This is a genomic window from Streptomyces sp. Tu6071, from assembly GCF_000213055.1.
Classification (GTDB): domain Bacteria; phylum Actinomycetota; class Actinomycetes; order Streptomycetales; family Streptomycetaceae; genus Streptomyces; species Streptomyces evansiae.
Genome location: NZ_CM001165.1, coordinates 5,612,592 through 5,834,446, shown reverse-complemented (window position 1 = coordinate 5,834,446; position 221,855 = coordinate 5,612,592). Strand labels below are relative to the sequence as shown.

The following is a 221,855-nucleotide window of genomic DNA, read 5'->3' as shown; positions in this document are numbered from 1 at the left end:
CGCGTCCCTCCGGGACCCGCGCCCCTCTAACACGCCGCTCTCGGTAGGCTGTTCGTATGACGACCGGGGTGCGCCGCAGGATGGGTGTCGAGGAGCGTCGGGAACAGTTGATCTCCGTGGCACTGGAGTTGTTCAGCCGCCGCCCTCCCGCCGACGTGTCCATAGACGAGATCGCGGCTGCCGCCGGGATCTCGCGGCCCCTCGTGTACCACTACTTCCCCGGGAAGCTCAGCCTCTACGAGGCCGCGCTGCGCCGGGCCGCCGACGACCTCGCGCACCGCTTCGTGGAGCCGCACGAAGGGCCGCTCGGCGCGCGGCTGTTGCGGGTCATGGAGCGGTACTTCGACTTCGTGGACGCGCACGGTCCCGGGTTCTCGGCGCTCATGCGCGGCGGTCCCGCCGTGCCCTCGGGGCAGGCGGCGAACGCGCTCATCGACGCGGTGCGGCAGGCGGCGCGGGACCAGATCCTCGCCCACCTCGGCGTCGCCGAGCCCTCGGCGCGCCTCGATCTCGTCGTGCGGTCGTGGGTCTCGCTCGCCGAGTCGACGGCCCTCCTGTGGCTCGACGGGCGCCGCGTGGCGCGCGCCGAGCTGGAACGCCAGCTCGTGCACGACTTCGTCGCGCTGCTCGCGGTGAGCGCGCAGCGCGATCCCGGACTCGCCGCGCTGCTGCGGGGCATCCTGGACAGCGAGCCGGTCGACGGGCCCTTCGCCGAGCTGGTGGCGGGGCTCCTCGCGCTCGCGCCCGCGGGCTTGCCGCGGGCGCGGGCGGAGGCCGGGGCTCACGAGGTCATTTCTTCGCCGCGTACGTGACGTGCACGGTGTCGAAGCCGAGCGAGTGCAGCAGTCCCTCCATCATCGCCGTCGTGTTCTTCTCGGCGCGCCCGGTGAGTTCGCTGTCCTTGGCGGCGTCGCCGATGTGCTGGGCGGCGAGCTTCTGGACGGCGCGTTCGTCGTTGGGGTTGTCGGAGAAGAAGTCGCCGAGCCGGTCGAGGAGTCCGCGCTGCTTGGAGACCGCGTAGGAGCGGTCGGGGTCGAGCGCGGGCTTGCCGAGCACAGCGTGCGGCAGGCGCAGGGTCGCCTCGGTGCGGTCGTCGTTGACGCGGACGTCGTCGTCCTTGAGGCCGCCGAGTTCCACGTAGGCGGAGACGGTGCCGGCGCCGACGTACAGCGTGCGCTTGCCCTTGAGGGCGTCGGGGAGGTACTTGGTGTCCTTCTCCAGGTCCACGACGACCTGGAAGTTGCCGGTGGCGGCCTCGTAACGGCTCATGTCCTTGATGGACTTGAGCAGTGCGGGGCCCGTGCGGTCGTGGGTCTCCTCGCCGAACAGCTCACCGAGGCCGGGGATCACGGCGAACCGGACGAGCAGGACGAACAGCACGACGAGTGCCACGAGGGCGGCGAGGATCTTCCCCCACCAGGGCGGGCCGGTCCGGCGTCGCGGCGTCGTCCCCGCCCTCTCCTCGGACACGGCGGTCTTCTGGGGCATGACGGCGCTCCCCTCTCTCCCGTAGGGGCCGCGCGCTCGCGTCGGCCCGTCCTTCACAGCTCTCTGATGCCCAAGACGGGCGCGATCAGGCGTCGTTGGCGGCGCGGTGACAGGTCCGTGACAGACAGGCGGTGCGCGAAGGACCGGTGGTGCGGTCGGGCCAGGGCCGGAGCGGGTCGCGAAGGAGCACGGGGCCGGAACGAAAGCGCCAATTGATGACGATCCGCGTCACTCCGTATCGGTACGTCCGCCGATCGGGTATGACCGTGACAGGTGCCCGGCGGCCTCGCTCCCTCCCCCAGCCGCCGCCGGGCCCCGTCCCGCATCCGCCGTGAGGAGAAAGGCCCTTCATGCCGCAGGACCCCGCCGACGGCGCCGTCCGCGCCTCCGCCCCCTTCCCCCGCTCCCCCGCGCGCCCCGGGCCCGCCTGGTGGCGGGACGCCGTCATCTACCAGGTGTACGTACGGTCCTTCGCGGACAGCGACGGGGACGGCGTCGGCGATCTGCGCGGCGTGACGAGCCGGTTGCCGTACCTCGCGGGGCTCGGCGTGGACGCGGTGTGGCTCACGCCGTTCTACGCCTCGCCGCAGGCGGACGGCGGCTACGACGTCGCGGACTACCGCGCCGTCGACCCGCTCTTCGGCGACCTCCCGGACGCCGCCGCGCTCATCGAGGCCGCCCACGGGCACGGGCTGCGCGTCATCGTGGACGTCGTCCCGAACCACACCTCCGAGCGGCACCCGTGGTTCCGCGCCGTGCGCGCCTCGCCCGCCGCGCCCGAGCGCGCGTACTACGTACTGCGTCCCGGGCGCGGGGAGCACGGCGAACTGCCGCCCAACGACTGGGAGTCGGTCTTCGGCGGCCCGGCGTGGACACGCCTGCCCGACGGCGTCTGGTACCTGCACCTGTTCGCCCCCGAGCAGCCCGACCTGAACTGGGAGCACCCGGCGGTGCGCGCCGAGTTCGAGGACGTGCTGCGCTTCTGGCTCGACCTCGGCGTGGACGGCTTCCGCGTCGACGTGGCGCACGGGATGGTCAAGGCACCCGGCCTGCCCGACGTGGGCCGGGCCGGGCAGGCCCGCATGCTCAACACCGAGGTGCTGCCCTTCTTCGACCAGGACGGCGTGCACGAGATCCACCGCTCCTGGCGCGCGCTCCTCGACTCCTACCCGGGCGAGCGCATCGAGGTCGCCGAGGCGTGGGCGCCGACCTCGGAGCGCCTGGCGCTGTACGTACGGGCCGACGAGGCGCACCAGGCGTTCAACTTCCAGTACGTGCTGGCCCCCTGGGAGGCGCGGGCGCTGCGCGAGGTGATCGATGCCTCGCTCGGCGCGACGGGCGCGGTCGGGGCGACGACGACGTGGGTGCTCTCCAACCACGACGTCGTGCGGCACACGACGCGGTACGCGGCGGGCGACCCGGCGCGCGGGCTGCGGCGCGGGCGCGCGGCGGCGCTGCTCACGCTCGCGCTGCCGGGCTCGGTGTACGTGTACCAGGGCGAGGAGCTGGGGCTGCCGGAGGTGCTCGACCTGCCGGAGGAGGTGCGGCAGGACCCCGCGTACTTCCGGGGCCGGGCCGTCGCGCGGGACGGGGCGGACGCGGCGGGGCTGCCGGGGGCGCCGGACGCGGCGGGGCTCCCGGAGACGGAGGCGAGCGGGCAGGAGGGGATGCGGGACGGCTGCCGGGTGCCGCTGCCGTGGTCGGGCGAGGCGCCCCCGTACGGCTTCGGGCCGGGCGGTTCCTGGCTGCCGCAGCCGCCGGCGTGGCGGGGCCTCAGCGTCGCGGCGCAGAGCGGGGACCCGGGATCGACGCTGGAGCTGTACCGGGCGGCGCTCGCGCTGCGGCGGGAGCTTCCCGGTCTCGGCGACGGGGGGATGGAGTGGCGGGAGGCGCCCGAGGGTGTCCTGCTCTTCGCCCGGCCGGGAGTGCTGTGCGCGCTGAACACGCGGTCCACGGAGGTCGTGCTCGACCTGCCGGGCCGCCCGCTGCTCGCCTCGGCTCCGGTGGAGGCGCGGGGCGGGCGCGTGGTGCTGCCCGGGGACACGTGCGGGTGGTGGGCGGGCGAGGAGTGAGAGGGGCGCCGAGTGGGGAGGGAGAGGGGCAGGGACTTCCGGCTCGGGGTTTACCCGGAGTCCCCGCACTCCGGCTCTCCTCCTCCAGGCGGAGAAGCCGGGGGGCGAGGCCGCCCGGAGGGATGATCAGCATTCGTGCCGGATTCTGGCAGACTCTCTGCTCATGGGTGAGATGACTGTGACACCGATGGAAGGCCGTGGACCGGCCGCCTCCTCACCCGCGACGGAGAAGCCCGATCGCCCCGCCGCCGTGCGCCACGCGGTGCGGCGCCTGCGCACCCCGAAGCGGCCCCGGCTCTGGTTCGAGATCGTCCTCATCGGGCTCAGTTACTGGGTGTACTCGCTGATCCGCAACGCGGTCCCGGAGCAGCGCGCCGAGGCGCTGCGGCACGCGGACTGGATCTGGCGCGTGGAGCACGATCTCGGCATGGCCTTCGAGCAGTCCGTCAACCACGCGATCAACAAGGTGACGTGGCTGATCGTCGGGATGAACTACTACTACGCGACGCTGCACTTCGTCGTGACGCTGGGCGTGCTCGTGTGGCTCTTCAAGTGGCACCCGGGGCGGTACGCGGCGGCGCGCCTCGCGCTCTTCGCGACGACGGGCGCGGCCCTGCTCGGCTACTACCTGTACCCGCTGGCGCCGCCCCGTCTCATGGCGAACACCCACTTCATCGACACCGTCCTCGTGCACGAGACGTGGGGCTCGATGGCCTCGGGCAACCTCAAGCACGTCTCGAACCAGTACGCGGCGATGCCGTCGATGCACATCGGCTGGTCGACGTGGGCGGGCCTGACGATCATCGCGCTCGCGAAGACGCCGTGGGCGAAGATCCTCGGGGCGCTCTACCCGATGGCGACGCTGACGGTCATCGTGGCGACGGCGAACCACTTCTGGCTCGACGCGGTCGGCGGGCTCATTTGCCTCGCCTTCGGGTACGGAGTCGCCTCGCTCTGGTACGGGAAGCCGCCCTACGCGCTGCCCCGGCTCATCACCTCGCCGGGCAAGGGCTCGCGCCTGCGCGCGGTGGGGGCGACACAGGCGGCACGGGCCTCCCGCTGAGGCGGGCGGCGTTCACAGCGCCGCCCCGTAGAACAGCTCCTCCACGACGCCGCGGGCCCGCCGTGTCGTGCGCCGGTAGTCTTCCAGCATGTCCCCCGCGTGCCCGGCCTCGTAGCCCAGGTAGCGGCTCACGGCGCCGAGTTCGCGGGTGTCGCTCGGGAAGGTGTCGCCCGCCCTGCCGCGCACGAGCATGACGGCGTTGCGCACGCGGGCGGCGAGGACCCACGCCTCGTCGAGGATGCGGGCCTGTTCCTGGTCGAGGAGGTCCGCCTCGAAGGCGGCGGCGAGGGCTTCGCGGGTGCGGGTCGTGCGCAGTCCGGGCTCGTGGTGGCCGTGGCGGAGCTGGAGGAGCTGGACGGTCCACTCGACGTCGGAGAGGCCGCCGCGCCCGAGCTTGGTGTGGAGGTTGGGGTCCTGGCCGCGCGGGACGCGTTCGGCCTCCATGCGGGCCTTGAGGCGGCGGATCTCGCGCACCGCCTCCTCGCCGATGCCCTCTGCGGGGTAGCGGAGCGGGTCGATCAGTTCGGTGAAGGCGCGGCCGAGTCCGGTGTCGCCCGCGACGGGTTCGGCGCGCAGGAGGGCCTGCGCCTCCCAGGTCTGGGACCAGCGGCGGTAGTAGGCGGCGTACGAGCTGACGGTGCGCACGAGGGGGCCGTTGCGGCCCTCGGGGCGCAGGTCGGTGTCGATGAGGAGGGGCGGGTCGGCGCTGGGGAGCTGGAGGAGGCGGCGCATCTCGGCGACGACGGCGTTCGCCGCGCGGGACGCCTCGGCCTCGTCGACGCCTTCGCGCGGGGCGTGGACGAAGAGGACGTCGGCGTCGGAGCCGTAGGCGAGTTCGTGGCCGCCGAAGCGGCCCATGCCGATGACGGCGAAGCGCGTGGGCAGCTCCTCGCCCCAGCCCGCCCGGACGACGGCGCGCAGGGTGCCGGCGAGGGTCGCGGCGGTGAGGTCGGAGACGGCGGAGCCGACGCGGTCGACGAGCGCGCCGTGGTCCTCCTCGGCGGGCGTGTCCTCGGTGCCGTAGGAGCCGATGAGGTCGGCGGCGGCGGTGCGGAACAGCTCGCGGCGGCGCACACCGCGCGCGGCGACGACTCCGGCCTCGGGGGTCTCGGCGCGCCCCACGGCGGCGAGGATCTCCTGTTCGAGCTGGGCGCGGGGGCGCGGGTCGAGTCCGGCGGGGTCGCCGAGGAGTGCGACGGCCTCGGGGGCGCGCAGGAGGAGGTCGGGGGCGAGGCGGCCCGCGGACAGGACGCGGGCGAGGTTCTCGGCGGCGGCGCCCTCGTCGCGCAGCAGGCGCAGGTACCAGGGGGTCTTGCCGAGGGCGTCGGAGACCTTGCGGAAGTTGAGGAGTCCGGCGTCGGGGTCGGCGGAGTCGGCGAACCAGGCGAGGAGGACGGGGAGCAGGGTGCGCTGGATCGCGGCGCGGCGCGAGACGCCGTTGGTGAGGGCTTCGAGGTGGCGCAGGGCCGCGGCCGGGTCGGCGTAGCCGAGGGCGACGAGGCGGTCGCGCGCGGCGGCGGGGCTCAGGCCCGCCTCGCCGGGGGCGAGGTGGGCGACGGCGTCGAGGAGGGGCCGGTAGAAGAGCTTCTCGTGGATGCGGCGGGCGGCGCCGGAGTGGCGCTTCCACTCCTTGAGGAGCGAGGCGATGGGTTCGGTGCGCAGGCCGAGGGAGCGGCCGAGGCGGCGCAGGTCGGCCTCGTCCTCGGGGACGAGGTGGGTGCGGCGCAGTTTGAAGAGCTGGATGCGGTGTTCGAGGGAGCGCAGGAAGCGGTACGCCTCGTCGAGCTGGAAGGCGTCGGTGCGGCCGATGTAGCCGCCGTCGGCGAGTTCGGCGAGCGCGGCGAGCGTGGTGGGGCTGCGCAGGTTCGTGTCGGTGCGGCCGTGGACGAGCTGGAGGAGCTGGACGGCGAACTCGACGTCGCGCAGGCCGCCGGGGCCGAGCTTGAGTTCGCGTTCGGCCTCGGCCGCGGGGATGGCGTCGATGACGCGGCGGCGCATGCGCTGGGTGTCGGTGACGAAGTTCTCGCGCTCCGACGCCTGCCACACGAGGGGGGCGAGTGCCTCGACGTACTCCTGGCCGAGGGCGAGGTCGCCCGCGACGGGCCGGGCCTTCAACAGGGCCTGGAACTCCCAGGTCTTGGCCCAGCGGTGGTAGTAGGCGAGGTGGCTGGAGAGGGTGCGCACGAGGGGGCCGTTGCGGCCCTCGGGGCGGAGGTTGGCGTCGACGGGCCAGATGGTGCCCTCGACGGTGGTCTCGGAGCAGATCCGCATGAGGTGCGCGGCGAGGCGGGTCGCGGCGCGAATCGCCTCGCCCTCGTCGACGCCGTCGTGCGCGGGTTCGCCGACGTAGATGACGTCGACGTCGGAGACGTAGTTCAGCTCGTGGCCGCCGCACTTGCCCATCGCGATGACGGCGAGGCGGCACGCGGCGGCGTCCTCGGGCGCGGCCTCCTGGGCGAGGCGCAGCGCGGTGCGCAGCGTCGCGGTGGCGAGGTCGGCGAGTTCGGCGGCGGTCTCGCTGACGTCGGTGGTGCCCGTGACGTCGCGCGCGGCGAGCGACAGGAGGCAGCGGCGGTAGGCGACGCGGAGCGAGACGGGGTCGGTGACGTCGGCGAGGCCGCGCTCGAACTCGGCGACGTCGGGGTGCAGGTCGCTCGACTCGTACGTGACCAGGGTCTTCCAGTCGCCGGGGTGGCGCGCGAGGTGGTCGGCGAGGGCCTCGGAGGCGCCGAGCACCCCGAGGAGCCGGTCGCGCAGCGGCTTCGCGGAGACGAGCGTGGTGAGCAGGGTGCGCCGCGCCTCGGCGTCGGGCTGCGCCTCGGCGAGCCGGACGAGTCCGAGCAGCGCGAGATCCGGGTCGGCCGCGGCCCCGAGCGCGTCGAGCAGCACGGGGTCGGAGCGCACGGCCGCGAGGGCGTCCTCGCCGAGCAGCTTCTCCGCGTGCGAGGGATCGACGAACCCGTACCGCAGCAGCCGCGTGAAGGTGCTGCTCCTGCGCCCGCTCGGGACGGTCATCGCCACGCCCTCCTGCCATCACCCTGCCGGTCAGGGCCCACGGGGGTGAGCGTAGTCGGGGTGGTGGGGAAGGGGCGGGGGCCACCCGGCGCGCGTGCCGGGCGGCCCCTTCGGCGCTGTCCGTCCGTCGGCTACGAGACCGGGGCCTTCGCGCGTCCCTCGTCGGGGCCCTGGGACGTCGGGGGTGCCGGTTCGGTGGGAGGGGCGCTGGGGACCGTACCGCCGTCCGGGGTGGTGCCGGGAGCGACGGCCGCCGGTGCGGGCTCGGCCAGGTCCACGCTGTCGCGCAGGGTCGTCGGGGTGAGGAAGGCGGCGGCGAGGATGCCGACGAGGGCGATGAAGGCGGCGATCAGGAAGATGTGGCCCGTCGCGTCGCCGTAGGCACCGCGCACGACCGCCTGGACCGGGGCCGGCATGCCCTTGACGTCCAGCGTGCCGCTGCCGCCGCCCGCGGCGCCCGCCGCGCCGTCGACGCCGAGCTTCCGCAGGCCGTCCGCGATCCTGCCGCTCACGCTGTTCGCGAGCACGGCGCCGAGCACCGAGACGCCGATCGTGCCGCCGAGGGAGCGGAAGAAGGTGATCGCGCCGCTCGCCGCGCCGAGTTCGTGGAGCGGCACGGTGTTCTGGAGGACGAGGACGAGGTTCTGCATCGACATGCCGACGCCGGTGCCGACGAGGAACATCCATGCGCCGACGACGACGAGCGAGGTGTGCGCGTCGATCGTGGCGAGGCCGAAGAAGCCGCCCGCGAGGATCACGGTCCCGGCGAGGATGAAGGGCTTGACCTTGCCGGTCCTGGAGACGAGCCGCCCCGCGACCGTCGAGGCGAGGAGCACCCCGGCCATGAGCGGGATGGTCAGCAGGCCCGCCTGCGTGGGGGATTTGCCGCGCCCGATCTGGAAGTACTGGCCGAGGAAGACCGCGCCGCCGAACATCGCCATCCCGACCGCGAGGCTCGCGACGATGGCGAGCGCGGGGTCGCGGCGCTTGATGACGTGCAGCGGGATGACCGGCTGGGAGACCTTCGCCTCGACCGCGACGGCCGCGCCGAGGAGGACCACCGTGCCCGCGAGCATCGCGCCCGTCTGCCAGGAGATCCAGGCGAAGTCGTTGTCGACGAAGGTGACCCACAGGAGCAGGAGGCTGACGCCCGCCGCGATGAGCGAGGCACCCCAGTAGTCGACCTTCGTGTCGGGGCGGCGGACGTCCTCCAGGTGGAGGGTGCGGGCGAGGATCACCGAGGCGACGACGGTGAAGGGCAGCGCGATGAAGAAGCACCAGCGCCAGCCGAGCCAGTCCACATCGGTGATCGCGCCGCCGAGCAGCGGCCCGCCGACCGTGGCGACCGCCATGACGGCGCCGAGGTAACCGTTGTACCTGCCGCGCTCCTTGGGGCTGATCATCGCGGCGAGGATCACCTGCACGAGCACCTGGAGCGCGCCCATGCCGAGGCCCTGCACGGCGCGGAAGCCGATGAGCGTCGGGGTGTTCTGCGCGAAGCCGGCGCCGAGCGAGGCGACGACGAAGATGCCGATCGCGATCTGGAGCAGCAGCTTCTTGTTGAAGAGGTCGGCGAGCTTGCCCCAGATCGGCGTCGAGGCCGTCGAGGCGAGCAGGGTCGCGGTGACGACCCAGGTGTACTGCGACTGGGTGCCGCCGAGCGAGCCGATGATCTGGGGCAGCGCCACCGAGACGACGGTGGAGCTGATCATCGCGACGAACAGCACGATGAGCAGCCCGCTGAGGGCCCGCAACACGTGCTTGTGATCCATGGGGGCGGAGTCGCTGGACTCCGTCGCCGCCACCGCTTGGGCGCTCACGCGCTACCTCCGGAATGGGGGGAGTGGGACGTACGGACATACGGGCGTACGGACATACGGGCGTACGGACATACAGGCGTACAGGCGTACAGGCGTACAGGCGTACCGATGCGGACGCGTACGGACGTACGGGACGGGTGGTGCGCGGGCGCGGAAGTACGGGGGCGGGCCGGGCCGTTCGCCGGGGCGGCCCCGCGGTGCTTCCCCGTGTCCCCGCTCGCCTCCGCGCTGACACATTCACCATACATGCGCACTGGGCAATTTTGCACACTGGGCACGTAAAGTGGGTCGCCTACGATGGACGGACCATGGAGAGCACAGTGGGTTTGCGCGAGCGCAAGAAGGCCGCCACCAGGGAAGCCGTGCACAAGGCGGCGCTGAACCTGGCGGTCGAGCACGGTTTCGAGCACCTCACCGTGGAGGCGATCGCCGACGCGGCAGGCATCTCGCGCCGGACCTTCTCCAACTACTTCACGGCGAAGGAGGACGCGGTCCTCTGGGGCGAGGAGCAGCACATCAAGGCCCTCGTCCTCGCCTTCCGCGCCCGCCCCCCGCACGAGGGCCCCTGGCAGGCCCTCGCCGGAGCGGTCCTCGACCGCTTCCCCACCGAGGAGCCCCCGGACCGCGAGACCGCGATCCGCAGCCGCCTCGCCCTGCGCCACCCCACCCTGCTCGCCCGCCAGCTCGCCAACCACGCGGTCCTCGAAACGGACCTGCGCGAGGCCATCACCGACCGCGGCGGCCTCACCCCCCTCGAAGCCGGCTGCCTCGGCGCCGCCTTCCTCGCCTCCATCCGCCTCGCCATGCAGCGCTGGGTCGCGGGCGACGAGGCGGACGACCCGCGCGAGCTGATCATGGAGACGATGGGGGCGATGGCGGGGGTCTTCGGCTGAGGGCCACCGCGCACCGCCCCGTATCGCCGCCCCATCGCCGCCGTTGACGACGGCCGCACGCAGAAGAACCCTTGCGACTCGAAGAGCGTCAAAGCTCCCGGCCGGAATATGCGCGGGGTCGTGCCGTGGCCCTCTGCCCAGGTCTCCTCGACGCCGGCGAGAACATCAAGGCACTGAGCACCTACCTGGGGCACTCGGACCCCGGCTTCACGCTGCGGACGTACACGCACCTGATGCCGAGTGGGGAAGCCCGCGCACGAGCGGCCATGGATGGGCTCTACGGCGTGGCGGCCCCTCGCCCTGACGGCCCCACCACGGCCCAGGGTTGATCAAGCACGTCCGGCGGGAGGCCGCGCGTCTGCGCCGCGTCCCGCCGGAATCTTCGTTTTCCCGCCCTGACCTGCGCTTACAGCACCGGCAGGTTCTTCTTCAGCTCGAAGGCCGTGACCTCGCTCCTGTACTCCTCCCACTCCTGCTTCTTGTTGCGCAGGAAGAAGTCGTAGACGTGCTCGCCCAGGGTCTCCGCGACGAGTTCGCTGCGTTCCATCAGGGCGATGGCCTCGCCCAGGTTCTGGGGGAGGGGCTCGATGCCCATCGCGCGGCGTTCGGCGTCGGAGAGGGCCCAGACGTCGTCGTCGGCGCCCGGGGGGAGTTCGTAGCCCTCCTCGATGCCCTTGAGGCCGGCGGCGAGAAGGACCGCGTAGGAGAGGTACGGGTTGGCGCCGGAGTCCAGGGAGCGGACCTCGACCCGCGCCGAACCCGTCTTGCCGGGCTTGTACATCGGGACGCGGATGAGCGCGGAGCGGTTGTTGTGGCCCCAGCAGATGTACGAGGGGGCCTCGCCGCCCGCGCCCGCCGTGCGCTCGGTGCCGCCCCAGATGCGCTTGTAGGAGTTGACCCACTGGTTGGTGACGGCGGAGATCTCGTCGGCGTGGCGCAGGAGCCCGGCGATGAAGGAGCGGCCGACCTTGGAGAGCTGGTACTCGGCGCCCGACTCGTAGAAGGCGTTGCGGTCGCCCTCGAAGAGGGAGAGGTGGCTGTGCATGCCCGAGCCCGGGAATTCCGAGAAGGGCTTCGGCATGAAGGTGGCCTGCACGCCCTGTTCCAGCGCGACCTGCTTCATGACGAGGCGGAACGTCATGATGTTGTCGGCCGTCGAGAGGGCGTCGGCGTAGCGGAGGTCGATCTCCTGCTGCCCGGGGGCGCCCTCGTGGTGGCTGAACTCGACGGAGATGCCCATCGACTCCAGCATGGTGATCGCCTGGCGGCGGAAGTCCATGCCGACGTTCTGCGGGGTGTGGTCGAAGTAGCCGGAGTTGTCGGCGGGTGTGGGGCGCGAGCCGTCGACCGGCTTCTCCTTGAGCAGGAAGAACTCGATCTCGGGGTGGGTGTAGAAGGTGAACCCGAGGTCGGACGCCTTCGCGAGCGCGCGCTTGAGGACGTAGCGCGGGTCGGCGAAGGACGGCGAGCCGTCCGGCATGAGGATGTCGCAGAACATGCGCGCGGTGCCGGGGGCCTCGGCGCGCCAGGGCAGGACCTGGAAGGTGGCGGGGTCGGGCTTGGCGATCATGTCGGACTCGTAGACCCGCGCGAAGCCCTCGATCGCCGAGCCGTCGAAGCCGATGCCCTCGTCGAACGCCTGCTCCAGCTCGGCCGGGGCGACGGCGACGGATTTCAGGAAGCCAAGGACGTCGGTGAACCACAGGCGCACGAAACGGATGTCCCGCTCCTCAAGCGTGCGGAGCACGAACTCCTGCTGCTTATTCATATCCACCAATCCTTGCTGGTCGAGCCGCCTTGCACCGTTGCCGTGCCCTGGGCGTACGAGCATCCCACCACACGGTTTCCCGCAGGTTGCGAACACAAGGACGATCTCCCGCGGCGCAACCGCTCCCGCCATAGTGCATTGCCCGCACGCCGTGGCCGACAGGCCCCGGGGGCCACGGGAGGCCGCGCCCATTGTGGGGGACGCCTCCCTCCCGGGTCGACCCACTCCCCCACCGGCCTCGGCGGGCCGCTCAAGCCCCGTACGTCGCAAGGGCTTTGGGGGTACGGGTGCGGGGCGGACGCCGCCGTGCGAAACGGCGCCACCCTCGCGTACCGCCCCAAGGCGGGGTAAAAGACACGCCACGGATTGCGCCGAGAATGCCTCGAAATCAGCAAACGGCGCGGCGCGGGTTTGCCATGGGCGCCCCCTCGCCACGCCCCCACCGCCCCAGCGGCCACCCCGCTAGGGCCCCGCCGCGCACCCCGCGCGCACGCGGTCGCACACCTCGCGCGCACCCCACCGCACCCCCCGCCCAGCCCCCCACACACCCCGTACGGCCCCGCCCCACCCCCACATCGCGTCAGAGAGACGATTACACTGGCGACCGTGCCTCAACTACGTCTCGCCCTGAATCAGATCGATGCCGTCGTCGGTGATCTCGACGCCAACGCGGAGTCGGTCGTGCAATGGACCCGGCACGCCGCGGAGCGGGGCGCCCATCTGGTCGCCTTTCCCGAGATGGTGCTGACCGGCTACCCCGTGGAGGATCTCGCGCTGCGCTCCACCTTCGTGGAGGCCAGCCGCGCCGCTCTGCACGCGCTCGCCGCCCGCCTCGTCGACGAGGGTCTCGGCGGGCTGCCCGTCGTCCTCGGCTACCTCGACCGCAGCGAAACCGACCAGCACCGCTACGGGATGCCCGCCGGCTCCCCGCGCAACGCCGCCGCCGTGCTGCACCAGGGCCGCGTCGTGCTCCGTTTCGCCAAGCACCACCTGCCGAACTACGGCGTCTTCGACGAGTTCCGCTACTTCGTGCCCGGCGACACGCTGCCCGTCGTGCGCGTGCACGGCGTCGACGTGGCCCTCGCCATCTGCGAGGACCTGTGGCAGGACGGCGGCCGAGTGCCCGCGACCCGCGCGGCGGGCGCCGGGCTGCTGCTGAGCATCAACGCGTCCCCGTACGAGCGCGAGAAGGACGACACGCGCCTCGACCTGGTCCGCAAGCGCGCCCAGGAGGCGGGCTGCACGACCGCGTACGTCGCGATGTCCGGCGGGCAGGACGAGCTGGTCTTCGACGGCGACTCGATCGTCGTCGACAAGGACGGCTCCGTCATCACGCGTGCGCCGCAGTTCACCGAGGGCTGCTTCCTCCTCGACCTGGACCTGCCCCCGGCCCCCGCCGAGGAGCCCGCCGGGACCGTCCACGACGGCCTGCGCATCGAGCACGTCACGATCTCGCCGACGCCGCTGCCCGCCTACGAGCCGGAGTACACCGGGGAGTACGCGGAGCGCCTGGAGGACGCCGAGGAGGTGTACGGGGCGCTCGTCACGGGGCTGCGCGCATACGTGGAGAAGAACGGGTTCCGGTCCGTCCTCATCGGGCTCTCCGGCGGCATCGACTCCGCGCTCACGGCCGCGATCGCGTGCGACGCGATCGGCGCGGAGAACGTGTACGGGGTCTCGATGCCGTCGAAGTACTCCTCGGAGCACTCCAAGGACGACGCGGCCGACCTCGCCGCGCGCACCGGGCTGCACTACCGCTCCGCGCCCATCGCCCCCATGTTCGACGCCTACATGGCGGCGCTCGGCTTCACGGGGCTCGCCGAGGAGAACCTCCAGGCGCGGCTGCGCGGCACGACGCTGATGGGCATCTCCAACCAGGAGGGGCAGATCGTCCTCGCGCCCGGCAACAAGTCGGAGCTGGCGGTCGGCTACTCGACGCTCTACGGGGACGCGGTCGGGGCGTACGGCCCGATCAAGGACGTCTACAAGTCGCAGGTCTTCGCGCTCGCGCGCTGGCGCAACCAGGCGGCCGAGCAGCGCGGCGAGACGCCGCCGATCCCGGAGAACACGATCGCGAAGCCGCCGAGCGCCGAGCTGCGCCCGGGACAGGTCGACACCGACTCGCTCCCCGACTACGACGTGCTCGACCGCATCCTCGCGATGTACGTCGACCGGGACCAGGGCTCGGACGCGATCGTCGCGGCCGGTTTCGATCCGGCGGTCGTCGCGCGCGTGCTGCGCATGGTCGACAACGCCGAGTACAAGCGGCGCCAGTACCCGCCGGGGACGAAGATCTCCGCGAAGGGCTTCGGCAAGGACCGCCGCATGCCGATCACGAACCGGTGGCGGGAGAACGCGGGGGCGTGAGACGGGGGGCGGGAACGGCTCGTAGGTGCCGTTCCCGCCCCCTCGGCGCTCCCGCCCCCTCGGCGTTCCCGCTGGGGCCCTCCCCCGGGCTCCGCCCCGGACTCCCCCCTCGATCGCCGGAGCGGCTTACTCGATGGGCCCCGGCACGGGTGCGGCCCCAGGGCTCAGTTCGTGCTCGCCAGGCGGATCGACGCGGCGACCGGGAGGTGGTCGGAGCCGGTGCGGGGCAGGGTCCAGGAGGAGACCGGTTCGGCGCCGCCGACGAGGATCTGGTCGATGCGGGCCATCGGGAAGCCCGCCGGCCAGCTGAAGCCGAAGCCCTTGCCCGCCGCGCCCTGCGTGGAACGGAGCTGCGAGGTCACCGGGGACAGGGCGCGGTCGTTCATCGTGCCGTTGAGGTCGCCGACGAGGACCTTGTTGGTGAGCGGTTCCTCGCGGATCGCCTTGCCGAGCGCCTCGGCGCTGCGGTCGCGCTGACCCGCGACGAAGCCGGTGTCGAGCTTGACGCGGACCGAGGGCAGGTGGGCGACGAAGACGGCGACGGGGCCCCTCGGGGTCTCCGCGGTCGTGCGCAGGGCGCGCTCCCAGCCCAGTTCCAGGTCGACGGGTTTCGTGCCGCGCAGCGGGTACTTGCTCCAGAGGCCGACGGTGCCCTTGGTGACGTGGTACGGGTACGTGGCCTTGAGGGCGCTCGCGTACTCCGGCACGGCCTGCTCGGTCAGCTCCTCCAGGGCGAGGAGCTGGGCGCCGGAGCCGACGAGGGTGCGGACGGTGCCGGGGAGGTCGCCGTTCTCGGCGTTGACGTTGTGGGTGACGACGGTGAGGTCGCCGCGCGACTGGTCGTGGCCGAGGACGAGCCCGCCGAACAGGTTGAGCCACACCGCGACGGGCAGCACGAGGGCGAGGAGCGCGGTCGCGGAGCGCCGTACGAGCGCGAGGACGAGCAGGACGGGGACGAGGAGCCCGAACCAGGGCAGGAAGGTCTCCAGGAGGCTGCCGAGGTTCCCGACGCGGTTGGGGACGTGCGCGTGGACGAGCATGAGCCCCGCGAGCGCCAGCGCGAGCACGGCGAGCACGAGGCCGCGCCGCCACATCCCCGGGAGCCGCCCGCCGCCCGGGGCCCCGGTGCGCCGGCCCACGAAACGCATCCGGCCGCGCAGCCCCTCGGGGCGCTGTCCCTCACTACCCGTTTCCGCCTTGTACGCCTGCGCCATCGTGCCGCCTCACTGACCACCGTGCACCCGTTCCGCCCCTGACCCTAGGGGATGAAAAGGGCCCTGCCCGCCGCCACGGCGGACCTGTGTGAAGTGGGGACGCGGGAGGCCCCGGCGGGAGTTCCTGGTTGGGTGCGGGCTGTGGCTTTTGTACGTGCCGGGCGGCCCCCCCTCTTTCCGCCCTCGCGTGCGAGGTGTCACCATGGGGAGTGAATCCGGGGACGCCGCCAGGGCGCTTCGAGATGACCAGAAGGAGCCGCGTGATGAGCGAGCTTTCCGCTGCCCGCGCACAGTCAGAAACTCCCACCGGGACCCTGTACGGCAAGGCCGTGCGCCGCCGGGTCACCGTGCACGACATCGCCCGCGCCAAGGAGCGCGGCGAGAAGTGGGCGATGCTCACCGCCTACGACGCCATGACCGCCTCCGTCTTCGACGAGAGCGGTATCCCGGTCCTCCTCGTCGGGGACTCGATGGGCAACTGCCACCTCGGTTACGACTCGACCGTCCCCGTGACGCTCGACGAGATGACCATGCTCTCCGCCGCCGTCGTACGGGGCACCAAGCGGGCCCTGATCGTCGGCGACCTCACCTTCGGCTCGTACCAGGAGGGCCCGAAGCAGGCGCTGCGCTCGGCGATGCGCCTGGTCAAGGACGCCGGGGTCGGCGCCGTGAAGCTGGAGGGCGGCGAGCGCTCGCACGAGCAGATCAGGACGCTCGTCGAGGCCGGTATCCCCGTCATGGGCCACATCGGGCTCACGCCGCAGTCGGTGAACGCGATGGGGTACCGGGTGCAGGGGCGCGGCGAGGAGGCGGCGGCCCAGCTCCTTCGCGACGCGAAGGCCGTGCAGGACGCGGGCGCCTTCGCCGTCGTGCTGGAACTCGTCCCCGCCGAGCTGGCCGCCGAGGTCACGCGCACGCTCGCCATCCCGACAGTCGGCATCGGCGGCGGCGCGGCGACCGACGCGCAGGTCCTGGTGTGGACCGACATGATGGGGCTCACCGGCGGCAAGGTGCCGGGCTTCGTGAAGCAGTACGCGGACCTGCGCGGCCTGCTCGGCGACGCGGCCCGCACGTTCGCGGCCGATGTCGCGGGCGGTGCCTTCCCCGCGGCGGAGCACGAGGTGCACTGACGGCCGGGGCGCGGGGTGCGCCGACGCCCGTGAGGGCGCGGTGACACGACGCGCCACGGCCGGGGCCGGTCCGGCGGTTCCTCCCGCCGGGCCGGCCCTTTCGCGTGCGGTCGCACACCCGGGGCGCATTCGCTCACGCGTGCGCCCCCCTGGGCCGACGGGCCACCGACAGATCACCTCTTTCCGCAGGTCACAGGCGTGTAGGTGAGTTGTGGGTGGCTTGTCGGTGGCGGCTGTCAGGGTTATCGGCATGACGCGAATCGATACGACGAATGCACCTGCGGAGCGGCGGGACGGCGGGGACATCGCCGTCTCGGTCCGCGGTCTGAAGAAGCACTTCGGCAGCACCAAGGCGCTCGACGGGGTGGACCTCGACGTCCGCCGCGGCACCGTGCTCGGGGTCCTCGGCCCCAACGGCGCGGGCAAGACGACCCTCGTGCGCTGCCTGTCCACCCTGCTCGTCCCGGACGCGGGCTCCGCGACCGTCGCGGGCATCGACGTCCTGCGGCAGCCGAAGGAGCTGCGCCGCAGGATCGGCCTCACCGGCCAGTACGCCTCGGTCGACGCGAAGCTCTCCGGGCGCGAGAACCTGTACCTGATCGGGCGGCTGCTCGACCTGAGCCGCGCCGAGTCGCGGCGGCGGGCCGACGAGCTGCTCGAACGGTTCTCGCTCACCGAGGCGGCGAAGCGCGTGGCGGGCACGTACTCCGGCGGGATGCGGCGCCGGCTCGACCTCGCCGCGTCCATGATCGGCCGCCCCGCCGTGCTCTACCTGGACGAGCCCACCACGGGCCTCGACCCGCGCACGCGCCAGGAGGTGTGGAGCGAGGTGCAGAGCATGGTGGGCGACGGCGTGACCGTGCTCCTCACCACCCAGTACATGGAGGAGGCGGAGCAGCTCGCGAGCGAGCTGACCGTCATCGACCGCGGGCGGGTCGTCGCCGAGGGGGCGATCGACGAGCTGAAGTCCCGCGTCGGCGGCCGGGTGCTGCGGGTGCGCCCGGCGGACAGGTCCGTGCTGCCGGAGGTCGCCCGGCTCGTCGAGGAGAGCGGTCTCACGGGCCTCGCCACGCCGACGCTCGACCAGGAGAGCGGCAGCGTCCTCATCCCCCTCCTGAGCGACGAACAGCTCACCGCGGTCATAGGGCTGCTCGCCGCGAAGGACGTGGCGCTCGCCGACCTGCGCACGGAGCTGCCGAGCCTCGACGAGGTCTTCCTCTCGCTCACCGGCCAGAAGGCCACCCACACCGACCAGGAGCAGCCGCAGGACGGCGCCGCCCCCGTACGAGAGAAGGTCTCGGCATGAGCACCGCCACCCTCACCGCCCCCTCCCCCGCCCCCGTCGTGGGCGAGGCCAAGATCGGGCTGCGCGCCCACCTGCGGCACATCGGGGCGCTGACCCGCCGCAACATCCTGTGGATCAAGCAGGACCCGGAGTCGATGTTCGACGCCATCCTGATGCCGCTCGTCTTCACGCTGCTCTTCGTCTACGTCTTCGGCGGCGCCATCGCCGGCAAGGGCAACCAGCAGGAGTACGTGAACTACGTCGTCCCCGGCCTCATGGCGATGATGGGGATGAACATGGCGACGGGCGTGGGGACCGGCTTCAACCAGGACTTCCAGACCGGCGTCATGGACCGCTTCCGCAGCCTGCCGATCGCCCGGTCCTCCGTCCTCATCGCGAAGATCATGGTCGAGATCCTGCGGCTGATCATCGCCGTGGGCGTCCTGCTGGCGGTCGGTTTCGCCCTCGGACTCTCGGTGTCCAACGTGCCGGGGCTCTTCGCCTCGATCGGCCTGTCGATCCTCTTCGGCTCCTCGCTCATGTGGATCTTCCTGACGCTCGGCGTGACGATGAAGAGCGCGCAGGCCATCCAGGCGATGGGCTTCCTCGTGATGATGCCGCTCCAGTTCGGCTCCTCGATCTTCACGCCGACCTCGACGATGCCGGGCTGGCTCCAGGCGTTCACCGACTACAACCCGATCTCGACGCTCGCGGACGCCTCGCGGGCGCTGTGCAACGGCGGCCCGCTCACACACGGGCTGACGTGGACGCTGGTCTGGACGGTGGCGATCACGGTGGTCATGGCGCCGGTCGCGATCTACAAGTTCCGTACGAAGTCCTCCTGAGCGGGACGGGGGCAGGGGTGCGGATGACGCACGGGCCGGAGCCGCGGCTCCGGCCGGGACGCTCAGTCCCGGCCGGGGGGCGCGGCTTCGGCGTCGTGGGAGGCGAGCGGGACGGCCCCGCGGAGGAGGTCCAGGCCCTCGCGGAGGCCGAGGCGGGCGCCCTCGGCGCGCGCGGTGCGCAGGGCCGGGGCGGCGAGCGGGAAGGCGGGGTCCTCGGCGGCGGCCGTGATCAATCGTTCGGTCTCGGCGTGGAGTTCGCGTTCGACGCGGGACTCGTGGCGCGGCGCGGGCAGGGCCGCGGAGACGGCGGCGAGGAGGCGCGCGGCGAGGAGCAGGTCGGGGGCGGAGCGGCGGGCTGTGCCGCGCAGGGCGAAGGCGTAGGCGGCGGTCTGGAGGTGGCCCGCGGGGAGCTGCGGGGCCATGAGGAGGGCGAGGTCCTCGAAGGAGGAGTCCACGCTCTGCCCGAGGCGGCTCAGACTCTGGTCGTATCGGCCTTCCAGGGCGTCGAGCCAGCCTTCCAGGCGTCCGATCATGGTGTCGAAGAGGACGAAGGAGCCGTTGCCGAAGTCGTCGCGCAGCCGGTCGACGACCTGCCGCGCCTCGGCGAGGCGGCCGGTCCCGGCGTAGCGCATGGCGAGGAAGAGGTGGGCGACGGGGCGGGCCTCGGTGCTCGCGGGGCCCTCCTCGTCGAAGATCTCGCGCAGCAGCTTCTCGCCCCGGGCGCTCTCCTCGGGGTCGTCGGACTCGGTGAGGAGCCCGCCCATGCGGGCCCGCAGCACTCCGGTCTGGCTGTGCGCGCCGAGCGTGAGGGCATGCTCCGTCGCCTCTTCGTAGTCGGCGGCGGCCTCGGTGTAGCGCCCGTGCCACTCCAGGACCTCGGCGCGCGCCGCGAGGGCCTCGGCGGCGCCCCAGCTGTCGCCCAGCTCGCGGAAGATGCGCAGCGCCTCGCCCGCGTCGGAGAGGGCGTCGCCGTCGAGGTCGGCGCGGTTGGCGAGCAGGTTGGCGCGGTTCTGGAGGGCGAGGGCGAGTTCCCAGGGCAGGTCGAGTTCGCGCGCGGTGCGCACGGTGCTGTCGGCGACGTCGCGGACGAGGGCGAGGTTGCCGGTGAAGAGGACGGCGAAGAACCAGACGTTGGCCGGGGGACGGCAGGTCTGCGGCAGGCCGGGGCGGTAGACCTCGGCCGCCCGGTGCAGCCTCGCGCGCTGCGTGGGGTCGCTCCAGTGGTCGAAGTCCATGTCCATGTGCGCGAGGTGGATGAGGTGCACGCCGCGCCGGGCCTCGTCGAGGACGGTGCCGTCCCACGGCGGGGGCGTCGCCGTGCAGCTCTCCGCCACGGGCGGGGCCTCGGGAGCGCCCTCGGCGAAGGGGTCGGGGCCGAGCGCCGCCGCCGCGCCCGCCCAGTGCACGGCCTCGCCGCGCGGGCCGCGGATCTGCCAGTACCAGGAGAGCGAGAGGACGAGGCACAGCACCTCCTGCTCCTCGGCCCGTTCCAGCGCCTCGCGCAGGGCGAGGCGCAGGTTCTCGTACTCCGCCTCCAGACGGGCGATCGCCGCGCCCTGCTCCGGGCCGCGCAGGAGCGGGTCGGTGGTGCGGGCGAGTTCGCGGTAGTGGAGGAGGTGGGCGTGGCGGGTCGCCGTCGCGGCGCCCTCCTCGGCGAGGCGTGCGGCGGCGTACTCGGCGACGGTCTCCAGGAGCCGGTAGCGCATGGTGCCGTCGGGGGCGGGCGCGGCGATGACGAGGGACTTGTCGACGAGGGCGCCGAGCACGTCGGCCACGTCCGCCGCGGGTGCCCCGGGGGTGGCGCAGACGGCTTCGACGGCGGCGAGGTCGCAGCCGCCCGCGAAGACGGAGAGGCGGGCGAGCACGGCGCGTTCGCGGGCGTCGAGGAGGTCCCAGGACCAGTCGACGACGGCGCGCAGGGTCTGCTGGCGGGGCAGCACGGTGCGGCTGCCGGTGGTCAGGAGCCTGAAGCGGTCGTCGAGGCGGTCGGCGATCTGGCGCGGGGTGAGCAACCGCAGCCGCGCGGCGGCGAGTTCGATGGCGAGCGGGAGGCCGTCGAGGCGGCGGCAGATCTCGGCGACGGCCTCGGGCTCCGTGGCGGGCGTGAAGCCGGGGCTGACGGCGGCGGCGCGTTCGCGGAAGAGCCGGCGCGCGGCGGGCTCGGGGAGGGGTTCGACGGGGCGGAGGACTTCGCCGGGGACACCGAGCGGTTCGCGGCTGGTCGCGATGATCGTGAGGCGGGGGCAGCGTTCGAGGAGGGTCTGCGCGAGGTGCGCGGCGGCGCCGACGACGTGCTCGCAGTTGTCGAGGAGGAGGAGGATCCGACGCGGGGCGCAGTACTCGGTGAGCCGGGTGAGGACGTCGTCGTGCTGGCGGTCGGTCGCGACGCGGAACTCCTCGGCCCCGGCGCCGCGCAGGACGGTCTCGCGCCCGCCGACCGCGCCGAGCACGGCGGCGGGGACGCCCTCGGGGTCGGTGACGGGGGCGAGTTCGGCGAGCCAGACGCCGTCCGGGACGCGGTCGCGCAGCGTCTCGGCGGTCTCCTGGCTCAGCCGCGTCTTGCCGGAGCCGCCGGGCCCGAGGAGCGTCACGAGCCGTGACCCGGCGAGGTCGGCGCGCAGCGTCTCGATGTCCGTGCCGCGGCCGACGAAGGAGGTGAGGCGCGCGGGGAGGTTGCCGGTCCTCGGCGGGCGCGCGGGTTCCGGGGCGGGTGCCCGGCCGGGCGCGGACCGCTCGCCCGCGCCGAGGAGTTCGGTGTGCAGGGCGCGCAGGGCGGGGCCCGGGTCGGTGCCGAGGCGGTCGGCGAGGGTGCGGGCGAGGCCCGCGTAGGCGGCGAGCGCCTCGGCGGGGCGCCCGGTGTCGCGCAGGGCGCGCAGGCGCAGGAGGTGGAGGGGTTCGTCGAGGGGGTGGGCGCGGCACAGGGCGGTGAGCGGGGGCAGCGCCTCCTCGGCGTGGCCGAGGTCGAGGGCCGCGGCCCAGCGGGCGGTACGGGCCGTGCGCAGCCGTTCCGTCCAGTGGCGGGCCTCCGCCTCCGCCTCGGGCAGGTCGGCGAGCGGCGGCTCGGCCCACAGGGCGAGCGCCTCGTCGAGGAGCCCGGCGGCGCGTGCGGGCTCCCCGGCGTCGAGCGCGGCCCGTCCCTCGTCGGCGAGCCGCCCGAAGCGGTGCAGGTCGACGGCGTCGGGCGGGACGTCGAGCCGGTACCCGGCGGGCTCGGAGACGATCGCGCCGGGCCCGAGCGCCCGGCGCAGCCGTCCGACGAGCGCTTGCAGCGCCGCCTGCGGCTCGGCGGGCGGATCGGCGCCCCACACCTCGTCGGCGAGTACGGTCGCGGACACGCTCCGCCCGGCCCGTACGGCGAGCACGGTGAGCAGCGCGCGCAGCCGCGCCCCGCCGAGGGGAACGGCGCTGCCGTCGGGACGGAGAGCGGCGGTGGTGCCGAGGACGCGGTAGAACACGGCACCCATTGTGTACGGCACGGGCTCCGGCGGGAGGGCCGGGCGGCCACGCGGGGCGCGTCCGGGGGTCAGGGCCCCGGCGGGAGTACGGGTTCGACCTCGGCCAGGGCGCCGGTCTCGTGTGGGCGGGGACGGAACCGGTGGGGAAAGCGGCACGTCGGCGGGGTAGTTCGCCCGTGGGGGGTACCGGCCTCGTAGTCTTGCCGGACCCCGGGCCGAACCGGGGAGTGATCCCCGGCTTTTGGAGCAGACCCCATGGCGACCCCGTACTCGCGGCCGGACCGTTCGGACCGGCGGGTCAGTCCCGTCTTCCTGGGCATCGTCGCGGTGGCCGCCGTCTCCGGGTGGGCGGTGTGGACCGGGTACGCGGACGCGACGGCCTTCGCCGTGTTCCTCTTCGTCACCGCGATGTGGGTCGTGTCGCTGTGCCTGCACGAGTACGCGCACGCGCGGACCGCGCTGCACAGCGGGGACCTGAGCGTGGGGGCGAAGGGCTATCTGACGCTCAACCCGGCGAAGTACACGCACGCGCTGCTGAGCATCGTGCTGCCGGTGGTCTTCGTGATCCTCGGCGGTATCGGCCTGCCGGGCGGCGCGGTGTACATCGAGCGGGGCGCGATCAGGGGCCGCTGGCGGCACAGTCTCATCTCGGCGGCGGGGCCGCTCACGAACGTGCTCTTCGCCGTCGTGTGCACGGCCCCGTTCTGGCTGCACGCGCTCGACGGGGTGCCGCGCTCCTTCCAGTACGCGCTGGGCTTCCTCGCGCTGCTCCAGGTGACGGCGGCGATCCTGAACTTCGTGCCGGTGCCGGGCCTCGACGGGTACGGGGTGATCGAGCCGTGGCTCTCGCGGAGTGTGCGCCGGCAGGTGGAGCCGTTCGCGCCGTTCGGGCTGATCGCGGTCTTCGCGCTGCTGTGGGTGCCGGAGGTGAACGTGGCGTTCTTCGACGCGATGGACGGCCTGCTGCGGGCGCTCGGGGTGCCGGAGTTCGCCACGTACTGCGGGCGGAACCTGTTCCGGTTCTGGGTGGAGCGGGATCCGGTCTGCGCGCTCGTCGGGTGAGGCCGTGGGGCGCGGCGGGGAGGCCGCTGAGGTGCGGCGGGGGCGCCGCGGGGTTCAGCCGGTGACCGGCGTCGCGGCCTGGCGCTCGGCCCTGGCGCGGCGCACGTAGTACCAGCACATGTTCGAGGAGACCCCCGCGAGCAGCACCCACACGATGCCCAGCCAGCTTCCCTGCGTGAAGGAGACCACGGCGGCGGCGACGGCGAGGACGCAGACGACGAGGGCGTAGAGCGCGAGGCGGGGCATGGGGGTGGCTCCTTGTCGTGGACGGGCGGGCCTGCTGCCCGACCAGTGTCCCCCATGCCCCGAGTGCCCCGCTCCGGGGGGCTCGCCCCGCGAGGGGTCCGGGGCCGCTCAGACGTCCGTCACGCGCAGGCCCGCGTGGCCCTTGTAGCGGCGGTTGACGGAGATGAGGTTGGCGACGAGCGACTCGACCTGGTGCGCGTTGCGCAGCCGCCCGGCGAAGACGCCGCGCATACCCGTGATGCGCTGGGCGAGGGCCTGGACGAGGTCGGTGTCGGCACGGGCCTCGCCGAGCACGAGGACGTCGGTGTCGATGCTCTCGACGGCGGGGTCCTGGAGGAGCACGGCGGAGAGGTGGTGGAAGGCCGCCGTGACGCGCGAGTCGGGGAGGAGGGACGCGGCCTGCTCGGCGGCGCTGCCCTCCTCGGGCGTGAGGGCGTAGGCGCCCTTCTTGTCGAAGCCGAGCGGGTTGACGCAGTCGACGACGAGCTTGCCCGCGAGGTCCTCGCGCAGCGAGGCGAGGAGCGCCTTGTGGCCGTCCCAGGGCACCGCGACGATCACGATGTCGCTGCGGCGCGCGCACTCCGCGTTGTCCGCGCCCTCGACACCGTGCCCGATCTCGGCGGCGGCACCGGCTGCCCGCTCGGCGGCCCGCGAGCCGATGATCACCTTCTGGCCCGCGAGCGCGAGGCGGTAGGCGAGGCCGCGCCCCTGGTCGCCCGTGCCGCCGAGCACGCCGACGACGAGCCCGGAGACGTCGGGGAGCTCCCAGGGGTCCTTGCGGGGCGGCTTCTGCGCGTGGTCGTCCGTGGTAGTCATGGCGGCAGCCTACTGGCAAGTAGCGGCTCGTTCCGCGCGAAAAATCGCTGGCACGCACCCTTTCCTCCCCCACAGTCGTCCGCCACCCGGTCGGCGTCGGGGACCTGAGGCCAAGTGGTGAGCGCGGCAGGGGCTTTGCCGCCTCTTGACCTCAAGTGGCCTTGGGGGCACAGACTCTGACCATGACCGCGCGAACGGATCAGGCAGAGATCACCGCACTCGTCGACCGCTTCTTCCTGGCGCTCGACACCCGCGAGTTCACCCCCGGGTGGGCCCGCCCCTACCTCACCGACGACGCGAGCATGATCGCCCCGGTGGGCTCGACGCGGGGCGCCGAGGCGGTACGCACCGCCGAGACCGCACTGCTCCGCTTCGCCGACACGCAGCACTTCGCCTCGGGCGTCGTGACGGACGCGGCCTTCTGCACGGACCACGCCACGGCCTCGTGGAACGCGTACATGGTCCACATCCACCACTCCCCCGCCCCCGATCCCCTCTTCGTCGTGGGAGGCCGCTGGGAAGCCACGCTGCGCCGCACGGCGGAGGGCTGGCGCTTCACCACCATGGCGGTCCATGTCGTGTGGACGAGGGGGGAGCCGCCCACGCCGGAGACGGGGACGGAGACGGAGACGGAGAGGGCGTGAACGAGCCGGACGGGCGGTGACGGCGGCGGCGTACGAGGGCGGTGCCGGCCGTCGCCCCGTCCGGCCTCACCGTCCGGCCGCCGCGCCCGCCTCCCGCCCGCCGCGCTCCCCGGCGCCCCTCACTGCCCCTCCGGCCGCCCCCCGTCCTTCCACCGCTCGTCGTTCTCCCACTCGCGGTTGCGTTCCGCCGCGCGGTCCATCGCGTGTTCGGCCTCCACCCGGGTGGCGTAGGGGCCCATGCGGTTCTTGGAGGGGCACTGGGGGCCCTCCTCGACCTTGGCGTGATCCAGGCAGTAGTACCACTCGCCCGGTTTGCCGCTGCCCTGCTTGTCGCTCCTGCCGAAGAGAGCCATGCGCTCCGTCCTTCCGCGGTCCGGCCGGGTGCTGCCCCGGGCTCCGGTCCCATCGTGCCCGAGATCGGGCCGCTCAGTCGGCTCGCGGCCGGACCGCTCCCCCGGACCGGGTCCGCCCTCTCCCACCGCGTACGCGCCCCCGCCCCCGGCACCCGGCCGCCATAGACTCACCCCATGTCTGGCCAGTCATTTGTCGTAAGCGGAAAGATCTCCCCCCTGCGCGGGGTCCCCAAGGACATCCCGCGTCCCGAGTACGTCGGGAAGCCGGCGCCCACGCCGTACACCGGGCCCGAGGTGCAGGACGCGGAGACGGTCGAGAAGATGCGCGTCGCGGGGCGGATCGCGCGGCGGGCGATGGACGAGGCGGCGAAGCACATCGCGCCCGGTGTCACGACCGACGAACTCGACCGCGTCGCGCACGAGTACATGGTCGACCACGGGGCCTACCCGTCGACCCTCGGCTACCGCGGTTTCCCGAAGTCGCTGTGCACCTCCGTCAACGAGGTCATCTGCCACGGCATCCCCGACTCGACCGTGCTGCGCGACGGCGACATCGTGAACCTCGACGTCACCGCCTTCAAGGACGGCGTGCACGGCGACAACAACGCGACCTACCTCGTCGGCGACGTGGACGAGGAGTCGCGCCTGCTCGTCGAGCGGACCCGTACGGCACTGGACCGGGCGATCAAGGCCGTGCGCCCCGGGCGGCAGATCAACGTCATCGGGCGCGTCATCGAGTCGTACGCGAAGCGCTTCGGCTACGGCGTCGTCCGGGACTTCACCGGGCACGGCATCAACACGTCCTTCCACTCCGGCCTGATCGTGCCGCACTACGACAGCCCGCACGCCACGACCGTCATGCGCGAGGGCATGACCTTCACCATCGAGCCCATGCTCACCCTCGGCACCTACGACTACGAGCAGTGGGACGACGGCTGGACCGTCGTGACGAAGGACCGCAGGCGCACCGCCCAGTTCGAGGAGACGCTGGTCGTGACGGCGACGGGGGCGGAGATCCTGACGACGCCCTGAGCCGGGGGGGGGCGGTGGCGCGCGCGGCGCGGAGCTTTGCCGACAGCCTGTCGGGAACCCATTGACTTAGGCATACCTAAGTTAGATGATCGTACCGGTTCCCCCACGCTTCGGTATTTCTTCCACGCCCTGGAGGTCCTCCTTGGACACCTCGACGGACGTCTCCCCCGGCCTCGCCAGCGACGCCGGGTCCGCTGAGACCCCCTTCTCGACCGTCATACGCACCGCCTCGCACGCCCAGCACACGGAGGCCGAGAACTCGACCTTCATGAGCGACCTGCTCAACGGGCGCCTCGGCGTGGACGCCTTCGCGCGCTACACCGAGCAGCTCTGGTTCGTCTACCGGGCCCTGGAGGAGCACTTCGCGGCGCTCGCGGGCGATCCCGTCGCCGGGCCGTTCGTCGATCCGGGGCTCGCCCGGCTCCCCGAGCTGGAGCGGGATCTCGCGCACCTGCGCGGGCCCGGCTGGCGCGCGGGCCTCGCCCCGCTCCCCGCGACCGAGGAGTACGCGGCGCGCGTCACCGAGTGCGCCGCGGGCTGGCCGGGCGGGTACGTGGCGCACCACTACACGCGCTACCTCGGGGACCTCTCGGGCGGGCAGATCATCCGCGACAAGGCCGAGCGGACGTGGGGGTTCGCGCGCAAGGGCGACGGGGTCCGCTTCTACGTCTTCGCCACGGTGGCGAACCCGGCCGCCTTCAAACGCGGTTACCGCGAGCGGCTCGACGCGCTGCCGCTCGACGCGGTGGAGAAGGAGCGGGTCGTGGACGAGTGCCGGCGCGCCTTCGCGCTCAACACCGGCGTCTTCCGCGCGCTGGGCGAGGAGTTCCCGCTCGCCGCCGCGTAGGCCCGTCAGGCCCCGCGCACAGGTCCGGCGAGGCCCGTACGACGAGTCCGTCGGCGCGCGGACGCGGCCGGTGAAGGACGCGAACCGGTGGAGCGGAGAACGGCGGCCCGGCACCCCTGCCCGGAGGAGGGGGTGCCGGGCCGCCGCGGTTCAGCCCTGTGCGGGTGTCACGCGTCGCAGCGCTTCACGTACGACAGGTTCTTGACGTAGCGGGCCGCGACCCAGCCCTTCGAGCCCGTGCGGTACCAGACGCTGTTGCCGTCGACGGGGCGGCCGTCGATGATCTTGCAGCGCAGCTCGATGATCGCGCCCGGCTTGACGGTGCGCAGGACCTTCGAGTTGGTGGTCGGCTTCTCACGGACGTTCAGGTCGATCTTCGAGACGACCTTGCCCTTGGCGTACGCGGCGGCGGCCTCGTGGGAGATCGTCTGGGTGCCGGTCCGGTCGTTCGCGAGCGCCGGGGTCGCGAGGACGGTACCGGTCAGCAGGACGCCCACGAGAGCGGCGGCCGTGCGGGTTGCGCGCATTGAGTTCCTCCGTGCCGTTGCCCGGGCGGGTCCCGGGCCGCGACCGGGGCGTCGGCACCCCGGTCCTGTCCCTTGATCGCACGCGGTACGGGCCGGGAGCGAGAGCGGCGCGGCCGCTTCACCCGGGCGGCGGCGAGCGCACCGGGAGTGCGGCGGCCGTTCGGGGCGCGCCCCCTGCCTCGGTCCGCCGAAGCTTTGCCCGCGCCCGGTCGCGTCGTCAGCGCCCCTTTACCCGCGCCTTTCCGCGCCTTTCCGCGCCGCCCTGCGCCTCCCTTCGTCGGTGCCTCAGCGCGGCCCCTCCGCGAACCGCACTCTCCCGCCCAGTTCGACGAGCCCGTCGGGTCCCGGCGCCGTGAGGAGTTGCGAGCCCCTGCCCTGGCGGATGTTGAGCGCGCGCCCGAGGTGCGCCGTGAGCGCGATCGCCGCCGAGCCCGTCGCCTCGTCCTCGTCGATGCCGTCCCCGCGCCCGGGGAAGCCCCTGGCCCGTACCCGCCCGGCGGCCTCGTCCTCCCAGGCCCAGGCGTACCGCCAGCCGTCTCCCGGCGCGGGGACGGGCAGCGCGTCGACCTCCTCGGGGCTCCCGCAACGGACGGGGACGCGGTCGGCCGCCCACGCGGCGCGGGCGGTGATCCAGGTGAACTCGCCGTCCGAGCGGGCCTCGACGGGCCCGGCGGGCGGGGCGAGTGCGGGCAGGTCGAGGAGCCAGGCGCAGCCGACGAGCGGGTGCCCCGCGAAGGGGAGCGCGGTGCCGGGAGTGCGGATGTCGAGCACGCCGCGCTCGGGGTCGTCGACGAAGACGGTCTCGCTGTACCCGAGCCGCGCGGCGAGCGCCTGGCGCTCCGCGTCGCCGGGGAAGCGCGCGCCCTCGCGGACGACGCCGAGCGCGTTGCCGTGCCGCCCGGCGGCGTCGCAGAAGACCCGCAGGACGTCGAGGCCGGGGGTGCCTGATGTGCTCATGCCCGCATTGAACCGCATACGCGGGCGGGGGCGGTCGGCGCGGGGCGCGCATGCGAAGGGGCCGCGAAGGGCCGCGCCCCGCGCGGACGCGAGGGCCGCGCCCCGCGCGGACGCGAGGGCCGCGCCCCGCGCGCGCGCGTACGGGGGACGTGCGTACGTGCGGCGGAGGGCGCGGCCCGGGTGGCCGGTGAGTGGCCGCTCACCGGCCGGGGCGAGGGCGCGGGGGCGGGGCGGCGGTCACGTGACGACAGCGACCGCCCCGCCCCCGGGGCCCTCAGGCCGGGTGGGCGCTCACGCCTGCTCGGTGGCGCGGCGGCGGCGGGCGGCGTACAGGGCGCCCGTTCCGGCCGCGACGACGGCGGCGGCACCGCCGAGGAGCGGACCCGTGGGCAGGCCCGCGCCCGTCGAGGCGAGGGAGCCCGTCGCGCCGCTCGTGCCGAAGCCCGAGCCGCTGGCGCCGGAGCCCGTACCGCCCGCTCCGGTGCCGGTGCCGGTGCCGCCGCCGTTGCCCGACCCCGAGCCCGCGGCCGGGAGGTCGGCGTCGTCGCTCAGGGCGAGGCTCACGGTGACGGGGTCGAGGGCGTCCCCGGCCTTGTAGAGCGAGCCGGTCGTGTCGTTGGCGAAGGCCGCCGCGCCCGCCGCCGTGAAGACCGCGGGGACCTGGTCGAGCGTCAGGACGTCGTTCTTGACGGCGTAGGAGGCCGAGGAGAGGTCGAGCTTCGCGAAGTCGACGTCGTCCTTGGTGCCCTGCGGGGTCGTGACGTCGAGCGTCAGGGTGCCCTTGGTGCCGCTCGTGACGACCTTGACGTCGCTGAACTCCATGTCGATGCCGTGCGCCTTGTACGTGAAGCGCACGCCGCCGCCGAAGGCCGCGTCGGTCTTCTCGGCGCCCGCGTCGGCGGTGCCCGACGTGTACGGGAAGGTGAAGACGTCGCCGCTCTTCTTCGCGCCGCCGGAGACCTCGCTGCCGCCGCCGGTCGCGATGTACTTGCGCCACGACTCCTTGAGGCCCCAGGTCAGGGCGCCCTTGGCGACGCCGCCGGAGCCGGCCGGGGTCTCGCTGGGCTTGCCGGTGGGCTCACCGCTCGGCTCACCGCCCGGCTCCTCGGACGGCCTGCCACTCGGCTCCTCCGACGGCTTGCCGCTCGGCTCCTCGGAGGGCTTGCCGCTGGGCTCGTCCGTCGGACCCGTCGTGGGCTCGTCCGTCGGGCCCGTCGTCGGCTCCTCCGAGGGCTTGCCGCTGTCGGCGGTCACCGAGAGGGTCGCGGCGTCGAGCACGGCACCGGCCTGGTAGAAGCCCTGGAACGCCTTCGAGCCGTCGGCGGTGAGCGTGGCGGGGATGTCCTTGAAGACCATCGCGCCGCCCGCGCCCGTACCCGGACGGATGCCGTCGAGGCTCAGGTCGGCGATGACGACATCCTGATCGGTCGTCGACTTGCCGTCCGCGACGGTCGTGACGTCGGCGGAGATGCCGCCGCCGGTCGTGGTCGTCGTGACCTGGAGGTCGCTCAGCTCGATGTCGAGGACGCCCTCGTGGCCCTCGAAGCGCACGCTGCCGTTGAAGGCGGTGTGCGTGCCGTGGCTGCCGGTGTCGTACGTGCCGGTGCCGCCCGTGAAGGTGAAGGGGCCGTTGCCTTCGGCCTGCGTGGCGCCGTCGCCCATGGTGATCTTGCCGTGCGCGATGGGCGAGAGGAGGTACTTGCGGAAGGACTCCTTGACGCCCCAGTCGAGCGTCCCGTCCTTGAGCGTGATGGTCGGTGCCCCGGCGGCCCGCGGGGCGGCGGAGGCGGCGGGCAGGGTGAGCGCGCCGGTGCCGAGCGCCGCCGCGGTGGCGACGGCCGCCGCCAGGACGGTGGTCTTGCGGCGTCTGGTGACTGCCATGGTGGCTTGCTGCTCCTCGGGTGGACCGCCTCCTGCTGCGGGGGCGGTGGTGGGTGGTGGGGTGGGGGACGGGGCTCCGTCGCGCGGGGCGGACGGCGTACGGGGGTACGCCGTCCGGTCACGCGCCCGGGTCCGTCCCCCCGGTGGCGTCCCCGGCGTCCGCGCGCGCCTTGCGCCTGCGGGTGAGCCCGTAGGCCGTGCCCGCGGCGGCGATCAGGACGACGGCTCCCGCGCCGAGCGCGAGCGGCAGGGCCGGGGAGTCGTCGTCGGAGGCGGAGGCGGTCACGGCGGGGCTCGCCGTGGGGGAAGGGGTGGTCCGGGTGGCCTTCTCCGGCGCGGCGGAGGCGTCGCTGCCGATGTCGGGCAGGGCGGGGAGTCGTGCGGAGTCGTCGAGGGCGACGGCGAGCGAGACGGGGTCCATCGCGGTGCCCGTCTTGTAGACACCGCCGAAGACCTCGGCGCCCTCGGCGGTGAGTTCCGCGGGGGCCTCGGTGAGCAGCACGAGGCCGTCGTCCTCCTTCAGCTTCTTCGCGTCGAAGGTGACGAGGGTGCGGGTGCGGGCCTTCGCGCCGCCCCGGGCCACCTTCGCGCTGAGCGTGCCCTTGCCCGCGCGCACCTTCACGTGGGGCGCGGCGAGGCTCAGGTCGAGGTCGTGGGCTCCGGTGAAGCGGAGCGTGCCGGTGAAGTCCGCGTCGAGACGGCCGTCCCTCGCCTCGTACGTGCCGGAGCCGCGCGGGAAGCGGTAGAGCGCGCCGCCGTCCTGCGCGCCGTCCTTGAGGGTCCACTCGCCCTCGGCGACCGGGCCCGTCACGTACTCGCGCCACGTGCGGCGCACGCCCCAGTCGAGCGCCGCGTCCTCGATGCGGGCGGCCTTCGCGGGGCTCGCGGTCTTCTTCTCGGGGCTCTTCGAAGGGCTCGGACTCTTCGACCGCGTGGGGGACTTGGCGGCGGCGAGGACGTCGACGGAGAGGGTGACGGGGTCGAGCGCGGTGCCCGCCGTGTAGTAGCCGGCGAAGGCGCTCGCGCCCTGCGCGGTGAGCGTCGCGGGCACGTGGGCGAGGCCGATCGGGGTACCCCCGCCCTTGGTGCCGATCCCGCCGAGGTTCAGTGTGGCGAGCGGGACCTGACCGCGGGTGCTCCACTGCCCGCTGCCCTTCGCCTTGCTCCGCATGTCGGCGTAGAGCGTGCCCGCGCCGTCGGCGATGCGGACGGTGGGGCGGCTGATGGTGAGGTCGAGTTCGTACGCGGCGCCCTTCTTGTGCCCGACGAAGCGCACCCCGCCCGCGAAGCTCGTGCTCAGCGCGCCGCTGTCCGGGTCGTACGTGCCGGTCGCCGAGGGGAAGCGGAACTGGCTGCCCCCGACGGTGCCGACGCCGCCGCTCAGGCTCCAACTGCCCTGTGCGATGGGCCCGGTGACGTAGCTCTGGAACGAGGACTTGATCCCCCAGTCGAGCCGCCCGCCGCTCACCGTGCGCTCGGCCGCCCGCGCGTTGCCGGGCGGGAGCAGGGCGAGAGCGAGTGCGAGCAGCAGGGCGAGGGCCGCGGAGCGTGCCGGGCGGCTGCGCGATGCGTGCGTCATGGACACCTTCAGGGAAGGGCGCACGGCACCGGAGGGCGTGCGGCGGTACAGGGGGGCCAAAGGGAAAGGACGGGTCAACCCGGCAAAGCCCTGGTCAATGAGGTAAGGCTAACCTAATGTATGACCTGCGGTCCCGGGAACCCCCCGGTTCCCGCACAAACCAGCACGAACCCAGCACGACAGGATGGTTGATCGGGTGCGCACGCAACTGAGGCCGTCGTCCACGGCCGCGAGACGGCTCTCGTTCACGGCCCGCTTCCGGCTCGGCGCCGCCCTGCTCGCCGTACTCGCCGTCGCGGCCTGCGGCACGGACGGCGGCTCCGGCGGTACGGGGAACGGGGGCGCCCCCAGGGCCTCGGCGAGCGCCGCCGCGCACCGCGACCGCGTCGAACCGCTGCCCGGGAAGCCCGCGCCGGAGCTGCCGGTGCGGGTGAAGTCGGCCGACGGGCACACCGTCACCGTGCGGGACGTCTCGCGGATCGTGCCGCTGACCGGGAGCATCAGCGAACTCGTCTTCAGCCTCGGGCTCGGCGACCACGTCGTGGCGAAGGACGTCACGGCGACCTTCGAGCAGGCGAGGAAGCTGCCCCTCGTGACGCGCGCGCACGACGTCTCGGCCGAGAACGTCCTCTCGCTGCACCCGACGCTCGTCCTCGCCGAGTCCACGACCGGCCCCGCCGAGGCGATCGAGCAGATACGCGACGCGGGCGTCCCGCTCGTGATCCTCGATCCGGCGAAGAGCCTCGACGACGTCGACAAGCGCATCCACGCCGTCGCGCGGACCCTCGGCGTCCCCGGCGCGGGCGACGCGCTCGCCAAGCGCGCCGACGAACGCCTCGCCGCCGAGCGCGAGAAGATCCCCGCGCACGCCGACCGCCCCCGCGTCGCCTTCCTCTACCTGCGCGGCACGGCCTCCGTCTACCTCCTCGGCGGCGCGGAGTCCGGGGCGAGTTCGCTCCTGGAGGCGGCCGGCGCGGTGGACGCGGGCAAGGAATCGGGGCTGCGCAAGGACTTCACGGCGATCACGAGCGAGGCCCTCGCGAAGGCGGCGCCCGACGCGATCCTCGTCATGAGCAAGGGACTCGACTCGGTCGGCGGCGTCGACGGGCTCCTCAAGATCCCCGGCGTCGCCGAGACCCCCGCCGGTCTCGACCGCCGCGTCGTCGCGGTGGACGACGGCGTCCTCCTGAACTACGGCCCGCGCACGGACGAGGTCCTGGCGACCCTCGTGGACCAGCTCTACGGCAAGGGCGGCACGTCCGGCAACGGCGGCACCTCCGGCAAGGGCGGCAAGGGATGACGGCCTCCGAGGCGGTACGCGCCGACGAAGCCCCCGCCCCGGAGGGAGCGGAACCCCGGCGCGGACCCGCCCCTTCACCCGACGCCCCCTCACCCGACGCCCTCTCACCCAAGGCCCTCTCGCCCAGGGCCCCCCGCCCCGTCACCCGCGTCCTCACGCCCGTCCTCGTCCTCGCCCTCGTCGGCCTGTGCCTCGTCTCCGCGAGCGTCGGCGCCTACCACATCCCGCTCGGCGACCTCCTCGCCTCGCTCGCGCACAAGGTGGGCGTCGGCGGGCACGCGCTCGACCGGGTCGGCGAGAGCGTGCTGTGGAACGTGCGACTGCCGAGGGTCGTGCTCGCGCTGCTCGTCGGGGCCTCGCTCGGCTGCGCGGGGGCGCTCATGCAGGGCGTGTTCGGCAATCCGCTCGCGGAGCCGGGCGTCATCGGGATCTCCTCGGGCGCGGCGGTCGGCGCGGTCGCCTCGATCGCGCTCGGCATCACCTTCCTCGGCACCTGGACGGTGTCGGTCTTCGCGTTCGTCGCGGGACTCGCGACGGTCCTGCTCGTCTACACGCTCTCGCGCGCGGGCGGGCGGACCGAGGTGGTGACGCTGATCCTCACCGGGATCGCGGTCAACGCTTTTGCGGGCGCGCTCATCGGCCTGTTCGTCTTCTTCGCGGACAACGCGCAGGTCTCGCAGATCACCTTCTGGCAGCTCGGCTCCCTCGCGCAGGCCACGTGGCCGAAGGTCCTCGCCGTCCTGCCGTGCGCGCTCCTCGGGCTCGCGGTGGCGCCGCTGCACGCGCGCAAGCTCGACCTGCTCGCGCTCGGCGAACGCCCGGCGCGGCACCTGGGCGTGGACGTGGAGCGGCTGCGGCTCGTCCTGGTGCTCGTCGTGGCGCTGCTGACGGCCGCCGCTGTCGCGGTCTCCGGGATCATCTCGTTCGTGGGGCTGCTCGTGCCGCACCTGCTGCGCATGGCGGCGGGTCCCGGGCACCGCTTCCTCGTCCCGGCGAGCGCGCTCGGCGGGGGGCTCGTGCTCGTGGGCGCGGACCTCGCGGCCCGTACCGTCGCGGCTCCGGCGGAGTTGCCGCTCGGGGTGCTGACGGCGCTCTTCGGCAGCCCGTTCTTCTTCTGGCTGCTGCGCAGGACCCGTCGCAAGCAGGGAGGCTGGGCATGAGGTGGTACGGGACGGGCGGGCGCGCGCGGCGGCTGCCGGGGCGGCCGGTGCCCGGTGAGACGGTGGCGCGGGCGGCGGGGGTCGGGCTCGGGCTCGGGGGGCGGCCGGTGCTGAGCGGCGTCGAACTGCCCGTACGGGCCGGGGAGGTGCTCGCGCTCGTCGGGCCGAACGGGGCGGGGAAGTCGACGCTCCTCGCGGTGCTCGCCGCCGACACGCGCCCGGACGTGGGCGCGGTTGAGATCCTGGGGCGGCCCGCCGGGGAGTGGAGCGCGGCGGAACTCGCGCTGCGCCGGGCGGTGTTGCCGCAGGCGGCGACGTTGTCGTTCCCGTTCGTCGCGCGAGAGGTGGTCCTTATGGGGCGGGCGCCGTGGGCGGGCACGGAGCGCGAGGAGCAGGACGAGGCGGCGGTGCGCGAGGCGATGGCGGCGACGGAGACGGCGGCCTTCGCGGGGCGCCCCTTCTCGGCGCTCTCCGGCGGTGAGCGCGCCCGCGTCGCGCTCGCGCGCGTCCTCGCCCAGCGCGCCCCGCTCGTGCTGCTCGACGAGCCGACGGCCGCGCTCGACCTGCGCCACCAGGAACTCGTGCTGCGCGTGTGCCGCGAGCGGGCGGCGGCCGGTGACGCGGTCGTCGTCGTGCTCCACGACCTCGGTCTCGCCGCCGCGTACGCGCACCGTGTCGCGGTCCTCCACGACGGCCGCGTCAGGGCGGACGGGCCCCCCGCCGAGGTCCTCTCGGCGGACCTGCTGAGCGAGGTCTACCGCCAGCCGATCGAGGTCATCCCCCACCCGGCGAGCGGCGACCCCCTGGTCCTCCCGGTCCGGGCCGCCCTCAAGTGACTCCGGCAGGGCCGTACTTGACTTCGCCTTGACCCTTTCATGACTGTTCCTCACGGATGAGAGGCAGATCACGAGAAGCCGGTGTTCCGGTGAGGTAAGGCTCAGCTAAATTAGGGTCGCCTCACCGGCACTCCCCTTCCCCGGCGGACCCTCCGCGGCCGTCGCTTCGTGGTCCTGGAGCACTCTCATGCGTCCCCTGCGTCGTCCCGTACTCGCCGTGCTCAGCGGCGCCCTGGCCCTCGGCGGGCTCACCGCCTGCACCGAGAAGAGCGACGCGAAAGCGGGCGAGGACGGGGCCATCGGGGTCACCGCGGCCGACACGACGTGCGACACGACCGCGAAGACCGCGAAGGCGGGCAAGGTCACGCTCGCCATCGCGAACAAGGGCAAGCGGGCGACCGAGGTCGAGATCGTGATGCCGGACGGGCGGATCGTCTCCGAGAAGGAGAACATCGGGCCCGGCGTCTCGTACACGCTCACCGCCGAGGTCAAAGCGGGCAGTTACGAGATCGCGTGCCGTCCCGGGATGGTCGGCCACGGCGTGCGGCAGAAGCTCACCGTCTCCGGGAAGGGCTCCGCAGCCGAGCGCGACCCGCGCCTCGACGCGGCGGTCTCCGCGTACCGCGACTACGCGCAGGACCAGGCGGACCAGACGCTGCCCAAGGTCATGGTGTTCACGGACGCGATCCGCGCGGGCGAGCTGGACGCGGCGAAGAAGGCGTACGCGCCCTCGCGCATCGGCTGGGAGCGCACCGAGCCCGTCGCCGAGTCCTTCGGGGACATCGACCCGAAGACCGACACGCGCGCGGACGGCCTGGAGAAGGGCCAGAAGTGGACGGGCTGGCACCGCCTGGAGAAGGCCCTCTTCGAGGACGGGAAGATCGGCGCCGAGGAGAAGACCCTCGCGACGCGGCTCGACAAGGACCTCAAGGACTGGCAGCGGCGCGTCGGCCGCGCCGTCATCACGCCGACCTCGATGGCCAATGGCGCCAAGGACCTCCTCGACGAGGTCGCGACCGGCAAGGTGACCGGCGAGGAGGAGCGCTACTCGCACACCGACCTCGTGGACTTCAAGGCGAACGTCGAGGGCGCCGAGAAGGCGTACACGCTCCTGCGGGCCGTCGCCAAGACCAACGACCCCGATCTGGTCGCCCGGTTGGACACCCGCTTCGCCGCGCTCGACAAGCAGCTCGACGCCTACCGCCCGAGCCCCGACTCCTACGAGTTCACCTCCTACGACAAGGTCGGGGAAGCGCGGCGCAAGAAGCTCTCGGACGGCGTCAACGCGCTCGCCGAGCCGCTCTCGAAGCTCGCAGCGGCGGTCGTGGGCAAGTGAGCGCGGACGAACAGGGGGCCCACGGCGGGCCCTCCCGGAGGAACCTGCTCGGCTGGGGCGGCGCCGGGCTCGTGCTCGGCGCGGGCGCCGCCACCGGCACCGCGCTCGCGCTCGACGACGGGGACGCGAAGGCAGCGCCCGCCGCCGCCGTCCCCTTCCACGGCGCCCACCAGGCCGGGATCGCCACCCCCGTCCAGGACCGCCTGCACTTCGCCGCCTTCGACGTCACGACGAGCGAACGCGCCGACCTCGTCGCCCTCCTGAAGGAGTGGACGAAGGCCGCCGCGCGCATGACCGCCGGACACGCCGTCGGCGAGGGCGCGTTCGGCGCGGACGAGGCGCCCCCGGACGACACGGGCGAGGCGTACGGCCTCTCGCCCGCGCGCCTCACCCTCACCTTCGGCGTCGGCCCCTCGCTCTTCACGCGCTTCGGGCTCGAAGACCGGCGCCCGGACGCGCTGGAGGAGTTGCCCGCCTTTCCCGGGGACCACCTCGACAAGGCGCGCGGGGGCGGCGACCTGTGCGTGCAGGCGTGCGCCGACGACCCGCAGGTGGCCGTGCACGCGATCCGCAACCTCGCGCGCATCGGCTTCGGCACCGTCGCGATCCGCTGGTCCCAGCTCGGCTTCGGCAAGACCTCGTCGACGACCCCCGGCGCCGAGACGCCGCGCAACCTCTTCGGGTTCAAGGACGGCACCCACAACATCGCGGGCGGGGAGACCGCCGCGCTCGACCAGCACGTGTGGGTCCCGGAGAAGGACGGGCCCGCGTGGCTCGCGGGCGGCTCGTACCTCGTCGCGCGGCGCATCCGCATGAACATCGAGGTGTGGGACCGCACGTCGCTGCGCGAGCAGGAGGACGTCTTCGGGCGGACGAAGCGGACCGGGGCACCGGCCGGGAAGCTCGCCGAGCACGACCCGGTGTCCCCGCGCGCGATGCTGCCCACCGCCCACGTGCGGCTCGCCCGGCCCGCCGCGCACGGCGGGCACCGCATCCTGCGGCGCGGCTACTCCTTCACGGACGGCACGGACGGGCTCGGTCGCCTCGACGCGGGCCTCTTCTTCCTCGCCTACCAGCGCGATCCCCGGACCGGGTTCATCCCCGTGCAGCGCGAACTCGCGCGCCACGACGCGCTCAACGAGTACATCCAGCACGTCGGTTCGGCGCTCTTCGCGATCCCGCCCGGGGTGCGCGACGCCCACGACTGGTGGGGGCGCGCGCTCTTCACCGCACCGGCCAAGGACTGAGAGGCCCCGCATGTTCGCCAACTACCTCATCGGGCTGCGCGAGGGACTCGAAGCGAGCCTCGTCGTCTGCATCCTCGTCGCCTACCTCGTCAAGACCGGCCGCCGCGAGGCGCTGCGCCCGGTGTGGACCGGGGTCGTCGTCGCCGTGCTCCTCGCGCTCGGCTTCGGCTGCGCGCTCACCTACGGCTCCCGCGAGCTGACCTTCGAGGCGCAGGAGGCGCTCGGCGGCTCGCTCTCCGTCGTCGCGGTGGGGCTCGTGACGTGGATGGTGTTCTGGATGCGGCGCACCGCCCGGCACCTCAGCAGCGAACTCCAGGGGAGGCTGGACAAGGCCCTCGTCATGGGCACGGGCGCGCTCGTCGTGACCGCGTTCCTCGCGGTGGGCCGCGAGGGCCTGGAGACCGCGCTGTTCGTGTGGGCCTCCGTGCAGGCATCGAGCGACGGCACCCACGGGCCGCTCATCGGCGTCGTCCTCGGGCTGCTGACCGCCGTCGTCCTCGGCTGGCTCTTCTACAAGGGCGCGGTCCGCATCAACCTCGCGAAGTTCTTCCTGTGGACCGGCGGGATGCTCGTCGTCGTCGCGGCCGGTGTCCTCGCCTACGGCTTCCACGACCTCCAGGAAGCCGGCTGGATCGGCGGCCTCACCGACCTCGCCTTCGACATCAGCTCCACGATCCCGCCGGAGTCCTGGTACGGCACGCTCCTGAAGGGCGTGCTCAACTTCCAGCCCGACCCGACCGTCCTCCAGGTCACGGTGTGGACGCTCTACCTCGTACCCGCCCTCGGGCTCTTCCTCGCCCCGGTAGGGTTCGGGCGCAGCAGGGGCAAGGGCGGCGGGGAGAGGGAGACGGGAGCCGATGAGGGCAGCGCGGAGGATGCGGGGACTTCTGCGGCGCGGTGAGCGGGGGCCATACCCGGTACGGGCGCGGGGCGGGCTCCTCGCGCTCGCCCTCGCCCTGACGGCCACGGGCTGTGTCACCGTGCACGGCGAGACGGCGCTCGTGCCGACCGCGACGCGCGGCGAGGCGGCGACCGCGCTGAAACGGTTCCGGAGCGCGTACAACGAGGCGGCCCGCGACCTCGACCCGGCGAAGGACGCCGCCGTGCTCGCCGGGCCCTTCGGCGCCATCACACAGGACACCCTGCGCTCGCGGAAGGCCGAGACCCCGGCGGGCGGCGCCGGGGCGAGCCCGCTGGAGGTCTCCGACGTGCGCTACCTGATACCCCGCCTGCGGGGCTGGCCGCGCTGGTTCGTCGCGGACACCGACACCAACCGCGACGTGGACGACGACCCGGCGCGCGACACCCGCTGGCTCTTCCTCTTCACGCGCTCGGGCCCGAAGGCGGACTGGCGGGCCACGTACCTCGCGATCCTCGCGCCCGGCCGGATACCGAAGTTCCGTACGGACGGGGACGGCTACGTCGTCCCGGCGACGCCGGGGGCGCTGAGCCGCGCGTACGCGACGTATCTCCAGGACGGCAAGGGCGAGCGCTTCGCGCCCGGTCAGCACACGACGGGCTGGCGCGAGCAGCGCGCGAAGAACGCCGAGCGCCCCGGCTGGACGATCCAGTGGGCCGACGAGCCCGCCGACTCGGGCGCCTTCCGCCCGTACGCGCTGCGCACCGCCGACGGCGGCAGCCTCGCCTTCTTCGCGAGCCGCCACTACGAGCGCCGCACGGGCGCCCAGAACGTCGCCGTCACCCCGCCGCTCGCGGCGAAGCCGCTCCTGAAGGGCCGCGTGGACCGCTCCTACACGCTGGAGTACACGTCCAACGAGACGGTGACGGTACCGAAGTCGGGCGGGCCCGTCGTCTTCCTCAACCGGCTCCAGGGGCTGACGGGAGCGGAGGGGAGCTGAGACGGGCGGTGGGGAACTGAGGCGGGGCGGACGGCCGGTGGGAGATTCCGTACCGGCGCCCCCGCGTCATCACCCGCACCGCCGTCCTCCCGTCACCGGCTCAGCCCGCCGTCACCAGCCCTGCTCCTCCCCCGGCGTGCCCGCCGCCACCGCCTCCGCGTCCGTGAGGGCCGCGAGGAGCGGGAGCGGGTCCACGAGGGGGTGTTCCGGGCCGCGCAGCCACGTCACGCCGAGCCCTTCGCCCGGCAGGCGCGCGGGCGGTACGAGCACGTAGCTGCCGCGACAGTGCCAGCGCAGACCCGGGTGCTCGTCGACGGACTCGGGGTGCGAGTCCAGTTCGCAGGGCCAGTACTCGTCCTCGTCCTCGGGCGTCCCCCGGGTCGCCGTGAAGAAGAGCATCCGGCCGTCGTCGCTCACCGCGACCGGGCCGACCTCGGTGCCGTCCCCGCTCTCCGCGAGCCGCGCGAGGACGCGCTCACCCGTGCCGTAGGGCACGTCGAGCACGTCGTGGACCATGCCGGTCGCCGTGATGAAGTTCGCCTCGGGCTCCGCCGTCGCCCAGCGCTCGATCTGCGCGCGGTCGTGCGTGGACTGGGTCTGCCAGGCGAAGGAGACGGGGTGTCTGCCGGGCGTGGGGCAGCCGACGCGCGCGCAGGAGCAGCGGTGGCCGACCGGGTGCGCGGCGGGGGCGAGCGGCAGCCCGGCCTGGGCGACGGCGAGCAGCAGCGCGGTGCGGTCCTCCGCGGGGGGTTCACTGCCGGGGGGCTGTCCGGTGGCACGCCGCCACCACTGTGTGAGCCTGCCCGGCCGCCGGTCGTGCGCTGCGCCCATCTCACCTCTCACTTCGTCCCGGTGATCCGTCCATGGTGCCACTTGTACGGGGTGATCACGGACGGGGCCCGTTTCCGGGGGCCCGGCGACGTTCACCCGTTCGGCGCGCAGACCGGCGCGGCGCGTCTGCCGCACGATGGCCGTGCCGGGCCGGGGTGGCCCGGCGGCGGGCCGCGCGGCTGCGCGCGGGCCCGCGTGATCTCCGTACTCCCCGTACGAGGAGGTTGCCGTGATCCGTACCGCGAGCGCCCGCGAGGCGAGCCCGCGCCACTACCTGATGTGCCCCCCGGAGCACTTCGAGGTCCGTTACGCGATCAACCCCTGGATGGACCCGGGCACGCCCGTGGACCGGGCGCGGGCGCTCGCGCAGTGGGAGGGGCTCGTGGCCTGCTACCGGGCGCTCGGGCATACCGTGGACGTGCTCGACCCGGAGCCGGGGCTGGCGGACATGGTGTACGCGGCGAACGGGGCGACGGTGGTCGGCGGGCGCGTGCTCGGGGCGCGGTTCGCCTTCGCGGAGCGGGAGCCGGAGGCGGTGGCGCACCGGGCGTGGTTCACGGCGCGGGGCTGGGCGGACGTCGGCGTGCCCGTGCAGGTCAACGAGGGCGAGGGGGACTTCGCCGTGACGGGCAGGTGGCTCCTCGCGGGGCACGGCTTCCGCTCCTCGCCGCTCGCGCCGGCCGAGGCGCAGGAGTACTTCGGGCGTCCGGCGATCGGCCTGGAGCTGGTCGACCCGCGCTTCTACCACCTGGACACGGCCCTCGCCGTGCTCGACGCGGAGCGCGAGGAGGTCGTGTACTTCCCGGGCGCGTTCTCGCCGGGCAGCCGCGCGGCCCTCGCGGCGCTCTTCCCCGACGCGCTCCTCGCGAGCGAGGCGGACGCGCTGGTCCTGGGCCTCAACGCGGTCTCGGACGGGCGGCACGTGGTGCTCCCGCGCGAGGCGCGGGGTCTCTTCGGCCCGCTGCGGGAGCGGGGTTTCGACCCGGTGGGGGCGGAGCTGGGCGAGCTGGTGAAGGGCGGCGGGAGCGTGAAGTGCTGTACGCAGGAGCTGCGCCCGGCGCCGGTTCACTCCTCGGTGCCGCCGCCCGCCTCCTCCGCCTCCTCGGCCGGGGGCCACGCGTCGCCCCAGTCGATGTCGCGGGCGGCCCGGTAGAGGGACCCCTGGCGCTTCGTGACCGTCGCGCGGCGCAGGGTCTCGTCCGGCTCGCACAGGTCGAGGAGGACCTGGCCCTTGCGGATCTGGGGGCGGCGCAGGATGCGCGTGGGGACGCGTTCGGGGGCGGCGCGCGTGGCCGCCACGTAGGCGAACTTCTCGTCCTCGTACGGCAGGGAGCCGCCCTTCACCTGCCGGTGCAGCGAGGAGCGGGCGACGCGGGCCGAGAAGTGGCACCAGTCGCGGCCGGGCTCGATGGGGCAGCGCCCGTCGTGCGGGCAGGGGGCGGCGACGTGGAGCCCGGCGGCGAGGAGGCGGTCGCGCGCGGCGAGGACGCGGGCGTAGCCCTCGGGGGTGCCGGGTTCGGTGACGACGATCGCGGCCCCGGGGTCGTCGCCGGTCGCCGCGAGGGCGGTGTCCACGACGGCCGCGCGGTCGGCCTCGGTCAGTTCGCCGAGGACGTACGAGACCGTGACGAGGGGCGCGGCGGGCGCCGCGCCCGTGCCGATGCGGCCCTGGGTCCAGCGGGCGCCGCGCACGGCGGGCCAGGGCGCAGCGGCGGCGAGTTCGGCGCCGAGGTCGAGCGCGGGGCGCGCCCAGTCGACGACGGTGACGGGCCGCTCCCCGTCCCACGTCGCGCCCACCGCCCACACAGCGGCCCCCGTGCCGCCGCCGATGTCGAGGTGGCCCGCGGGGGTCCAGCCGGGGCGGGCGGCGGCGAGCGCGCCGAGCGCGGCCCGCATCGCCTCGAAGGTCGCGGGCATCCGGTACGCGGCGTAGGCGGCGACGTCGGAGCGGTCGCGCAGGACGGGCGCCCCGGTGGGGGTCCGGCCCCGGTAGTGCCCGATGAGCCGGTCCACGGACTGGGCGGCGGCGCGGGCCGGGAGCCCGTCGAGGAGGGAGGCGAGCGCGGCGCGCAGCACCTCGGAGGGGGCGTGGTGCGGGTGGGTCACCCCGGGATTGTTCACCCGGGGATTCTAGGCTCTGTCGTCACATTCCCGTCGTCGCCCGGAGGGCGGCCACGCGGCGTCAGGTGCGTGCTCTCGGCGCGCCGCCCCAGGCCCTCGTACTGGACGTACTCGGGTCTGGGGGCGGTGCGGCGAGAGTGCGTGCATGGCGCCGCGCGGCAGACGGGAATGTGACGACAGGGCCTAGGGGGCGGCCTCGTACGGGAGTGTGCGGCCCGTGTCCCGTACGGCGCGCTTGAGGCGGGTCGCCGCGCGGGCGCGGGGGGTGCTGTCGGGGGTGCGGCGGCGCGGGTGGACGGTCGTGGCGAGGAGCACGAGGAAGGTGTCGGTGGCGCGGTCCACGACGAGCGAGGTGCCGGTGAAACCGGTGTGCCCCGCGCACAGCGGGCCCGCGAGTTCGCCCATGTACCAGGGCTTGTCGACCTCGAAGCCGAGCCCTTCGTCGAGCATGAGCGTGGTGTACTCGGGGGCGAGGACGCGTGCCGTGCCGTAGGCGCCGCCGCCGAGCAGGACGCGGCACAGGACGGCGAGATCGTGTCCGGTGCCGAAGAGGCCCGCGTGCCCGGCGACGCCGCCGAGCGCCCACGCGTTCTCGTCGTGGACGAGGCCCCGCACCATGCCCCGGTCCGCCTTCGCCCAGGGGCGCCGCTCGTCCTCGGTCGCCGCCGCGCCGGGGCACGGGCCGAAGCCGGTGGACGTCATGCCGAGGGGGCGGGTGATGCCCTCGGCCACGAGCTGGTCGAGGCGCTGCCCGGTGAGGCGTTCGAGGAGGTGCTGGAGCAGGAGCGGGTTGAGGTCGGAGTAGCGGCGGGTGCCGGGCTCGGCGACGGGTTCCTCGGTGGCGAGGGCCCGGTGGCGGGCGGCGTCGTCGGGGAGTTCGTACAGCGGGAGTTCGGGGCGCAGGCCCGTGGTGTGGGTGAGCAGGGCGCGGACCGTGAAGCCGTGCGCGGCGGCGGCGGGGTGGTCGGTGAGGATCTCGGCGACGGGGGTGCCGAGGGCGAGGGCGCCGCGCTCGACCTGCTGGAGCGTGGCGATCGCGGTGAAGAGCTTGGTGAGCGAGGCGAGGTCGAAGGGGGTGTCGACGCGCACGGGGACGCGTTCCTCCGGGGGGAGTTCCACGCCCGCGCCGCGCTCCTCGTCCCAGGCGCGGTAGCGCACGGCCCACCCCGCCGCCGCCTCGGCGGCGAGGTGGGGGCCGCGCCCCGCGAGGACGACGGCCCCCGCGCACCAGGGCTCGGGTCCCTCGGTGAGGTTCCGCACCTCCTCGGTGAGGAGGGCGATCTCGCGGGGGTCGAGTCCGGCGCGCTCGGGGCTCGCGCGGCGCAGGCGGGCGGCGTTCAGCCTTCGTCAGCCCCTTCGCGGCACGCCGCCCCCGCCGCCTCGGTGGCGGGCGCGGGCAGCGCGGTCGTGGTGACGTCGTGCCGCGCCGCCGTCAGCGTCGCCTTCGTACCCGTACCGGGGCGGCACAGGAAGACGTAGGCGGCGCCCGCGACGAGGACGCTCACGAGCTGGACGAGTGCCATCGGCACGGCGGTGTCCTCGCCCGCGATGCCGACGAGCGGTGAGGCGATGGCGCCGATGAGGAAGGACGAGGTGCCGATGAGCGCGGACGCGGACCCGGCGGCGTGCGGGGCGCGCTGGAGGCCGAGGGTCTGCGCGTTCGGCATCACGAGGCTCATCGAGGACATGAGCACGAAGAGCGCGACGGCGAGCGGCACGAGCCCGACGCGGCCGAGCACGCCGCTCGTCATGACCAGGAGGGCGACGGCCGCCGCCGTGATGAGCGAGAGGCCCACGGCGGTGGCGCGTTCGAGGCTCACGCGGCCCACGAGGAGCCGCCCGTTGACCTGGCCCATGATGATGAGCCCGACCGAGTTGACGCCGAACAGCAGGCTGAAGACCTGGGGGCTCGCCCCGTAGATCTCCTGCACGACGAACGGCGAGGCGCTCACGTACGCGAAGAGCGCGGCGAAGGTGAAGCCGCCGACGAGGACGTGCCCGGTGAAGACGCGGTCGCCGAGGAGGCCGCGCATCGTCGCGAGCGCCTCGCGTGTGCCGCCCGTGTGGCGGCGCTCCGGGGGCAGGGTCTCGGGGAGGCGTCGTACGACGAGGAGGGTGAGCAGGGTGCCGACGACGGTGAGGACGAGGAAGATGCCGCGCCAGTCGGTGAAGCGCAGGATCTGCCCGCCGATGAGCGGGGCGACGATCGGCGCGACCCCGGAGATGAGCATGAGCGTCGAGAAGAACCGGGCCATCGCGAGCCCGTCGTACAGGTCGCGGACGACGGCGCGCGCGATGACGATCCCGGCGGCTCCGGCGAGGCCCTGGATCAGGCGGAAGACGATGAGCAGCGCGGTGCCGGGGGCGATCGCGCACGCGGCCGTCGCGAGGACGTAGATCACGAGGCCGACGAGGAGCGGGCGGCGGCGCCCGAAGCGGTCGCTGAGCGGGCCCACGACGAGCTGGCCGAGCGCCATGCCGGTGAGGCAGGCGGTGAGCGTGAGCTGCACGGTCGCGGCGGGACTGCCGAGCGCGTCGGTGACCTTCGGCAGCGCCGGGAGGTACATGTCCATCGACAGCGGCGGCACGGCGGTGAGGCCGCCGAGCACGAGCGTGGTGAGCAGCGAGGTGCGGCGGGCGGATGCGGGTATGGCGGGGTCGGCGGGGTCCGCGGCCTCGGCGGCCTCGGGGGCCCTGGCCGGGGGGACGGTCGCGGCGGCCGGAGCCGGGGTGGGGGTGGGGACGGGCGGGGGGTTGGTGCCGGGGACGGGCGATGCGTCTGCGGGCTGTCGCGTGCCGGGGGCGCGCTCCACCATGTGTGCCTCTCTTGAGCGGGAACCGGTTTCCTATGCTCTCAGCTCGAACGGACCGCTGCGGACCGTTTTCCGCCACGCCGGGCCGTTCCGGGTCCCGGTGGGCGGGGCGAGAGAGATGGGGACGGCATGGGCGAGGGGATCACGGGACGCCCCGTGCGCTGGGGAGTGCTCGCGACCGGGGGTATCGCGGCCTCGTTCGCCGCGGACCTGCTGACGGTGCCGGGCGCCGAGCTGGTCGCGGTCGGTTCGCGGACGGAGGAGTCGGCGCGCGCCTTCGCGGAGCGCTTCACGATCCCGCGCGCGCACGGCTCGTGGGCGGCGCTCGCGGCGGACGAGGACGTCGACGTCGTGTACGTGGCGACGCCGCACACCGCGCACCTGGAGGCGGCGCGGCTGTGTCTGGAGGCGGGCAAGGGGGTGCTGTGCGAGAAGCCGATGACGCTCAACGCGCGGCAGGCGACGGGGCTCGTGGACCTGGCCCGCGCGCGGGACGTCTTCCTCATGGAGGCGATGTGGACGTACGTCAATCCGCTCGTCCGCCGGCTGAAGCTGCTCGTCGACGAGGGCGCGATCGGTGAAGTCGCCTCCGTCGAGGCGGACTTCTCCGTCGACGGGCCCTTCCCGGCCGACCACCGCATGGTGGACCCGGCGCAGGGCGGCGGCGCGCTCCTCGACCTCGGGGTCTACCCGGTCGCCTTCGCGCAGCTCCTGCTCGGCGAGCCGGAGGGGGTGCGGGCGAGCGCGAAGCTCTCCGAGCGGGGCGTGGACCTCCAGACGGGGATGCTCCTGAGCTGGGCGAACGGCGCGCACGCGCTCCTGCGCTGCGGACTCCTCGGGGCGGGCCCGACGCGCGCGACGGTCGTCGGTTCCGAGGGCCGCGTCGACGTCGCGGGGAACTTCTTCGCGCCCGGGGAGTTCGTCCTGCACCGCCGGGGCGCCGAGCCCGTCACGTACACGGCGCGCGAGGAGGGCGGCGGCGAGGGCTACGTGCCGGAGGCTGTCGAGGTGACGCGCTGCCTGCGCGAGGGACTGACCGAGTCGCCGCTCGTGCCGCTGGAGGGGACACTCGCGGTGCTGCGGACGCTGGACAGGGTGCGGGAGGTGACGGGGGTCCGGTACGAGGGCGAGTGAGCCGGGGCGGGGGGCGCCCTCGCGGGGGTGGCTTCGCGGCGGCCTCGCGGGGGGTGGCCTCGCGGGGGCGGGCCCGCCCCTCGCCCGTACGGGAGCCGTCCCCGTACGGGCGAGGGGCACGTGTCCCCCCGGGCCCGTCCCCGCCGCACCGGCGGCCGTACCCGAAGCCGCCGCGCCCGCGGCCGGACCCGCCGCTCGCCCCGCCCGCTCAGGCCGGTGTCAGTCCCGGCTTCCCCGCCTCCGTCACGAACGACCCCGCGACCGTGAGCGGCGCGCCCGGCGTCGTGACCGCCGCAACCGTCTTCCAGTCCGCGCGCGCCGACTTCTTCCCGAGCGTCACGACCGCGTAGCCGCGCCGCCCGTTGTAGAAGCGCAGGTGCGGGTTGGCGGCCATGTAGGTGTCCCAGTTGGAGGGCTTGTCGGAGCCGTCGCCGCCGCTCGTGATCGAGCTGGTGACGATCTCGGTGCCGAGGGTCTTCGACGCGGGGTCGTCGAAGTCCGCCTTGAGGTCGAAGCCGTAGTGCACGTGGACGTCCCCCGTGAGGACCATGAGGTTGTCCTTGCCGCTCGCCCGCCAGCCGTCGAGGAGGCGCCCGCGCGAGGCCGGGTAGCCGTCCCACGAGTCCATCGAGAGCTTGAACCCGTCCGTCGCGCGGTCCTTGCGCTGCGCGAAGGTGACCTGCTGCGGGACGACGTTCCAGGTGGCCCCGGAGGCACGCCACCCGTCGACGAGCCAGCGCTCCTGCTCGTCGCCGGTCAGCGTGCGCGAGGGGTCCTCGGACTCGGGCCCGGGGACCTGCCAGCCGTCGCCGTACGCCTGGTCGCTGCGGTACTGGCGGGTGTCGAGGACGTCGAACTGGGCGAGGCGGCCCCAGTGGCGGCGCCGGTAGAGCCTCATGTCGGAGCCGGTGGGCTTCTGCGGCGTGCGCAACGGCTGGTTCTCCCAGTACGCGCGGTAGGCGGCGGCGCGGCGCAGCAGGAACTCCTCCGGCGGGACGTCGTTCTCGGGGGTGTCGTCGGCGTAGTTGTTCTCCGTCTCGTGGTCGTCCCACGTCACGACGAAGGGGTGCGCGGCGTGCGCGGCGATGAGGTCCGGGTCGGACTTGTAGAGCGCGTACCGCAGCCGGTAGTCCTCCAGGGTGAGGGTCTCGCGGTTGAAGACGGCGGGCAGGCGCCGGTCGGTGTACTTGCGGTTGCCGCCCACGGCCGTCACCGCGTACTCGTAGAGGTAGTCCCCGAGGTGGAAGACGAGGTCCACGTCCTCGTCGGCGAGATGCCGGTACGCCGTGAAGTACCCGTCGTGGTACGCCTGGCAGGAGACGGCGGCGAGCTTCATCTCGGCGGTCCTGGCGCTCGTCGCGGGGGCGGTGCGGGTGCGGCCCACGGGGCTGATCCAGGTCCCGGCGCGGAAGCGGTAGTAGTACTCCCGGTCCGTGTCGAGGCCGGGCACCTCGACGTGCACGGTGTGCGCGAACTCCGGGTGCGCGGTGGTCGATCCGCGCTTCGCGACGCGCGTGAAGCGGGCGTCGTGGGCGAGTTCCCAGCGCACCGTGACGCGGCCTCTCGGCATCCCGCCGTCGCTCTCGTACGGGCTCGGGGCGAGGCGCGTCCACAGCAGGACGGACTGCGGGAGCGGGTCCCCGGAGGCGACGCCGAGCGTGAAGGGGTCGGCCTTGACGGCCTTCGCGTCGAGTTCGGCCGCCGCGGCGCTCCCGGCGGTCGGGAGATTGACGGCGAAGGCGAGCGCGGCGGCGGCGCCCGTCATGGTGAGGAAGCCGCGCCGCCCGAAGTGCCGGGCAGCGGCGCGGAGTTCGGCGTCGGGGTCCTGGAAGCTGTGGCTCATCGGGTGGGGTCCCCTCGTCTCGGTGGGTGGCGCAGGGGACTCTCCGGGACGGGGGCGACGCGTGCCTGTCGCCGGTGCGACGCGGGTGTGGACGGGGGGTGAGTTCTGGGGGTGGCCGGATCGCCGCGCCGGAGTCCTGGTGGCGGGCCGTCAGTCTTCCAGGGCGACAAGCGAGTTGGCGCGCCGCCACGCTTCAGGATCACCCGTCGGCTCGTACCGTACGGGCCGCTGCGTCGCCGCGACGAGCGCGCGCTGCTCGTCCCGGTCGCCCACGAGGCCGTGGGCGCGGGCCTGGACGAGGATGTTGCCGAGCGCGGTCGCCTCGGCGGGCCCGGCGACGACGGGGAGCCCGGTGGCGGCGGCGGTGAGCCGGCACAGGAGCGCGTTGCGGCTGCCGCCGCCGACGAGGTGCACGGTGCGCGGCGCGGCCCGCCCGGCGAGCCGCACGGCCTCGCGCAGGGTCCGCGCGTGCGCCCAGGCGAGCGCTTCGAGGATCGCGCGGACCAGGGCGCCCTGGTCGCGCGGCACGCGCTGCCCGGTGCGCGCGCAGTGGGCGGCGATGCGCGCGGGCATGTCGCCCGGGGCCAGGAACTCGGGCGCGTCCGGGTCGATGACGTGCGCGAAGGGCTCGGCGGCCTCGGCCGCGGCGAGCAGCGGCCCCAGCTCGTACGGGAGTCCCCGCGCGCGCCATGCGCGCTGCGACTCGCTGAGCAGCCACAGGCCCATGATGTTGCGCAGGTAGCGGGTCGTGCCGTCGACGCCGAGTTCGTTGGTGAAGTTCGCCGCGCGCGAGTCCTCGGTGAGGACGGGGTGTTCGAGTTCGAGCCCGGCGAGCGACCACGTGCCGCAGGAGACGTAGGCGACGGTGCCCTCTCCGGGGGCGGGCACCGCGAGGACGGCGGACGCGGTGTCGTGCGAGGCGACGGCGGTGACGGGGGTGGCGGCGGGCAGCCCGGTGGTCTCGGCGACGTGCGGGAGCAGCGTGCCGACGCGGGTGCCGGGGGCGACGAGCGGCGGCAGCAGGCACGCGTCCACGCGGGCGGCGGCGAGCATCGCGGGCGACCACTGCCCCGTCCGCGCGTCGCGCAGCCCCGTCGTGGACGCGTTCGTCGCCTCGGCGGCCTCGGCGCCCGTGAGCCAGTGCGTGAGGAGGTCGGGGACGAGGAGGAGGCGGCGCGCGGCGTCCCAGCGCGGGCCGCGCGGTTCGGCGGCGAGCTGGAAGACGGTGTTGAAGGGGAGGTGCTGGAGGCCGGTCGTGCGGTAGAGGACGTCGGCGCCGACGCGGTCGCGTAGGCGCGGGGCGATCTCCTCGGTGCGCGGGTCGCGGTAGTGGTGCGGGAGGCCGAGGAGGGCGCCGTCGGCGTCGAGGAGGGCGTAGTCGACGGCCCAGCTGTCGATGCCGATCGAGGCGAGGTCCGCCCGGCGGCCTGCCTCGGCGAGCCCGTCGAGCACGCCCTGGTGGAGACCGGGGAGGTTCCAGTGCAGACCGCTCGGCAGCCGCAGCGGCGTGTTCGCGAAGCGCGCGGTCTCGGTCAGTTCCAGCAGCCCGGGTCCGACCCGCCCGAGGACGACCCGGCCGCTCGTGGCCCCGAGGTCGGCGGCGGCGAAGGCGGCGGGGGCGGCGGAGCGCTGGGCGGGCACGGGGACACCTCGGGCGTGACGGAAGGGGGGGCGGGGTGCGGCGGGTGGCGGTACGGGGCGGGACCGGACGGCGGTACGGGGTCGGCGTGCGCGGGCGGTCGGAGAAGGTGGGGCGGCGGTACGCGGGCGGCGTCGGCCCCGTACCCGTACCGCCCCCGCGCCGGGCTCAGCGCAGGAACGCCGCCGCCACGCCCGCGTCGACCGGGATGTGCAGCCCCGTCGTGTGGCTCAGCTCGCCGCCCGTGAGGGCGAGGACCGCGTTGGCGACGTGCTCGGGCAGGACCTCGCGCTTGAGGAGCGTGCGCCGCGCGTAGAACTCGCCCAGCTCGCTCTCCTCGATGCCGTACGTCGCGGCGCGCTGGGCGCCCCAGCCGTTCGCGAAGATGCCCGAACCCCGCACGACGCCGTCGGGGTTGACGCCGTTGACGCGGATGCCGTGCCCGCCCAGCTCGGCCGCGAGCAGCCGCACCTGGTGGGCCTGGTCGGCCTTCGTCGCCGAGTAGGCGATGTTGTTCGGGCCCGCGAACACGGAGTTCTTCGAGGCGATGTAGACGAGGTCGCCGCCGAGGTTCTGCGCGATCATCACGCGGGCCGCCTCGCGCGAGACGAGGAAGGAACCGCGCGCCATGATGTCGTGCTGGAGGTCCCAGTCCTTCGCCGTCGTCTCCAACAGCGGCTTGGAGACGGAGATCCCGGCGTTGTTGACGACGAGGTCGACGCCGCCGAAGGCGAGCGCGGCCCGCTCGAACGCGGCGGTGATCCCGGCCTCGTCCGTGACGTCCACCGTGACGGCGACGGCCTGGTCCGCGCCGCCCAGTTCCTCGGCGACGGCGGCGGCGCTCCCGCCGTCGAGGTCGGCGACGACGACGCAGGCGCCCTCGGCGACGAGGCGGTGCGCGATCGCCTTGCCGATGCCCGAGCCGCCGCCCGTGACGAGCGCGACACGGCTCGCGAGCGCCTTCGGCTCCGGCATCCGCCGGAGCTTGGCCTCTTCGAGGGCCCAGTACTCGATGCGGAACTTCTCGGACTCCTCGATCGGCGCGTACGCCGAGACGGCCTCGGCACCCCGCATGACGTGGACGGCGTTGACGTAGAACTCACCGGCGACGCGCGCGGTCTGCTTGTCCTTGCCGAAGGAGAACATGCCGACACCCGGCACGAGCACGATCGCCGGGTCCGCGCCGCGCATCGCGGGCGAGTCCTCGCTCGCGTGGCGCGCGTAGTAGGCGCGGTACTCGGCCCGGTACTCCTCGTGCAGCTCCTTCAGGCGCGCGACCTGCTCCTCGACGGGCGCGGAGGGCGCGAGGTCGAGGACGAGGGGGCGGACCTTCGTGCGCAGGAAGTGGTCCGGGCACGAGGTGCCGAGCGCGGCGAGGCGCGGGTGCGCGGCGCGTGCGAGGAAGTCGAGCACCGGAGCGGTGTCGGTGTAGTGGCCGACCTGTGGGCGGTCGGTCGACGCCAGGCCCCTGAGGACGGGCGCGAGCGCGGCGGCGCGGGCGTGCCGCTCGGCCTCCGGAAGCGCCTCGTACCCGGCGAGCACGGGCCCGAAGGGCTCGGTCCTGCCCTTCTCCTCCAGGAACTCCTCGGCCGTGCGGATCATCCACAGCGCGTTGCGCTCGCACTCCTCGGACGTCGTGCCCCACGCCGTGATGCCGTGGCCGCCGAGGACGACGCCGACCGCCCCCGGGTTCGCCTCCTTGACGGCGGCGATGTCCAGGCCGAGCTGGAACCCGGGGCGGCGCCACGGCACCCAGGCGACCTTCCCGCCGAAGCACGCGGCGGTCAGCGCCTCGCCGTCGGCCGCGCACGCGAGCGCGATGCCGGAGTCGGGGTGCAGGTGGTCGACGTGCGCGGCGTCCACGAGGCCGTGCATCGCGGTGTCGATGGAGGGCGCGGCCCCGCCCTTGCCGTGCAGGCAGTAGTCGAGGGCCGCGACCATCTCGTCCTCGCGCCCGACGCCCGGGTACACCTCGGCGAGGGCGCGCAGCCGGTCGAGACGGAGGACGGCGAGGCCCTGCTCGGTGAGGGTGCCGAGGTCGCCGCCCGAGCCCTTGACCCAGAGCAGTTCGGCGGACCCGCCCGTGACGGGGTCGGTCCCGACACCCTTCGCCGAGGCGTTGCCCCCGGCGTAGTTGGTGTTGCGCGGATCGGCGCCGAGGCGGTGGGCGCGGTCGAGGAGGGCGGCGACTTCGGGGGGCGTGGCCATGAAAGGGGGTCCTTCGGTTCCTTCGAGGGGAGTACGGGGAGGTGCGGGGCACCGGGCGGGGCGGGGGCGCTCGGCGTGGGGGCGGCTGCGGTGCTACGGCTGCGCGGCTACGGCTCGTACGAAGAACCCGAGCGCGTACGTAGCTCAGGCGCCCCAGCCGGCCTGTTCGCCGCCGACGCGTGCGGCCTCGATGCGCCTCTGCCAGCCGGAGGCGTGGTAGGCGGCGACGGGGTCGGGGGCGAGGCCCATCCCGGTGCGGACCTCGGCGAGCAGCGGGCGGACGTCGGTGTTGTAGGCGTCCATGAGCACGGCGTTGGCGGCGAGGACGTCGCCCGCGAGCTGCGCGGCCCTGAGCGCCTCCGTGTCCACGAGCAGCGCCTTGGCGGTCGCTTCCTGCACGTTCATGACCGAACGGATGACGGCCGGGATCTTCTGCTCGATGTTGTGGCACTGGTCGAGCATGAAGTTGACGTTGCGTTCCGCGTCCATCCCGCCGTTCCTGATCACCTCGTGCATGATCCGGAAGAGCTGGAAGGGATCGGCCGCGCCCACCATGAGGTCGTCGTCCGCGTAGAAGCGGGAGTTGAAGTCGAAGGCGCCGAGCCGCCCCTCGTGGAGCAGGGTCGCGACGATGAACTCGATGTTGGTGCCGGGGGCGTGGTGCCCGGTGTCCACGACGACCTGCGCCTTGGGGCCGAGCTTGAGGCAGTGGCGGAAGGCGGTGCCCCAGTCGGGGACGTCGGTCGTGTAGAAGGCGGGCTCGAAGAACTTGTACTCCAGGAGCAGCCGCTGCCCCTCGCCGAGCCGCGCGTACACCTCCGCGAGCGCGTCGGCGAGGCGCTCCTGACGGGCGACGATGTCGTCCTGGCCCGGGTAGTTGGTGCCGTCGGCGAACCAGAGCTTGAGGTCCCTGGAGCCGGTCGCGTCCATGATGTCGACGCACTCCAGGAGGTGCGCGACCGCCTTGCGGCGCACCCCGGCGTCGGGATGCGTCACGGAGCCGAGCCTGTACGCGTCGTCCTGGAACGTGTTCGAGTTGATCGCCCCGAGCACGAGCCCGCGCTTCGCGGCGTGCGCGCCGAGCGCGGCGTAGTCCTCGGCCTTGTCCCACGGGATGTGCAGCGAGACGCGCGGCGCGACCCCGGTGAACTCCTGCACCTGCGCCGCGTCGTCCAGCTTCTCGAACGGGTCCCTCGGCACCCCGGCCTGGGCGAACACCTTGAACCGCGTACCGGAGTTGCCGTACCCCCACGACGGGGTCTCGATCACCTGGCCCTTGAGCGTTTCCCTGACTGCGGAGACCGTGGACTGCGACGGCATGACTTCACCTCGACGACTTCATGGGTGCCTGAATCGTTTCAGACAGGGCCGAAGCTAATGGCGGTCGGCGAGGGGTGTCAAGCGTTCCGACGCGCGCTGAAAACGATTCAATCCGCCCGAACGGGACGGGGAACGGGCGGCCGTGCGGCCTTTTGCGAGGGGCGTCGCGGCGGGCGGGGCCGGGCGGGGAGGAGCAGAGGAACGGAGCGGCGGGGAGCGGCGGGGAGCGGCGGGGAGCGGCGGGGAACCGTACGGCCGGGCGTCGGGCGTGCGTCGAGCGTCGAGAAGGGCTCGTGGCCGTACTGGCCGACGCGGGGAAGCGGGCGGGACCGAACCGCCCGCGATCGAACCCGGCACCGGACCGCCTGGCACCGAACCGCTCAGCGTCGCACCGCCCCGCGCCTCACCGCCCGCCACCCAAGCACCCCGCGCCGCGCGGCCTCACATCCAGAAGCACCCCGCCGCCCAACCACCCCGCACCACGCGGCCTCGCACCCAAGCGCCCCACGCGGCGCGACCCCGCCACCCAAGCGCCCCGCACCGTACGACCCCGCGTCGAATCCCCCGCCCCCGCCGCCCCGTCGGCGTCAGCGTCCCGCCAGCGTGGACCTCCGGACCACCAGTTCCGGTTCCAGGACGACCTGGCGGTGGGTGTGGTCGACCCCGGAGGTCTCCTCCAGGAGGAGTTCGGCGGCCAGCGCGCCCATTCGGACGGCCGGCTGGCGGACGGAGGTGAGCGGGACGGCCGCCGCGGCGGCGAACTCGATGTCGTCGTAGCCGACGAGCGCCATCTCGTCGGGGACCGAGACCCCGGCCGCGTAGAGGGACTGGAGGACGCCGAGGGCGAGGAGGTCGTTGGCGCAGAAGACGGCGGTCGGGCGGTCGCCGAGGCCCAGGAGGCGGGCGCCCGCGTCGCGGCCGGCCGAGACGTCGAGGCGCTCGGTGGGGAGTTCGCGCAGCGCCCCGGGGGGCAGCCCCGCCTCGGCGAGCGCGTGGAGCGCGCCGGCGCGCCGGTTCCGTACCTGCTGGAGACCGGGCGGCCCCGACACGTACGCGAGGGAACGGTGCCCCGTCTCGATCAGGTGCCGAACCGCGAGCGCGGAGCCGAGGACGTCGTCGGTCGAGACCGAGCACTCCTCCGTCTCCGCGCCGACCCGGTCGACGAGCACGAAGGGGATGCGGTGGCGGCGGAAGGTCTCGATGTTGCGCGAGGAGGCGTCGGAGGGGGTGAGGAGCACGCCGCGCACTCGCTGCTCGGCGAAGAGCGAGAGGTACTCGGCCTCCTCGTCGGGGTCCTGCGCGCTGTTGCAGACCATGACGCCGAGCCCGGCGGCGCGGGCGGCCCGTTCGGCGCCGCGCGCGATGTCCACGAAGAAGGGGTTGCCCATGTCGAGCACGAGCAGGCCCATGATGCGCGACTCCCCGGCCCGTAGTTGGCGCGCGCTCTCGCTGCGGACGTAGCCGAGGCGTTCGATGACGCTCACGACGCGGACGCGGGTCTCCTCGGCGACCGTGCCGGGGCGGTTGAGCACGTTGGAGACCGTGCCGAGGGAGACTCCCGCCTCGCGCGCCACGTCCTTGATGCCGACCTTCTGGGCCTTCTGCGCCACGCGTCCGTCCTGTTCTCGTGCTGCTGTCCCCCGGAGCCCCCGCGACCCCCGCGCACCCTGGGGAAACCGGGGACGTCGGGGCCCCCGATGACCCGCGGTGAATCCCCAGGAAGCGTACGCGGCCCGCCCCTCCCCCGGCGCGGGTCCCGCACGGGCACCGACCCCGGCGGAACCCGCGCAGGACGACGACCGGGCGCCTGGACGAGAACGGCACGGAGGGCGAGGAGGCCACCTCCGGGAACACACCATCTCTTCACGCTTCCCGTACAACCAATCCACGACTCGGCTCGTCTGTCACGTGTCGGCCCGAAGCCGATCAGGGGGACGGGATGCGAACGGGACGGGAGCGGGAGGCCGGGAAGCCCGAGCGGCCGGCGGACACCCGAGGAGAGCAACGGGGCTGCCCAGCAGAGGACTTGCTCGCTCACGGGGCGGTCCTCCCGGGGGCCGGGACGGACTTCGGCGAAACACTCCCGCCACTCCCCGCCGCTTAGTACGATGAACCGTCTTTCACTCGTATGCCGGACATACCGCATACAAGCACTTTTTGCCGTTCTCCGGCACCCGCATGCCCTTTTCCGTGATCTTCGGAATCCTTCGGAACACTTCGGAGCACTACGTGCGCATTCGTTTCGCGGCCCCGGCCGTCCTCGCCGCCGCCGCCCTCGTGGGTCTCGCGGCCTCACCCTCGCAGGCCGCCGCCCACCAGAGCGGAATCCACATCGGGCTCGTCCAGTTCGACAGCCCCGGCAAGGACACCCGCAGCAACACCTCGCTCAACGGGGAGTGGGTGAACATCCACAACAACTCCAAGTCGGCGGTGCAGCTGAAGGGTTACAAGCTCAAGGACAACACCGGCTACACGTACACCTTCGGCAGCTACAAGATCGGCGCGGGCAAGACGGTCAAGGTCCGCACCGGCAAGGGCAAGAACGTGCCCGGGACGGTCTACTGGAACCGTGGTGCGTACGTGTGGAACAACACGGGCGACAAGGCACGGCTGTACACATCGAAGGGCGCGCTGCGCGACTCCTGCTCCTGGAAGACCGCGAAGAGCGGCCAGAAGAACTGCCACTGACGGACGAACCGGCAGGACCGGTACGGGTACGGGGCACCCTCCGCCCGAAGGCAGCGGCGCCCCGTACCCCGCCCCTAGGCCCTGTCGTCACATTCCCGTCGCCACCCGGAGGGCGGCCACGGGGCCCCCGGCCTTCGGCCGGGGGGCGTGCATGGCGTCACACGGCAGACGGAAATGCGACGAAAGGGCCTAGTACTCCGGCACCTCCACCTCCCCCGCCGCCACCTCGCGCATCTCCTCCGAGAGCGGCTTCTCACGCATCGCGAGAGCGGCGACCAGGGCGGCACCCATGAAGGGGAGGGCCCACAGGAAGACCGTGTGGAAGGCGGCGAGCGCCGCGCCGTGGGCGAGGGCGTGGGCGAGGATCGCGCCGAAGAGGGCGGCACCGACCGCCCCGCCGAGGCTCTTGAAGAAGTTGAGGGTGCCCGTCGCAGCGCCGAGGTCGTCGTACGCGGCGGCGTTCTGCCCGGCGAGCAGCGAGACCTGCACGAAGAGACCGAGACCGGCCCCCGCGACGACGAGCGGCGTGATGAGTCCGAACGGCGCGGTGTGCGCGTCCCATTGGGCGAGCCAGTACATCGCGCCGCCGGTCAGGAGCGAGCCGAGTACGGGGTAGATCTTGTAACGCCCGGTCTTCGCGATGAGCGGCCCGGAGACCATCGCGGCAGCGACGAGACCGAGCAGCAGCGGGATGACGTAGAGGCCGGCGCTGAAGGCCGTCGCGTGCTGGACGGTCTCCAGGAACATCGGGACGTAGAGCATGCCGACGAAGAGGACGAGCGTCGCGAGGAAGAACTGGAGTCCGGCCAGGTCGAAGACGGCCGAGCGGAAGAGCCGGGGCGGGGTGAGCGGTTCGGCCGCGCGGCGCTCGGCGCGCACGTACGCGAGCAGCGCGAGGACCGTCGCGGCGAGCAGGCCGAGAACGAGCGGGGAGGTCCAGGAGTAGGTGGTTCCGCCCCACGTCGTGACGAGCAGGGCCGTGGTGGTGAGGGCGGCGACGAGCGCGGCGCCCGCGTAGTCGACACGCCCGCGCGCGGCGGCGGGGCGGGGCAGGTGGAGCTTCGCGGCGACGGTGAACAGCGCGGCGACGCCGATCGGCAGGTTGATCCAGAAGATCCAGCGCCAGGAGAGTCCTTCGGCGAAGGCCCCGCCGAGGAGCGGCCCCGCGACGAGTGCGAGGGTCGCGACCACGCCGGTGAGCGCCTGCCAGGCGGCCCGGCGGCGCGCCGGGACGAGGTCCCCCGTGATCGCCTGCACGAGCGAGTTCAGGCCGCCACCGCCGATGCCCTGGAGGGCGCGGAAGGCGATGAGCGCGCCGATTCCCGGCGCGAGGCCGCACAGCAGCGAGCCGGCGAGGAAGACGGCGATGGAGAACTGGAAGACGCGCTTGCGCCCGTACATGTCGCCGAGCTTGCCGAGGATCAGGGTCGTGATCGCGCTGGTCAGCAGGTAAGCGGTGACGACCCACGAGGCACCCGACGCGGAATCGAGGTCGCGGCCGATGGTGGGCAGCGCGGCGGCCACGATCGTCTGGTCGAGGTTCGCGAGAAACAGCACAAGCATGAGCGGGACCATCAGCACGAGGAGTGTGCGCCGGGCGGGGGCACGGTCGGGCGTCGTCATGGAAAACCTCCGGTTCGGGACTCTCGAAAGGTAAGTCGTTCACCTTTTCGCGTCAAGCGGCAAGGTGAATGACTCACTTTTTCCTGGCACTCTCGAATTCCCCTCCCTGGAGAGCTACAGTGGGCTCATGCCAGCACTCCCCTCCCCCGCTCCCGGCCTCCGCGAGCGCAAGAAGCTCATGACGCGGCAGGCGATCCTGGACGCCGCCGAGGCGCTCTTCGCGCGGGACGGGTACGAGGGCGTCACCGTCGCGCAGATCGCCGATAGGGCGAACATCTCGGTGAAGACGCTCTTCACCTACTTCTCCTCGAAGGAGGACCTCGCCTTCGCGGGCGAGGACGACATGCGCGAGGAGCTCGTCCACGCGGTGACGGAGCGTCCGGCAGGCAGCACCCCGCTGGACGCCGTACGCGACTTCCTCAAGGACCTGGCCCGGCAGGGCGAGGGGGCGCGGGGCGTGGAGGAATTCCACATCGCGTTCGGCTCGGACCCGCACCTGCGGCCCCGGCTCCTCGTCATGTACGAGCGCTTCGAGGACGCCCTCACCACGGCGCTCGCCGCCGAGACCGGCGCCCCCGGGGCCGGGCAGAGCGCGCGCCTCGTCGCCGTCCAGCTCGTCGCCCTGCTCCGCCTCCTCACCGGGCCCGAGACCCGAGCGGCACTCGGCCTCGCCCACGACGCGGACGCTGCCGACAGCCCCGACGAGGTGCGCGAGCGTGTTCTCCTCGGCTGGATCGACGACGCCGCGGCCTTCCTGGCGGCGGGGATCGGGCAGTACGAGCCCAGGACGGCGGAGGCCTGACCGGCCCGGCGCACCACCCGCTTCCCACCACCCCCCGCGCTCCCGTACGCCCCGTCCCTCCGGCGCGGCGGAGGGACGGGGCGGGAATACCCCGCCCTCCCCCTCCCGTTGTCGTCACCATGACGACACCTGGCCCCACGCCTCCGGCCGCCCCCGCCCCGCGCATCAGCCGGTACGCGGCGTTCACCACCGACCCGCGCGCGGGCAACCCCGCCGGGGTCGTGCTCGACGCCTCGGGGCTGAGCGACGACGAGCAGCTCGGCATCGCCGCGCGGCTCGGGTACAGCGAGACGGCGTTCGTGCTCCCCGGCGGGGAGCCGCGCACGCACCGGGTGCGCTACTTCAGCCCGAAGGCCGAGGTGTCCTTCTGCGGACACGCGACGATCGCGACCGCCGTCGCGCTCGCGGAGCGGGAGGGGCCCGGCGAGTACGTGTTCTTCACCCCGGCCGGGCAGGTGCCCGTGGGGGTCGAGCGCGAGGACGGTGAGCTGCGCGCCACGCTGACGAGCGTCATGCCGCGTGTCGAGGACATCGCGCCCGACGACCTCGCCGAGGCCCTCGCCGCGCTCGACTGGCCCGCTGCGGACCTCGACCCCGAGTACCCGCCGCGCATCGCCTCGGCCGGGGCCAGGCACCTCGTGCTCGCGGCCGGTACCCGCGAGCGGCTCGCGGCGCTCGACTACGACTTCGAGCGGCTGCGCGCGCTCATGGAACGCCTCGGCCTGACGACCGTGCACCTCTTCTGGCACGACCCGGACACCGGCGTCTTCCACACGCGCGACCCCTTCCCCGTCGGCGGTGTCGTCGAGGACCCGGTGACGGGCGCGGCGTCGGCGGCGTTCGGCGCGTACCTGCGCTCGCTCGGCTTCGTGCGCGAGGACGCGCGGCTCACCTTCGTGCAGGGCGAGGACCTGGGGCGTCCCGGCACGGTCACGGTCACGCTGCGGGCGGGCGATCCCCGGGTACGGGTCGCGGGCACGGCCGTACGCATCCCGGCGGAGGCCGAGGACTGAGGACACCCGGGCGCCGGGACACCCGGGCGCGGTGGGAGCCGGACGCGTGCCCCCGGAGTGCGGTGCGGCGTGGGAGGCGTAGCCTCGTGATCACCGGGTCCCGGAGGCGTACGGCGGTGTGCGCGAGGCGCGCAGGAGCTGTCCCCGCGACACGGCTCCCCCTCCCTCGATCCCCCAAGGAGACAGCGTGAAGTGCCACAAAAGCCGCACGCACGGGCGTCGGCTCGACCTCGGGCTCCTCGCCCTGCGCCTCGGTACCGGCGGGGTGCTCGCCGCGCACGGTTCGCAGAAGCTCTTCGGCTGGTTCGGCGGCGGCGGGCTCGACGCCACGGGCCAGGCGTTCGAGTCGATGGGCTACGCGCCCGGCAAGCTCAACGCGCTCGCCGCCGGGCTCGGCGAGGCGGGCGGCGGCACGCTGCTCGCGCTGGGCCTCGCGACCCCGGCGGCGGGCGCCGCCGCCGCCGGGACGATGGCGGGCGCCGCCGCCGTCCACGCCCCCGGCGGTTTCTTCGCGCAGGGCGGCGGCTACGAGTACCCGGCCTTCCTGGGCCTCGCCGCGGCGGGCCTCGCGGTCACGGGTCCCGGCAGGTTCTCGCTCGACCACAAGCTCGGTCACGCCCTCAACCGCCACTGGATGGTCCCCGCCGCGCTCATCGGCGGCGCCGCGGCGGCCCTCACGGTCGTCGCGCAGCGCAACAAGCGGGTCCGGCAGGCCGCCCCGGCGGAGGCCGGGGAGAGCTGAGGCACGTACCGGTGCGGGGCTTCCCGTCCCGGCGGGTGGCCCCGCACCCGTACCCCGGGCGGAGCACTCGCGGGGGAGGAAAACCATTCGCCCCCGCCCGCCCCGCTCCGTACCGTCCGCTCCCATGACCTCCGCCGAGACGCAGCGAGACACCCCGGACGCCCCGCCCTCCGGGCTGCCCGCGCTCACCTTCCACAACCCGCTCTCCGAGGAACGCGCCGCGCGCATCGTGGCGCGCCTCGCAGCCGCGCGGCCCACGCGCGTGCTCGACGTCGGCTGCGGCTGGGCGGAGCTGATGCTGCGCGTCCTGGAGGCGGTGCCGCGGGCGCACGGGACCGGGATCGACCTGCGGGGCGAGGACCTGCTGCGGGCCGGGGAGCGGGCGCGCGAGCGCGGGCTCGACGCGCGGGTGCGGCTGTACGAGGAGTCAGCGCGCGGCACGGAGCGGGGACCGGCCGACGTCGTGCTGTGCGGCGGTTCGGGGCAGGCGCTCGCCGACCCTGAGGCGCCCGACTACCTGCCGAGGCTCTTCGCCGAGCTGCGGCGGCTCGTGAACCCGGGCGGCCGGGTGCTGCTCGGGGAGGGCTTCTTCACCCGTACCCCCGGCGCCGAGGAGCTGGCGCGGCTGTGGCCGGGCGCGGAGGCCGAGGACCATCCCTCGCTCGGCGCGCTCGTCGACGCGGCCGTGGCGGGCGGCTTCCGGCCACTGTGGACGGAGACGGCGAGCGCCTCCGAGTGGGAGGAGTTCGAGTCCGGGTACCGCGCGGCGGGCGAGGAATGGCTCGCGCTGCACCCCGGCCACCCCGAGGCGGACGCGGTACGGGAGCGGCTCGACGCGCAGCGCGCCTTCTGGCTCGACGGCCACCTGGGCCTGCTCGGCATCGCGTGGCTCACGCTCGTGCCGGTGGGGCGGGTGGGCTGAGGGCTCGACCGGCGGGCGTTGGACAATGGGCGGGTACGGGCACGCGCGACACCGGAGGCTCACGCCATGAGGCAGCAGAAGATCCCGGCCCTGGGCCGGGCGCTCAGGGCGCTCGGGGAACAGGGCGACGAACTCGGCGGCGACACGACCGAGGCGAAGCTCCACGAGATCGCCAAGGACCTGCGGCGCGCCCTCGACCTCCTGGAGGAGACCGTCGAGGGCCCCGAGCCGACGACGCGCTGCGCGGAGCACCCCTTCGGGCCCCGGGACGACAGCGCCCCCGATCTGTGCCTGCTGTGCGAGACGCGGCGGCGCGGGGGACGCAGGGCGGCCCGGCTGCCGGACGGCGAGCGGGAGTACCTGGTCGCGCCCTCGCGCTACGGCGAGCGCGACGAGCGCCCGCAGGCGCGCGAGCGCTGGATTCCGGAGATGTGGAACGGCCGTACGTGGCAGCTGTGCGGGACCCCGCGCCACGACCGCCGCGAGGCCGAGGCCTTCCTCGCCGCCGAGCGGCGCGGCCCGCACGCGGGCACGGCGTACCGGCTCGTGCAGGAGTTCACGGACTACGAGGTGGTACGGGGCTGGGGCAGCCCGGTGCGCAGGCTCCCCGACACGATGGGCGGGCGTGGCTGACGTCGCGGGCCTCGTGGCCCGGCTCCGCGCGGCGGGCTGCGTCTTCGCCGAGGACGAGGCGGAACTGCTGCTCGCGGCGGTGCCCGAGGACGCGGCGGGCCGGGAGGGGGCGCTGGACGCGCTGGTCGCGCGGCGCGTGGCCGGGGAGCCACTGGAGCACGTCGTGGGGCACGCGGTGTTCCACGGGCTGCGTATCGCGGTCGGGCCCGGGGTCTTCGTGCCGCGCAGGCGCAGCGAGTTCCTGGTGGCGCGGGCGCTCGACGGGGTGCGCGCGGAGGGCGCCGTGACGCTGCTCGATTTGTGCTGCGGCTCGGGTGCCCTCGGCCTCGCGCTGCGCACCGCGCTCGGCCCGCGCGCGACGCTCCACGCGGCGGACGTCGACCCCGGCGCGCTGCGCTGGGCGCGCCGCAACCTGGCCCCGGTGGGCGCGCACGTCCACGAGGGCGACCTCTACGCCCCGCTCCCGGCCGCGCTGCGCGGGCGCGTGGACGTCCTGACGGCGAACGTCCCGTACGTACCGAGCGAGGAGGTCCGCCTCCTCCCCGCCGAGGCCCGCGCCCACGAGCCCCTCGTCGCCCTGGACGGGGGCAGAGACGGCCTCGACCTGGTCCGCCGCGTGGCGGAGGAGGCCGCGACGTGGCTCGCCCCGGGCGGCCGTCTCCTGGTCGAAAGCGGCGAACGCCAGGCACCGGAGGTCGCGGGGATCTTCACGGCGGCGGCCCTCCACGCGGAGATCGCCCACGAGGAGGAGGGATGGGCGACGGTGGTGACGGGGACGCGCCCGCACACCTCACCCTCCGGCCCCTCACCCTCCGGCCCCTCACCCTCCAGCCCCTCACCCTCCGACGCTTCGCCCTCCAGCCCCTCCGGCGTTTGAGGAGCGGGGTATGGGGCAGCGCCCCATGAATCAGCCCCTCCGGCGCTTGAGGAGCGGGGCCCGGGGCGGAGCCCCGAATCCGGGGCCCGGGGCGGAGCCCCGCGACGGCATCCCCGCCCGACCTGCTCCGTACGACTGACGCCCGCCGTGTCCACCCCGTCCCCGGCGCCCCCGGCGCCTACCGTGCCGCCCGTGGAGCTACCCGAAGACCTGATCACCCTTCAGCAGGCGGCCGACGAAGAGGGCCGCAGGATCGAGCACCTGGACGGTGAGGAGCAGAACGCGCAGCGGCGCGTGTGGTTCAACGCCGCCGCCGAGGTGCACATGGCGGTGACCGACTGGGCCCGTGAGCAGGGCCTGAATCGCTACGACGTGGAGAAGGAGCTGCGGCAGCGCGTGCGGCACGTCCCGCACGGCTGACGGGGCGGGGGTGGGCGCGCGGCGCGCGGGTAGGGTTCTGGCCGCGTGCGCCGCAGCGCCCGTCGCGTTCCCGAGAGAGGCCGCCCCATGACCGAACCCGCTGCCGCCGGCCCCGCGCGGAGCCTCGTCCCGCCGCCGGACTCCGTCCGCGCGCGGATTCCCGCCGGGGTCCCCGTGTACGTGCGGGGCGAGCGGTTCGAGGGCGAGTACCCGCCGCTCGCCCCCGAGGCGGCGCGCGGCCGGATGCTGCGGGTGACCGAGGCCGGCGAGGAGGTCCTCGCGCGCCGCTGCGCCGGGGCGACCGTCTTCGGCACCCCCGAACTGGCGCAGCTCGTCGCCGACATGTTCCTGACGATGTACCTCGCCGAGGGCGCGGGGCTCGCCGCCAACCAGGTCGACGTGGACCTGCGGCTCTTCGTCTACGACTGCTTCGACGACGAGGGCGCCCGGCACGTCGGCCACGTCCTCAACCCGGTGATCGACGAGGCCGCGTCGGGCCGCGCCCTCGTCGACGACGTCGAGGGCTGTCTCTCGGTGCCCGGCGCGCAGCACGAACTGCCCCGCGCGGACCGCACGGTGGTGCGCGGCGTGGACCTGGACGGGCGCCCGGTGACGATCGAGGGCACGGGCTACTTCGCCCGCTGCCTCCAGCACGAGACGGACCACCTGAACGGCATCCTCTACGTCGACCGGCTCGCCCGGCGGGCCCGTCGCACGGTCCTCACCGACATGGCCGAGGCCCGCGCCACCGTCCTCGCCGAGCGCCGGGCGCGGGCGGCGGCGATGGGCGTGGAGGATCTGAGCGGGGAGCGGTAGGGCGGGGGCGGGATGCGCCCGGCGGGGGCGCGCGGCCCGGTACGGGGGCGCGCGGCGAAACCCCGTACCCCTCAGTCCTCCCCGCGCTCCCGCACCTCTCCGCACCCCGCGCACACCCATGCCTCGCGCTGGAGCCACATCGTGCGGCGGCAGCGCGGGCAGCCCGTGGTGCGGATGCCGTCGGGACCCATGAGGGGCGGGTCGGGCGTGTCGGTGGCGTAGGCGATGAGCCCGTCCCTGTCGTCCTCGGGAGCGGCCATCCGCAGCAGGCGGGCGGCGCGGCTGCGGGCCTCGTCGGCGAAGTCACTCGTGTCGTGGGCGCTCATGTCCTGGGAGAGAGTACGGGGCGGGCTCCGGTTCCCGTACGCACGAGGCCGCCCGCTCGCGAAGGTGTTCCCCTCGTGACCGGGCGGCCCACGTCCCTCGCCGTGCCGTCAGGCGTGCGCGCCCTCGCCCGCCGCCTCGCGGCCCGCCGGGGCCTGGGCGGCCGACTCGCGCACCACCCTGCCCGCACGGTCCGCGCGCGGGCGCAGGAGCACGAAGGCGAGCACGGCGGCGATGAAGGTGAGCGCCGCCGAGATCGTCAGGCACAGGCGCATGCCGTCGAGGAAGGCGTCGCCGACCGCGCCGTAGACCTGCCCCGCGCGGGCGCCGAGCGGCACCGAGCCGACCGCGCCGAGGCCGCCGCCGTCGACCGCGTGCGTGAGCCGGTCCGCGAGGGGGCCGTCCACGCCCTTGCCCGCGAGCTTGTCCGGCAGCGCGGAGGCCGCGCGGCTGGTGAGGAGCGCGCCGAGCACGGCCGGGCCGAGCGCGCCGCCGACCTGCCGGAAGGCGTTGTTGCCCGCGGCGGCCATCCCGGCGAGCGGGTGCGGCACGGAGGCGACGGCCGTCGCGGTCATCGGCGTCGTGACCATGCCCATGCCGAGGCCGAGCAGGACCAGCCGCCACGACAGGGTGCCGAAGGAGCTGTCCGCCTCGGCGCCGAGCAGCGTGAGCAGCGCCGCCGTCACGAGGAGCAGACCGACCGTGATCAGGAGGCGCGGCGCGATCTTGTGCATGAGGCGGCCCACGACGCCGCTGACGATCAGCGCGGCCCCGGTGACGAGGATCATCCGCCAGGCGGTGTCGAGCGTGTCGAGGTGCTGGACCATGCCGAAGTAGAGGCTCAGCACGAAGAAGAAGCCGATCATGCCGAGGAACATGACCATGGCGACGAGCGTCGTGGCGGTGAAGCCGGGGCTGCGGAAGAGCTTGAGGTCGAGCATGGGGTGCTCGGCGCGGCGCTCGACCACGACGAAGAGGACGCCGCTGACGACGGCGACCGCGAGCGCGACGACGACCCGGGCGTCCGTGAAGGAGCCCGCGCCGCCCTCGATGACGCCGTAGACGAGGCCGGTGATGGCGAGCATCGCGGTGATCTGGCCCGGCCAGTCGAGGCGGCTCGTGCGCGGCGCGCGCGACTCGGGCAACAGCTTCGCCGAGACGGCGAAGGCGAGGAGCGCGACGGGTATCGGGACGAGGAAGATCCAGCGCCAGGACGCGTGCGCGAGGATCGTGCCGGAGACGATGCCGCCGAGCGCGAGCGCGCCCATGAGGCACATCGCCCAGAAGCCGATGAACTTGCCGCGCTCGCGGTGGTCGGGCACGGCGTGGCTGATGAGCGCGAGCGTCGTGGGCAGCAGGGCGGCGGCGCCGAGCCCGGAGAGGGCCTGGCCGGTCCAGAGCTGGCCGACCGAGTGCGCGGTCAGCGAGGTCGCCGCGCCCGCGGCGGAGAGCAGGAGCCCGGTCAGGTAGACCTTCTTGCGGCCGTGGACGTCGCCGAAGACACCGGCGGTGAGGATGAAGGCGGCCATCGGCAGCACGAAGGCGTCCGAGACCCAGGAGAGTTGCGAGGTCGTCGTGGAGAGTGCCGACTGGATCGCGGTCAGGCTCACCGAGACGCTCGTCACCGGCAGATAGGCGACGAAGACCCCGAGGCAGGCCATGAACAGCGTCACCCCGCGATGGGGCTCGACTGCTGCGGGCGGTGACTGGGACAAGGGAACTCCTTCGAAGCGCCGGGAGGTTCCGGCGCGTGGGACGGGCGGAGTCGTGGGCGGTGCGGCAGGTCCGGCCGTACGGGCCGGGCGGGCGGCCGATGGCGGCCGTTCGTCCGGGCGTACGAGCGGGCCGGACGGCGCCTTCGCCGGCCGGCGGGACGGGTTGGGGTCCCCGTCGCGTACGCGGTACGTACGCACTCGGGGCCGGACGGCGCTCCGGGGCCTGGGCCGGGGTGGCGTGAGCCGGGTGGCCGGGGCCGGGGTGGCTCCGGCCGGGTGGCTCGGCCGGTGGCTTTGGGTGGCCCGGGAGCGCGCCGTGAACCGTCCGCGAATCCTCCGGAAGTCTCCGCCGGAACTGCGAATTCCACCAAGCCGGAGCGGATGAAGCGCCGGAAACATCTACAGTCTGCCGGGCGGTGCGATGCTTTCTCCATGGCCGACACCCTGGACAGTCATATCCTCCACGCCCTGCACGTGGCGCCTCGCGCGCCGTTCCGGCTGGTCGGCGAGGTGGTGGGAGCCTCCGAGCAGACGGTGGCGCGCCGCTTCCGGGCGATGCGCCGGGCTGGCACGGTACGGGTCGTGGGGCTCGTGAACCCGGCGGTGCACGGCCTCGCGACGAGCGTCGTACGGATCTCGCTGCGGCCCGACCGGCTCGACGCGCTCGCCGAGGCGGTGACCCGGCTGCCCGAGGTCTCCTTCGCGAACATCACCTTCGGCGGCTCGGAGATCGTCTGCTCCCTGGAGACTCCGCACGACGGACGCGTCTCCGACGTGCTGCGGCGGCTCGCCAGGTTCCCCGGCGTCCTCGGGGTCGACGCGCGCATGATGCTGCACCCCTACTCGCCGCCGGGCGCGGACTGGGGCCATCTCGGGCCCTCGCTCCCCGAGGAGGCGGTGGCCAGGCTCCGGGAACGGCACCCGCGTCCGGTGCCGGTGGGTCCGCCCGTCGAGCCGCGCCCCGAGGACGCGCCGTTGCTCGCGGTGCTCGCCGAGGACGGCAGGGCCAGTCAGGCCACGCTCGCCGAGCGCACCGGCTGGACACCGGGCCGCATCGCCCGCCGTATCGAGACCCTGGAACGGGCCGGGACGCTCTTCTACGACGTGGACCTCGTCCCCGAACGCCTCGGCTACCCGTTCAGCGCGGCCCTGTGGCTGCGGACGACGCCCGCGCTGCTCGACGAGACCGGCACGGCGGTGGCCGCGCTGCCCCGGATCGTCTTCGCCGCCGCGACCAGCGGCGAGCAGAACCTCATGGCCATCGCGATGTGCACCGACGCCGCCGACTTCTACGACTTCCTGAGCCGGAGCCTCGCACGTGTCCCCGGCATCACGGGCTACAGCGTGAGCGTGCGCCTGAGCACGCTGAAGCAGGCGGCGTCACTGGTGCACCGGGGCCGACTGGTGGCACCGGCACCGGCACCGAGGCGGTGAGGAGGGCGGAGCACCCCGGCGCTCGCGTTGAGGCGGTGAGGGGTACGGAGCACCCCGGCGCTCGCGCCGAGGCGGTGCGCGGGCGGGCGTGCCCCTCGCGCCCGCCCCGCTCCCCCGTCCTCCCGGACAGCGGCCCGCGAGGAGGATCACCTCGGCCCCTTCCGGGCGGCGGCCCGGGAGGGCTCTCAGACAGCCGCCGGTACCCGCGTCGCCCGCTCCCGCGCGCCCGCGCGGCTCGCGCCCCGTGCGCGCCGGTCGGCCGCGAGGAGGAGGACGACACCGAGGAGGACCCAGGCCCCGAGCACCGCGAGGGGACCGGCCGCGTGGGCGCCGTCGAAGAAGCCGTTGGCGCGCAGCAGGCTCCCGGAGGCGCCGGGCGGGAGCAACTGCCCGAAGGTGGACCAGCCGTCGGGCAGCCAGCGCGGGCCCGTCTGGAGACCGGAGAGCGGGTTGCCGAGGAACATCATGAGGGCCGCCCCCGCGCCGAGACCCCCGAAGCCGACGAGCGCCTCCAGGCCGATGAAGGTGAGCGAGAGCGCCGCCATGCCGAGGCTCATGCCGAGCGAGGTGAGGGCGTACGAGCCGTCGAGCGAGCCCGTCCCGTACTGGAGCAGCGCGGTGACGGCGAAACCGGCGAGGAGCGAGAAGAGCACGGCCCCGGTGAGGCGGACGCGCAGCCCGGCGTGGCCGGGGAAGAGGCGGGTGAGGATGATCGCGGGGAACATCCCGCCGAAGATCATCGGCAGCGCGGCGGCGGAGAACCCGGAGCCGCGCGGGTCGTCGGCGGTGAAGGGGACGAGTTCGTGGACGGTGGCCTTGGCGTGCTGCTCGGCCGCCAGCCCGTTGCCCAGCGCGGTGAGCGCGTTGGTCGCCATCGGGGCGCCCGCGGTCGCGGTGTATATCCCGGGCCCGTCAGCGGCGAGGACGAGGCCGCCGGAGACGTCGCCGTCCTCGATGTCGGCGGTGAGGGCCGCCTTGTCCGCGTAGACCGTGACCTTCCACTCGTCGGAGGGGAGCTTCCGGGCGAGGGCCTCGGTCGCCGCGTGCGGACCGCTGACGCCGATCGGGACCTCGTGCGGGCCGCCGTGCACGCTGGGCAGCGCGAAGGCGCAGAGCATGAGCGTGACCACGGCGGTCAGGCCGAGCAGGACCACCGTGAGCTTGCGGACCGTGCCGGAGGGCCGCGCGGGCGGGCCTCCCCCGGGCGCGGTCCCTGCGGCGGAGGCGGGCTGATCGGTCATGACGACTCCTCCCGCCCGCCGGGCACGCCGGTCGGGACGGTGTGGGAAGGAAGGGACAGAATGCGCACGAGCTAAGGACGGACGAGACCGGCGGAACGAGACCGGCGGGCAGGGGAGAACAGGGGCGACACGGGACGGCGACGCCGCCGCACCACCCCCTGACACCCGATTACAGAGTACCCTTATCCCTGTGTCAAACCTCAGCGATTCCGTCCCCGCGCGTTCCCCTCTCGAAGAGATCGTGCGGGCCGCTCTGCACACCGCCGCGGATCGCGGCGTCCCCGTGGCCGAAGTGCCCCTGCTCGCCGTGGCCGAGGCGGCCGGCATCTCGCGCAGCACCCTCATGCGCCGCCTCGGCGGCACCCGCCGCACCCTCGACGAGGCGGTGCGCGCCGCGGGCGTCGACCCCGGCGGCCAGGAGCCGGTCCGGGTCCGCGCGGCCACGGCGGCGGCCGAGCTGATCAGCGCCGAGGGCCTCGCCGCGACCACACTGGAGCGGGTCGCCGAACGCGCCGAGTGCTCCGTCCACAGCCTGTACGCGGCCTTCGGCGGGCGGGACGAGCTCCTCTACGAGGTCTACGAGCGCTACAGCCCGATACTCGACGTCGAAGCGCTGCTCGCGGGCCCGCGCCAGGGCCTCCGGGACACGGTCCGCGCGATCTACCGCGCGATGGTCAACGCCTTCGACAACGAGCCGCGCGTCCTGCCCGCGATCATCGCCGACGCCTTCGCCCGCCCCACCGACCCCGCCGTCCAGGCGATGTACGGGCGCATGTTCCCGCGCATCCTCGGCGCGAGCGGTCGCTGGCTCAGCGAGGAGGCCGCCGCGGGACGCATCCGGGATCTCCCCCTCTTCCTCCTGCTCCAGCAGCTCACGGGCCCCCTCTTCTCCCACTTCCTCCTCCGCCCGGCGGCCCCCGCCATCCCGGGCGCGGAGAACCTCCCCACCCCCGAGGAGGCCATCGAGATCTTCACCGACACCTTCGTCCGCGCGGTGGCGCTCCCGGGCGCGGAGGACGCGACGGGAGAGGAGGCGGCCGGGGAGAGCACCTGAACGCACACCGCCTGCCCGCACAGGACCGGCGGGAAGCCGAGGTCTCCCGCAACTCGCGGAACAGGGCCGGGCCTTCACCCCCTCGGCCGCGACGAACGCGGCGTCACGTTCCGAGCGGGCCGTGCGGGCCTTGCGGGCCTTCCCGGCAGGGTGCCCGCGATGACCACGTGGCGGCTGCGGGAGTCCGGGCTCGCGGGGTGACGCCCGAGGACGAGCCCGCCTCACCGGTCCTCCGCCTGAGCGGATTCAAGACGGCCACGGGGCCGCCGTCCGCTCCCGGCGGCGGTCAGACCCCGTGATACGCCCTCCCCCGAGGGGGCCGACCCGGCGGACAAGCGCCGCATCCTGCTGACGGATTCGGCCGGTGGCGCAGTGGGGCCGCGAAGCCTCTCCAAGAGGGGGAGCCGCCCGGGCCCTTTCGGGCGGAGCCCGGAGGGCGGCAGACGAGTCGGGCTGTACGCCGGGTTCTGTTCCTCGGGGGCCTTGCGGCGTGCCGAGGCGACGGCCATCCATCTAGGGCCGGTGTTGCCACCGGCCTCGTGCGGTCTACCCGCGGACTCGGGCGGGCAGCCCTCGAACGTCCGCGCAGGAACACCGGGGTGTTCCCTTTTGACCTTGCTCCGGGTGGGGTTTACCTAGCTGCCCGAGTCGCCTCGGGCACTGGTGGTCTCTTACACCACCGTTTCACCCTTACCGGGGGCCGAAGCCTCCGGCGGTCTGTTTTCTGTGGCACTGTCCCGCGGGTCACCCCGGGTGGCTGTTGGCCATCACCCTGCCCTGTGGAGCCCGGACGTTCCTCGGGGGTCCCCGAAGGGGCCCACGCGGCCGTCCGCCCGGCTCGTCTGCCGTGCGGTCATGGTACCGGGCGGGCGAGGGCCGGCGCGCCGCGCTCCCAGGCGCCGTCCAGGTCGGCGTGCGAGGGGAAGCGGCGTCCAGTCTCAGCAGCGGCGGGGGGCGGTACGGGCCGTCCCCTCGGCCGCACGACAGGGCGAGGAGGCGGGTACGCGCCCGGCGCCGAAAGCGTGCGCCGCGAGGAGCGCGATCGGGCGGGCGGGGACGGGCCAACGGCGTCGGTCGTCAAGGCTTCTGGCGTTAGCCATCGCGGCCCCGGTCGCGATTACCCTGGTCCGGGGCCCGTTTCCGGTCGCCCCGCGCGTTCGTGAGCGAGGAGAGACACCGTGCTGGTACTGCTGCCGCCGTCCGAGGGGAAGGCCGCCGGGGGCGAGGGGTCCCCGCTCGCGCTCGGCGGTCTTGCGCTGCCGGGGCTCACGGCCGCGCGGGAGCGGGTGCTCGACGAACTCGTCACGCTGTGCGCGGGCGACGAGGAGAAGGCGCGCGAGGTGCTCGGGCTCAGCGAGGGGCTGCGCGGCGAGGTCGCGAAGAACGCGGCGCTGTACGAGGCGGGGGCGCGGCCCGCCGGGGAGATCTACACCGGCGTCCTCTACGACGCGCTCGGCCTCGCCACGCTCGACGCCGCCGCACGCGACCGGGCCGCGCGCTCGCTGCTCGTCTTCTCGGGCCTCTGGGGCGCGCTCGGCACGGCGGACCGCATCCCCTCCTACCGCTGCGCGATGGGCGTGAAGCTCCCCGGTCTCGGGGCGCTCGGCGCGTACTGGCGGCCCTTCATGGCCGAGGTGCTGCCGGAGGCGGCGGGCGAGGGGCCCGTCCTCGACCTGCGCTCGGCCGCCTATGCCGCCGCGTGGAAGCCGAAGGGCGCGCTCGCCGAGCGCACCGTGACCGTGCGGGTGCTGCACGCGCGGATGGTCGGCGGGGTCGAGAAGCGCTCGGTCGTGAGCCACTTCAACAAGGCGACGAAGGGGCGGCTCGTACGGGACCTGCTCGCGCACGACGTACGGGCCGCCTCGCCCGCCGAACTCGTCGCCGCGCTGCGGGACCTGGGGCACACGGTGGAGACGGCGGGGCCCGGCGGCAGGGGGAAGCCGTGGGCGCTCGACGTCGTGGTCACGGACGTGCACTGAGCCGCCCGACAGGTGAGGTCGTTGCGCCCTGCGCAACGCGCTTTGCGCAGGGTGCGCCGCGCGAGGCACGATGACCGCATGACAGACTCGCCCGTCCCCGCCCAGGCCGCTTCCGAGGCCCCCGCCTCCGTGCTCGACCTCGCCCCCGTGCTCCCCGTCGTCGTGATCGACGACCTCGCCGACGCCGTTCCGCTCGCGCGCGCCCTCGTGGCCGGGGGGCTGCCCGCGATCGAGGTGACGCTGCGGACGCCCGTCGCGCTCGACGCGATGGCGGCGATAGCGGCCGAGGTGCCCGACGCGGTCGTGGGCGCGGGGACGGTCATCTCGGCGGCGAACGTGGACGCGGCGGTACGGGCGGGGGCGCGGTTCCTCGTCAGCCCGGGGTGGACGCCCGCGCTGCTCGCCGCGATGAAGTCCTCCGGGGTGCCCTTCCTGCCCGGCGTCTCGACGACGTCGGAGGTCGTGGCCCTCCTTGAGGCGGGCGTGCGCGAGATGAAGTTCTTCCCGGCGCAGGCGGCGGGCGGCGCCCCGTACCTCAAGTCCCTCGCGAGCCCGCTGCCGCAGGCGCGGTTCTGCCCGACCGGGGGCGTGAGCCCGAAGAACGCGCCCGACTACCTCGCGCTGCCCAACGTCGGCTGCGTGGGGGGCTCGTGGATGCTCCCCGCCGACGCGGTGAAGGCGAAGGACTGGGACCGGGTCGAGGCGCTGGCCCGCGAGGCGGCGACGCTGCGCTGAGGCGGGAGGGGGACGGAAGCGAGCCGCGGGGGCGGAAGCGACCGGCGGGGCGGGAGCGTTCTGTCCCGGCCTGGCCAAGCGGCGTGCGCTACGGCCCGTGAGGCGCCGATGCGTGCCGCGCCGAATCCGCTCGGGCACGCGGCGAGTCCGCCGGGCGCTCGCACATGGCGCGCTCCACCGGCGGGGGCTGCCCGGCCGAACTCACGGCGGGTGCCCAGGCCGTCGGCGTAAGAGACCACGGCCCGTACGCCCTCGCTCCCCGGCCCACGAAAGCACGACGCCGCGCCCGGCCACCGGGGCGTCCAACAGCCGCGCGAGGCCCGGCGCCGCCCCGAAAGTCCCCAGGGAGTCCCCAGGGAGTCCCCCGCAAACCGCTTCCCGGCGCCCCTCCCCCGGCACTCAGCCCGGCGGGAGGTGCGCCGTGGTGTTCAGGTACCGCACCGTCGTGTTGCCGTCGCCCCACACCGCCAGCGCCGAGAGCGAGGCCGGGGCGAGGTCCATGCGGAAGAGTGCCGTGTGCGGGGCGCCGAGCGCGAGGCGCAGCAGTGTCTTGAGCGGGGTCACGTGCGAGACGAGCAGCACGGTGCGGCCCCGGTGCGCGGCGAGGAGCCGGTCGCGGGCCGCCGCGACGCGGACCGCGACGTCCGCGAAGCTCTCGCCGCCCGGAGGGGCCGCCCCTGGGCCGGCGAGCCAGGCGGCGAAGGCGTCGGGGTCCTGGGCGCGGGCCTCGGTGAAGGTCAGGCCCTCCCACGTACCGAAGTCGGTCTCGCGCAGGTCCGCGTCGACCGCGTACGGCAGCCCGAGCGCCGCCGCCGTCTCGCGGCAGCGGCGCAGGGGCGAGGAGACGACGGCGTCCACCGGCGTGCCGCGCAGGTACGTCGCGACCGCCGCCGCCTGTGCCCGGCCCGCCTCCGCGAGCGGCGGGTCCTCGCGTGCGCCGCTGCCGGAGAAGCGGCCGTGCGCGGTGAGCGCCGTCGCGCCGTGGCGGAGCAGGACGAAGGTCGTGGGCGGCCCGAGGTCGGGGGGCGGGGACGCGGTGGCCGTACGGTCGCCGGAGGCCGCGCCCCCCGCGCTCACAGGCCCGATTCGGAGGTGCGGACCAGGATGCGCCCGCAGTTCTCGCAGCGGACGACGGCGTCGGGCTTGGCGGCCTTGACCTCGTTCGCCTCGGTGATGTTCAGCTCCAGTCGGCAGCCCTCGCAGCGGCGCTGGTGGAGACGCGCCGCGCCGACGCCGCCGCGCTGGGCGCGCAGCTTCTCGTAGAGGGCGAGGAGGCTGTCGGGGACGGAGCCCGCGACGACCGCGCGCTCCTTGGCGACGGTCGCCGTCTCGGCGTCGATCTCGGAGGCGGCGGCGTCGCGGCGCTCGGTGACCTCGGCGACACGGGTCTCGACGGAGCCGAGGCGCTCGGTCAGCTCGGCCACGCGCGACTGCGCGGACTCGCGGCGCTCCATGATCTCCAGGACCACGTCCTCCAGGTCGCCCTGGCGCTTGGCGAGCGAGGCGATCTCGCGCTGGAGGTTCTCCAGGTCCTTCGGCGAGGTGACCGCGCCCGAGTCGAGGCGCTGCTGGTCGCGGGTCGCCCGGGTGCGGACCTGGTCGACGTCCTGCTCGGCCTTGGTCTGCTCGCGGGCGGTGTCGCCCTCCTCGGCGCGGGCCGCGACGAGCAGGTCGCGCAGCCCGGTGGCGTCCTTGCCCAGACCGGTCAGTTCGGCGTGCTCGGGCAGCGACTCCTTGCGGTGCGCGAGCTGGCCGAGACGGGTGTCGAGGGCCTGGAGGTCGAGCAGGCGGACCTGGTCTGCGGGTGCGGCGTTCAGTTGGGGGCTCCTGTGGAATCGAAGTGTGCGGACCAGGGGTCGGTGACCGTCTTCGAGACGTGCACCCGCAGCTCCCAGCCGTGGCGGTCGGAGATCTCGTCGAGCTGTGCGGCGGCCTGCTCGCACCAGGGCCACTCGGTGGCCCAGTGCGCGGCGTCGATGAGGCCGAGCGGGCCGTGCTCGGTGGCTTCGGAGGCCGGGTGGTGGCGCAGATCGGCGGTGAGGAAGGCGTCGGCGCCCGTGGCCCGTACGGCGTCGAAGAGGCTGTCGCCCGCTCCGCCGCTCACGACGACCTTGCGGACCGGCGCCTCGGGGTCGCCCGCGAGGCGGATGCCCTGCGCGGTCGCGGGCAGGGCGCGCGCGGCGGCTTCCGCGAGGGCGCCGAGGGTCAGCGGGCGGGTGGGCTCGCAGACACGGCCGAGGCCGCGGCGGCCCTCGGGGTCGCTGGTGTCGGGCACGAGCGGGCCGAGGACGCGCAGGCCGAGCGCGCCCGCGAGGGCGTCGCTGACGCCGGGGTCGGCGCTGTCGGCGTTGGTGTGCGCGACGTGCAGGGCGATGTCGTGCTTGATGAGGTCGTGCACGACGCGGCCCTTGAAGGTCGCCGCCGAGACGGTGGTGGTGCCGCGCAGGTAGAGCGGGTGGTGCGTGACGAGGAGGTCGGCGCCGAGGCGGACCGCCTCCTCGGCGATCTCGTGGACGGGGTCCACGGCGAACAGCACGCGCCGGACCTCGGCCCCGGGATCACCGACGACGGTCCCGACGGCGTCCCAGGACTCGGCGCGGTGCGCGGGCCAGAGGGCGTCGAGGGCGGCGGTGACTTCGGAGAGGCGGGGCACGGGGGCAAGGTTACCGGGAGCGGGCGGGGTTCCTCCGGGGCGGTACGGGGAGCGGGCCGGAGACCCGGTGCCGAGCACAAGGTGTCCCGGATGTCAGGCGATTCGCCGGTTCGCCACCCGTTGGGGTGAAGTCGGGGGTCCTGGGCTGTCATGGGGGCACCTGAAAACTAGCTTCGTCGCCGGAGGTGACGCAGCGATGACGGTCAGTGAGACCGCGTGGCCGCAGGGTGAGGGTCCCGGATTCGTGGTGGCGGCGGACGGTTCGTACGCCGCGAGGATCGTGCCGCCCGGCGGGCCCGACGAGGGCGGAACGGCGGGGCGGCACGTGGAGCGGTGGACGCTCGGCGGGCCGGAGCCCTTCGCCGTACCGCTGCCCGTGGCGCGCCCCGAGCCCGCGGGCACCGAGGCACAGCCCCTGCCGGACGGCCGGGTCCTCGTGCACCGGCCCGAAGGGCCCATGCACTACTTCTCCCTGCTCTACCCGAGCGGGCCCGACACGGGCGAGCAGCCGCTCGGCGCCGTCGAGCACGTACGCGCCGACGGCTCGCCGGGACCGCTGCGGCTGCTCCCGCCGAGCCCGGTGCCGGGGCGCGTGTACGCGCTCGCCCCCGGCCTGCACTCGACGGCCGTGTGGCTCGTCGCGGGCGGGGCCTTCGGGCCCGAGCACCTCGCGGAGATCCCGGGGCGGTGCGCGGGCGGCGTGTGGCTGGACCGCGAGGCGCGGATGCTCGCGGTGGACCGTACGGACGAGAACGGCGTGACGAAGGCCGTCGCCGTCGACCTCGAACGCGCGGGCGAGGTCTCGCCGCTGCTCCAGATCTCCGAGCGCAGCGACGACCGGCTGCTGAGCGCCGACGTGGACAGCGGGCTGCTCCTCATCCGCTCGAACGCGCTGGGGCAGGACCGGCTCGCGTGGGGGGTGCTCGGCAGCGCGCTGCCCGTGCGCTTCCCCGAGTGCCTGGAGCTGTCCGAGGCACGCCTCACGCCCTTCGCCGTGCAGCCGGGCCAGGACCTGCTGCCCGAGCACAGCGCGGTCGCCTTCCGCGTGGACGGCCCGGTGGGCGGGAGCTGGATCGGCGTGTGGCGCCCCGTGGGCCGCCGCCTCCACCAGCTCCCCGCGCCGCGCGGCTGGCTCGCGGGCGGCGGCCTGTGGACGCGGGACGGCGTGCTGCGGCTGCCGTACGCGGAGGGGACGGGCCCGTGCGGGCTCGCGAGAGTGACGTGGCCCTCGGGCTCCGAGACCGGCGAGGTGGTTCTCGCGGCCTCGTCGGCGGGCGGTCCCGCGAGCCCGCGCGACGGTCGCGGCGACCGTGACGGCGGCGGTACGGGGGCGCCCGGCGCGGGCCGCGAGGACGCGCGGCCCGGGGCGGCCGAGGGGGGCGCGCCGGAGACCGCGGCGCCCGTCCGCTCCGTACCGGGCCCGCGCCCCGCCTCCGCGCCGCCCGCTCCCCCGGCGCCCGTCGCGCCCCCCGCCCCGCCCGTCGAGCACTATCGCGGCGCGGACCTGGAGGACTCCGCCACCCGGCCGCTCCCCCGCGTCACGCCGGGGCACCCCCGCCCCGAGGCCGCGGAGCCGCGAGAGCGGCACGGTGCCGGGGAGCAACGGCCCGGCCAGCAGCCGCAGCCGACACGCCCCGCACCACCGCAGGAGCACCACGCGCAGCGGCCACAGCCGGTACAGCCCATCCCACCGCACGAGCACCCCGCACAGGGAACACAGCCCGCCGCACTGGACGAGCACCCCGCACGACCGGCACCACCCACCGCACCCCCCGCCCCGCACGAGCACCCCCAGCCGACACAACCCGCCCCGCGCGACGAGTACGCCCGGCCCGCCGCGCCACAGGAGCAGTTCGCCCGGCCCACCCCGGCCGCCGCGCCGCACGAGCAGCGCGGGCACCCGGCGCAGGCGGCGGGGCAGGCACCGCCCCCCTCGCCCGAGCAGACCGGCCCCCACGCCCACCCCGCTCCCCACGCCCACCCCGCTCCGCACCCGCAACCGCCGACCGCGCCACCCCCACCGCCCGCCGCCCCCGAGGTCGTCCGCGCGCCCGAACCCCCGCAGGCCACCGGCGCTTTCTCCGTCATGGCCGTCTCCGGGTTCTCCGGGGTCGCGGGGCCCTCGACGCTCGCCGGGGGGCTCGGCTCGGCGGGAGCGGCCATAAGGGCGGGGCTCGTGGTGACGCGCGGCGCCGTGTCCGTACCGCTGCCCGTGCCCGCCGACGAGCCCGCGGCGGCCCGGAACCTGCCGGACTCCGACGCCGTGCCCTCCGGGATCACCTGGACCACGCCGCCGCCGTCGGGCGAGGCCGCGACCCGCCCCGTACCCCTGCGCGATTCGCCTCTCCACGGCTGAACTCCACCCGGACCCCCCGAACATGTGTCTGACGTGACATGAGAAAATCCCGGGGTAGTTGTTGCGCACGTGAACGAGTACTACGGGGTGACGTTCCGTTGACCGAGATCAGCAAGCAGGGGGCCGCCGAAGCGCCGTCCGTCCCGAACGGGGACGCGGGGGGACCGGGGCGGCACCGGGGGAACGCGGCGGGCGCCAAAGAGGCCGGGGAGACCCGGCCCGGCGGACGCCACCGCAAGCCCGGGGCCGAGCAGGCCGACCACGCCGAGTTCTTCGAGGACGAGCGGGCCGCGGCCTAGCCGTTCAGGGGGAGACACCAGCAGGACGGGCGGGGCCCGGGGACGCGGATCAGCGTCACCGGGCCCCGCCCCCGTTCGTCACGCCTCCCACTCCAGGACCGCGTCCGCGAGCACGAGCCGCCCCGTGTCCGGCACGACGGCCTCCGCGCGCGCCTCCCGCTCGCCCGTCCGCCACACCGTCAGCTCCAGCGTCTCGCCCGGGAAGACGACGCCCGAGAAGCGGGCCGCGTACCGGCTCACGGGCTCGGGCCGCCCGTCGAGGAGGGTGTCGACGAGGACGCGCAGGGCCGTCCCGTACGTGCACAGCCCCTGGAGCACCGGGCGCGGGAAACCGGCGCGCGCCGCCTCGGCGGGGTCGGCGTGCAGCGGGTTCATGTCGCCGCTGAGGCGGTAGAGCAGGGCGGCGTCCTCGCGCAGCGGGACGCGGTGGACGGCGGCCGGGGGGCCTTCGGGGCGCGGGGGCCTGGGCAGCGCGGGACCGCGTGCGCCCCCGAAGCCGCCGGCGCCGCGCGCGAAGAGGAGCCGCCGCGCGGTCCACAGCGGGCCCTCCGCGTCGGCCGCCTCGGTGCGGAAGCCGAGGACGGCGGCCGAGCCCTTGTCGTGGACATCCGTGACGGCGGTACGGGCGCGGGCGGAGCCCTCGGCCGGGAGCGGGCGGTGCAGGATCAACTCCTGCGTCCCGTGCAGCACTTGGGTGCGGTCGACACTCTCCGCGCCAGGGGTGTCCAGAGCGCTCAGGACGTCCTGGCCGCCCGCGACGACGGCGAAGGAGGGGAGGACGCGGAGGCGGGACTCCAGGGTCCAGTGCGGGCGGGACGGCGGGGCTCCGACGCCCAGGTGGTAGAGCAGGACGTCCCTGTGCGACCAGGTCAGGGTGCGGACGCGGGGTGGCGCTGCCAGGAGGCGGGCGGGATCGAGCGGCATGGGGCCCGATTGTGACGCACGCGCCGCACACGCCGTCTCAGGGGGCGCACGCTCCGTGCGGCCCGTGCCCCTCCCGCTTCCACCGGGGCCGCCGGTTTCCCCTTCGTACGAGAACCACCGGACTACCCTCCGTACCGGATCACTTTCAGTCCGCAAGGGTCGGAGGTAGCACCGCTCATGCCCCACACCCACGACCGCCCCCGGATACCCCGCAAGGCTCCGGCTCCCCGCCCCCGCAATCCCTCGGTGACCGTCGTCGCGCTCGCCTTCGCGGGGATCGCCGTCGCCGTCATGCAGACCCTGCTCGTCCCCGTCATCAAGGACCTGCCCGACCTTCTCGACACCTCGCCCGCGAACGCCACGTGGGTCATGACCTCGACGCTCCTCGCGGGGGCCGTGTCGACGCCCGTGCTCGGGCGGCTCGGCGACCTGTACGGGAAGCGGCGGATGCTCTTCGTCTCGCTCGGCGCGATGATCGTGGGCTCGGTCGTGTGCGCGCTGACCGACTCGCTCGTGCCGATGCTCGCGGGCCGTACGCTCCAGGGCCTCGCGATGGGCGCGATCCCGCTCGGCATCGGGATCATGCGCGACGTGCTGCCGCGCGAACGACTCGGCGGCGCGATGGCGCTCATGAGCTCGTCGATCGGTGTGGGCGGTGGGCTCGCGCTGCCGCTCGCCGCGATCGTCGCGCAGCACGCGGGCTGGCACGCGCTGTTCCTGCTCGCGGCGGGGCTCGGCGTGGTCTCGCTCGCGCTCGTCGTGGCGCTCGTGCCCGACGCGTCGGTACGGGCCCCGGGGCGCTTCGACCTGCCGGGCGCGCTCGGCCTGAGCCTCGGGCTCGTGTGCCTGCTGCTGCCCGTGACGAAGGGCGCGGACTGGGGGTGGGGCTCGGCGCGGGTACTCGGGCTCTTCGGGCTCGGGGTGCTCGTGCTGCTCGGCTGGGGCTGGTACGAACTGCGTGCCGCCGCGCCGCTCGTGGACCTGCGCACGAGCGCGCGCCGCGAGGTGCTGCTCGCGAACCTGGCCTCGGTCATGGTCGGGGTGTCGTTCTACGTCGTGACGCTCGTCCTCCCACAGCTCCTCCAGTTGCCCGAGGCGACCGGCTACGGGCTCGGGCAGTCGATGGTCGTCGCGGGCCTGTGCGTGGCGCCGCTGGGGCTCACGATGATGGCGACGGCGCCGCTCTACGCGCGGATCGCGGCGCGGCGCGGACCGCGCCTGACGTTGCTGCTCGGGCTGCTGGTCATCGGGATCGGGTACGGGGCGGGGCTCGGCCTGCTCGGGTCGGCCTGGCAGACCGTGCTGATCGCGGTGCTCGTCGGCGGGGGCATCGGGCTCGCCTACTCCTCGCTGCCCGCGCTGATCATCGCGGCGGTGCGCCCGGAGGACACGGGGGCGGCGAACGGCCTCAACGCGCTGATGCGGTCGATCGGGACCTCGGTGTCGAGCGCGGTGATCGGGATGGTGCTCGCGGGTTCGGCGACGCCGCACGGGGGTGTCGCGGTGCCGTCGATGAGCGGTTTCCGCACGTCGTTCGTGATCGCGCTGTGCGCCGTGGCGGGCGGGCTCGTGCTCGCGTGGTTCCTGCCGCGCGCGGCGGGCGGCGGCGAACGCCTCACGCTCGTCGAACTCCCGGGCACACGGGACGACTTCCTCCTCCCGGACGGGTTCAGCGGCTTCCGCGGCGAGGTGCGGGACGCGGAGGGCGCGCTCGTCGTCCGCGCGACGGTCACCCTCATCGACCGCCGAGGGCGTCAGGCGGGCCTGACGACGACCGACACGGCGGGCCGCTACGCCCTGCCCGCCTTCACCGCCGGCCCCTACGTCGTCGCCTGCCGCGCCACGGGCCACACCCCCCGCGCCGCCGCCGTCTCCTTCCCCGGCGGCCACGCCACCCGCCTCGTCCCCCTCGTCCTCGCACCCCTGCGGGACCGGAGCGGGAGGGCGGAGGCGGTGAGCGGCTGAGGCGGTGGCACGACGTAGCACGCCGTGCCACCACGCACTATCCTGGTCGGTATGAGCGTTCAGCCCGAAATCACCCAGCGGGACCTGCGCAACAGGTCACGCGAGATCATGGACGCCATACAGGGCGGCCAGTCCTTCACCGTGACCCGCGACGGTCACCCCATCGGTCAGCTCGTCCCACTGCGCCGACGGCGTCGTTTCGTCTCCCGCGAGGAGTTCGCCGCGATGTCGAGGACTGCCCCCGGCATCGATCTCCAGACGTTCAGGGCCGATCAGGAGACCACCGCCGACACCGCCCCGGACGACCCCTATGCCCGGTGACCGCCCGCCCTTCGCGCAAGGGCTCCTCGACACGAACATCATGATCCTGCGGAAATGGGTCGCGCCCGAAGAGCTGCCGGACGAGATGGCGATCACATCTGTCACCTTGGCGGAGCTGTCCGCGGGCCCCCACGAGGTCCGCCGCAACGAGGAACAGGGCGACTACGACGAACACGCCGAGCGCGCCCGGCGCCTCGATGTGCTCCAGCGTGCCGAGAACGAGTTCGACCCCATCCCGTTCGACGCGGAGGCCGCCCGCGTCTACGGCCGGATCTGCGCCGCGGTGATCAGCGCGGGCCGCAAGCCCCGTCGCCGGGTGGCCGACCTGATGATCGCTGCCATCGCCGTGGCGGAGGGACTTCCGCTCTTCACCACCAACCCCGACGACTTCAAGGGACTGGACGGACTCCTCACCGTCGTCCCCGTCACTCGCCCGGCGGTGCCGCACGAGGGGTGACGCCCCGGAAGCGCCCCACCGCGGGGGCGGCGTGTGCGGGTGCGGGTGCGGTGGGGCACGATGCGGGGGCCGTACCGGAGGCCGACGCTCGTGCGCAGGTGCGGCTCCGCTTGTCACGTACCGCTGGAGGACGCCCGTCATGCCCGAGACGCACGCCGTCGATGCCACCCCCTCTCCCGGTGTCCTCGCCGCCTTCGAGGGGGCCAAGGGGTTCATGCCCGTGCACGAAGGGCTCGCGCTGTACGCGGCGGCCGTCGAGGCGGGGCGGCTGGGGCTGCCCCTTCTTGAGGTGGGGACGTACTGCGGGCGGTCCACGGTGCTGCTCGCCGATGCCGGGCGGGCCGCCGGGGTGACCGTCGTCACCGTCGACCACCACCGGGGCAGCGAGGAGCAGCAGCCCGGCTGGGAGTACCACGACCCGGAGACGGTGGACCCGGAGCTGGGGGTCATGGACACGCTGCCCGCCTTCCGCCGCACCCTGCGCCGGGCCGGGCTCGAAGAGCACGTCGTCGCCGTCGTCGGGCGCTCCCCGCAGGTCGCCGCGGTGTGGGCGCGGCCGCTCGGGCTCGTCTTCGTGGACGGCGGGCACACGGACGCGCACGCGAACGCCGACTACGAGGGCTGGGCGCCCCGGCTCGCCCCGGGCGGCCTCCTCGTCATCCACGACGTCTTCCCCGACCCGGCCGACGGCGGCCAGGCCCCGTACCGCGTCTGGCTGCGCGCGGTCGCATCGGGCGACTTCGACGAGGTCCGGACGGTGGACTCGCTGCGGGTGCTGCGGCGCCGCTGAGCGCGCCGGGGCCCGTACCCCCTACGATCGCGGGCGTGTCCAACTCCCCCACTCCCCAGCCCTTCCCGTCCGGACCGAGCCGCCCGCCGCGTTCCCGGCGGCTGCTCACCGTCGCCGCCGTCGCCGTGCCCGTCCTGCTGCTCGCGGGGGGCATCGGGTACGGCGTCGCGGGGCGCGGGGGCGGTACGGGGGCCGACGACGCGAAGGCGGCGCCCGCCCCGGTCCGTACCCCCGCGTCCCCCGGCCCCTCGCCGTCCACCGGGCCGCTGAGCGGGAAGGTCGTCGTCCTCGACCCGGGGCACAACACGAAGAACCGCCTGCACACCGCCGACATCAACCGTCAGGTCGATGTCGGCAACGGGCGCAAGGAGTGCGACACGACCGGGACCGAGACCAACGCCGGTTACCCGGAGGCCGAGTTCACGCTCGACGTCGTGCGCAGGGCGCGGAAGCTGCTGCGCGCGCAGGGCGCCGAGGTGCGGCTCACCCACGACGGGGACCGGGAGTTCGGGCCCTGTGTCGACGAGCGCGCCGAGATCGGCAACGAGGCGGAGGCGGACGCGGCCGTCTCGGTGCACGCGGACGGCGCCCCCGCCGGGGCGCGCGGCTTCCACGTGATCATGCCCGGCGCCGTGCACGCCGGGAAGGCCGACACCCGCGCGATCACCGCGCCCTCGCACGACCTCGGCACCCGCCTCGCCGCGTCCTTCGCGAAGGCGACGGACACCTCCCCCGCCACGTACATCAACGGTGGTACGGGCCTCGACACCCGCTCCGACCTCGGCGGCCTCAACCTCAGCCGCGTCCCGAAGGTGTTCCTGGAGTGCGGGAACATGCGCGACGCGCGCGACGCGGGGCTGCTGACGAGCGCGAAGTGGCGGGAGCGCGCGGCGCGCGGGATCGCGGTGGGGGTCGCCGCGTACCTGACGGAGGACGCCGGGGAGAAGTCGTGAGAACGCTGTGGTGCCGGGGTGGGCGCGCGGGGCCGCCGGACGGGCCCGGTCCCGTGGCGGTATGGTCCTCGGGAGCTCGGGGGATCTCTGCCGTACGGACCTTGCGACCCACGGTCGGCGGTGAGCACGCCCCGGCTTGCCGACCACTGCCGACGAAGGACCTGACGACGTGAACATCCGCTCTCTGACCAGAGGCGACGGGGTGGTGATCGTGGCCGCGGTGGTGCTGTTCATCGCCTCGTTCCTCGGCACCTTCTCCTGCGACAGCGACAGTTGCACCAGCGTCCCCAACGCCTGGGACAGTCTCGGGCTCCTGATGAGTGTCTACCTTGCCGGGGTCATCGGGGCCGCGCTCGTCATCCTCACGAGGCTGCTGCCGCAGCCGCGCAAGGTGCTCGGACTGGACCTCGGCCAGCTCGGCGCCGCCCTGACGGTCTTCGCCGCCTGGACCGCGCTGTGGACGATCTTCGACCCGCTGGGCTCCTTCAGCGACGTCCAGAGCGTGGCGCGGATCGGGGCGGGCTCGGGTCTCGTCCTCGGCCTCATCGCCGCCCTCGTCCTCGCCGCCGCCTCCGTCGCGGGCCCCCTCGTCCCCGCGCTCAAGGGCCCCCTCGTCCCCGCCCCGCGTCCCGCGCAGCCGCAGCCGTACGGGCAGCAGCAGGGTCAGACGGGGTACGGCTACCCGGGCACGGGCCAGCAGCAGCCGCCCGGTTACGGGTACCCGGGCGCGGGCCAGGCGCAGCAGCCGGGGTACGGCTACCCGGGTGCGGGGCAGCCCGCCGCGGGCCAGCAGCAGCAGCCGGCCGGGGCGACCCCGCCGCCGGCCGCGCAGCCCGCCGAGTTCGCCCCGTTCTGGTTCGCCGTCCCCGTGCCGCGCCCGATCTACGGCGAGGACGGCACACCCACCCCGATCGCCGAACTGACCCCGGGCACTTGGTACTTGGCCGTTGACCAGCGCGGCCAGGACCTCGTGGCCCAGACCCAGGACGGCAAGCGCGGCGTCCTGCGCGACACGACGGGCATCCAGCGCGGCTGATCCGCGCGCCCGCACGGGCCCCTTGCCGGGGACAGGTCCCAAGTGGCCTGTCCCCGGCCCCGTTTCACCCATGCACAAGCGGTAATACGGTGGCCATGTCCACCAGAAGCGGTTCCTCGATAGGCCGGATCATCGCGCTCGTCGCCGATGTCGTGGCCGCCATCATCATCGTCTGGATACTGATGTATCTCCTGGACGCGAACCGGGGCAACGACCTCGTGCAGTGGGTGCACGACGCCGCCGCCTGGCTCGCGGGCTGGTCACGCGACCTGTTCACCTTCGACAAGGAGTGGGCGCGCGTCGTCTGCGGCTACGGCCTGGCAGCCGTCGTCTACCTGGCCGTCGGCCACGCGGCAGCAGGCCGCATCCGCCGCTGACCCCCCGGCGCGGCGCAATTATCGAGCCCCTCCGGCGTTCGAGGAGCGGGGCGTGGGGCGGAGCCCCACAACCGGGGCGTGGGGCGGAGCCCCGCAGCGGGCCCGGGGCGAAGCCCCGGCCCCACCCCGCTCCTCACCCGCAGGCCGCCTCCGCGATCCCGTCCGGGAGCCCCGCCCCGAACACCGCGCACGTCGCCGGCTCCCCGGCGATCGCCGCCACCGCGAGCAGCAGCGCCCCCGCCGTCCACGTCGTCTGCTCACGCGGCCACAGGGCGTCGTCCTCGTACACGTACCCCGTCCAGTACAGGCCGGTCTCCGGGTCGCGCAGCCGCCCGAGGTCCCGCAGGATCGCGGTGGCGCGCTCCGTGTCGCCCACCGACCAGAGGGCGAGCGCGAGTTCGGCGCTCTCGCCGCCCGTGACCCACGGGTTGGGCACGACGCAGCGGCAGCCGAGGCCCGGCACGACGAACTCGTCCCAGCGCGCGGCGAGCCGCGCCCGCGCCTCCGTGCCTTCGAGCGCGCCGCCGAGGACGGGGTAGTACCAGTCCATCGAGTAGCGGCTCTTGTCGAGGAAGCGCTCGGGGTGGTGGCGGATCGCGTGGCGCAGTTCTCCGGCGGCGAGTTCCCAGTCGGGTTGCGCCTCGCCGCGTGCGGCGGCGAGGGCGAGGCCGCAGCGCAGGGCATGCAGGACGGAGGAGGAGCCCGTCAGGAGCGCGTCCGTGACGGGGGTGCCGTCCGCCTCGCGCTTCCAGCCGATCTCACCGCCGGGCTGCTGGAGCCCGAGCACGAAGCCCAGCGCGGCCTTGACGACGGGCCACATCGTCTCGCGGAAGGCGGTGTCGCCGGTCGCGAGCCAGTGGTGGTAGGTGCCGACCGCCACGTACGCGCAGAAGTTGGACTCGCGCGCGCGATCGGTGGGCCGCTCGAAGTCGCCGTCGTGGTAGGCCGCGTACCAGGAGCCGTCCGGGTTCTGGTGGCGGGCGAGCCACGCGTAGGCGCGGGCCGCCGCCTCGTGCTCCCCGGCCGCGTCGAGCGCCATCGCGGCCTCGGTGTGGTCCCAGGGGTCGAGGTGGTGGCCGCGGAACCAGGGCAGCGCCCCGTCCTCGCGCTGCTGCCCGAGGAGCGCGGCGACGGTGGCGCGGGCCTCGTCGGCGGTGAGGACGCCCGGGAGGACGGGGAGGCCGGTGCGGGGCGTCGTCATACGGCGGTGGGCGCGGCGTCGTCGGCCGCCGGGGCGGCGTCGTGGGGACCCGGCACGGCGTCGTGGGGACCCGCGGCGTCGTGGGGCAGGTGCGGCTTCGTCGCGTAGGCCACGAAGCTCTTGCCGAGCAGCGGGTTGAGGAAGTGTTCGGCGTACCGGGTCGTGCGGGGCTTCTTCATGATGTCCCAGACGAGGAGCTTGTGGTACGCGCGGACCGGGAGCGCCTTGTCGTTGTCGACGCCGAAGGCGCACTTGAGCCACCAGTAGGGGCTGTGCAGCGCGTGCGCGTGGTGGGCGCCGTAGGGGCGCAGGCCCGCTCCGCGCATCCTGGCGGCGAGTTCGGTGGCCTTGTAGATGCGGATGTGGCCGCCCTCGACCTCGTGGTACGCGTCCGAGAGCGCCCAGCAGACCTTCTCGGGGAAGTGGCGCGGCACCGTGACCGCGATGCGCCCGCCGGGCTTGAGGACGCGGACCATCTCGGCGAGCACGCCCTTGTCGTCGGGGATGTGCTCCATGACCTCGGAGATGATCACGACGTCGAAGGACTCGTCGGGGAAGGGCAGCGCGAGCGCGTCGCCCTCCATCGCGGTCGCGGTGGCTCCCGCCGGGACCTCGCCCGCCTCCTCCATGGCCGCGAACCACTTGGCGACCTCACGGATCTCCTCCGTGTTCCGGTCCAGGGCCACGACCCGCGCCCCGCGCCGGTAGCACTCGAAGGCGTGCCGCCCGGCTCCGCAGCCCAGGTCGAGCACGCGGTCGCCCGGGGCGAGCGGGAAACGGGTGAAGTCGACGGTCAGCACGAGGACCTGCTTTCGCGGTCGGGGGTGGCGGTTTCGCGGGCGGGGACGGCGGGGGCCGCCACCAGGGGGCCCGTGGCCCGGGGGGTGAGCGGCCGTACGGGGCGGGAGGCGGGGGTACGGGCGAGCGCCGCGCGGTAGCGCTCCGCCGTGCCCTCGGCCGCGCGCGCCCACGTGAAGCGCTCCAGTACGCGGGCGCGGCCCGCCGCGCCGAGCCTGCCGCGCAGTTCCGCGTCGCCGAGGAGCCGCCCGAGGGCCTGCGCGAGCGCGCCCGCGTCGCCGGGGGGCACCGCGAGGCACGTCTCGCCGTCCTGCCCCGCGACCTCGGGGATCGCGCCGCCGGTCGTCGCGACGAGCGGGGTGCCCGTCGCCATCGCCTCGGCCGCCGGGAGCGAGAAGCCCTCGTAGAGCGAGGGCACGCACGAGACCTGGGCCGAGCGCACGAGGTCGACGAGTTCCGCGTCGGTGATGCCCTTGACGAACTCGACGGCGTGGGCGAGCCCGTACTTCTCGATGGCGCGCGCGACGGGGCCGTCCTCGGCGCGCTTGCCGACGACGACGAGGTGCGCCCCGGGGTGCTCGACGCGGACCTTGGCGAGCGCCTCGACGAGGTGCACGAGGCCCTTGAGCGGGACGTCCGCGCTCGACGTCGTGACGATCCGGCCGGGCACCTCGGGCACGGCGGGGTCGGGCGAGAAGAGCTCGGTGTCGGCGCCGATGTGCACGACGTGGACGCGGCGCGGGTCGACGCCGAGGTGGCGCACGATCTCGGCGCGCGAGGTGCCCGAGACGGTGAGGACCGAGGGCAGCCTGCGGGCGACGCGCTTCTGCATCCGCGTGAACCCGTACCAGCGGCGCACCGAGAGCTGCCGCTTGAGCCCCTCCGCTGCGGCGAGGTCGAGCTGCCGGTCGACCGTGATCGGGTGGTGGATCGTCGTCACGAGCGGGGCGCCGAGCGCGCGGGGGCCGCCGAGCAGCCCGTACCCGAGCGTCTGGTTGTCGTGCACGACGTCGAACGCGCCGCGCCTGGCCGCGAGATGGCGGCGGGCGCGGAGACTGAAGGTGAGGGGTTCGGGGAAGCCGCCGGTCCACATCGTGGCGACCTCCAGGGCGTCGACCCAGTCCCGGTACTCCTCGCGGCGCGGGGTGCGGAAGGGGTCGGGCTGGCGGTAGAGGTCGAGGCTCGCGACCTCGGTGAGCGGGACGCCCTCGTCGAGCACGGGGTACGGCTGGGCGCCGAGCACCTCGACCTCGTGCCCGAGCCGGGCGAGTTCGCGCGAGAGGTGGCGCACGTAGACGCCCTGTCCTCCGCAGAAGGGGTTCCCCTTGTAGGTGAGCAGGGCGATGCGCAGCGGGCGATCGAGTCCGGCGCGGGCACCCAGGGCCTCGGCGGTCACTCCAGGCACCCTCTCTTTCCTGAACGTCCGGCGAGCCTACGCCGGGACTGCAAAACCGAACAAGTTCCCCTTGATCGTCGTCCGCCCCCAGAATCTACCGGCAAGTAGCCTCGGTGGGACACCGGGTGCGGGAGGTGACGAAGAGCACGTCAGGACGGGCGGCGGCGGGTGCGGCCCGCACGCACCATGGGGCGGGGGCCCGTCCGGGGGTCCTGCCCGCCAAAGCCGCCGAAACCACCCGCCAGCTAAAGTGGTGCGGCCCCGAAATCCCCGCGCCCCCGGCCAGGCGCGCCCCGCCAGGAGCCGCCCGCATGAACCTCCGCCGCCTCGCCGTCGCCGTCCCCCTTGTCGCCACCGGCGCGCTCGGGCTCGCCTCGGCACCCGCCCCCGCCGCGACGCCCGCCGCTTCGCCGGGGCCCGCCGAAGGGCTCTTCGGGACGCAGGACCCCACGTACGACGGGGTGTGGCGGCAGTCCCTGTCCCTCGTCGCGCTCGACGCGGCGGGCCGGAAGCTGCCGGTGAAGGCGGTGGACTGGCTCGTCGGGCAGCAGTGCGCGGACGGCTCCTTCGCCCCGTACCGCGCGAAGCCCGCGGCGGACTGCGGGCCGAAGGACCAGGTGGACACGAACCAGACGGGCGCGGCGATCCAGGCGTTCGCCGCGATCGGCGGGCACCGGGCCGAGGCCGAGAAGGCGCTGTCGTGGCTGAAGTCCGCGCAGAACGAGGACGGCGGCTGGGGGTACACGGCCGGTTCGCCGTCCGACGCGAACTCGACCTCCGTCGTGCTCGGCGCGCTGCGCGCGCTCGGTGTGAAGCCGGCCGACGTGACGAAGGGCGGGAAGTCCGCCGAGGACGCGCTGCTCTCCCTCGCGCTGAAGTGCGACGCGAAGCAGTCGCCGGGCAAGGCCGGGTCCGCCTTCGCGTTCCAGCCCGAGAAGAACGGCACGCTCGTCGCGAACGCCGACGCGACCGCCGCCGCCGTCACGGCCGGCTACGGCGCGGGCTTCGTCGTCGCCGCGCCGCACGAGGAGCGCGGCGGGAGCGTGGCCTGCGCCATGCCCCGTACCGCGAGGGAGGCCGCGCGCAACGGCGCCGTCTGGCTCGGCGGCGTCCTCGGCGAGAACGGCGCCGTGACGACGGCGCTGCCCGGCGCGAAGCCGAAGCCGGACCCGGGGAACACCGCGGACACCGCCGTCGCGCTCGCGGCGGCCGGGATGCCCGAGGAGGCGCGCAAGGCGGTCGACTGGCTCCGCTCCGAGGGCCCCGCGTGGGCCGGGAAGACGGGTCCCGCCGCGTGGTCCCAGCTCATCCTGGCCGCGCACGCGACCGGCGCCGACCCGGCCGACTTCGTGGGCCGCGACCTGCCCGCGAAGCTCGCGGCGACGGGGCCGGGCGGGAAGACGGTCGCGGGCGAGACCGTGCGGGCGAAGGACTCCGGCACGTCCGACTCGTCCGGCAAGGACGAGAAGAAGGACGACGGCGGCGGGTCGAGCCCGTGGTGGTTCGTGGGCGTGGGTCTCGCCGCGGGGGCCGGGATCGGCTTCCTGCTGAGCAGCCGCAACAAGAAGAACGCCGCGCGGTGACCCTCCGCCGCACGAGGTCACCGGCCGTCCCCCTCCTCGCTCTGCTCGCCGCGCTCGCCTGCGTCCTCGGTCTCGGCGCGCCCGCCTCGGCCGCGAGCGCGTACCGGTACTGGTCGTTCTGGGAGCGTACGGACGCGGGCGCGTGGCAGTACGCGACGCGCGGCCCGGCGCTCGCGCGGCCCGGCGACGGCGAGGTGGCCGGTTTCCGCTTCGCGGTGAGCGAGGACGCGGGCGACGCGACCCGGCCGCGCGCGACGGCGGACTTCGCCGCGATCTGCGCGGGCACGAAGGCCGAGGCGGGCCGCAAGCGCGTGGGGCTCGTCATCGACTTCGGCACGGCGGCGGACGCCCCTTCCGGCGAGCGACCGCCCCGGGCCCGTACCGCGTGCGCCCGGGTCGCCGGGGACGCGAGCGCCGCCGACGCGCTCGCCGCCGTCGCGAAGCCGCTGCGCTACGACGCCTCGGCGCTCCTGTGCGCCATCGCCGACTACCCGCGCCACGGCTGCGGCGAGCAGGTGGCGGCCACGTCGGAGGAGGCGTCCGGGGAGCCGTCCGGGGAAGCTTCGCGGGAGACCTCGGCGCACGAGGACGGCGGCGACGGCCCCTCCGTCGGTGTCTTCGCCGGTGTCGGCGTGCTCGTCGTGCTGGCCGCGGGCATCGGGTGGCAGACCCTCCGCCGACGGCGGCCGTGAGCGGCGGAACGGCGGGGGTGGCGCGCACGGGCGGCACGGGCCCCGGGCGCCGTGCCCGTACGGGAGCCGCCCCCGCCCCCTCGCGCCGGGACTTCCCGCTCCTGCACGCCGGTGCCTGGTGGGTGTGGGCGCTCGGGCTCGCCGCCGCGGCGACCCGGACGACGAATCCGCTGCTCCTCGCGCTCCTCGTCGGTGTCGCGAGCTACGTCGTCGCCGCGCGCCGCACCGAGGCGCCGTGGGCGCGCGCGTACGGGGCGTTCCTGCGGCTCGCGGTGGTCGTCCTCGTCATCCGCCTCGGCTTCGCCGTCCTGCTCGGCTCCCCGGTCCCCGGCACCCACACGCTCCTCACGCTCCCCGAGATCCCGCTGCCGGAGTGGGCGCAGGGGGTGCGGCTCGGCGGGCGCGTGACGGCGGAGGGGGTGCTCTTCGCCTTCTACGACGCGCTGCGGCTCGCGACGCTGCTCGTGTGCGTGGGCGCGGCGAACGCGCTCGCGAGTCCGGTACGGCTCCTGAAGTCGCTGCCGGGCGCGCTGTACGAGGCGGGGCTCGCCGTCGTCGTCGCGATGACCTTCGCGCCGCACCTCGTGGCGGACGTGCGCAGGCTGCGCGCCGCGCGGCGGCTGCGGGGGCGGCCGGACCGGGGCCTGCGCGGGCTGCTCCAAGTGGGGCTGCCGGTGCTGGAGGGCGCGCTGGAACGTTCCGTCTCCCTCGCGGCGGCCATGGACGCGCGCGGCTACGGGCGGACCGCCTCGGTGCCGCGCGCGGTGCGCCGCACGACGGCCGCGCTGACGCTCGGCGGCCTGCTCGGGGTCTGCGCGGGGACGTACGCGCTCCTCGCCGACACCGGCGCCGCCTACGGGTTCCCGCTGCTCGCGGCGGGGGTGCTCGCCGCGGCGGGCGGGCTGTGGCTCGGCGGGCGGCGCGCGGTGCGCAGCCGGTACCGGCCCGATCCCTGGGGGGTGCGGGCGTGGCTCGTGGCGGGCTCGGGGGTCGCGGTGGCCGCGCTGCTCGTCCTCCTGGCGGACGAGCCCGCGCTGCACCCCGGCGTCGTGCCGCTCGTCGCGCCCGTCCTCCCGCTGTGGCCCGCGCTCGCCGTGCTCGTCGGGCTCGTCCCGGCCTTCGCGGCGCCGCCCGCGCCGCCCCTGACCCGTACCGCCCCGGAGCCCGCACCGTGATCCGTTTCGACAACGTCTCCGTCACCTACGCCGAGGCGGCGGCACCCGCGCTCGCCGGTGTCGACCTGAGCGTGCCCGAGGGCGAGCTGGCGCTCCTCGTCGGGCCCTCCGGGGTGGGCAAGTCGACACTGCTCGGCACGGTCTCGGGGCTCGTGCCGCACTTCACCGGCGGGACGCTCGGCGGGCGGGTCACGGTCGCGGGCCGGGACACGCGGCTGCACAAGCCGCGCGAACTGGCCGACGTGGTCGGCACGGTGGGGCAGGACCCGCTCGCGCACTTCGTGACCGACACGGTCGAGGACGAACTCGCCTACGGCATGGAGTCCCTGGGCCTCGCCCCCGCCGTCATGCGCCGTCGCGTCGAGGAGACGCTCGACCTCCTCGGCCTGCACGAACTGCGCGACCGCCCGCTCGCGACGCTCTCCGGCGGCCAGCGCCAGCGCCTCGCGATCGGCTCCGTGCTCACCCCGCACCCGCGCGTCCTCGTCCTGGACGAGCCGACCTCCGCGCTCGACCCGGGCGCGGCCGAGGAGGTCCTCGCGGTCCTGCGCCGCCTCGTCGACGACCTCGGCACGACGATCCTGATGGCCGAGCACCGCCTCGAACGCGTCGTGCAGTACGCGGACCGCGTGATCCTGATCGAGGCGCTCGGCGCGCGGCCCGTCACGGGCACGCCGCGCGAGGTCATGGCGGTCTCCCCGGTCGTCCCGCCCGTCGTGGCGCTCGGCCGCGTGGCCGGCTGGGAGCCGCTGCCGCTGTCGGTGCGGGACGCGCGCCGCACGGCGGGGGAGCTGCGGGAGCGCCTGAGCGGCCTGGAGCCGGGGACGGTGGACCCGCACGCCGGGACACCCGTCCCACCACCGCTTCCCTCCCCCGAGCCCCCTCGCGCCGCGCGGCCCCGCCTGCGCGATCGCGTGCTGCGCCGCCGTCCCGGGGCGGACGTCGCCCCCACCGGCGCCGAGGCCGCCCGGGTGCGGGGGCTCGCGGTCACGCGGGGCGCCGTGCGGGCGCTGCGCGGGGTCGAGCTGACCGTGCGGGGCGGTGAGACCGTGGCCCTCATGGGGCGCAACGGGGCGGGCAAGTCCACGCTGCTCTCGTGTCTCGTCGGGCTGCTCGCGCCGACGGCCGGGTCCGTGACGGTCGGCGGCGAGGCGGCGCGCGCGCTCGCGCCCGCCCGGCTGATCCGGCGCGTCGGGCTCGTGCCGCAGGAGCCGCGCGACCTCCTGTACGCGGACACCGTCGCCGCCGAGTGCGCCGCCGCCGACGCGGACGCGGGCGCGGCGCCCGGGACGTGCCGCGCCCTCGTGCGCGAACTGCTGCCGGGCGTGCCCGACGCGACGCACCCGCGTGATCTCTCCGAGGGCCAGCGGCTCGCTCTCGCGCTCGCCGTGGTGCTCACCGCGCGCCCGCCGCTGCTGCTGCTCGACGAGCCGACGCGCGGCCTGGACTACGCGGCGAAGGCGCGGCTCGTCGGCATCCTGACCGGGCTCGCGCGCGCGGGGCACGCGATCGTCCTCGCGACGCACGACGTGGAACTGGCGGCCGAACTCGCCCACCGCGTCGTCATCCTCGCCGAGGGCGAGGTCGTCGCGGACGGCCCGGCCGCCGAGGTCGTCGTCGCCTCGCCGCTCTTCGCCCCGCAGACCGCGAAGATCCTCGCCTCGCCCGGGGCGGCCTGGCTCACGGTGGGGCAGGTCGCCGAGGCGCTCGGGGCCGAGGGGGCGGGGGCGCGATGAGCGGCACCGCGCGTACGGGGAGCACGCCCCGCGCCGTCCGGCTCGGGCCCCGCGCCGCCGCGGCGCTCGGGCTCGTCACCGTGATCGGGGTCATGGCCTTCGGCTGGCCGCTGCTCGCCGCGCCCGGCTCGGGCGTCGCGCACTCGGGGGACGCGCCGTGGCTCTTCGCGGCGCTGCTCCCGCTGCTGCTCGCTGTCGTGGTCGCGGCGATCGCGGACGGGGGCCTGGACGCGAAGGCGGTGGCGATGCTCGGTGTCCTCGCCGCCGCGGGGGCGGCGCTGCGACCGCTGGGCGCGGGGACGGCGGGCATCGAGCCGATGTTCTTCCTCATGGTGCTCGCGGGGCGGGTGCTCGGCCCCGGCTTCGGCTTCGTCCTCGGCGCGGTCTCGATGTTCGCCTCGGCGCTGCTGACCGGCGGCGTCGGGCCGTGGCTGCCGTTCCAGATGCTCGCGATGGGCTGGGTCTCCGGCGGCGCGGGGCTGCTCCCCGGTGCGCGGTCGCTGCGCGGGGTGCGGGAGTTGCTGGTCCTGGCGGGGTACGGGGCGCTCGCGGCGCTCGCGTACGGCTTCGTCATGAATCTCCAGGGCTGGCCCTACCTCGGCGGCCTGTCGACGGGCGTCTCGTACGTGCCGGGCGACCCGCTCGGCGCGAACCTGGGCCGCTTCCTCGCCTACTGCCTCGCGACCTCGCTCGGCTGGGACCTGCCCCGCGCGGTGCTCACGGCGGTGCTGAGCCTGACGCTGGGGCCCGCCGTCCTCAAGGCGCTGCGCCGGGCGACCCGCAGGGCGGCGTTCGAGCCGGAGGTCTCCTTCGCGACGGGTGAGCAGAGGTCCACCCCGGGTGAGGGAGAGGGCACCCGAAGGTGAGGCGGGGCACGTGACCTGGCTCGCACACGTACCGGCTTAGTAGGGCGGGGGCGGAAGAACCAGAGGGACAAAAGCGACATTTCACCATGACTCCTAGCGGACGTCGTACACCCGCTCTTTGCCGCCCGTACCGCCCCCGGGCTACAACGGGAGACGTCGCCGGGCGCAGTACCCACCCGCCACCGGAGCGAAACACCGCCACGCGGTCTCCCGCTCCGCGGTCCGCGCCCCGACTCCTCGTCCCCGACGTTAGGTCTCCTCCGTGCGCATGCCCTTCCCCGCCGCCGCCCTCCGTCTCGCCCTCGTCCCCAAGCAGGTCCTGACCGGTGCCGCTCTCGTCGGCAGTGCGGCCGGGATGGCCCTCACGGCCGCCCCCGCCTCGCACGCCGCCACCCCGGCCCCGCAGGCAGCGACGGTCATGAGCGCCGCGAAGAGCGCGAGCACGGCGAAGGCCGCCGACCCGGCCTCGGCGAAGGCGCTCGCGAAGAAGCTGCTGCCCGACGCCCGCCAGTTCGCCGCGTTCGACAAGATCGTGTCGCACGAGAGCGGCTGGAACCCCCGTGCCACCAACGCCTCCTCCGGCGCCTACGGCCTGGTCCAGGCCCTCCCGGGCAGCAAGATGGCCTCCGCCGGCGCCGACTGGCACGAGAACGCCGGGACGCAGGTCAAGTGGGGCATCCAGTACATGACCGAGCGCTACGGCAGCCCGGCCGCCGCGTGGGACTTCTGGCAGGCCCACCACTGGTACTGAGCCGCACCGGCCACCGCACGACACGAAGCCGCCGCCACCCGCTCCGGGTGGCGGCGGCTTCCGTCGTGCCGTCCGCCCGTCCCGGGTGAGGAGGGTTCGTCCTGCCGCCGCCCGCGAGGGCGCGCCGCCCCCGCCCTCCCCCGACGCCGATCCCGCCCGCTACGCCGACGCCGCCCCCGGCACCGACGCCTCGATCCCCGCCAGGACCAGATCGACGCCCGCGAGGAACTGCTGGCGGTCGTCGTGATCGCGGAGCTGGCCGGCGACGGCGCGCGTGAAGGCGTACTCCTCCGGGTCCAGGGCCTCCCAGGCGCGCGAGGCGGCCTCCAGGAACTCGGTACGCGTCTCGCCCTCCGGGAGGTCCGCGGCCATGTCGGTGTTCGCCGCGTTCTGCCCCGCGACACCGAAGACGTAGTGCATGAGCGCGGACGTGGCCGTGAACCAGCCGCTCTCGGGCACTCCGAGCGCCCGCACCTGCCGCCCCAGCGCCTCGAAGACGCGCGGCGCCACGGAGCCCCACGGCCGGCGCGCGAACTGCTCCGCGAGCTGGGCCGCGAGCCAGGGGTGCGCCTCGGTCGCCTCGTAGAGGCCGAGGGCCACCGAGCGGATGGCCTCGCGCGGGGAGTCGCCCGCGCCGGGCTCCACGGACACCGCGTCCGCGACGACCGCGTCCGTCGCCGCGGCGAGCAGCTCGTCCTTGTTCGCCACGTGCCAGTAGATCGCCCCGGGGCCCGTCGCCAGCCGCTCCGTCAGGGCCCGGAAGGTGAGTTTCCGCGCGCCTGCCGTGTCGAGCAGTTCGACGGCGGTCCGGACGATGCGTTCGCGCGAGAGCGGCTCGGCGCGCGCGGTCCTTTTCGTCATGGCCCCCATCCTGGCACACACCCCTGGAACACGGTTCCAGCTTGACAATCCTGGAATGATGTTCCACGGTGGTGATGGAACACCATTCCAGATGCCCTTCCGGACGGCACTCCGGACGACAGCGAAGGAGCCCGCCATGAGCACGCACACGCACGTCACGATCATCGGCGCGGGACTCGGCGGACTCACGCTCGCCCGCGTCCTGCACGTCCACGGCATCCCGTCCACGGTCTACGAGGCGGAGTCCTCGCCGACGTCCCGCGGGCAGGGCGGGATGCTCGACATCCACGAGAGCAACGGGCAGGCCGCCCTCGCCGCCGCCGGGCTCACGGAGGAGTTCCGCGCGATCATCCTGGCGGGCCACGAGGCTTCCCGCGCGCTCACCCCGCAGGGGTCCGTCCTCCTGGAGGAGGAGGACGACGGCACGGGCGGCCGTCCCGAGGTGCAGCGCGGGGAACTGCGGCAGATCCTGCTGGACTCGCTGCCGGAGGGCACGGTGCGCTGGGACCACAAGGTCACCGGGGTGCGCGCGCTCGGCGGCGGTCGCCACGAGGTGAGCTTCGCGAACGGCACGACGGCCGGGACCGGGCTGCTCGTCGGCGCGGACGGCGCCTGGTCGCGGGTGCGCCCGCTCCTGTCGGACGCGAAGCCCGTGTACACCGGCACGTCCTTCGTCGAGACGTACCTGTACGAGGCCGACACGCGCCACCCCGAGGCGGCGAAGGCGGTCGGCGCCGGGGGGATGTTCGTCCTCGTGCCCGGCAAGGGCATCCAGGGCCACCGCGAGGCGAGCGGCAGGCTCCACACGTACGTCGCGCTGCGGCGGCCCCTGGAGTGGTTCGAGGCGCTCGGCTTCGACGACCCGGAGTCCGTCAAGGCCGGACTGCTCAAGGAGTTCGAGGGCTGGGCGCCCGAGCTGACCGCCCTCATCACGGACGGCGAGACGGACCCGGTCCTCCGCCCTCTGTACACGCTGCCCGCCGACCACCGCTGGGAGCGGGTGCCGGGCGTCACGCTGATCGGTGACGCCGCGCACCTCATGATCCCCTCGGGCGAGGGCGCCAACCTGGCGATGTTCGACGGTGCCGAGCTGGGCAGGGCGCTCGCCGCCCACCCGGACGACACGGAGGCCGCGCTCGCCGCGTACGAGCGCGACGTCTTCCCGCGCAGCCACGAGGAGGCCGGGCAGGCGAGCATCATGAACGAGCTGATGTTCGGCCCCGACGCCCCGGACCGGTTCCTGCGCCTGATCACGGGCCAGGACTGGGAGTCCTGAGCGGGGCCGGGCGTGCTCAGCCGGTCGGCTCGCCGCCGACCGGCAGCAGCCCGCGCTCGCCGAAGACCTTCTTCGCGACGAAGGTCGCGTTGAGGGCCTTCGGCATTCCGCAGTAGACGGCGGCGTGGAGCAGGGCCTCGGTGATCTCCTCGGGGCTGAGCCCGGTGTTGAGCGCGGCGTTGATGTGGACGTCGAGCTGGGGCTCGCAGCCGCCGAGCGCGGTGAGGATGCCGAGGGTGACGAGCTGGCGGTCGCGCGGGACGAGGCCGGGGCGGTCGTAGATCTCGCCGAAGGCCCAGCCGACGACCTGCCGTCCCAGCTCGGGGCTCACGTCGGCGAGCGACGCGACGACCTTCTCGCCGCCGGTGCCGTCCACGCTCTTCAGCACGTCGAGTCCCCGCGCGTGCCGCTCCTCGGGGGTCTTCCAGGCCGCGTGCTCCGCCATGGTGGGTGGTCCTCTCCTCGTCCGGTGGGCCGTCGCCGAGGACGTTAGGGGTTCGAGCACACTCCAAGGCAAGCGGTGGAGCGCTGAAGCGGGCCTCAGAGCCGTTCGAGGACCGTCGCCGCGCTCCGGGCGCCGTCGCCGACCGTGGTGGCGAGGGCGAAGGTGTGGTCCCCGGTCTGCGTCTCGGCTCCGCAGACCACCTGCGCCACCTCCGCCGCGCCGGTCCCGGCCCGGTCCGGCAGCGCCCCGTGCACGAGCCCGAGCCGCCGCGCCGGATGCACGGCGGCGAGCACCCCGCCGTACAGGCCGACGGGAGTCCGCACGGCCCCGACGATGACGGCGTCCTGGTGCATGGGAGGGAGTCTGCGGGAGCGGGGCCCTTTTTTAACCCTCCTGCGAGGGCTTCCTCAGGAAGTCCCTCCGGCGACCGAGGAGCGGGGGCGTGCGGGCGGAGCCCCCGCGTCGGGCCCGCCCGGCCCGGAGGGCTCGGCGGCCATGCCCACGGTCCTGGTCCGCCCCCTCGGCCCCGCCAGGGCGTACGTGATCCCGAACCCGAGCCCGACCACCGTGGCCCCGCCGACCGCGTCCAGGACCCAGTGGTTCCCGGTCGCCACGATCGCCGAGACCGTGAACAGCGGGTGCAGCAGCCCCAGCGCCTTCATCCACCACTTCGGCGCCAGGATCGCGATCACGAGCCCGCACCACAGCGACCACCCGAAGTGCAGCGAGGGCATCGCGGCGTACTGGTTGGTGACGGCCGTCAGGCTGCCGTAGTCCGGCTTGCTGAAGTCCTGCACGCCGTGGACGGTGTCGATGAAGCCGAGCGTCGGCATGAGGCGCGGCGGGGCGAGCGGGAAGAGCCAGAAGCCGAGGAGCGCGAGGAGCGTCGCGAAGCCGAGCGCGCTGCGCGCCCACCGGTACTCGGCGGGCCGCCGGATGAAGAGGATCGCGAGGACGGCGAGCGGGACGACGAAGTGGAAGGACTCGTAGTAGAAGTTGAAGAAGTCCTCCAGCCAGGAGACCTTCACGACGGCGTGGTTGGCCCAGTGCTCGATGTCGATGTGGAGGAACTTCTCGATGCTGTGGACGATGTCGCCGTGGTCCTCGGCCGTGGCCCGGCCGCCGCGCGCGGCCTTGCGGACCTCGGAGTAGGCGGCGTAGCCGACGCGGATGAGGAGCAGTTCGAGGAGCAGGTTGGGACGCCGGGCGACCCAGCGCCACACGGGGAGCAGCGGCACCCAGGACCAGCGCGCGGGGCGGCGCGGCAGATGGACGGTGGGGACGGGGTGCTCGTAGGCGGGCGCGGAGGTGCTGAGGAAGGGCACGACGCAGGCCGCGGCGAGCGCGGCGATGAGGATGATGTTCTGCGTGATCGGGTCGAGGCTCGCCATGTTCGGCAGCAGGACCTTGGGGGTGAGCGAGAGCGCGAGCACGACGGCGATCGGCCACACGTACCGGTCGGCCGCCTTCGTGCCGACGCGGCCGACGACGGTGAGCAGGACCCACAGCATCTGGTGCTGCCAGCTCGTCGGCGAGATCGCGACGGCGACGCAGCCGGTGATCGCGACGGCGAGGAGCGGCTGCCCGTCCGCCGCGTACCGCACCGCGCGGCGCAGCCCGGCGTAGACGACGAGGAGCGCGAGCACCGCGTAGAGGGCCAGCTCTGCCGGGCCGTGCAGGCCGAAGCGCAGGAGCGCGCCGTGCAGCGACTGGTTGGCGAGTTCGTCGCTGGAGCCGAGACCGGCGCCCGCGATGTGGTGCACCCAGTAGGTCCACGAGTCGTGCGGCTGGGCGATCCAGGCGAGGGCGGTGCCGGCGAGGAAGGTGCCGAGCGTGGAGAGACCCGCGCGGCGGCGGCCCGTGAGCCACAGGAGCGGCGCGAAGAGCAGCATCGTCGGCTGGAAGGCCGCCGCGAGGCCGATGAGGATTCCCGCGGGGACGTCCTTGCGCACGGCGAAGCAGCCGAGGACGACGAGGAGGACGGGGAGGATGCTCAGCTGCCCGGTGTGGAAGGCGTTGCGCACCGGGAGCGAGACGAGGAAGAGGCAGATCGCGACGGGCGCGACGAGCAGCGGTACGAGGCGGGAGTGCGAGCGGGGCCGGGGCACGGCGCGCGCGACGACGAGGCCGAGCACGACGACGAGCAGGAGGCTGGCCACCGTCCACAGCACGCCGAGGGTGTCCTGCGCCGCCTCGCGCAGCGGCTTGAGGACGAGCCCGCCGAAGGGGGTCCCGGTGAAGCGCCCGGTGTCGTAGAGGGAACCGGAGACGTGGAGCACCCCCTGCGGGCCGACCCACGTCTCCAGGTCGGTCAGCCGGTCCCCGGGGGGCAGCCGCAGGACGGCCGTGAGCTGCCGTGCCAGGAGCGCCGCGGCGGCGGCCCACAGCACGACGCAGAGGACCCGCATCCGGGCCCTGACACCCTCGGGCCCGCCGGGACCGAACATCCCGTCCGTCCCGCTCCGCTCCGCATTCGCCACGTCGTGTGGCCTCCCGCCCCGCTCGTCGTTGTCCGGCACGTCCCGGCCCTCGGTGGCGCGCTCCGTGCTCCCAGAGGCTCGTGCCGCCCGTGTGCGTAGACGCAGCCGAGCCCCTGTTCGCCTCATAGCCTCTTCTCTTTCACCTTGCCGTTGGCCACGTTTTGACCGGCTTTTGGCCGAAAACAGAGGATCTGGACAAGGTTGTTCGCCACCGAGGAAGCGGACGCCTCCCGAATTCTCGCGGAACGGCGCGGAACGCTCCCACTTGCCCCGCTCGGGGCGGGGAAAGCGTAGCCGTCGGCCCGCGGCCGGTTTCCGCCGCACCTTCCCGGCAACAGGGTGGTCACCCTACGTGACATCGACAAAGGCAGGGTCCCCCGAACGGCCCGGTGATAAGTTCCCTTGGGGAACTCACCCGGAGGGCTTCCGCACCGGGAGCCCGGCTTCGTACCGAAAGGCCGCACCGTGCCCGACCCCGCCCAGACCTGGAACGACGTCGACACCTACTTCACCGATCTGCTCGCCCCCGCCGAGGACGTCTTCGCCGAGGCGCTCGCCGCGAGCGACGCGGCCGGGCTGCCGCCCATCGCCGTCGCGCCCAACCAGGGCAAACTGCTGCGTCTCCTCGCCGAGACGCAGGGCGCCCGCCGCGTCCTGGAGATCGGCACGCTCGGCGGCTACAGCACGCTGTGGCTCGCGGGCGCCCTCCCGGCGGACGGGAAGCTCGTGACGCTGGAGTACGAGCCGAGGCACGCCGAGGTGGCGCGCGCCAACCTCGACCGCGCCGGGTACGCCGAGACGGTCGAGATCCGCGTCGGCGCCGCGCTCGACAGCCTCGCGGCGCTCGCCGAGGAGAAGCCGGAGCCCTTCGACTTCGTCTTCATCGACGCCGACAAGGTCAACAACCCCGGCTACGTCACGTGGGCGCTGGCCCTGACCCGGCCGGGCAGCCTCATCGTGATCGACAACGTCGTGCGCGGCGGGGCGGTGACGGACCCGCGGAGCACGGACCCGAGCGTCGTCGGCACCCGCGAGGCACTCGACCTCGTCGCCCGCGAGCCGCGCCTGAGCGCGACGGCGGTGCAGACGGTGGGCAGCAAGGGGTACGACGGCTTCGCGCTGGCCCGCGTCGTCGCCTGAACGCCCGGGGGACAATGGACGCGTACGCACGGGGGACGACGGCGGACGGAGGCCACGGCATGACCCGGCGGAAACCCCCTGGCCTGGACTTCGAGTCCTGGATCGACCGGCAGATCAGGGAGGCCGAGGAACGCGGCGAGTTCCGGGCGCTGGCCGGGAGGCCGCTCCCCGACGAGGGCCCGCACCACGACGAGCTGTGGTGGATCAAGGGGAAGATGGCCCGCGAAGGGCTCTCCCACCTGCCGCCGTCGCTCGCCCTGCGCAAGGAGGCCGAGGACACCCTCGCCGCCGCGCGCGAGGCACCGAGCGAGGCGCGGGCGCGACGCCTGGTCACGGAGCTGAACGAGAAGATCCGCGAGGCCCTGCGCGGCCCGCTCGAAGGCCCGCCGCTGCGGCTGCGCCCGTACGACGTGGAGGAGATCGCGGCGCAGTGGCGCGGGGCGAGGGGGGCTGAGGGCGGGAGCGGGTGACGGGGCGGCGCGTACGGGGCGTTCGCACGGAGGCCGCACGTAGCGGGGGCGGTCGTACGGAGGCCCCGGGTGGCGGGGGGGCGGTCGGACGGAGGCCGCGCGGACGGAGGCGGATTCGCTCGGACGGGGGACGTGCCGCGCGGACGAGGCGGGTCACCGGGGCCGGGGCCGAGCGCCGGGGCGGACGGGGGCTGAGCGGCCGGAAGCGCCGGGTTCGGAGTCCTCCGGTCCGGTCCGTGGCATGGGGAAGGGGCGGAGGACGGGGTCCCACCCGTCGTCCGCCCCTTCCGGCTCTCGCCACCCCGGTCCGCGTGGTCCGCGGGTGGTCCGTGCGGGGACCGTACGGCCCGTGTGGCCCGTGCGGTCCCGCCGCGCGTCACAGGTTCAGCAGGCGCTCCGTCGTCTCGCGGTACTCCTGGAGCGCGAGGCGCAGCCGCTCGGTGTCGGCCTCGGCGCCGTGGCCCGCCCGGGAGGCGGTCCGCTCGTCGCCGGGGACACGGTGACCGGCCTCGGTCTCGGCGCCGGTCGTGCCGCCGGGCTTCCGCACGGAGGCGGCGCCGGCGAGCCCGGCACGGTCGTCGGCCGTACCGTCGCGGTCGGCGTCGCGCGCCGACCCCGTACGGTCCCGGTCGCCGGTCAGGTCCGCACGGTCGCCGCCCAGGTCCGCACGGTCGCCGCCCAGGTCCGCACGGTCGCCGGTCAGGTCCGTACGGTCGTCGCGCAGGCCCGTACCGGCACCGCTCGGCGTACCGTCGCCGAACCCCTTGCCGTCACCGAACCCGGCGCCGTCGTCGTGCCGCGTGCCCTCGTCGTGCCGCGTGCGCTCCGTACCGCCCGCGCTCCGGGCGCTTCCCGTGGCTTCCTTGCCGTTCCACGCCGAGCGGAGTTCGCCGTGGCGGTGGACGAGGGCCTGGTGGAGCTGTTCGACCGTCTCGGCGAGAAGGCGGTCGGCCTTCTCGACGGCCTCGGCGGGCGAGTCCACGAACTCGCTGACGGCCTCGCGGAGTTTCGGTTCGAGGCGTTCCCGTGCGTCGGCGGGCAGGAAGCTCGTGGTGGCGTGGTCGCCGGTGCTGGTGCTGTCGGGCAGTGTCGCGGTCATCTCGGTCAGCTCCTCCGGGCCTGGTGGCCCTCGTGGGTCTCGGTGGCTTCGGGGGCGGGGGCGGAAGCCGGGGCCGTGCCCGGCGCCGGGGCCTGTGCCGTGCCGGCTGCGGGCGGTGTACCCGGTCCCTGCGCGCCTTCGTCCGCGCGCTCGGTGCGGTGGGCGCCGTGGTGTGCGGCGCCGCGACCCGTACGCGTCCCCGACGTGCCCGCGCCGATCAGCTCCTCGAAGAGGCCGCGCGCGGCGAGCAGTGCCTCGCGCAGTTCCTCGGTGCTCTCGTGACCGCCCTCGGCGGGGGTCAGCGCGGCGCGGAGCCTGCGGTAGCCGTCGACGTGGTGCGGGTGGTGGACGGAGAGCGAGTCGAGCCGGGCCGCGTGCCGGTCGGCGCCGGGGTGCCCGACCGCCGTCGCGGTCTCGGCGAGGAGCCGGTCCGCCTCGGCCGCGGCCTCGCGCGGCGCCTCGACGAAGCGCTCCTGGAGGGCGCTCCAGGAGGCGAGGAGGCGCGTGCGCTCCTCGGGAGCGGGGGTGTGCTCGTGCAGCGAGCCGTAGGTCTTGACGCGCTCCCTCAGCTCCTGCTCGGCGGCGCGCTTGTCACCGTCGTGGTGACGCACGGCCCGGTCGTACTCGGGGCCGAAGCGCCGCGGCAGCGAGCCGCCGCCCGGGGCGCCTGCCCCGCGCCGTACGAGGAGGAACGCGACGGCGGCGAGGACGACGACCACCACCACGATCAACACGATTGTCAAGGCGGGTGACATGCTTGCCCTCCGTGGGAATGAGTCCGGCGGAACCCGCGTCCCTGTCCCGGACCCGGGGTGTTGCGTTCAGCACTCCGGGTTGCCGCGAAAGGCGCGTCAAAACCGTTGGCCCGCGACCGGTACGGCGGGTGAGGATCGCGGGATGGACGCACGCTGGGCGATCGCCCCCGAACCGCACGACTCGCCGACCGCTTCGGACCTGTGGCGCGCGTACTACACGGAGGTCTCGGACCGCTGGTACCGGCTGCGCGAGGGGCGCGACACGGACCGGGACGAACTGGCCCGCGCGCTCGCCGCCTCCGACCACTCCCCGCTCGCCCCGCCGCACGGGCTGCTGCTCGTGGGCCGGTACGGGGGCGAGGCGGCCGGTTGCGTGGGGCTGAGGGCGAGCCGCCTCGGCCCGGACGCCCTGGAGCTGACCCGGATGTACGTGCGCCCCGCCTTCCGCGGCCTGGGCGGCGGCGGGCTGCTGCTGCGCGCGGCGGAGGTGGCGGCGCGGGAGCGCGGGGCGCGGCGCCTGGACCTGGACACGCGACACGACCTCGTGGAGGCGCGGGGCCTGTACGCGCGGCACGGGTGGCGGGAGACGGGGCCGCTGTGGGAGGACGTGTACGCGGAGCGGTGGTTCAGGAAGGAGCTGGGCGCGGCGGAGGGGCCGGGGGCGGAAGAGGTGCCGGGGGCAGCCGCCTGAGGGGCCCGGTCTCCCTGGGGCGGGCGGGGGTGACGGGTTGCCAGGTCTCGCCCGGTCGCACAGGTGCTCAGGGGGTCTCGGCATAATCGCGGGGATCGCTCAGGGGGCCGGGAGGGGACTGCGGTGGACGCACAGGGACACGGGCAGGAACGCGGGCAGGGGAAGAGACAGGCGCGGGAGCACGGACAGGAGCCCTGTCCGGAGTGCGGAAGACCGCGCGAGGGCGGGGAGCCGTGCGGGTGCGGGGCGGACGGCGAGGAGTTCAGCCCCTTGCGGGTGCGGCCGTACGTGACGGTCGGCGAGGACGAGGCCGACGGGGCGGAGCCGGTGCCCACGACGTACGGCGGTGCGCTCCCCGAGGCGACGATGCGGCTGCCGCGCGTCCCCGGGCCCGGCGCACCGGCGACGGGCGAGCCGGTCGGGGAGGAGCGGGGCGGCGGGCAGCGCAAGGCCGTGTACGTGGCCTCGGGGGCGGCCGTGGTGGTGGCGGGCGCCGTCGCGGCGCTCCTCGCGGGCGGCGCGTTCTCCTCGGCTCCGAGTACGCCGGGGGCGGCGCCGGGCGTCGCGGCGGCGGCCGAGCCGAGCGCGGTACGCACGGGCGGGACGGAAGCGTCCCCGAGCGCGTCGGCGTCCCTCTCCCCCGCGGCCGGGGCGTCCCCCTCGTCGTCCTCGTCCGCCGCCTCGTCGCCCAGCGCCTCCGCGTCCGGCACGACGCCGAGCCCCGGGGCCTCGGCGTCCGGGTCCCCGGCGGTGACCGCGAGCGGTGCGGTGTCGCCGCCCCCGACACGTACCGCCGTGCGAAAGCCGCCCACGGGCGGGCCCTCCGAGCAGCGACCGCCCGAGGGAGTCACGCAGGCGGTACTGCGGCGGGGCGACAGCGGCCCGGAGGTCGCGAAGCTGGAGGAGCGGCTGCGGGCCGTCGGGATCTACCCGGGCCGCGACGACGGGCGCTTCGACCGCGGCCTCGAATACGCGCTGATGACGTACCAGGTGACGCGCGGGGCGTCGGACGAGCACGGGGTCTACGGGGCGGACACGCGGACGAAGCTGGAGGGGGAGACGCCGCAGTTGGGGTAGCGGGGCGGGGCGGACGCCGGGGGCTCCGATCCGGCTGGCCCGGGAGCGCGGGGACGCCGGAAGCGCGGGGGCGCCGGGAGTACGGGAGCGCCGCGAGGGCGGGAGCGCCGGGAGTGCGAGTGGACTCCCGGATCACGGGCGCCGCTCCGGGAGGTCAGCCGAGCCGGACCCGTACCCCATCGGTCGTGCCCTCGATCCGTACCGCGCGCAGGTCGGTGACGTGGTGGTCCGGGGCGTACGCGGCGGCGCGGGGGCCGACGCCGAGGACCGTGGCCCCGGCGGCGCGTCCGGCGGCGATGCCCGCGGCGGAGTCCTCCAGGACGAGGCAGTCGGCGGGGTCCACGCCGAGCGCGGCGGCGCCCTTGAGGAAGCCCTCGGGGTCCGGCTTGCTCGCGCCGACGTCCTCGGCGGTGACCCGTACGGCGGGCATCGCGAGCCCGGCGGCCGTGAGGCGGGCCGTGGCGAGGGGGACGTCGGCGGAGGTGACGAGGGCGTGCGGGTGGGCCTTGAGCGCGGTGAGGAGCGCGGCGGCGCCGGGGATCTCGACGACGCCCTCGGTGTCGCCGGTCTCCTCGGCGAGCATCGCCGCGTTCTCGGCGAGGTTGATCCCGACGGGGCGTTCGGGGAGCAGCGCGGCCATCGTCGCGTATCCCTGCCGCCCGTGCGCGACGCGCAGGACCTGCTCAGGGTCGAGCCCGTGGCGCAGCGCCCAGGCGCGCCAGATGCGCTCGACGACGGCGTCGGAGTTGACGAGCGTGCCGTCCATGTCGATGAGCAGGGCCTTGACGTGCAACTCGGTACGCGGCATGTCACACCTCACGGGCGCGGGGAACACGGGCGGAGCACAAGAGTGGTCCCGCCCACAGGTCAGGGTGTGCGGGCGGAACCACTTTGTTCGGCCACGATACAAAACGGGGCGGGGAGGCGCCACACCACCCCCGCTCCCGTGTCCCGGCTCAGGCGACGGCCTCGACGAGGCTGAGCACACCGAGGACGAGCATCACGAGCACGGCGGCCTTCGTGACGAGCCCGAGCGGCACCTTTCTTATGAGCCCGCGCCCCCCGAGCACGACGAGCGCCCCGACCGCCCACAGCGCGGCCACGGCGCCGACCCCGACGGAGAGCGGCTGACCGGCGTAGCGGGCGGCGAGGTTGGCCGTCACGATCTGCGTGAGGTCGCCGAACTCGGCGGCGAGGATGAAGGAGAACCCCGCCCCCGCGACCGGCCAGAAGCTCTGCCCGCCGGGCTCGCGCGCCCTGGCGATCGCCTCCTCGTCGGGCGGCCTCTGGAGCAGCAGGAAGGCGGCTCCCGCGAGGAAGAGCACGCCCGTGAGCGCGCGCAGCAGCCGCGTGGGCAGCAGGGTCAGGACGCTGCCCGCCACGATGGCGAGGACGACGTGCAGCAGGAAGGCGGCGGCCATCCCGGCATAGACGTACGAGGCGCGGTACCGGGTGCCGAGCACGAGCCCGGCGAGCGCCGTCTTGTCCGGCAGCTCGGCGAGCACGACCACCCCGAAGGCCAGCGCGGCCACCCCGACATCGAACACGCTTCCCGCCTCCCGCGACACCTCCGCCCCCTACGGACCAGAGCGGGCCCACCCCGGCACCCGGCCCCGAAGGTACCGGGTTCCGGGGGGTGCGGGCCTACCGGCGACGGGCGTTGGGGCGGGGGTCCGCGACGACGGGGGTCGGGCTGCGGGCTGGTTTCGGCCAGGGGCGGTGGCGGTTGCGGGGCGGTCAGTGGCCAGAATGCCGCGCCGGCTCGTGCATGACGGGCAGTCGTGGCCGGTGGTCAACACGGATATCGTGACGGGCGGTCGTGGTGGGCGGCCACGACGGGGCGCCGCCGTTGAATCGTTCGCCCCGGCCCGCCCCTGTCCGTCAGTCCGTATCGGTCGCCGCCAGTACCGCGAGTCCGCGTCCGCCCGGGCGCACGGCGGCGAACCCGATGTCCCAGGCGACCTCGTGGAACCACTTCGTGGACCCGGCGAAGCCGTACCAGGCGCAGCCGCGCGTCACCTCCTCGACACGGGCGGGGTCAGCGTCCGACGGTGCCCCCACGAGCGCGGCGAGGGAGCGCCAGGCGGCGAGTCGCCCGTAGGCGCCGTGCTCCCCGCTGTTGTACGCGCCACCGTGCGCGGCGGCGGCGAAGAGAGCGCCCCACACCTGCTCGGGGGCGCAGCGGGTGAGCGCGAGCCGTCGGCGGGAGTTCGTCGTGCCGAGGGAACTGAGCCCCAGGCCGCGCAGGAGTTCGGGCAGGGTGTCCTCGGTGGCGGGTGCGGAGAGTTCCCAGCACCCGGTCTCGTACTCGCCGTTCGATTCCGCGCACCAGTTGAGCACCGCCGCGCCGGCGGCGGCGCGGAAGGCGTCGGTGGTCAGGTCCGTCGCGAGGGGCCGACGGCTGCCGGGCCGACCCGGGTCCACGGGGTCGCCGGGGCGCGGATCGGGCAGCGAACGAGAACCACCGCGGGGCGAGTTGGATGCCAGAACGGGGTGCTTCTCCACGAGGAGCAGCTCCAGCGGGAGCTGGTGGAGCGGATGGTGACTCCAGTGCGGGGAGTGAGCCCACCGGGCGAGCGCGGGGACCTCGTCCGGCGGCGTGCCGCGCAGGACCAACTCGTGCACGAGGCAGGCCCGCAGCTCTTCGGGGGTGTGCGCGCGAGAGCCCCCGGCGAAGATCGCGGCGAGCTCCGCCGCCGACTGGCCCTCGGCGAGGAGGGCGGCGGCGAGGCGGGAGTACCGGGCGCGAGGGGGCGGGGCGGTCGCAGTCGTCGTGGCACCGTCCGCCGTCGCGTTCGTCGCCGCGACGAGCCGTACCGCCCCCTCGACGTATTCCCGTCCCGGTGTGAGACAGAGCAGGCGCAAGAGGTAGCGGAAAACGTGCCGGTGCCGCCCCGCGCCGAGGCCGCTCCCGGCCAACGCCACTCCGAGGTCACCGAGGAACCGCGCATCGCCTGCGGCCACGGCGCGTTCGGCCATCTCGTCCACGTCGGCCACGCCCTCCCGGCCGGACAGCCCTCGCAGCGCCGCTCCCACTCGCTCATTCATGCGGGGAGCGTACGAAAAAGCGGCCTGGGACGGGACGCGCATTTTCGGCGGAGCGCCCGGGATCCCGTGCCGTGCCCCCGCAACCCCCTCCCGCACTCCCGCCCCGGTCCCCCACAACTCCCCCTCCCCGCACGCGGCATCCGCACGCCCGCGCACGACCGGCGAGCGTTCACCACTCTTGTCGTGACGTGCGCATGACGCCACGCTGTTACCTGGTGACCACCCCACGGAAACCACGGTCCGCCAGCCTGACGACGGACCCACCCCCCACTTCGAGGAGTCAACGTGCCCTCACACCAGGACAGTTCGTCCGTTCTCTACGCGCGTCACGACCGCTCCGCGCGCCGCCGCCCCCGCCGTGTCCTCGGCGCGCTCGGCGCCCTGACCGCCGCGCTCACCACCGCCTCCGTCCTCGCGGGGCCGCCCGCGCAGGCGGCCCCGCCCACCCCCATCGCCGCCTCCACGGCACGGAGTTACCTCTCCGAGCTGAGCGTCGCGACGCCCGGGTCGATGAGCGGTTACAGCCGCGACAAGTTCCCGCACTGGATCACGCAGTCCGGCAGTTGCGACACCCGCGAGGTCGTGCTGAAACGTGACGGCACGAACGTCGCGCAGAACTCCAGCTGCTCCGCGACCTCGGGCACCTGGAAGTCCCCGTACGACGGCGCCACCTGGACCGCCGCCTCGGACGTGGACATCGACCACGTCGTCCCGCTCGCCGAGGCGTGGCGCTCGGGCGCGAGCGCCTGGACGACCGCGCAGCGCCAGGCCCTCGCCAACGACCTGACCCGCCCCCAGCTCGTCGCCGTCACGGACAACGTCAACCAGTCGAAGGGTGACAAGGACCCCGCGACGTGGATGCCCCCGCTCGCCTCGTACGACTGCGTGTACGCGCGCATGTGGGTCCAGGTGAAGCACTACTACGACTTGGACGTCGACTCTGCGGAGAAGTCGGCCTTGCAGGGAGTGCTCAACGGCTGCTGAGCGCCGACGGCCGCGACCGGGCGCCCGCCCACCGCCCGGTCGCGGCCCCGTCCGCCCCTGGGAGACGCCCGCGGGACACGCCCTCGGCAGTCCCCCCGGGAACCGTTCCCGCCCCGCCCACCGTTCTCCGTAATGGTTCCGTTCGAGGGGCACGCGTCCCGTTCGAACGACCGGGTAGGCGCGGGACGCGGGGCAGGACGAGCGTGGAGGGCGGGCCGGGATGGCGAAGCTGGTGCTGGGGCCGGTGCTGCGGTACGTGGACGCGGGAGCGGCGACCGTGTGGGCCGAGACGGACGAGGCGTGCACGGTACGGGTGCGCGCGACGGCGCGGGAGGACGCGGAGGGCGGTACGGGAAGCACGTCGGCCCGCGCCGGGGCCCCGCCCGGCGGCTCCGCGTCCTTCGCCGGTGAGGCCGCCACCTTCCGCGTGGCCGGGCACCACTACGCCCTCGTCGTCCTCGACGGGCTCCCGCCCGGCAGCGCCCTGCCCTACGAGGTGACAATCGAGGCGGACTCCGGCGGCGGCGAGGCACGGGTGTGGCCCGAGGACCACTCCTCTTTCCCGCCCTCCGAGATCCGCACGCCCAGCGAGGACGCGGCGGCGCCGGTCCGGGTCTCCTTCGGCTCCTGCCGCTGGGCCGCGCCACCGGCCGAGGAGAAGGACCCGGTGGGCCCCGACGCGCTCGACACCCTCGCGCTGCGGCTCGCCGGGGAACCCGCGAGCGAGCGCCCCGGGCTGCTCGTCCTGCTCGGCGACCAGGTGTACGCGGACGAGGTCTCGCCCGCGACGCGGGAGTGGATGGGGCAGCGACGCGACCTGGACAGCCCGCCCGGGGCACAGGTCGCCGACTACGCCGAGTACACGCGGCTCTACGCCGAGTCCTGGGGCGATCCGGAGATCCGCTGGCTGCTCTCGACGGTCCCGAGCGTCATGATCTTCGACGACCACGACGTGATCGACGACTGGAACACGAGCGACAAGTGGCTCGCGGAGATGCGGGCGACCGACTGGTGGCGCGAACGGATTCTCAGCGGGCTGATGTCGTACTGGGTGCATCAGCACCTCGGCAACCTCTCCCCCGCCGCGCTCGCCGCCGACCCGCTCCTCGCCACGATCCGCTCGGCGCCCGACCGCGACGGCACCGAGGCGCTGCGCGCCTTCGCCGAGCGCGCGGACGCCGACCCCACCGCCGTGCGCTGGAGCTACCGGCGCGACCTCGGCCGCACCCGGCTCCTCATGATCGACTCACGGGCCGCGCGGGTCCTGGAGGAGGACCGGCGCGCGATGATCGACCCGGAGGAGGAGGACTGGCTGCGGGCGCAGGTGCGCGAGGACCCGGAGGCGTACGACCACCTCCTGCTCGGCACCTCGCTGCCCTGGCTCCTCCCGCACCTGATCCACGACCTGGAGAGCTGGGACTCGGCGCTGTGCGGCGGGGAGCGGGGCGCGCGCTGGGCGGGGCGCGGCGAGTACCTGCGGCGCGCGGCCGACCTGGAGCACTGGGCGGCCTTCCCGCGCTCCTTCGACGCGCTCGCGGACCTGATCGCGGAGCTGCGGGAGGGCCCGGACGCGCCCGCGACGATCAGCGTCCTGTCGGGCGATGTGCACCACGCGTACGTCGCCGAGGCCCGGTGGCCGCGCGGGGGCGGCGGGGGGTGGCCGCGCGCGGGCGAGGCGGTCCCCGGCAGCCCGGTGTACCAGCTCACGTGCTCCCCCGTGCACAACTCGGTACCGCTCGCGATGCGCTTCGGGTTCCGTTTCGGCTGGACGGGCGCGGGGCGCGCGCTGGGCCGCCTCTTCGCGCGGCACGGGCGCGTGCCACGGCCCGCCGTGCGCTGGCGGCGCGACGGCGGGCCGTGGTTCGGCAATCAGCTCATGACCCTCGACCTGCGCGGCCGGACGGCCGAGCTGACCTTGGAGAAGGCGGTGGTACGGGACGAACGCGCCGCCCTGCGGGAGGTGACGCGCACGAGGCTGGAGCGCGCGTGAGGCCGCGCGCGGCCGATCCCGTGCCCCCGGCTCCCGGCCCGCCGTCCGCCGGAGGTCTCACCAGCCCCGGAAGGGCACGGAGACACAGGCGGCCCGCCCTGCCGCGCCGGCCGCCTCGTGGAGGACGATCGACCGGGCCCCGCCGGGCCGGAAGCCCCAGGCATGGGTGGCGCTCGCGGTGCCGTCGCCGCGGGCGTCGGCGGTGAAGTCGAGCCGGACCTCGTTGCGGGCGTTGGCGTAGGCCGGGTCGGTCGAGGGCCGCACCGGGTCCTTCTCGTGCTGGTAGTGCTCGCCGGCGGCGGCCGGGTCGGCGCCGCAGACGCCGGTGTGCACGTGTGCCCCGTAGCGGTGGCCCGCCTTGAGGCCGGAGACCCGCAGCGTGACGCGGGTGCCGTCGCCGTCCGTGCGCTGCTCGACCCGGACGCCCGCGCCGGCCGGGACGAGCGCGGGCTTGTAGGTGAGCGCCTTCGCGAGGTCCGCGCCGGGCACGAGCGCCTTCGGCACGACGGCGAAGCGCGAGTCGAGAAGGAGCTGGTAGGTGCCGGTGGCCGGGTCACCCGTACCGGTGAGGCCCGTGCCGGGCGCGAGCGTGCCGGGCCGTCCGCCCGGCCGCTCCGCGAGCACGGCCGTGGACCCGGCGGGCGCGGGTTCCGCGAGCGGGGTCACGGGGTCCGTGTCGGCGGGCGCCGTCCCGGCCCGTACGCCCTGGACCGCGGGCCGCACCGTGGTGCCGGCGGCCGGGCGCGGCAGCGGGCGCAGCGCGGGCCGGGCCGGGGGCGCGGCCGGGCGCAGGTAGGAGGCGGGGAGCGGGCCGTGCGCGGGCGCGCCCACCGCCTCCCGGTCCACCGCGGGCCGCGGCGGCTCCGGCCTGGCTCCCGGCCCCGTCGGTACGGCGACTGCCTGGCCACTCGCCCCGGCCGCCGCCAGCACGGCCGCGGCGACGGCCCCGGCGACCCTTCCTGACACCATCTGCTGCTCCTCGCGCTCGGTCCCCGTTCGACTGCCTTCGGTGCCTTCACTCGTACGGGACGGGGCCGCCGGGCGCCGCTCGGATGGGGCACGTGGGTGAACGTGAGATGTCCTACAAGCGCACCCCCCGGCAAAGCTCCCGGTGATCAGTCCGCGTACGCTGTATGGCTGAGATCCGATCGCCCTTGCCGCCCCCCGTGCGACAGCGTGGCGCTGTCCATGACCGGGAGTTTTCGGTGTTCGAGAGCCTGGGGCCGCTGACCGGCAGCCCGTGGATGTACGCGGTCATCGCGCTCTCGGTCGCGCTCGATGTGTTCCTCCCCGTGCTGCCCAGCGGTGTGCTGGTCGTGACGGCGGCGACGGCCGCCGCGGCGACGGCCTCGGCGAGCCCGCACGTGAGCCAGATCCCGCACGTGGTGCTGCTCGCCGCCTGCGCGGCCGTCGCCTCCGTGCTCGGGGACCTGCTGGCCTTCCGGCTCGCGCTGCGGGGTGGTGCGCGCCTGGACCGGGCCATCGCCCGCTCCCGCAAGCTGAGCAGCGCGCAGGAGCGGCTCGGCTGGGCGCTCACGCGCGGCGGCGGGGCCCTCTTCGTCCTGGCCCGCTTCGCCCCCGCCGGGCGCTCGGTCGTCTCCCTCGTCGCGGGCGCGGCGCACCGCCGTACCCGCGACTTCCTGCCCTGGTCGGCGGTCGCGGGCGTCGCCTGGGCCGCGTACAGCGTGGCTCTCGGGTACTTCGGCGGCCAGTGGCTCGGCGCCAACTGGTTCGGTACGGCGATCTCGGTGGCGGCGCTCTTCGCCGCCGGTACGGGAGCGGCCTTCCTCATGCGCCGCCCGGCCCCACCGGCCCCGGTCCCGCACGCGGGACAGAACGCGCCGCAGAGCTGAGCGGCCGGGCCACCGCCGGAACAGGGCCGTTCCGGAGCTCTCCGCGGGCGGGCGCCCCGTAGCGACCGGCCGAGCTGAACGCGGCGCGGCCGGGCACACGCTCCGTATGCAGCGAACCGACGCACACCGCCCGGCCCCGCCGGTACGTCCCGCCGCGCCCCCCGCCGCCGCACGGTGGTACGGGACTCTGGCGCGGCCCGCGCTCGTCCTGCCCGTCCTCGTGCTGAGCGTGGCGGCGGTGGCGTGCGGCGGCTCGGGGGCAGCCCCGGGGGAGGCGCGCGGGATACCCGAGGGCGGGCGCCTCGTCGTCACGACGGAGGGCGGCGTCCGGATCGTCGGCACCGACACGGCGGACGTGCGCGTCGCGGGCGGGGCCGCGGCGCGCTGGAGCGCGGACGGGAAGGACCGCACCCTCGATCTTCCCTGCGCGGGGGCCGCGCGCGAGGACTGCGGGCGGATGCCGCTCGTACGCGTCCCGCGCGGGACCGCGGTGACGGTGGAGGCGCGGAACGCGGGCGTCGAGGTCACGGACGTGCGCGGCCCCCTGCGGCTCGGCACCGTCAACGGGGACGTGGTCGTGCGGGACTCGGGTGACGCCCACGGGCTCCAGCGGCTCGCGACCCGCAACGGCTCGGTACGGGCCACGGGGCTCGCGGCCCGGCGCGTGGAGGCCGGGACCGTCAACGGTGACGTCGACCTCCGTACGACCACCTCACCCGTACGGCTGAGCGGCACGACGCGCAACGGTTCGGTGCGCGTCACGCTCCCCGAGAACCCGCCGCCGTACGCGGTCCGGGCCACGACGGTCAACGGGCGCACCGTGAACGACCTGCCGGACGCCTCCGCGGCCTCGGACCACCGCCTCACGCTGCGCACGGTGAACGGCGACACGGAGGTCCACCCGGGCTGAGCCCGCGCCCGCTCAGCTCTGCCCCTTCACCTCCAGCCCCGCCATGAGCGCGGCCGTCGCCCGCGCCACCTCCGCGACCGCGCGTTCGAACACTTCCCGGTTGTGGGCGGCGGGGACGCGGAAGCCGGAGACCTTCCGGACGTACTGGAGCGCGGCCTCGTGGATCTCGTCGTCGGTCGCCCACTGGGGCTGGGCGGGTGGACGCAGGGTCTTGATGCTTCGGCACATGCCCCCAGCTTGCCGCCCCGCCCCGGGCCCCGCACCGGAATCCGGGGGAAGGCCGCGCCTCCGGCGTCCACTCCCCCCACATCCGTTCACACGTTCGAATGAATCCCCGCGCACCCCACCCCGTCCATTCGCTTCGAAAAATCGAACAGGCGTACCATTCGGAGCGTGGCAGAGACCCGAGACTTCCCCGACGACCTCCGCACCGGCCAGGAGGAACTGCACCAGGTGCGGGCGGAGCTGCGCGAGCTGCTGCGGCGGCTGCCCTGGTCCGTCGAACCGCACGACGGCTTCAGCGACGACAACGGATGGCGCCGCGTGGAGCGGCCCGCCTCTCCGGGCTGGGGCGCCGAGGACCAGGCGCTCGTCAGCAAGCTGCGCGCCCGCGAGTTCGAACTGACCGTCTTCGTGACCTCCCACCCCTACTGGGCCGAGGTCGCCCGGGAGCGCCGCATCGAGGCCCGCAGCCGCCTCAAGCACGCGACACCACCCCCCGCGCCGGCGACCGCCGCGCCGGAGAACCCCGCCCCGCGGCCCCCCACCGCACAGCCCTCCGCCGCACCGGAGGACTGACCCCCGCGCGGCCCCCCACACACCTCCCCAATCCCCACACCCCGACCGTTGAACCTTTCGCGCCCCACGCGCCCCGGCTTCCTCAACTCCCTTCCACAGCAGCGCTGTTCACCACTCGCCACCCCGAACTGGTGCAGATGAGGTGAGAGTCGCCCGTTGATGCGCTCAACCGTCCGACACGGCGAGTACTGACTGATACGATCATCGGACTTTCAGTAGGCTGACGACGCGTCATGCGCGTGCGGGGGACAGTCTCAAAGGCCCCATCGCCCAAGGGCACGGGACGGAAACGCCAGGCGGCTCCGCGCCACCCGCCACGACGCACGACCCCGCGCGGTGCCCCGGAGGACCCGTCCCCGTCCTCGCGCGGTGCGAGTTGAAGAGAGTCTCATGACTTCATTTTTCCGAGATCCGCTGCTGTGGTTCTCGCTGGTAGTGCTCGTGGTCGCGGTGCTCGCCGTGCTGCGGGCGCGAAGGACCAACCTCTCACTCAGGAAGGCGAAGGCCGAGTTGGAGGCGGGACTCGGCCGGGCCAGGGGTGACCTCGCGCACCTGGAGGCGAGAACCGCCGCACTGGCCGATCGGCACCACGACGAACTCGCGGACGTCCGCGCGGACGCCGAGTCCTCGACCAAGGCCGTTCTGAAATCGGCGATGGGCACACTCCAGTCCCTCGCCGAGGAACAGCAACTCCTGCTCGACGGACTGCTCCAGAAGTACGGCGACGACTCCGAGATGCTCGCCGACCTCATGTCGGTCGACCACACCGGCAGCCAGATCGGGCGCCGCGCCAAGGGCATCTCGGTGCTGTGCGGCGGCTGGCTCGGCCGCCGCCAGACCCCGGCGAACGTCTACGACGTCGCGCGCAGCGCCCAGGGCCGCATCAAGGGCTTCGGCCGGGTCAGCGTGCACGCCCAGGTCAGCGCCCAGGTCGTGAGCAAGGCGGTCGAACCGCTCGCCGTCGTGCTCGCCGAGCTGCTCGACAACGCGACGGCGTACAGCGCCCCCGGCACCCCGGTCGAGGTGAACATCCAGACCGTGCCCACCGGCATCTGCTTCATCGTCGACGACGCGGGCCTCGGCATGGACCAGGAGACCAAGGACCGGGCGGCGGCGCTGCTCTCGGCCCAGGAAACCGTCGACATCACCAAGCTCGGCGACCCGCCCCGCTTCGGCTTCGCGGTGTGCGGGATGCTCGCGACCCGCTACGGCTTCGCGGTCTCGGTCGGTTCGGTGTCCCCCTACGGAGGCGTGCGTGCCGTGATCCGCGTACCGGAAGAGCTTCTCAGCGCCGCGTCGGCGGCCCCCGCCGAGCCCCTCGCCCGGCCGGATGCGGAGCAGGCGGAGGAGGCCCCGCAGCGCCTCGCGCCCGTACCGGTCGGCCCCTCGCACATCGTGGGCCGCACCTCCGGCGGACTGCCCAAGCGCAGCCGCCGCCAGCGCGCCATCTCGGTCGTCCCCGAGCCCGCGGCGAGTGAGGCGACGGCACCGGGACAGTCCAGTGAAGTGACCGCTTCCCGCCTCGGCGCCTTCGCACGGGGCACCCAGCTCGGGCGGAGCACGACCTCCTTGGAAGGACCAGATCAGCCGTGAACACCGACCTGTCATGGGTGCTGAACGACGTGCTGGAAGTGCGCGGCGCACGCCACGCGATCCTTGTCTCGGGTGACGGGCTGCTGCTCCAGCGCTCCGACGAGATATCCCGCGACGACGCGGAGACCAACGCCGCCGCGATGAGTTCCATGCAGTCGCTGAGCCGCGCGGTCGCGCCCTTCGTCGGCGCGGGCAACGGATTCTGGAAGCAGACGCTGCTGGAGTACGACGGCGGCTGGATCTTCCTCATCGCCGCGGGCTCGGGCGCCTACCTCGCCGTGTCCGCCGCGGTCGACGTCGACATGGAGGCGGTGTCCTTCCGGATGCAGAAGACGGTGACGGCGCTCGCGAAGGCGATGAGCATCGCCCCGCGCACTGACAACGGTGTCGGCGTATGACGGCCCCCGACGAGGAGGCTTCCGTCACGAGCGACTTCGTCCGCTCGTACGTCATCACCGGAGGCAGGGAACTGCCCGCCCCCGAGGACCTCGCGCTGCACACCCTCGTGACGCTGGCGTCAGACCGCAGCATGCCGCTCGGCGCCAGCCCCGAGACCCGGGCGATCTGGGAGCTGTGCGGCGGCGGGTACCTCTCCGTCGCCGAGGTCTCGGGCCATCTCGGCCTGCCGGTCGGCGTCGTGCGGTTACTCCTCACCGACCTCGCGCGGCAGGGGCACCTCATGCGCCGAGCCGAACCGCCCCGGGCCCAGCACGTTGACAGAGAGACTCTGGAGAAGGTTCTCAATGGACTCCAATCCCTCATCGGCTGAGGTCGCACCGCGCTCCATCTACGTCCCCAGCGCGGTGACCAACGCCGCGAAGATCCTGGTGGTCGGGCACTTCGCCGTGGGCAAGACGACCCTCATCGGCTCGCTCTCGGAGATCACCCCGCTGCGCACCGAGGAGCGCATGACCCGCGCCTCGGTCGACGTGGACGACCTGCGCGGTACGGGCGACAAGAGCACGACGACCGTCGCGCTCGACTTCGGGCGGCTCACCCTGAGCGAGGACCTCGTCCTCTACCTCTTCGGCACGCCGGGCCAGCAGCGCTTCATGCAGCTGTGGGAGGACATGGCGCGCGGAGCGCTCGGCGCGCTGCTGCTCGTCGACCCCTCGCGCCTGGAGCAGACCTTCCCGGTCATCGACCTGATCGAGAGCTACGGCCTGGAGTACGCGGTCGCCGTCAACGCCTTCGACGCCGGCTCCTCCTACAGCACGGAGGAGGTGCGCGAGGCGCTCGACCTGCTCCCGGACACCCCGGTGGTCGTGTGCGACGCGCGCGACCAGCGCTCCTCGGCCCAGGCGCTCATCGCCCTCGTCCGCCACCTGCTCGAACACGCGGCCTGACCGCGTTCCCCGCCGTACGGGCCGGTCCTTCCCCTACGGCGGGGAACGCGGCGCCTTCGCGCGAGCGGGCCCCGCGCCCGCGAGCCGGGACGGCGCCCCCTCCGGTACGCGCACCGCCTCACCCCTTCCGCACCCTCGTCCACGCGGCCCTTCCCCCGGCCGCCCCCTCGCTCCCCGGGAACCCCCTCCCGGTTCATGAAGGAAGTCCGATGAACGCTCATCGCGCGTCCGCCCCGACCGGCGGCGGATGCCCCCTGCACGACGCGGCCTTCGCCGCCGATCCGCGCCAGGTCTACGAGAAGCTGCGCGCCGAGGGCGCCGCAGGGGCCGTCGAGCTGGCCCCGGGGATCGAGGGCACGCTCGTCGTCGACCACGGCACCGCGCTCCAAGTACTGCGCAACACCGAACTGTTCCCGCGCGACTCGCGCCGCTGGCGGGACCTCGTCGAGGGGCGCATCGCCGCCGACAACCCGCTGCTGCCGATGCTGGGCTACCGGCCCAACACCATGTTCAGCGACGGCTCCACACACCTGCGCCTGCGCAAGGCCGTCACCGACAGCCTCGCCAAGCTCAACATGAGCCGCATCCGCCGCGACGTCGAGCCCATCGCGGACCACCTCCTGGACCAGTTCAGCGAGCGGGGCCGGGCGGACCTGCTCTCCGACTACGCCAAGCTGCTGCCGCTGCTGCTCTTCAACAAGCTCTTCGGCTGCCCCGCCGACATCGGTGACACCCTCACCTCCTCGATGTCGGCGATCTTCGACGGCCGCGACCCGCTGCGCGCCAACGAGGAACTGACCGCGTGCCTCATGGAGCTGATCGCCCTCAAGCGGCGCCGGCCCGGCGACGACATCACGTCCTGGCTCATCCAGCACCCCTCGGGACTCACCGACGCCGAGCTGAACGACCAGCTCGTCATGATGATGGGCGCGGGTGTCGAGCCGGAGCGCAACCTCATCGGCAACACCCTGCTGCTCATGCTCTCCTCCTCCGGCGGCCACGACTCCGGGCCGCAGATCGAGGAGGCGATGGACCACGTGCTGTGGAACGCGGCCCCGATCGCCAACTACGCGGCGCACTACCCCGTGCAGGACGTGGACTTCGGCGGGCACATCGCCGAGGCGAACACCCCGGTGCTCATCTCCTTCGCGGGGGCCAACGGCGACCCCCGGCTCGCCGAGGCGCGGGGCAACCAGAGCAAGGGAGCGCACCTCGCGTGGGGCGCGGGCCCCCACGCCTGCCCCGCCAAGGACCCCGCGCAGGTCATCGCGAGCGCCGCGATCGAGCGGCTGCTCAACGCGCTGCCCGACCTCTCGCTCGCCGTCCCCGAGCAGGAACTGCGCTGGCGTCCCGGCCCCTTCCACCGGGCCCTGGTCTCCCTGCCGGTCAACTTCAGCCCCGCCCCGGCGAACCGCATGGCCGCGCACCGGCCCCAGCCGGCACCGGGCGAGGACCGCCAGCCCCACGCCGCGCAGCGCGACACGAGCGGCACCGGGGGCACCGGCGGTTCGGGGAGTACGCGGGAACCGGCCCGCAAGAAGGGCTTCTGGTCGACGTTCCTCGACGTCTTCCGCGCCTGACGTCCCCTCGGGTTCACCCTCCCGCAACACGGCTGAGTGATCATCACCTGGTGACAATTCAGGCCGTGTTCGCCACGGCGGGTTTCGTGGTGCGGAGGTGCCTGTCCGGGCCCTCCGCACCACCCGCGAGCGCCGAGCGGATCGGGACAGAAGCAGAAGAAGGGGGATATTTCTCACGGTGCTGTCGAGGCCGAAACCACCGCATGTGACAGAGGAAACACCCTGTGGCGCATGACGCTCCGACAGGAAGGGTAGCTTCCGCCGGTACCGGCAGCCTTAGCCGAAGGAGCTATGCGTGAACGCCGTAGGCCATCACCCCGGCACCTCCACCGTCAGCCGCCGTGCCGTCATCCCCTTGTTGCGCCGGCTCCGCAGCGCTGAGGGAACGGCGAACCCGCGCCCCGTGTGGGCCGCCCTCCACGAACTCGGCGACGTCGTCCCCGCACCCTGGGGCGGCTACTTCGTCGTCGGCTTCGACGCCTGCGACGAGGTGCTGCGCGGCAGGAAATGGCGGAGTACCGACTTCGACTGGCAGCAGCGCCAGGACAACCCCGAGCGCTGGAGCGACCTCGCGACCCGCGAGATGACCCGTACCCTCCCCCGGCTCAACGCCCCGGCGCACACCTGCCAGCGCCGCGCGGTCGGCACCCCTTTCGACCGTGCCTCGCTCGAAGCCCTGAGCCCGATGATCGCCGCGCTCGTCTCCTCGCTCCTCGACGAACTGGAGGCCGAGATCAGGGCCGAGGGGCACGCCGACTTCATGCGGGTCGTGGGCGAGCAGTTGCCGGCGCTCTCGGTCGGCGAGTGGATCGGCATCGACCGCGCCGACCACGCCCACCTCCTCGATTTCACCCACCGCCAGGTCTACGCGCAGGAGTTGCTGCCCACCAGATCGCAGCTCGCCGTCTCCGAGCAGGCCACGCTGGAGATGCGGGAGTTCTTCACCCGGCTCATCCGCGAGCGCCGCGCGCGGCCCGGCGACGACGCCCTCACCCAGTGGATCGCACACTTCGACGCCTTGTCCGCCGGCGACCGGGCCGCCGCCGACCAGGTCATCTATGACCTCACCATGTTCGTCACCATCGCCTCCCTGGAGACGAGCGCGGTCCTGCTGGGCAACACGGTCCACCTCGCCACCTCCGACCCGGCCCGCGCCGCCTGGCTGGCCGCGCACCCGGAGCACATCGCGTCGACGGTCGAGGAGGCGCTGCGCTGGGACGCGCCCATCTCGATCAACTCCCGCGTCGCCTCGGAGGACCTCGTCCTCGCCGGGGTCCCGATCCCGCGCGACACGACGGTCCACGTGATGTACGGGGCCGCCGCGCACGATCCGCGCCGCAACCCCGACCCGGACACCTTCGACCCGCTGCGCCGGGGCGGCCACCTCTCCTTCGGGGGCGGCCCGCACTACTGCCTGGGTGCCGGTCTCGCCCGGCTGGAGGCCCAGGAACTTCTCGGACAAGTGCTGAAACGTTTCCCCACTCTGCGCGCGGTCACGCCCCCGGTGTTCGACGACACACGCCTCGTCTTCCGCCGACTCGTCTCCCTGGACGTCCAGATATGACCAGCCAACCGGAGCAGGCCGAAACACCACCGGCCGCGCCCGTTCCTTCTCCGCTGTCCCTCCTCCCCCTGGACAGCGACCGCAAAACCCTCCGTACCCGCCGCGAGGGCGGCCTGCTCCTCGTCGAACTGCGCGAGCCGGAGCAGGGCAACGCCGTCACGGACACCATGCTCGACGAGTTGCACGAGGTGCTGGACGCCCAGGACAGCGCGACCAAGGTCGTCGTCCTCACCGGCGCCGGGCCCGACTTCTGTCTCGGCGGCGACCGCCACGAACTTTCCGCACACATGGCCGACGACCCGGCCGGGGGCGCCGTACGGCTCTCCGGCGCCCGGGCCCGCCGCGTGTGCGAGGCGCTGAGCACGGGACCCGCCGTGACCATCGCCCGCGTCCAGGGACGCGCGATCGGCGCCGGATTCGCGCTCGCGCTCGCCTGCGACCTGCGTGTCGGTGCCGAGACCGCGAGCTTCCGGCTGCCCGAACTGGCCCTCGGGCTGCCCGTCGCCTGGGGCGGCCTCCTGCCCCGCCTCATCAACGAGGCCGGGGCGGCCCGCGTCCGCGAGTTCGTCCTGACGGCCCGCGCGGTCGGGGCCGAGGAGGCACTGCGGCTGTCGATCCTCCAGCGGGTCGTGCCGGAGACCGGCCTGGACGACGCCGTCCTCGCCTGGGTCAGGCCGCTGCTGCGCCGCTCCCCCACCGCGCTGCGCCTCACCAAGACGCTCTTCAACGCCCACGCGGCCCCCACCCGCCTGGCCGACGCGAGCCTCCTCGACCCGGAACTCATGGCTCTGGCCCTCACCGAGGCCCGCCGCTGACCCCGCGGCCCCCGGCCGACGAAGCCCGGGGGCCGACGAGTTGACGGGCCGTACGGCTCAGCGGTGGAGGCTCGCCCTTACAAGGCGACTGTCGGCGGTTCAGGCGGGCCGTACAGCGAACGGGACCCGCGCCCCCGGCCTCCGGCCCCCACGCCCCTCCGGGCGAGAATGGCGCCATGACGACCGTCGCCGAGGCCGATGCACTCGCCGCACTCGCCCACGCCGGGCAGGTGGACAAGATCGGGGTGCCGTACCTCGCACACGTCCGCGCCGTGGCCGCCGGGCTCGCCCCCTTCGGCCCCGAGCTCCGGATGGCCGGGCTGCTGCACGACGTCGTCGAGGACACGGAGTGGACCGCCGAGCGCTTGCTCGCGGCCGGGGTCCCCGACCGGGTCGTCGCGCTCGTCGAGGCCGTGACCAACGTCCCCGGGCTCGCGTACGAGGAGAAGATCCGCCGCATCGCGGCCGACCCCCTGGCCGCCCTCGTGAAGATCGCGGACAACGCCCACAACAGCCGCCCCGACCGCTCCGCCCGCCTCCCCACCGCGCGGGCGGAGCGCCTGGCCGCCAAGTACCGCGCCGCCCGCTCCCTCCTGTGGCCCGCGGTCCCGGCCGAGGACGTGGCGACGATCCTGACGATCGTGAACCCGGACCTGCTCAGGGAACTGCCGTAGTCGACGGCGCCAGCGCGCGGATCGGGCCCCACCCACGCCGAGGCCCCGGGCCCTCGGATCGGCCCGCACCCGCGCCGAGGCCCCGGGCCCCGCGCGACCAAACAAGCGCGGCGACTTCACCGCCATCACGGAGCGCCCGCACCGGGAACTGCGCGACGAGCGCACGCGGCGCCGCGTCCTCACGCGCTACGTGATCGAGCTGCGGCGGTGGGGTGAACGCGTCGGCCCGGACACTCCGACAGGTCCGCCCCCGGAGCCACCCGCCGACTTGGACCTGACCCCCTGCCTGGCGCCAGTGACCTGCCCCCTCCGCCACGTGCGGGAAGGGGCCCCTTTGCCGTTCCCGGACCAGCGGGGCTCCCCGCGTCACTCCGTCCGTCCGAGCGCGCCGTGTCCGGTCGGCAGGGCGGACACGCCTCGGGGCCCTCGACGACCGCTCGCCGAATCCGCGCTGCCTATGGTCAGGTGATCCGTGTGTCACGGTTGGACGGGAAAAAGTGCTGGACACTCCAGGAGGTCGTGATGGCTGATGATCGGCTTGGGCTTGCCGAGGTGCTGGCCGCCGCGGAGAACGCCTCGCCGGTGGCTTCGCTCGACGTGGTGGCCCGCAACCTGCGGGGTCGTTTCGGCGCGCGGTACGTGTCGTTCCTGTTCATGGACGTGGCGGGCCGGAAGATGGTGCGCATTGTCGGGGAGGCGGACCCCCGGCGGGGTAGCGGGGCGGACGAGATCCCGCTCGTGGGCAGCGTCTACGACGAAGTGCTGCGCTCCCAGAGGCTCGTCCGGGCGGCCGACGGGGGTGCCGGAGAGCGGGTGCTCGCTCCGGTCACCAACCGGGGCGACGCCATCGGGGTCCTGGAGCTGTTCCTGCCCGAGGTCACCGATCAGGTGCTGGAGCAGGTGGAGGAGGCCGCGCACGCGCTGGCCTACATCGTCGTCACCGACCGCCGCTTCACCGACCTCTACCACTGGGGCCGGCGCACCACCCCAGTCACCCTGGCAGCCGAGATCCAGCGCCAGCTCCTGCCCACCGCTTCCTCCTGCGAGGCGGCCGAGTTCACGCTCGCCTGCGCGCTGGTACCGGCCGACACCGTGGCCGGCGACACCTACGACTACACCCTCGACCCCGACACCCTGCACGTGTCGATCACCGACGCCATGGGCCACGACACCGAATCCGCCCTGCTGGCCACCCTCGCCGTCAACGCCTCCCGCGGTGCCCGCCGCTCCGGCGCCGACCTGGCCGAACAAGCCCGGCAGACCGACCGGTCCCTCCTGGGCCGGCCACAGGGCGGCTTCGCCACCGGCCTGCTGATGCGCTTCGCCCTCGACGGCTCCGGCGCCCGGCTCGTCAACGCCGGTCACCCCTGGCCCCTGCGCCTGCGCGACGGCGAAGTACACCGCGTGCCCCTGAAGGTGAACACCCCTTTCGGGCTCCCCCCGACCATCCCTTACCGCGTCCAGGACCTCGACTGCCGCCCCGGCGACCGCCTCGTCATCTACACCGACGGGATGCAGGAACGCAGAACCGCCGTCGTCGACCTGCCCGGACTGATTCTCGACACCGCCGTCGAACACCCCCGCGAGGTGGTCCGCGTCCTCACCGCCGCCGCCTACGACGCCAGCGACGGTCACCTCGCCGACGACGCCACCGTCATGTGCCTGGACTGGCACGGCCCCCGGCCCAGTGGCCGCCACGCACCCGCGGGCGCCGACACCTGATGCATCCCCGGCGCGGACCCCGACCTGCCGCCGATCAAGATGCGACGGCGCACGCTCAACCCCCGACGGCACGGGACGCCCCCCCCCCCCCCCCCCCCCCGCCGTACCGGGCCCGGCCCGCGACGCGCGGGGAGGGCCACCTTCGCCGTTTCGGCTACCGCAACGCGTCGATCGCCCGCACGACCAGAGCGCGCGCGTCCGCGCCGTAGACGGCCATGCTCCGCAGCTCTTCGAACGCCCGCAAATACAGGGCGATCTCTGAGGGCTGGGTCAGCTTCACCTGCGCGGAGAGCAGTTCGACCGACACGAAGGCGTCGTCGTACATGTGGAACGTCTCGTGCGGCCACTGCCGACGCTGTGGGTGCGACGAGGGGACGATGCCCAGCGACACGGCGGGCAGGGCACCAGCCGTGAGGAGAAAGCCGAGTTGGGCGGCCATTGCCTCGTCGTCGCCGATCCGGTAGTAGAGGGCGGCCTCCTCGATCAGGAGGACGAAGCGGTGGCCGGGCTCGTAGATGACCCGAGACCGGGCCACCCGGGCGGCGCCCGCCTCCGCCCCGTCGTTCACCGGGATCTGGCGGAAGTCGGCGATGGCCGTGAGGAGGCCCGCGGCGTATCCCTCCGTCTGCAACAGCCCGGGGATGAGCGTGGAGGAGTAGACCCGGAACAGGCGCGTCTCCCGGTAGAAGTCCGTCAAGGACTCCTGGAGGCGCTTTATTCCGCCCCGCATCTGGTCGCGCCACTCGCTGTACATCGACTCGGCGTTGAGGGACTGCGCCACCAGGTCCCCGGTCAGCGCCTCAACTCCGCATGCACGGCACCAGGCGGTGATGTCCTTGGCCGAGGGCGCGGTACGGGCGTTCTCGATCCGGGACGTCTTTGCGTGGTGCCAGCCGCACGCCGCCCCCAGCTCTGTCACCGTGAGCCCTGCGGCTCGGCGGAGGTCGCGCAGCCGCTCGGCCACGGCCTGTCGGGCCGCTTGGGCGGACGACGACGGAGAGGTGGGCATGGGGGGCGGCACGCGGTCTTTCTGCTCAGCGGATCTTGTACTCGTCGTGCGGTGTAGCTCGTTCCCACACCTGCTCGAAGGCGTCACGGCACACAGCCGCCGCGCGGGGATCGTCGGTGATCTCCGCGCCGAGCGATGACCCGTCCCCGGCGAAGTGGTTCCAGTGCACCCACACGCCGTCGAAGAGCCAGAAGTCATTGCCCGGCAGGGGAATGTCGGATGCCTGGCGTCGGGGCAGCCAGCGGACCTGCTCCCCGGCGGCCACATTGGTGAAGGTGCCGTCGTAGAGGAAGCGGGTGTACTCGCTGACCGGCTCGGACACGATCCGCGCGCGCCGCACTTCCGCGCCGCGGTCGACCGTTTCGCTGATGAGGTCGAGCCACGGACGCCACCAGGTCTCGCGTTCCGCCGGGTTGAGCCGGTGTCCGGCGCGCCAGTCCGCGAAGGGACCCTTCTCGTAGTCCACGGCGTAGGCGTCGCGCATCTCCAGGTGGAGAGCGCTCCGGCACGTCGCGATCAGCTCATCGAACGTGGGCTTGCTCGATGGCATCGCACGCCTCCCTCACCATCTCCACCATCCGGGCCGGGATGCGGACGACCGCTTCCCCCTCGGGAATCCCCTTCGCGTGGCCCGGTACCTCCGTGGCCGTGCACTCCGCCTCCAGGGCCGGTGACGGCACCCAGCCCTGGAAGACCAGCTCGCTGTGCTCCTCGTCCACCCAGACGGTCGGGCTCTCCTTGTCTCCTGTGTTCGGGTCGATCCCGATGAACCGTAACGACATGGTGCCCTCCAGGTATGGGGGTGTGCAGCTGTGTGCGACACCGTCAGCGAACTGGCGGTCCCCGTCAAGGGCCCAGCTCGTTGACCACCCGTTCGAGGGGAGGCGGATGCACAGATCTGCACATGCCTGGCCGTGTCGCACGTCACATCCCTAGCGTCTGTGACCTGCGGCAGCCCCTATCGCAAGCCCGTGCACGCCGCGACCTACGGGGCCGGGCGCAGGAGGCGCAGCATGACCTCGACTCTCCTCCCGAGGGCCCACCCCGGGTGCGCATGGCTGACCGAAACCTTGCTCGACCCGTCCCCCGCCTACGCCGACTGGCAGCGGGAACGGCTCGCGCCGGTGCCCTCGACGGGAATCTGGCGGGTCGTCGAGGCCCCGCTCTACCCGTCGATCGACGCCTTGTGCGTGCTCCGGATGAGCGGCAACGCCGGTCCCGTCCAGGGGTCCTCCGACGCTCGCCGCGCCTGGTGGCTCGTGGCCGCCGGGACCGCGACCCTCCTCGCCGACATCTCGGGCGCCGTCGTCCACCCCGCCGGGTGGGTGCTCGACTGCCCCGCACCCGGCATCGGCGCCGGCGGGCGCACTTGGCTGCACCCGCCCTACGGCACCGGTCTCCTCACGCCCGCGCGGCTGCTGCGTGAAGCGCTCCTCGACGCGCGGGAGATGGAGGTGACGGAGCGGTGAGTACCCAACTGGACGCGGACCTCCTTCCCGCCGTCGAGACGCTCACGGCCGAGCAGCGGCGCGGCGCCGCCTGCGTGTGGTGCGAGACCACGCTTCAGCCCGGCATCGACGACGTCGACCTCGGCGCCCGCCCCGCCACCCGCACCGCCCGCGCCTGGTTCCCGCGCGCATGTCCGGACTGCGCGCACGTCCACGCCGCCCCAGGAACAGAGGGCAGCGCCCCAGAACCCCGCCTCGGCGGCTTCTGCTGACCGCGCACGGCCGAGACGGAACACCCACCCACGAGGGAAGGCAAGCCCATGACCGTCACGCTCGACACATCGGCGCTCACCCGCACCCGCGACCCGCGGGAACTGCTCAACGCGGTCGCCCCCCACATCACCGAACTCACCGTCAACGTCCTCGACAGCGGCCTGAACATCTGGGACCGCGAGATCGCCCTGCTCCTGCGCGACCACACCATGGTCAAGGACATGGCCGAACGCATCCTCGGCAACGCCGTCATGTACACCCTCGGCTCCATCGAGAACCCCGACGTCCACCTCGGCGTGGGCAGGCTCGTCGACATCGGCGTCCACCAGCTCATCCTCGACACCCCCGTCTGGTGGGGCATCTGCCGTCTCTACAACGGCGGCGCCTTCAAGCACCACGCCCCGTTCATCGAGCGCCGCGACGACGGCCTGTGCCTGCGCACCGGCGACTTCCTCAAGTCACAGGGGTGGGCCATCGACGAGGAGCTGTGGGCCATCGACGGCACCAGCTGCTCGCCGTGCGACAGCAAGGTCCCCGACAGCCACTGACCCCGCTACAGTCGGCCCCGCCCCCGCCATCCCGCGGGGGCGGGGCCCGGCGACCCAACGATCAGAGGAACAGCAGTGCCCGTGCCGCACGACATCCCCGCCGAGACCGAACTCTGGGACGCCTACGCCGAAAGCGCCTTCGACGCCGAGGCGGAACCCTCGTTCTGCTGGACCCAGTACGCCGGCCACGGCCCGGGGCCCGAGCTACTTGGCTCGCCCGAGTCCGTACTGGAAATCGGATGCGGCACCGGACGCGCCCTGGCCCACCTCGCACAGCAGGGTGTGAAGGGCACGGGGGTGGATCTGTCGCCGCGCATGGTCGAACTGGCCGGCCGGCGGTGGTCGCCGCTCGGCGTCCACATCGAGCAGGCCGAAGTCCTCGACTGGCTCACCACCGACACCAGCCGGTACGACGCCGTGTACTCCATCTTCGGCGCGGCCTGGTTCACCGACCCGTCCCGCCTCTTCCCCCTCGTCCGCGCGCGGTTGAGCCGCGGCGGCGTGTTCGCCTTCTCCCAGCCGCCGGCCATCCCAGGCGCCTACGGGCCCCAAGGCATGTACAAGGGCGGGTTCGCCGGACGAGCGATGTTCACCTACCGGTACAGCTACAGGCCGGCCGTATGGGAGCGCCACCTCCTGCGCGCCGGGTTCGCCACGGCGAACGCGCGGACGATCGACGCCCCCGAGGAAGGGCACATCGGCACCCTTGTCGTCACTGCCCAGGCATGACTCCCGGACGACCGCAGCACCTGCCCGGGTAGCTGCCGACCCGCCCTGTGGGAGCGCAGGGCAGCGCCTGTCCGGAACGATCCGGGGGCTTCACCTCACGAGGTCCGCGAGCGGTCGGCCGAGGGCGCGGGCGATGAGGAGGAGGTGGTCGAGGAGCGTGCTGTGGGTGCCGCTCTCGGTCCCCACGATCGTCTTCCGGTCGAGGCCGGTGCGCTCCGCGAGGGTCTCCTGCGTGATGGCCGCCTCCAGGCGGGCCGTGCGGATGCGGTCGCCGATGGCGCGGCGCTGGTCGAGGACCCGGGCGGGGGGCGGCTCTGGCGGCACGCAGCCACGCTCAGCCGCCGGTCACGGCATGTCGGCACCGTCGGTGGTACAGGTGGATTCTGGGCGCGGCAAAACCCCCCAGTCCTTACGGACTGGGGGGCCGGAAACAGGCTCTGACCTGCTGTGTATCCCCGGTGGGCGCGGACGGTTTCGAACCGCCGACATTCGCCTTGTAAGGGCAGCGCTCCTGACCTGCAAGGTTGGCCGAGACTCGCCGAGACTCGCCGAGCTTCACCGACTCCATTCCCGGCACTCCCGACCCTACTTCGCCGAGACTCGCCGAGTCTCGCCGAGCGGGCCGTGTGGACTCCTTGTGGATTCCGGGCCTGAGACGTCACTCCGCGAGCCGGAGTCCACTTGCAGGCGGCTGACCAGCGAGAGCGGCCCGGACCTTCTCCCGGGAGTCCTCGCTCTGGTGCGTGTACAGCCAGGTGACCCGGGCCCCGCGGTCATGCCCCAGAGCGGACTGGGCGTCTCTCTCGCTGATCCCGTTGTGGTGCAGTCGAGTCGAGACCACGTGCCGGTAGTCGTAGATCCGCGGCCACAGCTCGACCCTGCCCGTCTCGGGGTTCACCATCTGCCGTGCCACACCCGCTTGCTTGATCGCCGTGTGCCAGGGGCGTTTGAGGTTGTTGCGGTTCAGCGCCGCCCCGCGTGGCCCTCTGAACACCAGCTCTTCTACGTGCAGGTCGTAGCCGTCGCCGATACGGGAGCGGGTACGAGCCGGGCGCCACTTCTCCTTCATGAAGTTGATCGCGCTCATGGCCCGGGGGGTCAGGGGGACGGTCCGGAAGCCGGCGCTCGTCTTCGGCGCCTCCTGCCGCATCAGACGCCCTCCATCGAAGACGAGGATCTCCTTGATGTGCACCACCTGCTCCTCTTCGTCCACGCAGTGCAGACGGAGGCCGGCGTACTCGCCGGGGCGCATCCCGGTCTCGTGGGCGAAGTCCCGGAAGATCACCTGGTAGTACGGGGGCAGCGCGGCGTGGATCAGCGCGTACTGCGCTTCGGTTGGGGGCGCCAAGTCGTCGGGGTGTCTGGCCCACTTCGCGGCGGTGATCTCCAGCTTCGCGGCAGGATTGTGGCTGATGCGCTCCCCGTCGCGGATCGCCGCGTCGAGGAGGCCAGCGAGAAGCTCCTTGACCTTCTTCTGGTTGTCGAATCCGGGGACCGTACTCGTCAGCCACTGCTGGAGTTCCATGTACTCCAGGTCCATGATCCTGTACTGGCCCCAAGCGGGAGCGACGTACTTCTCCCAGAGGCCAACCTTGCGGTTCCGGGTGCCGACGCGGGCTTTCTTGCTGCCCACCTCCCACCAGGTGTCCCACCACGCGGACAGGCGGATCTCGCCGCGTTTCGGGTCACGGTAAGTCCGTTCCCGGACCGCGGAACGCACACGGTCGAGGAACGCATCGGCCTCCTTCTTCTTCGCGAAGTTCTTCGCGAGCTGGCGCCCGGCAGGATCTCGGTAGCGGGCTTGCCAGGAGCCCGAGCAGTCGCGCTTCGGCCTGCGGTCTCCGTACTGCTCGGGCGGGTACTTGGCCAGGCAGAGCGTGCAGCCGCAGCTCTTCGACCGGATCTGTCGGGGGTTGTTGGCCGCCCTAGGCGCCATGGCTGATCACCTTCGTCCTCCGGGTCTGCTGGGGAACGCGGGGCAGCTCCACAGCGGCCCCGCACCAGCAGCGTGCACCGGACTCCGGCTGGGGTACGGCGAGTTCGGACAGCACCGCGCGCACGACGCGGGGGCGATGCTCGGCGGGGAGTGTCTCCGGAAGGGTGATCGTCCGTGTGCGGTAGTCCCACGGCCGGTAGCTGTCAGTAATCGGCGACAGGGCGATGGTGACGCACATGGTGATACCCCCGGTGCAGGCGTGGCAGAGCCGTGGTGCTGACGGGGGAGGACGTCAACGCGTGCGGATGACGGTACATCTGTGAGGCGCGCATACGCACCCTATTGGGCGCAACCCGTGCCGTTCGCTTCACTGTGAGTGTCGGCATCCGCATAGGTAGACCCGACACATACCCGAACGGTTGCACGGCAATTACCCGCACGTGCGTGCGATCAGCCGCGCTGGTTGGCGTCGCGCAACGCCTTGAGCTGGATTTCCACGACGCCCTGCTGATCGGGGGTGAGGTCCCTGATCAGTTCCAGCAGGCGAGCCTCGCGGTCAGGGCTCAACTCGCCGGGCGCCTCTCGGCCGGCCGCCTCGCTGAGAGCGGCGAGGGAGTACTTCGGGAACGCGGCAGACAGGCGTTCCAGGGCGTCCCTGCGCGGCGTGCGCTTGTTGTGGACCCAGGTGTTGACGGTGGAGACGGAGACGTCGATGCGGCGCGCGATCTCGGAGTCCGAGACGCCGTACTCCACCTTGAGGCGCTGGAGGAGCTGCGCAAAGTTCTCGACGGGGCCGTCTTCCTGGTTTTCCACAGGGCAAGACTGCCCGCCGCCTTCTACTTTTCGCAAGCCAAAGTAGAAGCGTGGCCCGATCTTGACCGGCGCACGACCTCCCCGCCGCGCACCGCCGCTCTTTGAATATGACACCACCATAGAACAAGCATTCGAAAAACGTGCCCCGAGACACCCCAAGACTGGGCACCCCTCGGCGAATCTCGGCGAAACTGGCTTGACGCGCTGCGACTGCGACTGTAGAAATGTCGCAACGCCTCACCACGGGGCGGGTAACACCCGAACGAGGTCCCGATGCCGAAACTCCTCCGCAAGGGCGCCGGTCAGCCACTCCGTGACGCGATGAGCGCCCGAGGACTCTCCGGCCCCCGACTCGCGGAGCAGACCCGGCGCGTAGACCCCGCCGGACGGGGCGTCAGCCCCGCCACCATCGGCCGCCTCACCAGCACCGGGAAATCAGCCCGGGACGCCTGCGAGATGGCGACCGCCTGGTGGATCGCGGAAGCCCTGGACGAACCGCTCCAGCACCTCTTCCGCATGCCCACACATTCGACTGCGACAGTAGAAAGGTCAAGGCCCGATGCCGAAGAAGAGTGACCGCGCCGTCTCGCTCCCCGCCGGGCTCGTCCCGCTGCTCGACCAGAAGCAGTTGGAGACGTACTACTCCGTCTCCGACTGGCAGGTCCTCCGCTGGCTCGACGCCGGAATGCCCGAGGAGCCCTTCGTGGGCCGCGGCCGTCGCTTCAACCTCGCCGCGGTCGAGGCGTGGCACGAGCAGCAGTCCGCGCTCGCCGCCGCCTGACAACGAATTCGGGGCCCCGCAGACCGGGCCTGGTCCGCGAAGCCCCTCGGCACCTCAACTCACGCGAAAGCAGAGGCAACCGTGTACGCACAGCCTACCGATCTTCCCGCCGGTCACCGGCGGACGGTCCTCGTGACCGGTATCTCCATCCCCTCCCAGCCGTCCGCGACGCGCCCGCCGATGGCGCTGTCGGACCTCTTCCGCAGGGCGGCCCGCGTTCTCGCGCAGGTCGGTCTCTACCAGGGCGACTACGTGCCCGACCCCTTCGACCGGCACCTGGCCACGCCGCACGCCGAGCGCCCCATGTGCCTCGTCGCCGCGCTGCGCTGCGCCGCGACGGGCGACCCGCACGGCATCTCGATCCTCTCGGCCGACGCGATCCGGGTGCTCGCCGACCGCCTGGTCGTGAACGGCGAGGGGCCCTACGCGGACGACGAGCTGGCGCGCGAGTTCCACCTCGCGCAGTGGGGCGACGAGGACGGGCGCACCACGGAGGCCGCCGTGGGCGTGCTGGAGCGCGCGGCGGACGCGACGGCGGTGTCGCTGTGACCGCCGTCCTCTTCCTCCTCGCCTTCACCCTCGCGGTCTACGCCCTCACCGTGGCGCTCGCCGTCGAGGACACCGCGTACGACACGAGCGTGCGGGAGGCCCGCCGATGAGCAGCAACCCGCCCGTCACCGGCCCGTCCCGGATCTACGTGGACCCCACGCCGACCGGTATCCGCCTCGACGTCTCCGACTACCTCCGTATCTTCCTCATCGGGCTCGCGCAGGCCGCCGACGAGGACCCGCAGCAGCTTCTCGCCGACCTCCTGGAGCTGGCGGCGCTCGCCCGCGTCGCGCACGCCGAGGGCTGCGACTCCCACGCCGCGCACGCCCGGGACGCGCTCGTCGACAGCCTCCTCACCGAGGTCGGCGACGGGCGGATTCCGGTGTACGGCGCGCAGGCCGGACGGCTCCGGGACCGGATCGCCGAGCTGATCGTGCCCCGCCCGGTACCGGCGCAGCGCGAGAGGGGTGAGGCCGCGTGAGCGCCCGCCGCGACTTCCTCCTCGCCGCCATACAGGGCCAGGGCCCCGCCGCCCGGGTCAGCACCGCCAGCGCCGCGCGCCTCATGGCCGCGAGCCCCTGGCCCACCACCGGCCGGAACACGGCCCGCAAGGACTTGGGCGCGCTCGTGGCGCGCGGGGTGCTGCGGGTCGTCGAGACCGCCGGTCAACACAGCTACCAGCTCAGCACGAAGGAGGCCACCACGATGGTTGCCCGCACCACCCCGCCGGAGCACGGCACGATGCGCGGCTGGCGCTCGCACCGGCGCCTCAAGACGCCGGCCTGCGAGCCGTGCCTGACCGCGCGGCGCGAGGACGGCCGCGCGAAGGAGGCCGCCCGCCGGGCCTCGGCCGGGCAGCAGGCGTGGAACCAGGGCATGGTCGGCGCGCCCAAGCTGGCGTCGACGCCGAGGACCGAGCAGTGCAGCGTCGAGGGCTGTGGCACCGCGCACGCGGACTCCGTGGTCGCCCCGCAGCCCGGCATGGTCCTCGTGGCTGTGCCCGGCTCGCGGGAGCCGGTCCGCTGGTACTGCGCGGGCTGGTGCGCGGTGCGCGGGGCTGCGCTCGCCGAGGTCCGCGCGATCGGCGGTGCGGCGTGAAGACGAACACCAACATGCGGCCGGTCACTGTCGAGGAGCATCTCTTCGGGCAGGTCGAGCGCGGCGAGGTCCGCGTGGGCCCGGATGCGGCGCGGGAGATCGCCGCCCGCCACGAGGCCCGGTACGGGTCCGTCTGGGCGAAGGACCGTGCGTGGGCCGAGGCGGTCGCCGATGTCGGGGCCGTGAAGACCAGCGACGCTGCGGTGTCCTCGCGGCGCGGTGCCCGCGTCGATCACGCCGCTGTGGCGGAGGCCGCGCGGCGGGCGCCCGGGGTGTGGGTCGTGGTGGGCGAGTACCGCAATTCGGTGACGGCGGCCAGCACGGCCTCGTCGATCCGGACGGGGAACCGCCGGAGTACCCAGCCGTGCTACGGGCCGGGCGGGAGCTTCGAGGCGCGGGTGAGCCGGACGGAGAACGGGACCCGCGTCGAGACGCGGTACGTCGGCGCGGGCGCGGGCGTCGCGGAGACGGGCGGTGCCGCGTGAGCGCCCCGACCCCCGAGCCCCTGACGCCGGACGCCGCCCTGGTCCGCCTCCGCCAGTACGGCGAGCGCACGAAGACCTGGTCGGCGGCGACGTACAACGACGGCACGGAGCGCGCTCTCGCGGACATCGCGCGGACGCTCAGCGCCGAGGTGACCCGCCTGCGCGCCGCTCTGTCGGCTGCGGCCGACGATGTCGTCGAGCTGACCGACGAGATCGCCGACTGGTCCGCCAAGAACGCCGCCCTTCGCGCCGAGCTGCGCCAGCGCCTCTCCCGCCCGGCCGACAAGGCGGAGAAGGACACCCTGCGGGGCGAGTCCACTCCCGCCACCGGCTCCGCCCAACGGCGCGCGTTCCTCCTCGACCGCATCCGCAGCGAGCACGGCCAGTGGACCCCCGGCCGCGTGAAGCGCCTCTACCGGCGGATCTGGCCCGCGCAGCACGTGCTCCGCGCCACGATCCGCGCCGACCTCGCCCAGCTTCACGGCGATGGCCACCTCACCCGGCACGACGCGGGCGACCGCCGCTTCTACACCCTCGCGGAGGCGACCACCCGATGAGCACCACCACCCAGCGTGCCGGGGCCACCACGGCCCCGGCCGCCGGGCGGCGCCGCAAGACCGCCGCCCCCACGCCAACCGGCCCCGACCGCATCCCCCGCCCCTCCCAGGGCTGGTACCGCGACAAGCTCACCGGCGACAAGCTCCGACGCGTCACCACCATCCTCAGCCAGGGCATGCCGAAGGAAGCCCTCGTCTTCTGGGCCGGGAACATCACCGCCCAGACCGCCCTCGACAACCTGCCCTACCTCGCGTCCTCCTCCCTCAACCCCGCCAGCCGCACCGAGGCGTACGACTGGCTCCGACGCGCCCACACCCGCAAGAAGGACGAGCGCGCGGCCATCGGCGGCGCCGTCCACGACGTCATCGAGGCGCACATCCTCGGCCAGCCGATCCCCGCGGCCCACCTCGACGACGAGGAAATCGCGCCCTTCATCGAGCACTTCCTCCGCTTCGTCGAGGAGTGGCAGGTCACCTTCGAGGCATCCGAGATGGTCGTCGGCAACTACACCGAGGGCTATGCCGGGACGCTCGACTACCTCCTGCGCTCCCCGCGCCTCGCCGCCCGCTTCGGCATCCCCGCCGACACGGTGATCGTCGGCGACACCAAGACCGGCGGCGAACTGGGCATCAAGGGCGTCTACGCCGAGGCCGGCATCCAGATGTCCGCGTACCGGCACGCCGAAGTCGGCTGGCTCCGCGACGGCACCCGCATCCCGCTCCCGCCGATCCACAGCACCGGCGTGGTCCTCCACCTGCGGCCCGAGGGCTACCTCCCCTACCCCGCCGCGTGCGGTGACGACGTCTTCGCCCAGTTCCTCCACGTCAAGGCCATCGCCGACTTCCAGGCCGGTCTGTCCAAGTCCGTCATCGGCGAGGCCCTCGTCCTGCCCACCCCGGAAAGGAGCGCCGCCTGATGCCGATCCTCGACCTCCAGCAGCGCATCCGCGAACTCGGCCGAATCCGCATCGGCCAGAAGGTCGCCACCAGCAGCGGGAAGACCCGCCCGGCGAAGCTCAACCGCTTCCGCCTCACCTCGCCCTCCCGCGAACTCCTCGACCGCGTCGCCACCCAGTACGGCGGCACCGTCGCCCCGTGGTCGCCGACCGACACCGGGCCCGAGCAGTACGAGGTCCTCACCGACGCCACCCGCATGCCCATCCTCGTCCCGCACCAGCCCGTCTCGCAGTACTACGAGCTGTGGTCCGGCGGCGGCTGCCAGCGTCGATGCGACGGCGTCACCGAACTGCTCAAGGACCGGCCCTGCATCTGCGGGCCGGACCCGCTGAACCGGCAGTGCAAGCCCACCACCCGCCTCAACGTCGTGCTCGCCGAGATCCCCGGCGTCGGCGTGTGGCGACTGGAGTCCCACGGCTACTACGCCGCCCTCGAACTCCCCGGCGTCGCCGAACTGCTGTCGAAGGCGGGCGGCTACGTGCCCGCCTTTCTCGGCCTGGAAGAGCGCACCGCGAAGCGCGAAGGGAAGACGCTGCGCTGGATGGTCCCGACCATCGACGTGGACATCGCCCCGAACGCGCTCATGGCTGGGCAGGTCCCGACCGGGCCGGCGGTCACCGCGGGCCCGGCGCGGGCGGCGATCGAGGCTCCGCGCCCCGACTACGCGCAACTCGCTTCGGTGGCCACCACGTCGGGTGCCGTGCGGGAGCTGTACAAGCAGGCGGTGGCCGCCGAGCACATGGACAAGGCGCTCGCCGACACGCTCACGGCCAGGGCTGCGGAGTTGGACGGCGCGACCAAGACGGAGGCCGCTGTCCCGACCCCGGCCGCAGCGCAGGCCGACCGCGAAGAGGTCCACGACGCCGAGATCGTGGACGAGGCGACCGACGAGGCGGCGGGCGTCTGGTTCCAGATCCTCGCCGCCGCCGGACCGCGCGGTCTCACCACGCGCCAGGTCGAGGAGCGCTTCGCTGCCGCCAACGGCGGTCAGCTCCCCGGCACTGCCCCGGCTGCGCGTCTCCAGGCGTTCCTGACCGACTTCAAGGGAGGCCGGGCATGAGCACCTTCTCCGAAATCCGCAAGGTCGCATTCGACACCGAGACGACCGCACCGGACCCCAACGAGGCCCGCATCGTCACCGCCGCGCTCATCGTGCGCGGCGGTGGCCGCCCGGACGCCACCATGTCCTGGCTGATCAACCCCGGCGTCCCGATCCCGCCCGAGACCACCGAGATTCACGGCATCGACGACGCGAAAGCCACGGCCGAGGGCGCCGACCCGAAGGCCGCGCTGGACGAGATCGCTGGCCGCCTGGCGCAGGCGCTGCTGTACGGCATGCCGGTCGTGGCGTTCAACCTCGCGTACGACTGGACCGTCCTCACCCGCGAGTTGGAGCGGCACGGGCTCCCGTCGATGGCTGACCGGCTCCCGGGCTTGTCCGCGCCCGCACTCGTGGACTCGCACGTCATCGACAAGCAGGTCGACAAGTACGTGCGGGGCACCGGCCGGAGAAAGCTCCAGCCGACGTGTGAGCGGTACGGCGTCGTGCTGGAGGACTGGCACACCGCCGAGGCCGACGCGCTCGCCGCCCTCCTGATCGCGGAGGCGCAGTTCGAGCGGTACCCGCAGCTCGCCGCCATGGGCCCGCAGCAGTTGTTCGCCGCGCAGAAGGCGTGGCGGGCGGAGCAGCAGGCCGGGTTGCAGCGCTGGTTCCGGACGGAGGCGACTGCGGAGCAGGGCGGCGACCGGAACAAGGTGATCGACGGCTCCTGGCCGCTGGTGCCTGCTCCGCGTGACGGGGGTGAGAGCTGATGTTCGGCCTCGCCCTCGCCCGGACCGTCCGCCACCTCCGAGACCGCCTGACCGCCGCCGCCGAGGAGATCGCCACCACCCGCGAACAGGCCGTGACCCACCTGGCCGCCGCCGTCCGCACCAGCGAGCACTACCGGTCCCTGCACGACCGCCTCACGGCCGCCGAGACCGACGCCGCGCGACTGCGCCGCGACCTCGCCCGCCTCCAGGCCCGCTACGACGACGCGGTCGGCATCACCAGCCCCGCCGTCGAGATGGGCGAGCACTGGCAGACCCACCGCACCGACAAGCCCATCCCGGAGGTCAGCTCATGAGCCCCATGCGCGCGCTGCGCCAACTCCTCCACCCCGCCGGCCGCCACCGCGCCCCCACCACCGGGCACGGCCTCCTCGACGAGGACCAGCTCGACGGGCTCCTGGAGGACGGCGACGCCGAGGAGAACGACAACCTCCACTGCTCCGGCTGCGAGCGCACCACGTACCAGCGAGTGCACGCGGACGGCTCGCACACCTGCTGGACCTGCGGCACGACCACGGCCGGAGACCAGTGATGGACGAGACCTCGCTCAGCGCCGAGACCCTCGGCCAGACCCGCGAGCAGCGCGCCGCCGCGTCCCGGGCGGTGCTCCGGTACGCCCCCTCGCGCGACGACCTGCGCCTCCTCCTCGACGTCCTCGGCCTCAACCCGGCCGACCCCACCACGAAGGGACAGCGGCAGTGACCGCCCCCACCCTGTTCGACCAGGCCCCCGCCGCCCCGGCCCCCGCGCCGGTGGCGGCGGGTCCCCGCCCCCTGGTCATCGGCCTTGATGTCGCCATGGGCATCTCCGGCGTCGCCGGAGTCGGCTGGACCGATCACCTGCGCTGCACCGCCACCGGACAGCACGAGAAGTTCGCCGCCCAACTCAGCGGCCTCGCCTCCTACTACCGCAACGCGGACTTCGTCGTCATCGAAGGCGCCGCCTACTCCAAGAACAACCAGGGCGCCGACGCCCTCGCCGCGATGCGGTGGATGGTCCGCCACGACCTGTGGCGGCGCGGCATCCCATACACGGTTATCACCCCGTCGAAGCGGATCACCTACGCGACGGGGACCACGGTCCACAGGGACGAGAACGGCGACCGCCTCAAGGGCAACGCGCTGAAGGCTCTCGTGCGGGCTGCGGTGGGTGAACGGTACGGCGTCGTCACCGAAGGGCGCGCGAAGTGGGACGAGGCCGACGCCTACGTGATGTTGGCGATGGGCCTGCACTGGCTCGGGTTCCCGCTTGCGGAGGTCCCGGCCCGGCACGCGGCAGCGCTGGACGGCTGCCAGTGGCCCGACCGAGATGCGGTGACCTGGTGACCACCGTCCAGCCCTGGTACGACCGGGCCGCCTGCCTCGGCGTCGACACCGAGTACTTCTACCCCTCGCGCAGCGGGGAGGCCGAGAAGGCAGCCCTCGCGCTCTGCCGTATCTGCCCGGTCCGCGCGGAGTGCTTGGCCGACGAGGAGGCCACCGACAGCCCGTACGGCCTGTGGGGCATCCGCGGGGGCCTCACCGCCGCCGAGCGCACCAAGCTGCGGGGTCCCCGCCGCAAGAGGAGAGCGGCGGAGGCCGCCGAGTGAGCGCCTGGTTCGGCGGCGTGCAGGTCCGCCGCCTGGAGCGGGGCCAGACCCCGGTCGCGGACCTGCTCTGCACCGCCTGCGGCACGCACGTCCGCGTCACCGGCCGCGACAAGGTCCGCGATTTCCTCCGCGCCCAGCCCATGACCGAACACCGCGCGACCTGCCCGGCCCGCGCCCGCACCACCACTGAGAGGACCGCCGCGTGAGCGAGCAGCCCGCCTTCTTCCAGCCCGGCACCACCTACCTCCGAGGCCGCTGGAACTTCCAGTGCCACGCCGTCGCACCGAACCCCTTCACCGGAGAGATCCGGGCGCTCGGCTTCCTCTGCCGCCGGGACGAGACCGCCAGCCCCATCGCCTTGGACCCCGACGACTGGGCGACCGGCGAATGGGAGCCCCAGCCCGCGCACATCCCGGCCGCGACCGCCGCGCACGTCCTCTGGCACGAGCACCGCGACGCGAACGGCTACCCCGCCGGGAGCTTCACCGCCGCGCTCCTCGCCCTCTGGGACCAGGCCGACGACGCCAACTCGGCGCGTCTCGACGCCGCGTGGCCGGACTACGCCGTCGCCCGCGGCCTCGCCGCCACCACGGACGGCCTCAATCGCCTCCGCACCATCGCCACCACCAACTGACCGGAGCCCAAAACCCATGACCGACACCCAGCCCACCACCGAGCGCGCCGACATCGCCGCCTTCCTCGCCAGCCACCTCAACGGCCGCACCGACGAAGAACTCTCCACCGAGTTCCACCAGCTCCTCGACGCCGTCCGCACCCACGGCAAAAAGGGCGAACTCCGCATCACCATCGTCGTCGAGCCCCCGGCGAACGGCGTCGACTCCGCCCCGCTCCCCATCGGCGTCGAGTCCACCGTCAAGGCCCCGAAGCCCACCCCGGTCAAGAGCCTCTACTTCCTCGACGGCGACGGCCTCCCCGTCCGCGAGGACCCCCGCCAGATGGCCATCCCCTTCCGCACCGCCCCCAGCACCGACACCTTCAAGGACGCCTGACCATGAGCGACACCAACCTCCAGCCCGTCATCGACACCGCCCTCCGCTCCGCCCCGCCGGCCGAACTCACCCCCGGCAAGGTCTACGCCTTCCACACCCCGCAGGGCGTCCACAAGATCGACCTCACCGGGCCCGAGTACCGCGACCAGCCCGCCCGCAAGACCGGCACCACCATCGTCCGCGACGCCCAGTCCTTCCTCTCCTACTTCGAGAAGCACGCCGACACGGCCACCGAGGTCTACGCCGACGCCGACCGCCTGACCGTGACCGCCGTCCTCGACGCCAACAGCACCGACGCTGCCCGCTGGGGCGACCACCGCCTCCGCCTCAGCCTCCGCACCACCGAGGCGTGGGAGCAGTGGAAGACCAACGACGGGAAGCTTCTCGGCCAGGCCGCCTTCGCCGAGTTCCTTGAGGACCACCTCCCCGAACTCCTGGAGCCGTCCGCCGCCGAGATGCTGGAGATCGCCCAGTCCATCCAGGGCGTCACCCGGGCCGAGTTCACCGCGGGCACCCGCCTCTCCAACGGCCAACGCCAGCTCTCCTACGTCGAGACGACCACCGCGAAGGCCGGGCAGAAGGGCCAGCTCACCATCCCCGAGACCTTCGTCATCGGGCTCGTGCCCTTCGAAGGCAGCGAGGGCTACAAGCTCACCGCCCGCTTCCGCTACCGCATCGGCCGCGACGGCGAACTCGCCATGGGCTACAAGCTCGACCGCCCCGGCGACATCCTGCGCACCGCATTCACCGACGTCACCAACACGGTCGGCGAGCAGATCGACGTGCCCCTCATGAACGGGCAGCCCGCCTGATGACCCGGGCCCGCACGCGGGGCGCCGACACCCTCCGCTGCCCCGCGTGCGGGACCCGCCTCCTCACCCAGTGGGTCGGCCACACCGCCGCCCTCCACGCCCGCGTCGCCCTCCCCCCAGCCGACGAGCCCCGCCCGCTCGCCGCCGCCCGGGAGGAGGCCGCCGGAGACCCTACCCGGCTCGTCTGGTGCCTGCCCCGCAGCCCCTACGCGCCGCCCCGCCTCCGCTGGACCGGCGCCCGCCACCCGCCCGACTGCCCCCACCAGCACCTCCCCGACCACACCTGTCCGCCCGCCGAACCCACCCTTTTCTGAGGAGCCACCCAGTGCAGACCGTCCGCCACCTGGACCACCGCGCAACGGCGGACACCGACGGCCTCCCCCTCACCCCGCCGCCTGGAGACCCCGCCTCCGAACGCGCGCTCCTCGCCGCCTGCATCCACGACAAGCACCACCGTGAGTACGACGAAGCAGCCGCGATCATCACCCGCGACGACTTCACCGTCCCGGCCTACGCGGTCCTCTGGGACGTCCTCGGCGACCAAATCCGCGACCAACGGCCCACCGACCCCGACACCCTCCGAGTCGAGCTGGACCGGCGCGGGGAGCTGCGTCCCTTCGGCCCCGGCGGCGGCCACCTCCACGAGATCGCCGACGCCTACAGCGGCGGCAGCGCCGAGTACTTCGCCGAGGCCATCCGCCGGACCAGTCGCCTCCGCGACCTCGACGACCTCACCACCCGCATCAAGGCGGGTATCCACACCGGCCGCGACCTCGAAGAGCTGGAAGGGCTCATCACCCGGCACGTCGACGACCGCGCCACTACCCCCGCCTCAAGCGGTTCGCGCTTCGTGGACGGCGCCAGCTTCATCCTCGACCTGCCCGACGACGTCCCCGCCGTCTGGGGCGAGGGCGACAACGTCCTGTGGGCCGAGGGCGAGGCGCTCCTCATCGCGGGCCCGGCCGGGGTCGGGAAGACCACCATCGCCCAGCAGGTCGTCCTCGCCGCGATCGGGCTGCGCCCCCACGCACTCGGCTACCCGGTCCGCCCCGTCAAGCGGTTCCTCTACCTCGCGTCCGACCGCCCCGCCCAGGCCGCCCGCTCCTTCGCCCGCATGGTGAGCGAGGAGGACCGCGACATTGTCCGCGACCGCCTCGTCTTCTGGAAGGGCCCGCCCCCCACCGACTTCATCAAGGACCCCGGCACCCTTCTCCGGCTGTGCCGCCAGGCCGGCGCCGACGCGGTGTGCCTCGACTCCCTCAAGGACATGGCGGGCGAACTCGCGAGCGAGGAGGGCGGGCAGGCGATCAACTCGGCGATCCAGCGCACCCTCGTCGAGGGCATCGAGGTCCTCGGCCTCCACCACCACCGCAAGCAGGGCGGCGGCAAGGACGGCGGCAAGGAGCCCACCAGCCTCGACGAGCTGTACGGCTCCACCTGGATCACCGCCGGAGCCGGGTCCGTCGTCTCCCTCTACGGCGCCGCAGGCGACCCCATCGTCAACCTGCGCCACCTCAAGCAGCCCGCGGGCGAATGCGGACCCTGGCGCCTCAAGCACGACCACCCCGCAGGCGCCACCGCCATCTGGCACGAGGTCGACGTCCTCGACGTCCTCGCCCACGCACGCGGCCCCCTGACCGCCCAGCAGCTCGCCATCCAGATCTACGGCGGCGAGAAGGGCAAGGCGACCGCGCCGGAGACCGAGAAGGCCCGCCGCCGCCTCGACCAGCTCGTCGAGAAGGGCCTCGCCCACAAGATCGCGAACGGGGGTGGCAGGGGCGCGCAGGCCGGATACGTCGCCGCGTTCTCCCCAAACGGCGAACTCCCCGAAACGGACTAAAGAAGGACACAACCGAACTGCAAATTAACTCACGCAAATACTCACGCTGCTCACGCTCACCCCGCCCGAAAACTCACGCCGAAACTCACGCAGCTCACGCCAACCCACAAAACCCCAGGTCAGAAACTCACGCCGAAACTCACGCAACCACACGACTACGCACCGAACAAACTCACGCACTTACTCACGCCGAAACTCACGCTGCTCACGATTTCGACAAAACCGCAGGTCAAAAACTCACGCCTTACTCACGCGGAAACTCACGCACCCCTCCCCCCTAAAGGGGGGAGGGAGGGGTGCGACCACGGAGCAAACATCCGCACCACCCGACCCACCCCGCTGACCCGGTTCCAGAACCCCCGCGCACAGGGAGCACCGAACATGACCACCCGCCCGGCCTTCGACCTCACCCCGCTCCACGACCTCACGAAGGCCATCGCCACCGCCATCGCGGAGACACCCGTCCGGCTCGGCTCTCCAGAGGGCGCCGCCGATCTTGCCGCTGCCGTGGCTGTGCGGGCCGCTGCGTACGCCGGGAGCGTCCTGCCGACCTCCGGGCGCGTGCTTGGGGAGATCGCCGCCGAGCGGGCCGCGCAGGACGCCCGATGGGGCGAACAGGCCCACCCGGACGGCACCGGTGGACCCGTCATGCGCGCCCGCGCCACCGAGGCCCGCGCCGCCTGCCAGTACCTCGCCGACAACGGCGGCCCCGACTGGCGCTCGATCCTCCTCGAGGAGGTCTACGAAGCCCTCGCCGAAGAGGAGCCCGCGCGCCTCCGCGCCGAGCTGGTCCAGGTCGCCGCCGTCGCTACCGCCTGGATCGAGGCCATCGACCGCCGCACCAACGCCGCCGAGGTCGGTGAAGCGAAGTGACCACCACCGCCCCCCAGCCCCTCACCCCCGTCCAGCTCCACGTCATCGCCGACCTCGCCCGCGGCCTCACCGCCCCGCAGATCGCCGCCAACCACAACATCACGCACTACGCCGTCTATGGCCGGATCGCGAGCGCCGCCGCCCTCGTCGGGATCACCTCGCAGGCCCCCGCCCTCGTCAACTACGCCTACGCCGCCGGGTACCTGCGCCGTCTCGCCCCCGAGCCGCGCCCGCCGGCCGATCTCACCCCGAAGCTCCGGGAGGTGCTGCGCCTCACAGCGGAGGGCCGGGCGCTTCGGGAGATCGCCCGAGAGCTGGGCCTCAGCGTGCACGCCGCGAACGAGCGCCGCCGCCGTCTCTTCGCGCTCCTCGGCGCCCGCAATCGCGCGCACGCCGTCGCCCTCGGCTGGCAGGCCGGCCTCCTCGGACCCCGCCCATGACCATCGCCCTGTTCCTCGCCTGGTTCGTGATCGCCCCGACCGTGCTCCTCGGCCACCACCTCATCCCCCCGTACCTCGACGAGAAAGACCGCCCATGAGCCGCGCCGCCCGCATCCTCCAGGCCCTCGACCTCGCCGCGGCCGTCCTCCTCGTGGTCGTCGCCCTCGACTACCGCACGCACGGCGAAACCCTCTTCGCCGTGCTCCTGGCCGCCGCCGCGCTCCTCGCCGTGATCGCCGTGCTGCGGGCCGAAGCGCTCGCCGAGGCGCACGAGCACGTAGACGTCCTCGACGACCAGCTTGCCGACGCTCGTCGCCGCGAGGCCACGCACCGTGAGTCCGCGCTCCGGGCGTGGACCTCGCTCGGCTGGGTTGGCCTCGACGGCGCGTGCTGCCTGCGTGGGTGGGAGACGCGGGGCGCGGACCACGACCTGACCACGTGCATTCACCAGGAGCCGACCCGATGACCGCTTATCCGATCGGCTGGGAGGTGGCCTGCGACGGGCCCGCCCCGGACCGCGACTGCCCTGCCTCGGCCGCCATCACGGCGTCGCTGTCCTCCCTCGGGGCCGCGCCCGCGAGCGCCGTCCGCGCGGACGGGCGGGCCCTCGGCTGGACCACCCGCCGCCGACCCGGCGGCGGGCCCCTCCTCGACCTCTGCCCCTCCTGCGCGAAGGAGCGCACCCGATGACCGAGCCCCGCCCCGCCGCCCCGTGCTCCTGGCCCACTTGCCTGCCCGAGGCGGAGCAGCAGGCCCTTGTCGACGAGATCACCCGCGAGGAGCGAGGCGAGGGCACCGACGCCGTCCTCGCTGTACTTCCGGCGAGCGCCACGCCCGTCGACCCGGTCGAGCGCCGCACCCGGTACGCCGAGGTGCGCGAGGAGCGGAACCGCCTCCGCGCCACCCGGGCCGCCGTGCTCCGCGAGGCTGCCGACCATCTCGCACGGCAGGCCGACGAGCTGTGGGCGCCAGGCCGCACAGCGCACACGACCATGCACGCCGACGCCACCGAACTCCGCCGCCTCGCCGACGAGGCGCAGCAGGCCGAGCCCGCGTCCGAACTCCAGACCCTCGCCGCCGCCCTCGACGGCCTCCACACCCTCATCGCCACCAGCAGCCGCGACTGGCAGACCTACCGCGTCGATGCCTGGATCTGGGCCCTCCTCTGCGGATGGGACTGCGAGAAGACCGAGCACGACGACGCGTGCACACACGGCGCGCTGGAGGAGACGGCCGAGCAACACGGCTGGGACGACGCGACCGTGGCCAAGGCCCGCCGCTACCGCGCCGCCATCCGCAGCCTGACTGGCGAGACGCCCGGCGGTGGCCGGTGACGCCTCGCCAGGCCGCCTGGGTCCGCGCGCACGCCTGGACCTCGGCCGCACACCGCGAGCACACCGACCGACACGGCAACCTCCGCCCCACCGGCTGCGGGCTGCGCTTCATCTCCGCCGTGTGCGGCGGCGGCCCGCACTGCTACTCCGACCCCGCCGACGAGGAATCGCACTGCAACGGCGGCCAGGCGCTCCTCGCCGAGACCCGCATCCTCGGCGCGAACGGCCACCGGTACGACCTCATCTGGCCCGCCCGACCGTGCCGCGTCCGCTGCATCTGCCCCTGCCACACCCCGGCCGAGACCCAGCCCGCGGACCCGTCCGGATCACGGTCCGGATGAGCGTCCGCCCCCATCCGGACCGTCCGGACACCGACCCTCCACAGAACCCTGACCAGCCCGGACACCGATCCGGACCCTCAACCCCACGACGAAAGGCACACACCATGGGATGGTCCAGCGCCAACCGCATCTTCAACCCGATCACCCGCGCCCTCCAGGACGCTCACGTCCCCGACGACAGCAAGCGCAAGATCCTCGGCGACCTCATCGGCGGGCTGCAAGACGGCGACTGGGACACCGAGGACGAGTCCCTGGAGGACTTCCTCGACGACCCGGCCGTGGTGCTCGCGTTCGCCGACCACGGCGTGCACCTCGGCGACCGCCGGTGCTGCCGCGCCGCGCTCGCCGACGACCCGCGCGCCCAGCTCCTGTCGATGCGCTCCGACGAGGTCGACGAAGCCGAGATGGTCCGCGCTCTCGACGCCGTCGTGGGCGCGCCGTACCGCGAGCGTGCCCGCCTCCTGGCCCTCCTCGCCGCCATGACCCCGGGTGCCGTCCTCGCGCCCGCGCCCGATGTCGAAGAGCCCGGCTGGCAGATCCTCTTCCTCACGATCGGCGGCCAGCAGTGCTCCTGGCACATCTCGCCCGCCGACGCCGACCTCTTCGCGCACGTCGAGCACGTGCCCGCCGACGAACCGCGCGCGCAGTGGGACGGCCACACCACCGAGGAGAAGTACGAGCGGATCGCCGAGCTGGCGCAGCGCTGCGGGCCCGAGTGCGCCGAGATGCACACCGAAACCGGCCGCTGCGAGATCGCGAGGGCCCGATGACCACCTGGCTCGCCGTCCTCGGCCTCACCGTCCTCGGCTTCCTGGCCCTGCCCTGGCTCGCGCTCCTCTTTCAGCGCTACTGCGACGCCGTCAACCGCGTCGCCCACCGCCGCCACGGCAACCGCCGCTGACCCCTTCCCGAAGGAGCACCCACCATGGCCAGCCGCCTCACCGCCGCGCTCGTCGGCCAACACCTCACCGCCGCCGACCACCCCAGCTCCGTACGCCGCCAGAAGTGGGCGCCGGGCTACCGCGTGCAGCAGGACAGCCCGCGCACCGTCCGCGTCTGGCACGACGGGCCCGACGAGCACCCGCACCTCGCCGCGTACGCCGACGCGCTCCGCGCCGCCGGGTGCACCGTCACCCCCGAGCACCCGGTCGGCACACGGCCTCGCCTCCGCGTCACCCACCCCTGACCCGCCGGACACGGCAGGGGGCGCGCCTCTCGTCTCCCCAGACCAGGCGCGCCCCACGGTGCTCCCACCGTACCGCCCTGACCAGCCACGGAGCACCCATGACCAGCACCGCCACCCACCTCCGCACCGTGATCCTCCACTGGCCCGACCTCCGCGACGCCCTCGCCGCCCCCGCGCTCGTCGGCGCCTTCGGACTCGGCCTCCGCGGCTACCTCGCCCAGCAGCGCGACGACGCCGCCGAGGAGTACGAGCGCGCGCACGCCGCGCACCTCCGCAGCCTGGAACGGGACCCGATCCAGCTCGGCGAACGGCCCGCCCCCGTACGCATCCCGGTGCTCGACACCATGCGCGAGGTCGAGGAGATCCTGATCGAGCAGGCCGACGTCGTCGCCTCCGCCGTGCAGCGCCCGCCCATGCCCCGAGCGCCGGAGACGTGGCCGGCCGCAGACCGCGCGCGCCGCGACCAGCTCGCCCGCGCGGACCAGCTCGACCCGCGCCGTTGGACGTGGACCGGCACGAGGACTGCGCAGTACGCGGCGCTGTGGCTCCTCGCCCGCGTCGAGCAGCGGCCGGGCCCCTTCGCCGCGCTCACCGAGGCACAGCTCGACGAGGTCGCCCGGACCGCGCGCGCGTGCGCCGCGCGCGTCGAGCGCGCCCTCGACATCAGCAACGAGCGGCGCGCTCTCGAGCGGCGGTGCGCGTGCGGCGGGCGGATCGACGTGCACGGCGGCGCGGGGCGGGCACCACTCGCGCACTGCACGGGATGCGGGCGGATCTGGACGGAAAGCGGGCAGGCAGCCTAGCTCTCGCTGTCTGCTTCTACCGACGACTATGCGCGCGTGGTCCGCGGGCTATGCCGGGCATGCAGTCGGAGGATCAAGGGGAGTGTGCTCGGGCGCCGCACCCGCTTCGCATGCCCCTGTGAGCAAGCTGGGCATCTCCATTGAGACGGGTAGCCACAGCACACCGGGGCAGTTCAAAAATCACACATCACATCACGATTCAATAACGAAAATTAAAACATGGCCAGCAGGTCCGCGAGATCGGATGGAGTACCCGAGCCGGGCCAATCCCCTACATGCGATCGCTGGAGTTGATAATGGACATACTGCCAGAAGGTATTGTTAATATGCTCATAATTGGAATCCTTTCCCTTGGGTTCTATTGGATGGCAATGCGATGGTTGATTAATACCATAGACAAAAGGCGCCCTTGGCTAAGAGGGAAATCACTGATTCCAGTGCGGCCAGCAATGTCGCGGGACGACGCAATACGCATGGGACGCCAGTGCGCAGCATTGGCAAGATTCCACGGGCGCCCCTTCGAGGCGAGCGTGCATCAGTTAGCCGCAGCGTGGGCCTACTCCGCTTGGATGCTTAAAGCCTTAGGGCGAACCATTGATATTGTAAGATACATCTTACTTTTAACGCCCGCTATTCCCTACATCGCGTTTATACTCACCGAAACCGATCTCCTCAATAACACCTTCCTTGCGGCATATTCGGATGAGTATTTTTCGGCGACAATGGGCGTCGCCATGGGCACTCAGCTCATAGGTCGCAAATTCTCCAAAGCGCTTAAAAAATGGGAAAATGAAGACGCCAACGAAATAGCAATCGCGTACTGTTTCGTTATGATGCGCATATATCGATACGCCACAATAGTGGGTTCAATTGATTTCGATGTCGCGAAATCTAAAAACATTTGCGAGAATTTGAAAGATTTCGCAAAAGACGGTAGACCCTTCGAGGAGCCGGACTTGCGACGAGCCGTGACTCAGCACGTATCGCAAGTAACGGTAAAAATAGAAAGCGATACGCGCAAGCTTTTCCACTCCGGTGTCGCGCAGATTCCTGAAGCAGCGAGGAACGTAAGTCACGTCTTGGACAGAGTAATTCAACATAGATGGCTGGCGCTTCTGGAGGTTGAGTCGGAGCAAATTGATAGTGACGACGTATCGGAATCTGTGAGCAACAGGCGTGACATTTGGATTGGCGTGGGTAGCATCCTGGGAGTAGCAGCTGCATTGACTCTTGCCCTAGCTTTGAAAACTCCTCTAGACACTTTGACGCCCATACTTCTTGTGCTCTTCCTGGCGCCTACAGCCTTGTGGGGAGGTCGCGCACTACGGGAACCGGCCGGCCAACTACTGGGATCGGTCACAGGCGGGGCTGGCCGCGATGGGGCTGCAGACGCCGGGGCAAGCACTAGCTCTGAGACCCGATCTGGATAGACACCCATCTCATGTCGTGTGCGCGAGCGCCTCCACACCCAATCTCGGTGCGGGGGCGCTCGCGTGCGGCGGCCTATCCCTGGAGGTGGCGGCGCGCCACGATGGCGACCTGAGCGCTCCCGATGCCCACCAACGGTTTCGCCTCGGCCCCGGACGCGTCGAGCACGTTGGCCGTGACGGTCACGGACCTGTGCGTCGCGGCCTCTTCGGCCAGCACACCCGGACCGGTCCGGGCGACACGATGGACAGCCAGGATGTCGCCGAAGCCGCGCAGCGTCCCGTCGCCGAGAACCTCGACGCCGCCCAGGTAGATGATGTCGCCCACGCGTAGGTCTCCCATCGGCACGCGCTCTGCCGTGAGTTGCTCGCGAGTACGCAGGGCGGCGAACAGGTTCTCGGTCACGAGCCCCCCTCGGACGGTGTGGACTTCGGCCGCACGGTGCCGGAGCCGGTATAGCCCCGGAAGATGTCCTGCACCGTGCTCAACTTGATGTCGAGCCGCGCCGCGATCTGCCGGTACGACAACCCGGCACCGCCGTCCCAGAGCCGGATCACCAGTTCCTTCCGCTCGGCGGCCCACTCCTTGTTGCGCTTGACCTGCGCGGCCATGATCCGGCTCTTCGCCCGCACCCGCGCCTCGGGGTCCGCGATCCGCTCAACCTCGTCAAGGGCTTCCGTCACCCGCCGCACCTCCTCGTCGCTCACCCTCGGCCCCTTCGATTCGGGCGGGCCGCTTGCCCCGAGCGTAGGGGACCCCTACAGTCGTGGGCAAGCAGTCGCACTCACTGCTGATGCAAGAGCCCCGGCCAGCGTTGCACCGCCGGCCGGGGCCCGCCATCCGCCTGCTTGTACCAGGGAGATGACCCATGCAGGGTACCGACGCCCACCCCGGCCCGCGCGGCTACCGACTCCGCCACCGCGAAGCCGCGATCCGCGCGCTCCTCCTCGTCGCCGCCGAACTGCTCGCCGAGAACACCGAGCAGACCTTCGCCGAGCCCGACCGCGACGCCCTCCTCCACGACCTCACCGGCAGCCGCGGCCCCCTCTACAGCGCCCTCGCCGACCGCACCCCCACGCTCCCCGGGCCCATCACGGCCGGGGAGTACCGCCTCCGCCTCCTCGCCCTCGCCTCCCTCGGCCACGACACCGGCACCCTCGCCGCCTGCCGCGCCGACTACGAGGCCGCGCGTCCCGCCCGCGAGGCGTACGCCGAGCAGATGCGCGGCGCGAAGTGAGCTGGCTCGGTCGCCTCCTCGGCGACGACCAAGCCCGCGCCACGAAGTACGACGCGCCGTCCGCGACCGACCGAGCCGCCGCGAAGGACCGCGCGCGCCGACAGAAGCGCCGCGCCGCCGACCGCCGCAGAAACGCCCGCGCCGAGGCCCGCTTCGAGGCCCGAGACCGCGACATCTACGGCTGACCCACCCCACCAACGGCCGCCCCGGCATCCCCTCACCGGGGCGGCCCCCTTCCAGCTCCAGAGGAGCACCCCCGTGAAGACCCGCACCGTCCCCCGCTCGCGGCTCGTACCGCACACCGTGGACGGCAAGACCGAGATGGTCGAAGCCCACTACGACGAGGAAGTCCCGGCACCGCCCCGCGACCTCGACCACGCCGTCCTCAACGCCGTCACCGGGGGCGCCACGCTCCTCGTCGCCATCAGCGTCGCCTGGTCCACCGTCAGCATCGGCGACCTCCTCGCCCGCACCGTCCCCACGCCCTCCCTCGGCTACGGCGCCGCCCTGGCCTTCGACGTCGCGTGGATCATGTGCATGGCCCTGGAATGGCTCAGCCGGTACGACGCCGCGCGCGCCCGCCTGTACATGTGGGCCGGGCACGCCGCGCTCGCCGTCGCCGTCGCGGCCGTCGTCACGCACGGCGTCGTCGAGGACCAGGTCGCGGGCGGCGTGCTCGCCGCCGCCGTGTCCGTGCTCGCGAAGGCGACCTGGGCGCTCGTGATGCGGCAGCACGCGAAGGTCTTGGACCCGCTCACCACGCAGTGGGTCGACAAGCAGCGCGCGAAGGCCGGCGCCCAGCTTGCGATGGTGCCCGTACGCCGTCAGCTCGCCCGCATGCAGGCCGCCGTCGCTGCCGAGACGGCCGCGCTCGACACCGCGCAGGCCCGCGCCCGCGACGAGCAGGCACAGGCGGATGCCGATCCGGACCGTCCGGACGACGAAGCGGGCGACGAGGACGACAACGTCCTCCCGCTCGTCGGCAAGCGCCTGACCGTGAAGGACGCGGTCCGGACCATCGTGGACAGCGGCATCGAAGACGACGACGCGGTCCTCCGGTACGTACGCACCGCTGCCGACCCGAACGCCAAGGAAGAAACTGTCGCCCGGTACCTGCGCGCCGCCCGGATCGCCGGATGACCGACAAGCCCACGCCGCCGATCACCCCGACGCGGATCATCCCCGGCGGCGCTCCGCTCCCCGGCCGAGCACCGCAGCCTGGGGAACTCCCGCCGTGGCGCACTCCGCCCCCGCCTCCCCGCCCGCCCGCGACGCCGCCCGTACCGCCACCGGCCCCCGTGCCTCCGCCCGCGCCGATCGAGGTCCGCGTCGTCGTGGATCTGGCCCCGCCGCCCGAGGTCGAGGAGGAGCCGCCCGGCGCGCTCGCGCGGCTGTGGGCGCAGGTCGCGTCCTGGCGCCTGGCCGTCGCCGCCGGGACCGCGCTGCTCCCGTGGCTCGGCGGGAGCAGCCCTGCCACTGCCTGGGCCCACACCGTGCACACGCTGCGCGCCGAGGCCGGTCTCGGGGCTGCCTACACCGTCGCCGGGCTCGCGCTCGGGGGCGCCGTCCTCGTCTACCGGCGCAGCAGCGGCCGGTCCCTGCCCACCTTCTTCCTCGTCACCGCCAGCGTCGGCGCCCTCGGCGTCCTCGACTGGTGGGACCCAATCCAAGCCCTCACCGGAGTGTCCCGATGAGCACGACGACCACCCTGACCATCGGCGGGCTCACCGCCGCACTCCTCATCCTCGTCGCGAATCTCCACCCCTGGTGGACCGGGAAAAGGGAGGTCAAACAGCTCGCCGCCTTCGGGAAAGGGGTCGGCGGTGCGGCGCTCATGGCCGCCTGCCCCGGCGGCATCCTTGGCTGGGCTCACGCGCACACCGGCGGCATCGCCAACTCCGCAGGCGAGAAGGCCGGGACCGCCGCCACGGGCGTCGGGACGGACAGCCCCCTCAGCGCCGGGCACATCGCCGGGCTCTCCGCCCTGGGTGCGCCCGTCGTGGTCGTCGGGGCCTTCCTCGTCTACCTGGCATGGAAGAAGGCCGGCGCGAAGGACAAGAAGCGCCTCGCGGGGGGCGTCTTCGTCGGCTCCGTGCTCCTCCTCACCGCCGGGATCGCGGGCATGATCGAGTGGCTGCCGGGCGCTCTCAACCAGGTGGGCGCGCAGATCAGCGCAGCCGTGCAGGAGGGGGCGTGACCCTCTCCCGCCTCCCCCGCGCCGTCGCCCGCCGCGCCCTGGCCGCCGCCGACCGGCTCGCGCGCGACTCCACCCTCCTCGCCCGCCGTCTCGGCGCGCGCCTCGCCGACTGGGTCGCCCGCGGGCGCCGTGACGACCTCACGGGCTGGCGGGCCGCGCTCGGCCCGCTGGCGCGCCTCACCCTCCTCGCGGGCCTGGGCTGGGCCGCCTGGCGGCTGGTGCAGGCCCGCGTCTGGTGGATCAACTGGGGCCTCGCCGGGCTGTGGGCCGGGATTGCCTGGCACCTCACCCGGACGCCGAAAGAGCAGCCGGAGGAGGGGGCGACAGAGGCCGCCGAGGAGAGCCCGGCGTTCCCCGACCGGGACGTCGTCGTCGCGCTCCTCCGCACCCTCATCGGCACCGGCCCGGGAGTGCACCTCTCCACGCTGCTCGCGCACCTCCAGGAGCACGAGCACGGGAGCGGCTGGAAGGTGACCGATCTGCGCCTCCGGTTGGAGGCCCTTGGCATCCCCGTCGAACCCAAGCTCAAGGTGGGGCGGGTGCCCAAGCGAGGGGTCGCCGCGACCGCGCTCGACGCCCTCCCCCCGCTCGCCGGCCAAGAGGAGTCTCCCGACACGTCTCCCGCTGTCTGACCTGCACTTTCTCCCGCGCTCTCCCACGAATCTCCGCCCCTCTCCCGGGGCGTCTACCGAAAGGGACACCATGTCGATCACCTTCGGCACCGCCACCCGCGAGGGCACCGCCCTCGACAACGCCGACGCCGCCTGTGTCTACCGCGCCGACTCCGGCACGCTCGGCGCCGCCGTCATCGACGGCATCGGCCACCAGCCCGGCACCAGCCGTATCGCGCCCGTCCTCGCCGAAGTCGCCGCCCGCGTCGCTGCGGCGCGCGGCCCGCTCGGCGGACTGCTCTCCGCCGCCGAGCTGCTCGCCGGGGAGCCCGACGGCGGCCTCAACGCCGTCGCCGTGGTCGCCGAGATCGACCCCAGCGACGGCTTCGCACGGATCGCGTGGGTGGGCGACGCCCGCGCCTACGCCTGGACCCCCACCGGCCTCGGCACCGGGCTCGGCCAGGTCACGACCGACCAGACCATGGGGCAGTGGGCGCGGCTGCACAACGAGGTCCCGATCGAGGTTGCCGAGCACCACGACGCGTGGGTGCGCGTCTCGCTCCGTACCGCCGTCGTCGCGACGGTGCGTCAGGTGGAGGCGCCCGGACCGCTGATCATCCTGACGAGCGACGGCGTGCACGACTACGTGCGGAGCGACGCCCTGGAGCACCTCGCCGACGAGTACGCCACCGACCCGCAGGCGCTCGCGGACGCGCTGGTCGCCGCCCCGGAGCCGCGCGCGGGCGGCTACCGCGACGACGCCACGGCCGTCGTCATCCGCATCGCTTGACGCAAGCCGTGATCTTGCCGCACACTCGGCGGCAGATCCGGCATGCCCGGAAACAGAAGGCCCGCCCAGCGCGGGCCTTCTGCTTTCCCCGAACTTCCAGCGCACCGGCCCGCGCGCGGACATCATGAGCCCCATGACCCGCACCGCCATAGCCGCCGTACTCATCACGGCCTGCGCCGCGCTCACCGCGTGCAGCAGCGACAGCGACACCGACAGCAAGCCCACCCCCGCAGCCTCGACTCCCGGCCCCGACATGTCGTCAGCCGAAGCCGCGGCCGGCATCCCCCCGGAGCCCACCGGCGCTGACCGCAAGGCGCTCCTCCTCGCCCTCCGCGCCGTGGCCCCGAAGGCGGCCGACAAGGCGCACGAGGACAAGGCGCTCGACGCGGCACGCAACCAGTGCGCGGCGATCAACGGGGGCGCGGAGCGGCTCGATTCCACGGCCGCCGCGCGGTTCTCGTACGACGGCGTGACGACGACCGAGGCGCAGGGCAAGGCGATCACGGCGGCGCTCAAGGCGAGCGGCTTCTGCAAGGTGTAGAACCTGCTCCACCACAGACCGGGCCCGGCCGTGCACCCCCGTGACGGCCGGGCCCTCGCATGTCCGGAGGTGCCTGTGGCTCTCCGACGAGACCAGCGCCGGATCACCGACGAGGACCGGGCCGCCGTCCGCGCGCTGCACGCCGAAGGACTCGGCCGAAACGAGATCGCGCGCCGGATCGGGCGCGGCTCCCGCACCGTGAGCGTCCTCGCCGCCGAGCTGGGCCTCAGCTTCGACCGCACCCACACCGCCATCGCAACGGAGGCCCGCGTGATCGACGCCAAGGCGCGCCGCGCCGCGCTCGTCCAGCGTGCGTACACCCGCGCGGAGAAGATCTACGACCGCCTCGAAGCCGACGCCGGACCAGCGGGGTACGACTTCACTGCGACCAGCGTCAACGGCATCGAGACGAAGAACCTGAACCACGTCCCCGCTCAGGACGAGCGCGCGCTCGCCCTCGCGGCCGGCGCCCACCTCGCACAGGCCGCGAAGCTCGAAGCGCTCGACGGCGACCCCGGCCTCGACGCCGCGAAGTCGATGCTCGGCGGGCTCGCCGAGGGCCTGCGCCGGATCGCCGAGGCCCCGGAGGACACCGGGGAGGGCTGACCATGCTGGACGCCCTGCCGCTGTCCCGGAAGCAGATCCGCAGCATCTCGGCAGCGAGCGCGCGCATCAACATCTGGCACGGCGCGATCCGGTCGGGGAAGACGGTCGCCTCGCTGATCGCCTTCCTCATCTCGGTCAGTACGGCGCCGGCCTCCGGGCTCATCGTGATCGTGGGGCGCTCGCTCCAGACCATCGAGCGGAACGTCCTCGACCCGCTCCAGGACGACGCGCTCTTCGGCCTGATCGCCCGCCAGGTCGTCCACACTCGGGGCGCGACCGTCGCCACGATCCTCGGCCGCACGGTGCACCTCGTCGGCGCGGCGGACTCCCGCGCGGAGGGGCGCCTGCGCGGGCTGACCGCGGCGTTGGCGTACGTGGACGAGGCCACGCTGATCCCGCGCGGCTTCTGGAACCAGCTCCTCGGCCGCCTGTCCGTGCCGGGCGCGCGGCTGCTGGCGACGACCAACCCGGACAATCCGGGACACTGGTTGAAGAAGGAGTTCCTCGACCGCGAGGGCGAACTCGACCTCCGCTCGTGGCACTTCACCCTCGACGACAACCCGGCCCTCGACGCCGCGTACGTCACGTCGCTCAAGAGCGAGTACACGGGTCTCTGGTACCGACGCTTCATCGCCGGGCACTGGGTCCAGTCCGAGGGCGCGATCTACGAGACCTTCGACCCCGCGCGGCACGTCGTACGGGACCTGCCGCGGATCGACCGGTGGGTGTGCGACGCGATCGACTACGGCACCGTCAACCCGTACGCCGACGTCCTCCTCGGCGTCGGCGCGGACCGGCGTCTCTACGTCGTCAGCGAATTCCGCTGGGACTCGCGGCGCGAGCGGCGGTCCCTCACCGACGCGGAGTACTCAAAGGCACGGCGCGGCTGGCTCGCGCGGGTGCCGCAACCGGAACAGAACATCGTCGGCGTGGCCCCAGAGTGGACGATCGTGGACCCGTCCGCGTCGTCGTACATCGAGCAGCTCCACCGCGACGGCGTGCGCGGCGTACAGCCTGCGGACAACGCGGTCCTCGACGGCATCCGCACGGTCTCATCGCTGTTCTCCTCCGACCTGCTCCGCGTGCACGACTCCGCGCGCGGGCTGATCGACGAGTTGCCCGGTTACTCCTGGGACGACGCGGCGGCCGAGCGCGGCGAGGACAAACCCATCAAGGAATCCGACCACTCGTGCGACGCGCTGCGGTACGGGGTCCGTACGACGGAGAGCCTGTGGCGCCCGTACCTGCCGACCCAACTGGAGGTGGCCGCCTGATGGCTGAGCAGCCCATTACCCCTGACGTCGCGATCGAGACGGCGGCGCGCCTCCTCCGCGCGGCCGAGCTGGAGACCAACCTCGCGATGATGGAGCGGCTCGACGATCTCGCCACGTCCTGGCTGAACATGGCCGCGCTTCTTCTGGAGAAGGAGGCGGTCTGATGGCTACGGAGGTCACCCTGCCGGTGCACGTCCGCGTAGGCGAAGCCGAAGGCTGCTTGGGCGAACTCACCGTTGAGGCCACGGGCGGGACGGTGCGTGGCGAGGACGTTCTCCACCAGCTCGCGGCCTTCTTCCGCGAGGCCGCCGACGTCATCAAGCACCCCACCGAGGACGACGACGAGGAGGTGCCGGATGCCGCTGCCCACGGGTAACGTTCCCTGGCCCCCGCCCCAGCTCTCGCCCGCCCTCACCCTCATGGACACCTGGGACACCTGGTGGTCCGGCGACGTCGACCGCCTGGAGCAGCTCTACGGCGGCGGCACCGGTGCCGGCCCCGACCCACGCCGCCACCAGTTCTCCGGCGGGGTGATCGGCCGTATCGCCCGCTGGTGGTGGGGCACCCCCACCTCGCCAGGCGAGCGCCGTACGAAGCTCCACGTCCCGCTCGCCGGGGACATCTGCGCGGGAAGCGCGGACCTGCTCTTCTCCGAGCCGCCCACCTTCACCGTGGACGACGTCACCACACAGACCCGGCTCGACGAGCTGACCGACGAGGGAATGCTCGCCACCCTCCAGACCGGCGCCGAGATCGGCAGCGCCCTCGGCGGCGTCTACCTGCGCCCCGTCTACGACAAGGCCCTTGCGGACCACGCCTGGACCGACATCGTGCACGCCGACCGCGCCGTGCCCCAGTTCACCTGGGAGCGCCTATCCGCCGTGACCTTCTGGAGCGTCGTACGCGAGGAAGACGGACAGGTCTGGCGCCACCTGGAACGCCACGAGCCCGGCTTCGTCCAGCACGGCCTCTACCAGGGCACGCGCTCGAAGCTCGGACGGGCGGTGCCTCTGGAGGACGCCCCGGCGACCGAGGGTTTCGCCACGCTGGTGGGCGAGTTCGGGGAGATCGAAACCGGCTACGAGGGCCTCGACGTCTCGCACGTCCCCAACCAGACGACGCGCCGCTGGAGGAAGGACGAGTACCTCAAGGACTTCGGGCGCAGCGACCTCGATGGCGTCGAGCCGCTCATGGACCAGCTCGACGAAACCTACAGCTCCTGGATGCGGGACATCCGCCTCGGCAAGGGACGGATCATCACCCCCGAGGCGTACCTCACCCCCGGCGGACCGGGACAGGGAGCACGCTGGGACCCGGACCGAGAGGCGTACGCGGGCCTGAACATGCTGGCGCGCGGCGACGCGGGACCGCAGCTCACCATCGCCCAGTTCGCCATCCGCGTCCAAGAGCACCGCGAGACCGCCGAGGACCTGGTGAACCAGATCCTCCGCAGCGCCGGGTACTCCGGCCAGACCTTCGGCATCGGTGGAGACGTCGCGGTCACCGCGACCGAGGTCGTCTCCAAGGAGCGCCGAAGCATGACGACCCGGGGCCGCAAGGTCTTGCGTTGGCGGCCCGCGCTCGCGCACCACGTCGAGGCGCTCCTCGCGGTTGACCGGTACGTCTTCGGCGGCGCCAGTCAACCGCAGCGCCCCACCGTCGAGTTCGCCGACAGCGTGCAGGAGAGCCCGCTCAGCCTGGCCACCACCGCCGAGACCCTCCGCCGCGCACAGGCCGCGAGCACGGAGACCCTCGTCCGGATGACCCGGCCCGAGCTGGACAAGGACGAGGTCGCCACCGAGGTCGCCCGCATCCACCTGGAACAGGGCATGAGCGTCCCCGATCCCATGCAGGCCGGGGACCTTCCGTAGGAGGTGCACGGTGCCGGTATCGCCCGCGCTCGCTGAGGACCTCGCCGCCGCCGTCGCCGACCTGTACGAGGCCGCCGAGGGCACGATGCTCGACCGCATCCGTACGGCTCTCGCGGAGGGCATCGGCTCCCCGGTCTGGGTCGAGCTGAAGTTGGCCGCGCTCGGTGACCTCCAGGCCGCGATCCAGACCGTCATCGACGCGCTCGCCCTGGACGCGTCCGGCGCGATCCACGAGGCCGTCGCCGAGGCGTACGACCGCGGGCAGCAGGCAGCCGTCGCCGAGCTGGGCGCGGTCGCGGCCGGTCAGGCGGCGGTGGCCGCCGACGTGCTGCCGACCGCGCCGGCCGTGGACCGGCTCGCGGCGGCGCTCGTGGCCGACACCGGGCCCGTGCACCAGCGGGTGCTGCGGGTCGCGATGGACACGTACCGGGACGTCATCACCCGAGCGTCAGCGGCGCCGCTGCTCGGCGCGCAGACGCGGCGCCAGGCCGCGCAGTCCGCGCTCGACGCGGTCGCGGACCGGGGCGTAACCGGCTTCATCGACTCGCGGGGCCGCGGCTGGGACATGCGCGCGTACGTGGAGATGGCGACGCGGTCGGTGGTCGGGCGGGCGGCGGTGGAGGCGCACACGGATCGGCTCGCGGCTGCGGGCGTGGATCTGGTGGTGGTGTCGCGGGCGCCGGAGGAGTGCCCGTTGTGCAAGCGCTGGGAGGGGAAGGTGCTGGCGCGGGCGGGGGCGCCGGGTGCGCGGACGGTGAGGGTGGAGCACGCGACGGAGGACGGCCGGGCGGTCTCGGTGGCGGTGGCGGGTTCGTTGCCGGAGGCGCGGGCGGCGGGGCTGCTTCATCCGAACTGTCGGCACTCCGTCTCGGCGTACCTCCCGGGTGTCTCGCGGGTGCCGGAGTCGGTGCCCGCGCGGGCTTCGTACGCGGAGTCGCAGCAGCAGCGGTATCTGGAGCGGCAGGTGCGGCGGTGGAAGCGGCGCGCGGCGGCGGCGCTCGACGACGGGGCCCGTACGGCGGCGAGCGCACGGGGGCGGGCGTATCAGGCCCGTATCCGGGAGCTGGTCTCGGATACGGGCCTGCCGCGTAAGAGCCACCGCGAACAGCTCACGACGGCGCGCTGACTAGGAGGCGGCGCCGTGCTCGCGATCCCACGCGGCCAGCTCCTGCTGCGTGCATGAAGGGCAGTAAGGCGCTGAGGGCTTCTTGATCTCATGGCCGCCCCACGCGCTCCGCGTGAGGACGCGCCGCACCAACGTCCCCTCGCAGCGGCGGCACTGGCCCGGTACCTGCTCTATCTCAACGGTCATCCGGTGAATGTAGCGCGCGCCTCTGACAACGACTTCCGCCCGCCGGGTGCGGGCCGGATCGCTCAACAGCCCCGCCAGGCGCGGGGCTCCCTACGCGCACCAGGAGTGCACGATGCAGAAGAAGCACCTCGCCCGCTACGCCCTCGCGGGCGCCGGATGGGCCCACCCCTACGCCACCGGCCCTTTCGACCCGTGGCTGTACGCAGACGGCGGGGACGGAGGCGACTCCGGCACCGACGACAGCGGCAACGCTGACGACGGCGGCGATGCCGACGACGACCAGGCCGACGACGCCGAGACGGGCGGCGGCGCGGACGACGAGGACCAGGGCGAGAAGCCCAAGCCCAAGCCGCCCGCGAAGAAGCCTGCCGACGACGACCCTGCCGCGACGATTGCCCGGCTCCAGAAGGAGCTGAAGACGGCGAACGGCGAGGCCGCGAAGGCGCGCACGTCCGCGAAGAAGGCCGCCGCCGACGAGGCCCGCACGGAGATCGTGCAGGAACTCGGGAAGGCCCTCGGCCTGATCAAGGACGACAAGGACACGCCGCCCGACCCGGCCGCGCTCACCGCGCAGATCGAGAAGGCGACGGCCACGCACCGGGAGACGGCCGTGGAGCTGGCGGTGTACCGGGGCGCGTCGAAGCACGGCGCCGACCCCGACGCCCTCACCGACAGCAGGGCGTTCCTCCGCTCGATCGCCGACCTCGACCCGGCCGACGAGGGCTTCTCGAAGAAGGTCAACGCCGCGATCAAGCAGGCCGTGGCCGACAACCCCAAGCTCAAGGCGGCCTCTCCGGCGCCCGGCCGCATGGGGGCGGACTTCTCCGGCGGGTCCGGAGGCAAGGCCGCAGACGACGACTCGATCGACGCTCACCGCGAGCGGCGCCGCAAGCAGCGCGGCGGCTGAGCGCGAGCACCCAGACAGAGAGGGCCCCCGATGGCCAACACCTTCCTCACCCCCGACAACATCGCACGTCGCGCGCTCGCGACGCTGTACGAGACGACGCACATGGCGCAGCTCGTGCACCGCGACTACGAGGCCGACTTCGCCGGCCGCCAGGGCGACACGATCACCGTGCGGAAGCCCGCGGTGTTCACCGCCACGGAGTTCAACCGCACCACCGGGATCGTGCCGCAGAACGCCACGGAGAGCGGCTTCCCGGTGGTGCTCAACCACCTGCCCGACGTCAGCTTCACGGTTACGACCGAGCAGCTCACCCTGGAGATCGACGACTTCGGCGAGCGGCTCCTCGACCCGGCGATGGAGGCGATGGCACAGAAAATCGACCGCGACATCCTCAGCCTCCGCAGCGATATCACCCAGACCGTGGGCGAGGTCGCCGAGAACACCGGCGGCGAGAACTACAACTACCCCGGGGGGGCGTACCCGTGGTCGGACTCTCGCGTCCTCATCGAGGCGGGCGCGCTCCTCGACACGAAGAACGTCCCGGCCGCTGACCGCAACGTGGTCGTCGGCCCGCGCACGAAGGCGCGGTGGATGGCCGAGAAGATCTGGCGCGCTTCCGACCAGCGGGGCAGCACGGTCGGGCTCACCGAGGCGCAGTTTGGCGCGAACGCAAGCGGCTTCACGCCGTACATGTCGCAGAACATCACGGGCCCTGCGGCCGACCCGGAGACGGGCGAGCCGACCACCGAGGTCGACGTCGCGTTCCACCGCACCGCGTTCGCGCTGGTCACCCGCACCCTGGAGATCCCGCCGGGCGCTCAGGACGCGGCGATCGTGCCGTACAAGGGTTTCGCGCTCCGCGTGGTCTACGACTACGACATCAAGTTCAAGCAGACCGTCGTCTCGGTCGACTGCCTGTACGGCGTGAAGACCCTCGACCCCAACCGTGCCGTCCTCATCAAGGGAGCCGATGCCGCATGATCCGCTACCGCAACGAGAACAACGGCGAGGTCGTCGAGCGCCAGGAGCCGGACGCCCGGCTCGACTTCCTCCCCAACTGGGAGCGCCTGGAGGACGGGGAGGAGCCGGGCCCGGTCCGGCCGGACGGTGTCCTCTCGCGCCCGCAGGCGTCCCCGGGCGTGGCCGAGCAGGACGCCACGGACGAGGAGCTGGAGGAGCGAGCGGCCGACGAGCCGCCCGCCCGCTCGGCGTCGAAGGCCGAGTGGCAGGAGTACGCCCGCGAGCGCGCGGTCTCCGACGAGGAGCGCGCCGAGGTCGACACGCTGACGAAGGAGCTACTCGTCGCGAAGTACGGGGTGAGCGATGGCTGACCTCGTCACGAACACGGCGAAGGGCCGCTTCGTGCACTACGGGGCGACGGCGCAGGCGGGCACCGGCGGGGCGAAGCTCGTCGCCGTCGTGCTCGCGGCGTCGGGCCTGCCCACGGACGACGCGCTCCAGGACGCGGACACGCTCGCCGCGATCCTCGCGACCGCGACGGAGCAGACCGCGATGGGCCGCAAGGTCCTGACCGGAGTCACGGCGGCGGTCAACGACACGACGAACAGCGCCTCCGTGGACGCTGCCGACGTGACGTGGACCGCCGCGAGCGGGCCCGCCACCGGGAAGCTCGTCATCGCCTTCGACCCCACCGGCAGCAGCGCGGACAGCGCGCTGATCCCGCTGACCGTGCACGACTTCGCGGTCACCCCGGACGGGACGGACATCACCGCGCAGATCGCCACGGCGGGACTGGCGGTCGCCGAGAACGCGTGAGGGGGCGGGCCGGTGGCCAGGCTGTGGACGTGTGGGTTCGAGCTTCAGTCCGCTGCCGCGCTGGTGGAGATCCAGGACTCCAACGGATCGCCTGCGATCTCCACCAGCATCCACCGCCCCGGAGGTCTCGCCTCGCTGCGGGTCGTGCCCACGGGCCCGACGCAGTACGTCGAGATGCAGCTCACGAGCGGTGTGGTCATGCGGACCTTCCACCGCTTCTACCTGTACATCACCGCCCTTCCCGCCGCCGACACCAACATCTACGGTGTGGGGCAGTCCGGGTACTTCCCCGCCGTCGTACGCCTGACGACCGCGGGCGCGCTCCAGCTCCGCGACAACCAGGCCCTCATCAGCCTCGGGCCCGCCACCGCGCCGCTCGCCCTCGGGCAGTGGCACCGGATCGAGCTGGACTACACCGACACCGCCGGGACCGTCACGGCCGGAACCGCTCCCTTCCGCGGCTACCTCAACGGCACGCTCTTCGCCGACACGCTGTGCTCGAACATCAACGGCTTCTCCCGCGTCCGCATGGGCGCGATCCAGGCCGCGAGCGGCATGGACATCTGCATCGACGACGTGGCCGTGAACGACGACACCGGCAGCGCGCAGACCGGGCTACCCAGGGCGGGCACCGTCGTCCACCTTCGCCCCGCCGGGGTCGGGGACGCGAACGGGTGGGCCACCACGGTCGGGGGGACCGCGGGTGCCGCGAACAACTGGGCACGCGTCTCGGAGATCACCCCGGACGACGCGACGTCCTACAACCAGACAGCCGCGAGCGGTACCGCGACCGACGACTTCACCCTCTCCTCCGCGTCCGCCGCAGGGATCGGCGCGACAGACGCGATCCGTCTCGTCGCCCTGGGCGCGCGCGTCGGATCGACGGCGACGACGGCCGCGAGCATCGTGACCCGCATCAAGGGCCAGTCGGGCGGCACGGTCGCCGAGTCGCCCTCGACGAGCGTCGCGGTGAACGGGTGGACGACCCACAAGAGCGCCGTACCGCGCCTGTACCAGCTCACCACTTACGCCAACCCCCAGACCGGCACGGCCTGGACGCGGGCCGCGCTCGGCACGGCGCAGATCGGCTACCGGGCGAACGTCTCCCAGACGACCGTGCGGCGGGTGAGCGCGCTGTGGGCGCTCGTCGAGTACGCCCGCCCCGAGACCGTCGTGCAGCTCGGCGCCGCCCACGAGCACGCGGCCGGGCACCGCCTGGTCCTGCCCTTCGGGGCCGCGCTCCGCGACGACTTCGCGGACGGCACGGTCGACGAGGCACGCTGGCCGGACTCGTACGGGGCGATCAGCGAGAGCGACGGCGAGGCCGTCGTCTCGTCGACGAGCGACTACGCGGGCTACGCCTCCGCGACCGCCTACCGGCTCACCGAATCCGCGGTCTTCTGCCGCATCACCCCGGCGCCGGCCGGGACCGCGAGCGAGGCGTGGACGCAGGTCCTCGTCACGACGGCGAACATGGGCACGGACGCGGTCGTCGAGGTCGACGCCGTGCACGGGTTCCTCAACCTCTCGGCGCGCGCGGGCTACTACGACCCCGACCGCGTCAGCCTCCCGTACGACCCTGTCGGGCACGCCTGGCTGCGCATCCGCGCGACCGGCGACGCCCTTCTGTGGGAGACGGCGCCGGACGGTGCGGTGTGGACCGTGCAGCGCTCGTCCCCGGCCCCGGCCTGGGTGCTCGACGGCACGCCTCTCCAGGTGCAGCTCACCACCCACCGCGACGCGGGCGCGAGCAGCGAGGCGCGATTCGCGGCGTTCAACATCGCGCCGCCGCACATCGTGCGCCCGGCGGCGACCGCGCGTACGACGGAGCGGGCCCTCCCGGTGACGGCCGTCGCGCGCGCGGTCCTCGGGGCGGCCCTCGAGGTCGAGTACGGCACTGCGGCGAGCTGGTCGCGGCGCGCGAAGCTCGGCCCGGCGGCCACCACGGGGGCAGCGCATCCGGTCAGGCAGCGGCGCGCAGCCCCGCTGCGCGCCGCCCCTGTGGCCGAGCGAGCGGGCGAGCTGACGGCCCGTCACCGCGCGGCGGCGGCGCCCGCCCACGAGCACGACGCCGCCCTGCCGGTGCACGCGGTCCGGGCGGTCCGGATCGGGTCCGCGCTGGTCAGCTCCACGACCCAGCCCCTCGTCCTGCGTCGCACTGCGCCGATCCGGACCGCCCGGACCGCCGTCCGCGCGGGCGCGATCGGGCACGCGCGCACGGTACGGCTCGGCGCCGCGATGGAGACCGACAGCGCCGCGAGCCTTTCGGCCGGCGCCCGTCGCTGGCTCGGCGCGGCCTCCGAGACGGCTGCGGCTGAGCTGCTGTCCGTCCGCCGTCGCGCGCCGCTGTCTGCCCCGGCCGTGCGCGAGAGCGCGGGCGCTGTCCGCGCGCATCGCGTTGTCGTCGTGCGCACCGCGCGCGCAGGCGTGCGGGCGGGCGCGCTCGCGGCGAGCCACCAGGCCGCCCTCGGCACCGCGCGGGAGACGGCGACGGCTCCCCGGGCGGAGACCGGCCGTGGCACGGGGATCGGAGCAGCCCGCACCGCTGCCGCATCGCTCCCGCTCGCCGTACGCAAGGCGGCGCCGATCGGGGCCGCGACCGCCCGCGAGCGCGCGAGCGAGGTGGCCGCGAGCGCGCGGGCGAGCCTTCGCCCGGCAGAGGAGCGCGACGGCGCGCTCCCGGTGCGCGCCGTACGGATGGTGCGGCTGGGCCCCGCGCACAGCCGCGACCACGCGGCCCGCGCGCAACCTCAGCGGCGGCTGCTTCTGGGCGGCGCCGCAGAGGGCGTGACGGCGACCTCGCTGTCTGGCGCGGCGAGGGTGCGCGTGCGGGCCGCCAGCGCGGCTGACCGCGCGGGCGCGGTACGGCACCGGCGCACGGTGCGCCTCGGCGCGGCCCGAGCGCGCGAGCACGCGGGCCGCGCGGTCCAGCGCCGCACCGCCCGGCTCGGCCCCGGGCGCGCGGCCGTACGGGCAGGCGCCGTACGGCAGCCCTTCCAGCGCCGCATGGTCCGCACGGCCACCGTCGCCGACCGGGCCTCGACCGTGGCTCCGGCTCGGCAGCGCCCGGCCGACCGGCTCACCCCGACCACCACCGGCCCCGCGCTCAGCCCGACCACGTACGGGCCCGTGCTCCGTACGGGCACCGCAGGCCCGGTGCTAACCGCCACGACCACCGAAGGGGGTGGGTGATGCCCGAAGTCGGCGACCTGGCGACGGCCACCCTGACCGTCAGCCCGCACGACGACACCACCAACGCGGTCCTCCGCGTCGAGCAGCCGGACGGGACAGCGCTCCTGCCCGTCGTCTCGCGCGGCGACAGCGGCACCTTCACCGCACCGGTCGAGTACACGCTCGCCGGGGTCTGGCTGCTGCACTGGACCGTGACCGGCACCGGCGCCTCCGTGGAAACCGAGGAGGTCGGCGTCGCCCCCGCCAGCACCACGGTGCCGGACGGGCGGGTGTACGCGACGACCACGCAACTCGCCACGTACCTCCGGGACGTGCCCCCGCCGGGCGCCGTGCGGCTCCTCGCTGACGCCTCCCGGATGCTCGATGCCCGGGTCCTCGCGTACTGCCGGTACGACGTCACTCCCGCCGGGCTCCCTGCGGACCCGGTCGTCGCGGAGGCGATCGGCCGCGCGGTGTGCGCGCAGGTCGCGTGGTGGGGCGAGGTCGGCGACTCGACGGGTGCGGCCGGCGTCGGGTGGGGCTCGGTCGCGATCGGCAGCGTGAGCCTCGGCGGCCGGGCTGCGGGCGCGATCTCGGGCGACGACTCGGCGGCCCGCCAGCTTGCGCCGCAGGTGGCCGACGAGCTGCGTGCACCGCAGCTTGCCGGGCGCTTCTGGCTGGGGGCGGTGAGCACCTGGTGAACAGCATCCCGGGCTGGCTGCTCCGTCACCGGATCGTCGTGGAGCCCTACCGCGGGGACTCCAGCACGGGCCCGCTCTACGGCCCGCCGCGCGAGCTGCGGGTCTTCCTCGACGAGCAGACCCGCACCGTGCGCTCCCCGGGCGGCGAGGACGTGACGAGCCGCTCGACGGCGTACGCCGCGCCGGGCGCGCTCGTGCCGCCGCTGTCCCGCGCGACGCTCCCCGGAGGGCGGGTCACCACGGTGATTCAGACCGCGCGGCGGGACGGCGGCGGCCTCGCGACGCCTGACCACCTGGAGATCCAGCTTGAGTAGGAGGTGGCCGTCATGCCGCAGGGCTTCCGGCTTCGCTTCAACGGCCACGCTGTCGAAGGCGAGATCCGCGCGGCTGCGGCGCGCGGGCTGCTCCTGGCGGCGGAGCACGTCCTGGCGGAGTCCCGCACGGTGGTGCCCATCGACGAGGCGGCGCTGTCCCGGTCGGGCACTGCGTCCGTGGATGAGGGCGCGCTGACGGCCGCCGTCTCGTACGACACCCCGTACGCGGTGCGCCAGCACGAGGAGCTGACGTACCGGCACGCACCTGGGCGTACGGCGAAGTACCTGGAGCGGCCCCTCAACGCGGCGCGCTCCGAGGTTGCCGCGCTGATCGCCGCGCAGATTCAGCGGGCCCTGCGGTGAGCGCCCCGCCGATCGGCTACACCACCACGCTCCTCGTCGGCCTGGCCGAGCTGCTCGCCGGGGAGGGCGTCGGCGTCTACGACCCGGCCGCCGTCATCCCCCCCGACAGCACGGGGATTTTCCGGGGCGCGATGCCCCCGGACCCGGACCGCGCGGTCGCGCTGACCGCGTACCCGGTCGAGGACGGTGGCGGCCTGGACGCGATCACCGGGGTGCAGGCGCGGATGCGCGCGGGCCGGGACCCGGGCGCGGTCGATGACCTCGCCGACGCCGTCTTCGCCGCGCTGCACATGCGCGAGCACTTCCCCCTCGGCCCCGTCCATGTCGCGCTCGCCTGGCGGCAGTCGCAGGCGTGGATCGGCTTGGACTCGCGGCAGCGCATGGAGCTGACCGCGAACTACTACCTCCGGACCGTACGGCCGGGCCCTCACCAGCACGAATAGGGAGCAGCAGATGAGCACACCCGTGGAGACCAAGGTCACCGCTCTCGCCCGCCGGTGGCGGCTGGAGGTGGATCTCGGCACGGACACGACGCCGGACTGGCAGCCCGTCATGGGCGTGGCGGAACTCCAGCCCTCCGCCGAACCGAATCTTGAGGACTCCAGCGACTACGACTCGGACGGCTGGGCGGGCAACACCAAGACGGGCCAGAGCTGGGAGCTGTCCGTCACGATCAACCGCAAGATCAACGACCTGCAGAAGACGTACCACCCGACGCACGAGGCGCTGCGCATGGCGAGCTTCGCTTTCGGGTCCGCCTCGTACGTGCACGTCCGCTACTACGACCGCAACGGGCTCCCCGAGGCGTACGAGGGCCGCGCGCTCGTCGAGTGGGCGCCGTCCGGGGGCGAGACCACCGACCTTGACCAGGTCGAGGTGACCCTCACCGGCGACGGTCCGCTGCTCCTCATCGACAACCCGCTCGCCGACGAAGAGGAGGGCTGACGTGGCACAGGTCTTCGAGGCCCTCGACACCTTCCTTGACGACGCCCTGGAACTGCCCGTGCGCGGCACGGACGGCGTGGAGCGCACGTACCGCATCCCGTCGCCGTCCGCCGAGGACGGGCTCCGCGTCGAGAAGATCACCCGGGCCGCCGCACGGATGCTCCAGGACGGCACCGAGCCCGACGCGGAGAGCCTGTCCGACGACGAGGAGCGGGACCTGTACCGGATGCTCCTCGGCCCGGTGCATGACGAACTGCTCGCCGCGACGGACTGGGCGCGCTTCAAGCACACCGCGCTCACCGTCATGTTCTGGGTGACCGCCGATCTCGACACCGCCCGCACGTACTGGGCCAGCGGTGGCGACCCTTCTCAACTGGCCCCGAACCGGGCGGCACGTCGCCAGGCAGCGCGAGGCTCCTCGGAGTCGGCTGCGGCGAGTACGACCCGGTCACGGGGCTCTACGAGTGGTACGAGGGCGGCGTCACCCCGCAGCGGCAAGGCCAAGGCCGCGCCCCGCAAGTAACCCTCGACGGTCTCCTGGAGCAATGGCCGCTCGTCGAGGCGGACTTCCAGGAGACGTACGGCCTCGACCTCTCCGAGCCCGGCCTCCTCCGCGCCCGCTCCTGGCGCTGGCTCCGCGTCCGCATGTGGGGCCTTCTCTCCGCCGAGTCACGGATCGCACGGCACTTCCAACCCCCCGAGCCTCCCGCGAGGGGGCGTACCGCCAGGAGGTGACCGCCGTGGCCTTGACGATCGGCGAGCTGACCGGCTTGATCAGCCTCGACGACCGGGGCGTCGCGCCCGCCCTCCGCCGCACCGAGAACGCGATGCGCTCCACCGGGCGGCAGATGGCGGGCGACGCCGACGAGGCCGGGCAGCACGCGGGGCAGGCCCTCGGCGACGGCGTTACCGAAGGCGCGGACGGGCGGCTCCGCAACGCGCGGGGTCGGTTCGTCGCGGCCGGCCGCCGGATCGGCTCCGATGTCGGCGACGGCGCGGCGGACGGCGCCGAGGAGGGCGGCGACCGCGCGGCCGGGGCACTCTCGGGCGCGCTGTCCCGTGTGAAGGGGCTGGTGATCGGCGGGGCGATCGGGGTCGCGCTGATGGCCGGGCTCTCGCAGGCGATGGAGCAGGGCCAGATCGCCGGGCGGTTGGGCGCGCAGCTCGGTACGACGCCGGCGGTGGCGCAGCAGTACGGGCGGATCGCCGGGCAGCTCTACGCGAAGGGCGTCACCGAGGACTTCCAGACGGCGGCGGACGCGATCAGCGCCACGATGCGCGCGGGGATCGCTCCGCCCGGCGCGACGAACGCGCAGCTCGAATCGATCGCTACGAAGGTCGCCGACCTCGCGCAGACCTTCGAGCTGGACCTTGGGCAGACCGCGAACGCGGTCGGGCAGATGATCAAGACCGGTCTCGCGAGGAACGGGGCCGAGGCCCTCGATGCGCTGACCGCCGGGCTCCAGAAGATGGGCCCGCGCGCGGACGACATCGCCGACACCTTCAACGAGTACAGCACCATCTTCCGGGCGATGGGCTTGTCCGCCTCGCAGGCCACCGGGCTACTCAGCCAGGGCATGAAGGCTGGCGCCCGGGACACCGATGTGGTCGCCGACGCGATCAAGGAATTCCAGATCCGGGCCACGGACGGCTCGACGACGTCGGCTGCCGGGTTCAAGGCGCTCGGCCTGTCCGCGAAGGACATGACGGCCCAGATCGCGAAGGGCGGCAAGGGCGCGTCGGACGGCCTCCAGACCGTCCTCGACAAGCTCCGCAACATGAAGGACCCCGTCGACCGCAACGCGGCGGCGGTCGCCCTCTTCGGGACCAAGGCCGAGGACATGGGCAAGGCCCTTTTCGAGCTGGACCCGTCCAAGGCCGTGTCCGATCTTGGGCAGGTCGGGGGCGCGGCGGACCGGATGGGCAATACCCTGCGGGACAACGCTGGGGCCCAGCTCATGGCGTTCCAGCGGGGGTTGAAGCAGAAGCTCGTCGACGTCCTGGGCGGCGAGGTCGTCCCGGCGTTCATGAGCGCGTACGGCTTCATCCAGCGGCACAGCACGGTCTTCAAGGTAGTCGCCGGCGTGGTCGCGAGCGTGCTCGTGCCGGCGCTCGTGCTCATGGGCGTGACCGCGACGGTGTCCGGCGCGCGTACGGCTGCGGGCTGGGTCCGATCCGGGGCGGCGGCGACGCGGAGTGCGGCAACGCAGGTCGCTGCGGCTGCGCGCACGACGGTGGCGTGGCTGGGCATGGCGGCCCGGGGCACGGCGGCCTTCGCGCGGATGGCAGTCGGCGCGGTCGCGTCGGCCGCCCGTACGGCCGCCGTGTGGGCGGCCTCGGCGGCGCGGATGACGGCGACGTGGCTGGTCTCGATCCTCCGTGTCGCGGCGACGACGGTCGCGCAGTTCGTGCTCATGGCCGCGCGCGCGGTCGCGTGGGCTGCGGTGATGGCCGCTCAGTGGCTGATCGCGATGGGCCCGGTGGGCTGGATCACGGCGGCGGTGATCGCGCTGGTGGTTCTGATCATCGCGAAGTGGGACACGATCAAGGCGGCGACACTCGCGGCGTGGAACTGGATCTGGGCGAAGGTCCAGTGGGCCGCGAACGCGCTGGTGCAGATCTTCCTGAACTTCACGCTTCCGGGCCTGATCATCAAGCACTGGGACTCGATCCGGAGCGGCGCCGTGGCGGCGTGGAACGCGATCGTGGGCTGGCTGCGCGGCGTGCCGAACATGATCTACCAGGCGTTCCTCAACTTCACGCCCATCGGGCTGATGATCAAGCACTGGAACACGATCAAAACGAACACGATCAGCCGCGCGCAGGCGCTCGTGTCGTGGATGCGGGGCCTGCCGGGACGCATCTCCGGGGCACTCGGCAACATGGGCTCGCTCCTCGTCTCGAAGGGGCGCGCGGTCGTCCAGGGGCTCTGGAACGGGATCAAGAGCATGGGCGGGTGGCTTCGCGGCCAGCTCGTCTCCTTCGCGAAGAGCGCGATTCCGGGGCCGATCGCGAAGGCCCTCGGCATCCACAGCCCCTCACGCGTGATGGCCGACACGGTCGGGCGGTTCATCCCGGCCGGGATCGTGCAGGGCATCGAGTCCGGACAGCCCGCGCTCGACCGGACCATGGCCGGGCTCGTCTCCACCCCGCGCCCCGGAGCCCCCGGTGCCAGCGCAGGTGGAGGCATGTCCGGACGGTCCGGATCGGCGTCCGGATCGGCCGGGCCCGTCATCCAGATCCGCAGCGATGGCAGCCGCATCGGGGACCTCTTGGTCGAGGTTCTCCGGCAGTCCGTGACCGTGCGCGGTGGCAACGTGCAGACCGTCCTCGGAAGGGGCTGACCTTGTTCCCGAACGATCCGCTCGATGTCCGCGTCGAGCTGAAGACCGGCACCGCGTGGACGGACATCACGAAGGACGTCTACACCCGGGACGCGATCACCCACACCCGGGGCCTGCGCAACGCGGGCACGAGCGCGGACCCCGCGAGCGTGCCGCTGACGATCAACAACCGCGCGGGGAAGTACAGCCCGCGCAACGCCATGTCGCCGTACTACGGGCTCATCGGCCGCAACACGCCCGTGCGCCTCACCGTGCCCGGCGCGCCCGTTCACCTCGCCGTGGACGGCACCCCGGACACCCGGCTCTCCACCCCGTATACCGCCGACCTCACGACGGACGCCCTCGATGTGCGGGTCGATGTGGAGCCCTACGGCTGGGACGCGACGACGACGCAGCAGCACCTCATCTCGATGTGGGACGAGACGGACCCCGCCCTGAGGGCGTGGGAGATGTACCTCTACTCCGGGTTCCTCTACCTCGTGTGGACCACCACGGACGGCACGGTGTGGAACTACGGGTGGGCCCCGCCGGCGGAGCTACCCCGGAGGGCAGTTCTGCGCATCACGCACGACACGACCGATACCGGGCTGAGCCGCGTCCGCACCTACTGGTCAGCTTCGATGGACGGCCCTTGGACGAGGTTCGGCCGCGACGTCCTCCTCTCCCGGCCCACACCGATCCGAGCGGCGGCGGTCCCCCTCACGATCGCCCGCCGCGGCCTCACCGGCGCCATCTACCGCGCGCAGGTCCGCTCCTCCGAGGACGGGCCGATCCTCGCGGACCTCGACCTCACGACGGCGCAGCCCGGCGCGACTTCGCTCACCGACGAGACCGGGCGCACCTGGACCGCCTCGACGGCGACCGCCGTAACGGACCGTTGGCCGCGGTTCGTGGGAGAGGTCTCAGAGTGGCCGCAGCGATGGACCCCCGGCGAGCACGACGTGTGGACGAGCGTGGAGGCGGCCGGAGTGCTACGCCGGTACGGGCAGGGCGTGAAAGCCCTGGACTCCCCGCTTCGCCGCCGCATCCCGTCCGGCTCCCCGGTGGCGTACTGGCCGATGGAGGACGGGCGCGAGGCCACGCAGGCGTACAGCCCGATCGCCCGCGTGCAGCCCCTCATCCTGGCCGGCGCATCGATGGCGGCCGACGACACCCTCGCCGGATCGCTGCCCGTGCCGACCTTCTCAGGCATCGCGTCCTTCGGGCAGCAGGTCCCGCGTGGGCCTGATGGGGACTGGATGGTCAGCTACGTCTACCGCATGGACACCCCACCCCCGGGGAAGTTCCGGGCGCTGGACGTGCAGACCACAGGCGTAGCCCGGCGGCTCACCTTGGATGTCGCGTCCGACCGGTACTGGTTCACGGGGCACGGAGCACTGGGGCAGCAGCTCTTCCAGCTCTACCACACGATCCGCAACGCTGATTTCTTCCAGACCTGGAACCGCTTGGAGATCACCGCCCGACTTCGGGGGGCGCAGACCGAGTACCACCACGGATGGATTCCCGTGGAGAACGCAGTGGGGACCGGGAACGAAGCCCTCGTCACCGGTGCGCCCGGGCACGTCACCAGCGTCGCCATGAGCGGAAACGTCGGCGATACCGGGGGTATCAGCCTCGGGCACCTCGCCGTGCTGCCCTCCGCTGACACCAGCCTCTACGACCGCGCCGACTCGGCGTACGCGGGCGAGAGCGTCCGTACCCGCATGACGCGCCTCGCCCTCGAGGAGAACATTCCGCTGTCCTTCGAGCGCGGCTTCGGCACGCCGCAGATGGGCGGGCAGACCGCCGACACGCTCCTCACGCTGCTCCAGAGCGGCGCCGAGACGGACGGCGGGCGGCTGACCGAGGACCCGGCCCGGATCGGGCTGCGGTACCGGGAGCGCGCGACGCTGTACACGCAGGAACCCGCGCTCACATTGGACTACCAGGCGCCGGGGCTGGCGCCGCCGCTGGAGCCGGTGGACGACGACCAGGACGTGCGCAACGACATCACCGTGCAGCGCGCGGGCGGCAGCTCGGCGCGCGCGGTGCTGGAGACGGGTCCGCTGTCCGTGCAAGACCCCCCGGCGGGGATCGGCCGGTACGACGAGTCGGTCACGCTCTCCCTCTACCGCGACGATCAGCCTGCGGACCATGCGGCGTGGAGGCTGCACCTCGGGGCGTGGGACGGCGCTCGCTACCCGGCCGTACGGGTCCTGCTCCACAAGGCCCCGTGGTTGATCCCCGCCGTTCTGCGGCTGCGCGAGGGCGACCTGCTCCGGTTGGCAAACTTGCCGGGCTGGATCTCCCGCGAGCCCGTAGACCTCATCGTCGAGGGCTGGACGGAGACCTTGCTGCCGCGCCGGTGGGAGATCACCTTCGTGTGCTCGCCCGGCGGTCCCTGGATGACCGCGATCACCGACCACCCGACGTACGGGAAGGCCGGCACGGACGGCTCCGAGCTGGCCTCCGCGCTCACCGCCACGGCGACCACGGTCCGGGTCCGTACGACGGACGGGCCCCCGTGGACGACGGACCCGGCGGAGATGCCGGTGGACATCGCGATCGGCGGCGAGACCATGCGCGTCACCGCGATCGGCGAACCGGCGAGCGGCGTGCAGGACTTCACCGTGACCCGCTCCCTCAACGGCGTCGTGAAGACGCACGCCGCGGGGGCATCCGTGGCGCTCGCTCACCCGGCGATCGCCTCCCTCTGACCTCGAAGGAGGGCTCCGCATGGCGGACCCTGTGATCTGGCAGCCCGGCATGGACATCACCGCCGGCCGTCTCGCGGCGATGGCGGCGGGCGAGATGATCGTGGTGACGCAGCTCGGCGCGGACTCGTCCGGTGCGTCGGACTCGGCGCCGGGCATCCAGGCCGCGTTGGACCAGGCGCGCGCGCAACGTGGCGGGTGGGTGCTGGTCCCGCCGGGCACGTACATGATCGGCTCGACGCTGCGGATCTACTCGAACACCCGGCTGACCCTCATGGCGGGCGCGGAGTTCCGCCGGAACGTCGCCGACACGATGATCATCAACGGGGACGCCGACCAGAACAAGGGCGGCTACACCGGCGAGAGCCGCATCACGATCGAGGGCGGCCTGTGGAATATGAGGGGCACGACGGCGGGCTTGACCGGCGACGCCATGTGCATCTCGATCGGGCACGCCACGGACATCACGATCCGCGACCTGGAGGTGCGGGACGTCAGCGGGTACCACGCGATCGAGCTGAACTCGACCTCGCACGGCCTCGTCGAAAACTGCAAGTTCCGCGGCTACGTCGACAACTCGGCGGACCAGAGCCGGAGCTTCTCGGAGGCCGTGCAGCTCGACCTCGCGAAGTCGGTGGGGGTCTTCGGTGGCTTCGGCCCGTACGACCACACGCCTTGTGAGGACATCTTGGTCTCGGGCTGTCACTTCGGCGCGAGCGGTACGTTCGGCACGACGGCCTGGCCGCGCGGAGTGGGCTCGCACTCGGCGACGATCGGGCGGTGGCACCGTCGTATCCGCATCGCCGACAACTCCTTCGAGGGCCTCCTCCAGTTCGCGGTGAGCGCCTACAACTACGAGGACACCACCGTCTCGGGCAACACGTTCGTGGGCTGCGGCTCCGGGGTCAGGCTCCGTACGGTGATCTTGACGGACACCGAGGACACTAAGGACACTGCGGGCAACCAGACCGGCGCCTCGCAGCAGATGCGGAACCTCGCTGTCGTCGGCAACTCGTTCCGGGGCGGCACCGGGTACGACAACGTGATCGTGGCGCTCGGCGAGACGTCGGGCACCGTGCTCAACGTGACGATCGTCGGCAACACGATCGACGGTTCGGGCGGCACGGAATCCGCGATCCGCCTCCAGCGGGTGTCGCGCGCGGTCGTCGGCGACAACGTCGTGGCGAACAGTTCGGGGACCGGGATCAGTACGTCGTACCAGAACAACACCGTGATCAGCGGCAACGTGATCTGGGGCGCGGGCGCGTACGGGATCACGATGGACAACTCGGACAACTCGCAGATCATCGGGAACTCGGTGCGGGACCCGCAGCAGTCGGGGATCTTCGTGAACGGTCCCGGCAGCGACATTCAGATCAGGGACAACTTCGTGGACGGGGCCAACCAGGGCGGCGCCACCTCCTCGGTCCCGGCAGCGATCCGGCTGTCCACGACGGCCCTCAACGCCTGTGCGATCACGGCGAACAAGTGCAGGCCCGGAGGCGCGTCGAAGCCTGCGAGGAACGGCCTGTACATCGCGGCGGGGCACACGGGCATCCAGCGGTTCGGGAACGACATGCGCGGGACGTGGGCCACGGCCAACGGGATCGACGATCAGTCGACGTCGCCGCAGACGGTCGCCACGGACATCCAGTAGCCGCGCTGCTCTTCCACCACCACCGCCCCGCCCGCGTGCGGGGCTTCGTCACGTCTGGAGACACGCATGATCACTGGCCAGGACTGGGCGAGCTATCAGCCCTCCTCGCCCTCCACGAAGGGCATCGACTTCGCCATCATCAAGGCGACCGAGGGCACGTCCTACACCAACCCCCGCATGACCTCGCAGGCCGCCACTGCGCGCGGCGCCGGTCTCGTCGTGGGCTTCTACCACTTCCTACTCCCGGGCAACGTCCAGGCCCAGGCCGAGTACTTCGCCCGGCAGGCGGCGAGCCAGGAGTACGACATGCTCGTCTGCGACTGGGAGTCGAGCGCGCACGGCTCGCCCACCTGCGCGGAGAAGGACCAGTTCCTCAAGGCCGTGCAGAAGCTCCGGGGCTCGAACCACCGCGTGCTCCTGTACTGCAACCGCGACTTCTGGGTGAACAGGGACACCACGTCGTTCGCCGCCGATGGCCTGTGGATCGCCGAGTACAACGGCCGTCCGGGCAAGCCGTCGATCAAGGCGCCGTGGCTCATCCACCAGTACACCGACAGCCCCGTCGACACGAACGTCGCCAACTTCGGCAGCCGCGCCGAGCTGCGCGCGTGGGCCCGCAAGGGCGCTGGCGACGGCGGCCAGGAGCACGAGGCCGCGAAGCCTCCGGCGAAGCCCAAGCCCGCGCCCGCCGCGAAGCCGAGCACGTACCGGGTACGCGCGGGCGACACGCTCTCAGGCATCGCCTCGAAGCACGGCACGACGGTGTCCAAGCTCGCCGCCCTCAACGGCATCGCCAACCCGAACGTGATCCGCGTCGGCCAGGTCCTCAAGCTCACCGGCTCCCCGGCCGCGAAGAGCACCACGTACCGCGTGCGCGCCGGGGACACCCTCTCCGGGATCGCCGCCGCGCATGGCACCACCGTGGCCAAGCTCGCCAAGGCCAACGGCATCAAGAACCCCGACGTGATCCGCGTCGGCCAGACGCTCAAGATCGTGAAGTGAGGAACCCATGGCTGAACCCGTAGAGACGAAGGTCAAGTTCGCGACCGTCGCCGCGTACCTCGCGAGCACCGGCCTCCTCGCCGTACTCACCGCCGTTCAGGACCACGCCGGGCTCGTCGCCGGGCTTCCGGACGCCCTGGAGCCCTTCGTGCTCGCGCTCGTGCCCACCGCGATCACCGGCGTCGCCGGGTGGGCCGCGCGCCACACCCCGCGCGGGTACGACATCCCCCCGGCGAGCCGGTGACCGACACGGCCGCGCCGCCGCCCCAGCACTGGCGGCGGCGCGCCTTCCTCGCGACCCTCGGCACCGGCTGGGCCGCCTACGGGGCGATCGGCGTGCTCGGCGACCCGTCGTACTCCCGCTCGCGCGGGCTCACCGCGATCACCGCGCACGTCCCCATGGGCGTCCTCGGCTGGGTGTGGGTGGGCTGCGGCGCGCTCGCGCTCGTTGCCGCGGCCCGGCCGTGCTGGGCCCGCCTGCACGACCTCGGCTTCGCGGCGCTCGCGGCGCCGGCCGCGCTGTGGGGCGCCGCGTTCACCGTCGCCGCGGTCACCACGTACCGGCAAGCCGCCGGGTCCGCGTGCGGGTGGCTCGCCTTCGCGCTCGGCGTGGTCTGGGCGGCCGGGATGGACGACCCGCCTCCGGCAGAGAAGAGAGAGGAGGGCGGCACGTGGACATCGGCGCCGTAGCCGCCGCAGTCGTCGCGCTCGTCGTGGGCCTGCTCACCTGGAGCCAGTCCCGCGCGACCAACAGGCGGTCGGATTTCACCGCGATCACCGAGAGGTTGGACCGCGAGCTGCGCGACGAGCGCACGCAGCGCCGCGTCCTCACGAGCTACGTGATCGAGCTGTGGCGCTGGGGCGGGCGCGTCGGCCCGGACACCCCGGCCGGCCCGCCTCCGGACCCGCCCGCCGACCTAGACCTGACTCCCTGGCGCCAGTAACTCGCCCCCGCATCCCCGCCTTCTGCGGGGGTGCGGGGGCATGGGCGCGTTTTCAGCCGAGACCGCAGGAGATTCCTCTCGGTTCCTGGGACACGCAGGAACCCTGCGCCCTAGGCTCACCCTCAGGCGGTGACTTGTCACTGCATGCATACCTCTGATCGCACACACGATCACGAATCGGAGGTATGTGTGAAAGGAACAAATAAGCCGTCGCGCTGGAAGCGCCTGCTGCGCATGCTGCTGGCGCCATCATGGCGGCGCTGGGCCCGGAGGGGCCTGGTGCTCGGGTCATTCCTGATGTCAGCAGTTCGACTAGTCCTCGACCTGCTGAGGCGCTGACCCGCACCGGAGACCACCTCCGGAGCCAACTCACACTGCAGGGGGTGCGCGTAGCGCGCCCCCTGCTTCTTTACCCACCCTGGTTGCACCAGGGGGCCGATTAGAGGCTAGACCAGCGTGAGTCACTCGCGCAGGAGAACCTCGTCGCGCACGAAAATCGCTCAGGGGATGCGCAAAACGTTGCACGCTCCTCGCTGCGAGAAACCCATGGTGGCGGCCCAATCGCACCCATGGGTCACCAGTTGTTATCGCAGTACGCAGTCCAGCTAGGCGCTCCGTTCGCGGCCGACCCTGCGGTCTAGGTCCACTGACTCACGTGAGTCGGTGCCAAGGGCGGAACAACTCATGTTCAATGGATGGTCAAGGGAGAGGCAATGTGGTCCCAAGAAAATATTGCCAAGTCACCCCAACCAGCCCAGCGCGGCGTCGGGCCGGCAGTGATCGCACGCCTCGACACCCTCGGCAAGCGCCCGCAACGTCTGGTCGCGGGTGATCCCGCGCGAGCGCTTCCCGATCATGTGGCAGCCCCCTAGGTGCACGAGGATCGGCCGCCGGTCCTTGCCGATGGACAGCTCGGCGACCCACTCGGGTGGGGTCGGGCGGCTCGCCTCGCGTGCGGCGACCGCCCGCTCGCGTTCCTCCTCGACGGCGATCCATCCGGCGATCTGCGCGAGGGATGCGCGCGCCTGCTGCTCAACGACGCGGTACGCGAAGCGGAGGAGATCGAGACGGCTGGGTTCGGACACGCGTTCGATAATAGGTTCGAACGGAACCCGAGCTTCTGCCGGGTGAGGCGCCACACTGAGACTGGCTCGCCGCGCATCCCCCGTCGCGGCGGGCCACTCCACGTCCGCGTGCCTCCGCCGACGCCAATCTGACCCGCCTTCCCTGCCATGCGCGGGAAGGGGAACTTTCCGTTGCTCGCGCGTTGCTCGGGCTCAGCGTTCCGCCGAGCAGAGGAGCAATTCTCAGCAATCGCCCCCCGCTGCCGCTCATTTCGGAGCATCCTGAGCGGACGTTCAGCCGACACGAAGGAAGCAGACATGACGCTGCGGTTCATCGGCACCACCAGCGACAACGGCGGTTGCCCCACGCTCTACGAAGTCGTGGAGACCGGCGACATCGTGGTCCAAGGCGATCAGCTCACCGACCCCAAGGACCTCGCACAGCTCCGCGACGTCAAGGACAGTGAGACCTTCGTCGTGATCCCGCGCGAACTGCTCACCCGCTTCGCGCCGAAGGAGTGACGTGGCCGACCTCCTCCCGTTCACAGAGGTCGCTCACCTCTTCCAGGACTTCGAGCACACCGCCTGGAGGCTGGAGTCCCAGCAGGGCTACGCCTCCGATCGGGAGAGAGCCCGAAATGGGCCCGCTGGAAGGCAGGGCAGGACCTTCTAGCCGAACCCGCCGACGAGTGGCGGCTCAACGTCGCCAAACAGGTGGCCCTCGGGAAGCGCTTCGAGCGCGTGCGCATCTTGGACGCACCTCCGACCGAGGGGCAGCGGTTCCTCCTCGCCAGCGGTCTCGGCAACGTCGCGGCAGGTGAGGACATCCGTAACCTCGACCGCCTCACTGCCGCGCGGCTACGCCTGCCCACGGAGGACTTCTGGGTCTTCGACTCCCGCCTCGTTGTCCGCTTCGCGTTCACGGAGGCGGGAGAGATGCTCGGCGTCACCACGACGGAGGCGGCCGAGGACGTGCTCCAGGCGTGCCAGGTACGCGATGCCGCCTGGCATCACGCGGTCCGCACCGCCGAGTACCAGAGCCGGGTACCGTCTGACGCGTGAGCGCGACGGACTTCCAAACCGGGCGTGAGGCCCTCGGTGCGCGGCTGCGCGAGCTGCGCACCGAGGCCGGCCTCCAGGGCAAAGACCTTGCCGCCCTCCTCGGCTGGCAGAGGTCGAAGGTCTCCCGGCTGGAAACCGGCAAGCAGACCCCCACCACCGATGACCTCGCCGCCTGGGCACAAGCCACAGACGAGACGGCAGCATCGGACCTCACGAGCCGCCTACGGGGTCTGGAGTCACAGCACCGGTCCTGGCGCCGTCAGCTCACGGCTGGCCACCGGGCCGTCCAGGACCGCTACGTCTCCACCTACCGTGCAGTGCGCGCCGTGCGCGGGTATGAGGCAACCGTCATTCCGGGGCTCGTCCAGACCGCGGACTACGCACGCGCCCTGTTCGCGTGCAACTCGCAGCTCCACCGAACGCCGCCGGACGCCGAGGCGGCGGTCAACTCCCGGATGGCCCGCCAGGCGGTGCTCTACGAGCCGGGCCGCACCTTCCGCGTCCTCATCTGGGAGGGCGCGCTCCACGCCTTGATCTGCGAGCGAGAAGCCATGGCGGCACAGCTTGACCGGCTTGTCAGCCTGATCGGCCTGCCCAGCATCGACCTAGGCATCGTGCCCCTGGGCGCCCCCATGCCCTTCGCTCTCAAACACGGCTTCTGGATCTACGACGAGGCCCGCGTCATCGTGGAGACGATCAGTAGCGAACTGACCCTGGAATCGGACGACGACCTCAGCCTGTACGGGCGCGTCTGGGACCAGCTCTCCGAAACCGCCGCTCGCGGTACGCAGGCACACCGCCTGATCGCGCGCGCCAGGGCCTCCCTGGGGCCCGCGTAGCAGCAATCCGCACAACCCCCGCGCCCGGTCCGCAATCCGGCGCAATCGCCGCGCGAGCGCGCAACCCCGCCGCCTACGGTCCGTGTCATGGCAGTCATCCGAGGTGAGATCGGGCGCCAGTGGCTCACGCACACCGTGGCGAATCCCCAGCAAGCACTGCGCACATGGCAACGCGACGACCAGCTCGTTCCTGTCCCCTCCACAGGGGCGTGGCGTGTCGTTGAGGCCCCGCTCTACTCGAGCATCGACGCGATGTGCGCCATCCGCCCCACGGGCGCGCTCGGTCCGGTCCTCGCCTCCGTGCGCGAACCGCTCGCGTGGTGGCTCGTGCCGGCCGACGAGGCGGACGACCTGGCGGACCTTCGGCAGCTCACCGTGCGCCCGCGCGGGTGGGTGCTCGACTGCCCGCATGAGGGCATCGGGAGTGAGGGGCGGCTCTGGCTCGAACCCCCGGACGGAAGCGGGCGGCTCACGCCCGCGCCCCAGCTCGGCGCCGCGTTCGGCCCGGCCGGGGTGATGGCACGGTGAGCATCCACGTGGACGAGGGTCTCCTCCCGGCCGTCGAGACGCTCACGGCGGAGCAGCGGCGCGGCGCCGCCTGCGTGTGGTGCGAGACCCCGCTCCAGCCCGGCATCGACGACGTCGACCTCGGCGCCCGCCACGCCACCGCGCACGCCCCCGCCTGGTTCCCCCGCGGCTGCCGCCGCTGCTGCTACGGCAGGGACGACCGATGACCGCCAAGCTCGGCCGCACGATCGCCTGGTGCGCGTGGCACCGCGACCTCGCCAACGACGTCGCCCTCATCCAGCCCGCACCCGAACCCGCCACCGACCCCGGCGGCGCCCTCTACGCCTGCCGCCGCTGCCGCGAGACGTACCGCCTCACCCCCTGGGAGGACCGACCGTGAGAACCCGCACCTGCGAGCGCTGCGACCGGCCTTTCGAGCCCGGCCAGGAGGTCGAGTCGATACCCCGCGACGCGATCTCCGGAGCACGGCCGAACGCCTATGTGCACCGGATCTGCCCGCCGCGACACGAGCGGCTGCCGCGCGGCCTCCCGACCATCCCGGCCACCCCCCGCCGTGGGTAGGGTTGCCGACGCCCCGCCCCGAGAAGAGGACCCGACCATGCGCCCCGAGCAGCTCCAGGACTACGCCCTCGACCTCGCGAAAAACGCGCCCGGCGTCACCCGCGTGCAGACCCTCGCCGAGGCCGGAGACACCAAGCACCCCTACGGCCTCGCGGTCAGCCGCGGCAAGGAGGAGCGCTGGCAGTTCATCGGGCAGCTCGCCCCCAACGAAAAATTCGACTCCCCGGCCGCGCCCGTCGAGGGCACCCCGGCCTCCGGCCCCGCACCAGCCGGGGACGCGGGCGCTGAGGAGTGGCTCGCCGGAATCCTCCTCGCCGCCGAAAATCCCGAGATCGCCTCCGTCACCCGCTGGTCCACCCGCGAGGGCGAACGACCCGGGAACTACGGCCTCACCGTCGACTACCACAACGGCGCGAAGACCTTCATCCGCGCCCTCTGAGCTTCGTCGCACCGCCAGGGCCCGGCCGCGCGACGGGGAAACGCACCACCACAGGAAGCACACCAAGCCTCTCAGGAGGACGCATGCCTGTACGTGCCCGACGACGCGACTTCGATCCTGGACGCTGCTACGGCACCTGCCCCGTCTGCGGCCAGATCGTGGGCTCCCAGACCGGCGAGCCGACCACCATCCACCAACCCCCGGGCGACCGCAGCACCTGCCCGGGCAGCAACCAGCCCGCCCTGTAGAAACACCTCCTGACTCCCCGCCCCACGCCCCGTCAAGGGCGGGGACGGAGCCCCGGCCGGGATCGGTCCCGGCCGGGGCTTCACCTCACGAGGTCCGCAAGCGGCCGACCGAGCGCGCGGGCGATGAGGAGGAGGTGGTCCAGAAGCGTGCTGTGGGTGCCGCCCTCGGTTCGCACGATCGTCTTCCGGTCGAGGCCGGTGCGCTCCGCGAGGGTCTCCTGCGTGATGGCCGCCTCCAGGCGGGCCGTGCGGATGCGGTCGCCGACGGCGCGGCGCTGGTCGAGGACCCAGGCGGGGGGCGGTTCTGGCGGCACACAGCCACGCTCAGCCGCCGGTCACAGCATGTCAGTACCATCGGTGGTACATCTGCCATCCGATCGGGTGACACCAGGGGCATATTCGTGCCGGGTGTGCAAGATCGTGTGACGGTCGTACCGGAAGCTCGCCCGCTGTGCGTCGGTCGCGCGCGGGCGGGGATGGCGCCGCGGTGTACACGCGTCCGCCGAAAGGCGCCATCTTGCGCTCTGCTTCGGTCAGAGCGAACCGCCCCACCCCGGGCTTGGGGTGGGGCGGTCTACATTTGTCGCCAGGCCCCTCGCCGAGTCTCGCGGCGAGGGGCCGGCGCCTGCGGGTCGGGCCTCCCCGCCCGGGTCCGCAGGACGATGACGAGCACGCGTCTGGCGCGCGAGGGGAGTCGCGCCAGCCCTCGTCGGTGCTCACTCTATGCGGTCGGCCGCCTGGGTCCAGTCCCTCATACGAGTGACGCGGGTGGGGATGTGGACTCCATGTGGATTCTGGGCACGAGAAGGCCCCCCAACCCTGGTGAGTTGAGGGGCCGAAAGCAGGGCCTGACCTGCCGTTTATCCCGAGTGGGCGCGGACGGTTTCGAACCGCCGACATTCGCCTTGTAAGGGCGACGCTCTACCCCTGAGCTACGCGCCCGGGTCGAGCCGACAGCCTACCTTGCCCCGGGCGGGGGCCGGGACAGGGTGCGGTGGGGAAAACCCCCGGGTGGGGACGGGGGGTCGCGTCATCGTGGGGAGGGGGCACGGATTCGTACCGTCGGGGGTAACGACGGCGGACGGGGGCGGCGGAATCATGCGGCGAGTGCGTGCGGTGGCGGCGGTGGTGCTGGGGGCGGGGCTCGTGGCGGGGCTCGGGGGGTGTGCCGACGCCTCCGGCGCGAAGGCGGAGCACCGGGCCTGGGCCTTCGAGGGGAAGCGGCTCACGGTCGACGTGGACGACGCGGCGCTCGACGTCGTCGCGGCGGACGTCGAGAAGATCGAGGTCACGCGGCGCCTCGCGGGGCACGTCGTGCTGGGCGAGGGGCCGAAGGCGAGCTGGGCGCTGGACGGGGACCGGTTGCGCCTGCGGGCCTCGTGCTCCGGGCTCCTCACCGACTGCGACGCGCGGTACGAGGTGAAGGTGCCGCGCGCGCTCGCGCTCTCGGTGCGCGGCAAGGACGGCGCGGTGCGCGTCTCCGGGTTCCGGACGGCGGTCGAGGCGCGGGTGGAGGACGCCTCACTGCGGGTGCGGGACGTCTCGGGGCCGCTCGACGTGCGCAGCACGGACGGGAGCGTCGACGCGCGCGGGATCGGCTCGCGCACGGTGCGGATGCGGAGCGCGGACGGCTCGCTCCACCTCGTGGCCCGTACCGCGCCCGCGCTCGTCGACACGGACTCCAGGGACGGCTCGACGACCCTGGAGCTGCCGGGCTCGGTCGCGTACGACGTGCGGACCGAGGTCGGGGACGGGAGCACGCGCGTCTCGGTGGACCGTACGGAGGACGGCGCGCACAAGGTACGGGCGCACAGCGCGGACGGCTCCGTCACGATCCGCGAGGCGCGCTGACGGCCGGGCCGCACCACGCGCCACAACCGGCACCCGCTTCCGCGAACTTTTCCGCCCGCGCGTTCGTCCTCCTGGATGGGAGAATGAAACGAGCAAGCGAGACGCGGCACGGGAGAGGGATTGTGACGGCGACACCTCGGCGGTCGTGCACCGGACGGGCGGCACGGCGGCCCGGGTCAGGTGCCGCTCCGGCACGGTCCGGGGCCCGCCCCGCGCGTCCCCAGGCCCGCCCGGCCCCGTCGCCGCTGCGCGAGCTCCTGGCGCTGAGCCTGCTCCCTCTCCCCCTCCTCCTCACGCTGCCCGGCGCCCTCACCGGAGGTGGGGGCGGTTCGCGGCGCTGGTTCGGGGGCGGCGGGCGCGGCGAGAGCAGACGCGCGGAGGCGCAGGCCGCGAAGGACGCCGCCGCTAACGCCTTCTACGAGCTGGACACCGCGCAGCGCGATCTGCGCATCTCGGTCGAGACGATCTCGGCCGTCGACGACTCCCCCGCCGGGCGGCGCGCGGTCTCCGACTTCGCCGCGCTCGGCCGGAAGATCGACGAGGCGAGCGGGACGTACATCGCCGCCGTCGACGCCGTGGACCTCGACCGCGACGAGCTGGACGGCGCGGCGGCCTCGCGGGCGCGGCGCGCGCTGGACGGGGCGAAGGACGAGCTGACGCGGGTCAAGGCGGACCTCGACCGGTTCGCGGAGAGCCTCGGGCCGCTGCTCGGCAAGGCCGAGACGCAGCTCGCGCGGCTCGCGCCCGCCGTCGAGCGCGCCAAGCAGTCGCTGCTCGCCACGACGAGCGCGCTCGACACCGTACGGGCCCAGGGGCTGCGCGCCGACGACCTCGCGGCCCGGCTCGCGGCGCTCGCCCCGGAGCTGACCCGGCTCAACGAGGGCGCCGCGCGGCACGGCGTGGCGGAGACGATCCAGCGCGCGGACCGGGTGCGGCGCGAGGCGGAGGCGCTGCGCGCGGAGGCGGAGCGGCTGCCCGAGCGGGCCGGGGAGATCGACCGGCGGCTCGTCTCGCTGCGGACCAGGGCGGAGGCGCTGACGACGCGGAGCGCGCAGGTCGAGCCGGTCCTCAGCGAGCTGCGGCGCAGGTTCACCGCGCCGTGCTGGCAGGACCTCCAGCACATCCCGGAGGAGGCGGCGAAGCACGTGGCGCAGGCGGGCACGAAGCTCGCGGAGGCGCGGCAGGCCCGCGAGGCGCAGCGCTGGGCCGACGCGACCGCGCTGCTCGCCACCGTACGGGCGCTGCTCGACGAGACGGACGAGGCGGTCTCGGCCGCCGGGGACCGGCTGCGGCAGCTCAACGAGGTCGCGAAGGACCCGCAGCGCGAGATCGAGCGGACGCGGTTCGCGGTACGGGACGCGCAGCGGCTCGCGATGACGGGCCGCCAGACCCCGGACCCGCGCCACGCCCGCCCGCTCGACGACGCGGTGGCGCGCCTGGACCGGGCGGTGACGGCCCTGGAGGGCCACCACCCGGACTACTGGCAGTTCCTGCGCGAGACGGAGGCGGTGCGCGGGACGGCCGCGCGAGTCGTGGAGCTGATCCGCGAGGAGCGCGGCGGGAGCTGAGGCGGGACGGGGTCGGGGGCCCTCGGGGGCGGTACGGCGGCGGGGGCCTCGCGGCGGTCCGAGCGCGATGGCCGCGCGGCGGGACGGGCATGGGACCGCTCGCACCGCGATCACAGGTTCGGCGCGGCCCGCGCGGCGGTCACGGGTTCAGGGCGGCGCGCACGGCGGTCACGGGTTCGGGGCCGCCCGCGCGGTCTCCCTCCCTCTCCGCCTCCGCCCGTACCCTGTGCGCATGCCTCGATACGAGTACCGCTGCCGCGCCTGCGGCGACACCTTCGAACTGAACCGTCCCATGGCCGAGTCGGGCGCTCCCGCGAGCTGTCCGGCGGGGCACCCGGACACCGTCAAGCTGCTCTCGACCGTGGCCGTGGGCGGCCGGACCGCGGGCGGTGCCGCGCCCGCGCCGCAGGGCGGGGGCGGCGGCTGCTGCGGGGGCGGCTGCTGCGGCTGAGCGGCCCGCCGGGAACGGCCCCGCCGAGCGGCCACCGGGCCCCGAGCCCGGCGAGCACCCCGCCGAGCCCCCCGCCGGGGGCCGCGTCGGCCGAGCGGCCCCCGGCGCCCCGCTACTCCCCCGCCGCCGCCTTCAGGAACCGGCGGACGAGCTCCTCGCCCGCCGCGGCCCCCACCTCCTCCAGCGCCGTCACGCCCTCGTGCCGCCAGTCCTGGTCGGCGAGTTCGCCGTGGCCCGGACGCCAGGCGCGGTCGGCGGCGGCGAGGAGGTCGGCGTCGAGGAGCGAGTCGCCCGCCGCGAGGGTGAGGCCCGCGCCCGTGCGCGCGGCGACCTCGTGGAGGGCCGCGCTCTTGGTGAGGGCGCGCGGGACCGCGTAGAGCTTGCGGCCCTGGAGCGAGAGCGTCCAGCCGTGCTCGTGCGCCCAGGCGGCCGTCTCGTCGAGCCAGTCGGCCGGGAGGAGCGCGCGGTCGACGACGAGGTAGGCGAAGAGGTCCTCAGCGACGCGTTCCTTGAGGAGCCACGTGGGCTCCGCGCCGTCGAGCAGACGCTCGCGCATCGCGGCGAGCGGGGCGGAGTCGGCGACGGCGCGCTCCACGCGGCGGCTCCAGGCGGCGTCGTTCTCGCCGTCGACGAGGATGCGGCCACCGTTGGCGCAGATCGCGAAGCGGGGCGGGGGTCCGGGGAGGTGGACGCGCGCGTACTGCGCGGGGGTGCGGGTCGTGACCGGGACGAACACGGTGCGCGCGGCGAGTTCGGCGAGCAGCGCGGCGGCGGTCTCGGTGACGTACGAGAGCGGCAGGCCCTGGTAGACCTCGACGCACAGCAGCCGCGGGGCCTGTTCGTCGGGGCCCGTGAGGGCGAGCGCGCGCGCGGAGTAGATGAGGGTGCGGTCGAGGTCGCTCGCGACGAGGACACGGCTCATGCGAGGTTCACCGCCTTGCCGTCCGCGCCCGTGGCGCCGCGTGTGTAGCGGGGGTGGATGAGCCCGACGCACGTGTACGGGAGGTCGTCCGTCTCCTCGACGGGGACGCCGCGCTGCTCGGCGAGGAGCCTGATGTGGTCGAGGTCGGCGCCCGCGTCGCGGCGCGCGACGATGCGCCACGGCACGCGGCGCAGCAGTACGCGCGTGGTCTCGCCGACGCCCGGCTTGACGAGGTTGACGTCGTTGATCCCGTACTCCTCGCTGAGGCGTTCCACCGCCCGCCAGCCCTCCCACGTCGGCGCGCGGTCGCCGGCGGCGAGTTCCTTGACGCGCTGCCCGACGGCGTCGGCGACCTCGCCGAAGCGGTCGGCGACCGTGTCGACGAAGGCGTTCGAGACGTCCGCACCGGCGAGTTCGCGGTAGAACTTCGCGCCGTGGAAGTCGTCGGGGCCGACGAGGTCGGCGCGCAGCACCGTCCGGGATATGAGCCCGGAGACGGTGGAGTTGAGGCACGCGGACGGGATGAGGAAGTCCTCGCGCGTGCCGTAGGTGCGCACGCAGGAGCCGGGGTCGGCGAGGACGGCGATCCCGGGGTCGAAATCGGGGAAGTCCTGGAGGGCTTCGGCGAGTTCGCGTGTGATGGCGCCCTTGCCCGTCCAGCCGTCGACGAAGACGACGTCGCGCGGGTCGTGGTGGGCGGCGAGCCAGCGCAGCGCGTTGGCGTCGATGCCGCGCCCGCGCACGATCGAGACGGCGTAGTGCGGTACGTCGATGCCGTGCCGTTCGCGCGCCCAGCGCCGCATGAGCACCCCGACGGGGGTCCCGGCGCGGGCGAGCGAGACGAGGACGGGGCGCGGGGAGCGCTCGGCGAGCACGGTCTCGGTGACGGTGCCGACGGCGGTCGCGACGCGCGCGGCGGAGGCGTCGAGCGCGTCGTGGTAGAGCCGCTGGTAGGCGGGGGTGGGCTGGTACTCGACGGGCAGCGACTCGGCGTAGTGCGCGCCGCCGCTCTGGATCGCCTCCTCGCGCTCCTCGGTGGGGGCTTCGAGCGGGGTGTCCGAGAGGTCCTGGAGCAGCCAGCCGACGTCGTCGGCGGGGTAGCTGGAGAAGGCGGGACCGCGGAGCGGTTCGGGGAGCAGGGTGTCCTCCGGTGCGGTACGGGGGTGGGGCACGCGGGGCGCGTGGTGCGGGAGCGCCGCGTACAGGAGGCGGGGGGTGTGCCCGGCGAGGGTGTCGAGGAGGCCGCCCGGCGCGCGCAGTGCGGGGGTGTCGCCGGCGGCGTCGGTGACGAGGAGGAGCGCGTCGAAGCCCGCGCCCGCGACGTTGTACGTGTAGCGCGGCCCCGGGCCGTCCGCCGGGTCGTCGTGGGCGGGGAAGGTGAGGGCGGTGCGGATCGCGTAGCCGGGGTCGTCGACGGCGAGGACCGGGGAGCGGGTCGTGGTCGAGAAGCACACGTCCCACTCGGGCGCGGCCGTCTCGACCGCCTCGGCGAGGCGCAGCGGGGCGTACATCAGCTCCTCGGTGCCGAGGACGAGCAGCCGCCCGCCGCCTTCGGGGAGCGCCGCGCGCACGTGCTCGGCGAGGGCGGGCAGCGCGGCGTCGAGCCGGTCCCTGTCGGTGGGCGCGAAGCCGTGCCGACCGCCTTCGGGGAGCCCGGCGGGCCAGTCCAGCTCCAGGCGCAGGGGCGTCGCCCGCGACCGTACGGCCTCGGCGGTGCGCTCCCGGTCGGCCTGTCGTGCCTCCTCGGCGGCCACGAGCGCGAGTCCCCGGTCCAGTACGTCCGGGGGCAGCTCGACGTGTCCGGCGACGGCGGCGACGAGGTCGACGCGGGCGTCCAGCTCGGTGGCGAGGGCGTCGAGGCGGGCGCGGTCGGCGGGGCCGCGCATGTCGGTGAGGGCGACGACGACGTAGCGGGTGCGGGGGCGCAGGGCGTGCAGCTCGCGCAGCGTGTTGATGACGGTGGACCCGGTCGAGAACTCGTCGTCGACGAGGACGAGCGGCCCGGGCGCGGTGAGCAGCGCCGGATCGGCGGGGAGCAGGAGGTGCGAGGTGGCGTGCGAGTGCGCCTCCTCGAAGCCGCCGACGGGGGTGACGCCGGGGACGGGGCGGCGCGTGGAGTGCAGGTAGGCGGCGGTGCCGATGCCGTCGGCGACGCACTGCCCGAGCCCGGTGGCCGTCTCGGCGTAGCCGAGGACGACGGCCTCGTCCGCCGCCGGGCCGAGGAGCACCCGGACCTCGCGGCCGAGCGCGCGGCCGGTCTCGGCGACGACGCGCGGGGAGCGCGGCACGTGCTTGCCGAGGACGTGCGAGACGAGGAGGTGGGCGCGCTTGGGGTTGCGGCGCAGCGCGAGGCCGAGCAGGTCCTCGATGCCGGGGGCGCCGCTCAGCCGCACGCCGAGGCGCTCGGCGACCCAGCTTCCTGTCCACACCACGTGTTCGTCTCTTTCGCTCGGTCGCAGGGGGCTGCGCGCGGGGCTCACAGGGCGTCCTGCGGGGTGACGGCGGCGAGGAGGTCGACGAAGCCGACGTCCTCGCGGGCGACACCGAAGGCGTCCGCGCGGCGCAGGATGCGCTCGGCCCAGGCGCGGTGCGGCTTCACCTCGTTCATCTTGTTCGTGTACGCGGAGCGGAGCACGCCGCCGCCGCCCCGCTCGGGCCGCAGGATGTCCTCGGCGTCGCTGTACTCCTCGTGCGTGACGACGGAGAGGGCGTGCACGGGGGCGACGTGGCTGGGGTGGATGCAGGTCTTGCCGAGCAGGCCGTTGGCGCGGTCGAGGGCGATCTCGCGCAGCAGTCCGTCCATGTCGCGCTCGATGAGCGCGTCGCGCAGCTCGTCGGCCTCGCCGCCGACGAAGGGCGTGCGGCGCAGTTGCGGCTTGAACATCCGCTCGGCGACGGGGAAGTACTCCCAGACGGGTCCGGTGATGGTGAAGCCGGTGCCGTCCGCGCGGCCGAGGACGTTGACGACGTCGGCGATGACGGAGGCGACGATGCGGACGTCGTAGGCGGTGAGGTCGGCGGGTCTGCGCAGTCCGTAGGCGGAGCAGAAGTCGGTGACGCCGAGGCGCAGGGCGAGGACGCGGTCGCGGTGGGCGCGCACGGTGCGCGCGATTCCGGCCAGTGCCTCGTGGCGGGTCTCCACGTGGAGCAGTTCGGGCGATTCGAGGACGGGCATCGCGTAGAGACGGTGCCCGGCCGCGCTCTCGGCGGCGGCGAGGGCGTCCAGGAAGGCGAGTCCGCACTTCTCGGTGAACTTGGGCAGGACGAAGCCGCTGAGGACGCGGAGCGAGGGGCCGAGGCGGCGGGCGAGATCGCTGAGCTGCTCGGGCGTGCGGACGCGTACGAAGAGCAGCGGGAGCGCGTCGGCGGGCCCGGCGGCGAGGACGCCGAGCTGGTGGACGAGGTTCCGCTCGGCGGCGGGCACGTCCTCGTCGCTGATGGAGTCCTCCAGGCACAGCACCATGGAGACCGTCCCGCGCGCGGCCTGCTTGCGCACGTCGTCGGCGAGCCGGGGGCGCGTCGCCGGCGTGTACAGGGTCGCGCCGAGCGCGGTCGCGAGGAACTCCGGCGGCGAGTCCGCGGCGAAGGCGCGCGGTTCCCGGTGGAAGAGCCGGGCGCGCTCCGCCGGGGCGATGTGCCCGAAGTGCTGCATCTGACCCCTCAAGTGGAAGAAATGTTCGAGTAGAAGTGACCGGTAATAGTACGTACGAGCTGACCGGAGTGGTTCCCTCGGCCCGTGAACTTCTGGTAACCGGGGGTGGGCGGATCGATACGGAAGGGGCGCTCACCCGTGCGGCGCGGGAGCACCCGCGTTGTCCCCGGGTACCCCGGGAAGGCAGGATGAAGGTATGACGCACGCCATGCTGAAAGGCTCGAACGTCCCGGTCGAGGCGGCGGCGGTCCGCGCCGTCGTGTGCTGGTCGCCCAGCCCCGAGGTCTCGGTGGTCGACGCCTCGGCGCTGCTGCTCGCGGCGGACGGACGCGTGCGCTCCGACGACGACTTCGTCTTCTACAACCAGCCCCGGCACCCTTCGGGGACGGTGTGGAGCCTCGGGAAGCGGCGCCTGGGCAGCAGCATGCGGGACACGATTCAGGCCGATCTGGCGCGCGTGGACACGGAGGTGGAACGGGTCCTGCTCGTCGCCTCGGCCGAGAGCCTGCCCTTCGAGGGCGTACGGGACCTGCGCCTGCTGCTGCTCGACGCTGCGGCCGGGGAGAACGCCGAGCCGTACGCGTCCTTCGAGATCCGCCCGGAGACGGGCGCGGAGACGGCGCTGATCTGCGGGGAGCTGTACCGCAGGGGCGGCGAGTGGAAGTTCCGCGCGCTCGGCGAGGGCTACAGCAACGGCCTGATCGGCCTGGCGACGGACTTCGGCATCACGGTCGACGAGTCAGCGGCCCCCGACCCGGCCCCGACCCCGGAACCGGCCCCCGTCCCCGCCCCCGCGCCCGTCCCGGCCTACGGCTACCCGCAGCCCCCGACGGCGCCCCCGGCCCCGTACGGCTACCCGCAGCAGCCCGCCCCCGACCCGTACGGCCACCCGCAGTACGAGCCGGACGAGGGCCTGCCGCTGATGGGCCCGCAGTTCCTCAGGTGAGCGGTCCCGGGCAGCCCGCGCGCGAAGAACGGGCAGCCCGCGCCGCGAGGGGCCATCCCCTCCGGCGATCGAGGAGCGGCGTCCGGGGCGGAGCCCGGAAACCAGGCGGGCCCGCACCCGACGCCCGCCCCCGCGACCCGCGTCAGCGCCCCGCCTTCGACTTGAACCCGCGCCCCCACTGCAGGCCCCACCCGTAGAGCCGGTCCAGCTCCGCCTGGAAGCCGTACACGAACCGCACCTCCCGGTGCACGATCAGCTCGCCCTTCACGTTCTCGATCCTCAGCACGGCGCACGAGCGCGCCTCCGGGGCCCGCTCGTCGAGGTCGATGACGATCTGCCGGCCGCTGCTGGGGTAGAGGGTGACCTGCGCCTGCGTGCGGTCGAAGGCGGGCGTCTGGTCGTAGATGTAGACGAAGACGAGGAGCCGCTTGAACTCGTCCTTCTGGTCGAGGTTGAGGTACATCGTCTCGCCGGACGGGGCGCCGAAGCGGTCGTCGCCGCTGAGCTTGAGGTAGGGCGGCTCGTTGAGGTCGCCGAGGAAGCCGCCGAGCGGCTGCACGACGCCCTTGGTGCCGTCCTTCAGCTCGTAGAGGCAGCCGAGGTCGAGGTCGACGTTGACCATGGACTGCGTGTGCGCCTGGACGACGTCGGGCTGGAAGAACTTGAGCGGGTTGCGCCAGCCGCTCCGCAGCCCCCGCAGCCCCCCACCGGGGCGCCGCTCGCCGAAGTCGCTCGTCCGCATCCGCCAGGAGAGGTTGACCCGCAGGTTCCCCGAGACGGCGCCCTCCTTGGAGAGGGAGACCGTGGGGTGCCGTTTGGTCAGTTCGATCGCGCTGCCGCTCGTGTTTCCGCTGTCGAAGGCGGCGGCTCCGCCCCGCAGCCCGTCCAGGAAGGCCATGCCCACACACCTCTGTCGTCCCGTCGTGACCAACGCGCGTGGGGGCGGTCCGAGGTGTCCTCGGACCGCCCCCACGAAGAGGGTGCCCAGCGCGCGGGGCCCGTTACACCAGGGCCCGCGCTTCGGCCGTGACCTGGCCGAAAGCGCGCGGCCCGGCTGTCTCCCGGGTCCCGCGAGGGCTCAGACGGCGACCTTCTCGGCCTCGTGTCCCTCCTCCGCCGCGATGCGCTTGTTGCGCCGTACCGAGGACCAGAAGGAGGCGGCGATCAGCACGACGCCGATGAGGCCGGTGACGACCTCGGGGATCTCGTACCGGATGGTGACGAGGAGGAGGACGGAGAGGGCGCCGATCGCGTAGTGCGCGCCGTGTTCCAGGTAGACGTAGTCGTCCAGGGTGCCCTGGCGGACGAGGTAGACCGTGAGCGAACGGATGTACATCGCGCCGATGCCGAGGCCCAGCGCCATCAGGATGATGTCGTTCGTGATCGCGAAGGCGCCGATGACGCCGTCGAAGGAGAAGGATGCGTCGATGACTTCGAGGTAGAGGAACATGAAGAAGGCGCCCTTGCCGGCGAGCGCGACGGCGGAGCGGGACGTGCCGCCCTTGACGGCCTCCTCCTCGCGCTCCTCCTCGCGTTCCTCCTCCTCTTCGAGTTTGTTCTCGAAGAACCCGGAGAGCCCGCCGACGATGAGATACGTGATGAGCCCGGCGATCCCGGAGAGCAGGACCGTCTCGGCCTTGTCGACGTGGCCGCCGCCGTGCACGTGCGCGTGCGTGGCGACCGTCATGGAGGCGATGAGCAGCAGGATCAGGGCGACGCAGACCGACAGCATGTCGACCTTGCCGAGCTTGGCGAGCGGGCGCTCCAGCCAGCCCAGCCACTTGATGTCGTGGTCCTCGAAGATGAAGTCGAGGAAGATCATCATCAGGAACATCCCGCCGAAGGCCGCGATGGCCGGGTGGGCGTCGGTGACGAGCGCCTGGTAGTGGTCCTTGTTGTTGATCGCGAGGTCCACGGCGTCGACCGGGTTGATCTTGGCGGTGACCGCCACGATCAGGACCGGGAAGACGAGCCGCATGCCGAAGACGGCGATCAGGACGCCGACGGTGAGGAAGATCTTCTGCCAGAAGGCGTTCATCTTCTTCAGGATTCCGGCGTTGATCACCGCGTTGTCGAAGGAGAGCGAGATCTCCAGGACCGCGAGGATCGCCACGACACCGAAGGCGGTCCAGCCGCCGTAGAAGGCGGCGGCGACGAGCCCGAGCACGGTGATCCCGAAGGACCAGCCGAAGGTTTTCAACAGCACTGCGTATTCCCCATCGTTGGAGGGCCCCTCCGGACCTGTCTGGAGGAGCACTCCCTCCGCGCCGTGTCCGGCTTTACGAAACGTTGACCCCGAAGTCTAGAGCGATGCCCCTCAGGCCGGACGCGTACCCCTGACCGACCGCCCGGAACTTCCATTCCTGTCCGTAGCGGTAGACCTCGCCGAAGATCATCGCCGTCTCGGTGGAGGCGTCCTCGGAGAGGTCGTACCGGGCGAGTTCCTGCCCGTCCGCCTGATTGACCACGCGGATGAAGGCGTTGGACACCTGCCCGAAGCTCTGCCTGCGGGCCTCGGCCTCGTGGATGGAGACGGCGAAGACGATCTTGTCGCAGTGCGCGGGGACCTTGTCGAGGTCCACGAGAAGCGATTCGTCGTCGCCCTCGCCCTCGCCCGTGAGGTTGTCCCCGGTGTGCTCGACGGAGCCGTCGGGGCTCGTGAGCTGGTTGTAGAAGACGAACCACTCGTCGCCGAGCACGCGCCCGTTCGCGCACAGCAGGGCGCTGGCGTCGAGGTCGAAGGGGGCGCCGGTGGTCGAGCGGGCGTCCCAGCCGAGGCCGACCAGGACGTTGCTCAGGTTCGGCGCGGCTTTGGAGAGGGAGACATTGCCTCCCTTGGCGAGCGTGACACCCATGTGTTTCCTCCCCTGGTGGACCGCTGAAGAGCGGAGGCGGTACGGAACGGGCCGCGCGCCGCCGTCCGGTGGACGGAGGGGCGCGCGGCCGGTGCCTGCCTGGTACGGCTCAGAGCCTCGTGCGGCTCAGACGTTGACGCCGAAGTCCTGGGCGATCCCGCGCAGGCCCGAGGCGTAGCCCTGGCCGATGGCGCGGAACTTCCACTCCGCCCCGTTGCGGTACAGCTCGCCGAAGACCATGGCGGTCTCGGTCGAGGCGTCCTCGGAGAGGTCGTAGCGGGCGATCTCGGTGCCGCCGGCCTGGTTCACGACGCGGATGAAGGCGTTGCGGACCTGGCCGAAGGACTGCTGGCGGTTCTCGGCGTCGTAGATCGAGACCGGGAAGACGATCTTGTCGACGGTCGCGGGGACGGCGGCGAGGTTGACCTTGATCTGCTCGTCGTCGCCCTCGCCCTCACCGGTGGTGTTGTCACCGGTGTGCTCGACGGAGCCGTCGGAGCTCTTGAGGTTGTTGAAGAAGACGAAGTCCCCGTCGCCGGAGACCTTGCCCTCGGCGTTGGTGAGGATCGCGCTGGCGTCGAGGTCGAAGTCGGTGCCGGTCGTCGTGCGCACGTCCCAGCCGAGACCCACGGTCACGGCGGTGAGGCCGGGGGCCTCCTTGGTCAGGGATACGTTGCCGCCCTTGCTGAGGCTGACTCCCACGGGTCCTCCAATGATGTCGGGGGTGGGTGGCGAGTGCCGGTCGCCACCTTCGTACGTCGTTATCCGGGACAACGTACGGATAGTAGTGACCGGTTCCCGCCGGAAACGGGCTCTTTCGCCCGGGGCTCCGCAGTGCGTGTCGGGGCCCCGGGGCGGGCCGGATCAGAGCGTGTCGAGCGCCTTGAGGTACTCGCCGAGGTCGCGCGCGTCCGGGAGGTCGTTGACGACCGTCCAGCGCACGACGCCCTCCTTGTCGATGATGAACGTGCCGCGCACCGCGCAGCCCTTGTCCTCGGCGAAGACGCCGTAGGCGCGCGAGACCTCGCCGTGCGGCCAGAAGTCGGAGAGCAGCGGGTACTCCAGGCCCTCCTGCTCGGCGAAGACGCGCAGGCTGTGGACGGAGTCGTTGGAGACGGCGAGCAGCTGGGTGTCGTCGTTCTCGAACTTCGGCAGCTCGTCGCGCAGGGCGCACAGCTCGCCGGTGCAGACCCCGGTGAAGGCGAACGGGAAGAAGAGGAGCACCACGTTCTTCTCGCCGCGGAAGTCCGAGAGGCGCACGGTGCGGCCGTGGTTGTCCTTGAGCTCGAACTCGGGGGCCTTGGTGCCGGCCTCGATCGCCATGGGTACCGATCCTTTGCGGTGATGCGTACGGGAAACGGCGTCCTGGGCCGTACGGGCCCGGCGCCGACCCCACCCTACGCACCGGGCCCCCGCCGCCCCAGAGGAGTCTGTGGAGCGAGGGGGGCCCGGTGGGCGCCGCACGGTTCAGCGCTTGGTCTTCGAGCTGGCCTTCGGGGTGACCAGACGGGTGCCGATCCAGTCCTTGCCGACACTCGTGCTCTTGGTCTGGGTGAATCCGGCGGTCCGCGCCGCGTCGTTGATGTCGCTCGGCTCGACGTACCCGTCCCGGCCCGTTTTCGGGGTCAGGAGCAGGACGAGGTCACCGTCGTCGACCAGCTGCGAGGCGTCGACCAGCGCGTCCGTCAGGTCGCCGTCCTCGTCGCGGAACCAGAGGACCACGGCGTCGACGAGGTCCTCGTAGTCCTCGTCCACCAGCTCCGTGCCGGTGGCTTCTTCGATGGCCTCGCGGAGCTCCTGGTCGACGTCCTCGTCGTAGCCGATCTCCTGGACCACCTGCTCGGGCTGGAAACCCAGCCGTACGGCAGGGCTGGTCCGCTCCTCCGCGTGGTCCGCGGTCGCGCTCACGGATTGCCTCCTGATCGTTTCGGGATGTGCTGCGCCCCCGCGGGCGCGGGGGCATGGGGCGTAGTCCACACGGGCGGGACCGATCGCGCAAGTACCCGGCAGCCGAGACCGCCGAAACGGTGACTTTCCGGGCGGTGTCCTCCAACTTCGGACACCTTTGCGCTCCGCTTCGTGCAGCCGCCCACGCCTCCCATTGTTCCCCAAATCTCCCGCCCGGCACCCCGGCCCCTTCCGGGGCTCCGCCCCGGACCCCGCTCCTCAATCGCCGGAGGGGCTGAGTGTCACGTCCCGCCCCAGCCCTCAAGCCCCTCCGGTCCTCGCTGATCCAGCCCCTCCGGCGTTTGAGGAGCGGGGTTCGGGGCGGAGCCCCGAGGGAAGCCGCACAGGGGGCGAACCCGACGCGCCCGGTTCACCGTGCGCACCCGTACCCGCACATATCGTGTCAACCCCACCGCCGCCCCCGAAGGGAACCCCGTGCCCCAGGACCCCACCCCGATCATCATCGGCGGCCTCCCCAGCCAGGTGCCCGACTTCGATCCCGAGGAGACCCAGGAGTGGCTCGACTCGCTCGACGCCGCCGTCGACGAGCGCGGCAGCGAGCGCGCCCGCTACCTGATGCTCCGCCTCATCGAGCGGGCCCGCGAGAAGCGCGTCGCCGTCCCGGAGATGCGCAGCACCGACTACGTCAACACGATCGCGACGAGGGACGAGCCCTACTTCCCCGGCAACGAGGAGGTCGAGCGCAAGGTACTGAACGCCACGCGCTGGAACGCGGCCGTCATGGTCTCGCGCGCGCAGCGCCCCGGGATCGGGGTCGGCGGGCACATCGCGACGTTCGCGTCCTCGGCGAGCCTCTACGACGTCGGCTTCAACCACTTCTTCCGGGGCAAGGACGAGGGCGACGGCGGCGACCAGATCTTCTTCCAGGGCCATGCCTCGCCCGGCATCTACGCCCGCGCCTTCCTCCTGGACCGCCTCACGGAGGCGCAGCTCGACGGATTCCGGCAGGAGAAGTCGAAGGCCCCGAACGGGCTGCCGAGCTACCCGCACCCGCGCTCGATGCCGGACTTCTGGGAGTTCCCGACCGTCTCGATGGGCCTCGGCCCGCTCTCCGCGATCTACCAGGCGCGGATGAACCGCTACATGGAGGCGCGCGGGATCGCCGACACCTCGCACTCGCACGTGTGGGCCTTCCTCGGCGACGGCGAGATGGACGAGGTCGAGTCGCTCGGCCAGCTCTCGATCGCCGCGCGCGAGAACCTCGACAACCTGACCTTCGTCGTCAACTGCAACCTCCAGCGCCTCGACGGCCCGGTGCGCGGCAACGGCAAGATCATCCAGGAGCTGGAGTCGCAGTTCCGGGGCGCGGGCTGGAACGTGATCAAGCTGATCTGGGACCGCACGTGGGACCCGCTGCTCGCGCAGGACCGCGACGGCCTGCTCGTGAACAAGCTGAACACGACGCCGGACGGGCAGTTCCAGACGTACGCGACGGAGACGGGCGCGTACATCAGGGAGCACTTCTTCGGCGGGGACCAGCGGCTGCGCTCCATGGTCGAGAACATGAGCGACGACCAGATCCTGCACCTCGGGCGCGGCGGCCACGACCACCGCAAGGTGTACGCGGCGTTCTCGGCCGCCAAGGAGCACAAGGGCCAGCCCACGGTGATCCTCGCGCAGACCGTCAAGGGCTGGACGCTCGGGCCGAACTTCGAGGGCCGCAACGCGACCCACCAGATGAAGAAGCTCACGGTCGACGACCTCAAGGGCTTCCGCGACCGCCTCCACCTGCCGATCCCCGACAAGGACCTGGAGGGCGGCCTGCCGCCGTACTTCCACCCCGGCAGGGACTCGGAGGAGATCCAGTACATGCACGAGCGGCGGCAGGCGCTCGGTGGGTACGTGCCGACGCGGGTCGTGCGCGCGAAGCCCCTCGAACTGCCGGGGGACAAGACGTACGCGACGGTGAAGAAGGGCACGGGCCAGCAGTCGATCGCCACGACGATGGCGTTCGTGCGGCTGCTCAAGGACCTCATGCGGGACAAGGAGATCGGGCGGCGCTTCGTGCTCATCGCGCCCGACGAGTACCGCACCTTCGGGATGGACTCGTTCTTCCCGAGCGCGAAGATCTACAACCCGCTCGGCCAGCAGTACGAGTCGGTCGACCGTGAACTCCTGCTCGCCTACAAGGAGTCACCGACCGGTCAGATGCTCCACGACGGCATCTCGGAGGCGGGCTGCGTCGCCTCGCTCATCGCGGCGGGGTCCGCGTACGCGACGCACGGCGAGCCGCTCATCCCGGTCTACGTCTTCTACTCGATGTTCGGTTTCCAGCGCACCGGCGACCAGTTCTGGCAGATGGGCGACCAGATGGCGCGCGGTTTCGTCCTCGGCGCGACCGCCGGGCGCACGACGCTGACCGGTGAGGGGCTTCAGCACGCGGACGGGCAGTCGCAGCTCCTCGCCTCGACGAACCCGGCGTGCGTCGCCTACGACCCCGCGTACGGCTACGAGATCGCGCACATCGTCCGCGAGGGCCTGCGGCGCATGTACGGGCCGGAGGCGGAGGACGTCTTCTACTACCTGACGGTCTACAACGAGCCGATCCAGCACCCGGCCGAGCCCGAGGACGTGGACGTCGAGGGCATCGTCAAGGGCCTGCACCTGCTGCGCGGCGGCGACGCCGGGAGCCAGCGCGCGCAGATCCTCGCCTCCGGCGTGGCGGTGCCGTGGGCGCTGGAGGCGCAGCGGCTGCTCGCCGAGGACTGGGACGTGCGCGCGGACGTGTGGTCGGCGACGTCGTGGAACGAGCTGCGGCGCGAGGCGGTCGCGGCCGAGGAGCACAACCTCCTCCACCCGGAGGAGGAGACGCGGGTGCCGTACGTGACGCGGAAGCTGGCGGACGCGGGGGGCCCGTACGTGGCCGTCTCCGACTGGATGCGGAGCGTCCCCGACCAGATCGCGCGGTGGGTGCCGGGCCGGTACGGCTCGCTGGGGGCCGACGGGTTCGGCTTCGCCGACACGCGGGGCGCCGCGCGGCGGTTCTTCCACATCGACGCGCCGTCGATCGTGCTGGGGGTGCTGACGGAGCTGGTGCGGGACGGCGCCCTCGAACACGGGGTGCTGCGGCGGGCGATCGACCGGTACCAGTTGCTCGACGTGGCGGCGGCGGACCCCGGTGCTGCCGGGGGCGACGCGTAGCTTCTCCGGCGGGGCCGGCCTCCCGGGGCTCCGCCCCTCGAACTCCCCCGGCCTTCGCGGCCGGGGGAACCCCCGGAGGGCTCCATTGATGACCCGGTCACCTCTCCCAGATCTTGAATGCCCGCACCTTGTAAGGGGATTCGGGGAGCCACGTGCCGCCGCCGGGGTACGTCTCGAACTCCCCCGTCTCGCCGCACTCCGCGGACTGGTACGTCGTGACCGGCCGCCCCGTGCGGTTGGCCAGGGAGAGGGCTCCCGCTCTGCCGCTCAGCGGGACGCAGCTCTCGATGTCGGTGCCGGAGAGTTCGTGGACGGTGCGGCGGCCCCCGTACCCCGTGCCGGGCCACAGGCACAGCTCGCCCCGGCCGCACGCGCCGGAGGAGCCGGCCCCCGTGCGTGCCGGGGCAGCCGCCTCGGCCGGGGTGAGGAGGGTCGCGCCGAGGGCGAGGGCGCAGGCGAGCGTGGTGAGGGTCGTACGCATGGGGGCGCGGTCCTTTCAATGGGCGCCGGTTCTGACGCGCACTCTGGGCCGCCTCGCCGCCGCCGCGGAAGCCGCCACGAGCGGGACCGCACTGATAGGGGAAAAGGTCCCGGGACAGCGCGAAGGGCCCCACCGAGTGAGTCGGTGGGGCCCTTCGTTGACGTGGCGGGCGGGTCAGATGTGCGCGGCGCCCGCGCCCTCCGCCGCGTTGTCGCCGCGCTTCGTGAGCGTCGCGACGGCCGCCGCGACGAGGGCGACGATCCCGGCGACGGTGCAGGCGAGGCCCATGCCGGACATGAAGGTGTCGTGGGCGACCGTCGTGATCTGCGCCGCGACCTCCTTCGGGGTGTGCGGCGGCACGGGCGGGACGCCGAGCTGGACGGCCTGGGACGCCTGGTCGAGCTGCGCGCCCCGGAGCTTCGGCAGGCCCGCGTCCGTCCAGTTGCCCGGGAGGTCCTTGTTGACGCGCGCGGCCATCACCGCGCCGAGCACGGCCGTGCCGAGCGCGCCGCCGACCTGCATCGCCGACTGCTGGAGGCCGCCCGCGACGCCGGAGAGTTCGAGCGGCGCGTTGCCGACGATGACCTCCGTGGCGCCGACCATGACGGGGGCGAGGCCGAGGCCGAGGAGCGCGAACCACAGCGACATCGTGACCGTCCCCGTGTCCGCCTCCAGCGTCGAGAGCCCGAACATCGAGGCCGCCGTGGCGAGCATCCCGCCGACGAGCGGGACGCGCGGCCCGAAGCGCGTGATGAGCACCCCGGCGATCGGCGAGGCGATGATCATCATGGCGGTGAGCGGGAGCAGGTGCAGGCCGCTGTCGACGGCGCTGAGCCGGTGCACGCCCTGGAGGTAGAAGGTGACGAAGAAGATGCCGCCGAGGAAGGCGATCGCCATGAGCACCATGAGCACGGTGCCCGCCGAGAGCGCGACCGAGCGGAACATGGCGAGCGGCACGAGCGGTTCCTTCGCCCGCGTCTGCCAGTAGGCGAAGGCGGCGAAGCACACGACCGCGAGGCCGAGGAGCCCCCACGTGCGCCCGTCGCTCCAGCTCCAGCCGTCACCCGTTTTGATGATCGCGAAGATCAGGGAGCACATGGCTCCGGAGAGCAGCACGATGCCCGGGACGTCGAAGGAGCGCGGGGCGTTCTCGGCGCGGTGGTCCTTGAGGATGAAGAGGCCGAGGACGAGGGCGGCGACGCCGACCGGCACGTTGACGAAGAACACGGACTGCCAGGAGACGTGCTCGACGAGCAGCCCGCCGACGATGGGCCCGCCCGCCGTGGACGCGCCGATGACCATGCCCCAGATGCCGATCGCCATGTTCAGCTTCTCGGCGGGGAAGGTCGCGCGGAGCAGGCCGAGCGCGGCCGGCATCAGGAGCGCGCCGAAGAGCCCCTGCAGGACGCGGAAGGCGACGACGAGCGAGACGCTGGAGGAGAGCCCGATGATCCCGGAGGCGAGCGCGAAGCCCGCCACGCCTATCAGGAAGGTCTGGCGGTGGCCGAAGCGGTCGCCGAGCTTGCCCGCCGTGATGAGCGCCACCGCGAGGGCCAGGAGGTAGCCGTTGGTGATCCACTGCACCCCGGCGAGGCTCGTGTTCAGGTCGTCCGCGATGGCCGGGTTGGCGATCGCCACGATGGTGCCGTCAAGGGCGACCATCATGACGCCGATAGCAACTCCGAAGAGGGTCAGCCAAGGACGGCCCCGCAGGCTGCCGCGTGCTCCCTTGCCGACGGGCGCGAGCGGCGTCCCGTCCTCCGGTCCGACGGTGGTCTGACTAGTCATGGGCGTCAAATTACTGTCACCGCATGACAGTTGACAATCAATTTCATATGCCGGTAACTGACAGGACCCCGCCCGGGGACAAAGCGCCAGCTCATGTACGGGGGTCCGGGCGAGGGAGCGAGGAGCAAGGTGACGGAGCAGCGGCAGGGCCCCGGGGCGGGTGGCGCGCGGGGCGGCCTGCGCGAGCGCAAGAAGACGCGCACCCGGGAACGACTCCTGCGCACGGCGCTGGAACTCTTCGCCGCACGCGGCTACGAGAGGACGACGGTCGACGAGATCGCCGCCCGCGCCGAGGTCTCGACCCGTACCTTCTTCCGCTACTTCGCCACCAAGGAGGACGTGGCCCTCGCGACGCAGGAACTCATCGAGCGCTGGTTCCTCCAGGCCCTGCGCGCCCGCCCGGCAAGCGAGTCGCCGGTGCTCGCGCTGCGCCGCGCGGTCCTGGAGTCCTGGGGCGAGCTGCCGGAGGTGGCCGGGCTCTCCGTCCCCGTGGACCTGCATCTGCGGACCTGCCGGCTCGTGGCGAGGACGCCCGCGCTGCTCGCCGCGCGGCTGCGCAGGGCGAGCGAGAGCGAGGAGGAGATGGCGCGCGTGATCGCCGCGCGCGAGGGCGTCGACCCGGAGGTGGACCTGCGGCCCCGCGTCGTGGTCGCGGCCTTCGGCGGCGTGATGCGGCTCACCGAGCACCGCTGGGGCGCGGGCCAGGACGGCAGCGCCGAGGCGCTGCGCGCCCTCGCCGTCCAGCACCTCGACCACCTGGCCCCCTCGCTGGTCCGGCAGTGGGGCGGGGAGGACGGCGGCACGGGCGGGGTGTGCGGGGCGGGTACGTGCGCGGAGCCGGACGACCGCACGGGGCTCGTACCGCGCCAGTCCGCGACAGCCGAGCCGGCCACCGGCACCGCCCGCACCAGCCCCGCCGACGGGGAGGCCGTCCCCTCCTGAGCCGGGAGGGGACGGGGCAGCCCGGACCCGGGAGGGGCGGGCGGGAAGGCGAAAGGGCCGGTCGGCGCCCCTTTCCCGGACGGGTGCGGGCCGATCGGCTCCCATCCGGGGGCGCCAGGGTGATGTGGCTCACCGGTTTGGCCTCCGGCACTTGCCGTCTCCTAGGGTGTGGCGCAGTGACTTCCTTCGACTCGTCCCCCCAACTCAACGCCTGGCGAGCGCTGCTCGCGGTGGCGGTCGTCTTCGTCATGCTCGCCACGACCGGCTGGACCGCGGTCAGGGCCCGGCACGACCCGGGCGGCCCGCTCCAGTTGTCGGTACGGGCCTGGAACCACGCGCGCGTCGACCACCGCGCGCTGCCGGACGCCGCCTCGCCGCCGGAGCGCCTGCGCGAGTTCTTCGCCGCGCTGCGCCCCGCCCAGCGCCGGCACCTCGTGCACCGCTACCCGCTCGCCGTGGGCAACATGAACGGCGCCCCCCTCACGCTGCGCTACGCCGCGAACCGGCTCGCGCTCACCCAGGCCCGCGACCACGAGGAGCGCCGCACGCGTGACCCGCGCCTGTCGCCGGACGGCCGCGAGGAGGCCGCGGACCGCGCGGCGCGCTACACGTCGATGCTCCGCCCGGACCGCGATTTCCTCGCCTTCGACCCGAACGGCTCGGGCCGCGCCGCGGAGGTCTTCGGCGACCTCGCGCACGCGCGGCGCGTCTCCGTCGTCGTCCCGGGCGTCGACACCGCGCTCATGACCTTCGAGCGCGGCAACCGGCCCTTCACCGCGCCCTCCGGGATGGGCCGCTCGCTCTACGCCGCCGAACAGGCGGCGGCGCCCCGGGCCCGTACCGCCGTGATCGCCTGGGCCGACTACACGGCGCCCGGCGGGATCGGCATCGAGGCGGCGACGGCGAGCCGCGCGCAGGAGGGCGCGGAGCGGCTCGACGCCTTCGTGCGGGGGCTGCCGGGCGGGCTGAAGATCGCGCTCGTGTGCCACAGCTACGGCTCCGTGGTGTGCGGGGTCGCGGCCGACCGGCTGCCGCGTACGGTCACCGACATCGCCGTCGCCGGGAGCCCCGGGATGCGCAGCGCGAGCGCGGCCGGGCTCGGCACGAGGGCGCGGGTGTGGGCGACGCGGGACGCGGGCGACTGGATCAGGGACGTGCCGCACGTCGAGCTCGGCTCGCTCGGGCACGGCGCCGACCCCGTCGGCAAGGACTTCGGCGCGCGGGTCTTCTCCTCGACGGGCGCGGTGGGGCACGGTGGCTACTTCGTGCCCGGTACGGCGAGCCTGCGCAATCTCGCGCACATCGGCACGGCGGACTTCGGGGACGTCGGCTGCGCGCCGGGCGGCGCGGGGTGCAGGACGGGGGTGCCCGAGCGGGGTACGAGCCGCGCCTGAGCGGCGGACCCGTCCGTACCCGTACCGGCGGCACACCGCCCGGAAGGCGGAGCGGAGACGGAACGTCCGTACCCGCCACCGCGTACACCGGGCGGGACGGGAGAGAAGCAAGAGGTCGGGGCCCGGGAGAAAAGCGCCGGTCAAGCGGACCGGTGGGCCGCAGGAGAGGGGACGGAGACGCGCGTGCCGCATACGATGAGCCGTATGGGTGATGTATTGGCCGGTTTCCATGCCACCTGGGAGTTCGCGGAGGACTCCGTGCTCATCCGCTACGAACGGGGCATCCGGACGCCGAAGCTGCTCCAGGCACTCGGGGAGCGCCGGGTGCCGCTCGCGGCGATCGACACGGTGACGCTTGCCCCCGGGCGGCGCGGCACCGTCGTGCTGCGCGCCGTGCCGCGCGCGGGCGCCGACCCGCTGATGGAGGCGGCGGCGGGTCAGCTCAAGGAGAACTGCGACCCGTACCGCCTCGTGCTGCCCGCCGAGCGCGAGGAACTGGCCGAGTTCCACGCGGCGCAGATCCGCGACCGCCTCGGCCCCGGCGTCGCCGAGCCCGCCGAGAGCTTCCTCGTCGACGCGCCCGAGGGGCCGCAGCAGTTCAAGGCGTACGACGGCAAGGCGAGCTTCAACGGCTCGGTGGTCTCCTTCCGCTGGTCGCGCACGGGGGCGACGAGCGCGAAGTGGAAGGCGGGCGATCAGTCCTTCCCCGTCGCCGCGCTGAGCGGCGTCGAGTGGCGCTCGCCCGAGATACTCGACGGCTACCTGCGCCTGCTCCCCCGCCATCCGGCGCCCGGCACCGGGACGGGGCCCGCCGCCGACCACGACCCGGCGGCCGTCGTCTTCGGCCTCGGGTACGGGCCCGTGCACGAGTCCCTGCCCTTCGCCGCCGCCGTCCTCGCCGCCACCAGGAGCAGCGCGGCGAGGAGCGGTACGGGCGAGGCGGCGTCAGCGGTCGCCGCGCTCCGCTCCGACCCGGCGGACATCGCCGAACGCATCCGCCACCTCGGCGAACTGCACCTCGCGGGGCTGCTCACGGACGAGGAGTTCACGACGAAGAAGAAGGAACTGCTGGCGCAGTTGTGAGAGCCCACGCCGGTCACGACTTCGCGGAGTAGATCCCGATCTTGTGGTCGAGAACCCCGAGCGTGTCCTGGAGCGCCGCGATCCGCGAGCGGACCTCCTCGCGCGTCGCCTCCAGGAGTTCCCTGCGCTCGGCGACCGTGTGCTCCCCGGCCCGCGACAGTTCCCCGTACCGCACCATGTCCGCCACCGACATGCCCGTCAGCCGCAGCTTGTTGACGAACGAGAGCCATTCGAGGTCGCGGTTGTTGTACCGGCGCTGCCCGGTGTGCGAGCGGTCCACCTCTTCGAGCAGGCCGATGCGCTCGTACCAGCGCAGGGTGTGGGCGCTGAGCCCGGTGAGCGTGACGACCTCGCTGATCGTGTAGTGGTCCCTGCCGTCCGGGCGCGGGTAGTCGGCGAGCTTCGCGAGGCACAGGTCGCGGCCGTTGACCGGGCCTGAGGGGGCGACGGGGTGGGCGAGGGTCATGGGTGTCCCTTCGGGTGAGGCGGACCGCACCCACCGTAAAACCCTTGAGCGCACTCCAGGCAATACGCGCTCGCCGACGGCCTGGGAACGCCGCCTAGACTCGCCCGCATGGAGAGCCTGGAGAGCCTGAAGTCGATCGAAGCCTGGCCCGTCCCGGCCGCCGCCGCCGGAGTCGTCCGCGGCGACGGAACCGTCGTGGGGCGGCACGGCCCCACGGACCAACGCTTCTGGCTCGCGTCCGTGACCAAGCCGCTCGCCGCGTACGGCTTCCTGCTCGCGTACGAGGAGGGGGCGATCGAGCTGGACGAGCCCGCCGGGCCCGAGGGCGCGACCGTGCGCCACCTCCTCGCCCACACGAGCGGCCTCGCGTTCGACGAGGACCGCGTCCAGGCCGCGCCCGGGACGCGCCGCATCTACTCCAACGCCGGTTTCGAGGCGCTCGGCGCGCACGTCGCGCGGGCGACGGGCATCCCCTTCGCCGCGTACCTGCGCGAGGGCGTCTTCGCGCCGCTCGGGATGCGCGCGACGGCACTGGAGGGCTCGCCCGCCAAGGACGGCCACTCGACCGTGGACGACCTGCTCCTGTTCGCCGCCGAACTCCAGGCCCCGCGCCTCCTCGACGCGGGCACCGTCGCGGAGGCGACGCGCGTCGCCTTCCCCGGCCTCAACGGCGTCCTGCCCGGCTACGGGCAGCAGAAGCCGAACGACTGGGGCCTCGGCTTCGAGATCCGCGACGGCAAGTCCCCGCACTGGACCGGCGCCCACTCCTCACCGCGCACTTTCGGCCACTTCGGGCAGTCGGGGACCTTCCTGTGGGTCGACCCGGAGGCGGGCGCGGCGTGCGTCGCGCTCGCCGACCGCGCCTTCGGCCCGTGGGCGGTCGAGGCGTGGCCGCCGCTGACGGACGCGGTGCTCGCGGAGCTGCGGGACGCCTGAGCGGGCCTACCCGAAGGGGTCGGCCAGGGCGAGGAGCAGCACCTCGCACGCCGTCCGCGCCCGCAGCACGGCCCCCCGCACGTCCGCCCCGGCCCGCACCCGTACCGCATCGCCCGCCGCGAGCCGTTCCCCGCCCGCCAACTCGGCCTCCCCGCGCACGACATGGACGTACCCGTACGGCCCGGCGGGCAGCGGCAGCGTGGCGCCCGGGGCCGGGCGGGCGAGGCGCAGCACCGCGCCCGCCTCGGGGACCTCGTACGGGCCCGCGAGGGAGCGGACGAGGGTGTAGCGGGGGGTGAGGGCGGGGGTGCGGGCGGCGAGCCAGAACTGCAGGAAGACGAGGGGTTCCGCGCCGTCGTTGCGCTCGACGTGGTGGACGCCGGAGCCCGCGCCGAGGTGCTGGAGATCGCCGGGGCGCACGACGGTGGAGCGGCCCTCCGCGTCGCGGTGGCGCAGCTCCCCGGAGACCACCCAGGTGAGGAGTTCGGTGTCGCTGTGGCGGTGCTCGGCGAAGCCCGCGCCCGGTGCGAGGTGCTCCTCGTTGCAGGCGGTGAGCGGGCCGAGGCGCAGGTTGTCCGGGTCGTAGTGCGGGCCGAAGGAGAAGGCGTGCCGGGTCGTGATGCCCGCATCGGGTTCCCCGCCCGGGTAGCGGTCAGCGCCGCGTCGTACGTCGATCACGGCGCCCACCGTAGCGGCGGCACACAGCGTGACGTGGCGCGTGCGGCACGTGACGGACCCCGGCCGCCCCGTTCGGCGACGCGATAAGGCAGTCTTGGACCCGTGCCCGACTCCGTATCCCGCCCCGCCGCCTCGCCCGCCTCCCCGGCCCCCGCGCACCCGCACGCGGCGACCCTCAAGCGGCTGGAGCACTCCTCGGGACGGCTCGCCGCCCGCGCCATCCAGCGGATGGACGAGACGCTGCCCTGGTACCGGGCGATGCCCCCCGAGCACCGCTCGTGGATCGGGCTCGTGGCGCAGGCGGGGATCGCGGCCTTCACGGAGTGGTTCCGGCACCCGGAGGCCCCGCAGGCGATCTCCACGGACGTCTTCGGGACCGCGCCGCGCGAGCTGACCCGGGCGGTCACGCTGCGGCAGACCGTCGAGATGGTCCGCACGACGATCGAGGTCATGGAGAGCGCGATCGACGACGTGGCCGCGCCGGGCGACGAGGCGGTCCTGCGCGAGGCGCTGCTGCGCTACGCCCGCGAGATCGCCTTCGCGACCGCGCAGGTCTACGCGCAGGCCGCCGAGGCACGGGGCGCCTGGGACGCGCGCCTGGAGTCCCTGGTCGTCAACGCGGTGCTCTCCGGCGAGGCCGACGAGGGCACCGTGTCGCGGGCCGCCGCGCTCGGCTGGAACGCGCCCGAGTACGTGTGCGTCCTGCTCGGCACCGCGCCCGACGGGGACAGCGAACTGACCGTCGAGGCGATCCGGCGCGCCGCCAGGCACGCGAAGCTCCAGGTCCTCACCGGGGTGCTCGGCAGCCGCCTCGTCGTCATCGCGGGCGGCAGCGACAACCCGCTCGCGGTCGCGAAATCCCTGATCGGCCCGTACGCGGCGGGTCCCGTCGTCGCCGGGCCCGTGGTCCCCGACCTGCTCGCCGCGACCCGCTCGGCGGCGGCCGCCGCGGCCGGGCTGCGCGCCTCGGCGGCGTGGCAGGACGCCCCGCGCCCGGTGCTCGCGGACGACCTGCTCCCCGAGCGCGCGATGGCCTCGGACCCCGCCGCGCGCGACCAGCTGGTGGAGGAGATCTACAGACCACTTCAGGAGGCGGGCTCGGCGCTCCTGGAGACGCTGAGCGTCTACCTGGAGCAGGCGAGCAGCCTGGAGGGGGCCGCGCGGATGCTCTTCGTGCACCCGAACACCGTGCGCTACCGGCTCCGACGTGTGACTGACGTCACCGGCTGGTCACCCTCGGATGTACGCTCCGCGTTCACGCTGCGCATCGCGCTGATCCTGGGGCGCCTGGCCGCGGCCGAGCAGCGATCCTAGGCTTTTGTACGATCCCGACAATTACCCTGTCGGTTATTCGTCCCTGTCCCCACCGGTGGACCGGCCCCTTCACAAGAGAGAGTGTGAGCGTGCTTGTACTTGTCGCTCCCGGCCAGGGCGCCCAGACGCCCGGCTTCCTGACCCCTTGGCTCGAACTGCCCGGCGCGTCCGAGCGGCTCGCGGGCTGGTCCGAGACGATCGGACTCGACCTCGTCCACTACGGGACGCGGGCCGACGCCGACGCGATCCGGGACACCGCGGTCGCCCAGCCGCTGCTGGTGGCCGCCGGGCTGCTCTCGGCCGCCGCGCTCGCCGGCACCCTGGAGGACCGGGGAGCCCCCGTGCTCGGCGCGCTGCGCCCCGGCGCCGTCGCCGGGCACAGCGTCGGTGAGCTGACGGCCGCCGCCTTCGCCGGGGTCCTCGACTCCGAGGCGGCGCTCGCGCTCGTACGGACCCGGGGGCTCGCGATGGCCGAGGCCGCCGCCGTCACCGAGACGGGCATGGCCGCGCTGCTCGGCGGGGACCTCGCCACGGTCGCGCCGCACCTGGAGAAGCTGGGCCTGACCCCGGCGAACGTCAACGGCGGCGGCCAGGTCGTCGCCGCGGGGACGGCCGCGCAGCTCGCGGCGCTCGCCGAGGACAAGCCCGAGGGCGTACGCCGTGTCGTGCCGCTCCAGGTCGCGGGCGCCTTCCACACCGCGCACATGGCCCCGGCGGTCGGCGTGCTCGCGAAGGCCGCGGCCGGACTGAGCCCGTCGGACCCGGCGTACGCGTACGTGTCGAACAAGGACGGCGCCGTCGTCGCGACCGGCGGCGAGGTGCTCGACCGGCTCGTGGGCCAGGTCGCCAACCCGGTCCGCTGGGACCTGTGCATGGAGACGTTCAAGGAGCAGGGCGCGAGCGCCCTGATCGAGGTCTGCCCCGGTGGCACGCTCACCGGTCTCGCCAAGCGCGCCCTGCCGGGTGTCGCGACGCTCGCACTGAAGTCCCCCGAGGACCTCGATGCGGCCCGCGCGCTCGTCGCGGAGCACTCCGCCTGACCCCCGAAGCCCGCCCCCGCGGCCCGAACCCCGCACCGCCCGCCCCGCACCGCCCGGACGACGAGGAGCCCCGTCAGATGTCGAAGATAAAGCCCGCCAAGGGTGCCCCGTACGCGCGCATCCTGGGCGTCGGCGGCTACCGGCCCGACCGCGTCGTCCCCAATGACGTCATCCTGGAGACGATCGACTCCTCGGACGAGTGGATTCGTTCGCGCTCGGGCATCGAGAGCCGGCACTGGGCGGGCCCCGACGAGACGGTGACCGCGATGTCGGTGGAGGCGGGCGGCAAGGCCCTCGCCGACGCCGGTATCGCGCCCGAGCAGATCGGCGCGGTCGTCGTCTCGACCGTCTCGCACTTCAAGCAGACCCCGGCCGTCGCCACGGAGATCGCCGACAAGCTCGGCTGCGGCAAGCCCGCCGCCTTCGACATCTCGGCGGGCTGCGCCGGTTTCGGCTACGGGCTCACGCTGGCCAAGGGCATGGTCGTCGAGGGCAGCGCGGAGTACGTGCTCGTCCTCGGCGTGGAGCGGCTCTCGGACCTCACCGACCTGGAGGACCGCGCGACGGCCTTCCTCTTCGGCGACGGTGCGGGCGCGGTCGTCGTGGGGCCCTCGCAGGAGGTCGCGATAGGCCCGACCGTCTGGGGCTCCGAGGGCGACAAGGCCGAGGTCATCAAGCAGACCGTGCCGTGGACGGACTACCGTTCCGGCGAGGTCGCGCGGTTCCCGGCCATCACCCAGGAGGGTCAGGCGGTCTTCCGCTGGGCCGTCTTCGAGATGGCGAAGGTCGCCCAGCAGGCGCTGGACGCCGCCGGGATCACCCCGGAGGACCTGGACGTCTTCATCCCGCACCAGGCCAATATGCGGATCATCGACTCGATGGTGAAGACCCTGAAGCTGCCGGAGCACGTCCAGGTCGCACGCGATGTCGCGACCACCGGCAACACCTCGGCCGCCTCCATTCCGCTCGCGATGGAGCGGATGCTGGCGACCGGCCAGGCGAAGAGCGGCGACACCGCGCTTCTCATCGGCTTCGGGGCGGGTCTCGTGTTCGCCGCGACGGTCGTTACCCTCCCCTAGGCACCTCGTCCGGCCGCGTCCGCGCGTGTTCCCGCTGCTCAACCAGGGCGACGGAGCGCGACACGGGCCGGCCGGAGGGGCGCCACCGCTGGAATCCCCGTAACAATTCCCCTCAACGAATGGAGCGCCGACATGGCCGCCACTCAGGAAGAGATCGTCGCCGGTCTCGCCGAGATCGTGAACGAGATCGCCGGTATCCCGGTCGAGGACGTCCAGCTGGACAAGTCCTTCACCGATGACCTGGACGTCGACTCGCTGTCCATGGTCGAGGTCGTCGTCGCCGCCGAGGAGCGCTTCGACGTCAAGATCCCCGACGACGACGTCAAGAACCTCAAGACCGTCGGCGACGCCGCCGATTACATCCTCAAGCACCAGAGCTGATCCTGTGCTCCGGTCCCGGCCCGCGCCCCCCGGCGCGGGCCGGGACCGGGGCCGGTCGCTCGGCGCCCGGGGCATCGCGCCACGCACCCTCGTGCCGCGCTGGCCCGCCCTGTGTGACTGCCGCCGCCCGGCGGTGGCGCCGCAATCCCTCGTATCCGTGGAGAAGGAATTCCTGTGAGCCCGACCAATCGCACCGTGGTCGTCACCGGTATCGGCGCAACCACACCGCTGGGTGGCGACGCGAAGTCGACCTGGGACGGCCTGCTCGCCGGCCGCTCCGGCGTCCGCGCCCTCACCGAGGAGTGGGCCGAGCAGCTGCCGGTCAAGATCGCCGCCCGCATCCTCGTCGAGCCCGGCGAGATCCTGCCGCGCCCGCAGGCGCGGAAACTGGACCGCTCGGCCCAGTTCGCGCTGATCGCGGCCGACGAGGCGTGGAAGGACGCCGGTTTCACCGCCAAGGCCGGTGAGGACGCCTCTGTCGACCCCGACCGCCTCGGCGCCGTGATCGCCTCCGGCATCGGCGGCGTGACGACCCTCCTGGACCAGTACGACGTGCTGAAGGAGAAGGGCGTACGCCGCGTCTCCCCGCACACCGTGCCGATGCTCATGCCCAACGGGCCCGCCGCCAACGTGGGTCTCGCCATCAACGCCCGCGCCGGGGTCCACACCCCCGTCTCCGCCTGTGCCTCGGGCGCCGAGGCGATCGGCTACGGGATCGAGATGATCCGTACGGGCCGTGCCGACGTCGTCGTCGCGGGCGGCACCGAGGCGGCGATCCACCCGCTGCCCATCGCCGCCTTCGCCAACATGATGGCGATGTCCAAGAACAACGAGGACCCCGAGGGCGCCTCGCGCCCCTTCGACACGGCCCGTGACGGCTTCGTGCTCGGCGAGGGTGCCGGTGTCGTGGTCCTGGAGTCCGCCGAGCACGCCGCGAAGCGCGGTGCCACGGTCTACGCGGAGGCGCTGGGCCAGGGCGTCTCGGCCGACAGCCACCACATCACGGCCCCGGAGCCCTCCGGCGAGGGCATCTCCCGCGCCCTGGAGAACCTGCTCGCATCGACCGGGCTCGACCCCGCCGAGATCGTGTACGCCAACGCGCACGCGACGTCGACGCCGCTGGGCGACGTCGGCGAGATCAAGGCCCTCTCGAAGGTCTTCGGCCCCGAGCTGGACCACGTCGCGATCTCCTCGACCAAGTCGATGACCGGCCACCTCCTCGGGGGCGCGGGCGGCGTCGAGTCCGTCGCGACGATCCTCACGGTGAAGAACCGGACGGCCCCGCCGACGATCAACGTCACCGAGCTGGACCCGGAGATCGGCGCGGACATCATCCGCGACGAGCCCCGCGCCCTCCCGGCGGAGGGCCCCATCGTGGCCCTCAACGACTCCTTCGGCTTCGGCGGCCACAACGTGGTCCTGGCGTTCCGGAGCGTGTGACACGCGTGAAAAGGGGGCCCGCACCGGAAGGTGCGGGCCCCCTCGCATGCGTGAAAATCAAGCCTTACGCCGCTTGAGGAGCGGGGCACGGGGCGAAGCCACCACACGGCAGCCCCCTCAGCGCGAAACCCAAGCCCCTCCGGCGCCGTAAAAACCAAGCCCCTCCGGCGCTTGAGGAGCCGGGCACGAGGCGCAACCACACCACCTGACAAAGCCACCACACGGCAGCCCCCTCAGCGTGAAAATCAAGCCCCTCCGGCGCTTGAGGAGCGGGGCGCGGGGCGGAGCCCCGTCACCGGGGTGCGGGGCGGAGCCCCGCGGAGAGCCCCCGGCCCGGGGTCACACGACCTGGTGGAGCCACCGCACGGGAGCCCCCTCCCCCGCGTAGCGGAAGGGTTCCAGCTCGTCGTCCCACGGCTTCCCGAGCAGCTTGTGGACCTCGTCGGCGAGCACGCTCTCCCCGGCCCCCGCCCGCGCCACGGCGGCCCGCAACCGGTCCTCCGGGATGAGGATGTCCCCGTGCACGCCGGTGACCGCGTGGAAGATCCCGAGTTCGGGCGTCGCGCTGTACCGCTCGCCCTCGACGCCCGGGGTGGGCTCGGAGGTCACCTCGAAGCGCAGGAGCTGCCAGCCCCGCAGCGCGGAGGCGAGTTTGGAGGCGGTGCCGGTCTCGGCCTGCCAGGAGAACTCGGCGCGCCAGGTGCCGGGCGCGGCGGGCTGTCTGATCCAGTCCAGACTGACCCGCACCCCGAGCACGTTCGCCACGGCCCATTCGACGTGCGGGCACAGCGCGCGCGGTGCGGAGTGCACGTACAGGACTCCACGTGTCGTCGTCACCGGTACCTCCTGTGGGGGACGAGGTGCCAGGACCCCTCGCGCCCGTGCCGAGCATTCTTCCCAAATGGGACAGAAGTGACGTGATGCAATGTAGCCGACCGGGGACAGCGGGCCGTCACCGGGCCGGGGCGGTCGCCGTGTCGGCCCCGCCGGAACCCGTCGGGGCGTGACATGCGCCGCCTCGGGCAAAACTACCCTGCGGGAACGCCCCCGGTGTGACGTACCGTCGACCTCAGCGCTACGAGCACCCGGCTTTCACCCGCCAGGGCGCCCCGCGAGGCGCCGGGGCGCACGCCCCCGGGTCCGGTGTGCCGAAGGAAGGAGCCCGCGTATGCGGCAGGTGGTCACGGCGGTACGAGTCCTGCGCGCGCTCCCCCGCGCACGCCGCGCGCTCCCCCACGCGGGTGGGGCGCTCCCCGGTCCGCGTACGGCGCTCCCCCGTACCGGCCGCCGCACGGGCCGCGTCCTCGCGGGCGCGGGCACGGCCGCCCTGCTCGCCCTGCTGCCCGCCTGCTCGGGTTCCTCGGGTCGGCCGGGGCCGCCCGGCGAGGTCGCGAGCACCCCGGCGGCGACGGGCTGGGACCGTACGCCCTCGTCGGTGGCGGCCGTGGGCGACTCGATCACCCGTGGTTTCGACGCCTGCTCCGTGCTCGCCGACTGCCCCGCCGTGTCCTGGTCGACGGGGACCGAGAAGGACGTCGACTCGCTGGCGCGGCGGCTGCTCGGCGGGAAGGACGTCGAGGACCACGCGTGGAACCTCGCGAAGTCGGGGGCGCGGGTCGAGGCGCTGCCCGAGCAGATGAAGGCGGCGGCGGCGCACGATCCCGACCTGGTGACGGTCCTGATCGGCGCGAACGACGCGTGCCGCTCCAGCGTGGACGCGATGACTCCCGTGAAGGAGTACCGCGAGGACGTCGAGAAGGCGCTCGACGTGCTGCGCGAGCAGGCGCCGGGGGCCCGGGTGTACTTCTCCAGCATCCCGGACCTCAAGCGGCTGTGGGAGCTGGGGCGCACGAGCGACCTCGGCAAGGAGGTGTGGAAGCTCGGCATCTGCCCGTCGATGCTGAGCGACCCGGACGCGCTGGACAAGGCGGCGACGGAGCGCAGGGACAAGGTCGAGCAGCGCGTCACCGAGTACAACAAGGCCGTCCGGGAGATCTGCGCGAAGGACAAGCTGTGCCGGGACGACGGCGGCGCGGCGAACGCGACCCGTTTCACGGCGGGCCAGCTGAGCCGCTGGGACTGGTTCCACCCGAGCCGCGAGGGCCAGGCGACGCTCGCGCGGATCGCGTACGAGCGGATCTCGGCGAAGCGGTAGCGCCGCGCGCACGCCGTCCACAGGAACGGGGCTCCGCCCCGGACCCCGCTCCTCCGTCTCCGGAGAGGCTGGAATCTTCCTGCCGTCCGTGGAAATTCGGCCCGTCCGGCGACGGAGGGCCCCTCGCGAAGCGCGACAGGGGGCCGCCCCCGGGAGTGGTCAGGCACTCCCGGGGGCGGCCGGTCCGTGTCCGGCCCCGCGCGTCAGCCCTTCCGTACGGCCGCGGCGACCCGCAGGTCCCGCACGCTCCGTCCGGCCTCGACGCCGTAGTCCCCCGGTACGAGGTGCCACGCGTCCCGCGCCTCGTCCCAGATCTCGAAGGCGCGGCGCGCGACCCGCACAACGGCCTCGGCGCTCTCGCCGGGGGCCGCCTCGACCTGCGCGAAGCCCGCGAGCCAGCGCGCGGGGCGCTCGGTCCCCGGCGTCGTGCCGGGCTCGGCGGGGGCGAGGTAGACCTGCACGGTCTCGCGGCCCGCGCGGCTGCCGCTGTTGCGGACGCGGACGGTGACGGTGAGTCCGTCCTCGGCGGCGGGCTCGACGGTGACGGACTCGTACGTCCAGTCGGTGTAGCCGAGACCGTGCCCGAAGGGGTACGCGGGGGTGCGGCCCGCCTGCTCCCAGGCGCGGTAGCCGATGAGCACGCCCTCGGTGTACTCCAGCTTCCCGTCCGTCGGGGTCGTGTTGACGACGGGGGCGTCCTCCAGGACGGCCGGCCACGTGGTGGGCAGGCGCCCGCCGGGCTCGGCGGCACCGGTGAGGACGTCGGCGAGCGCGGCGCCGCCCTCCTGACCGGGGAACCAGCTCAGGAGCACGGCGGCGACGTCGTCGCGCCACGGCATCTCGACGGGCGAGCCCGCGTTGACGACGACGACGGTGCGCGGGTTGGCGGCGGCGACCGCGCGGACGAGGTCGTCCTGACGGCCCGGCAGCTTGAGATCGGCGCGGTCGAAGCCCTCGGACTCGACGCGCTCGGTCGTCGCGACGACCACGACGGCGGTCTCGGCCCCGCGCGCGGCCTCGGCGGCGCGGGCGATCAGCTCGTCGGGGTCGTGCACGGGGTTCTGGTGCAGGACGGTGAAGCCGACCGCCTGGATGGGCAGGCCCTCGGGCTTGGCGACGGTGTGGAAGACGCTCAGCTCGACGGGCTCGTCCGCGGTCAGCTCCAGGCGCCCGCGCTCGGTGGGCTGGCCGAAGAACGCCTCGAAGGGGTCGGTGGCCGCGCCCATCTCGACGGAGCCCTCGAAGAGTTCGCGACCGGCGATGACGACCTTGAAGCCGCCGATGCCGCGCGTGCCGAAGACGTGCTCGCCGCTCTCGCGCGGCGTGAAGGTGCCGGTGACCTCGATGGAGTGCAGGGTGTCGTACGTGACGCCGTCCGGGAGGTCGCTGCCCATCCACTGGATGTGCCCGCCCGCGAGCGGGACGCTCGCGAGGATCTCGCCCGCTTCGTCGCGGCACACGGCGCGCAGCGCGAAGCCCTGGCCGGCGACGTCGAGTTCGTTGTTCGGGTCGGCCCCGACCTCGTACGAGAGGGTGCCCTCGGGGAGCGCGGCGCGCAGCCCGTCGAGCGGCGCGACGACGTGGGCGGGGAAGACCGTCGCGGAGCCGCCGCCGAGGACGCGGGCCTCGCGGGCCGCGGCGCCGCTGAGGGCGACGCGGGTGCCGGGGGCGAGCGGGAGCGCGGGGGCGCCCTCGCGCACGTCGTTGCGGACGAGGACGAAGGAGCGCGTCGCGAGTTCGCGGGCGAACGCCTCGCCGTCGATCTCCGCGGGGAGCGCGGCGGCGGGGACGACGGGCTCGGTGGTCTTGAGCGCGCCCGTACGCGCGGCGAGGAGGAGGACGCGGCGCACGGCGGCGTCGACGACGCTCTCCTCGACGTCGCCCGCGCGCACGGCGGCGGCCAGGTTCTCGCCGTAGACGGTCTTCGGGCCCGGCATCGCGAGGTCGAGTCCGCCGTTGGCGTCGGCGACGGTGTCGCGCGCGGCGGTCCAGTCGGAGACGTTGACGCCGTCGAAGCCCCACTCGCCGCGCAGGATCTCGTTGACGAGGTGGTGGTGCGCGGTCATCGTCGTGCCGTTGACCGTGTTGTACGCGGTCATGATGCCCCAGGGGCGGGCGTGCGCGACGATGGCCTCGAAGGGGGCGAGGTACAGCTCGCGCAGGGGGCGCGGGGCGATGCGGTTGTCGACGGTGAAGCGGTCGGTCTCCGCGTCGTTGCCGACGAAGTGCTTGGTGGTCGTGCCGACGCCGCCGGACTGCACGCCGCGCACGTAGCCGGTGCCGATCGCGCCGGTGAGGTACGGGTCCTCGCTGTACGCCTCGAAGTGGCGGCCCCCGAGCGGGGAGCGGTGCAGGTTGACCGTGGGCGCGAGCAGGACGTGGACGCCCTTGCGGCGGGCCTCCTGCGCGAGCACCTGCCCGGCGCGGACGGCGATCTCGGGCGACCAGGTGGCGCCGAGCGCGGTCGGGGACGGCAGCGCGAGCGAGGGGTCCTCGCTCGTGGAGCGCACACCGCGCACGCCGATGGGGCCGTCCGAGACGACGAGCGAGTCGAGGCCGATCTCCGGGATCGCGGGCAGCGACCAGAAGTCCTGCCCGGCGAGCAGCCGGGTCTTCGTGTCGAGGTCGAGCCGCGCGAGGGCGGTCTCGACCGCGGCCTCGTGGGCGGCGTGCCGCTCAGGGGTGACCTGGGGCTCGGGTGGGGTGGACGCACCTGTCACGGCCGTACTCCTCGTGGTCGCTGTCTGCCGGCTGCGGGGGCCACGCCCCCGGCTGGGTGGGAGCGCGCACTCATCTTGCACCCGCCGACCTGTAGTCCGGTAGGGGACGTTATTTTTACGTGACATAGCGATGCCGTACGGTCCTGCTGGAGCGGGGGTTCCCGGGCCGGTCACGGGCCGGGCGGGGTTCCCGGGCCGGCCGGAGCGGCGCGGCGGGCGAGAGGGGTGCACGGCGGATGGTCAGGGCCAAGGGCGAGGAGCGGCGCGCGGAGATCCTGCGGGCGACGCTGGAGGTGATCGCGGAACGCGGCTACCGGGGCGCGACGCTGGGCGCGGTCGCGGAGCGCGTGGGGCTGACGCAGCAGGGGCTGCTGCACTACTTCCCGACGAAGGAGGCGCTGCTCGTGGCGCTGCTCGCGGAGCGGGACCAGTGGGACGCGATCCCGGGCGACTCCTGGCGCCTGGACCTGCTCTCCTCGCTCGTGGACTACAACGCGATGCGCCCCGGGGTCGTGCAGACCTTCAGCGCGCTGCTCGGCGAGAGCGTGACGGAGGCGCACCCGGCGCGGGACTTCTTCACGCGGCGCTACGTGGTGGTGCGGGGCAACATGGCCTCGGTGCTGCGCACGGCCTACGGCGAGCGGCTGCCGAGCGGCCTGACGCCGGAGCAGGCCGGGACCCTCATGGTCGCGGTCATGGACGGCCTCCAGTACCAGTGGCTCCTGGACCCGGAGGCCGTCGACATGAGCGCGGCGTTCCGCGACTTCCTGCACCTGCTGGAGGGGGCGGTCGCGGAGCGCCCGAAGACCTGAGTCCTCAGCCCGCCACCGCGTCGAGCCTCCGCACCTCGTCCTCCGTCAGCCGCAGTGCCCCGGCCGCCACGTTCTCCTCCAGGTGCCCCACGTCCCCGGTCCCCGCGATGGCGAGCACATGGTCGCCGCGCCCGAGCACCCACGCGTGCCGCACCTGCGTCGCCGAGACGCCGTGCGCCCGCGCCACGTCGAGGACCGCCGCGTGCTCCTCGCCGCCGCCCTGCGCCTCGCGGCCGGGTTTCGCCGCCGCGAAGAACGGCACGAAGGCGATCCCGTGCTCCCCGCAGAGCGCGAGCGTCTCGTCGTCGCGCCGGTCGATCGCGTACGGGTTCTGCACGGCCGCCACGGGCGCGATCCCCAGCGCCTCCTCCAGGTGCGCGGGCTGGATGTTCGAGATCCCGAGGTGACGCACGAGACCCGCCTCGCGCAGTTCGGCGAGGGCGCCGAAGTGCTCGGCGAGCGAGTCCTGGCCCATGAGCCGCAGGTAGACGAGGTCCATGTGGTCGCGCCCGAGCTGGCGCAGGTTCTCCTCGACGTGGCCGCGCAGCTCGTCGGGGCGCGCGGGCTCCGCGAACTCGCCCCGCACGTTCCGTACGGGGCCGACCTTCGTCGCGATCACGAGGTGGTCCGCGTAGGGCGAGAGCGCGGCGTTGATCAGCTCGTTCGCGGAGCGGGTCCGCGAGAAGTAGAAGGCGGCCGTGTCGATGTGGTCGACGCCGAGTTCGACGGCGCGGCGCAGGACGCGGATCGACTGCTCGCGGTCGCGCGGGACGCCTTGGTGGAAGGGCGCGGTGCCGGTGAGCCGCATCGCGCCGAAGCCCATGCGGTGAACGGGGAGGTCGCCGCCGAGTGCCCAGGTGCCGGATTCCGCCGCCGTGGTGGTGGTCATGCTGGGTGTCCGCCCTTCGCTGTGCCGGCCGCCCGCGTTCCGTACCGGGCGGCAAGCATGGAGTATGCGCGACCGGAGGGGCCTCCGGATAGTTGGCGCGGCGGGGGAAGGATCACAGCGGGAGCGGGAACCCGGCGGCGCTCCGGGGAGTTGTATCAGTGCGGCTCGACGGCGGGGCTCTCCTCGCGCGGGGCCGCCTCCAGGGGTTCCCCGCGCAGGTCCCGCGCGAGCAGCGTGGCGCCCGCGACGGCCCCCGGCATGAGGAAGACGGCGACGACGGGAACGAGGAAGGCGAGACCGAGCGGGACACCGAAGCCCCAGGTCAGCCGCTTGCGGTCGCGGAGCAGTGCGAGCCGTTCGCGCAGGTCGACGCGGCGGCGGGCGAGCGCGATCGAGGCGAGTTCCTCGGCGAGGAAGAACCCGGTGACGAAGAAGCCGATCACGGGGACGACCGTCTGCCCGACGAAGGGCAGGAACCCGGCGGCGAAGAGGCACACGCCCCAGATCGCGGCGCGCACGAGGACGCGGACGCCGTCCCGCACGGAGATCCAGATCTCGCGCCCCAGGGAGAGCCCGGACTCGGTCGGGAAGCCGTCGATCTCGCGGTCGACCTCCTCGGAGAGCGCGTCGTAGAACGGCTGCCCGACGACGAGCGTGACGGCGGTGAAGCTCAGCACGCAGCCGAGGAGCACGAGCGCGAAGAGCACGACGGTGAGCGCGCCCCGGAACAGTCCCTGCCACGGGGATTCCCAGTCGTCGGCGAACGACGTGGCCCACGCGACGAGATCACCGCCCCACAACGCGAGCGCGACGAGCACGGCCGCGTACAGGACGAGCGTGATGAGCCCGGGGAGCAGGGCCACGCCGTACCGCTTGCCGTGCCGGCCGACCCAGCGCTGGCCTTCGAGCAGATACCGGAATCCGAGGGCGAGTTCACGCATGGACGGACCCTACCGGGCGTGAGCACGTCAGCCGCAAGCGAGGCGGGGGCGGGCGATCGCTCACCCGCCCCCGCCCGGCCGGGCGCCCGCCCCGCCCGGCACCCGTCCCCGCCCGGTGCTCGGCACCGGGGGCGCCTCACGTCAGGTCGACGATCATCTTCCCCGTGTTCTCGCCGCGCAGCAGGCCGAGGAACGCCTCGACGCCGTTGTCGATGCCGTCGGCGAAGGTCTCGCGGTACGTGAGGCTGCCGTCACGGACCCAGGCGGAGACCTCCTTGACGAACTCGCCCTGGAGATCGGCGTGGTCCTGCACGAGCATGCCCTCCAGGCGGATGCGCTTGCCGATGACCTGCGCGAGGTTGCGCGGGGCCGCCGGGGGCTCGGTGACGTTGTACTGCGCGATCATGCCGCAGATCGCGAAGCGCGCGTGCACGTTGGCGCGGCTGATCGCCGCTTCGAGGTGCTCGGCGCCGACGTTGTCGAAGTAGACGTCGATGCCGTCGGGGGCCGCCTGCTTGAGCTGTTCGGCGACGGGGCCGTTCTTGTAGTTGAAGGCGGCGTCGAAGCCGAGTTCGTCGACGAGCCAGGCGACCTTCTCGTCCGAGCCCGCCGAGCCGATGACGCGCGAGGCCCCCTTGAGCTTCGCGATCTGCCCGACCTCGCTGCCGACCGCGCCCGCCGCGCCGGAGACGAAGACCGCGTCGCCCTCCTTGAAGGCGGCGACGCGCAGGAGCCCGGCGTAGGCCGTCAGGCCCGTCATGCCGAGGACGCCGAGGTACGCGGAGAGCGGCGCGGCGTCCGGGTCGACCTTCGTGGCGTGCTGGGCCGGGACGGAGGCGTACTCGCGCCAGCCGGCGAAGTGCAGCACGTAGTCGCCCTCGGCGAAGCCCTCCGCCTCCGAGGCGACGACCTGGCCGATCGCGCCGCCGGTCATGGGCTCGTCGAGCGCGAAGGGCGGCGTGTAGGACTTCACGTCGTTCATGCGCCCGCGCATGTACGGGTCGACCGAGAAGTACAGGTTGCGCACGAGCACCCGGCCCTCGGCGGGAGCCGGTACGGGGGCCTCGCGCAGCGCGAAGTCCTCGGGCACCGGCCAGCCCTGCGGGCGGCGGACGAGGTGCCAGGCGCGGCCGGACTCGGGAAGGGTGGTCATGCGGGGTGCCTCCTGCGGGGGATTTGTTTCATGAGCTGAAACAAACATGCGCATGAACATTTCAGCATGTCAAGCACCTCGGTACGATGAAGGCATGACACCCCCCGCCACCGCCCCGCGCGACCCCCTCACGCTGGAGGTCGTCCAGCTCATCGGCGCGGTCGTCGGGCGCTACCACGCGGAGTACGAGCGGGCCGCCGCGGCGCACGCGCTCACGGGGGCGCAGGCCCGCGTGCTGAGTCTCCTGTCCCTCGGACCGCTCCCCATGCGCCGCCTCGCGAGGACGCTGAAGTGCGAGCCGTCGAACGTGACGGGGATCATCGACCGCCTGGAGACGCGCGGCCTCGTCGAGCGCCGCGCCGACCCCGACGACCGCCGCGTCAAGCTCGCCGCGTCGACGGACGAGGGCCTGCGCCTCGCGCGCAGCCTGCGCGACGGCCTCGACTTCGCCCGCGAGCCGCTCGCGGACCTGAGCCGCGAGGAGCGGCTCGTGCTGCGGGGGCTGTTGCGCCGGATGCTCGGCGAGGACGCCGCGCGGGAGGACTGAGACCCATGGCGTCCTTCACCCCCCTCGACCTCACCCTCGTCCTGCTGCGCCGGATGCAGGACTTCCACCCCGC

232 protein-coding genes, 1 tRNA gene, 1 other RNA gene and 3 pseudogenes (1 of these 237 only partly in view) are annotated in these 221,855 nt (G+C 73.5%); 163 read left to right on the top strand and 74 right to left on the bottom strand.

Annotated features, from left to right (window positions below; translation table 11 throughout):
• The first annotated feature begins 56 nt into the window (after positions 1-56).
• On the top strand, positions 57-812 hold the full coding sequence (locus STTU_RS24615; protein WP_078490243.1) for a TetR/AcrR family transcriptional regulator: 756 nt from the start codon (positions 57-59) through the stop codon (positions 810-812).
• Here the strand turns inward: STTU_RS24615 and STTU_RS24610 are convergent.
• Entirely contained in the window at positions 790-1,488 is a 699-nt protein-coding gene (locus tag STTU_RS24610) for a DUF4230 domain-containing protein (protein WP_007827852.1), read from the bottom strand. The two genes, STTU_RS24615 and STTU_RS24610, sit on opposite strands and share 23 nt — an antisense overlap.
• Before the next feature lie 350 nt (positions 1,489-1,838).
• Here STTU_RS24610 and STTU_RS24605 point away from each other — a divergent pair, with 350 nt between their 5' ends.
• Together STTU_RS24605 and STTU_RS24600 are read left to right on the top strand one after the other, a co-directional pair.
• Positions 1,839-3,560, top strand: coding sequence for a glycoside hydrolase family 13 protein (locus STTU_RS24605; protein WP_007827850.1), 1,722 nt, complete (start codon positions 1,839-1,841; stop codon positions 3,558-3,560).
• A gap of 163 nt (positions 3,561-3,723) precedes the next feature.
• A complete protein-coding gene (locus STTU_RS24600; RefSeq protein ID WP_007827849.1) occupies positions 3,724-4,623 on the top strand; it encodes a phosphatase PAP2 family protein in 900 nt (299 codons plus the stop codon).
• A 12-nt stretch (positions 4,624-4,635) separates the two neighbouring features.
• Here the strand turns inward: STTU_RS24600 and STTU_RS24595 are convergent, their stop codons facing one another.
• Both STTU_RS24595 and STTU_RS24590 read right to left on the bottom strand, forming a co-directional pair.
• Complete coding sequence (locus tag STTU_RS24595; protein WP_043256213.1) at positions 4,636-7,638, bottom strand: bifunctional [glutamine synthetase] adenylyltransferase/[glutamine synthetase]-adenylyl-L-tyrosine phosphorylase; 3,003 nt, start codon at positions 7,636-7,638, stop codon at positions 4,636-4,638.
• A 131-nt stretch (positions 7,639-7,769) separates the two neighbouring features.
• The gene (locus STTU_RS24590; RefSeq protein ID WP_199785089.1) at positions 7,770-9,410 is read right to left on the bottom strand and encodes an MDR family MFS transporter; all 1,641 of its coding nucleotides are present in this window, start codon (positions 9,408-9,410) and stop codon (positions 7,770-7,772) included.
• A gap of 356 nt (positions 9,411-9,766) precedes the next feature.
• Between STTU_RS24590 and STTU_RS24585 the strand changes: the two genes are divergently transcribed.
• Positions 9,767-10,351, top strand: a complete 585-nt coding sequence (locus STTU_RS24585; RefSeq protein WP_043256208.1) for a TetR/AcrR family transcriptional regulator — start codon at positions 9,767-9,769, stop codon at positions 10,349-10,351.
• A 143-nt stretch (positions 10,352-10,494) separates the two neighbouring features.
• Positions 10,495-10,680 (top strand): annotated as a pseudogene (locus STTU_RS35660) (hypothetical protein); the annotation flags it as partial.
• Positions 10,681-10,757: 77 nt separating this feature from the next.
• Here the strand turns inward: STTU_RS35660 and STTU_RS24575 are convergent.
• The gene (locus STTU_RS24575; RefSeq protein WP_009064627.1) at positions 10,758-12,119 is read right to left on the bottom strand and encodes a glutamine synthetase family protein; all 1,362 of its coding nucleotides are present in this window, start codon (positions 12,117-12,119) and stop codon (positions 10,758-10,760) included.
• A gap of 606 nt (positions 12,120-12,725) precedes the next feature.
• Between STTU_RS24575 and STTU_RS24570 the strand changes: the two genes are divergently transcribed.
• Positions 12,726-14,486, top strand: a complete 1,761-nt coding sequence (locus STTU_RS24570; RefSeq protein ID WP_007827830.1) for an NAD+ synthase — start codon at positions 12,726-12,728, stop codon at positions 14,484-14,486.
• A 164-nt stretch (positions 14,487-14,650) separates the two neighbouring features.
• Here STTU_RS24570 and STTU_RS24565 read toward each other — a convergent pair whose 3' ends face one another.
• Complete coding sequence (locus STTU_RS24565; protein ID WP_063894652.1) at positions 14,651-15,634, bottom strand: endonuclease/exonuclease/phosphatase family protein; 984 nt, start codon at positions 15,632-15,634, stop codon at positions 14,651-14,653.
• 329 nt (positions 15,635-15,963) lie between these two features.
• Between STTU_RS24565 and panB the strand changes: the two genes are divergently transcribed.
• From panB to STTU_RS24550, 3 genes are all read left to right on the top strand, one after another.
• Positions 15,964-16,830 (top strand): 3-methyl-2-oxobutanoate hydroxymethyltransferase, encoded by an 867-nt coding sequence (gene panB, locus STTU_RS24560; RefSeq protein ID WP_010269170.1) that lies wholly within the window; start codon positions 15,964-15,966, stop codon positions 16,828-16,830.
• 250 nt (positions 16,831-17,080) lie between these two features.
• Positions 17,081-18,136: a daunorubicin resistance protein DrrA family ABC transporter ATP-binding protein gene (locus STTU_RS24555; protein WP_007827827.1), complete on the top strand. Its 1,056-nt coding sequence runs from the start codon at positions 17,081-17,083 to the stop codon at positions 18,134-18,136.
• The gene (locus tag STTU_RS24550) at positions 18,133-18,960 is read left to right on the top strand and encodes an ABC transporter permease (protein WP_043256203.1); all 828 of its coding nucleotides are present in this window, start codon (positions 18,133-18,135) and stop codon (positions 18,958-18,960) included. The genes STTU_RS24555 and STTU_RS24550 overlap by 4 nt, the downstream gene beginning before the upstream one ends.
• A gap of 62 nt (positions 18,961-19,022) precedes the next feature.
• Here STTU_RS24550 and STTU_RS24545 read toward each other — a convergent pair whose 3' ends face one another.
• Positions 19,023-22,424, bottom strand: a complete 3,402-nt coding sequence (locus STTU_RS24545) for a BTAD domain-containing putative transcriptional regulator (protein ID WP_043256201.1) — start codon at positions 22,422-22,424, stop codon at positions 19,023-19,025.
• 246 nt (positions 22,425-22,670) lie between these two features.
• Between STTU_RS24545 and STTU_RS24540 the strand changes: the two genes are divergently transcribed.
• Positions 22,671-23,477 (top strand): site-2 protease family protein, encoded by an 807-nt coding sequence (locus STTU_RS24540; protein ID WP_007827824.1) that lies wholly within the window; start codon positions 22,671-22,673, stop codon positions 23,475-23,477.
• A 54-nt stretch (positions 23,478-23,531) separates the two neighbouring features.
• On the opposite strand, the gene STTU_RS24535 is transcribed toward STTU_RS24540, so the two are convergent.
• Together STTU_RS24535 and npdG are read right to left on the bottom strand one after the other, a co-directional pair.
• A complete protein-coding gene (locus tag STTU_RS24535) occupies positions 23,532-23,723 on the bottom strand; it encodes a hypothetical protein (protein ID WP_007827823.1) in 192 nt (63 codons plus the stop codon).
• 108 nt (positions 23,724-23,831) lie between these two features.
• Positions 23,832-24,539 carry an NADPH-dependent F420 reductase gene (gene npdG / locus STTU_RS24530; RefSeq protein WP_007827822.1) on the bottom strand — a complete coding sequence of 236 codons (708 nt, stop codon included), beginning with the start codon at positions 24,537-24,539 and terminating at the stop codon, positions 23,832-23,834.
• A 182-nt stretch (positions 24,540-24,721) separates the two neighbouring features.
• Between npdG and STTU_RS24525 the strand changes: the two genes are divergently transcribed.
• Positions 24,722-25,183 (top strand): nuclear transport factor 2 family protein, encoded by a 462-nt coding sequence (locus tag STTU_RS24525; protein ID WP_007827820.1) that lies wholly within the window; start codon positions 24,722-24,724, stop codon positions 25,181-25,183.
• Positions 25,184-25,302: 119 nt separating this feature from the next.
• On the opposite strand, the gene STTU_RS24520 is transcribed toward STTU_RS24525, so the two are convergent.
• Positions 25,303-25,536, bottom strand: a complete 234-nt coding sequence (locus STTU_RS24520; RefSeq protein WP_007827818.1) for a hypothetical protein — start codon at positions 25,534-25,536, stop codon at positions 25,303-25,305.
• A 174-nt stretch (positions 25,537-25,710) separates the two neighbouring features.
• On the opposite strand from STTU_RS24520, the gene map reads away from it, so the two are divergent.
• A complete protein-coding gene (gene map, locus STTU_RS24515; RefSeq protein WP_007827816.1) occupies positions 25,711-26,568 on the top strand; it encodes a type I methionyl aminopeptidase in 858 nt (285 codons plus the stop codon).
• Positions 26,569-26,710: 142 nt separating this feature from the next.
• On the top strand, positions 26,711-27,415 hold the full coding sequence (locus STTU_RS24510) for a heme oxygenase (biliverdin-producing) (RefSeq protein ID WP_267881234.1): 705 nt from the start codon (positions 26,711-26,713) through the stop codon (positions 27,413-27,415).
• 167 nt (positions 27,416-27,582) lie between these two features.
• On the opposite strand, the gene STTU_RS24505 is transcribed toward STTU_RS24510, so the two are convergent.
• The 4 genes from STTU_RS24505 to STTU_RS24490 all read right to left on the bottom strand — a co-directional run bounded on the left by STTU_RS24505 (position 27,583) and on the right by STTU_RS24490 (position 32,359).
• Positions 27,583-27,942 (bottom strand): SH3 domain-containing protein, encoded by a 360-nt coding sequence (locus STTU_RS24505; protein WP_007827812.1) that lies wholly within the window; start codon positions 27,940-27,942, stop codon positions 27,583-27,585.
• 285 nt (positions 27,943-28,227) lie between these two features.
• Entirely contained in the window at positions 28,228-28,899 is a 672-nt protein-coding gene (locus tag STTU_RS24500; protein ID WP_007827810.1) for a PhzF family phenazine biosynthesis protein, read from the bottom strand.
• Between the two features lie 291 nt (positions 28,900-29,190).
• Positions 29,191-30,780, bottom strand: a complete 1,590-nt coding sequence (locus STTU_RS24495) for an HtaA domain-containing protein (RefSeq protein ID WP_007827809.1) — start codon at positions 30,778-30,780, stop codon at positions 29,191-29,193.
• A gap of 118 nt (positions 30,781-30,898) precedes the next feature.
• The gene (locus tag STTU_RS24490; RefSeq protein ID WP_043256199.1) at positions 30,899-32,359 is read right to left on the bottom strand and encodes an HtaA domain-containing protein; all 1,461 of its coding nucleotides are present in this window, start codon (positions 32,357-32,359) and stop codon (positions 30,899-30,901) included.
• A 196-nt stretch (positions 32,360-32,555) separates the two neighbouring features.
• Here STTU_RS24490 and STTU_RS24485 point away from each other — a divergent pair, with 196 nt between their 5' ends.
• The 7 genes from STTU_RS24485 (at position 32,556) to STTU_RS24455 (ending at position 40,097) form a co-directional block, all read left to right on the top strand.
• On the top strand, positions 32,556-33,659 hold the full coding sequence (locus STTU_RS24485; protein WP_043256197.1) for a heme/hemin ABC transporter substrate-binding protein: 1,104 nt from the start codon (positions 32,556-32,558) through the stop codon (positions 33,657-33,659).
• Positions 33,656-34,819, top strand: a complete 1,164-nt coding sequence (locus tag STTU_RS24480; RefSeq protein WP_043256195.1) for a FecCD family ABC transporter permease — start codon at positions 33,656-33,658, stop codon at positions 34,817-34,819. Before STTU_RS24485 ends, STTU_RS24480 begins: the two co-directional genes overlap by 4 nt.
• Positions 34,816-35,655 carry a heme ABC transporter ATP-binding protein gene (locus STTU_RS24475; protein WP_043256193.1) on the top strand — a complete coding sequence of 280 codons (840 nt, stop codon included), beginning with the start codon at positions 34,816-34,818 and terminating at the stop codon, positions 35,653-35,655. Before STTU_RS24480 ends, STTU_RS24475 begins: the two co-directional genes overlap by 4 nt.
• Positions 35,656-35,842: 187 nt before the next feature.
• Complete coding sequence (gene efeO, locus STTU_RS24470; protein ID WP_007827803.1) at positions 35,843-36,991, top strand: iron uptake system protein EfeO; 1,149 nt, start codon at positions 35,843-35,845, stop codon at positions 36,989-36,991.
• Positions 36,988-38,238: an iron uptake transporter deferrochelatase/peroxidase subunit gene (gene efeB / locus STTU_RS24465; protein ID WP_043256191.1), complete on the top strand. Its 1,251-nt coding sequence runs from the start codon at positions 36,988-36,990 to the stop codon at positions 38,236-38,238. The genes efeO and efeB overlap by 4 nt, the downstream gene beginning before the upstream one ends.
• A 10-nt stretch (positions 38,239-38,248) precedes the next feature.
• Positions 38,249-39,139, top strand: coding sequence for an iron uptake transporter permease EfeU (gene efeU, locus STTU_RS24460; protein WP_007827800.1), 891 nt, complete (start codon positions 38,249-38,251; stop codon positions 39,137-39,139).
• Entirely contained in the window at positions 39,114-40,097 is a 984-nt protein-coding gene (locus tag STTU_RS24455; protein ID WP_043256190.1) for a hypothetical protein, read from the top strand. The genes efeU and STTU_RS24455 overlap by 26 nt, the downstream gene beginning before the upstream one ends.
• 111 nt (positions 40,098-40,208) lie before the next feature.
• Here STTU_RS24455 and STTU_RS24450 read toward each other — a convergent pair whose 3' ends face one another.
• Positions 40,209-40,928, bottom strand: coding sequence for a bifunctional DNA primase/polymerase (locus STTU_RS24450; RefSeq protein ID WP_007827797.1), 720 nt, complete (start codon positions 40,926-40,928; stop codon positions 40,209-40,211).
• A gap of 229 nt (positions 40,929-41,157) precedes the next feature.
• On the opposite strand from STTU_RS24450, the gene ddaH reads away from it, so the two are divergent.
• On the top strand, positions 41,158-42,081 hold the full coding sequence (ddaH, locus tag STTU_RS24445; protein WP_043256189.1) for a dimethylargininase: 924 nt from the start codon (positions 41,158-41,160) through the stop codon (positions 42,079-42,081).
• On the opposite strand, the gene STTU_RS24440 is transcribed toward ddaH, so the two are convergent.
• From STTU_RS24440 to STTU_RS24430, 3 genes are all read right to left on the bottom strand, one after another.
• A complete protein-coding gene (locus STTU_RS24440) occupies positions 41,994-43,034 on the bottom strand; it encodes a small ribosomal subunit Rsm22 family protein (RefSeq protein ID WP_043257722.1) in 1,041 nt (346 codons plus the stop codon). The genes ddaH and STTU_RS24440 overlap by 88 nt on opposite strands.
• Positions 43,035-43,232: 198 nt before the next feature.
• Complete coding sequence (locus tag STTU_RS24435; protein ID WP_007827793.1) at positions 43,233-44,309, bottom strand: serine hydrolase domain-containing protein; 1,077 nt, start codon at positions 44,307-44,309, stop codon at positions 43,233-43,235.
• Positions 44,310-44,386: 77 nt separating this feature from the next.
• Positions 44,387-45,865 carry a multidrug effflux MFS transporter gene (locus STTU_RS24430; RefSeq protein ID WP_007827792.1) on the bottom strand — a complete coding sequence of 493 codons (1,479 nt, stop codon included), beginning with the start codon at positions 45,863-45,865 and terminating at the stop codon, positions 44,387-44,389.
• A 126-nt stretch (positions 45,866-45,991) separates the two neighbouring features.
• Between STTU_RS24430 and STTU_RS24425 the strand changes: the two genes are divergently transcribed.
• On the top strand, positions 45,992-46,996 hold the full coding sequence (locus STTU_RS24425; RefSeq protein ID WP_007827791.1) for a Gfo/Idh/MocA family protein: 1,005 nt from the start codon (positions 45,992-45,994) through the stop codon (positions 46,994-46,996).
• 208 nt (positions 46,997-47,204) lie between these two features.
• Here the strand turns inward: STTU_RS24425 and STTU_RS24420 are convergent, their stop codons facing one another.
• The 5 genes from STTU_RS24420 to STTU_RS24400 all read right to left on the bottom strand — a co-directional run bounded on the left by STTU_RS24420 (position 47,205) and on the right by STTU_RS24400 (position 55,616).
• Positions 47,205-48,839, bottom strand: coding sequence for an alkaline phosphatase D family protein (locus STTU_RS24420; protein ID WP_007827790.1), 1,635 nt, complete (start codon positions 48,837-48,839; stop codon positions 47,205-47,207).
• Between the two features lie 150 nt (positions 48,840-48,989).
• A complete protein-coding gene (locus tag STTU_RS24415) occupies positions 48,990-50,480 on the bottom strand; it encodes a rhamnulokinase (RefSeq protein WP_007827789.1) in 1,491 nt (496 codons plus the stop codon).
• A gap of 166 nt (positions 50,481-50,646) precedes the next feature.
• A complete protein-coding gene (locus STTU_RS24410) occupies positions 50,647-52,686 on the bottom strand; it encodes a bifunctional rhamnulose-1-phosphate aldolase/short-chain dehydrogenase (protein WP_007827788.1) in 2,040 nt (679 codons plus the stop codon).
• A gap of 144 nt (positions 52,687-52,830) precedes the next feature.
• Positions 52,831-54,006 (bottom strand): L-rhamnose isomerase, encoded by a 1,176-nt coding sequence (gene rhaI, locus STTU_RS24405; protein WP_007827787.1) that lies wholly within the window; start codon positions 54,004-54,006, stop codon positions 52,831-52,833.
• Positions 54,007-54,593: 587 nt separating this feature from the next.
• Positions 54,594-55,616, bottom strand: a complete 1,023-nt coding sequence (locus STTU_RS24400; protein WP_007827785.1) for a LacI family DNA-binding transcriptional regulator — start codon at positions 55,614-55,616, stop codon at positions 54,594-54,596.
• A 619-nt stretch (positions 55,617-56,235) separates the two neighbouring features.
• On the opposite strand from STTU_RS24400, the gene STTU_RS24395 reads away from it, so the two are divergent.
• Positions 56,236-56,694, top strand: a complete 459-nt coding sequence (locus tag STTU_RS24395; protein ID WP_007827783.1) for a lamin tail domain-containing protein — start codon at positions 56,236-56,238, stop codon at positions 56,692-56,694.
• Between the two features lie 189 nt (positions 56,695-56,883).
• Here the strand turns inward: STTU_RS24395 and STTU_RS24390 are convergent, their stop codons facing one another.
• A complete protein-coding gene (locus STTU_RS24390; RefSeq protein WP_007827781.1) occupies positions 56,884-58,317 on the bottom strand; it encodes an MDR family MFS transporter in 1,434 nt (477 codons plus the stop codon).
• A gap of 127 nt (positions 58,318-58,444) precedes the next feature.
• Between STTU_RS24390 and STTU_RS24385 the strand changes: the two genes are divergently transcribed.
• The 8 genes from STTU_RS24385 to def all read left to right on the top strand — a co-directional run bounded on the left by STTU_RS24385 (position 58,445) and on the right by def (position 64,542).
• Entirely contained in the window at positions 58,445-59,119 is a 675-nt protein-coding gene (locus tag STTU_RS24385) for a TetR/AcrR family transcriptional regulator (protein ID WP_007827780.1), read from the top strand.
• A gap of 119 nt (positions 59,120-59,238) precedes the next feature.
• Positions 59,239-60,132, top strand: a complete 894-nt coding sequence (locus tag STTU_RS24380; RefSeq protein ID WP_007827779.1) for a PhzF family phenazine biosynthesis protein — start codon at positions 59,239-59,241, stop codon at positions 60,130-60,132.
• A 187-nt stretch (positions 60,133-60,319) separates the two neighbouring features.
• Positions 60,320-60,874, top strand: a complete 555-nt coding sequence (locus tag STTU_RS24375) for a DoxX family protein (protein WP_007827778.1) — start codon at positions 60,320-60,322, stop codon at positions 60,872-60,874.
• Positions 60,875-60,998: 124 nt separating this feature from the next.
• Positions 60,999-61,796, top strand: coding sequence for an SAM-dependent methyltransferase (locus STTU_RS24370; protein ID WP_007827777.1), 798 nt, complete (start codon positions 60,999-61,001; stop codon positions 61,794-61,796).
• Positions 61,797-61,862: 66 nt separating this feature from the next.
• Positions 61,863-62,429, top strand: coding sequence for a hypothetical protein (locus STTU_RS24365; protein ID WP_007827776.1), 567 nt, complete (start codon positions 61,863-61,865; stop codon positions 62,427-62,429).
• Positions 62,422-63,306, top strand: a complete 885-nt coding sequence (locus STTU_RS24360; RefSeq protein WP_078519037.1) for a putative protein N(5)-glutamine methyltransferase — start codon at positions 62,422-62,424, stop codon at positions 63,304-63,306. Before STTU_RS24365 ends, STTU_RS24360 begins: the two co-directional genes overlap by 8 nt.
• Positions 63,307-63,498: 192 nt before the next feature.
• Entirely contained in the window at positions 63,499-63,726 is a 228-nt protein-coding gene (locus STTU_RS24355) for a hypothetical protein (protein ID WP_010274866.1), read from the top strand.
• Positions 63,727-63,813: 87 nt separating this feature from the next.
• Positions 63,814-64,542: a peptide deformylase gene (gene def / locus STTU_RS24350; protein WP_078519036.1), complete on the top strand. Its 729-nt coding sequence runs from the start codon at positions 63,814-63,816 to the stop codon at positions 64,540-64,542.
• A 71-nt stretch (positions 64,543-64,613) separates the two neighbouring features.
• On the opposite strand, the gene STTU_RS24345 is transcribed toward def, so the two are convergent.
• Both STTU_RS24345 and STTU_RS24340 read right to left on the bottom strand, forming a co-directional pair.
• Positions 64,614-64,868 carry a hypothetical protein gene (locus STTU_RS24345; protein WP_007827772.1) on the bottom strand — a complete coding sequence of 85 codons (255 nt, stop codon included), beginning with the start codon at positions 64,866-64,868 and terminating at the stop codon, positions 64,614-64,616.
• A 108-nt stretch (positions 64,869-64,976) separates the two neighbouring features.
• Complete coding sequence (locus STTU_RS24340) at positions 64,977-66,539, bottom strand: MFS transporter (RefSeq protein ID WP_007827770.1); 1,563 nt, start codon at positions 66,537-66,539, stop codon at positions 64,977-64,979.
• 474 nt (positions 66,540-67,013) lie between these two features.
• Between STTU_RS24340 and STTU_RS24335 the strand changes: the two genes are divergently transcribed.
• Entirely contained in the window at positions 67,014-68,015 is a 1,002-nt protein-coding gene (locus STTU_RS24335) for an Lrp/AsnC family transcriptional regulator (protein ID WP_007827767.1), read from the top strand.
• A gap of 185 nt (positions 68,016-68,200) precedes the next feature.
• Here STTU_RS24335 and STTU_RS24330 read toward each other — a convergent pair whose 3' ends face one another.
• A complete protein-coding gene (locus STTU_RS24330) occupies positions 68,201-69,256 on the bottom strand; it encodes a hypothetical protein (RefSeq protein ID WP_007827766.1) in 1,056 nt (351 codons plus the stop codon).
• A gap of 190 nt (positions 69,257-69,446) precedes the next feature.
• On the opposite strand from STTU_RS24330, the gene STTU_RS24325 reads away from it, so the two are divergent.
• Positions 69,447-70,310, top strand: coding sequence for a TetR/AcrR family transcriptional regulator (locus tag STTU_RS24325; protein WP_052862413.1), 864 nt, complete (start codon positions 69,447-69,449; stop codon positions 70,308-70,310).
• 440 nt (positions 70,311-70,750) lie between these two features.
• Here the strand turns inward: STTU_RS24325 and rnpB are convergent.
• An RNA gene (rnpB, locus tag STTU_RS32310) (RNase P RNA component class A) lies at positions 70,751-71,151 on the bottom strand.
• 337 nt (positions 71,152-71,488) lie between these two features.
• Between rnpB and yaaA the strand changes: the two genes are divergently transcribed.
• Entirely contained in the window at positions 71,489-72,289 is an 801-nt protein-coding gene (gene yaaA, locus STTU_RS24320) for a peroxide stress protein YaaA (protein ID WP_007827759.1), read from the top strand.
• A gap of 78 nt (positions 72,290-72,367) precedes the next feature.
• A complete protein-coding gene (gene eda, locus STTU_RS24315) occupies positions 72,368-73,024 on the top strand; it encodes a bifunctional 4-hydroxy-2-oxoglutarate aldolase/2-dehydro-3-deoxy-phosphogluconate aldolase (RefSeq protein ID WP_007827757.1) in 657 nt (218 codons plus the stop codon).
• A gap of 399 nt (positions 73,025-73,423) precedes the next feature.
• On the opposite strand, the pseudogene STTU_RS24310 reads toward eda, so the two are convergent.
• From STTU_RS24310 to STTU_RS24300, 3 genes and pseudogenes are all read right to left on the bottom strand, one after another.
• Positions 73,424-74,059: pseudogene (locus tag STTU_RS24310) on the bottom strand (histidine phosphatase family protein); the annotation flags it as partial.
• A gap of 38 nt (positions 74,060-74,097) precedes the next feature.
• Positions 74,098-74,841 (bottom strand): zinc ribbon domain-containing protein, encoded by a 744-nt coding sequence (locus STTU_RS24305; protein ID WP_199785088.1) that lies wholly within the window; start codon positions 74,839-74,841, stop codon positions 74,098-74,100.
• Positions 74,838-75,677, bottom strand: a complete 840-nt coding sequence (locus tag STTU_RS24300) for a Nif3-like dinuclear metal center hexameric protein (protein WP_010274892.1) — start codon at positions 75,675-75,677, stop codon at positions 74,838-74,840. Before STTU_RS24300 ends, STTU_RS24305 begins: the two co-directional genes overlap by 4 nt.
• A 196-nt stretch (positions 75,678-75,873) precedes the next feature.
• Between STTU_RS24300 and STTU_RS36230 the strand changes: the two genes are divergently transcribed.
• Both STTU_RS36230 and STTU_RS24290 read left to right on the top strand, forming a co-directional pair.
• Entirely contained in the window at positions 75,874-78,033 is a 2,160-nt protein-coding gene (locus STTU_RS36230) for a hypothetical protein (protein ID WP_007827739.1), read from the top strand.
• A gap of 98 nt (positions 78,034-78,131) precedes the next feature.
• Positions 78,132-78,332 (top strand): hypothetical protein, encoded by a 201-nt coding sequence (locus tag STTU_RS24290; RefSeq protein ID WP_043256188.1) that lies wholly within the window; start codon positions 78,132-78,134, stop codon positions 78,330-78,332.
• 78 nt (positions 78,333-78,410) lie between these two features.
• Here STTU_RS24290 and STTU_RS24285 read toward each other — a convergent pair whose 3' ends face one another.
• Positions 78,411-79,256 carry a MaoC/PaaZ C-terminal domain-containing protein gene (locus STTU_RS24285; protein WP_007827737.1) on the bottom strand — a complete coding sequence of 282 codons (846 nt, stop codon included), beginning with the start codon at positions 79,254-79,256 and terminating at the stop codon, positions 78,411-78,413.
• Between the two features lie 177 nt (positions 79,257-79,433).
• On the opposite strand from STTU_RS24285, the gene STTU_RS24280 reads away from it, so the two are divergent.
• The 7 genes from STTU_RS24280 to STTU_RS24250 all read left to right on the top strand — a co-directional run bounded on the left by STTU_RS24280 (position 79,434) and on the right by STTU_RS24250 (position 85,155).
• Positions 79,434-81,221: an MFS transporter gene (locus STTU_RS24280; protein WP_043256187.1), complete on the top strand. Its 1,788-nt coding sequence runs from the start codon at positions 79,434-79,436 to the stop codon at positions 81,219-81,221.
• A 51-nt stretch (positions 81,222-81,272) separates the two neighbouring features.
• The gene (locus tag STTU_RS24275; protein WP_010273951.1) at positions 81,273-81,542 is read left to right on the top strand and encodes a type II toxin-antitoxin system Phd/YefM family antitoxin; all 270 of its coding nucleotides are present in this window, start codon (positions 81,273-81,275) and stop codon (positions 81,540-81,542) included.
• On the top strand, positions 81,532-81,999 hold the full coding sequence (locus STTU_RS24270; RefSeq protein WP_043256186.1) for a type II toxin-antitoxin system VapC family toxin: 468 nt from the start codon (positions 81,532-81,534) through the stop codon (positions 81,997-81,999). The genes STTU_RS24275 and STTU_RS24270 overlap by 11 nt, the downstream gene beginning before the upstream one ends.
• Before the next feature lie 139 nt (positions 82,000-82,138).
• A complete protein-coding gene (locus tag STTU_RS24265; RefSeq protein ID WP_007827733.1) occupies positions 82,139-82,789 on the top strand; it encodes a class I SAM-dependent methyltransferase in 651 nt (216 codons plus the stop codon).
• A 35-nt stretch (positions 82,790-82,824) separates the two neighbouring features.
• Positions 82,825-83,742, top strand: coding sequence for an N-acetylmuramoyl-L-alanine amidase (locus STTU_RS24260; protein ID WP_007827731.1), 918 nt, complete (start codon positions 82,825-82,827; stop codon positions 83,740-83,742).
• A gap of 169 nt (positions 83,743-83,911) precedes the next feature.
• Positions 83,912-84,778 (top strand): DUF5336 domain-containing protein, encoded by an 867-nt coding sequence (locus tag STTU_RS24255; RefSeq protein WP_199785040.1) that lies wholly within the window; start codon positions 83,912-83,914, stop codon positions 84,776-84,778.
• Between the two features lie 95 nt (positions 84,779-84,873).
• Positions 84,874-85,155, top strand: a complete 282-nt coding sequence (locus tag STTU_RS24250; RefSeq protein ID WP_010273961.1) for a hypothetical protein — start codon at positions 84,874-84,876, stop codon at positions 85,153-85,155.
• 133 nt (positions 85,156-85,288) lie between these two features.
• Here STTU_RS24250 and STTU_RS24245 read toward each other — a convergent pair whose 3' ends face one another.
• The 3 genes from STTU_RS24245 to STTU_RS24235 are packed head-to-tail and all read right to left on the bottom strand — an operon-like array spanning position 85,289 to position 88,550.
• Positions 85,289-86,356 carry a prenyltransferase gene (locus tag STTU_RS24245; protein WP_043256185.1) on the bottom strand — a complete coding sequence of 356 codons (1,068 nt, stop codon included), beginning with the start codon at positions 86,354-86,356 and terminating at the stop codon, positions 85,289-85,291.
• The gene (locus STTU_RS24240) at positions 86,353-87,156 is read right to left on the bottom strand and encodes a class I SAM-dependent methyltransferase (protein ID WP_043256184.1); all 804 of its coding nucleotides are present in this window, start codon (positions 87,154-87,156) and stop codon (positions 86,353-86,355) included. Before STTU_RS24240 ends, STTU_RS24245 begins: the two co-directional genes overlap by 4 nt.
• Positions 87,150-88,550: a glycosyltransferase family 4 protein gene (locus STTU_RS24235; protein WP_007827721.1), complete on the bottom strand. Its 1,401-nt coding sequence runs from the start codon at positions 88,548-88,550 to the stop codon at positions 87,150-87,152. The genes STTU_RS24240 and STTU_RS24235 overlap by 7 nt, the downstream gene beginning before the upstream one ends.
• Positions 88,551-88,861: 311 nt before the next feature.
• On the opposite strand from STTU_RS24235, the gene STTU_RS24230 reads away from it, so the two are divergent.
• From STTU_RS24230 to STTU_RS24205, 6 genes are all read left to right on the top strand, one after another.
• Complete coding sequence (locus tag STTU_RS24230) at positions 88,862-90,133, top strand: prenyltransferase/squalene oxidase repeat-containing protein (RefSeq protein ID WP_007827719.1); 1,272 nt, start codon at positions 88,862-88,864, stop codon at positions 90,131-90,133.
• Positions 90,130-90,825, top strand: coding sequence for an SCO2322 family protein (locus STTU_RS24225; RefSeq protein ID WP_043256182.1), 696 nt, complete (start codon positions 90,130-90,132; stop codon positions 90,823-90,825). The genes STTU_RS24230 and STTU_RS24225 overlap by 4 nt, the downstream gene beginning before the upstream one ends.
• Positions 90,826-90,842: 17 nt before the next feature.
• Positions 90,843-92,000 (top strand): energy-coupling factor transporter transmembrane component T, encoded by a 1,158-nt coding sequence (locus STTU_RS24220; protein WP_007827715.1) that lies wholly within the window; start codon positions 90,843-90,845, stop codon positions 91,998-92,000.
• Positions 91,997-93,736 carry an ABC transporter ATP-binding protein gene (locus STTU_RS24215; protein WP_043256180.1) on the top strand — a complete coding sequence of 580 codons (1,740 nt, stop codon included), beginning with the start codon at positions 91,997-91,999 and terminating at the stop codon, positions 93,734-93,736. The genes STTU_RS24220 and STTU_RS24215 overlap by 4 nt, the downstream gene beginning before the upstream one ends.
• The gene (locus tag STTU_RS24210; protein WP_043256179.1) at positions 93,733-94,602 is read left to right on the top strand and encodes an ECF transporter S component; all 870 of its coding nucleotides are present in this window, start codon (positions 93,733-93,735) and stop codon (positions 94,600-94,602) included. The genes STTU_RS24215 and STTU_RS24210 overlap by 4 nt, the downstream gene beginning before the upstream one ends.
• Before the next feature lie 268 nt (positions 94,603-94,870).
• On the top strand, positions 94,871-95,353 hold the full coding sequence (locus STTU_RS24205) for a transglycosylase SLT domain-containing protein (RefSeq protein ID WP_007827709.1): 483 nt from the start codon (positions 94,871-94,873) through the stop codon (positions 95,351-95,353).
• Between the two features lie 159 nt (positions 95,354-95,512).
• On the opposite strand, the gene STTU_RS24200 is transcribed toward STTU_RS24205, so the two are convergent.
• Positions 95,513-96,223 (bottom strand): TetR/AcrR family transcriptional regulator, encoded by a 711-nt coding sequence (locus STTU_RS24200; protein ID WP_007827707.1) that lies wholly within the window; start codon positions 96,221-96,223, stop codon positions 95,513-95,515.
• 127 nt (positions 96,224-96,350) lie between these two features.
• Between STTU_RS24200 and STTU_RS24195 the strand changes: the two genes are divergently transcribed.
• Positions 96,351-97,490 carry an FAD-dependent oxidoreductase gene (locus STTU_RS24195; RefSeq protein WP_043256177.1) on the top strand — a complete coding sequence of 380 codons (1,140 nt, stop codon included), beginning with the start codon at positions 96,351-96,353 and terminating at the stop codon, positions 97,488-97,490.
• Between the two features lie 16 nt (positions 97,491-97,506).
• On the opposite strand, the gene STTU_RS24190 is transcribed toward STTU_RS24195, so the two are convergent.
• The 3 genes from STTU_RS24190 to STTU_RS24180 form a co-directional block, all read right to left on the bottom strand.
• Entirely contained in the window at positions 97,507-97,935 is a 429-nt protein-coding gene (locus STTU_RS24190; protein WP_007827700.1) for a carboxymuconolactone decarboxylase family protein, read from the bottom strand.
• A 95-nt stretch (positions 97,936-98,030) separates the two neighbouring features.
• Positions 98,031-98,288 carry a hypothetical protein gene (locus STTU_RS24185; RefSeq protein WP_007827698.1) on the bottom strand — a complete coding sequence of 86 codons (258 nt, stop codon included), beginning with the start codon at positions 98,286-98,288 and terminating at the stop codon, positions 98,031-98,033.
• Positions 98,289-98,342: 54 nt separating this feature from the next.
• The gene (locus STTU_RS24180; RefSeq protein WP_043256175.1) at positions 98,343-100,382 is read right to left on the bottom strand and encodes a bifunctional glycosyltransferase 87/phosphatase PAP2 family protein; all 2,040 of its coding nucleotides are present in this window, start codon (positions 100,380-100,382) and stop codon (positions 98,343-98,345) included.
• Between the two features lie 498 nt (positions 100,383-100,880).
• On the opposite strand from STTU_RS24180, the gene STTU_RS24175 reads away from it, so the two are divergent.
• Together STTU_RS24175 and STTU_RS24170 are read left to right on the top strand one after the other, a co-directional pair.
• Positions 100,881-101,555, top strand: a complete 675-nt coding sequence (locus STTU_RS24175; protein ID WP_043256173.1) for an O-methyltransferase — start codon at positions 100,881-100,883, stop codon at positions 101,553-101,555.
• 59 nt (positions 101,556-101,614) lie between these two features.
• Positions 101,615-102,025: a DUF1992 domain-containing protein gene (locus tag STTU_RS24170; protein WP_043257709.1), complete on the top strand. Its 411-nt coding sequence runs from the start codon at positions 101,615-101,617 to the stop codon at positions 102,023-102,025.
• A gap of 376 nt (positions 102,026-102,401) precedes the next feature.
• Here the strand turns inward: STTU_RS24170 and STTU_RS24165 are convergent, their stop codons facing one another.
• Both STTU_RS24165 and STTU_RS24160 read right to left on the bottom strand, forming a co-directional pair.
• Positions 102,402-103,124, bottom strand: a complete 723-nt coding sequence (locus STTU_RS24165) for a hypothetical protein (RefSeq protein ID WP_007827685.1) — start codon at positions 103,122-103,124, stop codon at positions 102,402-102,404.
• A gap of 5 nt (positions 103,125-103,129) precedes the next feature.
• Entirely contained in the window at positions 103,130-103,879 is a 750-nt protein-coding gene (locus tag STTU_RS24160; protein ID WP_202532032.1) for a hypothetical protein, read from the bottom strand.
• Positions 103,880-104,021: 142 nt separating this feature from the next.
• On the opposite strand from STTU_RS24160, the gene STTU_RS24155 reads away from it, so the two are divergent.
• Complete coding sequence (locus STTU_RS24155; RefSeq protein WP_007827681.1) at positions 104,022-104,570, top strand: GNAT family N-acetyltransferase; 549 nt, start codon at positions 104,022-104,024, stop codon at positions 104,568-104,570.
• A 276-nt stretch (positions 104,571-104,846) separates the two neighbouring features.
• Positions 104,847-105,647 carry a peptidoglycan-binding protein gene (locus STTU_RS24150; protein ID WP_234019415.1) on the top strand — a complete coding sequence of 267 codons (801 nt, stop codon included), beginning with the start codon at positions 104,847-104,849 and terminating at the stop codon, positions 105,645-105,647.
• Between the two features lie 154 nt (positions 105,648-105,801).
• Here STTU_RS24150 and STTU_RS24145 read toward each other — a convergent pair whose 3' ends face one another.
• From STTU_RS24145 to STTU_RS24135, 3 genes are all read right to left on the bottom strand, one after another.
• Positions 105,802-106,455, bottom strand: a complete 654-nt coding sequence (locus STTU_RS24145; protein WP_007827677.1) for an HAD-IA family hydrolase — start codon at positions 106,453-106,455, stop codon at positions 105,802-105,804.
• Positions 106,456-106,603: 148 nt separating this feature from the next.
• Positions 106,604-107,194 (bottom strand): TMEM165/GDT1 family protein, encoded by a 591-nt coding sequence (locus STTU_RS24140; protein WP_007827675.1) that lies wholly within the window; start codon positions 107,192-107,194, stop codon positions 106,604-106,606.
• Between the two features lie 334 nt (positions 107,195-107,528).
• Entirely contained in the window at positions 107,529-108,695 is a 1,167-nt protein-coding gene (locus STTU_RS24135) for a DUF6183 family protein (protein ID WP_007827673.1), read from the bottom strand.
• A gap of 381 nt (positions 108,696-109,076) precedes the next feature.
• Between STTU_RS24135 and STTU_RS24130 the strand changes: the two genes are divergently transcribed.
• Positions 109,077-109,679, top strand: a complete 603-nt coding sequence (locus tag STTU_RS24130; protein WP_052862541.1) for an HNH endonuclease family protein — start codon at positions 109,077-109,079, stop codon at positions 109,677-109,679.
• Between the two features lie 220 nt (positions 109,680-109,899).
• On the top strand, positions 109,900-111,669 hold the full coding sequence (locus tag STTU_RS24125) for an alkaline phosphatase D family protein (protein ID WP_007827668.1): 1,770 nt from the start codon (positions 109,900-109,902) through the stop codon (positions 111,667-111,669).
• 57 nt (positions 111,670-111,726) lie between these two features.
• Here STTU_RS24125 and STTU_RS24120 read toward each other — a convergent pair whose 3' ends face one another.
• Entirely contained in the window at positions 111,727-112,638 is a 912-nt protein-coding gene (locus STTU_RS24120) for a superoxide dismutase family protein (protein WP_086021153.1), read from the bottom strand.
• A 236-nt stretch (positions 112,639-112,874) separates the two neighbouring features.
• Between STTU_RS24120 and STTU_RS24115 the strand changes: the two genes are divergently transcribed.
• Both STTU_RS24115 and STTU_RS24110 read left to right on the top strand, forming a co-directional pair.
• The gene (locus STTU_RS24115) at positions 112,875-113,522 is read left to right on the top strand and encodes a DedA family protein (RefSeq protein ID WP_043256169.1); all 648 of its coding nucleotides are present in this window, start codon (positions 112,875-112,877) and stop codon (positions 113,520-113,522) included.
• Between the two features lie 106 nt (positions 113,523-113,628).
• A complete protein-coding gene (locus STTU_RS24110) occupies positions 113,629-114,432 on the top strand; it encodes a DUF4097 family beta strand repeat-containing protein (RefSeq protein WP_007827661.1) in 804 nt (267 codons plus the stop codon).
• 12 nt (positions 114,433-114,444) lie between these two features.
• Here the strand turns inward: STTU_RS24110 and STTU_RS24105 are convergent, their stop codons facing one another.
• On the bottom strand, positions 114,445-114,660 hold the full coding sequence (locus tag STTU_RS24105) for a DUF2277 domain-containing protein (protein WP_007827660.1): 216 nt from the start codon (positions 114,658-114,660) through the stop codon (positions 114,445-114,447).
• A 165-nt stretch (positions 114,661-114,825) separates the two neighbouring features.
• On the opposite strand from STTU_RS24105, the gene STTU_RS24100 reads away from it, so the two are divergent.
• The 10 genes from STTU_RS24100 (at position 114,826) to STTU_RS24050 (ending at position 124,524) form a co-directional block, all read left to right on the top strand.
• A complete protein-coding gene (locus tag STTU_RS24100; RefSeq protein WP_007827659.1) occupies positions 114,826-115,230 on the top strand; it encodes a hypothetical protein in 405 nt (134 codons plus the stop codon).
• A gap of 390 nt (positions 115,231-115,620) precedes the next feature.
• A complete protein-coding gene (locus STTU_RS24095; protein WP_175417677.1) occupies positions 115,621-116,823 on the top strand; it encodes an ATP-binding protein in 1,203 nt (400 codons plus the stop codon).
• The gene (locus STTU_RS24090) at positions 116,820-117,221 is read left to right on the top strand and encodes a roadblock/LC7 domain-containing protein (protein WP_009064783.1); all 402 of its coding nucleotides are present in this window, start codon (positions 116,820-116,822) and stop codon (positions 117,219-117,221) included. The genes STTU_RS24095 and STTU_RS24090 overlap by 4 nt, the downstream gene beginning before the upstream one ends.
• On the top strand, positions 117,218-117,592 hold the full coding sequence (locus STTU_RS24085; RefSeq protein ID WP_043256166.1) for a DUF742 domain-containing protein: 375 nt from the start codon (positions 117,218-117,220) through the stop codon (positions 117,590-117,592). Before STTU_RS24090 ends, STTU_RS24085 begins: the two co-directional genes overlap by 4 nt.
• Entirely contained in the window at positions 117,567-118,169 is a 603-nt protein-coding gene (locus STTU_RS24080) for a GTP-binding protein (protein WP_009064787.1), read from the top strand. The genes STTU_RS24085 and STTU_RS24080 overlap by 26 nt, the downstream gene beginning before the upstream one ends.
• A gap of 209 nt (positions 118,170-118,378) precedes the next feature.
• Positions 118,379-119,749, top strand: a complete 1,371-nt coding sequence (locus STTU_RS24075) for a cytochrome P450 (RefSeq protein ID WP_007827651.1) — start codon at positions 118,379-118,381, stop codon at positions 119,747-119,749.
• A gap of 295 nt (positions 119,750-120,044) precedes the next feature.
• Positions 120,045-121,313 (top strand): cytochrome P450, encoded by a 1,269-nt coding sequence (locus STTU_RS24070; protein ID WP_043256164.1) that lies wholly within the window; start codon positions 120,045-120,047, stop codon positions 121,311-121,313.
• Complete coding sequence (locus tag STTU_RS24065; RefSeq protein WP_007827649.1) at positions 121,310-122,128, top strand: enoyl-CoA hydratase/isomerase family protein; 819 nt, start codon at positions 121,310-121,312, stop codon at positions 122,126-122,128. The genes STTU_RS24070 and STTU_RS24065 overlap by 4 nt, the downstream gene beginning before the upstream one ends.
• A gap of 176 nt (positions 122,129-122,304) precedes the next feature.
• Positions 122,305-122,802, top strand: a complete 498-nt coding sequence (locus tag STTU_RS24060; protein WP_007827648.1) for an HD domain-containing protein — start codon at positions 122,305-122,307, stop codon at positions 122,800-122,802.
• 522 nt (positions 122,803-123,324) lie between these two features.
• Positions 123,325-124,524 (top strand): PP2C family protein-serine/threonine phosphatase, encoded by a 1,200-nt coding sequence (locus STTU_RS24050; protein ID WP_007827647.1) that lies wholly within the window; start codon positions 123,325-123,327, stop codon positions 124,522-124,524.
• 154 nt (positions 124,525-124,678) lie between these two features.
• Here STTU_RS24050 and STTU_RS24045 read toward each other — a convergent pair whose 3' ends face one another.
• The 3 genes from STTU_RS24045 to STTU_RS24035 are packed head-to-tail and all read right to left on the bottom strand — an operon-like array spanning position 124,679 to position 126,315.
• Complete coding sequence (locus STTU_RS24045) at positions 124,679-125,533, bottom strand: helix-turn-helix domain-containing protein (RefSeq protein WP_043257702.1); 855 nt, start codon at positions 125,531-125,533, stop codon at positions 124,679-124,681.
• Between the two features lie 25 nt (positions 125,534-125,558).
• Complete coding sequence (locus STTU_RS24040; RefSeq protein ID WP_043256162.1) at positions 125,559-126,083, bottom strand: DUF6879 family protein; 525 nt, start codon at positions 126,081-126,083, stop codon at positions 125,559-125,561.
• Positions 126,055-126,315, bottom strand: coding sequence for a hypothetical protein (locus STTU_RS24035; protein WP_007827644.1), 261 nt, complete (start codon positions 126,313-126,315; stop codon positions 126,055-126,057). Before STTU_RS24035 ends, STTU_RS24040 begins: the two co-directional genes overlap by 29 nt.
• Positions 126,316-126,546: 231 nt before the next feature.
• Between STTU_RS24035 and STTU_RS24030 the strand changes: the two genes are divergently transcribed.
• From STTU_RS24030 to STTU_RS24015, 4 genes are all read left to right on the top strand, one after another.
• A complete protein-coding gene (locus STTU_RS24030) occupies positions 126,547-127,002 on the top strand; it encodes a hypothetical protein (protein WP_043256160.1) in 456 nt (151 codons plus the stop codon).
• A complete protein-coding gene (locus tag STTU_RS24025) occupies positions 126,999-127,253 on the top strand; it encodes a hypothetical protein (RefSeq protein WP_043256159.1) in 255 nt (84 codons plus the stop codon). The genes STTU_RS24030 and STTU_RS24025 overlap by 4 nt, the downstream gene beginning before the upstream one ends.
• Before the next feature lie 48 nt (positions 127,254-127,301).
• Positions 127,302-127,802 (top strand): hypothetical protein, encoded by a 501-nt coding sequence (locus tag STTU_RS24020; protein WP_007827630.1) that lies wholly within the window; start codon positions 127,302-127,304, stop codon positions 127,800-127,802.
• A gap of 75 nt (positions 127,803-127,877) precedes the next feature.
• Positions 127,878-128,531, top strand: a complete 654-nt coding sequence (locus tag STTU_RS24015) for a class I SAM-dependent DNA methyltransferase (RefSeq protein ID WP_007827624.1) — start codon at positions 127,878-127,880, stop codon at positions 128,529-128,531.
• 90 nt (positions 128,532-128,621) lie between these two features.
• Here STTU_RS24015 and STTU_RS24010 read toward each other — a convergent pair whose 3' ends face one another.
• The 3 genes from STTU_RS24010 to STTU_RS23995 all read right to left on the bottom strand — a co-directional run bounded on the left by STTU_RS24010 (position 128,622) and on the right by STTU_RS23995 (position 131,280).
• Entirely contained in the window at positions 128,622-128,855 is a 234-nt protein-coding gene (locus STTU_RS24010) for a helix-turn-helix transcriptional regulator (RefSeq protein ID WP_043256157.1), read from the bottom strand.
• Between the two features lie 334 nt (positions 128,856-129,189).
• Entirely contained in the window at positions 129,190-130,467 is a 1,278-nt protein-coding gene (locus STTU_RS24005) for a tyrosine-type recombinase/integrase (RefSeq protein ID WP_052862409.1), read from the bottom strand.
• Positions 130,468-130,917: 450 nt separating this feature from the next.
• Positions 130,918-131,280, bottom strand: a complete 363-nt coding sequence (locus tag STTU_RS23995) for a helix-turn-helix domain-containing protein (RefSeq protein ID WP_043256153.1) — start codon at positions 131,278-131,280, stop codon at positions 130,918-130,920.
• 559 nt (positions 131,281-131,839) lie between these two features.
• Between STTU_RS23995 and STTU_RS23990 the strand changes: the two genes are divergently transcribed.
• The 31 genes from STTU_RS23990 (at position 131,840) to STTU_RS34725 (ending at position 149,194) form a co-directional block, all read left to right on the top strand.
• On the top strand, positions 131,840-132,061 hold the full coding sequence (locus STTU_RS23990) for a hypothetical protein (RefSeq protein ID WP_007827619.1): 222 nt from the start codon (positions 131,840-131,842) through the stop codon (positions 132,059-132,061).
• A gap of 81 nt (positions 132,062-132,142) precedes the next feature.
• Entirely contained in the window at positions 132,143-132,610 is a 468-nt protein-coding gene (locus STTU_RS23985; protein ID WP_007827618.1) for a DUF6197 family protein, read from the top strand.
• Between the two features lie 106 nt (positions 132,611-132,716).
• Positions 132,717-133,091, top strand: a complete 375-nt coding sequence (locus STTU_RS23980) for a hypothetical protein (protein WP_007827617.1) — start codon at positions 132,717-132,719, stop codon at positions 133,089-133,091.
• Positions 133,088-133,708 carry a hypothetical protein gene (locus tag STTU_RS35650; protein WP_234019311.1) on the top strand — a complete coding sequence of 207 codons (621 nt, stop codon included), beginning with the start codon at positions 133,088-133,090 and terminating at the stop codon, positions 133,706-133,708. Before STTU_RS23980 ends, STTU_RS35650 begins: the two co-directional genes overlap by 4 nt.
• Entirely contained in the window at positions 133,705-134,193 is a 489-nt protein-coding gene (locus STTU_RS33425; RefSeq protein WP_234019310.1) for a hypothetical protein, read from the top strand. The genes STTU_RS35650 and STTU_RS33425 overlap by 4 nt, the downstream gene beginning before the upstream one ends.
• Positions 134,190-134,750: a hypothetical protein gene (locus tag STTU_RS32280; RefSeq protein WP_052862408.1), complete on the top strand. Its 561-nt coding sequence runs from the start codon at positions 134,190-134,192 to the stop codon at positions 134,748-134,750. Before STTU_RS33425 ends, STTU_RS32280 begins: the two co-directional genes overlap by 4 nt.
• Entirely contained in the window at positions 134,747-135,667 is a 921-nt protein-coding gene (locus STTU_RS23955) for a hypothetical protein (RefSeq protein ID WP_007827613.1), read from the top strand. Before STTU_RS32280 ends, STTU_RS23955 begins: the two co-directional genes overlap by 4 nt.
• The gene (locus STTU_RS23950; protein ID WP_007827612.1) at positions 135,667-136,767 is read left to right on the top strand and encodes a hypothetical protein; all 1,101 of its coding nucleotides are present in this window, start codon (positions 135,667-135,669) and stop codon (positions 136,765-136,767) included. Before STTU_RS23955 ends, STTU_RS23950 begins: the two co-directional genes overlap by 1 nt.
• Positions 136,764-137,519 carry an exonuclease domain-containing protein gene (locus tag STTU_RS23945; RefSeq protein WP_043256150.1) on the top strand — a complete coding sequence of 252 codons (756 nt, stop codon included), beginning with the start codon at positions 136,764-136,766 and terminating at the stop codon, positions 137,517-137,519. Before STTU_RS23950 ends, STTU_RS23945 begins: the two co-directional genes overlap by 4 nt.
• Entirely contained in the window at positions 137,519-137,833 is a 315-nt protein-coding gene (locus tag STTU_RS23940) for a hypothetical protein (RefSeq protein ID WP_007827609.1), read from the top strand. The genes STTU_RS23945 and STTU_RS23940 overlap by 1 nt, the downstream gene beginning before the upstream one ends.
• Positions 137,830-138,069 carry a hypothetical protein gene (locus STTU_RS23935; protein WP_234019309.1) on the top strand — a complete coding sequence of 80 codons (240 nt, stop codon included), beginning with the start codon at positions 137,830-137,832 and terminating at the stop codon, positions 138,067-138,069. Before STTU_RS23940 ends, STTU_RS23935 begins: the two co-directional genes overlap by 4 nt.
• The gene (locus STTU_RS35035; protein ID WP_199785039.1) at positions 138,069-138,239 is read left to right on the top strand and encodes a hypothetical protein; all 171 of its coding nucleotides are present in this window, start codon (positions 138,069-138,071) and stop codon (positions 138,237-138,239) included. Before STTU_RS23935 ends, STTU_RS35035 begins: the two co-directional genes overlap by 1 nt.
• Entirely contained in the window at positions 138,236-138,862 is a 627-nt protein-coding gene (locus STTU_RS23930; RefSeq protein WP_043256148.1) for a hypothetical protein, read from the top strand. The genes STTU_RS35035 and STTU_RS23930 overlap by 4 nt, the downstream gene beginning before the upstream one ends.
• Positions 138,859-139,125: a WhiB family transcriptional regulator gene (locus tag STTU_RS23925; RefSeq protein ID WP_007827606.1), complete on the top strand. Its 267-nt coding sequence runs from the start codon at positions 138,859-138,861 to the stop codon at positions 139,123-139,125. Before STTU_RS23930 ends, STTU_RS23925 begins: the two co-directional genes overlap by 4 nt.
• Positions 139,122-139,331: a hypothetical protein gene (locus STTU_RS23920; RefSeq protein ID WP_043256147.1), complete on the top strand. Its 210-nt coding sequence runs from the start codon at positions 139,122-139,124 to the stop codon at positions 139,329-139,331. The genes STTU_RS23925 and STTU_RS23920 overlap by 4 nt, the downstream gene beginning before the upstream one ends.
• A complete protein-coding gene (locus STTU_RS23915; protein ID WP_007827605.1) occupies positions 139,328-139,759 on the top strand; it encodes a hypothetical protein in 432 nt (143 codons plus the stop codon). Before STTU_RS23920 ends, STTU_RS23915 begins: the two co-directional genes overlap by 4 nt.
• Before the next feature lie 16 nt (positions 139,760-139,775).
• The gene (locus STTU_RS23910) at positions 139,776-140,135 is read left to right on the top strand and encodes a hypothetical protein (RefSeq protein WP_052862407.1); all 360 of its coding nucleotides are present in this window, start codon (positions 139,776-139,778) and stop codon (positions 140,133-140,135) included.
• Between the two features lie 2 nt (positions 140,136-140,137).
• Positions 140,138-140,947: a DUF2303 family protein gene (locus tag STTU_RS23905; protein ID WP_007827604.1), complete on the top strand. Its 810-nt coding sequence runs from the start codon at positions 140,138-140,140 to the stop codon at positions 140,945-140,947.
• Entirely contained in the window at positions 140,947-141,261 is a 315-nt protein-coding gene (locus STTU_RS23900) for a hypothetical protein (RefSeq protein WP_043256145.1), read from the top strand. The genes STTU_RS23905 and STTU_RS23900 overlap by 1 nt, the downstream gene beginning before the upstream one ends.
• Before the next feature lie 11 nt (positions 141,262-141,272).
• Entirely contained in the window at positions 141,273-142,787 is a 1,515-nt protein-coding gene (locus STTU_RS23895; protein ID WP_043256143.1) for a DnaB-like helicase N-terminal domain-containing protein, read from the top strand.
• A gap of 381 nt (positions 142,788-143,168) precedes the next feature.
• Positions 143,169-143,660 carry a hypothetical protein gene (locus STTU_RS23890; RefSeq protein WP_007827602.1) on the top strand — a complete coding sequence of 164 codons (492 nt, stop codon included), beginning with the start codon at positions 143,169-143,171 and terminating at the stop codon, positions 143,658-143,660.
• Entirely contained in the window at positions 143,657-144,100 is a 444-nt protein-coding gene (locus STTU_RS23885) for a helix-turn-helix transcriptional regulator (RefSeq protein WP_052862406.1), read from the top strand. Before STTU_RS23890 ends, STTU_RS23885 begins: the two co-directional genes overlap by 4 nt.
• Before the next feature lie 94 nt (positions 144,101-144,194).
• On the top strand, positions 144,195-144,566 hold the full coding sequence (locus tag STTU_RS23880) for a hypothetical protein (protein WP_007827600.1): 372 nt from the start codon (positions 144,195-144,197) through the stop codon (positions 144,564-144,566).
• Entirely contained in the window at positions 144,563-144,790 is a 228-nt protein-coding gene (locus tag STTU_RS23875) for a hypothetical protein (RefSeq protein WP_043256142.1), read from the top strand. The genes STTU_RS23880 and STTU_RS23875 overlap by 4 nt, the downstream gene beginning before the upstream one ends.
• Positions 144,787-145,434 (top strand): hypothetical protein, encoded by a 648-nt coding sequence (locus tag STTU_RS23870; protein ID WP_007827599.1) that lies wholly within the window; start codon positions 144,787-144,789, stop codon positions 145,432-145,434. Before STTU_RS23875 ends, STTU_RS23870 begins: the two co-directional genes overlap by 4 nt.
• Positions 145,431-145,775, top strand: a complete 345-nt coding sequence (locus STTU_RS23865; RefSeq protein WP_043256140.1) for a hypothetical protein — start codon at positions 145,431-145,433, stop codon at positions 145,773-145,775. The genes STTU_RS23870 and STTU_RS23865 overlap by 4 nt, the downstream gene beginning before the upstream one ends.
• A gap of 104 nt (positions 145,776-145,879) precedes the next feature.
• The gene (locus STTU_RS23860) at positions 145,880-146,545 is read left to right on the top strand and encodes a hypothetical protein (protein WP_043256139.1); all 666 of its coding nucleotides are present in this window, start codon (positions 145,880-145,882) and stop codon (positions 146,543-146,545) included.
• On the top strand, positions 146,542-146,676 hold the full coding sequence (locus tag STTU_RS35950; protein WP_007827596.1) for a hypothetical protein: 135 nt from the start codon (positions 146,542-146,544) through the stop codon (positions 146,674-146,676). The genes STTU_RS23860 and STTU_RS35950 overlap by 4 nt, the downstream gene beginning before the upstream one ends.
• A gap of 24 nt (positions 146,677-146,700) precedes the next feature.
• Positions 146,701-146,961, top strand: a complete 261-nt coding sequence (locus STTU_RS23855) for a hypothetical protein (RefSeq protein WP_086021152.1) — start codon at positions 146,701-146,703, stop codon at positions 146,959-146,961.
• A gap of 98 nt (positions 146,962-147,059) precedes the next feature.
• Entirely contained in the window at positions 147,060-147,764 is a 705-nt protein-coding gene (locus STTU_RS23850; RefSeq protein WP_007827595.1) for a hypothetical protein, read from the top strand.
• A gap of 296 nt (positions 147,765-148,060) precedes the next feature.
• A complete protein-coding gene (locus STTU_RS34725) occupies positions 148,061-149,194 on the top strand; it encodes a hypothetical protein (RefSeq protein ID WP_158678805.1) in 1,134 nt (377 codons plus the stop codon).
• A 73-nt stretch (positions 149,195-149,267) separates the two neighbouring features.
• On the opposite strand, the gene STTU_RS23845 is transcribed toward STTU_RS34725, so the two are convergent.
• Together STTU_RS23845 and STTU_RS23840 are read right to left on the bottom strand one after the other, a co-directional pair.
• Entirely contained in the window at positions 149,268-149,597 is a 330-nt protein-coding gene (locus tag STTU_RS23845) for a hypothetical protein (RefSeq protein ID WP_043256137.1), read from the bottom strand.
• Positions 149,594-149,899, bottom strand: a complete 306-nt coding sequence (locus STTU_RS23840; RefSeq protein WP_007827591.1) for a helix-turn-helix domain-containing protein — start codon at positions 149,897-149,899, stop codon at positions 149,594-149,596. The genes STTU_RS23845 and STTU_RS23840 overlap by 4 nt, the downstream gene beginning before the upstream one ends.
• Positions 149,900-150,060: 161 nt before the next feature.
• Here STTU_RS23840 and STTU_RS23835 point away from each other — a divergent pair, with 161 nt between their 5' ends.
• The 32 genes from STTU_RS23835 to STTU_RS23680 all read left to right on the top strand — a co-directional run bounded on the left by STTU_RS23835 (position 150,061) and on the right by STTU_RS23680 (position 177,448).
• Positions 150,061-150,429: a hypothetical protein gene (locus STTU_RS23835; RefSeq protein WP_007827590.1), complete on the top strand. Its 369-nt coding sequence runs from the start codon at positions 150,061-150,063 to the stop codon at positions 150,427-150,429.
• The gene (locus STTU_RS23830) at positions 150,426-150,614 is read left to right on the top strand and encodes a hypothetical protein (protein WP_043256135.1); all 189 of its coding nucleotides are present in this window, start codon (positions 150,426-150,428) and stop codon (positions 150,612-150,614) included. The genes STTU_RS23835 and STTU_RS23830 overlap by 4 nt, the downstream gene beginning before the upstream one ends.
• Positions 150,615-150,687: 73 nt before the next feature.
• Entirely contained in the window at positions 150,688-151,569 is an 882-nt protein-coding gene (locus STTU_RS23825) for a hypothetical protein (protein ID WP_007827589.1), read from the top strand.
• Positions 151,566-152,123, top strand: coding sequence for a hypothetical protein (locus tag STTU_RS23820; RefSeq protein ID WP_106432172.1), 558 nt, complete (start codon positions 151,566-151,568; stop codon positions 152,121-152,123). Before STTU_RS23825 ends, STTU_RS23820 begins: the two co-directional genes overlap by 4 nt.
• On the top strand, positions 152,120-152,626 hold the full coding sequence (locus STTU_RS23815; RefSeq protein ID WP_043256133.1) for a hypothetical protein: 507 nt from the start codon (positions 152,120-152,122) through the stop codon (positions 152,624-152,626). The genes STTU_RS23820 and STTU_RS23815 overlap by 4 nt, the downstream gene beginning before the upstream one ends.
• Positions 152,623-153,258, top strand: coding sequence for a hypothetical protein (locus STTU_RS23810; protein WP_043256131.1), 636 nt, complete (start codon positions 152,623-152,625; stop codon positions 153,256-153,258). The genes STTU_RS23815 and STTU_RS23810 overlap by 4 nt, the downstream gene beginning before the upstream one ends.
• A gap of 70 nt (positions 153,259-153,328) precedes the next feature.
• Positions 153,329-154,027 carry a PP2C family protein-serine/threonine phosphatase gene (locus tag STTU_RS23805; RefSeq protein ID WP_007827582.1) on the top strand — a complete coding sequence of 233 codons (699 nt, stop codon included), beginning with the start codon at positions 153,329-153,331 and terminating at the stop codon, positions 154,025-154,027.
• 133 nt (positions 154,028-154,160) lie between these two features.
• A complete protein-coding gene (locus STTU_RS23800) occupies positions 154,161-154,568 on the top strand; it encodes a hypothetical protein (RefSeq protein ID WP_007827580.1) in 408 nt (135 codons plus the stop codon).
• Positions 154,569-154,643: 75 nt separating this feature from the next.
• Positions 154,644-155,174 (top strand): helix-turn-helix domain-containing protein, encoded by a 531-nt coding sequence (locus tag STTU_RS23795; RefSeq protein ID WP_007827579.1) that lies wholly within the window; start codon positions 154,644-154,646, stop codon positions 155,172-155,174.
• Between the two features lie 2 nt (positions 155,175-155,176).
• Positions 155,177-156,448, top strand: a complete 1,272-nt coding sequence (locus tag STTU_RS23790) for a PBSX family phage terminase large subunit (protein WP_007827578.1) — start codon at positions 155,177-155,179, stop codon at positions 156,446-156,448.
• Positions 156,448-156,612, top strand: a complete 165-nt coding sequence (locus STTU_RS35030; RefSeq protein WP_007827577.1) for a hypothetical protein — start codon at positions 156,448-156,450, stop codon at positions 156,610-156,612. The genes STTU_RS23790 and STTU_RS35030 overlap by 1 nt, the downstream gene beginning before the upstream one ends.
• Complete coding sequence (locus STTU_RS23785; protein WP_043256129.1) at positions 156,612-156,824, top strand: hypothetical protein; 213 nt, start codon at positions 156,612-156,614, stop codon at positions 156,822-156,824. Before STTU_RS35030 ends, STTU_RS23785 begins: the two co-directional genes overlap by 1 nt.
• Positions 156,805-158,319 (top strand): phage portal protein, encoded by a 1,515-nt coding sequence (locus STTU_RS23780; RefSeq protein WP_043256127.1) that lies wholly within the window; start codon positions 156,805-156,807, stop codon positions 158,317-158,319. The genes STTU_RS23785 and STTU_RS23780 overlap by 20 nt, the downstream gene beginning before the upstream one ends.
• A 10-nt stretch (positions 158,320-158,329) precedes the next feature.
• Positions 158,330-159,445 carry a phage minor capsid protein gene (locus STTU_RS23775; RefSeq protein ID WP_007827575.1) on the top strand — a complete coding sequence of 372 codons (1,116 nt, stop codon included), beginning with the start codon at positions 158,330-158,332 and terminating at the stop codon, positions 159,443-159,445.
• Between the two features lie 298 nt (positions 159,446-159,743).
• On the top strand, positions 159,744-160,538 hold the full coding sequence (locus STTU_RS23765) for a hypothetical protein (RefSeq protein ID WP_043256124.1): 795 nt from the start codon (positions 159,744-159,746) through the stop codon (positions 160,536-160,538).
• Positions 160,539-160,568: 30 nt separating this feature from the next.
• The gene (locus STTU_RS23760; protein ID WP_007827572.1) at positions 160,569-161,519 is read left to right on the top strand and encodes a P22 phage major capsid protein family protein; all 951 of its coding nucleotides are present in this window, start codon (positions 160,569-160,571) and stop codon (positions 161,517-161,519) included.
• Positions 161,516-161,869, top strand: a complete 354-nt coding sequence (locus tag STTU_RS23755; protein ID WP_043256122.1) for a hypothetical protein — start codon at positions 161,516-161,518, stop codon at positions 161,867-161,869. The genes STTU_RS23760 and STTU_RS23755 overlap by 4 nt, the downstream gene beginning before the upstream one ends.
• Positions 161,862-162,314, top strand: coding sequence for a hypothetical protein (locus STTU_RS23750; RefSeq protein ID WP_043256120.1), 453 nt, complete (start codon positions 161,862-161,864; stop codon positions 162,312-162,314). The genes STTU_RS23755 and STTU_RS23750 overlap by 8 nt, the downstream gene beginning before the upstream one ends.
• A gap of 12 nt (positions 162,315-162,326) precedes the next feature.
• Positions 162,327-165,506, top strand: a complete 3,180-nt coding sequence (locus STTU_RS23745) for a hypothetical protein (protein ID WP_052862405.1) — start codon at positions 162,327-162,329, stop codon at positions 165,504-165,506.
• Complete coding sequence (locus tag STTU_RS23740; protein ID WP_007827568.1) at positions 165,506-166,186, top strand: hypothetical protein; 681 nt, start codon at positions 165,506-165,508, stop codon at positions 166,184-166,186. Before STTU_RS23745 ends, STTU_RS23740 begins: the two co-directional genes overlap by 1 nt.
• Positions 166,183-166,500, top strand: coding sequence for a hypothetical protein (locus STTU_RS23735; RefSeq protein WP_043256119.1), 318 nt, complete (start codon positions 166,183-166,185; stop codon positions 166,498-166,500). Before STTU_RS23740 ends, STTU_RS23735 begins: the two co-directional genes overlap by 4 nt.
• 12 nt (positions 166,501-166,512) lie before the next feature.
• Complete coding sequence (locus STTU_RS23730; RefSeq protein WP_199785038.1) at positions 166,513-166,863, top strand: minor capsid protein; 351 nt, start codon at positions 166,513-166,515, stop codon at positions 166,861-166,863.
• On the top strand, positions 166,860-167,306 hold the full coding sequence (locus STTU_RS23725) for a minor capsid protein (RefSeq protein ID WP_043256117.1): 447 nt from the start codon (positions 166,860-166,862) through the stop codon (positions 167,304-167,306). Before STTU_RS23730 ends, STTU_RS23725 begins: the two co-directional genes overlap by 4 nt.
• A gap of 10 nt (positions 167,307-167,316) precedes the next feature.
• Positions 167,317-167,808: a phage tail tube protein gene (locus STTU_RS23720; protein WP_043256115.1), complete on the top strand. Its 492-nt coding sequence runs from the start codon at positions 167,317-167,319 to the stop codon at positions 167,806-167,808.
• Position 167,809: 1 nt separating this feature from the next.
• Positions 167,810-168,331, top strand: coding sequence for a DUF7426 family protein (locus STTU_RS23715; protein ID WP_007827551.1), 522 nt, complete (start codon positions 167,810-167,812; stop codon positions 168,329-168,331).
• Positions 168,332-168,548: 217 nt separating this feature from the next.
• On the top strand, positions 168,549-171,152 hold the full coding sequence (locus STTU_RS23710; RefSeq protein ID WP_043257688.1) for a phage tail tape measure protein: 2,604 nt from the start codon (positions 168,549-168,551) through the stop codon (positions 171,150-171,152).
• Between the two features lie 2 nt (positions 171,153-171,154).
• A complete protein-coding gene (locus tag STTU_RS23705; protein WP_007827547.1) occupies positions 171,155-173,848 on the top strand; it encodes a hypothetical protein in 2,694 nt (897 codons plus the stop codon).
• A gap of 19 nt (positions 173,849-173,867) precedes the next feature.
• Positions 173,868-175,502 carry a right-handed parallel beta-helix repeat-containing protein gene (locus STTU_RS23700; protein ID WP_007827546.1) on the top strand — a complete coding sequence of 545 codons (1,635 nt, stop codon included), beginning with the start codon at positions 173,868-173,870 and terminating at the stop codon, positions 175,500-175,502.
• 66 nt (positions 175,503-175,568) lie between these two features.
• Positions 175,569-176,504: a LysM peptidoglycan-binding domain-containing protein gene (locus STTU_RS32500; RefSeq protein ID WP_007827545.1), complete on the top strand. Its 936-nt coding sequence runs from the start codon at positions 175,569-175,571 to the stop codon at positions 176,502-176,504.
• 7 nt (positions 176,505-176,511) lie between these two features.
• Positions 176,512-176,748 carry a hypothetical protein gene (locus tag STTU_RS23690; protein ID WP_007827544.1) on the top strand — a complete coding sequence of 79 codons (237 nt, stop codon included), beginning with the start codon at positions 176,512-176,514 and terminating at the stop codon, positions 176,746-176,748.
• The gene (locus tag STTU_RS23685) at positions 176,745-177,194 is read left to right on the top strand and encodes a hypothetical protein (RefSeq protein ID WP_043256112.1); all 450 of its coding nucleotides are present in this window, start codon (positions 176,745-176,747) and stop codon (positions 177,192-177,194) included. The genes STTU_RS23690 and STTU_RS23685 overlap by 4 nt, the downstream gene beginning before the upstream one ends.
• On the top strand, positions 177,176-177,448 hold the full coding sequence (locus STTU_RS23680) for a hypothetical protein (RefSeq protein ID WP_010264041.1): 273 nt from the start codon (positions 177,176-177,178) through the stop codon (positions 177,446-177,448). The genes STTU_RS23685 and STTU_RS23680 overlap by 19 nt, the downstream gene beginning before the upstream one ends.
• A 740-nt stretch (positions 177,449-178,188) precedes the next feature.
• Here the strand turns inward: STTU_RS23680 and STTU_RS23675 are convergent.
• Complete coding sequence (locus STTU_RS23675) at positions 178,189-178,533, bottom strand: DUF6233 domain-containing protein (protein WP_007827540.1); 345 nt, start codon at positions 178,531-178,533, stop codon at positions 178,189-178,191.
• A gap of 297 nt (positions 178,534-178,830) precedes the next feature.
• Between STTU_RS23675 and STTU_RS23670 the strand changes: the two genes are divergently transcribed.
• From STTU_RS23670 to STTU_RS35020, 9 genes and pseudogenes are all read left to right on the top strand, one after another.
• On the top strand, positions 178,831-179,034 hold the full coding sequence (locus tag STTU_RS23670) for a hypothetical protein (RefSeq protein ID WP_007827539.1): 204 nt from the start codon (positions 178,831-178,833) through the stop codon (positions 179,032-179,034).
• Between the two features lies 1 nt (position 179,035).
• A pseudogene (locus tag STTU_RS36225) lies at positions 179,036-179,107 on the top strand (hypothetical protein); the annotation flags it as partial.
• Entirely contained in the window at positions 179,098-179,574 is a 477-nt protein-coding gene (locus STTU_RS35645; protein WP_324607908.1) for a DUF6879 family protein, read from the top strand. The pseudogene STTU_RS36225 and the gene STTU_RS35645, both read left to right, overlap by 10 nt.
• Positions 179,571-180,413: a helix-turn-helix domain-containing protein gene (locus STTU_RS23660; RefSeq protein ID WP_043256110.1), complete on the top strand. Its 843-nt coding sequence runs from the start codon at positions 179,571-179,573 to the stop codon at positions 180,411-180,413. The genes STTU_RS35645 and STTU_RS23660 overlap by 4 nt, the downstream gene beginning before the upstream one ends.
• Positions 180,414-180,500: 87 nt before the next feature.
• A complete protein-coding gene (locus STTU_RS23655) occupies positions 180,501-180,941 on the top strand; it encodes a hypothetical protein (protein WP_043256108.1) in 441 nt (146 codons plus the stop codon).
• Positions 180,938-181,147 carry a hypothetical protein gene (locus STTU_RS23650; RefSeq protein WP_043256106.1) on the top strand — a complete coding sequence of 70 codons (210 nt, stop codon included), beginning with the start codon at positions 180,938-180,940 and terminating at the stop codon, positions 181,145-181,147. The genes STTU_RS23655 and STTU_RS23650 overlap by 4 nt, the downstream gene beginning before the upstream one ends.
• On the top strand, positions 181,144-181,320 hold the full coding sequence (locus STTU_RS35025) for a hypothetical protein (RefSeq protein WP_007827535.1): 177 nt from the start codon (positions 181,144-181,146) through the stop codon (positions 181,318-181,320). The genes STTU_RS23650 and STTU_RS35025 overlap by 4 nt, the downstream gene beginning before the upstream one ends.
• Before the next feature lie 219 nt (positions 181,321-181,539).
• On the top strand, positions 181,540-181,941 hold the full coding sequence (locus tag STTU_RS23645) for a hypothetical protein (RefSeq protein ID WP_007827534.1): 402 nt from the start codon (positions 181,540-181,542) through the stop codon (positions 181,939-181,941).
• Between the two features lie 83 nt (positions 181,942-182,024).
• On the top strand, positions 182,025-182,189 hold the full coding sequence (locus tag STTU_RS35020) for a hypothetical protein (RefSeq protein ID WP_007827533.1): 165 nt from the start codon (positions 182,025-182,027) through the stop codon (positions 182,187-182,189).
• Between the two features lie 80 nt (positions 182,190-182,269).
• On the opposite strand, the gene STTU_RS23640 is transcribed toward STTU_RS35020, so the two are convergent.
• On the bottom strand, positions 182,270-182,503 hold the full coding sequence (locus STTU_RS23640) for a helix-turn-helix domain-containing protein (RefSeq protein ID WP_010264020.1): 234 nt from the start codon (positions 182,501-182,503) through the stop codon (positions 182,270-182,272).
• Between the two features lie 556 nt (positions 182,504-183,059).
• Positions 183,060-183,131 (bottom strand) — tRNA-Val (locus STTU_RS23635).
• Positions 183,132-183,287: 156 nt separating this feature from the next.
• Here STTU_RS23635 and STTU_RS23630 point away from each other — a divergent pair.
• From STTU_RS23630 to STTU_RS23620, 3 genes are all read left to right on the top strand, one after another.
• A complete protein-coding gene (locus STTU_RS23630) occupies positions 183,288-184,040 on the top strand; it encodes a DUF4097 family beta strand repeat-containing protein (protein ID WP_007827532.1) in 753 nt (250 codons plus the stop codon).
• Between the two features lie 122 nt (positions 184,041-184,162).
• Positions 184,163-185,608, top strand: a complete 1,446-nt coding sequence (locus tag STTU_RS23625; protein WP_007827530.1) for a hypothetical protein — start codon at positions 184,163-184,165, stop codon at positions 185,606-185,608.
• 232 nt (positions 185,609-185,840) lie between these two features.
• The gene (locus STTU_RS23620; protein ID WP_007827528.1) at positions 185,841-186,059 is read left to right on the top strand and encodes an FmdB family zinc ribbon protein; all 219 of its coding nucleotides are present in this window, start codon (positions 185,841-185,843) and stop codon (positions 186,057-186,059) included.
• Positions 186,060-186,171: 112 nt separating this feature from the next.
• Here STTU_RS23620 and STTU_RS23615 read toward each other — a convergent pair whose 3' ends face one another.
• Genes STTU_RS23615 through STTU_RS23605 form a run of 3 tightly spaced genes read right to left on the bottom strand, consistent with a single transcriptional unit; the run spans position 186,172 to position 190,633 of the window.
• Positions 186,172-186,981: a hypothetical protein gene (locus STTU_RS23615; protein WP_043256103.1), complete on the bottom strand. Its 810-nt coding sequence runs from the start codon at positions 186,979-186,981 to the stop codon at positions 186,172-186,174.
• Complete coding sequence (locus STTU_RS23610; protein ID WP_007827524.1) at positions 186,978-189,413, bottom strand: phosphoribosyltransferase; 2,436 nt, start codon at positions 189,411-189,413, stop codon at positions 186,978-186,980. Before STTU_RS23610 ends, STTU_RS23615 begins: the two co-directional genes overlap by 4 nt.
• Positions 189,414-189,457: 44 nt before the next feature.
• Positions 189,458-190,633 carry an HpcH/HpaI aldolase/citrate lyase family protein gene (locus STTU_RS23605; protein WP_007827523.1) on the bottom strand — a complete coding sequence of 392 codons (1,176 nt, stop codon included), beginning with the start codon at positions 190,631-190,633 and terminating at the stop codon, positions 189,458-189,460.
• A 196-nt stretch (positions 190,634-190,829) separates the two neighbouring features.
• On the opposite strand from STTU_RS23605, the gene STTU_RS23600 reads away from it, so the two are divergent.
• Positions 190,830-191,579: a TerD family protein gene (locus STTU_RS23600; protein WP_043256101.1), complete on the top strand. Its 750-nt coding sequence runs from the start codon at positions 190,830-190,832 to the stop codon at positions 191,577-191,579.
• Positions 191,580-191,721: 142 nt separating this feature from the next.
• On the opposite strand, the gene STTU_RS23595 is transcribed toward STTU_RS23600, so the two are convergent.
• The 6 genes from STTU_RS23595 to STTU_RS23570 form a co-directional block, all read right to left on the bottom strand.
• Entirely contained in the window at positions 191,722-192,477 is a 756-nt protein-coding gene (locus STTU_RS23595) for a hypothetical protein (RefSeq protein WP_007827520.1), read from the bottom strand.
• Between the two features lie 180 nt (positions 192,478-192,657).
• Complete coding sequence (locus STTU_RS23590) at positions 192,658-193,785, bottom strand: DUF475 domain-containing protein (protein WP_007827519.1); 1,128 nt, start codon at positions 193,783-193,785, stop codon at positions 192,658-192,660.
• Positions 193,786-193,858: 73 nt separating this feature from the next.
• Positions 193,859-194,434, bottom strand: coding sequence for a TerD family protein (locus STTU_RS23585; RefSeq protein ID WP_007827518.1), 576 nt, complete (start codon positions 194,432-194,434; stop codon positions 193,859-193,861).
• A 126-nt stretch (positions 194,435-194,560) separates the two neighbouring features.
• Positions 194,561-195,136 carry a TerD family protein gene (locus STTU_RS23580; protein WP_007827517.1) on the bottom strand — a complete coding sequence of 192 codons (576 nt, stop codon included), beginning with the start codon at positions 195,134-195,136 and terminating at the stop codon, positions 194,561-194,563.
• Between the two features lie 162 nt (positions 195,137-195,298).
• Positions 195,299-195,757: a peroxiredoxin gene (locus STTU_RS23575; RefSeq protein ID WP_007827516.1), complete on the bottom strand. Its 459-nt coding sequence runs from the start codon at positions 195,755-195,757 to the stop codon at positions 195,299-195,301.
• 144 nt (positions 195,758-195,901) lie between these two features.
• Positions 195,902-196,342 (bottom strand): DUF3052 domain-containing protein, encoded by a 441-nt coding sequence (locus tag STTU_RS23570; RefSeq protein WP_009064836.1) that lies wholly within the window; start codon positions 196,340-196,342, stop codon positions 195,902-195,904.
• Between the two features lie 474 nt (positions 196,343-196,816).
• Between STTU_RS23570 and aceE the strand changes: the two genes are divergently transcribed.
• Entirely contained in the window at positions 196,817-199,543 is a 2,727-nt protein-coding gene (gene aceE, locus STTU_RS23565; RefSeq protein ID WP_007827514.1) for a pyruvate dehydrogenase (acetyl-transferring), homodimeric type, read from the top strand.
• A 97-nt stretch (positions 199,544-199,640) separates the two neighbouring features.
• Here aceE and STTU_RS23560 read toward each other — a convergent pair whose 3' ends face one another.
• Entirely contained in the window at positions 199,641-200,024 is a 384-nt protein-coding gene (locus STTU_RS23560) for a peptidase inhibitor family I36 protein (RefSeq protein WP_007827513.1), read from the bottom strand.
• 174 nt (positions 200,025-200,198) lie between these two features.
• The gene (locus STTU_RS23555) at positions 200,199-201,689 is read right to left on the bottom strand and encodes an MFS transporter (RefSeq protein WP_007827512.1); all 1,491 of its coding nucleotides are present in this window, start codon (positions 201,687-201,689) and stop codon (positions 200,199-200,201) included.
• A gap of 252 nt (positions 201,690-201,941) precedes the next feature.
• Here STTU_RS23555 and STTU_RS23550 point away from each other — a divergent pair, with 252 nt between their 5' ends.
• The 3 genes from STTU_RS23550 (at position 201,942) to STTU_RS23540 (ending at position 205,231) form a co-directional block, all read left to right on the top strand.
• Positions 201,942-202,754, top strand: a complete 813-nt coding sequence (locus STTU_RS23550; RefSeq protein ID WP_043256099.1) for a TetR/AcrR family transcriptional regulator — start codon at positions 201,942-201,944, stop codon at positions 202,752-202,754.
• A gap of 176 nt (positions 202,755-202,930) precedes the next feature.
• On the top strand, positions 202,931-204,148 hold the full coding sequence (locus STTU_RS23545) for an alpha/beta hydrolase (protein ID WP_007827510.1): 1,218 nt from the start codon (positions 202,931-202,933) through the stop codon (positions 204,146-204,148).
• 204 nt (positions 204,149-204,352) lie between these two features.
• On the top strand, positions 204,353-205,231 hold the full coding sequence (locus tag STTU_RS23540) for a DUF4429 domain-containing protein (protein ID WP_007827509.1): 879 nt from the start codon (positions 204,353-204,355) through the stop codon (positions 205,229-205,231).
• Positions 205,232-205,244: 13 nt separating this feature from the next.
• Here the strand turns inward: STTU_RS23540 and STTU_RS23535 are convergent, their stop codons facing one another.
• Complete coding sequence (locus tag STTU_RS23535; RefSeq protein WP_007827508.1) at positions 205,245-205,697, bottom strand: MerR family transcriptional regulator; 453 nt, start codon at positions 205,695-205,697, stop codon at positions 205,245-205,247.
• Positions 205,698-205,814: 117 nt separating this feature from the next.
• Here STTU_RS23535 and STTU_RS23530 point away from each other — a divergent pair, with 117 nt between their 5' ends.
• Positions 205,815-206,633, top strand: a complete 819-nt coding sequence (locus STTU_RS23530; protein WP_199785087.1) for a serine hydrolase domain-containing protein — start codon at positions 205,815-205,817, stop codon at positions 206,631-206,633.
• Positions 206,634-206,639: 6 nt separating this feature from the next.
• On the opposite strand, the gene STTU_RS23525 is transcribed toward STTU_RS23530, so the two are convergent.
• Complete coding sequence (locus tag STTU_RS23525; RefSeq protein ID WP_007827506.1) at positions 206,640-207,320, bottom strand: pirin family protein; 681 nt, start codon at positions 207,318-207,320, stop codon at positions 206,640-206,642.
• A gap of 93 nt (positions 207,321-207,413) precedes the next feature.
• On the opposite strand from STTU_RS23525, the gene STTU_RS23520 reads away from it, so the two are divergent.
• The 5 genes from STTU_RS23520 (at position 207,414) to fabF (ending at position 212,565) form a co-directional block, all read left to right on the top strand.
• The gene (locus STTU_RS23520; protein ID WP_007827505.1) at positions 207,414-208,625 is read left to right on the top strand and encodes a PucR family transcriptional regulator; all 1,212 of its coding nucleotides are present in this window, start codon (positions 207,414-207,416) and stop codon (positions 208,623-208,625) included.
• Positions 208,626-208,714: 89 nt separating this feature from the next.
• A complete protein-coding gene (locus STTU_RS23515) occupies positions 208,715-209,665 on the top strand; it encodes an ACP S-malonyltransferase (protein ID WP_009064856.1) in 951 nt (316 codons plus the stop codon).
• Positions 209,666-209,742: 77 nt separating this feature from the next.
• Positions 209,743-210,744, top strand: coding sequence for a ketoacyl-ACP synthase III (locus STTU_RS23510; RefSeq protein WP_009064859.1), 1,002 nt, complete (start codon positions 209,743-209,745; stop codon positions 210,742-210,744).
• 132 nt (positions 210,745-210,876) lie between these two features.
• Complete coding sequence (locus STTU_RS23505; protein WP_008748219.1) at positions 210,877-211,125, top strand: acyl carrier protein; 249 nt, start codon at positions 210,877-210,879, stop codon at positions 211,123-211,125.
• 174 nt (positions 211,126-211,299) lie between these two features.
• A complete protein-coding gene (gene fabF, locus STTU_RS23500) occupies positions 211,300-212,565 on the top strand; it encodes a beta-ketoacyl-ACP synthase II (protein WP_043256094.1) in 1,266 nt (421 codons plus the stop codon).
• A 339-nt stretch (positions 212,566-212,904) separates the two neighbouring features.
• Here fabF and STTU_RS23495 read toward each other — a convergent pair whose 3' ends face one another.
• A complete protein-coding gene (locus STTU_RS23495; protein WP_007827502.1) occupies positions 212,905-213,402 on the bottom strand; it encodes a DUF3145 domain-containing protein in 498 nt (165 codons plus the stop codon).
• A 331-nt stretch (positions 213,403-213,733) separates the two neighbouring features.
• On the opposite strand from STTU_RS23495, the gene STTU_RS23490 reads away from it, so the two are divergent.
• Positions 213,734-214,720 carry an SGNH/GDSL hydrolase family protein gene (locus STTU_RS23490; RefSeq protein WP_007827500.1) on the top strand — a complete coding sequence of 329 codons (987 nt, stop codon included), beginning with the start codon at positions 213,734-213,736 and terminating at the stop codon, positions 214,718-214,720.
• A gap of 203 nt (positions 214,721-214,923) precedes the next feature.
• On the opposite strand, the gene STTU_RS23485 is transcribed toward STTU_RS23490, so the two are convergent.
• Positions 214,924-217,440 (bottom strand): glycoside hydrolase family 3 protein, encoded by a 2,517-nt coding sequence (locus STTU_RS23485; protein WP_007827498.1) that lies wholly within the window; start codon positions 217,438-217,440, stop codon positions 214,924-214,926.
• Between the two features lie 236 nt (positions 217,441-217,676).
• Here STTU_RS23485 and STTU_RS23480 point away from each other — a divergent pair, with 236 nt between their 5' ends.
• A complete protein-coding gene (locus STTU_RS23480) occupies positions 217,677-218,252 on the top strand; it encodes a TetR/AcrR family transcriptional regulator (protein WP_007827495.1) in 576 nt (191 codons plus the stop codon).
• A gap of 4 nt (positions 218,253-218,256) precedes the next feature.
• Here STTU_RS23480 and STTU_RS23475 read toward each other — a convergent pair whose 3' ends face one another.
• The 3 genes from STTU_RS23475 to STTU_RS23465 form a co-directional block, all read right to left on the bottom strand.
• On the bottom strand, positions 218,257-219,141 hold the full coding sequence (locus tag STTU_RS23475) for an aldo/keto reductase (RefSeq protein ID WP_007827493.1): 885 nt from the start codon (positions 219,139-219,141) through the stop codon (positions 218,257-218,259).
• 155 nt (positions 219,142-219,296) lie between these two features.
• Positions 219,297-220,082, bottom strand: coding sequence for an EI24 domain-containing protein (locus tag STTU_RS23470; RefSeq protein ID WP_007827491.1), 786 nt, complete (start codon positions 220,080-220,082; stop codon positions 219,297-219,299).
• A gap of 136 nt (positions 220,083-220,218) precedes the next feature.
• Positions 220,219-221,235, bottom strand: coding sequence for an NADP-dependent oxidoreductase (locus tag STTU_RS23465; RefSeq protein ID WP_043256092.1), 1,017 nt, complete (start codon positions 221,233-221,235; stop codon positions 220,219-220,221).
• A gap of 94 nt (positions 221,236-221,329) precedes the next feature.
• Here STTU_RS23465 and STTU_RS23460 point away from each other — a divergent pair, with 94 nt between their 5' ends.
• Together STTU_RS23460 and STTU_RS23455 are read left to right on the top strand one after the other, a co-directional pair.
• Positions 221,330-221,782, top strand: coding sequence for a MarR family winged helix-turn-helix transcriptional regulator (locus tag STTU_RS23460; RefSeq protein WP_007827487.1), 453 nt, complete (start codon positions 221,330-221,332; stop codon positions 221,780-221,782).
• A gap of 5 nt (positions 221,783-221,787) precedes the next feature.
• Positions 221,788-221,855, top strand: partial view of a hypothetical protein gene (locus STTU_RS23455; protein ID WP_007827485.1) — the beginning only. Its footprint extends 550 nt past the window's final position; only the first 68 of its 618 coding nucleotides appear in the window; it begins with the start codon at positions 221,788-221,790; its stop codon lies off the right edge, out of view.

What these genes read in the sequence shown, in the direction of transcription:
- STTU_RS23655 (WP_043256108.1), top strand. Translation starts at nt 180,501, where the DNA reads ATGGCAGTCATCCGAGGTGAGATCGGGCGCCAGTGGCTCACGCACACC.
- STTU_RS23820 (WP_106432172.1), top strand. Translation starts at nt 151,566, where the DNA reads ATGACCGACAAGCCCACGCCGCCGATCACCCCGACGCGGATCATCCCC.
- STTU_RS24520 (WP_007827818.1), bottom strand. Translation starts at nt 25,536, where the DNA reads ATGGCTCTCTTCGGCAGGAGCGACAAGCAGGGCAGCGGCAAACCGGGC.
- STTU_RS24155 (WP_007827681.1), top strand. Translation starts at nt 104,022, where the DNA reads ATGGACGCACGCTGGGCGATCGCCCCCGAACCGCACGACTCGCCGACC.
- STTU_RS23615 (WP_043256103.1), bottom strand. Translation starts at nt 186,981, where the DNA reads ATGAGCCGTGTCCTCGTCGCGAGCGACCTCGACCGCACCCTCATCTAC.
- STTU_RS24475 (WP_043256193.1), top strand. Translation starts at nt 34,816, where the DNA reads ATGAGGTGGTACGGGACGGGCGGGCGCGCGCGGCGGCTGCCGGGGCGG.
- STTU_RS23780 (WP_043256127.1), top strand. Translation starts at nt 156,805, where the DNA reads ATGCCGCTGCCCACGGGTAACGTTCCCTGGCCCCCGCCCCAGCTCTCG.
- STTU_RS23540 (WP_007827509.1), top strand. Translation starts at nt 204,353, where the DNA reads ATGGGTGATGTATTGGCCGGTTTCCATGCCACCTGGGAGTTCGCGGAG.
- STTU_RS24550 (WP_043256203.1), top strand. Translation starts at nt 18,133, where the DNA reads ATGAGCACCGCCACCCTCACCGCCCCCTCCCCCGCCCCCGTCGTGGGC.
- STTU_RS24030 (WP_043256160.1), top strand. Translation starts at nt 126,547, where the DNA reads ATGACCTCGACTCTCCTCCCGAGGGCCCACCCCGGGTGCGCATGGCTG.
- eda (WP_007827757.1), top strand. Translation starts at nt 72,368, where the DNA reads ATGACAGACTCGCCCGTCCCCGCCCAGGCCGCTTCCGAGGCCCCCGCC.
- STTU_RS23560 (WP_007827513.1), bottom strand. Translation starts at nt 200,024, where the DNA reads ATGCGTACGACCCTCACCACGCTCGCCTGCGCCCTCGCCCTCGGCGCG.
- STTU_RS24540 (WP_007827824.1), top strand. Translation starts at nt 22,671, where the DNA reads ATGGCGACCCCGTACTCGCGGCCGGACCGTTCGGACCGGCGGGTCAGT.
- STTU_RS23855 (WP_086021152.1), top strand. Translation starts at nt 146,701, where the DNA reads ATGGCCAGCCGCCTCACCGCCGCGCTCGTCGGCCAACACCTCACCGCC.
- STTU_RS24160 (WP_202532032.1), bottom strand. Translation starts at nt 103,879, where the DNA reads ATGTCACCCGCCTTGACAATCGTGTTGATCGTGGTGGTGGTCGTCGTC.
- STTU_RS23490 (WP_007827500.1), top strand. Translation starts at nt 213,734, where the DNA reads ATGCGGCAGGTGGTCACGGCGGTACGAGTCCTGCGCGCGCTCCCCCGC.
- STTU_RS23890 (WP_007827602.1), top strand. Translation starts at nt 143,169, where the DNA reads ATGACCACCCGCCCGGCCTTCGACCTCACCCCGCTCCACGACCTCACG.
- STTU_RS24135 (WP_007827673.1), bottom strand. Translation starts at nt 108,695, where the DNA reads ATGAATGAGCGAGTGGGAGCGGCGCTGCGAGGGCTGTCCGGCCGGGAG.
- STTU_RS24045 (WP_043257702.1), bottom strand. Translation starts at nt 125,533, where the DNA reads ATGCCCACCTCTCCGTCGTCGTCCGCCCAAGCGGCCCGACAGGCCGTG.
- STTU_RS24125 (WP_007827668.1), top strand. Translation starts at nt 109,900, where the DNA reads ATGGCGAAGCTGGTGCTGGGGCCGGTGCTGCGGTACGTGGACGCGGGA.
- STTU_RS23690 (WP_007827544.1), top strand. Translation starts at nt 176,512, where the DNA reads ATGGCTGAACCCGTAGAGACGAAGGTCAAGTTCGCGACCGTCGCCGCG.
- STTU_RS23470 (WP_007827491.1), bottom strand. Translation starts at nt 220,082, where the DNA reads ATGCGTGAACTCGCCCTCGGATTCCGGTATCTGCTCGAAGGCCAGCGC.
- STTU_RS24280 (WP_043256187.1), top strand. Translation starts at nt 79,434, where the DNA reads ATGCCCCACACCCACGACCGCCCCCGGATACCCCGCAAGGCTCCGGCT.
- STTU_RS23950 (WP_007827612.1), top strand. Translation starts at nt 135,667, where the DNA reads ATGCCGATCCTCGACCTCCAGCAGCGCATCCGCGAACTCGGCCGAATC.
- STTU_RS23785 (WP_043256129.1), top strand. Translation starts at nt 156,612, where the DNA reads ATGGCTACGGAGGTCACCCTGCCGGTGCACGTCCGCGTAGGCGAAGCC.
- STTU_RS24195 (WP_043256177.1), top strand. Translation starts at nt 96,351, where the DNA reads ATGAGCACGCACACGCACGTCACGATCATCGGCGCGGGACTCGGCGGA.
- STTU_RS24020 (WP_007827630.1), top strand. Translation starts at nt 127,302, where the DNA reads ATGACCGTCACGCTCGACACATCGGCGCTCACCCGCACCCGCGACCCG.
- STTU_RS24365 (WP_007827776.1), top strand. Translation starts at nt 61,863, where the DNA reads ATGAGGCAGCAGAAGATCCCGGCCCTGGGCCGGGCGCTCAGGGCGCTC.
- STTU_RS24275 (WP_010273951.1), top strand. Translation starts at nt 81,273, where the DNA reads ATGAGCGTTCAGCCCGAAATCACCCAGCGGGACCTGCGCAACAGGTCA.
- STTU_RS24330 (WP_007827766.1), bottom strand. Translation starts at nt 69,256, where the DNA reads ATGACCGATCAGCCCGCCTCCGCCGCAGGGACCGCGCCCGGGGGAGGC.
- STTU_RS35020 (WP_007827533.1), top strand. Translation starts at nt 182,025, where the DNA reads ATGCCTGTACGTGCCCGACGACGCGACTTCGATCCTGGACGCTGCTAC.
- STTU_RS24035 (WP_007827644.1), bottom strand. Translation starts at nt 126,315, where the DNA reads ATGTCGTTACGGTTCATCGGGATCGACCCGAACACAGGAGACAAGGAG.
- STTU_RS23595 (WP_007827520.1), bottom strand. Translation starts at nt 192,477, where the DNA reads ATGGCCTTCCTGGACGGGCTGCGGGGCGGAGCCGCCGCCTTCGACAGC.
- STTU_RS24455 (WP_043256190.1), top strand. Translation starts at nt 39,114, where the DNA reads ATGCGGGGACTTCTGCGGCGCGGTGAGCGGGGGCCATACCCGGTACGG.
- STTU_RS24165 (WP_007827685.1), bottom strand. Translation starts at nt 103,124, where the DNA reads ATGACCGCGACACTGCCCGACAGCACCAGCACCGGCGACCACGCCACC.
- STTU_RS23750 (WP_043256120.1), top strand. Translation starts at nt 161,862, where the DNA reads ATGGCTGACCTCGTCACGAACACGGCGAAGGGCCGCTTCGTGCACTAC.
- STTU_RS24545 (WP_043256201.1), bottom strand. Translation starts at nt 22,424, where the DNA reads ATGGGTGCCGTGTTCTACCGCGTCCTCGGCACCACCGCCGCTCTCCGT.
- STTU_RS23585 (WP_007827518.1), bottom strand. Translation starts at nt 194,434, where the DNA reads ATGGGTGTCACGCTCGCCAAGGGAGGCAATGTCTCCCTCTCCAAAGCC.
- STTU_RS24555 (WP_007827827.1), top strand. Translation starts at nt 17,081, where the DNA reads ATGACGCGAATCGATACGACGAATGCACCTGCGGAGCGGCGGGACGGC.
- STTU_RS35030 (WP_007827577.1), top strand. Translation starts at nt 156,448, where the DNA reads ATGGCTGAGCAGCCCATTACCCCTGACGTCGCGATCGAGACGGCGGCG.
- STTU_RS23905 (WP_007827604.1), top strand. Translation starts at nt 140,138, where the DNA reads ATGAGCGACACCAACCTCCAGCCCGTCATCGACACCGCCCTCCGCTCC.
- STTU_RS24075 (WP_007827651.1), top strand. Translation starts at nt 118,379, where the DNA reads ATGAACGCTCATCGCGCGTCCGCCCCGACCGGCGGCGGATGCCCCCTG.
- STTU_RS24410 (WP_007827788.1), bottom strand. Translation starts at nt 52,686, where the DNA reads ATGGCCACGCCCCCCGAAGTCGCCGCCCTCCTCGACCGCGCCCACCGC.
- STTU_RS24335 (WP_007827767.1), top strand. Translation starts at nt 67,014, where the DNA reads ATGGCCGACACCCTGGACAGTCATATCCTCCACGCCCTGCACGTGGCG.
- STTU_RS24590 (WP_199785089.1), bottom strand. Translation starts at nt 9,410, where the DNA reads ATGGATCACAAGCACGTGTTGCGGGCCCTCAGCGGGCTGCTCATCGTG.
- STTU_RS23835 (WP_007827590.1), top strand. Translation starts at nt 150,061, where the DNA reads ATGCAGGGTACCGACGCCCACCCCGGCCCGCGCGGCTACCGACTCCGC.
- STTU_RS23600 (WP_043256101.1), top strand. Translation starts at nt 190,830, where the DNA reads ATGACGCACGCCATGCTGAAAGGCTCGAACGTCCCGGTCGAGGCGGCG.
- STTU_RS23645 (WP_007827534.1), top strand. Translation starts at nt 181,540, where the DNA reads ATGCGCCCCGAGCAGCTCCAGGACTACGCCCTCGACCTCGCGAAAAAC.
- STTU_RS24270 (WP_043256186.1), top strand. Translation starts at nt 81,532, where the DNA reads ATGCCCGGTGACCGCCCGCCCTTCGCGCAAGGGCTCCTCGACACGAAC.
- STTU_RS24345 (WP_007827772.1), bottom strand. Translation starts at nt 64,868, where the DNA reads ATGAGCGCCCACGACACGAGTGACTTCGCCGACGAGGCCCGCAGCCGC.
- STTU_RS23980 (WP_007827617.1), top strand. Translation starts at nt 132,717, where the DNA reads ATGAGCAGCAACCCGCCCGTCACCGGCCCGTCCCGGATCTACGTGGAC.
- STTU_RS24525 (WP_007827820.1), top strand. Translation starts at nt 24,722, where the DNA reads ATGACCGCGCGAACGGATCAGGCAGAGATCACCGCACTCGTCGACCGC.
- STTU_RS24430 (WP_007827792.1), bottom strand. Translation starts at nt 45,865, where the DNA reads ATGGTGGAGCGCGCCCCCGGCACGCGACAGCCCGCAGACGCATCGCCC.
- efeU (WP_007827800.1), top strand. Translation starts at nt 38,249, where the DNA reads ATGTTCGCCAACTACCTCATCGGGCTGCGCGAGGGACTCGAAGCGAGC.
- STTU_RS24005 (WP_052862409.1), bottom strand. Translation starts at nt 130,467, where the DNA reads ATGGCGCCTAGGGCGGCCAACAACCCCCGACAGATCCGGTCGAAGAGC.
- STTU_RS24245 (WP_043256185.1), bottom strand. Translation starts at nt 86,356, where the DNA reads ATGACGACGCCCCGCACCGGCCTCCCCGTCCTCCCGGGCGTCCTCACC.
- STTU_RS23510 (WP_009064859.1), top strand. Translation starts at nt 209,743, where the DNA reads ATGTCGAAGATAAAGCCCGCCAAGGGTGCCCCGTACGCGCGCATCCTG.
- STTU_RS24495 (WP_007827809.1), bottom strand. Translation starts at nt 30,780, where the DNA reads ATGGCAGTCACCAGACGCCGCAAGACCACCGTCCTGGCGGCGGCCGTC.
- STTU_RS24500 (WP_007827810.1), bottom strand. Translation starts at nt 28,899, where the DNA reads ATGAGCACATCAGGCACCCCCGGCCTCGACGTCCTGCGGGTCTTCTGC.
- STTU_RS24265 (WP_007827733.1), top strand. Translation starts at nt 82,139, where the DNA reads ATGCCCGAGACGCACGCCGTCGATGCCACCCCCTCTCCCGGTGTCCTC.
- STTU_RS24600 (WP_007827849.1), top strand. Translation starts at nt 3,724, where the DNA reads ATGGGTGAGATGACTGTGACACCGATGGAAGGCCGTGGACCGGCCGCC.
- efeO (WP_007827803.1), top strand. Translation starts at nt 35,843, where the DNA reads ATGCGTCCCCTGCGTCGTCCCGTACTCGCCGTGCTCAGCGGCGCCCTG.
- STTU_RS32500 (WP_007827545.1), top strand. Translation starts at nt 175,569, where the DNA reads ATGATCACTGGCCAGGACTGGGCGAGCTATCAGCCCTCCTCGCCCTCC.
- STTU_RS24615 (WP_078490243.1), top strand. Translation starts at nt 57, where the DNA reads ATGACGACCGGGGTGCGCCGCAGGATGGGTGTCGAGGAGCGTCGGGAA.
- STTU_RS23875 (WP_043256142.1), top strand. Translation starts at nt 144,563, where the DNA reads ATGACCGCTTATCCGATCGGCTGGGAGGTGGCCTGCGACGGGCCCGCC.
- STTU_RS24370 (WP_007827777.1), top strand. Translation starts at nt 60,999, where the DNA reads ATGACCTCCGCCGAGACGCAGCGAGACACCCCGGACGCCCCGCCCTCC.
- STTU_RS23850 (WP_007827595.1), top strand. Translation starts at nt 147,060, where the DNA reads ATGACCAGCACCGCCACCCACCTCCGCACCGTGATCCTCCACTGGCCC.
- STTU_RS23945 (WP_043256150.1), top strand. Translation starts at nt 136,764, where the DNA reads ATGAGCACCTTCTCCGAAATCCGCAAGGTCGCATTCGACACCGAGACG.
- STTU_RS24425 (WP_007827791.1), top strand. Translation starts at nt 45,992, where the DNA reads ATGGGCGAGGGGATCACGGGACGCCCCGTGCGCTGGGGAGTGCTCGCG.
- STTU_RS23700 (WP_007827546.1), top strand. Translation starts at nt 173,868, where the DNA reads ATGGCGGACCCTGTGATCTGGCAGCCCGGCATGGACATCACCGCCGGC.
- STTU_RS23935 (WP_234019309.1), top strand. Translation starts at nt 137,830, where the DNA reads ATGAGCCCCATGCGCGCGCTGCGCCAACTCCTCCACCCCGCCGGCCGC.
- STTU_RS24385 (WP_007827780.1), top strand. Translation starts at nt 58,445, where the DNA reads ATGCCAGCACTCCCCTCCCCCGCTCCCGGCCTCCGCGAGCGCAAGAAG.
- STTU_RS24565 (WP_063894652.1), bottom strand. Translation starts at nt 15,634, where the DNA reads ATGCGTTTCGTGGGCCGGCGCACCGGGGCCCCGGGCGGCGGGCGGCTC.
- STTU_RS24250 (WP_010273961.1), top strand. Translation starts at nt 84,874, where the DNA reads ATGTCCACCAGAAGCGGTTCCTCGATAGGCCGGATCATCGCGCTCGTC.
- STTU_RS24190 (WP_007827700.1), bottom strand. Translation starts at nt 97,935, where the DNA reads ATGGCGGAGCACGCGGCCTGGAAGACCCCCGAGGAGCGGCACGCGCGG.
- STTU_RS24285 (WP_007827737.1), bottom strand. Translation starts at nt 79,256, where the DNA reads ATGCCGCTCGATCCCGCCCGCCTCCTGGCAGCGCCACCCCGCGTCCGC.
- STTU_RS24185 (WP_007827698.1), bottom strand. Translation starts at nt 98,288, where the DNA reads ATGCACCAGGACGCCGTCATCGTCGGGGCCGTGCGGACTCCCGTCGGC.
- STTU_RS24105 (WP_007827660.1), bottom strand. Translation starts at nt 114,660, where the DNA reads ATGTGCCGAAGCATCAAGACCCTGCGTCCACCCGCCCAGCCCCAGTGG.
- STTU_RS24205 (WP_007827709.1), top strand. Translation starts at nt 94,871, where the DNA reads ATGCCCTTCCCCGCCGCCGCCCTCCGTCTCGCCCTCGTCCCCAAGCAG.
- STTU_RS24585 (WP_043256208.1), top strand. Translation starts at nt 9,767, where the DNA reads ATGGAGAGCACAGTGGGTTTGCGCGAGCGCAAGAAGGCCGCCACCAGG.
- STTU_RS23720 (WP_043256115.1), top strand. Translation starts at nt 167,317, where the DNA reads ATGAGCACACCCGTGGAGACCAAGGTCACCGCTCTCGCCCGCCGGTGG.
- STTU_RS23955 (WP_007827613.1), top strand. Translation starts at nt 134,747, where the DNA reads ATGAGCACCACCACCCAGCGTGCCGGGGCCACCACGGCCCCGGCCGCC.
- STTU_RS24535 (WP_007827823.1), bottom strand. Translation starts at nt 23,723, where the DNA reads ATGCCCCGCCTCGCGCTCTACGCCCTCGTCGTCTGCGTCCTCGCCGTC.
- STTU_RS23805 (WP_007827582.1), top strand. Translation starts at nt 153,329, where the DNA reads ATGTCGATCACCTTCGGCACCGCCACCCGCGAGGGCACCGCCCTCGAC.
- STTU_RS24420 (WP_007827790.1), bottom strand. Translation starts at nt 48,839, where the DNA reads ATGAGCCACAGCTTCCAGGACCCCGACGCCGAACTCCGCGCCGCTGCC.
- STTU_RS35950 (WP_007827596.1), top strand. Translation starts at nt 146,542, where the DNA reads ATGACCACCTGGCTCGCCGTCCTCGGCCTCACCGTCCTCGGCTTCCTG.
- STTU_RS24085 (WP_043256166.1), top strand. Translation starts at nt 117,218, where the DNA reads ATGACGGCCCCCGACGAGGAGGCTTCCGTCACGAGCGACTTCGTCCGC.
- STTU_RS23800 (WP_007827580.1), top strand. Translation starts at nt 154,161, where the DNA reads ATGACCCGCACCGCCATAGCCGCCGTACTCATCACGGCCTGCGCCGCG.
- STTU_RS23740 (WP_007827568.1), top strand. Translation starts at nt 165,506, where the DNA reads ATGCCCGAAGTCGGCGACCTGGCGACGGCCACCCTGACCGTCAGCCCG.
- STTU_RS24380 (WP_007827779.1), top strand. Translation starts at nt 59,239, where the DNA reads ATGACGACACCTGGCCCCACGCCTCCGGCCGCCCCCGCCCCGCGCATC.
- STTU_RS24060 (WP_007827648.1), top strand. Translation starts at nt 122,305, where the DNA reads ATGACGACCGTCGCCGAGGCCGATGCACTCGCCGCACTCGCCCACGCC.
- STTU_RS23670 (WP_007827539.1), top strand. Translation starts at nt 178,831, where the DNA reads ATGACGCTGCGGTTCATCGGCACCACCAGCGACAACGGCGGTTGCCCC.
- STTU_RS23765 (WP_043256124.1), top strand. Translation starts at nt 159,744, where the DNA reads ATGCAGAAGAAGCACCTCGCCCGCTACGCCCTCGCGGGCGCCGGATGG.
- STTU_RS24145 (WP_007827677.1), bottom strand. Translation starts at nt 106,455, where the DNA reads ATGCCGCGTACCGAGTTGCACGTCAAGGCCCTGCTCATCGACATGGAC.
- STTU_RS24605 (WP_007827850.1), top strand. Translation starts at nt 1,839, where the DNA reads ATGCCGCAGGACCCCGCCGACGGCGCCGTCCGCGCCTCCGCCCCCTTC.
- STTU_RS35025 (WP_007827535.1), top strand. Translation starts at nt 181,144, where the DNA reads ATGACCGCCAAGCTCGGCCGCACGATCGCCTGGTGCGCGTGGCACCGC.
- STTU_RS23480 (WP_007827495.1), top strand. Translation starts at nt 217,677, where the DNA reads ATGGTCAGGGCCAAGGGCGAGGAGCGGCGCGCGGAGATCCTGCGGGCG.
- STTU_RS24040 (WP_043256162.1), bottom strand. Translation starts at nt 126,083, where the DNA reads ATGCCATCGAGCAAGCCCACGTTCGATGAGCTGATCGCGACGTGCCGG.
- STTU_RS23460 (WP_007827487.1), top strand. Translation starts at nt 221,330, where the DNA reads ATGACACCCCCCGCCACCGCCCCGCGCGACCCCCTCACGCTGGAGGTC.
- STTU_RS24575 (WP_009064627.1), bottom strand. Translation starts at nt 12,119, where the DNA reads ATGAATAAGCAGCAGGAGTTCGTGCTCCGCACGCTTGAGGAGCGGGAC.
- STTU_RS23990 (WP_007827619.1), top strand. Translation starts at nt 131,840, where the DNA reads ATGCCGAAGAAGAGTGACCGCGCCGTCTCGCTCCCCGCCGGGCTCGTC.
- STTU_RS24095 (WP_175417677.1), top strand. Translation starts at nt 115,621, where the DNA reads ATGACTTCATTTTTCCGAGATCCGCTGCTGTGGTTCTCGCTGGTAGTG.
- STTU_RS23630 (WP_007827532.1), top strand. Translation starts at nt 183,288, where the DNA reads ATGCGGCGAGTGCGTGCGGTGGCGGCGGTGGTGCTGGGGGCGGGGCTC.
- STTU_RS23555 (WP_007827512.1), bottom strand. Translation starts at nt 201,689, where the DNA reads ATGATGGTCGCCCTTGACGGCACCATCGTGGCGATCGCCAACCCGGCC.
- STTU_RS23860 (WP_043256139.1), top strand. Translation starts at nt 145,880, where the DNA reads ATGGGATGGTCCAGCGCCAACCGCATCTTCAACCCGATCACCCGCGCC.
- STTU_RS23465 (WP_043256092.1), bottom strand. Translation starts at nt 221,235, where the DNA reads ATGACCACCCTTCCCGAGTCCGGCCGCGCCTGGCACCTCGTCCGCCGC.
- STTU_RS24595 (WP_043256213.1), bottom strand. Translation starts at nt 7,638, where the DNA reads ATGACCGTCCCGAGCGGGCGCAGGAGCAGCACCTTCACGCGGCTGCTG.
- STTU_RS23790 (WP_007827578.1), top strand. Translation starts at nt 155,177, where the DNA reads ATGCTGGACGCCCTGCCGCTGTCCCGGAAGCAGATCCGCAGCATCTCG.
- STTU_RS24120 (WP_086021153.1), bottom strand. Translation starts at nt 112,638, where the DNA reads ATGGTGTCAGGAAGGGTCGCCGGGGCCGTCGCCGCGGCCGTGCTGGCG.
- STTU_RS24610 (WP_007827852.1), bottom strand. Translation starts at nt 1,488, where the DNA reads ATGCCCCAGAAGACCGCCGTGTCCGAGGAGAGGGCGGGGACGACGCCG.
- STTU_RS24480 (WP_043256195.1), top strand. Translation starts at nt 33,656, where the DNA reads ATGACGGCCTCCGAGGCGGTACGCGCCGACGAAGCCCCCGCCCCGGAG.
- STTU_RS24200 (WP_007827707.1), bottom strand. Translation starts at nt 96,223, where the DNA reads ATGGGGGCCATGACGAAAAGGACCGCGCGCGCCGAGCCGCTCTCGCGC.
- STTU_RS23910 (WP_052862407.1), top strand. Translation starts at nt 139,776, where the DNA reads ATGACCGACACCCAGCCCACCACCGAGCGCGCCGACATCGCCGCCTTC.
- STTU_RS24065 (WP_007827649.1), top strand. Translation starts at nt 121,310, where the DNA reads ATGACCAGCCAACCGGAGCAGGCCGAAACACCACCGGCCGCGCCCGTT.
- STTU_RS23815 (WP_043256133.1), top strand. Translation starts at nt 152,120, where the DNA reads ATGAGCACGACGACCACCCTGACCATCGGCGGGCTCACCGCCGCACTC.
- panB (WP_010269170.1), top strand. Translation starts at nt 15,964, where the DNA reads ATGAGCGAGCTTTCCGCTGCCCGCGCACAGTCAGAAACTCCCACCGGG.
- STTU_RS24180 (WP_043256175.1), bottom strand. Translation starts at nt 100,382, where the DNA reads ATGTTCGGTCCCGGCGGGCCCGAGGGTGTCAGGGCCCGGATGCGGGTC.
- STTU_RS36230 (WP_007827739.1), top strand. Translation starts at nt 75,874, where the DNA reads ATGACGGTCAGTGAGACCGCGTGGCCGCAGGGTGAGGGTCCCGGATTC.
- STTU_RS24505 (WP_007827812.1), bottom strand. Translation starts at nt 27,942, where the DNA reads ATGCGCGCAACCCGCACGGCCGCCGCTCTCGTGGGCGTCCTGCTGACC.
- STTU_RS24210 (WP_043256179.1), top strand. Translation starts at nt 93,733, where the DNA reads ATGAGCGGCACCGCGCGTACGGGGAGCACGCCCCGCGCCGTCCGGCTC.
- STTU_RS24170 (WP_043257709.1), top strand. Translation starts at nt 101,615, where the DNA reads ATGACCCGGCGGAAACCCCCTGGCCTGGACTTCGAGTCCTGGATCGAC.
- STTU_RS23760 (WP_007827572.1), top strand. Translation starts at nt 160,569, where the DNA reads ATGGCCAACACCTTCCTCACCCCCGACAACATCGCACGTCGCGCGCTC.
- STTU_RS23730 (WP_199785038.1), top strand. Translation starts at nt 166,513, where the DNA reads ATGCCGCAGGGCTTCCGGCTTCGCTTCAACGGCCACGCTGTCGAAGGC.
- STTU_RS24450 (WP_007827797.1), bottom strand. Translation starts at nt 40,928, where the DNA reads ATGGGCGCAGCGCACGACCGGCGGCCGGGCAGGCTCACACAGTGGTGG.
- npdG (WP_007827822.1), bottom strand. Translation starts at nt 24,539, where the DNA reads ATGACTACCACGGACGACCACGCGCAGAAGCCGCCCCGCAAGGACCCC.
- STTU_RS23940 (WP_007827609.1), top strand. Translation starts at nt 137,519, where the DNA reads ATGTTCGGCCTCGCCCTCGCCCGGACCGTCCGCCACCTCCGAGACCGC.
- STTU_RS24490 (WP_043256199.1), bottom strand. Translation starts at nt 32,359, where the DNA reads ATGACGCACGCATCGCGCAGCCGCCCGGCACGCTCCGCGGCCCTCGCC.
- STTU_RS23620 (WP_007827528.1), top strand. Translation starts at nt 185,841, where the DNA reads ATGCCTCGATACGAGTACCGCTGCCGCGCCTGCGGCGACACCTTCGAA.
- STTU_RS23605 (WP_007827523.1), bottom strand. Translation starts at nt 190,633, where the DNA reads ATGCAGCACTTCGGGCACATCGCCCCGGCGGAGCGCGCCCGGCTCTTC.
- STTU_RS24080 (WP_009064787.1), top strand. Translation starts at nt 117,567, where the DNA reads ATGGACTCCAATCCCTCATCGGCTGAGGTCGCACCGCGCTCCATCTAC.
- STTU_RS34725 (WP_158678805.1), top strand. Translation starts at nt 148,061, where the DNA reads ATGGACATACTGCCAGAAGGTATTGTTAATATGCTCATAATTGGAATC.
- STTU_RS23475 (WP_007827493.1), bottom strand. Translation starts at nt 219,141, where the DNA reads ATGACCACCACCACGGCGGCGGAATCCGGCACCTGGGCACTCGGCGGC.
- STTU_RS35035 (WP_199785039.1), top strand. Translation starts at nt 138,069, where the DNA reads ATGGACGAGACCTCGCTCAGCGCCGAGACCCTCGGCCAGACCCGCGAG.
- STTU_RS23870 (WP_007827599.1), top strand. Translation starts at nt 144,787, where the DNA reads ATGACCGAGCCCCGCCCCGCCGCCCCGTGCTCCTGGCCCACTTGCCTG.
- STTU_RS23505 (WP_008748219.1), top strand. Translation starts at nt 210,877, where the DNA reads ATGGCCGCCACTCAGGAAGAGATCGTCGCCGGTCTCGCCGAGATCGTG.
- STTU_RS24110 (WP_007827661.1), top strand. Translation starts at nt 113,629, where the DNA reads ATGCAGCGAACCGACGCACACCGCCCGGCCCCGCCGGTACGTCCCGCC.
- STTU_RS24050 (WP_007827647.1), top strand. Translation starts at nt 123,325, where the DNA reads ATGGCTGATGATCGGCTTGGGCTTGCCGAGGTGCTGGCCGCCGCGGAG.
- STTU_RS23900 (WP_043256145.1), top strand. Translation starts at nt 140,947, where the DNA reads ATGACCCGGGCCCGCACGCGGGGCGCCGACACCCTCCGCTGCCCCGCG.
- STTU_RS24390 (WP_007827781.1), bottom strand. Translation starts at nt 58,317, where the DNA reads ATGACGACGCCCGACCGTGCCCCCGCCCGGCGCACACTCCTCGTGCTG.
- STTU_RS24230 (WP_007827719.1), top strand. Translation starts at nt 88,862, where the DNA reads ATGAACCTCCGCCGCCTCGCCGTCGCCGTCCCCCTTGTCGCCACCGGC.
- rhaI (WP_007827787.1), bottom strand. Translation starts at nt 54,006, where the DNA reads ATGCCGTCGCAGTCCACGGTCTCCGCAGTCAGGGAAACGCTCAAGGGC.
- STTU_RS23575 (WP_007827516.1), bottom strand. Translation starts at nt 195,757, where the DNA reads ATGGCGATCGAGGCCGGCACCAAGGCCCCCGAGTTCGAGCTCAAGGAC.
- map (WP_007827816.1), top strand. Translation starts at nt 25,711, where the DNA reads ATGTCTGGCCAGTCATTTGTCGTAAGCGGAAAGATCTCCCCCCTGCGC.
- def (WP_078519036.1), top strand. Translation starts at nt 63,814, where the DNA reads ATGACCGAACCCGCTGCCGCCGGCCCCGCGCGGAGCCTCGTCCCGCCG.
- STTU_RS23755 (WP_043256122.1), top strand. Translation starts at nt 161,516, where the DNA reads ATGATCCGCTACCGCAACGAGAACAACGGCGAGGTCGTCGAGCGCCAG.
- STTU_RS23535 (WP_007827508.1), bottom strand. Translation starts at nt 205,697, where the DNA reads ATGACCCTCGCCCACCCCGTCGCCCCCTCAGGCCCGGTCAACGGCCGC.
- STTU_RS23880 (WP_007827600.1), top strand. Translation starts at nt 144,195, where the DNA reads ATGAGCCGCGCCGCCCGCATCCTCCAGGCCCTCGACCTCGCCGCGGCC.